General features: G+C 35.0%; 203 protein-coding genes and 2 tRNA genes (1 of these 205 running past the window's edge). 123 read left to right on the forward strand and 82 right to left on the reverse strand.

Features of this window, described 5'->3' with window-relative positions; translation table 11 throughout:
• Window positions 1–331: 331 nt before the first annotated feature.
• Complete coding sequence (locus tag EGI22_RS22895; protein WP_255070950.1) at window positions 332–787, reverse strand: hypothetical protein; 456 nt, start codon at window positions 785–787, stop codon at window positions 332–334.
• A gap of 240 nt (window positions 788–1,027) precedes the next feature.
• Window positions 1,028–1,588, reverse strand: coding sequence for an aminoacyl-tRNA hydrolase (pth, locus tag EGI22_RS22900; protein ID WP_255070952.1), 561 nt, complete (start codon window positions 1,586–1,588; stop codon window positions 1,028–1,030).
• 68 nt (window positions 1,589–1,656) lie between these two features.
• Here pth and pyrR point away from each other — a divergent pair, with 68 nt between their 5' ends.
• The 5 genes from pyrR to clpB all read left to right on the forward strand — a co-directional run bounded on the left by pyrR (window position 1,657) and on the right by clpB (window position 9,314).
• Window positions 1,657–2,196 (forward strand): bifunctional pyr operon transcriptional regulator/uracil phosphoribosyltransferase PyrR, encoded by a 540-nt coding sequence (gene pyrR, locus EGI22_RS22905; RefSeq protein WP_255070953.1) that lies wholly within the window; start codon window positions 1,657–1,659, stop codon window positions 2,194–2,196.
• Window positions 2,197–2,199: 3 nt separating this feature from the next.
• A complete protein-coding gene (gene aat / locus EGI22_RS22910) occupies window positions 2,200–2,796 on the forward strand; it encodes a leucyl/phenylalanyl-tRNA--protein transferase (RefSeq protein WP_255070954.1) in 597 nt (198 codons plus the stop codon).
• Between the two features lie 15 nt (window positions 2,797–2,811).
• The gene (locus EGI22_RS22915; protein ID WP_255070955.1) at window positions 2,812–5,214 is read left to right on the forward strand and encodes a TonB-dependent receptor; all 2,403 of its coding nucleotides are present in this window, start codon (window positions 2,812–2,814) and stop codon (window positions 5,212–5,214) included.
• The gene (locus EGI22_RS22920) at window positions 5,214–6,314 is read left to right on the forward strand and encodes a DUF4249 domain-containing protein (RefSeq protein WP_255070956.1); all 1,101 of its coding nucleotides are present in this window, start codon (window positions 5,214–5,216) and stop codon (window positions 6,312–6,314) included. The genes EGI22_RS22915 and EGI22_RS22920 overlap by 1 nt, the downstream gene beginning before the upstream one ends.
• A 375-nt stretch (window positions 6,315–6,689) precedes the next feature.
• Window positions 6,690–9,314 (forward strand): ATP-dependent chaperone ClpB, encoded by a 2,625-nt coding sequence (gene clpB, locus EGI22_RS22925; RefSeq protein ID WP_255070957.1) that lies wholly within the window; start codon window positions 6,690–6,692, stop codon window positions 9,312–9,314.
• A 440-nt stretch (window positions 9,315–9,754) separates the two neighbouring features.
• Here the strand turns inward: clpB and EGI22_RS22930 are convergent, their stop codons facing one another.
• The 3 genes from EGI22_RS22930 to EGI22_RS22940 all read right to left on the reverse strand — a co-directional run bounded on the left by EGI22_RS22930 (window position 9,755) and on the right by EGI22_RS22940 (window position 11,636).
• On the reverse strand, window positions 9,755–10,018 hold the full coding sequence (locus EGI22_RS22930; RefSeq protein ID WP_255070958.1) for a hypothetical protein: 264 nt from the start codon (window positions 10,016–10,018) through the stop codon (window positions 9,755–9,757).
• Between the two features lie 481 nt (window positions 10,019–10,499).
• A complete protein-coding gene (locus EGI22_RS22935; RefSeq protein ID WP_255070959.1) occupies window positions 10,500–10,634 on the reverse strand; it encodes a hypothetical protein in 135 nt (44 codons plus the stop codon).
• 132 nt (window positions 10,635–10,766) lie between these two features.
• Window positions 10,767–11,636, reverse strand: a complete 870-nt coding sequence (locus EGI22_RS22940) for a sugar phosphate isomerase/epimerase (protein ID WP_255070960.1) — start codon at window positions 11,634–11,636, stop codon at window positions 10,767–10,769.
• 295 nt (window positions 11,637–11,931) lie between these two features.
• On the opposite strand from EGI22_RS22940, the gene EGI22_RS22945 reads away from it, so the two are divergent.
• The 5 genes from EGI22_RS22945 to EGI22_RS22965 all read left to right on the forward strand — a co-directional run bounded on the left by EGI22_RS22945 (window position 11,932) and on the right by EGI22_RS22965 (window position 18,002).
• Complete coding sequence (locus EGI22_RS22945; protein ID WP_255070962.1) at window positions 11,932–14,136, forward strand: M12 family metallo-peptidase; 2,205 nt, start codon at window positions 11,932–11,934, stop codon at window positions 14,134–14,136.
• Between the two features lie 151 nt (window positions 14,137–14,287).
• Window positions 14,288–15,412 (forward strand): hypothetical protein, encoded by a 1,125-nt coding sequence (locus EGI22_RS22950; RefSeq protein WP_255070964.1) that lies wholly within the window; start codon window positions 14,288–14,290, stop codon window positions 15,410–15,412.
• A 77-nt stretch (window positions 15,413–15,489) separates the two neighbouring features.
• On the forward strand, window positions 15,490–16,125 hold the full coding sequence (locus EGI22_RS22955; RefSeq protein WP_255070966.1) for a hypothetical protein: 636 nt from the start codon (window positions 15,490–15,492) through the stop codon (window positions 16,123–16,125).
• A 303-nt stretch (window positions 16,126–16,428) separates the two neighbouring features.
• Window positions 16,429–17,466 carry a hypothetical protein gene (locus EGI22_RS22960; protein ID WP_255070967.1) on the forward strand — a complete coding sequence of 346 codons (1,038 nt, stop codon included), beginning with the start codon at window positions 16,429–16,431 and terminating at the stop codon, window positions 17,464–17,466.
• Between the two features lie 179 nt (window positions 17,467–17,645).
• Window positions 17,646–18,002: a hypothetical protein gene (locus EGI22_RS22965; protein ID WP_255070968.1), complete on the forward strand. Its 357-nt coding sequence runs from the start codon at window positions 17,646–17,648 to the stop codon at window positions 18,000–18,002.
• Window positions 18,003–18,141: 139 nt separating this feature from the next.
• On the opposite strand, the gene EGI22_RS22970 is transcribed toward EGI22_RS22965, so the two are convergent.
• On the reverse strand, window positions 18,142–19,374 hold the full coding sequence (locus tag EGI22_RS22970) for a PQQ-dependent sugar dehydrogenase (RefSeq protein ID WP_255070969.1): 1,233 nt from the start codon (window positions 19,372–19,374) through the stop codon (window positions 18,142–18,144).
• Window positions 19,375–19,745: 371 nt separating this feature from the next.
• Here EGI22_RS22970 and EGI22_RS22975 point away from each other — a divergent pair, with 371 nt between their 5' ends.
• From EGI22_RS22975 to EGI22_RS22995, 5 genes are all read left to right on the forward strand, one after another.
• A complete protein-coding gene (locus EGI22_RS22975) occupies window positions 19,746–20,585 on the forward strand; it encodes a phytanoyl-CoA dioxygenase family protein (RefSeq protein ID WP_255070971.1) in 840 nt (279 codons plus the stop codon).
• A 131-nt stretch (window positions 20,586–20,716) separates the two neighbouring features.
• Window positions 20,717–21,937: a sugar MFS transporter gene (locus EGI22_RS22980; RefSeq protein WP_255070973.1), complete on the forward strand. Its 1,221-nt coding sequence runs from the start codon at window positions 20,717–20,719 to the stop codon at window positions 21,935–21,937.
• Between the two features lie 81 nt (window positions 21,938–22,018).
• Entirely contained in the window at window positions 22,019–23,620 is a 1,602-nt protein-coding gene (locus EGI22_RS22985) for a M1 family metallopeptidase (protein ID WP_255070974.1), read from the forward strand.
• Between the two features lie 11 nt (window positions 23,621–23,631).
• Window positions 23,632–23,979: a hypothetical protein gene (locus tag EGI22_RS22990; protein WP_255070975.1), complete on the forward strand. Its 348-nt coding sequence runs from the start codon at window positions 23,632–23,634 to the stop codon at window positions 23,977–23,979.
• 96 nt (window positions 23,980–24,075) lie between these two features.
• Window positions 24,076–25,260 (forward strand): SAM-dependent methyltransferase, encoded by a 1,185-nt coding sequence (locus EGI22_RS22995; RefSeq protein WP_255070976.1) that lies wholly within the window; start codon window positions 24,076–24,078, stop codon window positions 25,258–25,260.
• Here EGI22_RS22995 and EGI22_RS23000 read toward each other — a convergent pair.
• Window positions 25,257–26,579, reverse strand: coding sequence for a GntP family permease (locus EGI22_RS23000; RefSeq protein WP_255070978.1), 1,323 nt, complete (start codon window positions 26,577–26,579; stop codon window positions 25,257–25,259). The genes EGI22_RS22995 and EGI22_RS23000 overlap by 4 nt on opposite strands.
• Before the next feature lie 53 nt (window positions 26,580–26,632).
• Entirely contained in the window at window positions 26,633–27,250 is a 618-nt protein-coding gene (locus EGI22_RS23005; protein WP_255070979.1) for a hypothetical protein, read from the reverse strand.
• 185 nt (window positions 27,251–27,435) lie between these two features.
• Between EGI22_RS23005 and EGI22_RS23010 the strand changes: the two genes are divergently transcribed.
• From EGI22_RS23010 to EGI22_RS23020, 3 genes are read left to right on the forward strand one after another with little or no spacing between them, the layout of a single operon-like run.
• Window positions 27,436–28,215: a hypothetical protein gene (locus EGI22_RS23010; protein ID WP_255070981.1), complete on the forward strand. Its 780-nt coding sequence runs from the start codon at window positions 27,436–27,438 to the stop codon at window positions 28,213–28,215.
• A complete protein-coding gene (gene miaA / locus EGI22_RS23015; protein ID WP_255070983.1) occupies window positions 28,202–29,122 on the forward strand; it encodes a tRNA (adenosine(37)-N6)-dimethylallyltransferase MiaA in 921 nt (306 codons plus the stop codon). Before EGI22_RS23010 ends, miaA begins: the two co-directional genes overlap by 14 nt.
• 10 nt (window positions 29,123–29,132) lie before the next feature.
• Window positions 29,133–30,632, forward strand: coding sequence for a hypothetical protein (locus EGI22_RS23020; protein WP_255070985.1), 1,500 nt, complete (start codon window positions 29,133–29,135; stop codon window positions 30,630–30,632).
• A gap of 17 nt (window positions 30,633–30,649) precedes the next feature.
• Here the strand turns inward: EGI22_RS23020 and trxB are convergent, their stop codons facing one another.
• From trxB to EGI22_RS23035, 4 genes are all read right to left on the reverse strand, one after another.
• Entirely contained in the window at window positions 30,650–31,591 is a 942-nt protein-coding gene (gene trxB / locus EGI22_RS23025; protein WP_255070986.1) for a thioredoxin-disulfide reductase, read from the reverse strand.
• 158 nt (window positions 31,592–31,749) lie between these two features.
• On the reverse strand, window positions 31,750–32,073 hold the full coding sequence (locus EGI22_RS24205; RefSeq protein ID WP_369010889.1) for a PIN domain-containing protein: 324 nt from the start codon (window positions 32,071–32,073) through the stop codon (window positions 31,750–31,752).
• Between the two features lie 77 nt (window positions 32,074–32,150).
• Window positions 32,151–32,390 carry a hypothetical protein gene (locus tag EGI22_RS23030; protein WP_255070987.1) on the reverse strand — a complete coding sequence of 80 codons (240 nt, stop codon included), beginning with the start codon at window positions 32,388–32,390 and terminating at the stop codon, window positions 32,151–32,153.
• Window positions 32,391–32,428: 38 nt separating this feature from the next.
• On the reverse strand, window positions 32,429–34,297 hold the full coding sequence (locus EGI22_RS23035; RefSeq protein ID WP_255070988.1) for an OmpA family protein: 1,869 nt from the start codon (window positions 34,295–34,297) through the stop codon (window positions 32,429–32,431).
• Between the two features lie 115 nt (window positions 34,298–34,412).
• Between EGI22_RS23035 and hemJ the strand changes: the two genes are divergently transcribed.
• Together hemJ and EGI22_RS23045 are read left to right on the forward strand one after the other, a co-directional pair.
• Window positions 34,413–34,952 (forward strand): protoporphyrinogen oxidase HemJ, encoded by a 540-nt coding sequence (gene hemJ / locus EGI22_RS23040; protein ID WP_255070989.1) that lies wholly within the window; start codon window positions 34,413–34,415, stop codon window positions 34,950–34,952.
• The gene (locus EGI22_RS23045) at window positions 34,952–36,574 is read left to right on the forward strand and encodes a CotH kinase family protein (RefSeq protein ID WP_255070990.1); all 1,623 of its coding nucleotides are present in this window, start codon (window positions 34,952–34,954) and stop codon (window positions 36,572–36,574) included. The genes hemJ and EGI22_RS23045 overlap by 1 nt, the downstream gene beginning before the upstream one ends.
• Before the next feature lie 4 nt (window positions 36,575–36,578).
• On the opposite strand, the gene EGI22_RS23050 is transcribed toward EGI22_RS23045, so the two are convergent.
• Together EGI22_RS23050 and EGI22_RS23055 are read right to left on the reverse strand one after the other, a co-directional pair.
• On the reverse strand, window positions 36,579–37,151 hold the full coding sequence (locus EGI22_RS23050; protein WP_255070991.1) for a Uma2 family endonuclease: 573 nt from the start codon (window positions 37,149–37,151) through the stop codon (window positions 36,579–36,581).
• Between the two features lie 62 nt (window positions 37,152–37,213).
• Window positions 37,214–37,669, reverse strand: coding sequence for a GNAT family N-acetyltransferase (locus EGI22_RS23055; protein ID WP_255070993.1), 456 nt, complete (start codon window positions 37,667–37,669; stop codon window positions 37,214–37,216).
• A gap of 29 nt (window positions 37,670–37,698) precedes the next feature.
• On the opposite strand from EGI22_RS23055, the gene EGI22_RS23060 reads away from it, so the two are divergent.
• A complete protein-coding gene (locus tag EGI22_RS23060) occupies window positions 37,699–38,364 on the forward strand; it encodes a TatD family hydrolase (RefSeq protein WP_255070994.1) in 666 nt (221 codons plus the stop codon).
• Complete coding sequence (locus EGI22_RS23065; RefSeq protein ID WP_255070995.1) at window positions 38,361–39,140, forward strand: ThiF family adenylyltransferase; 780 nt, start codon at window positions 38,361–38,363, stop codon at window positions 39,138–39,140. The genes EGI22_RS23060 and EGI22_RS23065 overlap by 4 nt, the downstream gene beginning before the upstream one ends.
• A gap of 45 nt (window positions 39,141–39,185) precedes the next feature.
• Here EGI22_RS23065 and EGI22_RS23070 read toward each other — a convergent pair whose 3' ends face one another.
• The gene (locus EGI22_RS23070) at window positions 39,186–40,196 is read right to left on the reverse strand and encodes a VWA domain-containing protein (RefSeq protein WP_255070996.1); all 1,011 of its coding nucleotides are present in this window, start codon (window positions 40,194–40,196) and stop codon (window positions 39,186–39,188) included.
• A gap of 99 nt (window positions 40,197–40,295) precedes the next feature.
• Here EGI22_RS23070 and EGI22_RS23075 point away from each other — a divergent pair, with 99 nt between their 5' ends.
• Together EGI22_RS23075 and EGI22_RS23080 are read left to right on the forward strand one after the other, a co-directional pair.
• The gene (locus EGI22_RS23075; RefSeq protein WP_255070997.1) at window positions 40,296–40,892 is read left to right on the forward strand and encodes an NTP transferase domain-containing protein; all 597 of its coding nucleotides are present in this window, start codon (window positions 40,296–40,298) and stop codon (window positions 40,890–40,892) included.
• A 3-nt stretch (window positions 40,893–40,895) separates the two neighbouring features.
• Window positions 40,896–41,804 carry a lysophospholipid acyltransferase family protein gene (locus tag EGI22_RS23080; RefSeq protein ID WP_255070999.1) on the forward strand — a complete coding sequence of 303 codons (909 nt, stop codon included), beginning with the start codon at window positions 40,896–40,898 and terminating at the stop codon, window positions 41,802–41,804.
• Here EGI22_RS23080 and dnaE read toward each other — a convergent pair.
• Window positions 41,801–45,391, reverse strand: a complete 3,591-nt coding sequence (gene dnaE, locus EGI22_RS23085) for a DNA polymerase III subunit alpha (RefSeq protein WP_255071001.1) — start codon at window positions 45,389–45,391, stop codon at window positions 41,801–41,803. The genes EGI22_RS23080 and dnaE overlap by 4 nt on opposite strands.
• A 117-nt stretch (window positions 45,392–45,508) precedes the next feature.
• Between dnaE and EGI22_RS23090 the strand changes: the two genes are divergently transcribed.
• The 6 genes from EGI22_RS23090 to dnaK all read left to right on the forward strand — a co-directional run bounded on the left by EGI22_RS23090 (window position 45,509) and on the right by dnaK (window position 52,204).
• On the forward strand, window positions 45,509–45,859 hold the full coding sequence (locus tag EGI22_RS23090) for a hypothetical protein (RefSeq protein WP_255071274.1): 351 nt from the start codon (window positions 45,509–45,511) through the stop codon (window positions 45,857–45,859).
• Window positions 45,811–46,002, forward strand: a complete 192-nt coding sequence (gene rpmI / locus EGI22_RS23095; RefSeq protein ID WP_255071003.1) for a 50S ribosomal protein L35 — start codon at window positions 45,811–45,813, stop codon at window positions 46,000–46,002. The genes EGI22_RS23090 and rpmI overlap by 49 nt, the downstream gene beginning before the upstream one ends.
• Window positions 46,003–46,094: 92 nt before the next feature.
• Window positions 46,095–46,439 carry a 50S ribosomal protein L20 gene (rplT, locus tag EGI22_RS23100; protein ID WP_255071005.1) on the forward strand — a complete coding sequence of 115 codons (345 nt, stop codon included), beginning with the start codon at window positions 46,095–46,097 and terminating at the stop codon, window positions 46,437–46,439.
• A gap of 137 nt (window positions 46,440–46,576) precedes the next feature.
• The gene (locus EGI22_RS23105; protein ID WP_255071007.1) at window positions 46,577–47,173 is read left to right on the forward strand and encodes a DUF937 domain-containing protein; all 597 of its coding nucleotides are present in this window, start codon (window positions 46,577–46,579) and stop codon (window positions 47,171–47,173) included.
• 82 nt (window positions 47,174–47,255) lie between these two features.
• The gene (locus tag EGI22_RS23110; protein ID WP_255071008.1) at window positions 47,256–50,189 is read left to right on the forward strand and encodes an NPCBM/NEW2 domain-containing protein; all 2,934 of its coding nucleotides are present in this window, start codon (window positions 47,256–47,258) and stop codon (window positions 50,187–50,189) included.
• A gap of 110 nt (window positions 50,190–50,299) precedes the next feature.
• Window positions 50,300–52,204, forward strand: a complete 1,905-nt coding sequence (gene dnaK / locus EGI22_RS23115; protein ID WP_255071009.1) for a molecular chaperone DnaK — start codon at window positions 50,300–50,302, stop codon at window positions 52,202–52,204.
• 225 nt (window positions 52,205–52,429) lie between these two features.
• Here the strand turns inward: dnaK and folE are convergent, their stop codons facing one another.
• Both folE and EGI22_RS23125 read right to left on the reverse strand, forming a co-directional pair.
• Window positions 52,430–53,122 (reverse strand): GTP cyclohydrolase I FolE, encoded by a 693-nt coding sequence (gene folE, locus EGI22_RS23120; RefSeq protein ID WP_255071011.1) that lies wholly within the window; start codon window positions 53,120–53,122, stop codon window positions 52,430–52,432.
• Window positions 53,085–53,495 (reverse strand): 6-carboxytetrahydropterin synthase, encoded by a 411-nt coding sequence (locus EGI22_RS23125; protein ID WP_255071013.1) that lies wholly within the window; start codon window positions 53,493–53,495, stop codon window positions 53,085–53,087. The genes folE and EGI22_RS23125 overlap by 38 nt, the downstream gene beginning before the upstream one ends.
• A gap of 147 nt (window positions 53,496–53,642) precedes the next feature.
• Between EGI22_RS23125 and EGI22_RS23130 the strand changes: the two genes are divergently transcribed.
• Both EGI22_RS23130 and EGI22_RS23135 read left to right on the forward strand, forming a co-directional pair.
• On the forward strand, window positions 53,643–54,983 hold the full coding sequence (locus EGI22_RS23130) for a Gfo/Idh/MocA family protein (RefSeq protein ID WP_255071015.1): 1,341 nt from the start codon (window positions 53,643–53,645) through the stop codon (window positions 54,981–54,983).
• A 56-nt stretch (window positions 54,984–55,039) separates the two neighbouring features.
• Entirely contained in the window at window positions 55,040–55,876 is an 837-nt protein-coding gene (locus EGI22_RS23135) for an SDR family oxidoreductase (protein WP_255071016.1), read from the forward strand.
• On the opposite strand, the gene EGI22_RS23140 is transcribed toward EGI22_RS23135, so the two are convergent.
• Together EGI22_RS23140 and EGI22_RS23145 are read right to left on the reverse strand one after the other, a co-directional pair.
• On the reverse strand, window positions 55,860–56,402 hold the full coding sequence (locus EGI22_RS23140) for a hypothetical protein (protein WP_255071018.1): 543 nt from the start codon (window positions 56,400–56,402) through the stop codon (window positions 55,860–55,862). The genes EGI22_RS23135 and EGI22_RS23140 overlap by 17 nt on opposite strands.
• 3 nt (window positions 56,403–56,405) lie before the next feature.
• A complete protein-coding gene (locus EGI22_RS23145) occupies window positions 56,406–58,379 on the reverse strand; it encodes an alpha-1,4-glucan--maltose-1-phosphate maltosyltransferase (protein ID WP_255071020.1) in 1,974 nt (657 codons plus the stop codon).
• 144 nt (window positions 58,380–58,523) lie between these two features.
• Between EGI22_RS23145 and EGI22_RS23150 the strand changes: the two genes are divergently transcribed.
• Window positions 58,524–59,207, forward strand: coding sequence for a membrane or secreted protein (locus EGI22_RS23150; RefSeq protein WP_255071022.1), 684 nt, complete (start codon window positions 58,524–58,526; stop codon window positions 59,205–59,207).
• On the opposite strand, the gene EGI22_RS23155 is transcribed toward EGI22_RS23150, so the two are convergent.
• Window positions 59,208–60,611 (reverse strand): hypothetical protein, encoded by a 1,404-nt coding sequence (locus EGI22_RS23155; RefSeq protein ID WP_255071023.1) that lies wholly within the window; start codon window positions 60,609–60,611, stop codon window positions 59,208–59,210. It lies immediately after the preceding gene.
• 172 nt (window positions 60,612–60,783) lie between these two features.
• Here EGI22_RS23155 and rbfA point away from each other — a divergent pair, with 172 nt between their 5' ends.
• From rbfA to EGI22_RS23185, 6 genes are all read left to right on the forward strand, one after another.
• On the forward strand, window positions 60,784–61,158 hold the full coding sequence (rbfA, locus tag EGI22_RS23160; protein ID WP_255071024.1) for a 30S ribosome-binding factor RbfA: 375 nt from the start codon (window positions 60,784–60,786) through the stop codon (window positions 61,156–61,158).
• A 6-nt stretch (window positions 61,159–61,164) separates the two neighbouring features.
• Window positions 61,165–62,385: an ABC transporter permease gene (locus EGI22_RS23165; protein ID WP_255071025.1), complete on the forward strand. Its 1,221-nt coding sequence runs from the start codon at window positions 61,165–61,167 to the stop codon at window positions 62,383–62,385.
• A gap of 3 nt (window positions 62,386–62,388) precedes the next feature.
• Window positions 62,389–62,862 (forward strand): hypothetical protein, encoded by a 474-nt coding sequence (locus EGI22_RS23170; RefSeq protein ID WP_255071026.1) that lies wholly within the window; start codon window positions 62,389–62,391, stop codon window positions 62,860–62,862.
• Between the two features lies 1 nt (window position 62,863).
• On the forward strand, window positions 62,864–65,326 hold the full coding sequence (locus EGI22_RS23175) for a M1 family metallopeptidase (protein ID WP_255071028.1): 2,463 nt from the start codon (window positions 62,864–62,866) through the stop codon (window positions 65,324–65,326).
• Complete coding sequence (locus EGI22_RS23180; protein WP_255071029.1) at window positions 65,327–66,340, forward strand: SPASM domain-containing protein; 1,014 nt, start codon at window positions 65,327–65,329, stop codon at window positions 66,338–66,340.
• A gap of 89 nt (window positions 66,341–66,429) precedes the next feature.
• Window positions 66,430–67,659 carry a T9SS type A sorting domain-containing protein gene (locus EGI22_RS23185; RefSeq protein WP_255071030.1) on the forward strand — a complete coding sequence of 410 codons (1,230 nt, stop codon included), beginning with the start codon at window positions 66,430–66,432 and terminating at the stop codon, window positions 67,657–67,659.
• 3 nt (window positions 67,660–67,662) lie between these two features.
• On the opposite strand, the gene coaD is transcribed toward EGI22_RS23185, so the two are convergent.
• The 4 genes from coaD to hisB form a co-directional block, all read right to left on the reverse strand.
• Window positions 67,663–68,118, reverse strand: coding sequence for a pantetheine-phosphate adenylyltransferase (gene coaD / locus EGI22_RS23190; RefSeq protein WP_255071031.1), 456 nt, complete (start codon window positions 68,116–68,118; stop codon window positions 67,663–67,665).
• Entirely contained in the window at window positions 68,118–68,519 is a 402-nt protein-coding gene (locus EGI22_RS23195) for a biopolymer transporter ExbD (RefSeq protein WP_255071033.1), read from the reverse strand. Before EGI22_RS23195 ends, coaD begins: the two co-directional genes overlap by 1 nt.
• Entirely contained in the window at window positions 68,519–69,202 is a 684-nt protein-coding gene (locus EGI22_RS23200) for a MotA/TolQ/ExbB proton channel family protein (RefSeq protein ID WP_255071035.1), read from the reverse strand. The genes EGI22_RS23195 and EGI22_RS23200 overlap by 1 nt, the downstream gene beginning before the upstream one ends.
• 133 nt (window positions 69,203–69,335) lie before the next feature.
• Window positions 69,336–70,457 (reverse strand): bifunctional histidinol-phosphatase/imidazoleglycerol-phosphate dehydratase HisB, encoded by a 1,122-nt coding sequence (gene hisB, locus EGI22_RS23205; RefSeq protein WP_255071036.1) that lies wholly within the window; start codon window positions 70,455–70,457, stop codon window positions 69,336–69,338.
• 151 nt (window positions 70,458–70,608) lie between these two features.
• On the opposite strand from hisB, the gene EGI22_RS23210 reads away from it, so the two are divergent.
• On the forward strand, window positions 70,609–71,898 hold the full coding sequence (locus EGI22_RS23210) for a serine hydrolase (protein WP_255071038.1): 1,290 nt from the start codon (window positions 70,609–70,611) through the stop codon (window positions 71,896–71,898).
• A 59-nt stretch (window positions 71,899–71,957) separates the two neighbouring features.
• Here EGI22_RS23210 and EGI22_RS23215 read toward each other — a convergent pair whose 3' ends face one another.
• Complete coding sequence (locus EGI22_RS23215; RefSeq protein ID WP_255071040.1) at window positions 71,958–73,181, reverse strand: patatin-like phospholipase family protein; 1,224 nt, start codon at window positions 73,179–73,181, stop codon at window positions 71,958–71,960.
• Window positions 73,182–73,720: 539 nt separating this feature from the next.
• Between EGI22_RS23215 and EGI22_RS23220 the strand changes: the two genes are divergently transcribed.
• Window positions 73,721–74,806 (forward strand): serine hydrolase, encoded by a 1,086-nt coding sequence (locus tag EGI22_RS23220; RefSeq protein ID WP_255071041.1) that lies wholly within the window; start codon window positions 73,721–73,723, stop codon window positions 74,804–74,806.
• Here the strand turns inward: EGI22_RS23220 and EGI22_RS23225 are convergent.
• Window positions 74,777–74,935, reverse strand: a complete 159-nt coding sequence (locus EGI22_RS23225) for a hypothetical protein (protein WP_255071043.1) — start codon at window positions 74,933–74,935, stop codon at window positions 74,777–74,779. The genes EGI22_RS23220 and EGI22_RS23225 overlap by 30 nt on opposite strands.
• 200 nt (window positions 74,936–75,135) lie before the next feature.
• On the opposite strand from EGI22_RS23225, the gene EGI22_RS23230 reads away from it, so the two are divergent.
• The 9 genes from EGI22_RS23230 to EGI22_RS23270 all read left to right on the forward strand — a co-directional run bounded on the left by EGI22_RS23230 (window position 75,136) and on the right by EGI22_RS23270 (window position 83,586).
• Complete coding sequence (locus EGI22_RS23230) at window positions 75,136–75,726, forward strand: TetR/AcrR family transcriptional regulator (protein WP_255071045.1); 591 nt, start codon at window positions 75,136–75,138, stop codon at window positions 75,724–75,726.
• 20 nt (window positions 75,727–75,746) lie between these two features.
• Window positions 75,747–77,018, forward strand: coding sequence for a TolC family protein (locus EGI22_RS23235; protein ID WP_255071047.1), 1,272 nt, complete (start codon window positions 75,747–75,749; stop codon window positions 77,016–77,018).
• A 15-nt stretch (window positions 77,019–77,033) separates the two neighbouring features.
• Window positions 77,034–78,023: an HlyD family secretion protein gene (locus EGI22_RS23240; RefSeq protein ID WP_255071049.1), complete on the forward strand. Its 990-nt coding sequence runs from the start codon at window positions 77,034–77,036 to the stop codon at window positions 78,021–78,023.
• A gap of 1 nt (window position 78,024) precedes the next feature.
• Window positions 78,025–78,948: an ABC transporter ATP-binding protein gene (locus EGI22_RS23245; RefSeq protein ID WP_255071051.1), complete on the forward strand. Its 924-nt coding sequence runs from the start codon at window positions 78,025–78,027 to the stop codon at window positions 78,946–78,948.
• 5 nt (window positions 78,949–78,953) lie between these two features.
• Window positions 78,954–79,694, forward strand: a complete 741-nt coding sequence (locus EGI22_RS23250; RefSeq protein ID WP_255071053.1) for an ABC transporter ATP-binding protein — start codon at window positions 78,954–78,956, stop codon at window positions 79,692–79,694.
• Window positions 79,695–80,801 (forward strand): ABC transporter permease, encoded by a 1,107-nt coding sequence (locus EGI22_RS23255; protein ID WP_255071055.1) that lies wholly within the window; start codon window positions 79,695–79,697, stop codon window positions 80,799–80,801. It abuts the gene before it with no gap.
• The gene (locus tag EGI22_RS23260) at window positions 80,798–80,932 is read left to right on the forward strand and encodes a hypothetical protein (protein WP_255071057.1); all 135 of its coding nucleotides are present in this window, start codon (window positions 80,798–80,800) and stop codon (window positions 80,930–80,932) included. The genes EGI22_RS23255 and EGI22_RS23260 overlap by 4 nt, the downstream gene beginning before the upstream one ends.
• Before the next feature lie 263 nt (window positions 80,933–81,195).
• Window positions 81,196–82,317 (forward strand): ABC transporter permease, encoded by a 1,122-nt coding sequence (locus tag EGI22_RS23265; protein ID WP_255071059.1) that lies wholly within the window; start codon window positions 81,196–81,198, stop codon window positions 82,315–82,317.
• A gap of 132 nt (window positions 82,318–82,449) precedes the next feature.
• The gene (locus EGI22_RS23270) at window positions 82,450–83,586 is read left to right on the forward strand and encodes a M28 family metallopeptidase (RefSeq protein ID WP_255071061.1); all 1,137 of its coding nucleotides are present in this window, start codon (window positions 82,450–82,452) and stop codon (window positions 83,584–83,586) included.
• Between the two features lie 11 nt (window positions 83,587–83,597).
• Here the strand turns inward: EGI22_RS23270 and EGI22_RS23275 are convergent, their stop codons facing one another.
• From EGI22_RS23275 to EGI22_RS23285, 3 genes are all read right to left on the reverse strand, one after another.
• Entirely contained in the window at window positions 83,598–84,488 is an 891-nt protein-coding gene (locus EGI22_RS23275; RefSeq protein WP_255071063.1) for a diacylglycerol kinase family protein, read from the reverse strand.
• A gap of 96 nt (window positions 84,489–84,584) precedes the next feature.
• A complete protein-coding gene (locus tag EGI22_RS23280; RefSeq protein WP_255071064.1) occupies window positions 84,585–85,679 on the reverse strand; it encodes an acyl-CoA desaturase in 1,095 nt (364 codons plus the stop codon).
• A gap of 148 nt (window positions 85,680–85,827) precedes the next feature.
• A complete protein-coding gene (locus EGI22_RS23285) occupies window positions 85,828–86,274 on the reverse strand; it encodes a thioesterase family protein (RefSeq protein ID WP_255071065.1) in 447 nt (148 codons plus the stop codon).
• Between the two features lie 195 nt (window positions 86,275–86,469).
• Here EGI22_RS23285 and EGI22_RS23290 point away from each other — a divergent pair, with 195 nt between their 5' ends.
• The 6 genes from EGI22_RS23290 to EGI22_RS23315 are packed head-to-tail and all read left to right on the forward strand — an operon-like array spanning window position 86,470 to window position 92,217.
• Window positions 86,470–87,057, forward strand: coding sequence for a TetR/AcrR family transcriptional regulator (locus EGI22_RS23290; RefSeq protein WP_255071067.1), 588 nt, complete (start codon window positions 86,470–86,472; stop codon window positions 87,055–87,057).
• Between the two features lie 10 nt (window positions 87,058–87,067).
• Window positions 87,068–87,805 (forward strand): outer membrane lipoprotein-sorting protein, encoded by a 738-nt coding sequence (locus tag EGI22_RS23295; protein ID WP_255071069.1) that lies wholly within the window; start codon window positions 87,068–87,070, stop codon window positions 87,803–87,805.
• A 13-nt stretch (window positions 87,806–87,818) separates the two neighbouring features.
• A complete protein-coding gene (locus tag EGI22_RS23300; protein WP_255071071.1) occupies window positions 87,819–89,048 on the forward strand; it encodes an ABC transporter permease in 1,230 nt (409 codons plus the stop codon).
• A 24-nt stretch (window positions 89,049–89,072) separates the two neighbouring features.
• Window positions 89,073–90,287: an ABC transporter permease gene (locus EGI22_RS23305; protein ID WP_255071072.1), complete on the forward strand. Its 1,215-nt coding sequence runs from the start codon at window positions 89,073–89,075 to the stop codon at window positions 90,285–90,287.
• 30 nt (window positions 90,288–90,317) lie between these two features.
• Window positions 90,318–91,013: an ABC transporter ATP-binding protein gene (locus EGI22_RS23310; protein WP_255071074.1), complete on the forward strand. Its 696-nt coding sequence runs from the start codon at window positions 90,318–90,320 to the stop codon at window positions 91,011–91,013.
• Complete coding sequence (locus EGI22_RS23315) at window positions 90,970–92,217, forward strand: hypothetical protein (protein WP_255071076.1); 1,248 nt, start codon at window positions 90,970–90,972, stop codon at window positions 92,215–92,217. The genes EGI22_RS23310 and EGI22_RS23315 overlap by 44 nt, the downstream gene beginning before the upstream one ends.
• Window positions 92,218–92,443: 226 nt before the next feature.
• Here EGI22_RS23315 and EGI22_RS23320 read toward each other — a convergent pair whose 3' ends face one another.
• The 3 genes from EGI22_RS23320 to EGI22_RS23330 all read right to left on the reverse strand — a co-directional run bounded on the left by EGI22_RS23320 (window position 92,444) and on the right by EGI22_RS23330 (window position 95,058).
• Window positions 92,444–93,514: a Gfo/Idh/MocA family protein gene (locus EGI22_RS23320; protein ID WP_255071078.1), complete on the reverse strand. Its 1,071-nt coding sequence runs from the start codon at window positions 93,512–93,514 to the stop codon at window positions 92,444–92,446.
• 80 nt (window positions 93,515–93,594) lie between these two features.
• Complete coding sequence (locus tag EGI22_RS23325) at window positions 93,595–94,281, reverse strand: hypothetical protein (protein WP_255071079.1); 687 nt, start codon at window positions 94,279–94,281, stop codon at window positions 93,595–93,597.
• Window positions 94,282–94,374: 93 nt separating this feature from the next.
• Window positions 94,375–95,058: an NUDIX hydrolase gene (locus EGI22_RS23330; protein WP_255071080.1), complete on the reverse strand. Its 684-nt coding sequence runs from the start codon at window positions 95,056–95,058 to the stop codon at window positions 94,375–94,377.
• A gap of 149 nt (window positions 95,059–95,207) precedes the next feature.
• Here EGI22_RS23330 and EGI22_RS23335 point away from each other — a divergent pair, with 149 nt between their 5' ends.
• Together EGI22_RS23335 and pyrE are read left to right on the forward strand one after the other, a co-directional pair.
• Window positions 95,208–96,497 carry a hemolysin family protein gene (locus tag EGI22_RS23335; protein WP_255071081.1) on the forward strand — a complete coding sequence of 430 codons (1,290 nt, stop codon included), beginning with the start codon at window positions 95,208–95,210 and terminating at the stop codon, window positions 96,495–96,497.
• A gap of 2 nt (window positions 96,498–96,499) precedes the next feature.
• Entirely contained in the window at window positions 96,500–97,123 is a 624-nt protein-coding gene (gene pyrE, locus EGI22_RS23340; RefSeq protein ID WP_255071084.1) for an orotate phosphoribosyltransferase, read from the forward strand.
• Between the two features lie 233 nt (window positions 97,124–97,356).
• On the opposite strand, the gene cysM is transcribed toward pyrE, so the two are convergent.
• Window positions 97,357–98,229, reverse strand: coding sequence for a cysteine synthase CysM (gene cysM, locus EGI22_RS23345; protein WP_255071086.1), 873 nt, complete (start codon window positions 98,227–98,229; stop codon window positions 97,357–97,359).
• A gap of 219 nt (window positions 98,230–98,448) precedes the next feature.
• On the opposite strand from cysM, the gene EGI22_RS23350 reads away from it, so the two are divergent.
• The 4 genes from EGI22_RS23350 (at window position 98,449) to EGI22_RS23365 (ending at window position 103,074) form a co-directional block, all read left to right on the forward strand.
• Window positions 98,449–100,836 (forward strand): M1 family metallopeptidase, encoded by a 2,388-nt coding sequence (locus tag EGI22_RS23350; protein ID WP_255071087.1) that lies wholly within the window; start codon window positions 98,449–98,451, stop codon window positions 100,834–100,836.
• Between the two features lie 129 nt (window positions 100,837–100,965).
• Entirely contained in the window at window positions 100,966–101,526 is a 561-nt protein-coding gene (locus EGI22_RS23355; RefSeq protein WP_255071088.1) for an RNA polymerase sigma factor, read from the forward strand.
• Complete coding sequence (locus tag EGI22_RS23360) at window positions 101,517–102,029, forward strand: hypothetical protein (RefSeq protein ID WP_255071090.1); 513 nt, start codon at window positions 101,517–101,519, stop codon at window positions 102,027–102,029. Before EGI22_RS23355 ends, EGI22_RS23360 begins: the two co-directional genes overlap by 10 nt.
• Window positions 102,016–103,074: a hypothetical protein gene (locus EGI22_RS23365; RefSeq protein ID WP_255071091.1), complete on the forward strand. Its 1,059-nt coding sequence runs from the start codon at window positions 102,016–102,018 to the stop codon at window positions 103,072–103,074. The genes EGI22_RS23360 and EGI22_RS23365 overlap by 14 nt, the downstream gene beginning before the upstream one ends.
• Before the next feature lie 9 nt (window positions 103,075–103,083).
• Here the strand turns inward: EGI22_RS23365 and EGI22_RS23370 are convergent, their stop codons facing one another.
• A complete protein-coding gene (locus EGI22_RS23370; protein ID WP_255071092.1) occupies window positions 103,084–103,455 on the reverse strand; it encodes a CoA-binding protein in 372 nt (123 codons plus the stop codon).
• Window positions 103,455–104,669: a M20/M25/M40 family metallo-hydrolase gene (locus EGI22_RS23375; RefSeq protein WP_255071094.1), complete on the reverse strand. Its 1,215-nt coding sequence runs from the start codon at window positions 104,667–104,669 to the stop codon at window positions 103,455–103,457. Before EGI22_RS23375 ends, EGI22_RS23370 begins: the two co-directional genes overlap by 1 nt.
• A gap of 101 nt (window positions 104,670–104,770) precedes the next feature.
• Between EGI22_RS23375 and EGI22_RS23380 the strand changes: the two genes are divergently transcribed.
• Genes EGI22_RS23380 through coaE form a run of 3 tightly spaced genes read left to right on the forward strand, consistent with a single transcriptional unit; the run spans window position 104,771 to window position 106,692 of the window.
• On the forward strand, window positions 104,771–105,115 hold the full coding sequence (locus EGI22_RS23380; protein ID WP_310588215.1) for a YbaB/EbfC family nucleoid-associated protein: 345 nt from the start codon (window positions 104,771–104,773) through the stop codon (window positions 105,113–105,115).
• Window positions 105,116–105,118: 3 nt separating this feature from the next.
• Window positions 105,119–106,123: a glycosyltransferase family 2 protein gene (locus EGI22_RS23385; protein WP_255071096.1), complete on the forward strand. Its 1,005-nt coding sequence runs from the start codon at window positions 105,119–105,121 to the stop codon at window positions 106,121–106,123.
• Window positions 106,111–106,692, forward strand: a complete 582-nt coding sequence (gene coaE / locus EGI22_RS23390) for a dephospho-CoA kinase (RefSeq protein ID WP_255071097.1) — start codon at window positions 106,111–106,113, stop codon at window positions 106,690–106,692. Before EGI22_RS23385 ends, coaE begins: the two co-directional genes overlap by 13 nt.
• Here the strand turns inward: coaE and dnaA are convergent.
• Window positions 106,682–108,145, reverse strand: a complete 1,464-nt coding sequence (gene dnaA / locus EGI22_RS23395) for a chromosomal replication initiator protein DnaA (protein ID WP_255071098.1) — start codon at window positions 108,143–108,145, stop codon at window positions 106,682–106,684. The two genes, coaE and dnaA, sit on opposite strands and share 11 nt — an antisense overlap.
• Window positions 108,146–108,820: 675 nt before the next feature.
• Here dnaA and atpB point away from each other — a divergent pair.
• The 6 genes from atpB (at window position 108,821) to EGI22_RS23425 (ending at window position 112,610) form a co-directional block, all read left to right on the forward strand.
• Entirely contained in the window at window positions 108,821–109,879 is a 1,059-nt protein-coding gene (gene atpB / locus EGI22_RS23400; RefSeq protein ID WP_255071100.1) for a F0F1 ATP synthase subunit A, read from the forward strand.
• Between the two features lie 83 nt (window positions 109,880–109,962).
• Window positions 109,963–110,229 (forward strand): ATP synthase F0 subunit C, encoded by a 267-nt coding sequence (gene atpE, locus EGI22_RS23405; RefSeq protein WP_255050693.1) that lies wholly within the window; start codon window positions 109,963–109,965, stop codon window positions 110,227–110,229.
• Window positions 110,230–110,330: 101 nt separating this feature from the next.
• Window positions 110,331–110,843, forward strand: a complete 513-nt coding sequence (gene atpF / locus EGI22_RS23410; protein ID WP_255071101.1) for a F0F1 ATP synthase subunit B — start codon at window positions 110,331–110,333, stop codon at window positions 110,841–110,843.
• A 44-nt stretch (window positions 110,844–110,887) separates the two neighbouring features.
• On the forward strand, window positions 110,888–111,421 hold the full coding sequence (atpH, locus tag EGI22_RS23415; RefSeq protein WP_255071103.1) for an ATP synthase F1 subunit delta: 534 nt from the start codon (window positions 110,888–110,890) through the stop codon (window positions 111,419–111,421).
• Between the two features lie 515 nt (window positions 111,422–111,936).
• Window positions 111,937–112,335 (forward strand): hypothetical protein, encoded by a 399-nt coding sequence (locus EGI22_RS23420; RefSeq protein WP_255071105.1) that lies wholly within the window; start codon window positions 111,937–111,939, stop codon window positions 112,333–112,335.
• Window positions 112,336–112,346: 11 nt separating this feature from the next.
• Window positions 112,347–112,610: a hypothetical protein gene (locus tag EGI22_RS23425; protein ID WP_255071107.1), complete on the forward strand. Its 264-nt coding sequence runs from the start codon at window positions 112,347–112,349 to the stop codon at window positions 112,608–112,610.
• Here EGI22_RS23425 and EGI22_RS23430 read toward each other — a convergent pair.
• Window positions 112,607–113,182, reverse strand: coding sequence for a thymidine kinase (locus EGI22_RS23430; RefSeq protein ID WP_255071108.1), 576 nt, complete (start codon window positions 113,180–113,182; stop codon window positions 112,607–112,609). The two genes, EGI22_RS23425 and EGI22_RS23430, sit on opposite strands and share 4 nt — an antisense overlap.
• Before the next feature lie 98 nt (window positions 113,183–113,280).
• Here EGI22_RS23430 and EGI22_RS23435 point away from each other — a divergent pair, with 98 nt between their 5' ends.
• Window positions 113,281–114,426, forward strand: coding sequence for a hypothetical protein (locus EGI22_RS23435; RefSeq protein ID WP_255071109.1), 1,146 nt, complete (start codon window positions 113,281–113,283; stop codon window positions 114,424–114,426).
• 32 nt (window positions 114,427–114,458) lie between these two features.
• Here EGI22_RS23435 and EGI22_RS23440 read toward each other — a convergent pair whose 3' ends face one another.
• Window positions 114,459–116,777 carry an ATP-dependent DNA helicase RecQ gene (locus EGI22_RS23440; protein WP_255071110.1) on the reverse strand — a complete coding sequence of 773 codons (2,319 nt, stop codon included), beginning with the start codon at window positions 116,775–116,777 and terminating at the stop codon, window positions 114,459–114,461.
• Between the two features lie 179 nt (window positions 116,778–116,956).
• Here EGI22_RS23440 and EGI22_RS23445 point away from each other — a divergent pair, with 179 nt between their 5' ends.
• The 3 genes from EGI22_RS23445 to EGI22_RS23455 all read left to right on the forward strand — a co-directional run bounded on the left by EGI22_RS23445 (window position 116,957) and on the right by EGI22_RS23455 (window position 119,861).
• Window positions 116,957–117,931 carry an SIS domain-containing protein gene (locus EGI22_RS23445; protein ID WP_255071111.1) on the forward strand — a complete coding sequence of 325 codons (975 nt, stop codon included), beginning with the start codon at window positions 116,957–116,959 and terminating at the stop codon, window positions 117,929–117,931.
• Window positions 117,932–117,956: 25 nt separating this feature from the next.
• Window positions 117,957–119,549: an L-aspartate oxidase gene (nadB, locus tag EGI22_RS23450; RefSeq protein WP_255071112.1), complete on the forward strand. Its 1,593-nt coding sequence runs from the start codon at window positions 117,957–117,959 to the stop codon at window positions 119,547–119,549.
• Between the two features lie 90 nt (window positions 119,550–119,639).
• On the forward strand, window positions 119,640–119,861 hold the full coding sequence (locus EGI22_RS23455) for a PspC family transcriptional regulator (protein WP_255071114.1): 222 nt from the start codon (window positions 119,640–119,642) through the stop codon (window positions 119,859–119,861).
• Here EGI22_RS23455 and EGI22_RS23460 read toward each other — a convergent pair.
• Complete coding sequence (locus tag EGI22_RS23460) at window positions 119,858–121,075, reverse strand: NADH-quinone oxidoreductase subunit D (protein WP_255071116.1); 1,218 nt, start codon at window positions 121,073–121,075, stop codon at window positions 119,858–119,860. The genes EGI22_RS23455 and EGI22_RS23460 overlap by 4 nt on opposite strands.
• 50 nt (window positions 121,076–121,125) lie before the next feature.
• Between EGI22_RS23460 and EGI22_RS23465 the strand changes: the two genes are divergently transcribed.
• From EGI22_RS23465 to gltX, 4 genes are all read left to right on the forward strand, one after another.
• Window positions 121,126–121,689 carry a hypothetical protein gene (locus tag EGI22_RS23465; protein ID WP_255071117.1) on the forward strand — a complete coding sequence of 188 codons (564 nt, stop codon included), beginning with the start codon at window positions 121,126–121,128 and terminating at the stop codon, window positions 121,687–121,689.
• A gap of 74 nt (window positions 121,690–121,763) precedes the next feature.
• Window positions 121,764–122,573 (forward strand): serine O-acetyltransferase EpsC, encoded by an 810-nt coding sequence (epsC, locus tag EGI22_RS23470; RefSeq protein ID WP_255071120.1) that lies wholly within the window; start codon window positions 121,764–121,766, stop codon window positions 122,571–122,573.
• Window positions 122,574–122,576: 3 nt separating this feature from the next.
• The gene (locus EGI22_RS23475) at window positions 122,577–123,347 is read left to right on the forward strand and encodes a bifunctional 2-polyprenyl-6-hydroxyphenol methylase/3-demethylubiquinol 3-O-methyltransferase UbiG (protein WP_255071122.1); all 771 of its coding nucleotides are present in this window, start codon (window positions 122,577–122,579) and stop codon (window positions 123,345–123,347) included.
• 63 nt (window positions 123,348–123,410) lie between these two features.
• Complete coding sequence (gene gltX, locus EGI22_RS23480) at window positions 123,411–124,904, forward strand: glutamate--tRNA ligase (protein ID WP_255071123.1); 1,494 nt, start codon at window positions 123,411–123,413, stop codon at window positions 124,902–124,904.
• 313 nt (window positions 124,905–125,217) lie between these two features.
• Here gltX and EGI22_RS23485 read toward each other — a convergent pair whose 3' ends face one another.
• The 3 genes from EGI22_RS23485 to EGI22_RS23495 form a co-directional block, all read right to left on the reverse strand.
• Window positions 125,218–125,460: a hypothetical protein gene (locus EGI22_RS23485; RefSeq protein ID WP_255071124.1), complete on the reverse strand. Its 243-nt coding sequence runs from the start codon at window positions 125,458–125,460 to the stop codon at window positions 125,218–125,220.
• Window positions 125,457–126,224: an arylamine N-acetyltransferase gene (locus EGI22_RS23490; protein WP_255071125.1), complete on the reverse strand. Its 768-nt coding sequence runs from the start codon at window positions 126,222–126,224 to the stop codon at window positions 125,457–125,459. The genes EGI22_RS23485 and EGI22_RS23490 overlap by 4 nt, the downstream gene beginning before the upstream one ends.
• Window positions 126,225–126,411: 187 nt before the next feature.
• Window positions 126,412–126,483 (reverse strand) — tRNA-Glu (locus EGI22_RS23495).
• Between the two features lie 302 nt (window positions 126,484–126,785).
• Here EGI22_RS23495 and EGI22_RS23500 point away from each other — a divergent pair.
• The 3 genes from EGI22_RS23500 to EGI22_RS23510 all read left to right on the forward strand — a co-directional run bounded on the left by EGI22_RS23500 (window position 126,786) and on the right by EGI22_RS23510 (window position 132,958).
• Window positions 126,786–129,281 carry a M14 family zinc carboxypeptidase gene (locus EGI22_RS23500; protein ID WP_255071127.1) on the forward strand — a complete coding sequence of 832 codons (2,496 nt, stop codon included), beginning with the start codon at window positions 126,786–126,788 and terminating at the stop codon, window positions 129,279–129,281.
• A gap of 4 nt (window positions 129,282–129,285) precedes the next feature.
• Entirely contained in the window at window positions 129,286–130,809 is a 1,524-nt protein-coding gene (locus EGI22_RS23505) for a phosphatidylserine/phosphatidylglycerophosphate/cardiolipin synthase family protein (protein ID WP_255071129.1), read from the forward strand.
• Between the two features lie 361 nt (window positions 130,810–131,170).
• Entirely contained in the window at window positions 131,171–132,958 is a 1,788-nt protein-coding gene (locus tag EGI22_RS23510; RefSeq protein ID WP_255071130.1) for a DEAD/DEAH box helicase, read from the forward strand.
• 151 nt (window positions 132,959–133,109) lie between these two features.
• On the opposite strand, the gene EGI22_RS23515 is transcribed toward EGI22_RS23510, so the two are convergent.
• The 7 genes from EGI22_RS23515 to EGI22_RS23545 form a co-directional block, all read right to left on the reverse strand.
• A complete protein-coding gene (locus EGI22_RS23515) occupies window positions 133,110–134,576 on the reverse strand; it encodes a sodium:solute symporter (protein ID WP_255071131.1) in 1,467 nt (488 codons plus the stop codon).
• A 191-nt stretch (window positions 134,577–134,767) separates the two neighbouring features.
• Window positions 134,768–135,076 carry a LytTR family DNA-binding domain-containing protein gene (locus EGI22_RS23520; protein WP_255071133.1) on the reverse strand — a complete coding sequence of 103 codons (309 nt, stop codon included), beginning with the start codon at window positions 135,074–135,076 and terminating at the stop codon, window positions 134,768–134,770.
• Window positions 135,077–135,234: 158 nt separating this feature from the next.
• A complete protein-coding gene (locus EGI22_RS23525) occupies window positions 135,235–135,849 on the reverse strand; it encodes a hypothetical protein (RefSeq protein ID WP_255071134.1) in 615 nt (204 codons plus the stop codon).
• Entirely contained in the window at window positions 135,846–137,387 is a 1,542-nt protein-coding gene (gene lnt, locus EGI22_RS23530; protein ID WP_255071135.1) for an apolipoprotein N-acyltransferase, read from the reverse strand. Before lnt ends, EGI22_RS23525 begins: the two co-directional genes overlap by 4 nt.
• On the reverse strand, window positions 137,387–138,874 hold the full coding sequence (locus EGI22_RS23535; RefSeq protein WP_255071137.1) for a hypothetical protein: 1,488 nt from the start codon (window positions 138,872–138,874) through the stop codon (window positions 137,387–137,389). Before EGI22_RS23535 ends, lnt begins: the two co-directional genes overlap by 1 nt.
• 132 nt (window positions 138,875–139,006) lie before the next feature.
• The gene (locus EGI22_RS23540) at window positions 139,007–140,971 is read right to left on the reverse strand and encodes a LamG domain-containing protein (protein WP_255071138.1); all 1,965 of its coding nucleotides are present in this window, start codon (window positions 140,969–140,971) and stop codon (window positions 139,007–139,009) included.
• A 208-nt stretch (window positions 140,972–141,179) separates the two neighbouring features.
• Entirely contained in the window at window positions 141,180–142,028 is an 849-nt protein-coding gene (locus EGI22_RS23545) for a hypothetical protein (protein ID WP_255071139.1), read from the reverse strand.
• 142 nt (window positions 142,029–142,170) lie between these two features.
• Between EGI22_RS23545 and EGI22_RS23550 the strand changes: the two genes are divergently transcribed.
• The 8 genes from EGI22_RS23550 to EGI22_RS23585 all read left to right on the forward strand — a co-directional run bounded on the left by EGI22_RS23550 (window position 142,171) and on the right by EGI22_RS23585 (window position 150,813).
• Window positions 142,171–144,039, forward strand: a complete 1,869-nt coding sequence (locus EGI22_RS23550) for a 7TM diverse intracellular signaling domain-containing protein (RefSeq protein WP_255071141.1) — start codon at window positions 142,171–142,173, stop codon at window positions 144,037–144,039.
• Window positions 144,040–144,041: 2 nt separating this feature from the next.
• Entirely contained in the window at window positions 144,042–144,674 is a 633-nt protein-coding gene (locus tag EGI22_RS23555; protein WP_255071142.1) for a response regulator transcription factor, read from the forward strand.
• Window positions 144,675–144,827: 153 nt separating this feature from the next.
• On the forward strand, window positions 144,828–145,121 hold the full coding sequence (locus EGI22_RS23560) for an ATP-dependent Clp protease adaptor ClpS (RefSeq protein ID WP_255071144.1): 294 nt from the start codon (window positions 144,828–144,830) through the stop codon (window positions 145,119–145,121).
• Between the two features lie 11 nt (window positions 145,122–145,132).
• Window positions 145,133–145,735: a recombination mediator RecR gene (gene recR, locus EGI22_RS23565; protein ID WP_255071146.1), complete on the forward strand. Its 603-nt coding sequence runs from the start codon at window positions 145,133–145,135 to the stop codon at window positions 145,733–145,735.
• A gap of 128 nt (window positions 145,736–145,863) precedes the next feature.
• Window positions 145,864–146,556 carry a superoxide dismutase gene (locus EGI22_RS23570; protein ID WP_255071148.1) on the forward strand — a complete coding sequence of 231 codons (693 nt, stop codon included), beginning with the start codon at window positions 145,864–145,866 and terminating at the stop codon, window positions 146,554–146,556.
• A gap of 95 nt (window positions 146,557–146,651) precedes the next feature.
• Entirely contained in the window at window positions 146,652–147,827 is a 1,176-nt protein-coding gene (chrA, locus tag EGI22_RS23575) for a chromate efflux transporter (RefSeq protein ID WP_262925463.1), read from the forward strand.
• A gap of 18 nt (window positions 147,828–147,845) precedes the next feature.
• Window positions 147,846–148,439, forward strand: coding sequence for a HupE/UreJ family protein (locus EGI22_RS23580; protein WP_255071150.1), 594 nt, complete (start codon window positions 147,846–147,848; stop codon window positions 148,437–148,439).
• A gap of 19 nt (window positions 148,440–148,458) precedes the next feature.
• Complete coding sequence (locus tag EGI22_RS23585; RefSeq protein WP_255071152.1) at window positions 148,459–150,813, forward strand: M1 family metallopeptidase; 2,355 nt, start codon at window positions 148,459–148,461, stop codon at window positions 150,811–150,813.
• Window positions 150,814–150,854: 41 nt separating this feature from the next.
• Here the strand turns inward: EGI22_RS23585 and ade are convergent, their stop codons facing one another.
• The gene (gene ade / locus EGI22_RS23590) at window positions 150,855–152,486 is read right to left on the reverse strand and encodes an adenine deaminase (RefSeq protein WP_255071153.1); all 1,632 of its coding nucleotides are present in this window, start codon (window positions 152,484–152,486) and stop codon (window positions 150,855–150,857) included.
• A gap of 308 nt (window positions 152,487–152,794) precedes the next feature.
• Here ade and EGI22_RS23595 point away from each other — a divergent pair, with 308 nt between their 5' ends.
• The 3 genes from EGI22_RS23595 to EGI22_RS23605 all read left to right on the forward strand — a co-directional run bounded on the left by EGI22_RS23595 (window position 152,795) and on the right by EGI22_RS23605 (window position 155,262).
• Complete coding sequence (locus EGI22_RS23595; RefSeq protein ID WP_255071155.1) at window positions 152,795–153,136, forward strand: hypothetical protein; 342 nt, start codon at window positions 152,795–152,797, stop codon at window positions 153,134–153,136.
• Between the two features lie 673 nt (window positions 153,137–153,809).
• Window positions 153,810–154,622 (forward strand): sensor histidine kinase, encoded by an 813-nt coding sequence (locus EGI22_RS23600; RefSeq protein ID WP_255071156.1) that lies wholly within the window; start codon window positions 153,810–153,812, stop codon window positions 154,620–154,622.
• Complete coding sequence (locus tag EGI22_RS23605; protein ID WP_255071158.1) at window positions 154,609–155,262, forward strand: response regulator transcription factor; 654 nt, start codon at window positions 154,609–154,611, stop codon at window positions 155,260–155,262. The genes EGI22_RS23600 and EGI22_RS23605 overlap by 14 nt, the downstream gene beginning before the upstream one ends.
• Here EGI22_RS23605 and EGI22_RS23610 read toward each other — a convergent pair.
• The 13 genes from EGI22_RS23610 to EGI22_RS23670 form a co-directional block, all read right to left on the reverse strand.
• Window positions 155,259–155,642 carry a RidA family protein gene (locus tag EGI22_RS23610; protein WP_255071159.1) on the reverse strand — a complete coding sequence of 128 codons (384 nt, stop codon included), beginning with the start codon at window positions 155,640–155,642 and terminating at the stop codon, window positions 155,259–155,261. The two genes, EGI22_RS23605 and EGI22_RS23610, sit on opposite strands and share 4 nt — an antisense overlap.
• Window positions 155,643–155,746: 104 nt before the next feature.
• On the reverse strand, window positions 155,747–156,694 hold the full coding sequence (locus tag EGI22_RS23615) for a ComEA family DNA-binding protein (RefSeq protein WP_255071161.1): 948 nt from the start codon (window positions 156,692–156,694) through the stop codon (window positions 155,747–155,749).
• 16 nt (window positions 156,695–156,710) lie between these two features.
• Window positions 156,711–160,049 (reverse strand): ThuA domain-containing protein, encoded by a 3,339-nt coding sequence (locus tag EGI22_RS23620; RefSeq protein WP_255071162.1) that lies wholly within the window; start codon window positions 160,047–160,049, stop codon window positions 156,711–156,713.
• A gap of 113 nt (window positions 160,050–160,162) precedes the next feature.
• Complete coding sequence (locus EGI22_RS23625) at window positions 160,163–160,468, reverse strand: DNA-directed RNA polymerase subunit omega (RefSeq protein ID WP_255071164.1); 306 nt, start codon at window positions 160,466–160,468, stop codon at window positions 160,163–160,165.
• Window positions 160,469–160,540: 72 nt separating this feature from the next.
• Window positions 160,541–161,461, reverse strand: a complete 921-nt coding sequence (locus tag EGI22_RS23630; RefSeq protein WP_255071166.1) for an outer membrane protein assembly factor BamD — start codon at window positions 161,459–161,461, stop codon at window positions 160,541–160,543.
• Window positions 161,462–161,536: 75 nt separating this feature from the next.
• Window positions 161,537–162,052 carry a T9SS type A sorting domain-containing protein gene (locus tag EGI22_RS23635; RefSeq protein ID WP_255071168.1) on the reverse strand — a complete coding sequence of 172 codons (516 nt, stop codon included), beginning with the start codon at window positions 162,050–162,052 and terminating at the stop codon, window positions 161,537–161,539.
• A 219-nt stretch (window positions 162,053–162,271) separates the two neighbouring features.
• Complete coding sequence (rpiB, locus tag EGI22_RS23640) at window positions 162,272–162,706, reverse strand: ribose 5-phosphate isomerase B (RefSeq protein ID WP_255071170.1); 435 nt, start codon at window positions 162,704–162,706, stop codon at window positions 162,272–162,274.
• A gap of 96 nt (window positions 162,707–162,802) precedes the next feature.
• Window positions 162,803–163,273, reverse strand: coding sequence for a hypothetical protein (locus EGI22_RS23645; RefSeq protein ID WP_255071171.1), 471 nt, complete (start codon window positions 163,271–163,273; stop codon window positions 162,803–162,805).
• Between the two features lie 86 nt (window positions 163,274–163,359).
• The gene (locus EGI22_RS23650; RefSeq protein ID WP_255071172.1) at window positions 163,360–164,517 is read right to left on the reverse strand and encodes a DNA polymerase III subunit gamma/tau; all 1,158 of its coding nucleotides are present in this window, start codon (window positions 164,515–164,517) and stop codon (window positions 163,360–163,362) included.
• 253 nt (window positions 164,518–164,770) lie between these two features.
• Complete coding sequence (locus tag EGI22_RS23655) at window positions 164,771–166,690, reverse strand: DUF3857 domain-containing protein (RefSeq protein ID WP_255071174.1); 1,920 nt, start codon at window positions 166,688–166,690, stop codon at window positions 164,771–164,773.
• Between the two features lie 21 nt (window positions 166,691–166,711).
• Window positions 166,712–168,700 (reverse strand): transglutaminase domain-containing protein, encoded by a 1,989-nt coding sequence (locus EGI22_RS23660; protein WP_255071175.1) that lies wholly within the window; start codon window positions 168,698–168,700, stop codon window positions 166,712–166,714.
• Window positions 168,701–168,910: 210 nt separating this feature from the next.
• Window positions 168,911–171,901, reverse strand: coding sequence for a 3-coathanger stack domain-containing protein (locus EGI22_RS23665; protein ID WP_255071177.1), 2,991 nt, complete (start codon window positions 171,899–171,901; stop codon window positions 168,911–168,913).
• Window positions 171,902–172,477: 576 nt separating this feature from the next.
• Window positions 172,478–172,669: a hypothetical protein gene (locus EGI22_RS23670; RefSeq protein ID WP_255071179.1), complete on the reverse strand. Its 192-nt coding sequence runs from the start codon at window positions 172,667–172,669 to the stop codon at window positions 172,478–172,480.
• A 234-nt stretch (window positions 172,670–172,903) separates the two neighbouring features.
• Between EGI22_RS23670 and EGI22_RS23675 the strand changes: the two genes are divergently transcribed.
• Window positions 172,904–174,379, forward strand: coding sequence for a Gfo/Idh/MocA family protein (locus EGI22_RS23675; RefSeq protein ID WP_255071180.1), 1,476 nt, complete (start codon window positions 172,904–172,906; stop codon window positions 174,377–174,379).
• Between the two features lie 74 nt (window positions 174,380–174,453).
• On the opposite strand, the gene fucP is transcribed toward EGI22_RS23675, so the two are convergent.
• From fucP to EGI22_RS23690, 3 genes are all read right to left on the reverse strand, one after another.
• Complete coding sequence (gene fucP / locus EGI22_RS23680; RefSeq protein WP_255071181.1) at window positions 174,454–175,770, reverse strand: L-fucose:H+ symporter permease; 1,317 nt, start codon at window positions 175,768–175,770, stop codon at window positions 174,454–174,456.
• 78 nt (window positions 175,771–175,848) lie between these two features.
• Window positions 175,849–176,265 carry a DUF1801 domain-containing protein gene (locus EGI22_RS23685; RefSeq protein WP_255071182.1) on the reverse strand — a complete coding sequence of 139 codons (417 nt, stop codon included), beginning with the start codon at window positions 176,263–176,265 and terminating at the stop codon, window positions 175,849–175,851.
• Window positions 176,252–176,779, reverse strand: coding sequence for a DNA-3-methyladenine glycosylase I (locus EGI22_RS23690; protein WP_255071183.1), 528 nt, complete (start codon window positions 176,777–176,779; stop codon window positions 176,252–176,254). Before EGI22_RS23690 ends, EGI22_RS23685 begins: the two co-directional genes overlap by 14 nt.
• An 80-nt stretch (window positions 176,780–176,859) precedes the next feature.
• On the opposite strand from EGI22_RS23690, the gene EGI22_RS23695 reads away from it, so the two are divergent.
• Window positions 176,860–178,020, forward strand: coding sequence for an iron-containing alcohol dehydrogenase (locus EGI22_RS23695; protein WP_262925464.1), 1,161 nt, complete (start codon window positions 176,860–176,862; stop codon window positions 178,018–178,020).
• Here the strand turns inward: EGI22_RS23695 and EGI22_RS23700 are convergent.
• Genes EGI22_RS23700 through EGI22_RS23710 form a run of 3 tightly spaced genes read right to left on the reverse strand, consistent with a single transcriptional unit; the run spans window position 178,017 to window position 181,685 of the window.
• A complete protein-coding gene (locus EGI22_RS23700) occupies window positions 178,017–180,638 on the reverse strand; it encodes a glycoside hydrolase N-terminal domain-containing protein (RefSeq protein WP_255071184.1) in 2,622 nt (873 codons plus the stop codon). The genes EGI22_RS23695 and EGI22_RS23700 overlap by 4 nt on opposite strands.
• Window positions 180,625–180,999 carry a hypothetical protein gene (locus EGI22_RS23705; RefSeq protein WP_255071186.1) on the reverse strand — a complete coding sequence of 125 codons (375 nt, stop codon included), beginning with the start codon at window positions 180,997–180,999 and terminating at the stop codon, window positions 180,625–180,627. The genes EGI22_RS23700 and EGI22_RS23705 overlap by 14 nt, the downstream gene beginning before the upstream one ends.
• Before the next feature lie 5 nt (window positions 181,000–181,004).
• On the reverse strand, window positions 181,005–181,685 hold the full coding sequence (locus EGI22_RS23710; protein ID WP_255071188.1) for an NUDIX hydrolase: 681 nt from the start codon (window positions 181,683–181,685) through the stop codon (window positions 181,005–181,007).
• A 16-nt stretch (window positions 181,686–181,701) separates the two neighbouring features.
• On the opposite strand from EGI22_RS23710, the gene EGI22_RS23715 reads away from it, so the two are divergent.
• On the forward strand, window positions 181,702–182,736 hold the full coding sequence (locus EGI22_RS23715; protein ID WP_255071189.1) for a hypothetical protein: 1,035 nt from the start codon (window positions 181,702–181,704) through the stop codon (window positions 182,734–182,736).
• Here EGI22_RS23715 and EGI22_RS23720 read toward each other — a convergent pair whose 3' ends face one another.
• Both EGI22_RS23720 and EGI22_RS23725 read right to left on the reverse strand, forming a co-directional pair.
• A complete protein-coding gene (locus tag EGI22_RS23720; protein WP_255071190.1) occupies window positions 182,737–182,967 on the reverse strand; it encodes a DUF3820 family protein in 231 nt (76 codons plus the stop codon). It abuts the gene before it with no gap.
• Window positions 182,968–183,007: 40 nt separating this feature from the next.
• The gene (locus tag EGI22_RS23725) at window positions 183,008–184,192 is read right to left on the reverse strand and encodes a hypothetical protein (protein WP_255071191.1); all 1,185 of its coding nucleotides are present in this window, start codon (window positions 184,190–184,192) and stop codon (window positions 183,008–183,010) included.
• A 254-nt stretch (window positions 184,193–184,446) separates the two neighbouring features.
• Here EGI22_RS23725 and EGI22_RS23730 point away from each other — a divergent pair, with 254 nt between their 5' ends.
• The 5 genes from EGI22_RS23730 to EGI22_RS23750 all read left to right on the forward strand — a co-directional run bounded on the left by EGI22_RS23730 (window position 184,447) and on the right by EGI22_RS23750 (window position 189,632).
• A complete protein-coding gene (locus EGI22_RS23730; protein ID WP_255071193.1) occupies window positions 184,447–185,937 on the forward strand; it encodes a gliding motility-associated C-terminal domain-containing protein in 1,491 nt (496 codons plus the stop codon).
• A gap of 208 nt (window positions 185,938–186,145) precedes the next feature.
• On the forward strand, window positions 186,146–186,415 hold the full coding sequence (locus EGI22_RS23735; RefSeq protein WP_255071195.1) for a TIGR03643 family protein: 270 nt from the start codon (window positions 186,146–186,148) through the stop codon (window positions 186,413–186,415).
• A 47-nt stretch (window positions 186,416–186,462) separates the two neighbouring features.
• Window positions 186,463–187,929, forward strand: coding sequence for a cryptochrome/deoxyribodipyrimidine photo-lyase family protein (locus EGI22_RS23740; RefSeq protein WP_255071196.1), 1,467 nt, complete (start codon window positions 186,463–186,465; stop codon window positions 187,927–187,929).
• A 90-nt stretch (window positions 187,930–188,019) separates the two neighbouring features.
• A complete protein-coding gene (locus EGI22_RS23745; protein ID WP_255071198.1) occupies window positions 188,020–188,157 on the forward strand; it encodes a DUF2256 domain-containing protein in 138 nt (45 codons plus the stop codon).
• The gene (locus EGI22_RS23750) at window positions 188,139–189,632 is read left to right on the forward strand and encodes a cryptochrome/photolyase family protein (RefSeq protein ID WP_255071199.1); all 1,494 of its coding nucleotides are present in this window, start codon (window positions 188,139–188,141) and stop codon (window positions 189,630–189,632) included. The genes EGI22_RS23745 and EGI22_RS23750 overlap by 19 nt, the downstream gene beginning before the upstream one ends.
• Window positions 189,633–189,974: 342 nt before the next feature.
• On the opposite strand, the gene mnmE is transcribed toward EGI22_RS23750, so the two are convergent.
• Entirely contained in the window at window positions 189,975–191,306 is a 1,332-nt protein-coding gene (gene mnmE, locus EGI22_RS23755; protein ID WP_255071201.1) for a tRNA uridine-5-carboxymethylaminomethyl(34) synthesis GTPase MnmE, read from the reverse strand.
• Between the two features lie 116 nt (window positions 191,307–191,422).
• Here mnmE and EGI22_RS23760 point away from each other — a divergent pair, with 116 nt between their 5' ends.
• On the forward strand, window positions 191,423–192,814 hold the full coding sequence (locus tag EGI22_RS23760; RefSeq protein ID WP_255071203.1) for an MBOAT family protein: 1,392 nt from the start codon (window positions 191,423–191,425) through the stop codon (window positions 192,812–192,814).
• Between the two features lies 1 nt (window position 192,815).
• Entirely contained in the window at window positions 192,816–193,787 is a 972-nt protein-coding gene (locus EGI22_RS23765) for a hypothetical protein (RefSeq protein WP_255071204.1), read from the forward strand.
• Here the strand turns inward: EGI22_RS23765 and EGI22_RS23770 are convergent.
• From EGI22_RS23770 to EGI22_RS23780, 3 genes are all read right to left on the reverse strand, one after another.
• Window positions 193,773–194,933: a glycosyltransferase gene (locus tag EGI22_RS23770; RefSeq protein ID WP_255071205.1), complete on the reverse strand. Its 1,161-nt coding sequence runs from the start codon at window positions 194,931–194,933 to the stop codon at window positions 193,773–193,775. The genes EGI22_RS23765 and EGI22_RS23770 overlap by 15 nt on opposite strands.
• On the reverse strand, window positions 194,933–196,237 hold the full coding sequence (locus tag EGI22_RS23775; protein WP_255071206.1) for an MFS transporter: 1,305 nt from the start codon (window positions 196,235–196,237) through the stop codon (window positions 194,933–194,935). Before EGI22_RS23775 ends, EGI22_RS23770 begins: the two co-directional genes overlap by 1 nt.
• A 116-nt stretch (window positions 196,238–196,353) precedes the next feature.
• A complete protein-coding gene (locus EGI22_RS23780) occupies window positions 196,354–196,971 on the reverse strand; it encodes a protein-tyrosine-phosphatase (RefSeq protein ID WP_255071207.1) in 618 nt (205 codons plus the stop codon).
• Between the two features lie 169 nt (window positions 196,972–197,140).
• On the opposite strand from EGI22_RS23780, the gene EGI22_RS23785 reads away from it, so the two are divergent.
• The 17 genes from EGI22_RS23785 (at window position 197,141) to EGI22_RS23865 (ending at window position 220,970) form a co-directional block, all read left to right on the forward strand.
• Entirely contained in the window at window positions 197,141–198,433 is a 1,293-nt protein-coding gene (locus EGI22_RS23785; RefSeq protein WP_255071208.1) for an FmdE family protein, read from the forward strand.
• A 201-nt stretch (window positions 198,434–198,634) separates the two neighbouring features.
• Complete coding sequence (locus tag EGI22_RS23790; protein WP_255071209.1) at window positions 198,635–200,389, forward strand: helix-turn-helix domain-containing protein; 1,755 nt, start codon at window positions 198,635–198,637, stop codon at window positions 200,387–200,389.
• A 133-nt stretch (window positions 200,390–200,522) separates the two neighbouring features.
• Window positions 200,523–200,858 carry a LytTR family DNA-binding domain-containing protein gene (locus EGI22_RS23795; RefSeq protein ID WP_255071210.1) on the forward strand — a complete coding sequence of 112 codons (336 nt, stop codon included), beginning with the start codon at window positions 200,523–200,525 and terminating at the stop codon, window positions 200,856–200,858.
• Window positions 200,859–200,893: 35 nt separating this feature from the next.
• Window positions 200,894–203,413, forward strand: coding sequence for a 3-coathanger stack domain-containing protein (locus EGI22_RS23800; protein WP_255071211.1), 2,520 nt, complete (start codon window positions 200,894–200,896; stop codon window positions 203,411–203,413).
• 45 nt (window positions 203,414–203,458) lie between these two features.
• Window positions 203,459–204,643, forward strand: coding sequence for a tail fiber domain-containing protein (locus EGI22_RS23805; protein ID WP_255071212.1), 1,185 nt, complete (start codon window positions 203,459–203,461; stop codon window positions 204,641–204,643).
• Between the two features lie 27 nt (window positions 204,644–204,670).
• Entirely contained in the window at window positions 204,671–210,130 is a 5,460-nt protein-coding gene (locus EGI22_RS23810) for a LamG-like jellyroll fold domain-containing protein (RefSeq protein ID WP_255071214.1), read from the forward strand.
• A gap of 114 nt (window positions 210,131–210,244) precedes the next feature.
• Window positions 210,245–210,751 (forward strand): DUF4440 domain-containing protein, encoded by a 507-nt coding sequence (locus tag EGI22_RS23815; RefSeq protein WP_255071216.1) that lies wholly within the window; start codon window positions 210,245–210,247, stop codon window positions 210,749–210,751.
• A 137-nt stretch (window positions 210,752–210,888) separates the two neighbouring features.
• A complete protein-coding gene (locus tag EGI22_RS23820; protein ID WP_255071217.1) occupies window positions 210,889–211,827 on the forward strand; it encodes an NAD-dependent epimerase/dehydratase family protein in 939 nt (312 codons plus the stop codon).
• Between the two features lie 99 nt (window positions 211,828–211,926).
• Window positions 211,927–213,696, forward strand: coding sequence for a DUF885 family protein (locus tag EGI22_RS23825; protein WP_255071219.1), 1,770 nt, complete (start codon window positions 211,927–211,929; stop codon window positions 213,694–213,696).
• Between the two features lie 208 nt (window positions 213,697–213,904).
• Window positions 213,905–215,077 carry a DUF1624 domain-containing protein gene (locus EGI22_RS23830; RefSeq protein WP_255071220.1) on the forward strand — a complete coding sequence of 391 codons (1,173 nt, stop codon included), beginning with the start codon at window positions 213,905–213,907 and terminating at the stop codon, window positions 215,075–215,077.
• A 61-nt stretch (window positions 215,078–215,138) separates the two neighbouring features.
• The gene (locus EGI22_RS23835; RefSeq protein ID WP_255071221.1) at window positions 215,139–216,380 is read left to right on the forward strand and encodes a DUF418 domain-containing protein; all 1,242 of its coding nucleotides are present in this window, start codon (window positions 215,139–215,141) and stop codon (window positions 216,378–216,380) included.
• A gap of 8 nt (window positions 216,381–216,388) precedes the next feature.
• Window positions 216,389–217,867: a M28 family metallopeptidase gene (locus EGI22_RS23840; RefSeq protein WP_255071222.1), complete on the forward strand. Its 1,479-nt coding sequence runs from the start codon at window positions 216,389–216,391 to the stop codon at window positions 217,865–217,867.
• A gap of 69 nt (window positions 217,868–217,936) precedes the next feature.
• The gene (locus EGI22_RS23845; protein WP_255071223.1) at window positions 217,937–218,392 is read left to right on the forward strand and encodes a VOC family protein; all 456 of its coding nucleotides are present in this window, start codon (window positions 217,937–217,939) and stop codon (window positions 218,390–218,392) included.
• Between the two features lie 36 nt (window positions 218,393–218,428).
• Window positions 218,429–219,604: a P1 family peptidase gene (locus EGI22_RS23850; RefSeq protein ID WP_255071225.1), complete on the forward strand. Its 1,176-nt coding sequence runs from the start codon at window positions 218,429–218,431 to the stop codon at window positions 219,602–219,604.
• A 79-nt stretch (window positions 219,605–219,683) separates the two neighbouring features.
• Window positions 219,684–220,178, forward strand: coding sequence for a nuclear transport factor 2 family protein (locus EGI22_RS23855; protein WP_255071226.1), 495 nt, complete (start codon window positions 219,684–219,686; stop codon window positions 220,176–220,178).
• A 75-nt stretch (window positions 220,179–220,253) separates the two neighbouring features.
• Window positions 220,254–220,415, forward strand: a complete 162-nt coding sequence (locus EGI22_RS23860; protein WP_255071228.1) for a hypothetical protein — start codon at window positions 220,254–220,256, stop codon at window positions 220,413–220,415.
• An 84-nt stretch (window positions 220,416–220,499) separates the two neighbouring features.
• Window positions 220,500–220,970 carry a molybdopterin dinucleotide binding domain-containing protein gene (locus tag EGI22_RS23865; RefSeq protein WP_255071229.1) on the forward strand — a complete coding sequence of 157 codons (471 nt, stop codon included), beginning with the start codon at window positions 220,500–220,502 and terminating at the stop codon, window positions 220,968–220,970.
• A gap of 78 nt (window positions 220,971–221,048) precedes the next feature.
• Here the strand turns inward: EGI22_RS23865 and EGI22_RS23870 are convergent, their stop codons facing one another.
• The 4 genes from EGI22_RS23870 to EGI22_RS23885 form a co-directional block, all read right to left on the reverse strand.
• A complete protein-coding gene (locus EGI22_RS23870) occupies window positions 221,049–221,486 on the reverse strand; it encodes a hypothetical protein (RefSeq protein WP_255071231.1) in 438 nt (145 codons plus the stop codon).
• 151 nt (window positions 221,487–221,637) lie between these two features.
• A tRNA-Ser gene (locus EGI22_RS23875) sits at window positions 221,638–221,722 on the reverse strand.
• Between the two features lie 47 nt (window positions 221,723–221,769).
• Window positions 221,770–222,834, reverse strand: a complete 1,065-nt coding sequence (locus EGI22_RS23880) for an asparaginase (protein WP_255071233.1) — start codon at window positions 222,832–222,834, stop codon at window positions 221,770–221,772.
• Window positions 222,827–223,129, reverse strand: coding sequence for a tetratricopeptide repeat protein (locus EGI22_RS23885; protein ID WP_255071234.1), 303 nt, complete (start codon window positions 223,127–223,129; stop codon window positions 222,827–222,829). Before EGI22_RS23885 ends, EGI22_RS23880 begins: the two co-directional genes overlap by 8 nt.
• 143 nt (window positions 223,130–223,272) lie before the next feature.
• On the opposite strand from EGI22_RS23885, the gene EGI22_RS23890 reads away from it, so the two are divergent.
• On the forward strand, window positions 223,273–224,007 hold the full coding sequence (locus EGI22_RS23890) for an electron transfer flavoprotein subunit beta/FixA family protein (RefSeq protein ID WP_255071235.1): 735 nt from the start codon (window positions 223,273–223,275) through the stop codon (window positions 224,005–224,007).
• Between the two features lie 15 nt (window positions 224,008–224,022).
• Entirely contained in the window at window positions 224,023–224,985 is a 963-nt protein-coding gene (locus EGI22_RS23895; protein ID WP_255071237.1) for an electron transfer flavoprotein subunit alpha/FixB family protein, read from the forward strand.
• 67 nt (window positions 224,986–225,052) lie between these two features.
• On the opposite strand, the gene EGI22_RS23900 is transcribed toward EGI22_RS23895, so the two are convergent.
• Both EGI22_RS23900 and EGI22_RS23905 read right to left on the reverse strand, forming a co-directional pair.
• The gene (locus EGI22_RS23900; protein ID WP_255071238.1) at window positions 225,053–228,697 is read right to left on the reverse strand and encodes a M1 family aminopeptidase; all 3,645 of its coding nucleotides are present in this window, start codon (window positions 228,695–228,697) and stop codon (window positions 225,053–225,055) included.
• 12 nt (window positions 228,698–228,709) lie between these two features.
• Window positions 228,710–229,582, reverse strand: coding sequence for an ABC transporter ATP-binding protein (locus tag EGI22_RS23905; RefSeq protein ID WP_255071239.1), 873 nt, complete (start codon window positions 229,580–229,582; stop codon window positions 228,710–228,712).
• A gap of 308 nt (window positions 229,583–229,890) precedes the next feature.
• Here EGI22_RS23905 and EGI22_RS23910 point away from each other — a divergent pair, with 308 nt between their 5' ends.
• A protein-coding gene (locus EGI22_RS23910; RefSeq protein WP_255071241.1) for an OmpA family protein crosses the window boundary here: on the forward strand, window positions 229,891–230,686 show its beginning. It continues 1,286 nt past the right edge of the window; only the first 796 of its 2,082 coding nucleotides appear in the window; the start codon lies at window positions 229,891–229,893; its stop codon lies beyond the right edge, outside the window.

Consider the following 230,686-nt stretch of genomic DNA (forward strand, 5'->3'; position numbering starts at 1 on the left):
ATTGTTGAATTTCTAGGTACGCTAAACGATGAATCTTATGATAAATCTATTCCTGAAAAAGTGCCTAGTGGACTAAAAGTAGGAGGGGAGATTTACTGATATGAGGTATTTTACCCTATAAAAAAACTTAAGGCAGGCTTCAAAGAAGCCTGTGGTCCGATATCTCGGCTAAGTATATTCTATTCAAGCGAAAGGTCGCCCCCGCCTATCTATCAATCTATGGAAATATTTTTTGTAAGTATACCTCTAAAAAAAACTTAAGGCAGGCTCCAAAGAAGCCTGCCTAAGTATATCTATTCAACCCTAACCTATTAAACTATGAAAATATTTTTTACAAACTTGTTACTGCATCTACCAATGCTTGAGCAGGGGTGATTTCAATAACATTTGTTGGTGTATTTCTGTTAGACCAAATAAACTGGAACACTGATTTATTCAATTGAATGCTTTTTGCCCAGTTTTTTGCTTCTTTTTTACGCATTCCGTTAAGTTTTTCACTTAATAATGCCGAAGCGTTGTTGAATTCTGCCTTGTTGGCTTCATCAAGATTAAAAAACGCTACTGGAGAATTGTGGTATAAATTAACAACCTCTAAATATTTTTTCAAATCTACGTCGTTCTTTCTTGATACTTTTCTCGCTTTTGTGTTTACAAATGTTGAGAACTCGTTTGCACTTGATGCTGTCAATTTGTCACCCGAAACTTTGGTGTTGATACCAGCTTGTGCGTTTGCTGAAAATGTTCCTAATGCTAATACTAAAATAATTGCTCTAAATTGCTTTTTCATCTTTTTGTCTATTTTTCTTTCGTGAATTACTCTGCAAAATTGATTGGTTTAAAATTATTAACCAAATTTTGTTTGGGTTATGATACGAAATAATATTTTGAAAAATAGGAATTTTACAGAATTATGGAGTTAAAATAGGCATATATAGCAGATATAATAAAATTTTATTTTGTTTAAATTAAATTAACATCAATAAAATATTTATTTTTAGTAAAATTGAAAATTCTTAGAAAAGTACAATCATTCGTTTAAAAAATTCATGGTGGTGCCTATTCCTGCTGTACAAAAGCTTAAAATCATCTCTATTGCCTTATCTAATTTGGGTAATAATTCTATCATTTCGTCTTCTGAGAACTTTCCCAATACATAGTCAATTTGTCTGCCTTTCGAAAAATCAGAGCCAATTCCTATCTTTAGTCTCGGGTAGATGTCATTTCCCAGCACGAGCTCTATGTTTTTTAAACCGTTATGGCCCGCACTCGAGCCTTTGGGTTTTATTCTGAGTTTTCCTAATGGCAAAGCAAGGTCATCTACTAATATCATCACATTTTCTATAGGCACTTTCAATTGGTTCATCCAATATTGCAGTGCTTTTCCACTAAGATTCATATAAGTGGTGGGTTTTATCAATGTTATGGCTCTTCCTTTATATTTATATTCTGTCACACTTGCCAATCTATCCAATTTGAAATTTAAACCTTCTTTAGCTGCCAATCTATCCAAAACCATAAAGCCGGCATTGTGTCTTGTAAATGCATACTCAGGTCCAATATTTCCCAATCCCACTATCAAGTACTTCATTATATTATTTTTGAAATATGTGTTTTTTACAAAATAACTAATATTTTTGTTGATAATTAATTTTTGGAATGCAAAAAAAACGGCTCATTCTTGATCAGCCTCTGTTGGATATTACAATTAAACGTCTTTGTCAGGAAATAATCGAAAACCATGATCCCATGGAAAACACGGTATTGATTGGACTTCAACCTCGTGGAATATTTTTAGCGGACAGAATTAAACATTTCCTAAAAGAAGACTTTGGTGTCGATATTCCTCTAGGTTATTTGGACGCTACATTTTATCGTGACGACTTCAAACGCAATGGTAATATTTTAAAGCCCAATTCTACAGAGATTAACTTCATCATTGAAGATAAAAATGTAATACTTGTGGATGATGTTTTAGCTACTGGAAGAATGGTGCGGGCTGCAATAGACGCCATGCAGGCATTTGGAAGACCCGAAAAAGTAGAACTGTTGTGCCTAATAGATAGAAAATATAATCGTGATTTACCTATTCAGGCAAATTTCGCAGGAAAAAAAGTCAACACTTTGGACTCGCAACGCGTATTGGTAGAGTGGACTGACCAAGGCCACGAAAAAGATTCTATTTGGTTAATCGACTAAAGTATGTCTTTGATATCAGTTGAAGACTTATTGTACGGATACAGCAATGGCATTTTTCCGATGGCCGAAAGTACTTCTGATGAGGTTTATTGGTATTCACCAGACCCTCGAGCAATTATTCCTATCGAGACTTATAAACCTTCAAAATCACTAAAGCCATTAATAAATCAAAAAGTTTTTGAGTTGAGATTTAATGAAAATTTTGAGAAAGTAATAAGACATTGTGCTTTTCCAAGATTTGAAGGCGACGAAACTTGGATTTCGGAGGAAATTATTGAATCCTATGTTAATTTGCATAAGATAGGTTTTGCTCATTCGGTGGAAGTATATCAGGAAAATGCATTAGTAGGAGGGTTATATGGTGTTTCACTAGGTTCCGTATTTTTTGGAGAGTCGATGTTCAATACAGTTCCTAATGCTTCCAAAGTTGCTTTTCATTATTTAATGGAGCATTTGAAAAAGAAAAAGTTCAAATTGTTAGACACACAATTTATAAATGACAACGTAAAACGATTCGGGGCTATTGAGATTCCAAAAAAGGAATTTATGAATAAATTACGAGAGGCTTTAAAATCAAAAAATAACTTTATCAACGATTAAAATATTGGAAATTAAATGAAATGGATTCTTTGTTTGGTTGTGATTGGTTTGATGCCTTTCGTTTCCATTGCCCAAAAAAAAGCCACTATTAGAGGAACGATTGTTCAAAAAAACACCAATCAGCCCATTGCTAATGTGAGTCTAATTTTGACTGAAAACGGTATAGGGACACTTACTGACTCTTCAGGGAAATACCAAATGTTGGTGCCCATGGGTAGCTATTTAATGGAAATATCTCATCAGACTTATTTTAAGAAATATCAAAAGGTAAATATTAAAGCTGATATGGTTTTGGATTTTGTCCTTGACGAGAAAGTAAATGAGCTTGAAGAAGTAAGAATTAGTGCCAATAGCTCGGAGCAAAATGTAAAACGCTTGGGTACTGGTGTAACCAATCTAAATATTAGGACGTTAAAGAAACTCCCCTCGCTTTTGGGCGAAATAGACATTATTAAAAGTCTCTATACATTGCCAGGCGTAACTAGCGTGGGAGAGGGGGCTTCTGGTTTTAATGTAAGAGGGGGGAATATTGACCAAAATTTGATATTATTGGACGAGGCACCCATATTTAATTCTAGCCACCTAATGGGTTTTTTCTCGGTCTTTAATCCTGATGCTTTTAGAGATTTTAATTTTTACAGAGGCGGAATTCCTGCTCAATATGGCGGAAGGATATCTTCTGTTTTAAATGTTAATCTTAAGGATGCCAACGCCACAAAGTTTTCTGTTAGTGGAGGTGTGGGCACTATTAGTAGTAGATTGTTGATAGAGACACCTATTGTCAAAGACAAGTTGAGTATATATGTTGCTGGTAGAGTCTCTTATATAGACCAAATGTTGAAAGTGGTAAAAATCAAGAAATTGGCAGGAAGTAAAGCGAATTTTTATGATCTGACAGGGAAACTGGAATATAAACTAAGCAATAAGGATAGAATTTCACTTTCTGCATTTCAAGGCAGAGATCAGTTTAGATTAGCCAAAGATTCTGTGTCTGCAATAGACGAAAATGGGGATGCCTTATATGATTGGCAAACCACTAATGCTACTGGTTCTTGGTCGCATTATTTTGGTTCGAAGTTTTCTGCAAAACTTATAGGTGTGTATTCAAAATACAATGCCGACATTATAAATTCAGACTCAAGTACCGCATTTAATCTTAACTATAATATCAATTATAAAAGTATTAAAGGAATAGCCGTTTATAATCCTAACGAAAAACACGAGCTTGAGTTTGGGTTTCAAGTAAATAGATATGATATTCAGCCGGGATTGATGGAGCCAACTTTAGAGACTTCAAACAAAAATAGATTGGCTCTGAACAAAGAAAGCGGGATAGAAAGTGCCATTTTTATTAATGACAAAATAGAGATATCGAAAAAGTTTAATCTTGGCGTTGGGGTTCGGTACGTTTCTTATCAGGCTCTCGGAGCAGCTACAGTCTATACTTATGAAGATAGTAAACCTAGGAATATTATCAATTTAGTCGATTCTGTAAATTACAACAAAGGTGAAGTAGTTGCCAGCTATGGTAGCTTTGAACCTAGATTTTCATTGAATTATAATTTCAATACTTCTTCAAGTTTCAAACTGAGTGCCAATCGTATGCGTCAGTTTATTCAGTTGCTTTCTGGTACTACTGCGGCATTACCAACCGACAGATGGAAGCTTAGCGATACTTATATTAAACCTCAAATGTCAGATCAGTTTTCGATGGGGTATTTTAAGAATTTCAAAGAAAAGTCTCTAGAAAGTTCTTTGGAGTTATTTTATAAAAAACTCTACAATGTTGTTGATTATAAAGATGGTGAAACATTGTTGCTTAATCCTTTTCCCGAAACCGCTATACTTCAAGGCAACGGCTATGCGTATGGAGCGGAGTTTTATGTAAAGAAAAACCTTGGAGTATTAACAGGCTGGTTAAGTTATACCTACTCTCAAACACGTATAAAAGTAAAAGGACCTACTGAGGAAGAAACTATAAATAATGGAGAATATTTTCCGCCAATATTTAATAGACCGCATAGCTTCAACGCCATTGGTTCTTATCAGGTTAGTAAGAAGGTCTCTTTCTCTAGTAATCTTAACTTTAGCTCGGGTAGAGCTATTACATACCCTGCCTCAAAATTCTATTACAGTGGTGCTGTTTTACCCTATTATAATAGCAGAAATCAGTCGCAGATACCGAATTACCTAAGGCTTGATTTGGCTATGAATGTTGAGTCTCATCCTTACCGAACTTCGGGTTACAGAGGATCATGGAATGTTTCATTATACAACGTGATGGGTCGTAAAAATGCCTATTCGGTGTTTTTTAGAGCTAAAAACCCCTACAATCAATTTTATTCGAAAGTTAATATTTATAAGCTTTCGGTGTTGGGTTCAATTATTCCATCTGTAGCTTATAACTTTAAATTTTGATGAAAAATATATTAAGAAATCTATCATTCGTGTTTTTAGCAACGCTATTGGCTTGCGTTGATATATTTGACCCAGGTCTTACGAGTGACGTAAAACGTTTAGTTATTGAAGCCCAAATTACCACAAAATTGGACTTTCAATATGTGTATTTGACTTATGACGCTGCATACAATTCAGATGAAACCAATTTTAAAAACCTTGTAAGTAGGGCCAAAGTAAACATTATAGATGACCAAGGTAAAGTTTATGAGTTTTTTGATGAAATTGAAAATAACAATCAAATAAAAACAGTCTCTGGTTATAACTACCGCTCTGTTGAAAAATTCAAGGCGGAACTTGGTAGGACATACCAGCTTAATGTGGAGGTTTTGGACGGAAGGAAATACCAGTCAACCATAGAGCATGCTGTGCCTGTTTCCAAAATTGACCAAGTATATTCAGAATTCAGAGAATTGCCGCCTCCAACTGACATAAAAGGTGAATATCAGATATATATTGATACCCAAGATGATCCAAATCAAAAGAATTTTTACAAATGGGATTCTTATAATGTGAAACAAATCAACTATTGTAGAGAATGGTATATTTATGGCTCTGGAGGCTCTGTGACTCAGGCTTTTGTTGACAACTGCTGCGAGGTTTGTTATGAGAAAGTAAGAGCAGATGATGCCTATGAGCTTGCCAATGACCAGTTGATAAATGGAAATAAAATTTCTCGGAAATACGTAACAACAATTCCTTTTGATAATATTACGCCTTATTATTTGGTAATCAATCAATATTCTTTGACCGAAGACGCCTATAAGTTTTGGTATGCCATAAAGCAACAATCCAAAAACTCAGGAGGTTTATTTGATGCTACGCCAAAGTCTATCAAAGGCAACATGAAAAACGTCAATGATGAAGCCGAAGAGGTATTGGGATATTTTTATGTAACAGATGTGTATGAGCATCAGGTTTATATCGATAGAAATAGAGTTTCACCTAAACCCATCTTAAAAGACGAATACAGCGTTGGTTGGACTAAAACCGGCAATTGTTATGCATGTGAAGAAAGTTATAATCGTACCAAAATTAGACCTGTTGGTTGGGTGAATTAAAACTTTTTTTTATTTTAATATTGTATGGTTTGAAGTTTTTAGATTTATCCAAAATCTTTTAATTTATTGATTGTTACTTAATTTCTGTTTTTGAACATCAAGTAATTTATGAAATTTAGAGAAATCTAATTCTCTAAATTTCTTTTAAATCTTCAAATTCTTAATATTACATCTGCTTTTAATTCTAATGTCTGTGCACTTTTTGGCATTAGAAATCTATTGTATCGGTCAAAATGGCATCTAAAATTTCAAGAAAAAACTATTTTCAAGCCAAATTTTCCGAAAAAACACTCTCGCACCAAAATTGATGTGTAGTATATGTAACAATTTATGAAAAGCTAAAAGCAAACCGCTCTAAGCTAAAACCTTAAAAGCATGAATTTCGATCAATATACAATCAAAGCACAAGAGCTCATCCAGCAGGCCGCACAAATAGCCCAAGGATACTCGCAACAATCCATTGAGTCTGGGCATTTGCTAAAGGCTATTTTGGAAGAAGAACCCAATACGTCTTCGTTTTTGTTGAAAAAATATGGAATTAGTCCAGAAGGTTTTCTAAAAAAACTTGATCCTATAGTGGAGGCATATCCAAAAGTTTCGGGTGGAAATCAGCCGTTTTTGGGAAATGACCTCAACAAAGCCATGACCAAGGCTCAGAGCTATTTGAAAGAATTCGGCGATGAGTTTGTAAGTGTAGAACTTTTGTTTTTGGGGATTTTGGGTGGAAACGACCAAGCGGCGAATTTACTAAAGGCAGAAGGAATAAAAGAAGCGGACATAAAAAAAGCTATTATAGAACTTAGAGGAAAAAATAATCCAGTGAAAGATCAAAACGCAGAAAACAAGTACCAAGCCCTTTCTCGATACAGCAAAAATCTGAATGATTTGGCAGAGCAAGGCAAAATTGACCCAGTGATAGGTCGAGATGAGGAGATTAGACGGGTTTTACAGATTTTGTCGAGGCGTACCAAAAACAACCCGATGTTGATTGGTGAACCTGGCGTTGGTAAAACTGCCATAGTTGAAGGTCTCGCACAGCGTATTGTGCAAGGTGACGTGCCTGAAAACTTGAAATCTAAAATAGTGATTTCACTAGATATGGGCTTGCTTGTGGCAGGTGCCAAATACAAAGGCGAGTTTGAGGAGCGTCTGAAAGCCGTAATCAAAGAAGTTACTGACTCTGAAGGGGAAATCATCCTTTTCATAGATGAGATACATACATTAATAGGTGCTGGAAGTGGGGGAGAGAGTGCCATGGATGCCGCTAATTTGCTTAAGCCAGCTTTGGCTCGTGGTGAATTGCATGCCATAGGTGCCACTACGCTCAAAGAATACCAAAAATACATAGAGAAAGACAAAGCTCTCGAAAGACGTTTTCAGTCAGTTGTAGTTGACGAACCCGATGAAGCCGACGCAATCTCGATTTTGAGAGGAATCAAAGAGAAATATGAAGTGCATCATGGGGTTAGGATTCAAGACGATGCCGTAATAGCTGCGGTGGAGCTTTCGAGTAGATATATTTCAGATCGTTATTTGCCAGACAAAGCCATTGATTTGATGGACGAAGCGGCGTCTAAATTGCGTTTGGAAATGGACTCTATGCCAGAGAATATGGACGAGCTTCGTAGGCGTATTATGCAGCTAGAAATTGAGCGTGAGGCCATTAGGCGTGAAAACGACAAAGAAAAAGAGAATAATCTGAGTAAAGAAATAGCTGACCTCAACGAAACTTTTAATGATCTCAAAGCGAAATGGGACACCGAAAAAGGTAAAGTAAATGAGGTAAGAACGCTCAAAGAAAAAATAGAACAGCTAAAATTTGATGCTGACCTTGCTGAACGCTCAGGCGACTATGGCAAAGTGGCACAGATTAGATATGGTGAATTGCCTGAAGCCGAGAATCGTTTGGTGGAACTTTCTACCAGAGAAGAAGACAAAGACAACCTCATAAACGAGGAGGTTACTGCTGAAGACATTGCGATGGTAGTAGCCAAATGGACTGGGATACCGGTATTTAAAATGCTGCAAAGCGACCGTGAGAAGTTGCTGCACCTTGAGGATGAACTCGAAAAACGTGTGGCTGGCCAAAAAGAGGCCATAGAATTGGTTTCTGATGCCGTAAGACGCTCGCGAGCTGGAATGCAAGACCCTAAAAAACCGATTGGTAGTTTCTTATTTTTGGGAAGCACTGGGGTAGGTAAAACTGAGTTGGCGAAAACGCTGGCCAATTACCTCTTCAACGACGACAATGCCATGGTAAGAATAGACATGAGTGAGTACCAAGAGAAACACACCGTGAGCAGATTGGTAGGAGCTCCTCCAGGATATGTGGGTTATGACGAAGGTGGACAATTAACAGAGGCCGTGAGACGCAAACCGTACAGTGTGATATTGCTCGATGAGATAGAAAAAGCCCATCCTGATGTGTGGAATGTATTGTTGCAGGTGTTGGACGATGGTCGATTGACCGACAACAAAGGCAGGGTGGCCAATTTTAAGAATACCATCATCATTATGACCTCCAATATTGGCTCGCATTTTATACAGGAGAAATATATGGAGGCATTAAAAGGTGCACCTGATGCTTGGGAGAAATACTTCAAAGAAGAGGCCAAAGACCAAGTGATGGAATTGCTCAAAGCAAGTGTTAGACCCGAGTTTTTGAACCGTATAGACGAGATAGTACTTTTTGATCCATTAGGCAGAAATGAGATAAGAAAGATAGTGGCCATTCAGTTTAATGTCATCAAAGCTAGGCTACAAGAGCAAGGCATATTGATAGAAGCCACTGAAGCTGCTCTCGACAAACTCGGTGAGGAGGGTTATGATCCAGTTTTTGGAGCAAGACCACTCAAAAGAGTAATCCAAAGAAACATCATGAACGAACTCTCAAAAATGATACTAGCGGGCACTATCAACAAAGAAGCCATCATAGTGCTCGACGTTGACACCGAAGGCCATTATAAATTTGAGAATTTGCCTGAAATTAGTATTGCGTAACTCTTTTTAGTTCCGAGTTGTGAGTTATGAGTTGTGAGTCTGTTGGGTACGAATTTAGCTTTTATTAGTGTAGAATATTTTTTTATAGGGATAATAGTGGGTTATAGTTTACACCCTCAGCTCTTTGAGTTGGGGGTGTTTTTTTTGAAAGTTAGTTAGGGTGTTTTTTTGGATTTTGATAAGTATTGAATATTCTCAATATCTTTACTAAATTCTTTTCCTCGTTAACTTCTAGAAAAATTATATACGGAAAATTTTTCATTGGAAAAGAAATTTAATTTTTGATTTTTACTTGGTAAAAAGGGAAGGTTTTAAATGATTCAATTTTTAAATAAACGTCTTTTACAAACTATTCTGCAACAGAAGGGCTAAGTTTTTCATATGAATAATAGTAGTAGGCTTCGTCAATATCATTTAGGGCTTCTTCGAATATTTCTATTTCAAAGTGATAATCCATATTTAATTTCTAGTTTTTCTTTAAGTTGTGTAAGCGTTAAAAATCTTTCTTTTGGAGCCAAACTAGCTTCATCTAAAAGTGAAATTTGTTTTTCGCTTAGTTCAAAAGAATTTGAAATGTCATCATTTTCTGTAAAAGATATATTTTTTAAGACCTCATTTTCTTTACTGAGAGCATTCCATTCTTCAATTGGAATAAAAACCCCAGTATTGTTTCCTTTGCTATCTTTAATAAATTGTAAGGTCATTATCTTATAAATTTAAACCAAATTTAGTTTTTATTTTAAACAAATCCAATTTCAAAATAATTTGTGGATAATATGGTTTATGAAGAATTTACTAATATTATGTAAATTTCTTTTGAATTAGTAAATATCGGTTCTTAACTGATATGCAATGGTGGAGAATATCTAAATCTAGAAATTTGGAATCCATAAAATTTTTATTAAAAAAGTAAACAAAAGCCAGTTAACCGCATAATAATCAATAGGAAGTCCCAAAATTATACATAGGGAAAAACCTATGTTAAATATGTGAAAATAAGTTCAATCAAAATCTATATGTGCTATGTGGTTATTAATTTTTCCAAATGTGCTCACCATATCTCCCACAACACATAGGACACAATAGGAAACACCACATAGATAAATAAAAAAAAGCCTCTGTAAAGATGCAAAAATAAGCTCAAACAGAATCTAAGTTAACTATGTGGTTTTAATAAAAACAAGACTACTCCACTTTCTTCTTCCCTCCAAACATAAAAATCAAAACAGCAACCACTAAACCAATACATACCAAACCAAAAACTGCCAACATAAAAATACCATTGGTGTAGTTTACCATAGGAACCATCGCATTTGTCATCTTCTTTTTATTTTATTGCTTAAAACTAAGCTTTCATTATTTAAGAAAGAATGACAAATGTCACATTGACTTAAACAAAAAAACAGAGCTCATTGCTGAACTCTGTTTATCAAAATTATAAAATTGGATTTCTTATTTAAATCCAAACTTAATCAAACCTTCTTTGCTTAATCGGATAGCCTCCATAGGTTCCATGCCGTCAAAAACTTGGTCTTGCTCAACGATATAGTATTTCATACCTGATAGTTTTTTATTTGCCAGAATCTTACCGAAATCTATCGTTCCTTTGCCCACAGGAGCAAATCTACCTTCCTTGTCCATGTCTTTCACATGCCAGATTTTAAAGCGACCTGGGTATTTTTGGAACAATTCTACTGGGTCTTTTCCTGCTTTTGTTACCCAATAAAGGTCCATTTGGAAGTTTACATATTTAGGGTCCAAGTGCTCCAACATATATTCCATTGGTACTATGCCTTTGCTATTTTTTTCAAACTCAAAAGCATGATTATGGTACAAAAATTTTAGGCCAGCGGCATCAGCTTTGCGGGAAATAGTATCTAAAACTGCTGTTAAGTGTTCTACATCGTCAGTCATTGCCAGAGACCTTGTTTTTGGGTCAAACTTAAACATACCCATTGGAGGTACCGGAGCCACAAAATATTTAAATCCCGCCGCTTTTACGTCAGCTATCAATTTATCCGCATTTGAAGTAGTCATAGCTCCCATGTGTATACTGATAGGTTTTAAGCCAAGGCTTTTTGCATAAGATTTAAACTCCGCAGGTGTCATACCATAAAATTTGCCATCTTTGTAGTCTACTGCCTCTATGTATTTGTATCCTAAATCTGCTACTGCTTTTAAAGTAGCTTTTGGGTCTTTGCCCATTTCATTTCTTACAGTGTAGAGGGTCATACCACCCCATTTTTTCTGTGCAAATAATGACGAACTGATAGATAGCAATAAAACTGCTACCAAAATTTTGGTTAGAAAACGGTTTTTCATAATTGAAGGTCAATCTTGGTTATGATGTACTAATTTTTAGGGCAAATTACGGAATTATTCTATTACAGAAACGCTTATTGGACGAATTAGGCTAATTATTCGATGATAAAGACATTTTTCATTGTTTTTAATTGAGATTTTGGACTTTGAAGGATTTTGGAAATTGTAATTAATTTATTTTCACCCCTTTTAAAAATATTTCTAAGGATAGAAAATTAAAATTTGAAAAAAGTTTTATTTTTTTAATAGTTAAATATAGTTTTGAAAAATTTATATCTAGCTTAAACCTCTAACCATGAAATTTAAAATTTATATAATAATATTATTCTTGAGCAGTATTTTGGGTTATTCTCAACAAGGCGTTTATCAAAAAGTCAACGAAAGTAGAACTCTTAATTCCATAAAAACTTACAATGATGTCTTTAGCATCAATTCCAATAGCCAAGTATTGGATATGTCTGAATTCAAAAATACGGCTAGTGTCACTTTGTTAAATTTAAATTCATCAACCATTGATTTGATTAATCAAGATAAGCCTGCTTTTTTGCAGATTTCTATACCATTTACAAACAAATCGAAGATAAATTTAGAGCTAATACCAATTGATATTTTTTCACCTACTTATAAGGTTGTTGATGCTAGGAATGATGAAATCGCTTTTGTTAAAGGTTTATTTTACCAAGGAATCGTAAAAGGAGACGCTAGGTCTGTCGTTTCTATTATTATTCAAGACGGTGAATTGAGTGGAATTGTTTCAACGGATAAAGGAAATTTCGTTTTGGGTAAATTGAAGAATACTAGCGATTATATTTTTTATAATGATCGAGACTTGGTGCAGGGTTCCGATTTTGAATGTAGTTTGAATACCGAATTGATGGTGCATGATTTAAATAGTCAAATAAGCAATCAAACAATCAATACAAATGTTGCTTGTAGAGCGGTGGAGGTATATGTTGAGGCTGATAGTGCTTTATTTAAATCAAGAGGATACAACATGACGACTACTACTAATTTTGTAAATGCATTATTTGCTCAAGTGGCGGTATTATATTCAAATGAGAATTTGGCAATTCAGATATCCGAACTGAAAATTTGGAACACTACTGATCCGTATGCAAGTACTACTAATACAAGTACGATGTTAAACGCTTTTGGAACACAAGTAGGCAATACTTTTAATGGAGATATTGCTCATCTTTTGTCTGCTAGGTCAGTTGGGGGCGGTCGTGCTGGTTTGGATGTTTTATGTAATAAAGGCAAAGGGGTAAGTGGAAGTATTAACGGAAGCGTATACAATGTGCCAACTTATTCGTGGAATGTTATGGTGGTTTCACACGAAATTGGACATAATTTTGGCTCCCCCCACACGCAGAGCTGTTCATGGCCGGGTGGACCTATAGATAATTGTGTTGCAGTTGAAAGTGGTCCGTGCAGTCCGGGCCCTGCACCCACCAATGGAGGCACAATTATGAGTTATTGTCATACCACGGGATATGGAATAAATTTTGTTAATGGATTTGGGATTTTACCAGGAAATCTAATAAGGCAAAGAACCCAAGAGTGCTTTGGTAGTGCTTTAGCACCTACAAATTTAACTGTTATTGAAACATCTAGTTCTAACGCATTTTTGGCTTGGAATCATATAGGAGGCATTTTTACAGTACGCTATAAGTTTTCTTCGTCAAATACATGGATAACAGCAAGTACCACAAATAATACATTTATAGAAATTACTGGCCTATCTGCCAATGCCAATTACGATTGGGAGGTAAAATCTACATGTAGCCCTTATGCAAGCTCCATTTTTCAAACAAATTCTAATCCGCCAATTAGCTATTGTACCCCTGTAATTTCTACTACTTGTAGCAATTTTTATTTAGGGATTGATGACTTTATTGTGAATGGAACTAATTGGAATCCAAACTCAAATTGTTTAGGAGTTGGTGGGATAACTTTGAAGTTTGATCCAATTAGGACTTTAAATTTTGGAACCACTTATAATTTTACCTTAAATCCTTTATGGATAGGAGGAAACAACATACATGCATCTATATGGATTGATTTAAACAAAAATGGGATTTTTGAAACTTCAGAAAGATTGTTCAACACTACTACCTCCACCAATAATCCTATTAATAGCACCTTCGCTATTCCAATTTCCGCTACTCCAATTTCCAAAACAAGATTAAGAGTTAATGTTTATTATTATAATTGGGAAAATACCCCTTGCGGGACAATCACTTATGGAGAGTCAGAGGATTACATCATTAATCTGAGCGGGCCATGTCCTTCAAGTATAGCTTTAGTTAGCACTGCCGACAATATTAATGGAGGTGTTGTTAATAAGCAAGCCTCTGCAACTTCTGGCCTTATAGATGCTAGGAATGTGATTTCGAATGCAGCAAACGTAATTTATGAAGCTAAAGCGATTGAATTAAATAAAGGTTTTAAAGCAGATACTGGGGTAGTGTTTGAGGCTAAAACTGGTGGGTGTAATTGAGCTTGGTTTTTTATGCATTGCTCTTGGTGTTATTTTAAATTCTTTTTTATTCAAATTCCATTTTTAATCATAAAATAATGACTTTTTCTGTGTTTAATCTCATTGTTTATTTTGGGATTACTTTCTAATTTTTCTTAAAATTAGAATCCTTATGGAAATTTTGGAATTGTCTTCAAAAAAACATTTTAAGCAATTTGTGAATTTGCCTTTTGAAATTCATAAGAACCATTCCGGATGGCTACCTCCCATACTATCAGATGATGAGGTCTTTTTTGATAAAAATAAAAATAACCAGTTTTCTAAATCAGATACAGTTTTGGTTTTGGCTTTAAAAAACAATAAGCCTGTTGGTAGAATTATGGGAATTGTGCCAACTGAATACAATCTAAAACACAATCTTAGAGATGTAAGATTTAATTATTTGGAAACTTTTGAAGATTATGAGGTTGTATATGAGCTATTAAAATTTGTTGAAAATTGGGGTCGTCAAAAAGGTTGTACCAGCATAGTGGGTCCATTAGGATTTTCTGACAAAGAGCCACAAGGTTTAGAAATCGAAGGTTTTGATAATCCTCCCCTAATTTTAACTAATAACAATTGGCCTTTCATGGTCGGTTTTCTTGAAAAATATGGGTTTAAAAAAAAGACCGACCTTTTATCTTACAAAATTCCTGTTCCAGAGGAATATCCTGATGAGTATTTTCAAAAATATTGTTTATATCGAGAGCAACATAAGAATCTAAAGATATTAAATATAAAAACCAGGTATGGCGTTTGGAAATATCTCAAACCGGCCATGAATTTAATAAATGAACTTTTTAGTGAAATTTATGCCCATAATCCGATGTCAAAAAAGGATATTAATCTATTGGTCAAAAGGTTTTTATTTTTATTGGTTCCCAAGTATATGAAAGGGATTTTAAACGAAAAAAAAGAATTGATAGCATTCGTAATTGGCATGCCAGATATCGCAAAGGGTATTCAAGAGTGCAATGGACGATTGTTTCCTTTAGGTTTTTGGAAGATTTTTCAAAGTCAACGAAAAACCAAGGATTTGATTCTGATGCTAGGAGGAATTAAAAAAGAATATAGAAATATAGGTTTGGATTTTTGGCTAAGCTTAGAGATTTTTAATGAAATTCATAAAGCTGGAATAATAACAGTGAAAGGTCATCTGGTGTTAGAAAGTAATGTCAAAACGCAAGCTAAAATGACCAAATTTGGTGGAGAAGTGAATAAAAGGTTTAGGATTTTTGAGAAAAATATACAAGTGTAATTTTGCATACAATATGCTTATAGTCATAGTTTTATTAAAATATTCAATGTAAGTTAAAGGTATAAAACAATGACAATATGAAAGCTAAAAATCTAATTGCAATACTGACTTTGGTATCCTTGTTTTCATGTGATACTTCCAAAGTAACTCCCGAAAAACCAATTGCTGGTGACCCACTAGCTTTATCAGAGCTGGGAAATACCTTTAGTGTTTATACAGGTGTTGGTGGTCTAAGTGTTTCTGAGGCAAAAGTTAGTTCAGTAGGTGAGGGAATATCTACAACCACAGTTAAAATTTCTGTCACAGACGAAAAATTGCTTAAATGGAAAGATACTTTTCCATATTTAAAAAATGTAAATGGCAATGTGGCTGAATTGGATATAGCAGGTAGAGTCACAACAGAGGGAATTCAATCTGTTTACAATGGGGAGTATTTTACTTTGATAAAATTTGACGCTAAAGTAGGTGACAAATACGAAGGTGAGATAAATGGGAAAACTGTTGTAAGGGATGTTGTGTCAAAATCTGAAACAGATGACTATGCTTATGGTTTTTTTGATATTAAAGTTTATGCGATAGAAGAAAGGGGAACGGGTTTGCCAGGCTTACAAAAAATCATATATTATGTAAATCACAAATTCGGAATAGTTGGCATTGAAGCTGTTTTTGAAGACGGCTCAAAAAGTAAAATTTCAGTCTTTAGTAAAAATTAGACTTATACAAGTTTTGTTTGTTTTGAAAGAGCTTTTTCATGATTATTTGAATTAGCTCTTTTTTTTGCTCACTCAAAAAGCGGTTTGTTTTACGACGAAATTCTTTATTAATGTATAGAATAATGAATTCATTTTTTTCTTAATTCTACTTTGCATTTTGTTTTATCCAATTCTGATGTTTCCATTTCCAAAATTTAGTCTAATGAAATTTAAATAAAAAAAACGTTTATTTTTTTAATCCAATTTTGGTTAGTAGTCGTAAATGTGGAAAAGTTAAAATTATTAAAACTAAAAATTACTTCTATGAAAAAGCATTTTAAAATTCTTGCACTTTTTACTGGTTTGGTCGTTTTAGCATCATGCGAAAAAATGGATGATACAGACATGACACCCGGTATGCAAACTTCAACAACGGCGGTTTTATATGCATCCAATAACTCAAATGGGGACATTTCGGCTTATGATTTGAAAAACTCTGGCAGTTCAGCTACTACTTTTACATCAAGTGCTTCTGCTGCTGATGGCGTTTATTTTGACGCAAACTCGAATACGGTTTTTCAGGTTTCAAGAACAGATAAAAATATTGAGGGTTTCAAATTAGGAGCAAATATAAGCTTAGGCGGAATTTTGAATTTGGACGTGTCTCTTAAAAGTTCAAATGACATGGAAAGCCCAAGAGAAATGGCAGTAAATGGCGATTATTTTGTAGTTGTTGACAATGCAGATGTAGATAAAAATGCCGCAACATTAGACGGTAGATTGTTTGTCTATCAAAAAACTGGAGATTCGTTTAAATTGAGAAATGTGATTACTACAGATTTTAAACTATGGGGAATCACATTTATCGGAAACGATTTGTATGCAGTAGTTGATGCCGATAATGAATTGGCAGTGTTCTCGAATTTTCTAAATAACATGTCTAATGCATCTTTAAGTGCGAGCAAAAGAGTCGTTATAGAAGGAATTGTCAGAACTCACGGCTTAGATTATGACGAATCTACTGATACCATGGTGCTTACGGATATTGGCGATGCAACTAACACCCAAACGGATGGTGGTTTTCAGGTAATAACCGGTTTTAAAAGTAAATTTAATGGTGTTAGCAACAATGGAACATTGACAATGTCAAACCAAATAAGAGTAGCTGGAGCCATGAGTTTGATGGGAAACCCAGTTGATGTAGCTTACGATGGCGAAACAAAAACCGTTTATATTGCTGAAGCTGGAAACGGTGGAGGTAGAGTTTTATCTTACACCAATATTATGTCAAGTGGAGACATGAGCCCTGTTATGAATACAAGCCTTGCTGCAGCATCGGCTTTGTATCTTCATAAAAAGTGATTTATTGAAAATTGGAAAAAATAAATTAGTTAATTTTGTCAGGTAAATTTAATATTTGATTTTGGAATATTAGTTAAGTTTTTATTCTTTAAACAGAATAATATTTGGTTTTCGTGTCTTTTGTTTTGATTTTTCAATATTTTTTATTATCTTTGAGGCATCACCAATAAAATATGTTTATGATTAGATTAAAGTATGTTGAAAAAACTGTGGAATGGGCAAAAGAGGCTGGATTTAATAATATTAAGGCAAAGATAGATGGATATGAAAATCCTTTTGCTTTTCAAAGGAAAAGTGATAATGAGAAGTTTTCTCCTGATGTTACAGGCATAAATAAAGAAACAAAATATTATTTTCATTTAGCATTAAAAACCGAAACTGCAGAAGACAACTATACTAATCTAATATTATTGGATGAGTTAGCGAAAATAAAGAAAAGTAAGCTCTATGTGATGGCCCCAGCTGGACATGTTAAATATGCAAGAGAATTAATTGTAAGCTCAAAACTTGAAAATGCCGAAGTAGTTAAAATTTAACTCGCATAAATTTAATTTTCTCTAAAATTGAAAAACACCTTCTTTGGGATTAAATATTTATTATAAAACAAAAAGACCAGCACTTAGTTGGTCTTTTTGTTTTTAATTTTACGATATTGACGTGTATTAATCAACTATATTAATTCCCAATCCTGTACAACCTGCCCTGATCAGTTACGGCATACAAAGCACCGTCTTTGCCTTGATGTACATCTCTAAATCTTTGAAGTTCTTCAGTTAAGAGTCTTTCTTCTCCAATTACCTTATTGTCCTTTATTACCAACCTAGCGATATGCATACCGCTAAGGCAACCTACAAAAAGATTGTTTTGCCATTCAGGAATTACATTTCCACTATAAAATGTCATTCCAGAAGGGGAAACAGAAGGATCCCAATAATATATAGGTTGCTCCATTCCTTCTTTTTGTTGGATTGCATCGCCTATTTTTGCTCCAGCATATTCTATTCCATAAGTTATAGTTGGCCAGCCATAGTTTTTGCCAGATACAACATGATTTATCTCGTCCCCGCCTCTTGGTCCAAACTCATTGGACCATAGCTCTCCGTCTACTGGGTTTAGACTTAAGCCTTGTACATTTCTGTGTCCATAAGAGAAAAGCTCAGGTCTAGCACCGGCCATACTTGCCAATGCGTTTCCAGGAGCTGGTTGGCCATCTTTTGTGATTCTGATGATTTTACCAAGACTTGAGTTTACTTGTTGAGCTTGTGGGCGGGTTACTTTATCAGAGCGTTCGCCAGTGCTCAGGTATAAATAGCCATTTTTGTCAAATAATACTCTTCCACCAAAGTGAAGGTTTCCTTTGTGAGCAGGCGTGGCTCTGTAGATTACTGAGGCATTTTCTATTTTGCTTTCATCATTGCTTAATCGGCCTTTCGCTACCGAAGTATGGTTGCCGCCACTTACTTTTTCAGAAAATGCCCAATAAACCATACGATTTGACTCAAAGTCTGGATCTAGCGTAATTCCTAAAAGTCCACCTTGCCCGTTTTCATCAACAGCGGGTAAACCAGTAATTTTTGCACTCATTTCTCCATTTTGTTTCACAATCCTAAGATTTCCTGCTTTTTCTGTAATTAAGAATCGGCCATCTGGCAAAGATGTTAATCCCCAAGGAGAGCTTAGTTCTTCATTTAAAATCTTTACTTCATATTTAGCGGAAGTTTTTACTCCACTTACACGAGTTTGACCTACAAAAGCTGGTTTAAAATCTGCATTTGGGTCTTTGGTCTCAACTGGAGCAATTGTACTGTCTGTAGAATTAATGATATTTGGACTATCTAAGGTCTTACCAGTGCAGTCGGAAGCTAATAAATTTATACCTATTAATGGAATAAATAATAATCGGGTCATAGTTTGTTTTATTGTTTTGAATTTAAAACGAGGATTTGATTTTAAAAGTTTAAAAAATGAAATGAATAGTTTGAATTTTGCTTTTTAGAAATCATTGATTGGTAAATTTCGATTTCTATTTTTTTTGTAAAAAAAAGTTTTTTTTTGAGATATTGGTTTGTTATTTCAATTCTAATATTAATGGTCATTTGTTTTATTTTCTAGTTCAAAACCTAGAATGGGCAATTAAAGAGATAATCTTAATTTAAAAAATAGACTTTTCACGTTTTATTTTTTTTATTTTTTATGTTATTATTCCAAGAAATTGGCTGAATAATTTTTTCAAAAATAAAAAATAAAATATTTTTGTATAAGACCTTTATAAACTTTTTATGCCCACTACAGAATTTGCCATTAGTAATAAAACCTACAATGTTTCTATTGATGGTTGTCCAGAATTTAGCTCTGGAATCGAAAATGTTTTATCAAATGAAGATACAGATATAGTTTTTCATCAACCTTGGTACAACAAAGGATACGCCTCTATTGATTTCCTAACAAATGATGAGTTTTCATTTTTAAAAGAAGGCCTTACTGCTTCTGTTAAAAAGATAGTAGAGGAAGAATTGAATATTTCTCCCGAAGGTTTTACTTTAGAAACCTACCATCATTTTGTTAAGTCTTCAGAAGATCATTTTAAAATTGTTAGAAAAACCCGTGACTTGTTTTCTGCTGATTTTAATTTTCCGATAGAAGAAATGAAACCTAAATTCGAAAAGATATTAGGTTTTGAGCTTACAGATGTTGATCCAAAATTGGGCGAAAAACTTCATATAATTGTAAGAATTAACAGACCAAAATCAAATGATTTTAACCCACCTCACAAAGATATTTATGAGGAAGTTGATAAAAACAATTACATACCGCCATTTGTAAACTTATGGATACCAATTGCAGGTGTAACAGAAAATTCTTCCTTGCCGATGGTGCCTTGTAGTCATAAACTAAAAGAAAGTGAGATATTGAGGACTTTTGATGGAGGAGTGGTAGAAGGTAATAAATATAGAGTAAGAATGATAAAAGAGTGGGGAGGTAGCAAAACGCTCGAAAGAGCTGAGGTAAAAGATGGACAGGTTTTGTTTTTCTCCTCACACCTTATTCATGGCCTTGCGGTAAATGAAGAAGAAGATTTAACCAGAGTTGCTTTGGAATTCAGGCTTTTTAAAGTTTAAATTCTTAAATGAACAACCATAAAGACCTGCATTTGAAAAAAGTGTAGGTCTTTTTTTGTTGTTTGGGTTTATATATTTCTTAATTTAAAATTATTCTCCTATTTTTAAAAAAATTTAAAAACCCTAATTTTATGAAAGAAAATAAATCTTATATCGGACCATTGATTATTATTGGTCTTTTGTTTTTCGTGTTTGGATTTGTCACTTGGGTCAATGGCACGCTCATAGCCTTTTTTAAAAACGCCTTCGGTTTAGATAACTCTAGCTCTTACTTGGTAACTTTCGCCTTTTTTATTAGCTATACGGTCATGGCTATTCCTTCGTCTGCAGTGCTCAAAATAGTCGGTTTTAAAAAAGGAATGTCTCTAGGTTTATTTATAATGGCTATCGGAACTTTGATTTTTGTGCCAGCTGCCAAAATGGAATCCTATCCATTGTTTTTAGGTGGATTGTTTACTATCGGTATAGGTCTTACTTTGTTACAAACAGCTTCTAATCCTTATTTAACAATACTTGGACCTCGTGAAAGTGCAGCTCAAAGAATCAGTTTGATGGGGATAGCAAACAAAACCGCGGGGATTATTTCTCAAAAAGTTATTGGCGGTTTACTGTTAGTAGGTAGTTCAACAGTTGCTGGAGCAATGACTACTGCTGAGCAGTTAGATAAGGTGATCATGCCATATTTGATTCTAACAGTTGTTTTGGTGGTTTTGGCAGTTGTTATTTTGTTTTCTAAAGGCTTACCAGAGGTATCTGAAGAACAAGAAGGAACTAGCGAAAGTAATTCAGCCAAAAATAGTGTTTTTGAATTCCCAAATTTGATTCTGGGACTAATAGCTTTATTTGTCTATGTTGGTTTGGAGGTAATTTCAGGAGATACAATTATTAACTATGGCATATCTTTAGGTTTTCCGGCAGAGGAGGCCAAAGACTTTGGAACTTATACTTTATGGTTTATGATGTTAGGCTATATTATGGGTATTTTTCTTATTCCAAAATATGTATCGCAGCATGTTTGGCTTAAATATTCTTCTATTTTTGGTTTGATTGTTACGATATTAGCAATTTTTACTTCAGGCTTTACTTCAGTTTTTTGTATTGCTTTGTTGGGTTTGGCTAATGCCATTATGTGGCCAGCTATTTGGCCTTTGGCTTTAGATGGATTAGGTAAATTTACCAAATTTGCCTCAGCCTTATTGATTATGATGATTGCAGGAGGGGCATTGCTACCCTTGCTTTATGGTAAGTTTTCTGATATGTACAGTACACAATCGGCCTATTGGGTGATGGTGCCTTTGTATTTGTATCTTATCTATTTTGCAGTTTCAGGCTACAAAAAGAAGACTTGGTGAAATATTTAAATTTATTTTTAAAGCTTAAACTATTCCTCTAATTTTAGGGATGCATGGTTTAAGCTTTTTTATTTTAATTCAATGAAAAAAATACTCTTTCTCTTTTTTGTCCTTATTTATTCTTTGGGTTTCTCCCAAAAGAAATTCACTTTGGATGATACCCTTCGAGGCAGCATAACACCAGAAAGGGCATGGTGGGACTTACAATATTATGCTTTGAATGTAAAAGTTGAGCCAAAAAATAAGTTTATTTCAGGTTTTAATATTGTGAAATACAAAGTTTTGACACCAAGCCAAACACTTCAAATTGATCTCCAATCACCTATGTTTATTTCTCGAATTGAGCAAGATGGTGAAAATTTAAGTTTTACTAAAAAAGGCCAAAATGCATATTTTATTAGACTGAAAAAGGCCCAGATTGCTGGTGATATTGAAGAAATAAAAGTATATTTTTCTGGAAAACCATTAGTGGCAAAACGTGCACCATGGGATGGTGGTTTTTCTTGGACAAAAGATAAAAATGGAAAGGATTTTATAGCCACTTCTTGCCAAGGCTTAGGGTCAAGTGTTTGGTGGCCATGCAAAGACCACATGTATGATGAAGTGGATAGCATGAGGATTTCGGTAACAGTACCTGATAGTCTTCGAGATATTTCTAATGGAAGAATGGAGAAAATGTGTATAAGTTCAGATGGATTGAGAACTACTGATTGGGTTATTAAAAACCCGATTAATAATTATGGTGTAAATGTAAACATTGGGAATTATGTAAACTGGGGAGAAACTTTTGATGGGGAAAAAGGGCCACTTTCGGTAGATTATTATGTTTTGCCGCAAAACCTTGATAAAGCAAAAAAGCAATTCCTGGAAGTTCCTCGTATGCTCAAGGCATTTGAATATTGGTTCGGACCGTATCCGTTCTATGAAGATGGTTACAAGTTAGTGGAAGTGCCTTATTTGGGTATGGAGCATCAAAGTAGTATAACTTATGGTAATAAATTCAAAAATGGATATCTCGGAAGGGATCTGTCTGGCACAGGCTGGGGTAGTAAATGGGATTTTATAATTGTTCATGAAAGTGGACATGAGTGGTTTGCCAACAATATCACCTACAAAGATATCGCCGACATGTGGATTCATGAGAGTTTTACAAATTACTCCGAGACCTTATTTACTGAGTTTTATTGGGGAAAAGAGGCTGGAAGAGATTATGTTATAGGTACTAGATCAAACATTCAGAATGATGCTCCAATTATTGGAATATATGATGTAAATGAGCGTGGCTCTGGTGATATGTATTATAAAGGTGGCAATATGATACATACGATTAGACAAGTTATAAACGATGATGAGAAATTTAGACAAATATTGCGAGGGTTGAATTCTAATTTTTATCATCAAACAGTTACTACTGCTCAGATTGAAAATTATATTTCAGAGCAAGCTGGGATTGATTTTTCGAAAGTATTTGATCAATATTTAAGAGGTACTAAAATACCTAAATTGGCGAAGAAAGTGTCTAAAGGACTTATTAGTTTTAGATGGGAAAACGTTGTTGCAGGCTTTAATATGCCTGTCAAAGTAACAATCGATGATAAAGAACAGTTTATTTATCCAACCACAGATTGGAAAAAAATTAAGGGCAATAAAATCTCCGTGGATCGGAATTTTTATATTAATTAGGTATAAATGAAATGATAAAGAAACCATTAAGTGTAATCGCTGGATATGCAGTTTTTGTTATTTTCTCCGTTGCATTATTTAGATTTGCCGGACAAAAACCTCACGCTGAGGCCTCACTTTATTTTATGATTCTTGCCGCCATTTGTGGTATTTTATATTCGGTTTTGGCAGGATTTGTTGTTAATCTGATAAGTAAATCAAAAAGTCTAGATATGAATTATTTTTTGGCGGCAATTATTGCAGGTTTTGCTGCTTTTTCGATGTCAAAATCAGAGGGAAGCCATTGGACACAAATCCTTGCAATACTCATTTTTGCTCCCGTATCTATACTTGGCGGTTATCTGCGACTAAGAAAGTAATTTCTGAAATTCTATTTTTGTAACCTAAAAACAAAGGCAGGTTCTAAGTTTGAGTTTTTTTACCCTATTTTTGCTAAAAGAATAAAACAATTCCCATTGGAAAATAAGCTAATTCAATTTATTACTGTATTTTCAGAAAGTTTTGAAAATAATATAATTTCGAAAATTACAATTTCTTTTAAAAATAAAGAAAATTCTGAAAATATTATTGATAATGAAATTAAAGCAATATATATAAAGCTATTTGCTACAAAAGAAGGCGTAAAACTTTCATTCAATTTTAGATATCCAACAAAAGATATTACTAAAAATTACACCTTAGAGGAGGCTAAGGAATTGTTTAATAATTTGTTAGGAAAACAATTTCTTCAAGCTGATTTGTTTTTAACGCACGCATCTTATCATTTGATATTTGATAAAAAAGGCAAGTCGAAATTGGTCACAAAAGAGATAGAAGCCCCTCGAAAAATAGAACTTAGCCACAACAAAGCTAAAAATCGAATGGTAGAGGATACGCCATTTCTGAGGTTGTTGGGCGTATATTCAGCAGAAGGAAAACTAAAGACAGATAAACAAGATAAGTTTATTCAGATAAATAAATACCTAGAGTTTTTTTCTCAGGCTATTCAGTCGTCCAACCTTAAGGATGATTTTGTAATTGCAGATATGGGTTCAGGGAAAGGTTATTTGACTTTTGCTATGTATGATTATATTACCCGAACTTTAGGGAAAAAGGCCAAAGTAAGCGGTATAGAATATCGCCAAGATATGGTTGATTTATGTAATCAATTGGCTCAAAAAGCTGAGTTTAGTGGTTTGTCTTTCAGACAAGGAACCATAGAAAAATCCAACATAGACGATACAAATGTTTTAATAGCCTTGCACGCATGTGATACCGCCACTGATGAAGCGATTTTTAAAGGAATAAATTCCCATTCGCAATTAATAATGGTAGCTCCCTGCTGTCACAAACAGATTAGGAAACAGATAAAACCCCAAGGAGAATTGAGTCTGCTTACAAAATTCGGGATACTAGAAGAACGTCTTTCAGAAAACTTGACAGATTTAATTCGGTCTCTTATTTTAGAAGCTTGTGGCTATCAAACCAAAGTCTTTGAATTTATCAATTCCGAACATACACCCAAAAATCTCATGATTACTGCTGTGTTTAAAGGTATATCAGAAGAAAAGAAAACACAGAAAATCGATGAAATAAATGCTTTGAAAGCTCAATTTGGCATTGAATTTCATTATTTAGAAAAACTTCTCGGCTGGCTTTAAACGAAGAATTTTATTAAATAGCATATCAGCAAAGCTGAAATACCCAAAAGAGCTGAGCCCAAACTATGTGAGCGGTAGCCTGTTGGTACATTCATTCCTGATAATTGCGTAACTACCCAAAAGAAGCTATCGTTTACATGTGAAATAACCGCCGACCCAGCACCTATCACCAAAACTACCAAAGCCTTAGATATTTCGGTGTCTAGGCCTAGTTTGTCTAACATGGGAGAGATAATGGAGGCTGTCGTAATTATTGCAATTGTAGATGATCCTTGTGCAGTTTTTATGGTTGCTGCTAATAAAAAAGGAAGTAAAAGACCTAAATTTAATTCACTAAAGTTTTGACCAATCATATCTCCTAATCCACTGTTTTGTAATACTTTACCAAATATACCACCGGCTCCAGTAATCATTAATATCTCAGCAGAATCTATAATTGACTTGCCTATCCAGCCTTTACTTGAAAGCATCTTTTCCTCGAGTTTTTTAGGCAATAAAAAAGCCAAAAGAATCCCAATAGCTAAGGCAATCGTAGGACTACCAATGAAATTTACACTTTCTGAAATAAATCCATCACCGAGGAAATGTTTATAATCATTAAAAGATTTTAAGACAATTAACAATAAAGGAATAATGATAGGCAAGACCGATTTGAAAAGAGTAGGTGAGTGAGAATTAGTATTCTCGTTTTCCTCAATATTGGTTTCAGGGCTTATAAAGTATTTTCTTCCAATATATTGGGTATAAAAAATAACAGGTACAAGTGAAGTTATACTTACTATTAATCCCAATAAAATAACAAGGCCTAATTGTGCATTAATTATACCCGCCGCAGCAATTGGTCCTGGCGTTGGTGGCACCATGGTATGGGTCGCCATTAAACCCATAGAAAGAGCTACTCCAGTGCCAACAATTGATAGATTTGCTTTTTTGGTGAGTGTTTTGTTTAAAGTACTCAATATTACAAAGCCTGAATCCGCAAAAACTGGTATGCCTATAATATACCCCATCAAGGCCATTGCCCAGCTAACTCTTTTTGGTCCAATGAGGTTTAGTATAGCATGAGTAATTCTTAATGCAGCTCCGGTGTTTTCAAGAAAAGTGCCTATGATAACTCCGAAAATTATAACCAATCCTATATTGCCAAGGGTTTTGCCAAAACCATCATTTATGGATTCTTGAATTTTTTGAATGGGCATGCCCACAGCTAATCCATATATTACGGCAACTGCAAAAAGGCATAGAAAGGGGTGTATTTTAAACTTGGTGATACCTACAATTATCAAAATAACTGCAAGAATGAGGTATATAAATGTCATAAAGGGTTGAATATTTCCGTTGAAGATAACAGAAAATTTTCAATCCATAAAATTTATAAGTTTTTGATTATTTCAACTGTCCGTGTTCTTTGTGCATCTTTTTCTTTTTCGAAATTGATGCCATACGAAGTTGGCTGTTTGATTTCAGAATATTGATTTTTCTCCAAAACATTCTCACATTGTTTCATCAATGAAAAGACCATTTCGTCTTTTATGCCTTCATCTAAAGCCAATTGGTAGAGTTTAACCGCCCTCGCTAGCATATCCGAAACAGCCTGCGAAGATTTTTGTGACAAAGCGTAGCGTCTCAATTCATTGGCTTGTTCAAGTGTAAGTCTAGGCAGTAAGTCTTTATTTGGATCATAAGGATTGATAGCCAATAAATCACTTAGGTTTTTCTTTGCAATGTCATATTTTCTAATGGCACGGTAATCTTCGGTTTTTTTCCAAAGATACATAGCTTTGGAGCTGTTTTTTATCTGGTTTTCTACAGATAAATCACCTTGGAATTCAGGGATTTTAGCAATATCACGATAAAGGAAAAAAGAATCCCAATATCTTCCTGCTTTAAAATACTCATCTGCTTCTTCTTTTAGATATTGTTTTGACTGTGAAGAGGCATTTGTAGAAAATAAAACCGAAATTATAAAAACTGAGAACAATGATTTCATTTTGGGAATTTAATTTTATATTTTAAAAAGCATTCATTTGAACACTTAAAAAGAAACAATTCGTAATTTTTTATATCATTTATCTTTAAAATCAATTTTACTGCCAATTTTCATATTAATAACGCTGATTTCGGAAATAAAATTTTATTTTTAGGTTTAAATCGAATTCTAAGCCCAAATAATTGATGTTTTCTAAAGATTTTATTTCGTTTTTTTGTGAGTTTTTAGAGAAAAAAGGCCTTGGATTTGATTTGAAAAAAAGAAATATTGTCGAATTAGAACAGTTTATTGTTCAATATTTTGAAGGTATTTCTGAAATAATTGAGTCGAGTGAAAACAAACTTCAGATAAATGTTTGGAAAGATCAGTGGGAAAATTTTCCAGAAGTTGTTATGAGTCGATTACAGTCACTTTTGAGTGAAAATCAAAAGCTTCCAGCCAGAGTTTGTAAAGTTCGACGAATAGATAAACGTCATGCCGAGGCATTTTTAAATGAAAATCATCTTCAGCAATATGCAGGTGGAAAAATCAAATATGGATTGTTTTTGCCTAAGAATTACTTTAGACTTTTGCCTGAAGCTTTTTTAAAAGACTCAGAAGAGATTTTGGTGGCAGTTATGACATTTTCTGGAGGCAAGAAATTTTATTTTGGTGATAAGACCGAGCAATCCTTTGAGTTAATTAGGTTTGCGAGTTTAAATGGATTAAACGTGGTGGGCGGTTTTTCAAAGTTGTTGAAGTTTTTTGTTGATGATAAAAAACCAGGCAATATCATGACATATATAGATGCAGATTGGTCAAATGGAGCCAGTTTTGGGAAATTAGGTTTTGTTTTAGAAGCCACGATGCCCCCAAATTTCTATATTTTGGATGGAACTCAAAGGCGTGCTTTAACAGAAAATGTGGATGAAGCCACTGTAAAGAATAGCGGAAGTTTTAAATATATATTGCGTGAGTTTAGTTAAAAACGAGACAGAATTAATTGTAATATTGGGGCCAACAGCATCTGGTAAAACACGTTTAGCAGTTAATCTAGCAGCTATTTTAGATGGAGAAATTATAAGTGCAGACAGTCGTCAAGTATATAAGGGAATGGATATTGGTACTGGAAAAGACCTGAGTGAATATCAATTTGAAGGTAAAAAAATAGCTCATCACTTGATAGATATTTGCGAGGCTGGCGAAAAATACAATGTTGCCTTTTTTCAGAAAGATTTTCTACGTTGTTTTTTAGATATTCAGCAGCGAGGTAAATTTCCGATTTTGTGTGGAGGAACGGGACTTTATATCCAGTCGGCTCTCTCTGAAATGTGGCAGATTCAGGTTCCTGTTGATGAAAAATTCAGAAAGGATTTTGAGACAATGGGCAAAGATGACTTGTCTTTAATGCTAAAATCCGAGGACATTAAATACGATATTTCTACTAAAAAACGTTTGATAAGAGGTCTGGAAATAGAGAAGTTTTTAAATGAAAATGCGGATTTCGAACCACAAACTGGAAATAATATCAATTATAAAATCTTTGGTTTTAATCCTGAACTAAATATTAGAAGAGACAGGATTAGTAAGAGATTGAAATTCAGATTTGAAAATGAAGGATTATTAGAGGAGGTTAGGGGGTTGTTGGAGAGTGGTTTAACTTTCGAAATGCTTGATTATTATGGTTTGGAATATAGATATATTGGTTTGTTTCTAAAAAATGAAATGAGTTTCGAAGAAATGTTTGGGAAATTGGAAACGGAAATTCATAGATATGCCAAAAGGCAAATGACTTTTTTTAGAAGTATGGAAAGAAAAGGATTTGAAATTAATTGGATTCCAGATAATCTGGATGAAAATGAAAAGTTAAGATTTATAATAGATAGTTTGTAAAAGAGTGAATATGCGGATAGTTTTTATTTTGTTTTTGGTATTTTTTTATTCCATTGCTTTTAGCCAACACAAAGTTTTTGTATTAAGCAATAAACCAAAAAATGCTGATATTTTACTCCTAAATCAAAAAGCAAAAGAATACAATGTTGAGTTTTTAATCTCTGATAACCTAGATTCTTTGGCCGATTGTGAGGCTGTCTTTTTCGTTGATTTTTCTGAAAAAAACCTAAGTTTTAAACAAAATGCAGCTTTGGTTTTATTTTTCAAAAATCATGGAGGTGCTATTGGGAGTTTTGATATTCAGGATGTTACCTCTAAAGGTATATGGTTTGGTCAAATGTTTGGCAAGGCTAATTCAATTATAAATAGTGCTTCGGAAATGAATTTCATTAATCTTCAAAACCTTGGTGGAGTTACGGTGGCACCGCTTTGGAAAATGCAGGTTTCTAAAATTTCATCTATAAAAGCACCGAAATACCTGCAGCCGGTTGTCATGGATATGGGTGGAATGCCTCAGGCCTGGTTTGGAACATCGGAGTTTGAAAATAAAGTTTTTTACTCACCAATTTTGCTTGATAAAATTAGTCTTGGCGATGAGAACTTTGTTAAATCATTTGTGGGAGGTGTTTTGGCAGTTTTATCTCCCTCAAAAACAAGCAATAGTTTGAAGCTTAGTCTGCCAGAACTTCAAAAGTTTAGAAAGATTCCGCTCACTAGTGGATTTATAGATGCCCAAATATTAGAATATATTTCAAATGAATTTTGCATCATTCTTACGCAAAATGGCAATTTGTATAATTATCATACAAAATCAAAAACCTTAAATAATTTAGGGAATTTTGAAGAAATTTCAGGTGCTTTAGATATTACGATGGATCCTGAGTTTTCAGTGAATGGTTATTTATACCTATATTTTGAAAAAGAAAGCACAAAAGTAAAGAGGTTAAAATTAATTAGTCCTTCGGAAGCTGTTTTAGATGATTTTGTTTCAGAATCATCACTTCCTACAGCCAATTCATTTATTTATTTGCAAGACTCTGTTCTTTTTGGTTTACCTAACTATTATTTCAAAAAACGGATTGCTTTAAAAGAAGATGGAAAGATTCAGGTGTCTTCTCTTAATGCTGATGAAGAAGTTATTAGTACTGAACCCTTTGTTTTAAACATAGATTCCTTAAAATCTTTGGCAATATCTTCAGAAGGGGAATTGTTGCTGTTGAAATCGAATACTTTAGAAAAAGTTCAGTACAATTCAGAAGGTTTTTTTCCACCAAATGGAGGATTTGATTATAAGATTTTGACCAATAAAACGCCTTTTAAATATGAATTTGTAGGATTTTCCGACCAAAAATCGACTTATCAATGGGAAATAAACGGTAAAAGTCTAAATGGCGAAAAAGTGAATTTGATGCTAAAAAAGAAAGAAGATTTGAATATTAAACTCAAGATTACTTCAGAAAGAAACTTTATAGAAACAATCGAAAAAGTAATAGAAAAGGCCTCCATTTGATTGAAGGCCTTTATTTTTTAATGATCTCCTTGTTCTCCTAAATACCTTTCTGCATCGAGTGCTGCCATGCAACCTGTACCAGCAGCGGTTACTGCCTGACGATAGATTTTGTCCTGGGCATCGCCACAAGCAAACACGCCTTCGATATTAGTTTTTGTAGTTCCTTTTTCAATTATGATATATCCAGCATCGTCAAGATTTAGAAAATCATTGAAAATGCCAGTGTTTGGTTGGTGACCAATAGCCACAAAGAAACCATCGATTTCGATTTCTGAGGTTTCTCCAGTTTTATTGTTTTTAACTCTAACACCAGTTACTCCATCAGTTCCCAAAACTTCGTCTGTATCTGTATTAAATAAGATTTCGATATTTGGGGTGTTTTTTACTCTGTTTTGCATAATTTGCGAAGCTCTGAATTCGTCTCTACGAACAAGCATCGTTACTTTTTTACAAAGCTTTGAAAGATAGTGAGCTTCTTCACAAGCAGTGTCTCCAGCACCCACTATTGCCACGTTTTTGCCTCTATAAAAGAATCCGTCGCAAACAGCACAAGCCGAAACTCCCATGCCATTTAGTCTTTGCTCAGATTCTATCCCAAGCCATTTTGCTGATGCTCCAGTGGCAATAATCACAGCCTCTGCAGTGATTTCCAACATTTCATCTATTATAACTTTATGTGCCAATGGAGTGGAGAAATCCACACTTGTAGCCATTCCGTAGCGATTATCTAATCCAAACCTCTCAGCTTGAATTCTCAAATCTTCCATCATTTGCGGGCCTTGGATTCCGTCAGGGTACCCAGGGAAGTTTTCTACGTCGTTGGTAATTGTTAATTGTCCACCAGGTTGCATGCCTTGGTACATTACGGGTTTAAGTCCCGCTCTTCCTGCATAAATTGCCGCCGTATATCCTGCTGGGCCTGAGCCCAATATCAAAACTTGTACTTTTTCTTGTGTCATCTAAATTTTTCTTTTCTATATAATGCAAAATCTGAGTGCAAAGTTCGAGAATTCATGGCTTAATTCCATGATAAATGTTACATTCTAAAATAAGTTCTGGAATTTGCGTTTAAATGTGAGCAGAGATTTTTTTCTCAAAATATTTAAATAAAAAATAACTAACGGTTTATCCAGTTCTCAATTTTGAGGTTTTCCAAATTAACAAAATCTTTAATATTCTCGGTTACTAGAGTTAATTCATTTTTTATTGCAGAAAGTCCAATTAAAAAGTCAAATTCATCATGAACAGGTTTTCCGATTTTTCTAAGTCTGACTTTTTCTTTTCCATATAAATCTAAGGTATTAAATATTTGTAGAATTGCTAAACCATCTAAGAAGTTGTTTAAAAGTTCATGTGATTTTTTGCTTGAATCGCTTAGTTCTGCACCATATTTAAGTTCAAAAGCGGTAATTTCTGAGATAAAAAGGTTTTCAATTCCAATTTCCTTAAACTTTAAATCTAATTGGAATTAGCCTCTTAAATAATAAATGCAGATGTTAGTATCTAACAAATAGCCCATTAAAAAGTAATTTCTTTAGTTTTGAAGTTTCGTTGATTTTTTAAATTACTTATTATTTCTTCTGCAGATTTATTATCTGAAAAGCTACCAAAAGTCTTAAAGAAATCTTCTTCCTTTATCTTGGAATTTGTTTTTTTAGACTTTCCAACTTTCTTATAAATTGTCTCTCTAGAGCTTAAGCTATAGGATCTTAAGAATGTTTTGAAAGTAGAAATGATATTTTTTTCAGTCACTGTCATAAAATACTATTTTATCAAAATTATATATATTTAATGATTTACAAAAACTTAATTTCAATTCTTCTGTTCAATTGTCGATTTTCATCTGTGTCATTTTTGACTTTGGGTTGGGTTTCTCCATAGCCTATTGGTATTATTCTTTCAGCATTTATGCCAGATTTTATTAGATATTCTACCACAGAAAAGGCCCTTTTTTTCGAAAGTTCAAGATTGGTTTGGTCGTTCCCAACGTCATCCGTGTGGCCGGATATTTCAACTTTTAGCGTTTTGTTTTTATCCAAAAGATCTTTTAATTTTTTTAATTCAATATTTGATTCTTCTCTTAAAACCGCCGAACCGCTATCAAAAAATATATTTTGGAGGACTTCTTTCGTCTGTTTTTCTATTTTTGTGAGTAAAATGTCCAATCTATTTTCTTCAGTCTTTTTAGTAAAATCAAATTTTATACTTTTGAAAAAATAATTCGGAGTTTCGATATATAAAACATACTCTCCATCTCCTGGAAGAATCGCCATATAGTCTCCCGTAATTGGGTCTGAAAGGAATTTCGAAATTTTATTCCCTGTCTTTGTGTCTACTAGTTCAATAGTTGAATAGAGTGGTTTTTGTGTTTTTTGGTCTAAAACGAACCCTTTTAAATAATGGGTACGGTCTATTTTGTCCGATAATTCTACGGGAATAGAAAACTGATAAAGGTCTACTTTGTTATTTTTATCAACTGAATAAAAGGCGGTTTTACCATCCGCAGAAATAAAAAGAGAGAGTTCGTCATCAGAAGTGTTTATCGGATATCCAAGATTTATAGCTTCGGCAGTAATTCCGTTTTTTACGGTTGTCAGATAAATGTCAAACTTGCCCATTCCTTCTTTTCCATTCGATGAGAAAAAAAGTGAATAGCCGTTTGCATGTATAAATGGCGAAACTTCATCATAGCTGGTATTGATATTAGGGCCGAGATTGGTTGCCTTTTTCCAGTTTCCACTTTCGTCTAATTCGCTCATCCATATATCTTTACGTCCTATCCCCAAAGGTCTTTCCGATGAGAAAAACAACTTTGAGCCATCAGAAGAAAGGCTAGGTTGTGAATCCCAAAACTTAGAGTTAATGTTTGCTCCCAAATTTTCGGGTTTAGACCATTTATCGCCTTCTTTTTTAGTAATAAATAAGTCACAACTACCGAATGAATCTCTACCTTCGCAGGAAGTAAAAACCATGATATGTCCGTCTGCCGAAATACTACAAGTACCTTCATTAAAGGGTGTATTAATGTCTTTAGAGATACTCGCAGGTGTCGACCAGGTGTCATTTTTATTTTCAGAAATATAGATATTTTCATCTTCGAGGTCATTTCTTGCAGTGAAAATAATGGTACTATTGTCTGCCGTCAATACTGGAAAATATTGCTTTGATTTAAAATTAAGAACATCCACCAGTGGCTCAGGCTTAATATTTAAAGGATGTGCTATCGCCTGAATGCCAAATTCGCAAGTCTTTAGTTGTTTTTGAATTTGTTTGAAAACAATAGAATTTTTGTTGGTATTAGCCAAAGAGACGTTTAAGTATTTTTTAGCTTCTTCAAAATGATGATTTTCTAATGCTCTGGTACCCAAATAAGTGTACGCTTGCACATAAGTTACGCCAACAGTATCCTTTTCAATTACTTTTGTATAATATTCTGAGGCCATTTTTACATTTCGGAGGGACTCATATATTTGCCCAACTCTGAAATATGCCTCAAGTTTTGAAGAGTCTTTTTCAAAATATTTTTCAAAGTTATTTAAAGCAGAATCGTATTTTCTTTCTAAAAAATCTTTTTTGCCTTTTTCAAAATACATTAAAGTTTTTTTGTCTTGGGCAATAATAGATATACTGCAAAAAAGAAAGATTATAATGGTTTTTATGGTCATTTTTTAAAATAGCAATTAATTATTTTTAACAAAAATTAATCCAAACTATATATTAAGGTACTTTTTGAGAAACGTTAGACTTTTGTTATTATTTTTGGATTTTTTATAAGTATTTATGATGACCTATTATTCGTTTTTCAAAGCATTTCATATTATTGGATTTGTAACATGGTTTGCTGGCCTATTTTACTTGGTTAGGATGTTTGTTTATCATGCTGAAACAGACCAAAAACCTCTCGCATTACAAGCAGATTGGCGGAAACAATTTACGCTGATGCAATGGAGAGTCTATAAGATCATTTCCACACCTGCAATGGTAATCACTTGGATATTTGGCTTGTTAATGCTTTTTGTAAATCCTGCCATTTTGGATCAAACTTGGATAAAAATCAAGTTAGTTTTACTCGTTCTTTTGGTAATATATCATTTTTATTGCAGAGCTATCATTGTCAAACAAGAAAAGGTTGAAGATAGTCGTAATTCGTTTAATTACAGGCTTTTAAATGAGCTTCCTACTTTGTTTTTGGTCGCAATAGTGCTCTTGGCAGTAGTCCGAGATTTTTTAGATTTCTTAAAGCTTTTTGGTGGAGTTATGGCTTTTGGTATAGTACTTTTTGTTTTTGCTAAAATGTATAAAAAACGAAGAGAAGCTTAATGAGGAAGATTACTGCTTATTTCGTCGTATTATTCTCATTAACAAGTGTTTATGGGCAGTTGTCTTCAAGTAATTTGCCGATTTTTGTTATAAATACAAAAGGGCAAACAATAGTAGATGAGCCTAAAATATTGGCTGAGATGCAAGTGATTTATAATGGAGAAGGGAAAATTAATAATTTGTCTGACAAAAATTTTCATTACAATAGCTTCGTCGGAATAGAGTACAGAGGCTCTAGTTCTCAATCTTTCCCCAAAAAACCTTATTCTATAGAACTTCGGAATTCAAAAGGCGAGAATAATCCACTGGCTTTATGTGGTCTTCCCCAAGATTCGGACTGGATTCTGTTCGCCTCATACAATGAAAAGAGCTTGATGCACAATGTGTTATCTATGAGTTTGGCTAGGCAAATTGGTATGAATGGAAGCCGGACAAAATATGTGGAGGTCATAGTAAATGGCCAATACGATGGTGTTTATGTATTGATGGAGAAAATAAAAGTGGATAAAAACAGAGTAAATATAGCCAATTTAAAGCAGGAGGATATAGCAGGGGATGAATTAACTGGAGGTTATATCATAAAAATAGACAAAGCCACGGGGACTAATTATGGAAGTTTCTTTTCTGACTTTACCAATGTTTATGGTTCAAAAGTTCAATATTTTTATCATTTGCCTAAAACCATAAATACTACCCAAAAAGAGTATATCAGAAACTATGTTAAAAAGTTTGAGACTGCGGTTTATGGCAAAGATTATAAAGACGATTTAATTGGATATAAACAATATGTTGATTTGCCATCTTTTGCTAAAATGTTTATAATCAATGAAGTTTCCCGAAATATTGATGGATACCGAATAAGTTCCTATTTCTACAAAGACAAGGACTCAAAAGGCGGAAAATTGGTAGCAAGCCCTCCTTGGGACTATGATATTAGTTACGGGAATGCGGATTATTGTCAAGGAAACAGGTTTGATCTTTGGGCTTATAAATTCAATGATATTTGCTCCACAGATTATTGGCAAGTACCTGGATTTTGGTCCAAAATGGTTTCTGACCCAGCTTTCGTTGCAGAATTGAAAACTTTTTATTTTAAAGAAAGAGAGACTGGTGGAGTCTTTGACTATGACAGGATTTTGAAAGAAATAAATGAATATCAAGTTGAATTAAAAGACGCTTATAAAAGGAATTTTGTAAGATGGCCTATTTTAGGTGTTTATGTTTGGCCTGGCCCACAACCTGTGCCAAATACATGGGAAGGAGAAATCAACGAATTGACTTTATGGCTTAGATTAAGGCTACAATGGCTAGATGCCAATATGCCGACGGAGTTTGTATTGACAGCAAATGAGCTACCTGAAGAACAAATAAAAGTAACTGCCTTTCCGAATCCTTTTGTAGATAAACTTCAGGTAAACATTATAAGCCAAAATATACAAGATGTGGAAATTTCTTTCTCGGATGCTTTAGGAAAGGCTGTTTTGTACAAAAAAGTAAAACTAATTGTTGGTGAAAATACGATATCATTTGACGAAATTCCTAATGTCAATCAGTATTTGTTTATGAAAGTTAAAACTAAAGATGGCGATGTGGATTTGAAGAAAGTTTTGAGGGTTAGGTAATTTTTTACTCTTCCAATATTTCACTCATAATTATTTCCAAGTCTACAAGTACATTTTTTCCATCTAATTTGTTTTTAAAAGGCACACTTTCAATAGTGTTTTCAAAATATACCATAGTTTCTTGAGATTGTGGACTTACAAGCCAAGCCAATTTAACACCGTTTTCCATCCACTTTTCCATTTTTTGTTTTAATTCGGCTTGATTGTCAGTTTCTGACTGAAGTTCAATAATAAAGTCAGGGACGAGTTTTGGAATAGACTTTTTTTCCTTTAAACTTAAATTTTGCCATCTTCCTTTCGATATCCAAGCTACGTCTGGTCCTTTCATTGAAGAATCTGGCAGGAAAAATGCAGAATTAGACTCGAAAATTGTTCCCGTTTTTTTCTTTCTATTCCATAGTCCCAATTCAATTAAAATTAGGCTATTAAACGAACTAGTAAGTGCATAAGTTGGCGACATATTTATTAAAATTTGACCTTTTTCATCTCTTTCAATATTTAAATCAGGGTTTGCTAAACACAGCGATATGAGTTCTTCATCTGAGAACTTACCTATACTTGGAATATTTAAAGGCATTACCATCTTAAAATCAATTAAATGTTTTCAAAAATATGCATTTTAAAATTTTAAACCAAATTTTAAATCTTCACCATTAACTTATGAGGAATACCGTCTTCTATATAATCTTCGTTTATACTTTTGAAACTAAAAGATTCATAAAAGTGCTCTAAATATGCCTGTGCACCTATTTTTATGGGCTTGTTTCCATACAATTCTTGGATTTTATCAATCGACTTTCCGAAAATTTCTCTTCCGTAACCTTTTCCTCTGCCATCTTGAGAAGCTACTACGCGGCCAATGCTTAGGTGGTTTGGATAATAAACGTTTTCATCGAAAAGCCTTGTATAAGCCATTAATTTGTTTTCCTCGTTATACCCTAAAAAATGCATAGCCTTTTGGTCTTTAAAGTCCAGATCCTGAAAAGGGCAGTTTTGCTCAACCACAAAAACTTCCAACCTTAAAGCTATAAGTTCATAAAGTTCTTCAAGTTTTAATTCATTAAAGGCCTTACATTCTATCCGAAGATTCCCCATATTTAGTAATTTTGTCAAAAATATTAAAAATGCTGGTTGACATTCATAGCCACCAAATCGCATCTGAGCCCAATATAAAAAAATTTTTCAATTTAGATATTACTGAGGAAGTGCTAAATTTTGATTTGGAGAGTTTTTTTGGTAACAACACTTCTGTTTCTGTAGGAATTCATCCTTGGAGTGTGAGCGAGAATACCGAACAATTAGATTTTTTAGAGGCTATTATTTCAGATTCTCGTGTGAAGGCTATTGGAGAAATAGGATTGGACAAGTTAAAAGGTCCAGATTTAAAACTTCAAGAGGATGTTTTTCTGAAACAAATCAGATTAGCAGAGCGAGTAAGGAAGCCTATTATTATTCATTGTGTCAGAAGTTTTAATGAGCTTATTGGAATAAAAAAAATCATTAAGCCCAAAGTATCTATGATAGTTCATGGGTTCAATAAAAAGCCAGAAGTTGCTACTGAGTTGATAAAAAAAGGCTTTATTCTTTCTTTTGGAAAGGCTCTTTTAGATTCTGATTTGGTGAAAGAAGCTTTGAAATTATGCCCAATTGAGCAAGTTTTTTTTGAAACTGATGACGATCAAGACTTGGATATAAGTCAGGTTTATGAGGTGGCGTCAAAAGTTTTAAATATTTCAATAACAGACTTAGAAGAGAAAATTTATCAAAATTACCTAGAATTATATTTATGAGCGATTTGGCTTGGCTCTCGCGTAGTGAGCTTTTGATGGGAAAAGAAAATATTGACAAACTTCAGAAATCGCATGTTTTGGTGGTTGGTTTAGGCGGAGTTGGTTCATTCGCTGCAGAGTTTATTTGTAGAGCTGGAGTAGGGGAGATGACCATAGTAGATGGCGATGTAGTAGATCCTTCTAACCGAAATAGGCAGTTGCCTGCTCTCTTTACCACACATGGAGAAAGCAAGGCTGAGTGGATGAAAGATCGGCTTTTAGCTATAAATCCTGAGCTTAAACTCACGGTTTTGAACGAGTTTCTTTCACCTGAGCGGTGTGAAGAACTTCTTAGAAATGACTACGATTATGTGATGGATTGTATTGATAGTATTACACCAAAACTAACGCTTTTGCAGGCTGCATATAAAAGTGGCAAAAAAGTGGTGAGCTCAATGGGTGCTGGTGGAAAAATGGACCCTACGCAAATTAGAGTAGCAGATTTGTTTGATACATTTACTTGTAAGTTAGCATTTTATGTTAGGAAAAGGCTGAAGAAAATGGATGTAGGCAAGGGTATAAAAGCTGTTTTTTCTTTAGAAGAATACGACAAAGCATCATTGATAATGACGGATGGCTCTAATTTTAAGCAATCCGCTTATGGCACTATATCCTATTTACCAGCTGCGTTTGGAGGAGTTGCATCTTCAGTTGTTATCAGAGACTTATTGGATATTGGTATAGAAACTCAGAAACGTCCAAAAATGATGAAAGGAAGCAAAATAAAAAAGAAATAAAAAAAGCCACGATTGCTCGTGGCTTCAAATATTTTCAATCAAAAATTAATTTGAAGTTATTATCTCAAATTTCAGTTTTCTAGGATCTGATTTCGAAATAATCTGTTGATTTCTAATGTATTCCAAATTGTAAACATTCGAAATTACTTTTCCAAACTTCGTAAATACATCTTTAAGTTCTTTAACAGTAGTAGGGAAACTTGCTGAGCCTCCACTCGCCAATTTTGTCAATACCGTTTTGTCAACGCCACCTGTTCCATTTAGTCCGATACAGAAACTCGTAATTTTATAAGAATTTTTATCAGACTTTATTTTGCCTAATAGGTAATCAGGATTAACCGAAGGCGGTGCCATGTTATCAGAGCCATCTGTAAAAGTAAATAAAACTCTGGATTGCGACTTAGAGCTTTGTAACATATCTATTCCAGAATCCATGGCTTCGTATAAAGCTGTAAATTTTCCTTGTTTTAGGCCCTTCACATAATTTTTAAGTGCTTCCTTGTCGGTTGTTAATGGAAACTCATTTACGGTATCCGAGAAATCCACAATTCCCATTTTTACAACTTTTCTGTCTGTGAATATTTTTTCAATAAAATCGTTGGCGTATGTTTTAATTGTTTCAAAATCAGTGCCTAATGACTCACTTCTGTCTAAAACCAAAACCACACTGATATCTTCAGACTGACTGAATGACATGGTAAATTCCACGTCTTTTTTCCAGTCATTGGTTTCTTTTTTAAACTCATAGGCGTTTATTTGTTCGATATTGTAATTGTTAGAATATTCATCTATAATTCTAAAATTATCAATAATAACCTTTGTGCCTGCTGGGCCATCTACTTCTCCGCCGAAAGTTTTTGAGAAGTCAATTTTAATTTCTCTTGATGTTTTTAGCTCATCAAATCTCACCTCTGGGCTTCTGCCCGAAGTATTCCAGAAGTCTAAATAAATCTCGAAATTGGTACCTTTTGGATTTACACCGCCACTACCGCAGCTTACCAAAACTAATGTGAGTAGAACTGTCTTAAGGATTAAGAAAGCATTTCTTATTTTCATCGGATTAAAATTTATTGTCAGCTTTGGAAACGAAAACATCATGCCAAAACTTTCATTTGCACGTAAAATTATTGCAAATTTGCATAAAAAATCTGAAAAATGAACATTGGAGTGGTAATTTTAGCTGCTGGAGAGTCAAAAAGAATGGGAGCACCTAAACAGATTCTGCCGATTTTCGGCGTGCCGATGCTTAAATATTTGATAGATGAAGTGATTGATACTGAGGCTCATCCCATAACTGTTGTGGTTGGTGCTAACAAATCCAAGATTGTTCCATTACTTGAAAACATACCAATTGGCATCATAGACAACACCGAATGGGCCAAAGGGATTGGTACTTCAATAAAAATGGGATTAGTAGGCTCGTATTTGATTACAAAAGGATTTGACGGCCTAATTTTTATGACTTCAGATATGCCTTATGTTACTTCGGAACTTATAACTAAACTTATTCAGGCAGCCAAAAACCATCCTGAGAAAAGCATCATTTGCTCAGAATACAATGGTGTAAAAGGAGTTCCTGTTTTGCTAAAAAAAGAAAGGTTTGAGGATATTTTAGATATGAAGCCCGAAGATGGAGCGAAACAATTCTTTGCAAAATATCCAGATGAGATTTTTTCTGTGCCATTTGATTTGGGGCAAATTGACCTAGACACCAAAGAAGATTACTATAATTTTTTACAATCTAAAAACTAATTCATGCAGGCGGTTGCGTATTACTTGGTACTTCCTTTTTTGTATTTCTTCTCTATTTTACCTATTTCTGTATTATATTTCTTTTCTAGGTTTTTGATTTATCCAGTTCTTTATCAGTTGGTTGGCTATCGGAAAGCTGTAGTTAGAAACAATATCGCAAATTCATTCCCAGAAAAGTCTCAAGCAGAAAAACTACAAATCGAGAAAGATTTTTTTCATTATCTAGGAGACCTTTTTGTAGAGACCATCAAAAGTTTTACAATTTCCGAAAAAGCTCTTTTGAAAAGAATAAGTTTTCAGAATCTTGAAATATTAGAGCCCTATTTCGAAAAGAACCAAAACGTAATCATCACACTTGGTCACATTGGGAATTACGAAATGATCGCCAAAGCCATGCCTTTTCATTTTAAACACAAAGTCTTGGTGCCTTATCATAAAATGAGTAATCCGTTTTTTAATCAATTGTTCTATAAGTCTAGGACTGCCTTCGGTGCTGTTTTTTTTCCAACCTTCGATACTTTTGCTAACATCAAAAAAGACTACGGACAGCCGTTTGCACTTACACTGGCCAACGATCAATCTGCTCAGCCTAACAAATCTTTTTGGGTAAGGTTTTTAAATCAAGACACTACTTTTTTTATAGGTACAGAAAAAATCGCTCAGCAGTTTAATTATCCTGTAGCGTTTGCTCATGTTACTGTTCCTCAAAAAGGTCACTATGATATGAGATTGGAATTGATATCAGATAATCCTAAAAGTGAACCCGAAGGAGAAATAATGACCCAACATGCTCAAATGTTAGAAAAAGACATAATTGTAGCACCCAAATATTGGCTTTGGACACACAAAAGATGGAAGCATAAACGTCCTGAAGGTGTTGGTTTCGGTTTTAATATTTCTAAAAAACCTTAACCAAAACTTACGTTTTCTTCGCCTACTACCTCAATAAGTTCTTTCTGGATTTCTTTGTTGAGGTCTATTTTCATAGTTCTGGAGAACATCGCCACGTCGTATCTTTCTTCGGTGTCATATACATTTAGTTTGAAATTAAACTTTCCAGGATTTGACGAGACTATGTCCAGCAAACTATTGATGCTTTTGGTATTTATTTCCTTTAAATCCACTTTTACATTTACTTCTTTGAATCGCTTGGCTTTCATGTCATTTAACAGTTCAACCTGAACTGGCTTGAACTCCAATTCGCCCTCCCGATTCCATTTGGTTTGGATTTTTCCTCTAATACTTACAAAGAATCCTAAACCCAAATAGTTTGAGAATTCCACATAATCCTTTCCAAAAAGCATGATTTCTAAAGAAGAAGTATAATCCTCAATCTTAAATATTCCGAATGGATTACCATTTTTGGATTGTTTCTGCTGTACAGAGGATATTACACCGCCAACTATAAACTCCCTGCCTACATTATCAGGTTCGAAAAGTTGATCTAGCGGCTTACACAGCGACATTTCTATAGAAAACTGGTCTAATGGATGCCCCGAAATATAAAATCCTACTACGTCTTTTTCGTATTTAAGTTTTTCTATATCTCCCCATTCTTCTATATTCTCACTTTTAGGTTTTTGGATTTCAAAACCGTTTGTATCACCCATTCCACCAAAAAGCGAGTTTTGAGCCGAAGCCTTATCTTCTGCTATTTTGTTGGCGTATCTTATTAGTTTTTCTATAAAAGTCGTTCCCTCAATTTCATGGAAATAAACCGCTCTGTGTATATCATCAAAACAGTCAAATGCACCCGCATAAGTCAGCGATTCTAAAGTTTTTTTGTTTACCGTTCTTAGGTTTACTCTCGTTATAAAATCAAAAATATCCGCAAAAGGCCCATTTTTCTCTCTTTCTTCTATTATCGCGTCAACCGCTGCATCGCCAGTTCCTTTTATGCCACCCAAGCCAAACCGTATCTCTTTTCTCTTATTTACACTAAACCTCTTGTTTGATTCATTGATGTCAGGCCCCAAAACATTCAAGCCCAATGTTTTACATTCTTCCATGAAAAACGTAATCTTGTCGATGTTGCCCAACTGCGAGGTCAATACCCCAGCCATATACTCAGAGGTATAGTGAGCCTTCAGATAAGCCGTTTGATAAGCCACAAAGGCATAGCAGGTTGAGTGCGATTTGTTAAACGCATACTGAGCAAAAGCCTCCCAGTCCGTCCATATTTTCTCCAAAATTTTGGCATCATGGCCGTTGGCTTCGCCACCTTCCATAAACTTCACCTTCATTTTGTTCAATACCTCTATCTGCTTTTTACCCATTGCTTTACGCAATACGTCAGCATCTCCCTTGGTAAAGTTTCCGAGTTTTTGCGACAGAAGCATCACCTGTTCTTGGTACACGGTTATACCATAGGTTTCACCTAAATATTCTTCTACTTCTGGTAAGTCATATTTTATTTCCTCTGTGCCGTGTTTACGGGCAATAAAGTTCGGAATATACGCTATCGGACCAGGTCTATAGAGGGCGTTCATAGCTATCAGGTCATCAAATCTATCGGGTTTGAGTTCCTTCATGTATTTTTTCATACCGTCAGACTCAAACTGAAATATCGCCGTCGTTTCACCTCTCTGAAACAACTCATATGTTTTTTCGTCGTCTAGCGGTATGTAGTCTATGTCTATTGTGTGTCCATAATTCTCCTTTATCATCCTAAGAGCCTCCTTAATAATCGAAAGGTTCCTAAGACCCAGGAAGTCCATTTTTATAACGCCAGCGTCTTCAATAACCTTACCTTCATATTGCGTTATCAGCAAGTCCGAGTCTTTCGAAGTACACACAGGGACAATGTCAGACAAATCAGACGGGGCAATGATAATTCCCGCTGCATGGATTCCTGTGTTTCGTACAGTTCCTTCCAGCTTTTCGGCTTGTTTAAGTACTTTCGATGTTAAGTCGTTGCCATTGTACATGTCACGTACTTTTTTCACATTCTCCTGCTCGTCAGGACTCAGACCAAGTTCGTTCAGCGACTTAGGCCCCATCATAGGCATGTGTATAAGTTTCTTGAAATCAATGCCATACGAGGGCTTGTCAGGAATTAACTTTGCTATATAGTTAGCATCTGCCAGTGGCAAATCCATCACTCTGGCTACATCTTTTATAGACGACTTCGTGGCCATCGTACCATAAGTTATGATCTGTGCAACTTGGTTTTTGCCATATTTTTCAACTACATAATCTATCACTTTCTGGCGACCTTCATCGTCAAAATCCGTATCAATATCGGGCATCGACTTACGGTCAGGATTCAAGAATCGCTCAAATAGTAGATTATATTTTATGGGGTCAATATTCGTAATTCCTATACAGTAAGCTACCACAGAACCAGCTGCTGATCCTCTTCCAGGGCCAATCATTACGCCCAAATCACGCCCAGCCTGTATAAAGTCCATCACAATCAAGAAATACCCAGCAAAACCCATGGTTTTTATAGTAAACAATTCAAAGTCAAGTCTTTCTTGTGTAGTGGTTATTATCTCCCCATACCTTTTTCTTGCACCTTCAAACGTCAAATGACGCAGATATTCCCACTGATTCAGTTTGTCATCTGCATGTATCTTAAATTCATCAGGAATCGGGAAATTCGGCAGCATGATATCCTGTTTCAGGTTCAGTTTGTCTATTTTTCCAACTATCTCATTTGTATTGTCAATCGCCTGCGGAATGTCCGCAAACAAGCTGGTCATTTCGGCTGTGTTTTTAAAATAAAATTGGTCGTTAAAAAACGCAAACCTTGTATCTTTTTTCGACATCGTCTCATCATCAGCAAAGTCTTTGGCTGATGGTGTCGCCAATTTTTCGTTGGTATTTACACACAGCAAAATATCGTGAGCCACCCAATCCGTCTGATCCACATAGTGACTATCATTGGATGCAATCACTTTTACATTGTATTCCTTGGCCCATTTTAGCAATACCTCGTTTACTAAATTCTGCTCGGGTATTTCATGGCGTTGTATTTCAATATAATAATCCTCTCCAAATCTATCCAACCACCATCTAAACTCCTGTTCGCCAGCTTCTTCTCCATTTTTTAGTATCACTTTCGGCACAGATGCACCTATGCAACAAGTGGTGGCTATCAAGCCCTCTTTGTATTTCTCAATCAAGGCTTTTGTCACACGTGGGTACTTACTATATAGCCCCTCCATAAAGCCCAACGAGCACAATTTCGTAAGATTTTTGTAGCCTTGAGCATTTTTAGCAAGCAAAAGCTGATGGTATCTAACGTCCTTTTGGTCTTTCGTAAACTGCTTCCTGGTATGGTCTTCCACCACATAAAACTCACATCCAACTATAGGCTTTACATTAAATTTGTCAGCAGCAGCCACAAAATCAAACACACCAAACATATTGCCGTGGTCAGTAATAGCCATGGCCGGCATACCATCCGCTTCGGCCTTCGCAAAAAGCTTTTTGATGTTCGACGCACCGTCAAGTAAAGAGTATTGGGTATGATTATGTAAGTGAGAAAACTTCATCTATTCTTTTTATAAGTAGTATTATGCAAATATAGCCAATATCTATTTTTTCAAAACCCGTAATCCAAAATAAAAAATATTTGGAATTATAGAAGACTAGTCTTCAGGTTTTTGTAAATGAAGGAAAGAATCGGGATATTGAATTTTGAAAATCAAGACTTGCAACTTGAGGGAATGTTCTGGCGGCCTGCTAAAGCACCGGGCTATCCGTTACAAGTCCTCGCGGCTACGCCAGCTGCGGGCTTTCCACTACTATCCCTGGCCGGAAAAAGGAAATCATTACTTTACAATCAACTTACTGGTCATAATTTTCTCGAAATTTTATTCATATTTTCCATCTCAATATTTGATTTCATGAATATTTTTCGTACTTTTGCGACCCAAATTTACTTTTTCAAACACTTAATCTGTTTTGTACAATGCCTAAGCAAAAAACAAATTCAGGAGCGAAAAAAAGGTTCAAATTGACTGGAACTGGAAAAATCAAGCGTAAGCATGCTTTCCACAGTCACATTTTAACCAAAAAATCGACGAAACGTAAGAGAGTTCTTGCATCGTCAACGCTCGTAAGCCCTTCTGACGAAGGTCGTATCAAATCATTGTTGGCTTAATTGTCTAACAAATTGGTTCAATTGTTTCACCCGATCAAAGGCCTTAAAGTTTCCTCGAAAAGGAACGCCTGAAGTCAAAAAACTAAAAAATTATGCCACGTAGTGTCAATCATGTTGCCTCGAGAGCGAGACGCAAAAAAGTGCTGAAATTAGCCAAAGGCTATTACGGCAGAAGAAAAAACGTTTGGACGGTTGCTAAAAACGCCGTTGAAAAAGGTTTAGTTTACGCCTATATTGGTCGTAAACAAAAGAAAAGAAGTTTCCGTAGCTTATGGATCGTAAGAATCAACGCGGGTGTTAGACCATTCGGTTTATCTTACTCAGTGTTTATTAATAAACTACAAAAAGCAGGCATCGAACTTAATCGTAAAGTGTTAGCTGATTTAGCTTTGAATCATCCAGATGCTTTCAAAGCAATCGTTGAGAAAGTAAAATAATAAAATTAGCATTTTATTAACAAAAAAAAGACGTCAATAGGCGTCTTTTTTTGTTACCTTTTGATAAAATTATTGTCAAAATGAGGAATTATAAGGGATAGTTCATAATTTTAATTTTAAAATAAACAATAAAAAAAATGTTAGAAGTATTGCAAGGACTTATTCAACAAGCTGGACAATCAGCTGTTGTTCAAAATAATGAGGTGCCTAATGAGCACAACGAAGGTGTAATGGGAGAGGTTATGCAAGGCCTTTTAGGTGGATTGACCAACCATGCAAATTCACAAGGTGGTGTTGGAAGTTTATTAGGACTTTTAGGTGGTGGCAATAGCCAAGCTGGAGGAAGTAGCCTTTTGAGCAATCCTATTGTAGCTTCAATAGCTCAAAATGTAATGGGAAATATCATGTCAAAATTTGGTTTGTCGAGCTCAGCTGCTTCAGGAGTTGTAGGTAATATGCTTCCTCAAGTTCTTGGTGGATTGATAAACAAAACCAATGACCCAAATGATAGCTCGATTGACATGGGAAGCATCATGGGTGTATTGTCAGGTGGTAAAACCCAAGGAATAGATTTCTCAAATATCCTTAGCCAAGGCATGGGTGCAATGGCCGATGGTAAATTAGATATGAACGATCTTATCAACATCGCTACAGGATCTTCTAACCAAAACCAAAGCTCAGGCGGAGGTGGTATAATGGGAAGTATTTTGGGTGGATTGTTTGGAAAGAAGTAATTTTGAAAGACCATATTAGAAAGCGTAGATATTATTCTACGCTTTTTTTTTATATTTTTGCAAACGGATTTTTAATAGATACATGAAAATTACTCAATTTTTAATTTTAACATTGTTTCTAAGTTTTAGACTTTCGGCACAAATCATTGTGTCGCATCCGCTAAACAATGCCGTTTATCAAAGGAATAGCTCAAGTCAAGCCAATCTTTTTATTAGCGGAACTTATAATCAGGCTGTTGCAACTTCAGTTCAGGCTCAACTAATTAATGCAAATACTAGTATTGTAGTTCCAGGTTTTGATTGGACTATAATAACCTCAAATCCTTCAAGAGGCGTTTTTCAAGGTCAATTAAATAATGTGCCAGCAGGTTGGTATGTTTTGAATTTAAGGGTAATGAAAAGTGGAAGTGTGTTATCCACAACAACTGTTAGTCATGTTGGAATAGGTGACGTATTTATGATTGCTGGGCAGTCTAATGCCCAAGGGTATATAGATTTACATTATGTTGGGGCTACTTCACCTAAAGTTGTTACTCACGACAATGGTAAATATTGCAGCTCAGGAGAATTGCCTTTTCCCAATATTTCTCAATTATTGGGTGCTACAAAACCAAGTATCAACGGAAGAGATGCTTGGTGTTATGGTAAACTTGGTGATAATATTGTAGCAACAACAGGTTATCCAGTGGCGTTTTTTAATGCAGGTGCTTCTGGGGCAAGTGTTTACAATTGGAAGCAAACTGCGGATGGTGCAGTAACTATTCATGCACTTACAAATCAGCCGTTTTGTTCCTTAGGAGAAGAAAATACAGATAATCCAAATTTTGTTAGTGGGAATTCTAGCACATATGCAAGTATTAATCCCTATTTTGCATTTAAGAAAGGATTAAATTATTATAACTCAATGTTTGGTGCGAGATCAGTGCTTTGGCATCAAGGAGAATCAGATACTCAATTAGGCACAACAACTATAGATTATCAAAATAATTTAAATTATATTATCACAAATTCAAGGGCACAATTTGCTAGTGGATTGCCTTGGGTGATTTCAAGAGTTTCCTATTTTTTAAATAATTCAACAAGTTCAGCTGTTATTGCTGGTCAAAATAATGTTATTAATCCTAGCAATCAAATTTTTGCTGGACCAGAAACTGATGCAATTAATAATGTAACTATTCCTGGTATAAGAGATGTGGCAGATGTTCACTTTTGGGGTGTGGCTGGTATGACAGCATTAGCAAATGCTTGGTCCAATCATTTAAATGCATCATTTTTTTCATCATCGACCCCTATTATTGCTAATTCTCCACCTATTATATCAACTACATTAGTTAATTCAGCCCAAATATCGTTAAGTGTGCCTGGCGGATATAGCAATTATAAGTGGATTAGGACTGACTTGTCAGGTAATAATAATTATGAAAATGCCTCTGAAGGAACTTCAAGTTCAATAACGAAATCTACGGGAACATATAGGTGCTGGGTTACCAATTCACTTGGTAATTTTCAAATAAGTTCTGCAGTAAATGTTGATCAATTACTAGGATTAACTTACAATGGTACTTCATGTTCGGCCAATGCATATTTAACGGATTTGAAATTTTCATCCGCAACCAATGGTTTAGGGCCAATAGAAGTTAACAAAACCAACGGTGGGAGTGGAGACGGCGACGGAGTTGGTATAGTTCTAAAGACTGTGAGTTATCCAAAAGGATTGGGCGTAGCTCCCAATTCTGAAATAGTTTATAATATTCCTTCTGGTCAGTATTATAAGTTTAGGTCATTTATCGGCATTGGCGATGATGTTTCTACAACTTGTAACAATACTGGAGGCGTGATTTTCAAAGTTTATGGAGACCAAACTTTGTTGTATACTAGTCCAACGATATACCGAAATACTGCATTGCAAGAGGTCAATGTAAATATTTTTACTTACAGCTCGATAAAACTTGTGGTAGAGCAAGTAGGTGCAAATGCAACTTGTAATAGAGCCGTTTGGGCTGATGCTCGAATTCTGTGTTCTTTGGGAGATACAGAAGATCCAACACCTCCGACCAATTTAGTAACTACAAGCATCTTGACAAAGTGTATTTCCTATTCATGGACTCATGCAACTGACAATCAGGCAGTGGTGGGATATTATATTTATAAAAACGGAATAGTAGTCGACACTATTCCAGGCACTCAAAACACTTATACACTTTCGGGGAATAACCCAGGAGATAATATAACTTTTGGAGTTAAAGCTTTTGATGTTGTTAATAATGTTTCTACGTTAACAACTTTAGATTCAAGTACAGTAATTTTCGCAATTGAATATTTAGGAGGAGTGGAGGTATTCGATTACCCTTTTTGTGTATCAAGGTCCTATTTACCCTCTTTGGTACGTCCATTAGGAGGCGTATTTTCTTTATTGCCAGGGCCAGTTGCCACAATTGGGGCAAACACTGGAGAGTTTTATTCCGACATTGTTGATAATTTTAATCTTAATTATTCTTATGGTACAGGTAATCCTTCATGTTTTGAAAGTAAAAACTTTGTTTTAGGAACGACTGCTCCGCCAACAATCACACCAACTGTTACCGTAAACAAAAGTATAATAAACTTAGACTCAATCGTAACTTTTACATCTTCTCCTGCTTGTGATGGTACTTCTTCTTTGGTATGGAGTTTTACAAATTCAACTAGTCAAGTAATACAGTACAGTCCAACAGCCACTGGTGTTTATTATGCTAGTTGTAAAAAAGACCAATGTTATGTTTTTTCCAATAACGTAACAGTAAAAGTTCTTCCCAATTGTACCAATGGATTAGTTTTGGCTCCAACAGTAGATAATTTGACGAGTAACATTAATCCCTTGAAATTTAATAGTAGCAGCACCATAAATGCTACAAATACCATTGTGCCGAGCAATAATATCCAATACAATGCTGCCAATTCGATTATTTTAAGTCCAGGATTTAAAGTCGATTCTGGCGTAATATTTTCTGCTAAAATTCAAAATTGTCCTAATTGACATGAGCTTCGTGACAATTTGTCACTAAAAAAGGCCAAAAAATTGCTTGGCATATTCATTGTTATTTCCATTGTGTACATATTTTTAATTAAATACACTGACAGTATATCATGGGAAAAATTATTGGAATAGATTTAGGAACTACCAACTCTTGTGTTGCCGTAATGGAGGGAAATGAACCGGTAGTAATAGCCAATAGTGAGGGAGCTAGAACCACCCCTTCTATTGTAGCCTTTTTGGATAACGGCGAAAAGAAGGTAGGAGCTCCAGCAAAAAGACAAGCAATTACCAATCCTAAAAACACTATCGCTTCGGTGAAGCGTTTTATGGGTAAAAAATATACAGATGTAGGTAGTGAGCTTAAAACTATTGCCTACGACGTAGAAAAAGGTGCGAATGATACGCCTAGAGTAAAAATAGGAGATCGTCAATACACACCGCAAGAGATTTCAGCTTTCATTCTTCAAAAAATGAAATCAACAGCTGAAGATTATTTAGGACAAACAGTTACAGAAGCTGTTATTACGGTTCCAGCTTATTTTAACGATGCTGAACGTCAAGCCACAAAAGAGGCTGGAATAATTGCTGGATTGGATGTGAAAAGAATCATCAACGAGCCTACAGCTGCGGCTTTGGCTTATGGTCTTGACAAACAAGGCAAAGACATGACCGTTGTAGTGTTTGACTTAGGTGGTGGTACTTTTGACGTTTCTATCTTGGATCTTGGAGATGGCGTTTTCGAAGTAAAATCAACAGATGGTGATACACACTTAGGTGGAGATGACTTTGACCAAGTAATCATTGAGTGGTTAGCTGCGGAATTCAAAGCTGACGAAGGTGTTGACTTGATGCACGACGCCATGGCACTTCAAAGATTAAAAGAAGCGGCTGAAAGAGCTAAAGTTGAGCTTTCAAGTTCTACTCAAGCAGAAATCAACTTGCCGTATATCTTCCCTGTCGACGGTGTGCCTAAGCACTTAGTAAGATCATTGACAAGAGCGAAGTTTGAGCAATTGGCTGATTCTCTTTTCAAAAGAATGATGGAGCCTTGTAAGAGAGCAATCAAAAATGCAGGTATATCTAATAGCCAAATTTCAGAAGTGATTTTGGTGGGTGGATCTACTCGTATACCTAAAGTTCAGGAGGAAGTTGAGGCTTTCTTCGGTAAAAAACCATCTAAAGGAGTAAACCCTGACGAAGCTGTGGCTATCGGAGCGGCTATCCAAGGCGGCGTACTTACTGGTGAAGTAAAAGACATCTTATTGCTTGACGTTATTCCTCTTTCATTAGGAATCGAAACTATGGGTGGTGTATTCACTAAAATGATTGATTCGAATACAACGATTCCTACCAATAAAGTGGAGGTTTTCTCTACAGCTGCTGATAATCAGCCTTCGGTTGAGTTGCACGTATTGCAAGGTGAAAGACCAATGGCCAATCAAAACCGTACATTAGGTAGATTCCACTTAGATGGTATTCCACCAGCAATGAGAGGTGTGCCTCAAATCGAAGTGGCTTTTGACGTAGATGCTAACGGTATTTTGCACGTAACTGCGAAAGACAAAGGAACTGGAAAAGAGCAAAAAATTAGAATTGAGGCTTCAAGCGGACTTTCAGATGCTGATATTCAGAGAATGAGAGACGAAGCTAAAGCTAACGAAGAAGCAGATAAAAAAGAAAAAGAAACAGTAGAGAAAGTAAATGCTGCTGACTCGATGATTTTCCAAACGGAGAAACAATTGAAAGAGTTTGGAGATAAGCTTTCAGAAGGCAATAAAACGGCTATCGAAGGTGCTTTGGCAGAACTAAGAGCTGCACATGGTACCAAAGATTTGGCTGCGATAGATGCTACCATGGAAAAAATAAATGCTGCATGGCAAGCCGCTAGTCAGGAGATATATAATGCTCAACAAGCTGCTGGTGGTGAAGCTGGTCCTGACGCAACTGCTGGTGCTCCAGCGTCGGAAGGTGCAGACGAAGGTGTTACTGATGTGAATTTTGAAGAAGTAAAATAATTCGGAATTTCGGTTTATAGTTTGAAAGTCTGGGAGAAATCTCAGACTTTTTTTTTACAACCTTTTTTCAAAACTTTTCGTATATAGAATAGTTATATAATTGTAGATTATAATTTTTAGAGAATTTATATAGGATTTATTTTTAAGATGTATGGGTTTAAGGACAAAAGCACCTCCGTTTGGAAGTGCTTTTTCTTTAAATATAAAAATGTAAAATTCTATATATTAGTTCTTTAATCTAACCATCGAAAGGAATTCCTCTCTTTTTGCTAAGTCATCAAAAGCACCCATAAAAAATGAAGTGACGGTAGAACTGCTTTGGTCGGCAATTCCTCTTGAAGAAACACAAAAATGATCTGCATCAACTACCACGGCTATATCATCAGTACTTAAGGCTTTTTTCAAAGCATTTCCGATTTGCATCGTCATTCTCTCCTGCACCTGGGGTCTTCTTGCATAGAAATTAACAATTCTATGAAGTTTAGACAAGCCTATTACATTTCCAGACGAAATATAACCAATGTGAACTTTGCCAACTATTGGCACAAAATGGTGCTCACAATTAGAATAGAAACTAATGTCTCTTTCTACCAATATTTCACCGTATTTGTAAGAATTGTCAAAAAGTGTAATTGAAGGTTCGTTATCAGGATTTAAACCTGAAAACAATTCTTTTACATACATTTTAGCTACTCTATTAGGTGTTCCTTTTAAACTTTCATCGTTAAGGTCTAAGCCTAAGGTGTGCATTATTTTATTAAAATGCTCCGCTATTATTTCAATTTTTTCTTGATCAGAAAGAAAAAACGCATCCTCTCTTAGCGGCGTAGCAATGTTTGTCATAACATGATCATCGCCCATCTCATGGTCGGTCATTGTATTAATCTGGGTATTCAACATAGTTTCTTTCTGTTTCAAATAATTTTATTTTCAAATCAAATTTGGTATCTATCTTTTGACGAAGGATATCGTAAATAACTACAACTATATTTTCTGCTGTAGGGTTTAAATTTTTAAATTGGGGCACATCAAGGTTAAGGTTTTTATGATCAAAAAGGTCAAGAATCTCTGCTTTTATGAGATCACTCAAAACTTTCAAATCAAATACATAACCAGTTTTTGGGTCTATTTCACCGCTTAATTTTACATGCAAATCATAGTTATGACCATGATAGTTAGGATTGTTGCACTTACCAAAAATTTCCTGATTTTGTTCATCAGTCCATTCTGGGTTAAACAATCTGTGAGCTGCATTAAAATGTTCTTTTCTAATAACCGAAACTTTCTTCAAATTTTTGTTTTTTTAGTCCTGTACAAAGTATGTGTACTACACAATCAAAAAATACATGGAGGTTTTGATATTTTACTAACGATTGAATCCTTTATATTGTTCAAATTAAAAAAAAATATTACATTAGTAAAAAATTTTAAAAAATATATGGATCGCAGAAATTTCCTGGCTACTACACTTGCTACATCTTCAATACCATTTGTAACACATTCAAAAACCATTAAAGATAAGAAGGTAAAATTGGCTTTTATAGGTGTAGGTCTTCGTGGAAGAAACCATTTAAGCCAGGCTTTGTACAGAGACGATGTGGAAGTAACTGCAATATGCGATATAGATCCTGATGCGATAAAACGTTCTTTGGCCATCACACAAAAAGCAAACAGAAAAGATCCTGCGGTATATGGTAAAGACGATCATGATTTTTTGAATATGCTAAAACGTGACGATATTGATGGTGTGGTAATAGCGACTCCATGGGAATGGCACGTACCTATGAGTGTGGAATCAATGAAAGCAGGTAAATATACCGCTGTGGAGGTTTCGGCTACAGTTACACTTCAGGAATCTTGGGACTTGGTCGATACGTATGAGAGAACGGGTTCGCACTGCATGATATTGGAAAATGTGTGTTATAGACGAGATGTGATGTCTGTTTTAAACATGATTAGAAAAGGAATGTTTGGTGAGATGCTTTATGCACATTGTGGCTACCAACATGACCTTAGGGAGGTAAAATTTAACAATGGAAAGGATTTTTACGGCGGAGGAGTAGAGTTTGGAGAGAAAGCGATTTCGGAAGCGAAATGGCGTACGCAACATTCTGTTGATAGAAATGGAGATATTTACCCAACGCACGGACTTGGTCCAGTAGCACATTGGATGGATATCAATAGAGGCAATAAGTTTAATTACTTAACCGCAACCGCAACAAAAGCAAGAGGACTTCATAAGCATATCGTGGATAAAGGTGGAGAAAATCACCCGAACGCCAAAGTGAATTTTAAGTTGGGCGATATAGTAACTACTACGATTCAATGTGAAAATGGAGAAAATATTGTGATAATTCATGATACAAACTCACCAAGGCCTTATTCGCTAGGGTTTAGAGCTCAAGGCACCGAAGGTATTTGGATGGATGATAATAAGTCAATTTACCTGCAAAACAAAAGCCCGAAGGCACACGTTTGGGAGCCATTTAAGCCTTATCAAGAAGAGTTTGATCATCCTGTTTGGAAAAAACACGCTGAATCAGCTGAAAAAGCTGGGCATGGAGGAATAGACTTTTTTGTATTAAGAGCTTTTATTGAGTCTGTGAAAAACAAAGTGGCACCGCCAATTGATGTTTATGATGCTGCAGCTTGGAGTGCCATCAGTCCACTGTCTGAACTGTCGATAGCCAGAGGAAGTTCGCCTGTAGAGATTCCGGATTTTACGCGAGGAAAATGGAAGACCAACAAAAGGATATTTGGCTTAATTGACGATTTTTAAGTTTTCTAAAATCATTTGTATAGATATTTTGTTCTGATTGAAACAAGGGCAAATTTATGAAAAACAAAATAGCAGTACTTACGGGTGGCACATCGGGAATTGGAAAATCTACTTTAGAAAAATTGATTACTTTCGGAACAACGGTAATTTTATTAATAAGGAACCGTGAAAAAGCGGAAACACTAAAAGCTGAAGTTCTGAAAAATTATCCAAATGGTATCATTGAGGTTTTTGAAGGTGATTTGGTTTCTTTAAAATCGATAAAGTCTGCTGCAGAGGCTATTAAGGCAAAGTTTCCAGTAATTGATATTTTGATAAATAATGCCGGAGGAGTTTTCTCTGAATTAGAAAAAACAGAAGATGGATTTGAGATGGGTTTTCAAGTTAATCATTTAGCTCATTTTTTATTAACCAATATCCTTTTAGACAATCTTTTAAAATCAAAAGAGCCTAGAGTTATAAATCTGTCTTCTGAAGCTCATAGAATAGGAAAGTTAGATATGGGAAACCTAAATGCTGAAAAGAAGTTTGGGACTTGGAAGCAATATGGAGCCACGAAATTGATGAATATTCTTTTTACAAAAGCACTCGCTAACAAATATTCTTCGAAAGGTTTAAATGCTTTTGCTGTACATCCTGGTGTTGTAAAATCTAGTTTTGGTGCGAATAACGGCGGGATTTTGAAATATTTCAACAAAATGCCTTTTTTAATAACTCCTGAAAAAGGTGCTGAAACCTCCGTTTATTTAGCCACGCAGGATATTTCAAAACTATCTAATGGTGCTTATTATAAAAGATCACAAATAGCTTATTCTTCGCTTGAAAGCCAAGATATAGATGCTCAAAACAAACTTTGGGATATTTCTGTAAAGTACCTTAAAGACTTTTTATGATTTGCCCAATTATAATGCTGGTATCAGGTTTGGTTAGAAATAACTCTTGAATTGTCTGAATTTTATAATTTGTGAGTTTTTCCTTTTCCAATTTCATTTCAAATTTGGAGTTTGTTTTAAATAGATAATTGCTAGTGCTTCTTTCTATGCTAATTTTTTCAACTTTACCAGCAGAATCTTTCTGGATACTTAATAATTTAACGGGCAACTCTTCTCCATTTTTCAAAGAAAATAAAGTTTCCAAGCCAGAATTTCTTGTTTCATAACTATTTAGATAAGCTTTTTTGTTTAGATCAGCATCTACGAAAAGTGCAAGCTCTTTTTGCCAATCTATATCTTTGTTGCTTTTAGTTTCAGCTTTAGCATCTAGCTGCCAAGTTTTTTTTACTTCTGGTTTTACTTTTTGTAAGTCGGCGATTAAGTTTTCAGAAAAACCTTTTAAGTCAAAGTATTTTTTCTCTGTAAAATCTTTTTGCTCTGTGCATGAGAGCGATACAATGGAAATTAAAAGGATTTTCTTAAACATATTTCAATAATGAATGTCTTCAATTCTAAATAAATGGAAAGGTAAAATATTGGGGTCCAAAGAGACAAAGTTTGCTTCGCCTTTCCAAATGTATTTGGCTCCAGTTATCAAATCATGCACTGTAAACGACTCTTCAGCATGTTTAATGATAAGATTCAAAGGTAGTCTAACTATTCCAGCCTGGGTATTGTAAGCTTCTAAATTCACAATAAAAAGTAGCCTATTGCCATTTTCATGGGTTTTGATATAGGACAGCATGTTGTCATTGTTTATTTCACAAAACTCAATATTGTTGGTATGTTGCAAAGCAGAGTTTTGTTTCCTAATCTTATTTATTTCGGTATATATTTGGGTTATCTTGTTTCGTTTATCCCAATCCCAATACTTAATCTCGTATTTTTCAGAATCTTTATATTCTTCTTTTGGCGGATTAGCCACATGATAAAGATACTCGTAAGAAGGCCCAAAAACGCCGTAATTACTTGACAAAGTTGCTGCCATAAAAAACTTAACCAAAAACATAGGTTCATGACCAGACTGCAAAGCATAGGGGTTGATATCGTGTGTGTTTGGCCAGAAATTAGGTCTGAAGTAGTCCTTCATGTCAGTTTTTGTCAGTTCTGTCATGTATTCAACTATCTCGGCTTTTGAATTTCTCCAAGTGTAATAAGTGTATGATTGTGTAAAACCTACCTTTGCCAATTGCTGCATTACTTTAGGTTTTGTAAATGCCTCCGATAGAAAAATCATTTCGGGATATTTTTCTCTGGTTTCGGCTATCACCCATTCCCAAAATCCGAAAGCCTTGGTATGTGGATTATCTACGCGAATTATTTTAACGCCCCATTCAGCCCAAGTAAAAATCACATTTTTAAGCTCAATCCAGAGATTTTGCCAGTCTTCACTCTCAAAATTTATTGGATAAATATCTTGGTATTTTTTTGGAGGATTTTCAGCATATTTGATTGTTCCGTCTGGTAAAATCTTAAACCAATTGGGGTGCTCTGTTACCCAAGGATGATCTGGAGAACATTGAATGGCCAAATCCATGGCAATTTCCATGTCAAAGTCTTTGCATTTATTTATGAGGTGCTTAAAGTCTTCCAAGGTGCCCAATTCTGAATGTATGGCAGTATGCCCACCTTCTGCAGAACCGATGCCATAAGGAACGCCAGGTTCAGTTGGCAAGCATTCTGTCGAGTTGTTTTTACCTTTTCTGAATGTAGTGCCAATCGGATGAACTGGAGGCAAGTACACTACGTCAAAGCCTAATTCTTGAACTCTTGGCAGCAAAGCTTCTACATCTTTAAATGTTCCGTGCTGGCCAATGGTTTTTGTGGCAGATCTCGGGAAAAAAGAGTACCAAGCAGAGAATTCTGCTTTTTTTCTATCCGTAAAGATTTTCCTTTCTTCCGATGTTCTTACGTTTAATTTTATTGGATATGATTCTATCCATTGATGAATCTGCTCACTTCTACAAATCCAAATTGCCTCATGGTAAAGTTCAGGATTTTCGAAAGAATGTATTGCTTTTTTAATAGCTTCTTTATCAGTACCTTTCGCTACTTTTTGGATTATTTTTAAAAACTCTAAACCTACCAAAAGTTCTACTTCTAACTTAAGTCCAGCTTTTATTTTTTCGTCGACTTCGTGTTGCCAAGTAGCAAAATGGTCTACCCAAGCTTCTATTTTAAAAGAATAAAATCCGACTTTTTCTGTAATAAATTCCGCACCAAATCTATCATTGCCTTGCTCATGCATTATACATTCATTCCAAGTTTTTTCTGATTGATGTTTATACAATAATCTGCCGGAGACAATATCATGACCATCGATTAAAATGTCGGCCGAAGCATATATTTTTTGATTTTCTATAGATTTAGTTGCGTATTTTCCTGCATTTATTACCGGATAAATATTTTCTATTTCTGGCCTTATGGCACCGTCAATAGGGAGTGAAATCTTTATTTTTGTCATAGGAGTATTTTTTCGTCGCTCAAAAATATTACTAATGTTTCAGATTGCCTGCCACTAATCAGGAATAATTTGCATTTTTGTAGTATAGTTTTCTCTTTTTTTTCGTTTAATATTCACTTTTTCAACAAATATTTTTATACAAAAATGAAGTTTTTAGCACTATTTCTAAGCTTTTTAACCCTAAATTCTCTAGCTCAAAACCTAAAAGGTGTATGGCAAAGAACTGAAAATGGGCGAACTACTACCATTATTGCTACAGAAAATTATCTAACTGTCAATGCATATGAATTGGAAGGAAAAAAATTTATCGAGTCTTGGGGCGGGAAATATGAAGTTGGTGTAACGAATGAAGTTTTTATAGAGGTAGATTTTCATTCTAACAATCCTTCTATTGTAAATTCCTCGCAGTCTTATAATATCAACTTGAAGAAAAAGAATTTGGAGTTCGCAGGTGAAAAGTATGCTAAAGTTGGTGCTCAAAATGATAATGCTTTGTCTGGATTGTGGAGGATTACTGCACGGGCAAATGAAAATGGAGAAATGAATCCTATGAATCCTGGGCCAAGGAAAACTTACAAAATCATGTCTGGAGGATACTTTCAGTGGTTTGCCATAAATACCCAAACAAGAGAATTTTTTGGAACTGGAGGTGGGAAATACACTTTAGAGGGTAAAGTTTACACTGAAAATATTGAATTTTTCTCAAGAGATAGCAATAGAGTAGGGGCAGTCCTTAGTTTTGAGGCTGAGGTTAAAGATAAAGAATGGATACATTCAGGAAAAAGCTCCAAAGGCGATCCAATTAAAGAGATTTGGACCAAACAATAATTATTTTTTTACGTATATCCCTTTTTCTGGTTTGGCGTATTTTGCAGCAAGCTCTGGTATGTTTTTAAATACTTTCTCCATTACATTTTCCTTGTCAAAAATAACTTCAGGCATATCTTTTTTGAAGTTGTTATAAATATTTGAAAGGCTCATGTAGTTATTTGGATTTTCGAAATCATATTTTGCTAAGCTCCAACTTATATAACCCGTGGCCATGCTACTGTTATGATAAGCATCAATATGGGGTCCAGTTACAAAGATTCTCTTACCTTGATATTTGTCTGCTACCTGAGACTCCACTACTTTATAGTTGGCTAATCCGTTTGAATAAATACCAAGAATGGGTTTGGCACCAGTTACTGAAATCATTAAGACTAAAATGAAAAATATTAGAAATAAGGATTCTGGTATCAACATTTTTTTCCCATGTATGAAAAAACCCGCACAGAAAAAAGCCAAAGGTGCAATAATGAAAATGATGTTTGAAGGAATATATAAGCCTGAAATCAGAAAGGCAGGAAGAGCAAAAAAGGAACTGATAATAATTAGCTGATGAGAACGGTTTTGGAAACTATTGTATCTGTGTCCTCTCAAAACTCTAACTATGCCTAAAAGACCTAAAGCCAAAGGTAAAGTCAAAGCAAGTAATATATCTTTAATACTTAAAATAGAAAAATCAAAGGTTTCTATTAAGTTAAAAAGCCAGATATTGGTAAAATAAGAATTTTGGTCTTTAAAATAAAAAAACAAATACATGAAAAATATGGGCATAAAAAAAGCTAAAATGACCATAAAGGTTTGCCTAATATTGATGCTGGTATAAAGAAATAAAACCAGCAAAGCCCAAAAAATAAAAATGAAACTAGGTAAATGGAAAAGGGTAGCTATACCTAGAAAAAGTCCCGCTTCAAATACATCATCTCCAACACCATCTCGTTTTTCAATTTGTCTAAGCGTAGCGTTTAATGCTAACAGGAAGAAAGTATTTGCCATTAAAGCTGGAGACAACTTCATAAATCCAAATGATGCATTGATAACAATCAAATATACTAAACCCGCTATGTAGTTTTTTTCATTAAAGAGGTTTCTTCGATTAACCAAGAAAACAAAATATAAAGTTTGAAAGAATATTAATAGTGCAGCTATGGATTCATAAACAAACTGGTTTTTCCCAGCCCAAAGGTCAATCAGTTGATAGAAATAACTAGAAAGTGGTCCAACTTGTGTTAATACTTCACTGTAGAGATTTAAGCCCTCATTCAATTTTTCCCCAATCAACATCCACTCTAGTTCATAGGTTAACAAAGGCAAGGAAGTACTAATAAAAATCAACCGAATACCTAAAAGCAAAGCTAAAAGGGTGATGACTTGGAAAATGGAGTTAATTCGGAAAAACGTTAGCAAAGCCTTTTGTTTTTAGGTTATAAGGTGCAAAAATATCATTTCGTTTACGGATAAACCAAAAAATAGACTGATATTTGTAAAATAATTGCAATCCCTTTTAAAGGCTCGACATATTTGTTCAGTTTTCAATTTAACTTTAAGGGAAAAATAAATGCAATACAATTTTTATTAGATGGAAAGTAAAAGACAAAAACAAGTAGGGAGACTAATTCAGAAGGACTTGGGCGAGATTTTTCAAAAAGATTTTAAATCTCTTTTTGCTGGAAATTTTGTAACAATAACTGATGTTAAACTTTCACCCGATTTGAGTGTAGCTCGCGTGTATTTAAGTTTTTTGAAAATAGACAACAGAGAAGAAATTTTACAAAATGTAAAGGAAAATACGAAGAAAATACGCGGGATATTTGGTCAAAAGGCTAAAAATCAATTACGTATAATACCCAATTTTAGTTTTTATATTGATGATACAGCCGAATATGCTCAAAAAATAGAGGAGCTTTTTGCCAATATCCATATTCCACCTGCCGAAGACGAAACCCCGGAATAGTTTACTATGAATTTGCCTTTTTTTGTTGCCAAGAAGTATTTTCTTTCAAAAAAAAAGAGAAGTTTTATCAACTTTATTTCTATCATTTCTATGTTGGGCATAGCCTTAGGCCTGATGTCACTCATTATAATTCTTTCAGTTTTCAATGGACTTGAAGACCTCAATAGGCAAATTTTCAAGGCTTTCGATCCCGACTTGAAAATAACCTCTACGGTGAAAAAAGGTTTCTATCCGAACTCAGATTTAATCCAAAAAATCAAAACCACTCCAGGTGTTGATTTCGTAACGGAAGTTTATAAAGACAAAGCCTTAGCCAGAAGCAAAGATGCCCAGATGATAGTTGTTCTTAAAGGTGTTGATAGCACTTTTACAAAGAATACCGAAATGAAAAAATCTTTGATTGAAGGCAGTATGGTCCTGAAAAATGGTGGTAGACCGATGGCCTATATCGGTGGAGGTGTTTATTCTATTTTAGATTTGAGTGTCGAAGATTACCTAAGGCCTTTGGTTATTCTTTATCCAAAAAATCAAAAAATAAATGTGTTGAATCCAGAAGACAATATTAACCAGACTACTGTGGAGGTTTCTGGTGTTTTTAATTTGGAGCAGCAATACGACAACTATGTGTATTTGCCTTTAGAAACAGTGGAGGAACTAATTGAGAGTCCAGGCAAACGGACAAGCTTAGAAATTACCTTAAAAAAGAATGCAAATGTAGATTTGGTAAAGTCTGAATTAAAGAAGTTTTTGGGAAAAGATATGCAAATAAAAGACCGTGATGAACAAAATGAATCGCTGTTAAAAGCCATCAAAATTGAGAAGTTTTTCATTTTCATCGCTTTGTTTTTTATTATTGGCATTGCTTCTTTTAATATTTTCTATGCATTAAGTATGCTGGTTATTGATAAAAAAGATGATATTGAAACACTTTCTTCTATTGGTGCTTCGAAAAGCTTAATAAGAAATATTTTCTTGGCAGAAGGTTTCGTTATTTCATTGGTCGGGATTTCTGTCGGTCTTGTTTTGGGCCTTGGCGTTTGTTTGATTCAGATGAAGTACGGCATAGTTTCGCTTGGGATGCAATATGCTACTGTTGATGCCTATCCAGTTAAATTGTTGATTTCTGATATTCTCTATTCAGTCGTAGGAATATTCCTGATCACTTTATTGGCGTCTTTGGTTCCTGCAACCAAAGCCCTGAAATTTATGTTAAATCAAAAAATATAAATCATGTTTTATAGATTTCAAGTTTTCGTTTTTTTGCTTTTTGTATCTGTAGTTTCTCAAGGACAAGATTTTAAAAGTTTTGTTTTGAATAAAAAATGGATTCTTGTAACTGAAAAAGTAGATACAGCCAAAACGCTAAAGTTTGTAGCGTACGATAAAGCTAAAATAAGCCTAAATACTATGATTTGGGATTTTCAGTCAAATGGTAGACTAGAATATGATTATCAATCGGACGAAGATATTGATGCATGTTTAGGCGTTGATTTCTTGGACTTGGATGTAGATGTATGCACTTGGCGGTATAATCCCTCAACTCAGACTTTACAGATGACATTGAAAGGTGGTTTTGCTAGTATTGATGATTTCATATTGAAAAATGAATATACATTTTCAAATTCTTTGGATGAGTATGAAATGCCACAGTTTGAACTTTCCTTAAAAAGGAAGATTTTTTTTAAAGACTTAACCAAAAACTAAAATGAAAAAAGGCCTATTAGGGGTTTTTGTTTTTTGCTTTTCTTTTGCGTATGCACAAATCCAAAAATCCAATGATTTGGTTTTTGATTTGATTCATACGGAACTAAACCTGAAGCCATCCTGGAATGACCAAACGTTGAATGGTAAGGCAGTTCTGACATTAAAGCCTCATTTTTATGAACAGGATAAATTAGTTTTGAATGCCAAGGGTTTTATTATTCAGTCTATAAAAGTAAATGCTACAAATTCTGAATATGTTTATGATAATGAGTTGATTACGATAAGTTTAAATAAGAAGTATTCAAGAAAAGACACTTTGAAAATAAGTATTGAATACACAGCTCAACCCGAAAAAATAAAAGCTTCAGGTTCGGATGCTATTTTGAGCGATAAAGGATTGTATTTTATTAATCCTAAAAACGAAAAGAGTGGCTTACCGCAACAATTTTGGACACAAGGCGAAACACAAGCAAATAGCTGCTGGTTTCCAACTATAGACAGTCCAAATCAAAAACATACGCAGGATATTTATTTAAACATTGAGAGTGATTTTACAACACTATCAAACGGACTCTTGGTAGATACCAAAACTTTGAATAATGGCACCAAAATAGATCACTGGCAACAGAAAGAGCCACACGCGGTTTATTTAACAATGATAGCGGCTGGAAATTTTAAGAAAGTAGTAGATTCTACTTTTAAGCGTTTTGAAGTGAGTTATTTCGTTGAGCCAGAATATGAAAAATATGCCTACGGGATTTTTGGTAGAACACCAGAAATGATAAAGTTTTACGAAGATATTCTAGGCGTCAAATATCAATGGGATAAATATGCTCAAATACCTGTAAGGAAATATGTTTCAGGTGCTATGGAAAATACCACAGCTACGGTGCATTCCAAAACTGTTCTAAAAAACAATAATCAGCTAATCGATGGAAATGATGATGGCGTTATTGCACATGAATTGTTTCATCATTGGTTTGGCGATTTGGTAACTTGTGAGTCATGGTCTCAGCTGCCTCTAAATGAATCTTTTGCCAATTATTCTGAGTTTTTGTGGGCGACACATAAATACGGAAAAGATGAAGGTGATAATGTGTATTTGAATGCTTTACAAGAATATTTGTATGAAGCTTCTCAAAAACAAGTTCCTTTGATTAGGTTCAATTATGCCAACAGAGAAGATATGTTTGATGCCCACTCGTATCAAAAGGGTGGAAGAGTTTTGCATCAATTGAGAATGGAAGTTGGTGATGAGGCATTTTTTTTGGCATTGAATGATTACCTTAAAAGTCATGCATTTAAAACTGCTGAAATTGAAGATCTTCGAATTTCGTTTGAAAAAATAACTGGACGTGATTTGAAATCTTTCTTTGACCAATGGTTTTTTGTTCCTGGTCATCCTCGTTTGCAAATCATCCAAAATGTAGACGATAAAAAACTGCAAATTACTGTTAATCAGATGATAGACTCTACCAATCTTTGGGTATATAATTTGAAATTGCCAGTTCAGATATTTGAAGGCAATAAAATTGTCAATGAAGTCTTGGAGATAAATAGTCCCTCAAATACCTTTTCTTTTGATATAGAAGGCGATATAAAAAACGTTTTGGTTAATCCAGATGGGTATTTTCTTGGAAATATTGACCACATAAAAACCGAAGAAGAGCTTATTTTTCAATTCTATAATTCTAAATCAATTTATGGGAGAATTTTCGCTTTAGAAACCTTAACTTTTACTCCTGAAGATGTAATTGGGAGGAATCCATTGCAAAACGAAAAAGTTAGAAATGTGGTTTTGGACGCATTAAAGGACAGTTTTTGGAGAATTCGTCAGATAGCTGTTCAGAAATTGTTTGATTATGATGGTGATGATTTTTTGAAAGTAGAAAAGGCTTTGCAGCATTTGATAAAATATGATCCCAAGTCAATTGTTAAGGCAGATGGGATTTTGGCTGTTAAGAATTTTTTAAATCCTCAGAACGATGTATTATTTAGAGCAGCACTTTCTGACTCTTCAAATACTGTTAAGGCAGCTGGACTTGAGGCTTTGTTTACCAATAAAGTAGCTGATAGTGAAGAAATAGCAGAGCGATTTAAAAGCTCTTATGACAATACCATATTTGCAGCTGTAGCAAACTATTATTCAGAAAACCCTAGTCCAGAATTATATGACTGGTATGTTGACAGATTAATGAAAATGGAAGGCGTAGAAGTTTATCAATATGTTGCCATATTTGGTTCTTACCTTGCCAAATCTGAGAAGGAAACTCAAATAAAAGCTGTTCCAATGCTTAGAAACTTGGCTATTATAGAAAACGAATGGTTTGTGAGAGTGAGTGCTGCCCAAATATTAGAAATGCTGCGTGATGATTTGCCTGAAGCTGAAACGGCTTTAAAGGAGGTAATAGAAAAGGAAAAGGATGAGCGATTGATTAACTATTACGAGCAATTTAAAAAATAAATGTGGATAGATTATTTTAATTTTTTATCGAAATTAACACTTAAAAGAGTCTATAATTCACTTGGATTAGTCTTTGGATATATCTTTTCTAAAATAACCAAAACACCTATAAATGGTTTTTTGCCAGTAGCACTAGCTTTTGAACCCACTACCTCTTGTAATCTTCGCTGTCCTGAGTGTCCAAGTGGATTGAGGTCGTTTACCAGACCAACGGGCATGTTAAATAAGGAAATTTTTGAACGAACAATCTCTGACCTCAGTGACACGCTATTGTATCTCACTTTTTATTTCCAAGGTGAGCCATATTTGCACAAAGATTTTTTGCAAATGGTGTCTTTTGCCACAAAAAAGAAAATATATACATCAACTTCTACAAACGCTCACTATTTAACGCCAGAAAACGCCTTGGCAACTGTAAAATCCGGAATAGATCGAATGATAATATCCTTGGATGGTACTACCCAGGATACTTACGAGCAATACAGAGTGGGTGGGCAAATTGAAAAAGTGATAGAGGGTACAAAAAATTTGATATCAGCTAAGAAAACTTTAAATTCAAAAACTCCGTATATTATCTTTCAGTTTTTGGTAGTTAAACCCAACGAGCACCAGATAGAAGAAGCTAAAAAGCTAAGCAAGGAATTAGGTGTAGATGCAATAAGGTTTAAAACTGCCCAAATTTATGATTATCAAGAAGGCTCTGAATTGATTCCTGAAAATCAGAAATATTCAAGATACCAGAAGCTTAAAAATGGCACTTATGAAATCAAAAATAAATTACTGAATCATTGCTGGAAAATGTGGCACTCGGCTGTGATAACCTGGGATGGTTTGGTTGTGCCATGCTGTTTTGATAAAGACGCTCAATACCGTATGGGAGACGTTTCTAAGCAGAGCTTTAAAGATGTATGGGCATCTGATAAATACTTGAAATTCAGAAAACAGCTAATTGGTTCTCGAAAAAACATTGATATTTGTAAAAACTGTACAGAAGGAACCAATATTTGGGGTTAAAAAAATATAACAAACGATTATATTTTTACGTATTATTATTAATTGGTTCGACTTTTGCGGTTTAATTAATACATTTTGCCATAATATTGATGAAAGGAATAACTATAGTTTTATTATTTTTTTACACTTTTGCCTCTGCTCAAGAGTCAACTGATGGTTTTGAAATTGCATGTGAAGCATCTGAATTGAATGTAAATACTCAATTTTTAGGTCCAGATTTTAGCAAACTAAAGGCCCAGGCCAATTCTTCTGTAATTGATGTGACATACTCAGGATTTCCAAGCGATGCCAAAGCTGCTTTTCAGGCGGCTATTGATGTTTGGGCCAAGGTATTGATAAGTAGAGTTCCTATTAAGATTACCGCTACTTGGACTACGATTTCAACCAATACTCTAGCCACTTCAGGATCTAAAAAAGTATATAAAAATTTTTCTGGAGCACCTTTCAAGGATGTATGGTTTCCTTCTGCTTTGGCGGAGACTCTGGCGGGACAAAATTTAAATGGGACAGATGCCGATATTTCTATTAATGTAAATAAAAATATCAGTTGGTCTTACAAAACCGACGGATCTAAGGAGGCGTTTAAATACGACCTAATGACGGTTATTTTGCACGAAATAGCCCACGGCTTGGGCTTTACAACTTCGATGAAATTAGGTGATTCTAATACTACGCAGGCACAATGGGGTATTGAAGGACTGCCATTAATTTATGATGTATTCTCACAAAGAGAAGACGGAATAGTATTGACAAATACGGGAAAGATTGGTAATCCTTCAACAGCTTTGAAAGAGGCCATTACAAGCTCAAATGTATTTTTCAAAATTTCGGATGGGTATTATTCAGGTGATTTGCCAAAATTGTATGCTCCGTCTACCTATAGAAGTGGAGGTACTATGTCTCATCTTGATGAGTCAAAATACCCAAAGGGAACGGAGAATTCTTTAATGTCTCCGCAAGTTGGAGCTGCTGAAATTAATCATTTTCCTGGTGAAGTAATATTGGCGATTTTAAATCAGATTGGTTGGGCCGTGAATTTTTATGATGGAAATGTTGTAACGGCAATCGAGCCACAATCGATTAATCAAGAGTTGATAATTTACCCTAATCCTTCTTCTGACTTCTTAAATATATACATTCCAGAAATCTATCACGATAAAAATATCAATGTTAGAATTTTTGATATCAATGGCTCAGAAAAGAACAGAATAGAATCAAGGGGAGAAAGTACATTGAAAGTCGATATTTCGCAGCTTTCTTTTGGAAGGTACGTCTTAAAAATAGCCGAAAGTGAAGCTAAGATTTTTATAAAAAACTAATCCTTAGTCTATTTTATAAGGAATATAAGGAGAAATGTCTGCACCAAACTTATGTAATTCTCTAACTATTGTTGAGCTAATTGGGGCTAACTCTGGGGCAGTGATTAAAAATACTGTTTCAAGTTCTTTCGCCAACTGCCTATTTACCTGAGATATGGTATTTTCGTATTCAAAGTCTGTGGTGTTTCTTAATCCTCTAAGAATAAACTGAGCTCCATATTTAAGGGCTACGGAAGCTGTAAGGTCATCATAATGAACTACAGTAACTCTTGGGTCGTCTTTAAAAGTACCTTTTATTTCAAGATCTATTCTATCAATTTCAAAATATCTTTTCTTATTGGTATTTGTTCCTATGCCAATAATTATCTGATCGAAAAGCTTTAGCCCTCTTTCTACGATATCTGCATGCCCTTTAGTAAAAGGATCAAACGAACCAGGAAAGAAGGCTATTTTTTTCATTATTTTGTCAGTTCTGTTGCCAATACCATTCTGATTTTTATTCTGGCACCAATGGCCATCACGTCCACCAAATCCTGTATTGTAAGTGATTGTTCAGCTCTTAGGATTACCGTTGGCTCTTCCATACCTGCTGTTGCCTCTACAAGTGCAGATTCAAGAGAGGGGAACGGAACAGGTTTTTTATCTAGAAAATATAGCTTGTCTTGCGTTATCGAAAGTGTTAATGGTTGTTTGCTTACATCATGCGTCGATTTGTCCGACTTTGGAAGCAACAATTTTATGACGTTAGGGCTGCCCAATGTAGAAACTATCAAGAAAAACAATAACAAGAAAAACATGATATCGTTTAACGATGACGTCTGTACTTCAGCTTCGAACCTTCTTTGTCTTTTAAATTTCATTAGCGAATTGGCTCGTTTAATGTGTCGAAAAAGTCCATAACCGTTGCCTGAAGATTGATACTGAATTTGTCAATCATCATGTTGATGCCGTGATAGAATGAATAAGCTAACAAACCAACAACAAGACCAGAGAAACTTGAAATCATTTTTTCATAAAGACCATTTGAAATAGTTTCTATCGAGAAATTTCCCGTTACAGAGATTTCGTAAAATATACGAATGATACCAGAAATAGTACCTACAAAACCTAATGTTGGAGCCACACCGGCTATCAAACCAAGATAACCCATGTTTTTTTCCATTTTGGATATCTCAAGGTTGGACTGTATCTCCATAGCACTTTCTATGTCTTTTACGGGTTTCCCTACTCTGGCAATTCCTTTCTCAAGAATTCTAGAAATAGGTTTGTTGGTACCTTTGCAAAGTGAAGCCGCAGTACGAATATCACCTCTTAAAATGTTGTCTTTCAAGGATCTCAAGAAATTTGAGTCAATTTTTGAGTTTTCTTTGATAAACAAATATCTCTCTGCCGCCATAAAAAGCGTAACCAAAAGTAGTGCCATGATTGGGTAAATCACGAAACCGCCTTTTAATAATAATGAGAGATAATTGATACTTTGAACACTAGCTGCGGCGGTGGAGTCTGTTGCCGCTGGTACTTGAAGAATGAGGTCTAAAAGCATATTTTGTTTGGGTATAATTGTATTTTTCGGTAAATAACTGAAATGCACTTAAAATATTTTGCAAATTAAGATTTTTTTAATCAAAAAGAGAATATTCAGATACTAATTAGTATTAAATAAAGGTTTTAAAATCTCACAAAGTCCCCTTAGTACTAGGCAAAGCATCCAAATCATTGATATTTCTTTTTACAGCCATTTTTATCGCTTTTGCCCAAGCTTTATAAATCGACTCGATTTTGTGGTGCTCGTTGTCGCCTTCGCATTTGATGTTTAGGTTACATTTGGAAGTATCTGAGAAACTTTTGAAAAAATGCATGAACATTTCGGTAGGCATTTCGCCAATCTTTTCACGCTTAAAACTTGCATCCCAAACCAACCAAGGTCTACCCGAAAAGTCAATAGCTACCTGCGAAAGACACTCGTCCATCGGCAAAAGAAACCCATAGCGGTTTATGCCTCGTTTATCTCCCAAAGCCATTAGATAGGCTTCACCCAATGCAAGGGCGGTGTCTTCTATGGTGTGATGTTCGTCGATATGCAAATCTCCTTTGACAGTTATGGTCAAATCCGCACCAGAGTGTTTGGCTAATTGATCTAACATGTGGTCGAAAAATCCAAGACCCGTTTCAATTTTAGAATTTCCCTTTCCATCTAGATTCAACCTTACATAAATATCCGTTTCTTTGGTGGTACGTTTTACTTCGGCTACTCTTTCGGGCAGTTTCAGAAATTCATATATTTCGTCCCAGTTATTGCTTACCAAGGCGGTTGCTGCTATTATTTCTTGTAATGCATCTGCTGGCAATTGTTCCCCAATAAATATCCCTTTGGCTCCCAAATTTATGGCCAATTGTATATCGGTAATTCTATCGCCTAACACAAAGGAGTTCTTTAAGTCGTAGTTTTCAGATTGGTATTTGCCTAAAAGACCCGTTCTAGGTTTTCTGGTTGGGGCGTTTTCGTGTTCAAAAGTCCTATCTATAAAAACCTCGTCGAAATGTATATTTTCATTTTCGAGCGTCTTCATCATTTTTTGATGCGTTGGCCAAAAGGTGTTTTCCGGGAAAGAATCTGTGCCTAAGCCGTCTTGGTTGGTCACCATAGCCAACTCAAAATCAGTCTCTTCGGCTATTTTTCGCATGTTCGAAAGTACTTTTGGAAGAAACTCAAGTTTTTCTAAAGAATCAACTTGGAAGTCGGTCGGTGGTTCAATAATTAGGGTTCCGTCGCGGTCTATAAAAAGGACTTTCTGCATTTCGTTTTTTTTGCAAAATTAACTTATGTTTAATAGTTTTTAAAATTTACTTTAGAATAAACCTGAATTTATATAGTTTTAAAGAAAATTTAGAAGCGAATTACTTTAACATAGCTTCTTGAAAAATTATATTCTCCTTAAAACATAAAATATGAAAAAACTGATTCTCCTTTTATTTATTGGTTTTCAAACCTTTGCCCAAACAAAAGCCTTAAGAACTTCAGCTACTTTAAATGTGGCCAGTCCAGAATCTGTCGGTATGTCTTCTGACAGAATCAAACGCATAGAAGATATGTTAAACGAAGCTATCAAGAATGAAAATATTCCTGGTGCCACCGCCATTATAATCCGAAACGGGAAGATTATTTATCAAAATGCCTTTGGATATGCTGATGTGCCCAACAAAGTGACGATGAAAAATGACCATATTTTCAGAATAGCTTCCATGTCAAAAGCGATAACATCCACTGCGGTGATGATGCTTTGGGAGCAGGGAAAGTTTATGCTGGATGATCCAATTTCAAGGTATATTCCTGAATTTAAGAATCCTGTGGTTTTGGATAAATTCAGATTGGCAGATTCATCGTATAGCACAAAGCCTGCGGACAAAGAAATTACGATAAGGCATTTGTTGACGCATACCTCTGGATTGGGCTATGGCGTGATAGATGGTGACGAAAAAATGAAGGCTATTTATAAAAAAGCCGGAATAGTGGATTTGTTTACGACAGAACCCGTAAAAATCGGCGATAATATTAAGAAATTGGCGAAACTGCCCTTGCATGCTAATCCTGGTGAAAAGTTCATTTACTCTGAAGGATTGGATGTTTTAGGCTATTTTATTGAGATCGTTTCTGGTATGACTTTTAGTGATTATCTGCAGAAAAATCTTTTTGAACCGATGGGAATGACCGATACTTATTTTTATTTGCCGGATGCTAAAGCCAGCAGATTGGTAGCGGTTCAAACCAAAACAAATGATAAATGGGTGCATTTTACGGATACTTTTTATGATGTAGATTATCCCAAAAAAGGAGCGAAGACTTTTTACAGCGGTGGTGCTGGACTTTCATCAACAGCAAAAGATTATGCGACGTTTTTGCAAATGTATGTAAATGGGGGAGAGTATAATGGCAAAAGATTTTTGAGCAAAACTACGATCAATTCTATTTTGTCTGACCAGTTGGGTGACATTTGGGGAGGAGAAAAAAGTCCTACAGGTTATGGTTTGGCTTTTGGTTTGGTAAAACAAAAAGGTGTTGCCAAAGCCGGAAGTGGTTCTGAAAATACTTTTGATTGGGGTGGATATTTCAATACGGCCTATTTTGCGGATCCTAATGAAAAAATTATTGGCGTATTGATGAAACAAACACAAAAAATAGGGGAGGACCGAACTTCAGCACTATTCCGTCAAATGATATTTGCGGCAGTGGAGGAGTAAAATTTTTAAATTTGATATTTAAGAGGACAAACTTTAAAGGTAGTTTGTCCTCTTTTTCTTTAATTCAATGTAGCTCTCAGTTTTTTATAAGCTATCCAATCAAAAGTATCCAAAAACTCTTGAGCTGCTTTTACACCTCGGATAAAAAGGTCCAGTTTTTCTTCGTCACTTATGTCAAAGTTTAACCAGTTGTGGCCGTCCGTATCTATCCTGCCGATGAGGTTTTTGTAATCTTTGTTTTTCAATAAGAAATCATATTCATGCAGATATCGCATGGTATTGAATATGGCGTAAAAGAATTTCAGAAAGGTTTTGAAACTATTAAACTTTTGTCTGTCTTTGCCTAATCTTACGCCAAAGGTGGGTTTTCTTGGTACTCCAGCACTCAGATGGAATACATTTATGGGGAAATTAGAAAGTGTTCCACCGTCTACAAATCTCACTTTATCGGGTATTTCGCCAGTATATCCCACTGCATCATCCCAGACTTTTTCTTGGTTTTTGGGGATGTTTTCCACGGTCATGGGTTTAAAGAAAAGTGGAATAGACATGGTTGCTCTTACGTATTTGGAAGGTGAAGTTTCCTCTGGATTGCTAAAGTAGAGATTGTTGTGCAATGGAAATTCGACCTTGGTTTGGGTAGTTATATCTGAGGTAATGATGGCGATTTTGGATGAAAAAACTTTATTTCCTTCAATGTTTTCTCTTAGTATCAAACCTTTTGCCAAAGCATCTCTGTGGTTTTGTAAGTCTTTGGTGGTTTTGACGTTGGCTTTGTTATGCAGAATGTCTTGAATCCATTCTTCGAAATTATTGCCGTCATTTAAGCCTAATTCATCTCTAATGAGTCTGAAGAGTTTACCAAGATGAAAAATATGCTTGATACCGACCCAAATAAGGGGTTTGTCCCCAAGGACATCTTTTATTAGTTTTCGCACAAAACTGTCTCCATCCACAAAATCAAAAAAGTCTTTGCTGGCTATAATATCTATTAGCTCTTCTGAAATAGTATCATGCGTTTTGGGCTGCATTGAGGCCAACATCATTGAATTTATGGCACCTGCAGAAGTGCCTGCAAGGCTACAAAATTTTATTTTGGCTTTTTCTAATGCGTAGGTATAACCGACCAAGGCGATTCCAAGCACACCGCCACCTTCCATTACAATATCCACATATTGGTTGCCTTTGGCATCTAATGTGTCGGAAACTAGTGGTTTTTTGTCCGTTATTTTTTTGATTAAATCCTTAACTTCTGTATTTTCTGTAAAATCTTTAGCATTCATGGTATGTTTTTTTTAATATGAAAATAGTGGTTATTTTCTGTATTTTAAAGTAATCCATTGAAAATCAGGTAGAATTACTTAAGAAATGGAGTGTTTTATTCAATATTTTTTATGAAAATATAAGATAAATTTCGATTACAAACCGTTTTTTTGGTAAATAACTAAAGTTTCGGAGTTAAAAGCATTATTATATATAAACTTTGTGTGCCTTGCCAGGCGGGCATTCTTTTTTTTCGAAAAAAAAGAATCAAAAAAAACACTTTTTTTGCAATGATCCTCTGAAAAATTTCGCAACAACGTTTTTGGCTAAAAGAAATCCAAAGGAAGCGAAATTTTACAACGGACTGCAAAAAAAATATAAGGACCAATTAGTAATTATTTAGAATTTGGTAAAATTCTGATATTCAGTGCTTTGGAATTTGGACAATATTTAAAAAAAATGATTTTCAGTACTTTATTTTACGCAGAAACTTCAGTAAATATTATTAGCTATTATCTTAGATTATTATTAGCCATATTTTCTATTTAATCAGTTCATAATGAAAAGATTTCAATTAAGTTTTTTCTTAATTTTTATGAGTTTTACATGTATTTCTCAATCATTCAAAAATGATATTGAGACCGAATTTTTAAATAATCCAGAGAATATCGGAAAAGGGCTTTTGGTGATAAAGGATGGAAAAGTTTTGTATAAAAATGTATCTGGTTGGGCAGATAGGCAAAATGGCGTTTTGGTAGAAACCAATTCAAATTTCAGGATGGCGTCTGTTACCAAGCAATTTACAGCGGCGGCTATTTATTTACTTCAGAAAAAAGGAAATCTGAATTTAAACCAAAATCTCACAGAATTTTTTCCTGATTTTTGTTCAGTTGGTAAAAATATTACTGTTCATCATTTGCTAACACATTCATCTGGGATTATTGATTATGAAGAGATTATGCCTTCGGATTTGAAAATACAGCTATCCGACAAAGCAGTTTTAGAAATGGTGCAAAATGTCAATAGAACCTATTTTGCTCCTGGTACTGAGTTCAGATATAGCAATACCGCATTTTGCCTTTTGGCATTGATTATTGAAAAAGTTTCGGGTGAAAAATACGATGATTTTCTATACAATGAAATATTCAAACCGCTTGGCATGTCAAAAACGGTAGTCTACGAAACTGATAAGGATATTCCGAATCGTGCTTATGGCTATGCTTTGAATGAAAACAAGCAGCTATTTTTCTCAGACCAAAGTCTGACGAGTGCCACTAAAGGCGATGGTGGGGTTTATACTTCATTGGATGATTACGAAAAGTGGTTTCGAGAGCGAAAAACTGTTTTAGGCTTAGATTTTGAAAAGATGTTTAAGCTTTCAAATGCCAAAATATTAAAAGAAAACTACTATTCATTTGGCTGGTTTGTTTCCAAAGGCAAGCCCGAAGTTTTATTCCATTCTGGTTCTACATGTGGTTTTACCAATATGGTGCTCGAAGTTCCAGCCTCTCAAACATTGGTAGTTTATTTTACAAACTTGGCAGACAATTCAACTTCATTTGCCCCGATAGAAAGTATTTTGAAAAAGCATAAAATCCTACCAGCGTATTTTTCTTCAAAAGTTCTGCATGAGCGGACGAATTGAGGGGGGAGCAGAATAGAAAGTAGTTTGGATTTTCCGAACAATTTGAAATACATTAAGTTCTCCTTCTTTAAAAACATTATCATTTTGTTCGCTTACAGTAGGTTTAGACCTGTCGAACAATTCTTTCATTGCCTTTCGGGTAAGCAACAGTTTTGATAATATATACCTAAAATTCAGCAAATTAAAGACTAAAATCCTCAGATTTCAGCTTTCCCCTTCCCCAAATTCTAAAAAAAAACACAAAAAATATTTGCATAATAATTTTGAACAATTACATTTGTTGAAAAATTAACCATTTGGTTAAATCATTTAGTTAAACTATTTGGATAGTGACAACAGAAGAAAAAATAATTACAGCTGCAGAGCAAATTTTTATGGAGCAGGGCTTTGATGGTGCTCGTATGCAGGCCATTGCCGACAAAGCCGAAATTAATAAGGCCATGCTGCATTATTATTTCAGGTCGAAGGATATGCTCTTTGAGAAAATTTTTGTTGAAAAAGTGAAAGTATTGTTTCCGGCCATTGGTGAGCAAATGAAGCAGCATCTGAGTTTTATTGATAAAGTGTGTTTTTTTATAGAGCAATACTACCAAATTCTCAATAAATATCCGTTTTTACCATTTTTTGTTATTTCTACCGTCAACAAAAAAGACAACCAACATTTTATCCAAAAACTCCCCATAGATTTTTTCAAAGAATTCTTTCTTGAGAGCTTTTTCCAAGACCAAGCACAAGGCAAAATCAGGCAGGTGAACCCATTTCAGTTTGCACTTAGTCTGATGGGTATGAGCGTTTTTCCGTTTCTGGCCAAACCTGCCTTAGTAGGTATAACTCAAATGAGCGATGGGGATTTTACGGAACTGATGAACCAAAGAGTGGTGGAGCTGCAAACCTACGCTAAACTTATTTTAACACCTTAGAACTTAAATTTTTTATTAATATGCAAAAAATAATTTATGTGATAGTTTTCCTACTTTCGGCCTATTTCTGTGAAGCTCAGCAGACGCTTTCATTGGATGAATGTCTCGAATTGTCGGAAAAAAATGCACCTCAGGCCACTAATCTACCATTGATACAACAAACGGCGGATTTACAGGTCAAAATCTTGAATTCCAATTTTCTGCCACAAACCAGCATCGGTGGGCAAGCCACTTGGCAATCGGAGGTTACGAGCATTGGCATCAGTTTGCCGAATGTAAACATTCAGCCGCCGCCAAAAGACCAATACAAAGCCACGCTAGATGTGGTGCAGAATATCTGGGACGGCGGGGTGACCAACAAACAAGTTTCGGTAGCCAAACTCAATGCCAAAGTAGAAGAACAAAAAGTGGTGACGGAGCTTTTTCAGGTAAAAGAGCAGGTGAGTGCCTTGTATTTTGGGATATTGTTTGCCGAAAAACAAATAGCCAATGCTCAGATTTTGCAGAAAGAATTGCTGAACAAATTGGACAAAGTCAAAGTCTCGGTGGCCAACGGTGTGGCTATAAAATCGAATCAATTGGCAATAGAAGCCAAAACCATAGAGATAGATCAAAATATTAATGAAGCTCAAAAACGCAAAAAAGCCGCTTTGGATGCTTTGGGGCTTTTAATTGGCCAGACGATTTCGGAAAACACCCAATTGGAAGCTGGCTTTGAAGGTTTGGTAAATACTTCAGATGTAAACAGACCCGAGCTTCAATTGTTTGATTATCAAAAAGATATGTTGGGAATAAATCAACAAATGGCTAAATCTAAAAATTTACCTAAGATTGCTGCCTTTGCAACTGGCGGATATGGAAAGCCGGGTTTGAACTTTTTGGCCAACCAATTTCAAACGTATTTTATTGGTGGCGTAACGATGAAAATTCCTTTGAGTTTTTTGTATTCTGGTTCACAAAGCAATGAAATCCAGCAATATAAAGTAAGTCAGCAAAGGATTGATGCCCAAAGAGAAACGTTTCTGTTGGGAACAAAAATAAAAGTGAGCAACCAAAACCAAGAAATAGCGAGGTTGGAAAATTTGATAGAAAGCGATAAAAGACTTTTGACTATCAGAGAGCAAATAAAAGTAACGGCGGAAGCTCAACTAGACAACGGTGTGATAACAGCCAACGACTATCTGACCGAAGTGGATAACGAAAATATAAGCCGCCAAAATAGCATTTTGCATAACATTCAGCTTTTACAAGCCAAACATAATTTAAAATTGATAACTGGAAATTTGAAATAAACATTAATTAAAAAAATGATGAATAATAATTTTAAAATCTTTTACGGAATACTGCTAGGTCTTGTGGTAATGTCTTGTAAATCAGGCAAAGACGATTTTGACGCAACGGGTGTGTTCGAAACCACCGAGACCATAGTTTCTTCTGAATCTACCGGTAAAATCCTATCGCTGGAAATAGAAGAAGGGGCAGTGTTGACGGCCAACCAATTGGTAGGAAGTGTGGATTGTGAAAACCTTGGCTTACAAAAAGCTCAGGTAGAGGCAAGTGTGGAGGCCGTGGGCATGAAACAAAACAATGCGGGTCCTCAAACGCAGATTTTGAAAGAACAACTCAATACCCAATATGCCCAAATAGCTACCCAAAAAGAGCAATTGAAAGTAATAGAAAGAGAAAAAGTAAGATTGCAGAATTTGGTGAAAGCGGAAGCGATTCCTACGAAACAATTGGATGATGTAAACGGCCAAGTAGAAATATTGAAAAAGCAAATATTAGCCATGGAGTCTCAAACTGGGGTTTTGAAACAGCAGATTCGTTCGCAAGAAGAGCAAGTGGGCATACAAAACAGGGGGATTTTGGGTGAGAAAAAACCTTTGATGGAACGCATAGCTCAAATAGAAGATCAGATAAAAAGATGCAGCATAATAAACCCAACGGCGGGTGTGGTTTTGGTAAAATATGCCGAAACCAACGAAATAACGGGCATGGGCAAACCTTTGTACAAATTGGGTGATATGCAAAATATGGTTTTGAGAGCCTATATTTCTGGCGATCAGTTGGCCAAGTTTAAGACCAACCAAAAAGTAAAAGTGTTTGTAGACAAAGGCAAAGACGAATACAAAGAGCTGGAAGGCGTAGTGGAGTGGATAGCAACGAAGGCTGAATTTACGCCGAAAACCATCCAAACCAAAGACGAAAGGGCCAACCTGGTTTACGCCACAAAAATCAGGGTGAAAAACGATGGCTTCTTAAAAATCGGAATGTACGGAGAGATAAAACTCCAATAATATGGCAAGTATTTTAATAGAAAATATTACCAAAACCTACGAAAAAGGTACTGTGCTTGCTTTAGACAATATAAGTTTTGAAGTGAAGGCAGGAGAGCTTTTTGGGCTAATTGGACCCGATGGAGCTGGTAAAACTACCCTTTTTAGGATTCTTACCACCTTGCTCAATGCCGACAGCGGAAAAGCATCGGTAGCAGGATTTGATGTACAGAAGGACCTTTGGGATATTCGAAAAATCGTTGGCTATATGCCGGGTAAGTTTTCACTGTATCAAGATCTGAGTATTGAAGAAAATCTCAATTTTTTTGCGACAGTTTTTAATACCACGGTTGAGGAAAACTTTCATTTGATAGAGGAGATTTATGTTCAGATAGAGCCATTTAAAAAACGCTTAGCAGGCAAACTTTCGGGCGGAATGAAACAAAAGCTGGCACTATGCTGTGCTTTGATTCACGAACCCAAGGTCTTGTTTCTCGACGAACCCACCACAGGTGTCGATCCAGTTTCTAGGACAGAATTCTGGGATATGTTGGACAGGCTAAAAGCGAGAGGCATAACGATTTTGGTTTCTACGCCCTATATGGACGAGGCGAGTCGCTGCGATAGGATTGCTTTAATACAAAAAGGCAAAATATTAGAAATAGATACTTTAGAAAAGATTATCGAGAATAATAAGCGACCGCTGTATTCGGTAAAGGCAGATGAAAGGTACAAATTGATGCTGGAATTGCGGGATTACGCTGATACAGAAACATGTTTTGCATTTGGAAGTGAGAACCACGTAGTTCTGAAATCCAATGATAAGGGATTTGATGCAATGAAAGATTTCTTGAGTTCGAAAAACTATTCGGACTTAGAAATCAAAAAGATAGAGCCCAACATTGAGGATACTTTTATAAAATTGATGTTGGAGTCTGAAAAATAAAAATTATGGTCAATAGCGTAATACATACCAAAAACCTAACTAGGAAATTCGGCGACTTTGTGGCAGTAGATGCCATCACTTTTGACGTAAAACCAGGCGAGATTTTTGGTTTTTTGGGAGCAAACGGAGCTGGAAAAACCACCGCTATGAAAATACTCTGCGGTTTGCTTAGTCCCACATCAGGTAAGGCCACTGTGGCTGGATTTGATGTTTACAAACAAAACGAAGAGATAAAGAAGCATATAGGCTATATGAGTCAGAAATTCTCGCTTTATGAAGACCTGACTGTAAGAGAAAACATTAGATTTTTTGGTGGAATTTACGGCATACCTCGGAAAGAGTTAAAAGGAAAAATAGATGCATTGATAAATCGCTTAGGATTAAACGATGAAGCCGACAAGTTGGTGGGCTCTTTGCCTTTGGGTTGGAAACAAAAGATTGCTTTTTCAGTGGCTATTCTTCACGAACCCAAAATCGTTTTTTTGGACGAACCAACCGGAGGAGTTGATCCTATCACGAGGAGGCAGTTTTGGGATATGATATTTGAGGCAGCGAGTCGTGGCATCACGATTTTTGTGACAACACACTACATGGACGAGGCCGAATATTGCGGTCGAGTATCCATCATGGTGGATGGTGCTATAGCTGCACTGGATACGCCGGACGCTTTGAAAAAACAGTTTGGTGTTGAGAATATGGACGGGGTTTTTCTTCAATTGGCTCGCGGAGCAAAAAGATCAGAATAAATGAAAATATTTTTTGCATTTGTACGGAAAGAATTTTGGCATGTGATACGCGACAAACGAAGCTTGATTATTTTGATTGGTTTGCCAATTGTAATGATGCTTTTGTTTGGATTTGCTCTGACGAGTGAGGTGAAAAATTCTAATGTGGCGATTTTGGATTTTGCGAAAGACGAGGCTACCCAAAAACTCATTACGAGAATAGACGAAAGTGAGTATTTTACAGTAAAGAAAACCTTAAGTTCTGAAAATGAAATAAAAGGGGAGTTTCAGAAAGGGGAGGTGAGATTGGTGATTATTTTTCCACCGAATTTCCAAAATGACCTTAGGCATGAGAATAAATCGCAGATGAGATTAGTGGCAGATGCTTCTGATCCAAATACGGCAAATATCACGATAAATTATGCATCAGCCATAATCAGAGATTTTCAGAGTGATTTGAGTAATAATAAAAAATTGCCCTATACGATAGATTTGGAAACCAGGATGTTGTACAATCCACAGCTTAAAAGTTCTTTTAATTTTGTGCCAGGTGTGATGACGCTCATCATGATGCTTTTGGGAGCCATGATGACTTCGGTATCGATCGTGAAAGAAAAAGAAATGGGCACTATGGAAATTCTCTTGGTGTCACCGATGAAGCCCATTATGGTTTTGATAAGCAAGGCCGTTCCATATATGGTGCTCTGTTTTATTGATATTATTTTGATTTTGCTAATGGCCGTTTACATATTGGATATGCCAATACAAGGTAGTATAGTGTTGCTTTTGGCTGAAAGTTTACTGTTTATCATTACGACGTTATCTTTAGGATTACTGATTTCTGTAAATGTCGATTCCCAGCAAGTGGCGATGTTTATTTCTTTGGTTGGGCTTTTAATGCCCGCCTTGATTTTCAGCGGATTTATGTTTCCGATAGAAAATATGCCTTTACCGCTACAAGTTATGAGCAATATAGTGCCTACCAAATGGTATTATAATATCGTAAAAATAGTGATGGTAAAAGGCTTAGGGTTTTCGTATATTATCAAACAAACCTTGATTTTGCTTGGAATGACTGTGTTTTTCTTAACCATAGCCTTAAAGAAATTCAAAATAAAATTAGAGTGAGATTAGCAGATTTTGGAATTGATGATGTTCGAGAAAAATTAAATAAAAATGGTTCTTTATATCAGCCAGCACTGTCTGAACGCAATCAAAATTCTCTTGGAAAAATGCTTCTTTTTAATACAAATGACTAAGAGAATTTTGAGTGCGTGAGTTTGTGGACGGTCGGCCGCAGCCGTGCTGTTTTTTTTGGTGGTACGCCACTCCGATTCGGTTTTTTTGAAAAAAAATAAGGGCGGACGGCTAGTTCCTAGGCGGCAGCCGACACAAAGTTTTTAAGAGTTTTATGTGTGAAAGTGCTTTAAATGACTTTTGAGTAGCGAAATATGTTATGTTTTTTTTAAATGCATTTTAGTCGAAGGGCAGTTTTCTAATTATCGAAAATTAAAATATTGAAATGAATAACCTATATTTTTTATTGCAAAAAGAATTTAAGCAGATTTTTCGAAATCCCACAATTCTTAGAATGATAATAGCGATGCCCATTTTGCAGCTAATATTGTTGCCTTTGGCTGCAGACTATGAGGTGAAAAATATCAATGTCAGCATTGTAGATCAAGACCATTCTACCTATTCTCGCAGATTAATTCAGAAAATTAGTGCTTCGTCTTATTTTAATCTTTCTGAGTATACGGACAGCTACAAAAAATCTTTGGATTTGGTAGGTAAAGGAAAAACGGATTTGGTTTTGACCATTCCAGCACATTTTGAAAAAGAGATAATTAAAGAAAATTCTGCCAAACTTCACTTAACTGCAGACGCTGTAAACGGCATTAGAGGAGGTTTGGGAAGTGCTTATCTTTCGCAAGTGATTGCGGATTTTAATAGAGAAATTAGAGAAGAGTGGATATTGATGCCTCGGAATAGCGAAATTCCACAGATTGAAATCAGTTCGGCCAATTGGTACAATCCACACAGCGTTTATCCACTTTTTATGGTACCGGGCATTTTGGTTATTTTGGTTACCATGGTAGGTGCTTTTATGACAGCCCTAAACATTGTTTCAGAAAAGGAGATTGGAACGATAGAACAACTGAATGTATCTCCATTAAAAAAACACGAATTTATCATCGGTAAATTGATTCCATTTTGGGTTTTAGGTATGGTTTCCATTACTATCGGTATGGTAGTTTCATTTGTAGTTTTTAGAATTTTGCCACAAGGTTCATTTTTAACCATTTACGCATTTTCGGCTATTTATTTGTTAGGTGTTTTGGGAATTGGGCTTTTAATTAGCACGTTTTCAGATACCCAACAGCAAGCCACTCTATTTGCATTTTTTGCTATGATGGTTTTTATTCTTTTGGGAGGTTTGTATACACCGATTGAAAGTATGCCACGCTGGTCTCAGATTTTGACTTATTTCAATCCGCCAGCCTATTTGATAAAAATAGTCAGGGCCATTTACATCAAGGGCAGTACTTTCATGGATTTGAAAAAAGATTTATATGTTTTGATAGCTTTCGCCATTGGATTTAATGGCTTAGCGGTTTTGAATTATAGTAAGCGGAATGCTTAATATTTGAGATAAAATTATTTCTTGAATTTACTTTTTAGTTTTTTTTTAGATCATTCTTCCAAATCTAAAATTCTCAGAAAGAACCTATTTTATTCATAGATTATTATATTTTTGTATAAATCTAATAATGGCATGAACCCTGAAATCATAGTTGATAAATTGGCGAGTTTTAAAGACCGAGCTTGTGCTGGGCCAAACGAAAAACCCGTTTTAGATTACTTATCTAGCCTTTTTCCAGAAAATGAAATTGTTTTGGAAAAATTCAAAACACCCAAAAACTATCTTTTCATCGTTCATTGGTTGATTTTGGGTTTAGTATTTGGATTGCTTCTCACGCCAAGGTTTGATATCTTTGGCTTATTGATAATTTCATTTTTCGGTGTTTCTGCTATTTTGTATTTCAATTGGTACGCTTCACCGGTTACCAAGTTTCCACCTTTGGTTGAGTCTCACAATCTGATTATTAAAGGAAATAAGCAATCTAAAAAGAAAGTAATCTTAATGGCACATTGGGATACCGCACCGATTTCTATATTGTACACTCCTAGCATGGTTGGTAATTTTCGTAGTTCGCTGAAAATCAATATTTTATTAATCGTTTTGGCTTTTTGTGTTTCTTTGGTTTATTGGATATTTCCTTCAACAATATTGGTTTGGTTAAGTCGGGCATTGGTCGTTTATTTCCTTGGGCAATTAGTGGTTGCTTCTTGGGATTTTTACAAGTTTGGCTACTCAAACGGTGCATCTGACAATGCAACGGGCGTTGGAGCGGCAATTGCTACTGCACAAAAACTTTGGAAAGAAAATTTACCGAATTTAGAAATAGAACTGGTTCTTACAGGTGCCGAAGAGGTTGGAATGATTGGTGCAAAGGCTTATTATGATAATAGAATTGGAACATGGAATGCAGATACCATGCTCATCAATTTTGACACTTTAGGTGCAGGCAATTTGAAAATTATCACCGAGACAGGAAGTTGGGGAAACATAGTTTATGACAATGAATTGATTCAAATAGCCAAAGAAGTTATCTCAAAAGATGAGGCACTTGGCCATGTGAAACTCGGAGCTTGGCACACAGCGGATTTTGATTCGGTTTGGTTTCAAAGAGCTGGAGTTCAATCGGTTACTTTAGGTGCATTGGACCAAAACGGTAGAATGCCAAACATCCACAGAGAAACCGATGTTTTAGAAAACGTAAACTCCAAACCCGTGCATGATGCAGTTGAGGTGGCTTTTGCGATGGTTAAAAAGCTAGCGAATTCATAAAAGAATAGATTTTAAACAATTAGATCGATTCTTTTATCCAAAATTTCAAATTCTAAAGGTGTTTCTGCTTTGATTTCACCATCTACAACCAAACAAAGTGGCTCAGTGTCAATGCTGATTTTTCTGATTTTTCGATAATCTACCATAGGTGAGTCGAGGTGTTTTCCTGAGAAAATCTTCGGGAATAACATCAAAAGCTTAAGGAATGAATGTTTTCTGATAATCAAAACATCTAAGAGTCCATCTGAAAAATCCGCCAAAGGGGCCATTTTCATTCCAGTACCTGTGTACATATTGTTACAAACCAAAACGAAACTGAAATTTTCATCTAAAATTTCTTTGTCTTCAATCTTGATTTTTGCCTTAAATGTCGGGTTTATAAAAATATAGATAAAAGAAGCCACAGAATATCTTATGCCGCCTAAAAACCTGAGTTTTTCTGCTAATAGATTGATTCTAGAAACCAATCCCCAGCCCGCTACATTAAAACCGAATGTGATTTTTTTAGAGTTCTTTTCGGTGATTTTATAAATATCAATCTTTTGAACTTTCCCTTTTTTTAGTTTTTCCAGTGCTGTTTCCCAATCCAAACATTCTAAGTCATGATTAAAGGCATTTCCAGTGCCACAGGGAAACAAAAATATGGGCGGAATATCATTTCTATTTGCTAGGCCATTGATTACATCATGCAAAGTTCCATCGCCGCCTATAACGATTATGGTGTCCACACTTTCAAATGAGAAATCTTGGAGGATTTCTGAAAAATGACTCGGGTATTTGCTTTTTATAGCCGAAAAGGTACAGTCAGGTAAATTCTTTTTAATGAATTCTGCTGCTTCCTCGCTTTTTCCATTTCCAGAAAAAGGATTTATCAACAGTATATAGTGTTTAGGCGTATTCATATTGGTTATAGGGCTGAAATTGCACTAAATATAACCAATTCTATGGTTTTGATATATTTCCTATTCAGAATTTTTCAAAAATGAAATTTTATAAAATCAAACCGCTCCTACACCTAGTCTGTTTAATTGCCTAAAATGGCTACTAAGTGCATCTAAAAAAGTGCGATGTTGATTGTAGGGTACATTAAATTCCTGTGCCGTAGATTTTACGATTTTTGAAATGTCTTTGTAATGAACATGACAAATATTCGGAAACAAATGATGTTCTATTTGGTAGTTAAGGCCGCCAATAAACCATGAGAAGAAAGTACTATCGTTGGCAAAATTTGAGGTTGTCCGCATTTGGTGAATAGCAAAGCTATTTTCCATACTTCCAGATTCGCTTGGTTCAAAGAAATCAGTTTCTTCTATTACATGTGCACATTGGAATATTAGAGCCAATATCTGCCCACAAATGGCATGCATTAACAAAAAACCTAGCATAGTTTGCCACCATAAAATAGGAGAGAAGTAGATAGGAACTGCAATAAATAAAAGAATATAAGAGGTTTTGGCTATGAAAATCTCAAGTGCCGCTTGGCGGATAGAAATCCCTTGGTCTTCAACTAATTTTTCTTTTCCGTATTTTACAATCTGCTCTATGTCTTTGCCTAAAAACCAATATAGCGATAATATACTATATAGAAACGGTGCATAAAAAATCTGGTATTTATGAAACGCCAACTGCTTTTGGTGCGGTGACAATCTTATTGTATTGTTTTTCGAAATGTCGTCATCCAAACCTTGAATGTTGGTGTAAGTATGATGCAAAACATTGTGCTGGATTTTCCAATTTACATGGTAACCACCAATGAAATTAATTATTAAACCAACTGCATGATTTATTTTGTTGTTTTTAGAATAAGATCCGTGATTGGCGTCATGCATTACAGAAAGCCCTATTCCAGACATTCCCAAACCCATAATTGCCCAAAGAGCCATTTGCCCGGCTAGAGAGGTTACCAATCCTGAAATGATAAATCCAAAAGGAATAAAATATAATGCACACATAAAGATAGTTTTTACTACCATAGAGGTGTTGCCATGTTTTGATTGGCTGCTATTTTTGAAGTGAGAATTGACTCTTTTTACTACTTCTCTATAAAACTCAGGTTGACTGTGGACATTAAAATTCACTGACTTTCTTCTCATACTCAAAGGTTAGGTTTTTCGAGCAAACAAAGTAAGAATAATAAACTAAGAAACCTTTAAATTTTTACTTTATTGTGATTGTTTTAGGTTGTTTTGGATTTTTTTAAGTGCATTTAGGATTCAATCACTATTCCTTTTTAATCTTTTTTTAACCTAAGTCAATAATTTGTTTGCCATAAACAGAAATTATTTGCTCTTTCCATTCAGTGGGAATTTCAGCTTTTGCCAATTTGTTATAATCATATGCCATTACCGTGCTTTTTGAAATCGCCGCAATTTTATTATTGGTTTTACTATATATTTTGCATTCGCCATGAATTCTGTCATTAAAAACAGACGTAATATCGTAGGTTAATATAGCAGTATCAGGAAATTTTATTGGAAATATATATTTACAATCTTGCCATGCGAGAATTATTCCTAGTATTTTAAAGTCCAAATCCAAAACATTCAGTTTTTCGAAAAAGCCAATTCTAGCAGTTTCTGCCCATCTTAAATAGTTTACATTGTTTACGTGTTGAGCAGCATCCATTTCTCCCCATTGCACCTGAATTTCAGTTTTAAAAAATGGACTTTCAGTATCTTTATTTTTCATAGTTTCTTTGTTGAAGTTTGAACAAATTTAAAAACAAAATCTATTTTATTTCCCCTTTTGAATTTTTAAGAAAACTAAAACTACTTAAGTGTTGCTAATTAGGTTTTTATGAGTTTTTGAATATTTAAGCTAAAAGTATTTGTTTTAGGAAATTATAATTTATATTTTTGACCAAACGTTCAGTCATAAAATTATATGAGCCCAATAAGTAGTGTTGAATTTGAGAAAAAGAGGGCAGTCAGTCGTAAGAAAATTATAGACACAGCCTTGATGCTTTTCGGTTCAAATGGTTTTGCAAATACAAGTATTAGTCAAATTGCCAAAGAGGCTGGTATTTCTAAAGGTTTGATGTACAACTATTTCGAAAGTAAAGATGATCTTTTGGAAAAAGTGATTTTGGAAACCGTAGAAAGCATGCAGGGCTTCTATTTGGAGTTTTTAGAGGAAGCGGATGCACGCAAAATGCTGTTGAAAATGATTGATTTCACGGTTGAATTTTTAAAAACTGAAAAAGAGTTTAATGTTTTATTGACCTCCTTAGGTTTACAAAAAGAAAGTCACCCTATTATCAAGAAAATTGCATCTGAAAAAATAAACCAATTAATGCCTTTGTTTTTAACAAAAATGAATGATGCAGGTATACCCGATGCTGAAAACGAAATTTATATAATGGGAGCTGTAATGGATGGTTTGGCTGTGCAATATTTAACTACAGAAGACGAAGTGCATCTGATGCGAGTAGCCAATGCTCTGAAGAAAAGATACAATTTAGGGAATTTATAAATAATTAAAAATGAGAAGTTTAGTTTTGATTTTGATGTTTTTTGTTTTTCAATCTCAAGCTCAAAGTGGCTCTGAGATTATAGCCAAAGCAGATGAGAAATCCAGAGGTAATTCGAGTGCTACCGAAATTACAATTCAGATTATTAGACCGTCTTGGACCAGAGAAATGAAGATGAAATCTTGGTCTTTGGGTACAGAATACAGCATGTCTGTGGTTTTGTCGCCTGCTAAAGACAAAGGAACGGTCTTTTTAAAACGAAACCGTGAACTTTGGAATTGGGTGCCAAGTATAGAGCGAACCATTAAAATGCCACCTTCTATGCTTACGCAATCGTGGATGGGCTCTGACCTTACAAACGATGACTTGGTGAAGGAAACTTCCAATAAGGATGATTTTAATTGCAAAATATTAGGTGCCGAAAATATGGGCGGTCGAGCTTGTTGGAAGATCGAAATGTTGCCAAAGGCGGGTTCGGCAGTAGTGTGGGGAAAAGTAATGACGTGGGTTGACCAAAAGGATTTTGTTTACATGAAGTCGGAATTTTACGATGAGGATAATTACTTGGTAAACACCATGGTAGCAAGCGAAATCAAAAATATAGGTGGAAGGAATTTAGCCTCAAAAACTGAAGTGATTCCTGCAGAACATCCCGGAAATAAAACCGTAATGATATTGAATAGTGCAAACTTCAATGCCAACAATCCGGCAAGTTTTTTTACTGTTCAAAATATGCGTAAAGTCAAATAAACCGAAACATCGGATGGATAATATTAAATTAATTTTAACACTTGCTTGGCGGAATTTGTGGCGAAACAAAACCCGAACTTCTATTATGATAGCCGCTACGCTCTTTGCAGTATTATTGGCAGTTTTGATGAAGTCTGTTCAGGATGGTATGTACGATAGACAAATAGACAATGTGGTTACTTTCAATACTGGATATCTGCAAATTCAACAGAAAGACTATGCCGATGAACGCACTTTGGATAATTCTTTTGAGTTTTTGCCAGATTTATCCCAAAAAATTGCAAAGACAAAAGGTGTAAAATCTTTTACGCCAAGGCTCGAGTCCTTTGTTTTGGCTGCCAACGGAGATGTATCGAAAGGTGTGATGGTAACAGGCACAAATCCAAAACTTGAAACCGAACTTACTGGCTTAAATAAAAAGGTAATAAAGGGGAAATACTTTGATGACAAATCAGAAGTAATGGTAGGTAAAGGTCTCGCTAATTATCTGAAAGTCGACATTGGCGACACGGTGGTTTTTATCGGCTCTGGCTATCATGGAATTAGTGCAAACGGTAAGTTTCCAGTTGTAGGAATTTTAGAATTTGGGGCCCCGCAGCTTAATGACAATATGATGTATATGCCTTTGGATATCGCTCAGGAACTCTTCGGAACAGGAAACCAAGTGACTTCAGTTGGGGTAAATATCTTTTCTCGAAAAGAAATGAAGGCTGTTCAGGAAAGACTAGTTGCTATTTCTGATACCACGCAGCTAAGAGTTAAAAATTGGGAAGAGCTGATGCCCGATTTGTTAAATCAAATAGAAGGAGATAAGTCAAGCGGAGGAATTATTTTAGGTGTTTTATATATGATAATTGGTTTTGTAATTTATGGAACTCTTTTGATGATGATAAGCGAAAGAATGCATGAGTTTAGTATGTTGATTGCCATAGGTATGAAAAACAGGTTGATTGCATTTACACTTGCTTTGGAGTGTGTTATCATGTCACTTTTAGGCGGTATTTTGGGCGGATTAGCTAGTTTGCCTATTACTTCCTGGTTACAAAACTCACCAATAAAACTTGAAGGTTCAATAAGCTCGGCTTATGAAAAAGTTGGTTTTGAGCCAGTTATAACTGCAAATATGGATTGGGGTATCATTTGGTCTCAAACCGAATTGGTGGTTATTTTATCTATGATTCTTTCGATTTATCCAATTATCAAAATACTTAGAATTGACCCTCTGGAAGGCATGAAGAGTTAAAGCGAACAAAAAAACTAAAACATTATGTTACTTAAAATTGCTTGGCGAAATATTTGGCGAAATCGGTCTCGAAGTTTAATAATAATAATTGCAATTATTTTAGGCTTATGGGCTGGGGTTTTTATTACGGGTTTTTCATGGGGAATGTACGAAACTCGGATACAAAAACTCATAACTGGGGAGCTTTCACATTTACAAATGCACAATGAGAAATTTAACGAAGAAATACTCGCCAAGCATATTTTGCCCGATAAAAACAAATACTTGGATGTTCTAAAACATGACAAAAACGTAAATTCGTTTTCTGAACGTTTAGTGGTAAATGCTATGATGGCTTCCTCGAGAAGCAGTTTGGGAATAAAACTTTCAGGAGTAGATCCTGAGCAAGAAAAACTAACGACAAGGTTAAATGAAAAACTTAAATCTGGAGAATATCTTGATATTTCTGCTAAAACGCCAATTCTTATCAGCCAAAAAACTGCCGAAAAACTAAAACTAGGCTTGCGAAAGAAATTGGTTTTGACTTTCCAAGATAAAAACGGCGAAATAGTTTCTGCCTCTTTTAGGATTGCGGGGATTTTTCGCTCAGGCAATTTACAATATGACGAAGCCAATGCTTTTGTAAGAAAAAGTGATTTGGATACATTATTGAAAACCCAAGGCGAAATCCAAGAGATTGCAGTTTTGTTAAATTCAGATAAAGATTTGGCAGAAGTTCAAGAAAAGCTAAAAGCGATAAGTCCAAAAGTGTCGGTGCAAAATTGGCGAGAAATGGACCCATTAATGGAATATGCCATAGATTCGTTTGACCAAACTATGCAAATTCTCATTTTTATAATTATGATAGCCTTAGCGTTCGGAATAATAAATACCATGCTAATGGCCATAATGGACCGCGTTAGAGAGATAGGCATGTTAATGGCCATTGGACTTAACAAAACCAAATTGTTTACAATGATTATGCTGGAAACATTGATGCTGTCTGCCATAGGTGCTCCATTGGGGATGTTTTTGGCTTGGTTGACCATTTTTATCACACATAAAACAGGTATAGAATTGAAAAGTATGGAAACAGGTCTTGAAGCCATGGGTTTTAGCAGTACTGTATATCCAGTGGCTCAGTCAGATCAATACTGGAAAATCGGAATAATGGTGCTGGTTATTAGTGTTTTTTCTGCAATTTTCCCCGTTTATAAAGCCATAAAATTGGATCCAGCAAAAGCAATTAGAAAAATATAAATAATTGATAATTAGAAACATACTTATATCATGAATGTAATCGAAGCAAAAGATTTATATAAAATATACGCAGATGGAGATCAGCAAATAAATGCTGTGAATGGCGTAAATCTAACTATAGAAAAAGGGGAGTTTACGGCTATAGTAGGTCCATCGGGTTCTGGTAAAACTACACTTTTGAATATGATAGGCGGCTTGGATAAACCAAGTATGGGAAGTATAAAAATAGATCAAGAAGAAATGTCTTCACTTTCTGCCAATCAATTGATAGATTTTCGGTTAAATAATATTGGATTTGTTTTTCAAGCTTATAATCTCATTCCAGTGCTGACGGCTGAGGAAAATGTAGAATTTACGATGTTACTTCAAAAAAGGCCCTACGACGAAAGAAAAAAAAGAGTAAAAGAGCTTCTAGAAAAAGTTGGTTTGGCAGAAAGACATAAAAACCGCCCTTCTGAACTCTCTGGCGGCCAACAACAGCGTGTTGCAGTTGCAAGGGCCTTAGCTCCAAAACCTAAGTTTATATTAGCAGATGAGCCAACAGCAAATCTTGATTCAAAATCAACTGAGAATTTGCTTGATTTAATGCTTGAAATGAACAAAGAAGAAGGCATAACCTTTCTTTTCTCAACCCACGACCAACGTGTTATAGACCACGCTCGCAGGGTTATTAAGCTCGAAGATGGCAAAATCAAAAGCGATGAAAAGCATGTTTTTGAAAAATGAAATTAGAATTAAATTCAAAAGCTTAACATTAATAAGTTTTTGGATTTTTGGGGTTTTTCCTTATTTATCAAATGCCCAGAATGCTGACAGTACTGAAGCTGTTACCGAAAAGAAATTTCATGTGGGTGGATATTTGAAAAATATGGAAACTATCTCTTTTCAAAACCTCAACCAAGTATTTTTGGATAATCTTGTTCATAATCGTTTAAACTTTAAATTCCAAGCTTCAGATAAAGTTGTGGCAGTTTTAGAAATGAGAAATCGTTTAATGTTTGGTAATCAGGTGAATAGTACTCCCAATTATGGAGATGTAATAGAAAAGGATAATGGATTTTTAGATATGAATTGGTCAGTTTTAAATAAGCCAGGAATGGTTTTTAATACTACTATAGATCGTCTGTATTTAGATTTTTTAGGTAAAAAGAAAGAATTAAGAATTGGTAGACAAAGGATAAATTGGGGAATAACCATGGCATGGAACCCAAATGACTGGTTTAATACCTACAATTATTTTGATTTTGATTACGAAGAGAGACCTGGCTCAGACGCTATTCGAGCAAGGATGTATTTTAAAGATGGTATGTCAAGTTTAGATGTGGCTGCAAATGTAAATTCAGCTCACCAAAACGTGACTGCGGCAATGTATAAATTCAATAAGTCTGGCTATGATTTTCAAATTTTGGCTGGTAAGTATTTCAAAGATTTGGCTCTAGGAACTGGTTGGGCGGGGAATATTGGCGGAGCTGGCTTCAAAGGTGAGTTGAGTTATTTTTACCCAATTAACGATCAATTTTCAAAAAAAGCTTTTGTAGGCACAAGTAGCCTCGATTACTCTTTTAAAAACTCCTTATATTTAAGCGGAGCATGGTTGTACAGTAGTTTAGGAATCAATCAAAAATTGGATTTGGGTGATTCAGGAATTGGTTTAAATGCCTTTGGTACATTAACCGCAAAAAGTCTTTTTCCAAGTAAAAATACAAGTATGTTAGTAGGGTCATATCCAGTTTCACCTTTGCTAAATATCAGTTTGGCAGGTATTTATGGTTATGGTATAAACTTGGCTTTTATAAGTCCTTCAATAAGCTATAGTCTCAAAGAAAACGTGGATTTATATCTTATTGGTCAATCTTTTTTTCTACAACAACAAGACAAGTTGAAAAATCTTAGCAATGGTGCTTATTTTAGAATTAAGTGGAGTTTTTGAAAATTCCACAAAGATTCGATTTGTATTTTTTATTCTAAATACAAAATGCAAAATAAGTTAGAAAATCACATTCACAATAGGATATAACCATTAAAGCATCGACAAATTACAAATCAACCAATAACAAATCAACCAATAACAAATCAACCAATAACATATCAACCAATAACAAATAAACCAATAACAAATCCACCAATAACAAATCCACCAATAACAAATCAACAAATCAACCAAGCCTCACAACTTCACCCGTTCTTACAGATTCATCACAAGCGAAAGCTATCCTCAAACTATTTACGGCATCTTCAACATGGTCGGTAAGGTCTACGTCGTTTTTAATGGCATTCAAGAAAAACAACTGTTCTCTTTTACAAAGCTCATTATGGTCTGGTTCGTCCGTAAGATCAATCCATTCGTCAGGTTTTGTGAAATTATTTGCTGCATCTATGTCCGCGTGGTGTACTTTCAGTGATTCTGTTTTGGTATGTGCGTCTACATTGTCCGACTGACCAGCTTTTCCTGCATCTTTCGCAACTATCGAAACGCAGCCTTTTGGCCCAATCACATCTTTTACAAAGAAGGCGGTTTCTGACATCATCGGACCCCAACCTGCTTCATACCAACCTACTGAACCGTCTTCAAAACGTATTTGTAATTGGCCATAGTTATAATTTCCTTCAGGAATATCTTCCGTCATACGTGCACCAATCGCACTCACCCAAACAGGTTTCGAACGCGTCATTTGGCACATTACGTCAATATAATGAACACCACAATCTACTATCGGACTTAGGCTTTTCATAAGGTTTCTATGCACATCCCACATGATACCATGACTTTGCTGATTGAGGTTCATTCGCATAACCAAAGGTTTGCCCATGGTTTGAGCTACTTCAACAAATTTTTCCCAAGATGGATGAACTCTTAATATATATCCAATGACAAGTTTTTTATTGTGTTTTTTTGCTGCTGCTGCTACTTTTTCAGCACCTAAAACGGTATCTGCCAATGGTTTCTCAATGAAAACGTGAGCACCTGCTTCTAATGCAGCCAAAGCAAAGGCTTCGTGTGTATCAGGATAGGTATTTATACTTACGGCATCAGGTTTAGTGGCAGCCAAAGCTTCGAAATAATCGTCGAAAAGTGGGTAGTTGCCACCAAGTTTTTGGTTTAACCTTTCTTTACTTTTGCCTTGAGATACAATTCCACAAATTTCAAATTCTTCAATATTCTGATAAGCCAAGGCATGCGAGCTACCCATATTTCCACATCCAACTACCAATACGCGTATTTTCATTATTTAAGGTTTTGTTTACAAAAATAAAAAAAAATAGCCCACTGTTTCCAGCGAGCTATCTAAATTTTTAAAAAATTTTATTAATCTTGGATATATTGCTTATTTCCGTTAGCATTTATATAATATTTACCTCCTCTTGGTCCTTGATATATCGTACGACCTTTAGCATCTTTTCCAATCGATTTATCTTCCCCAGCAACTTGCTTTTGAGTTGATTTATCTGCTTGAGTAGTCTTTTTGGTAGTGGTACTTGGAGTTGTTGTTGTGCTAGTTTTTGTTGTCGTATTTGGTTTTGTTAATGTACTTTTAGACTCTGAAGTACTAGTTTTAGTTTTTTTATCGCTTTCTTTGAGTTTGGCATCTTCAGTTTTTGTTTTATCTGCCTTACCTTTTGCATTCGTAGTTTTATCTACTTTTTCTTTAGCAGTTTTGGCTTCAGTTTTTTCTTTGGCAGTTTTAGCTTCAGTTTTTTCTTTAGCTGTTTTAGCTTCAGTTTTTTCTTTAGCAGTTTTAGCTTCAGTTTTTTCTTTTGCAGTTTTTGTTTTAGGTTCAGTTTTTTCTTTAGCAGTTTTTGACTCTGTTTTCTCTTTTGTGGTTTTAGTTTTTGCTTCTGTTTTGGGTTCTTTTTTTTCTTTCGGTTCTTTCTTTTCAGTTTTTTCTTTAGCAGTTTTAGCTGTTTTCGGCTTAGCCGAAGTTGATGCCGATTGTGCGTTTAATATCTGCACAGAGATAAATAATAAAACAAGAACACTAAGGAACTTTTTCATGAAATTTATTTGGTTTAATTGTAAATTTTCAAGAGTCAAACGTAATAATTTTTCTTTAATTTTTATTAAGACTAAAAAAAATCATTTTGTAACTTAAACCTCCTCCAAATGTTGTGTTTTCTTCAATACGAATGCAATTGAAGTATAAGAATTCAGTAAAGCTTCTTCTATTTCCTTCCCCTCCATCCAACATAATTCTTCTATTCCTTCTTCAGCTTGGGGTTTCATTTTTTTATCAGATACAAGCGACATTGCAAACCATTTGGTTTGTTTTATAACCAGCTTTCCCTTAAGCATATAGGTATGCCATGTAGTACAGATTTTATCATTTACTTTAACAACTACACCACATTCTTCCAAAACCTCTCTTTCAGCAGTAACCTTTGATTTTTCGTTAGGATCTGCCTTGCCTTTGGGTAAATCCCAAAAACCCAAGCGTTTCATCATCAAAATTTTGCCGACTTTGTTTTCTACCACACCTCCAGCTGCCTTTATCACAGGCAATTTGCTTTTTATTTTTGCTTTAAAAAGTTTTTGGTTTTTTACTTCAAAAGTCAAATGCCCGAGAAGTTCCTGTTTATTGCTTTGAGCAAGTTTTATAAAACTCATAATATTTTCAAAATCCCCATTTTTTATGAGAATGTTTCCTTTTAAATCTCGATATTCGATAATATCTGATGCTTGATCATATATAAAATCAAAATTCTTGGAATGGTCTTTGATAAAATGAGTACTATCAGTGATAGTGATAGCCTTGTTATTGACGAATATTAGCATAGGTGTTTTAAAAATGCAAAAGTAAGCTAATTATCCTTTTTAATGCCTAAAATTATTATTTTTAATGTGATGTCATTTTCTATTTTAAAAATTTTGTTACTTTGCAGTTAAATCAGAATAGATTGCCCAACAGGCGGTCTTAATTTTTAATGGAAATCTTAATAATACTTTTTCTAATAATTCTTAATGGTTTGTTTTCTATGGCTGAAATAGCCCTAGTTTCATCTCGAAAAACAAAATTAGAAATTGCCTCAAAAAACGGTGACTCACGTGCCACAGCTGCTTTGGTTTTGGCCAACTCACCTGGAAAGTTTCTTTCTACAGTTCAAATTGGTATTACACTGATAAGTATTCTTACAGGTATTTACTCTGGAGATACCTTTAAAGGGTACTTAATTCCTTTCATTGAGCAATTTGAAAGTGTTAAACCTTATGCAGAAAGCATAGCAGTGTTTTTTATTACAGTATTACTTACTTTCTTCACCTTGATTTTAGGCGAATTGGTGCCGAAACGAATAGGAATGGCCAAAGCAGAGGAAATTGCTATGTATGCTGTAAAGCCAATGAGCATAGTTTCTTATATCACCTCACCTTTTATTTGGTTATTGAGTAAAACTTCAGATTTGATTTTCAAGGTTATAGGTTTAAAAGAAAATGATAACTCGGTAACTGAAGAAGAAATCAGGACATTGATGCAAGAAGGAGCCAGTGGAGGTACTATAGAAGAGATTGAGCATGAAATAGTTCAAAATGTTTTTCATCTTGGAGACAGGAGAATTACTTCCTTGATGACAAATATAAATGAGGTGACTTTTCTTGATTTGGATGATGATTTTACTGAAAATAAAGAGAAAATTATTTCTAAAAAACATTCAGTATATCCTGTTTGTATAGATGGCATAAATGAGATAAAAGGACTTTTGTATATCAAAGATCTTTTGGGTAAAAATTTAGATGATGAACTGAAAGACCTTGAAAATAATCTTCGTACACCTCTTTATATACCTGAAAATAACCATGCCTATCAAGTTTTAGAGAAATTCCAAGAGGAAAGAATACATTTTGGAGTTATTGTAGACGAATACGGAAATGTGGTTGGAATTGTAACCATGAATGATATTTTAGATGCTTTGGTGGGAGATATTTCAGAAACCAATGAGTTTGAGTTTGAGATTACTGAGCGTGAAGATGGAAGTTTCTTGATAGACGCTTCTTTACCTTTCGATGATTTCTTAAATGAGTTTGAAATAGACTTGCCTACAAGAAAAGAATACAACGGATTTGATACCATGGGCGGTTTTGCTCTCCATATACTAAAAGAAATACCTGAAACAGGTGATACCTTTGAATGGGGTGATTTTGATTTTGAAATCGTAGACATGGACAAGAACCGTATCGATAAAATGTTAGTTACTAAAAAAACTGAAGACTCTGAATAAGCATGAATACTGCTCGTAAAATTGCCACTTATCTCCTTAAAACTAAAGCCGTAAAATTGAGTCCTGAGAAGCCATTCAAGTGGAGTTCAGGGTGGAATAGTCCAATTTATTGTGACAACAGAATCACACTTTCAGACACTGAGGCGAGAACTTTTATCAAAAAAGCTTTGGCTAAAGCGATAAAAAAGAATTTCCCAGATGTAGATTTAATAGCTGGGGTAGCTACAGCTGGGATAGCTCAAGGTGCCTTGGTTGCTGATTATTTAAATCTTCCTTTTGCCTACGTGAGACCAAAGCCGAAAGAGCATGGAATGGGAAATCAAATAGAAGGGAAGATAGAACAAGGGCAAAAAGTAGTAGTTCTTGAAGATTTAATTTCTACAGGCGGGAGTTCAATAAAAGCCGCTGAGGCATTAATGGAGCAAGGAATTGAGGTTGTAGGCATGATTGCCATTTTTACTTATGGTTTTAAAATTGCGGATGACAATTTTGCTGAAAAAAACTTGAAATTAGTCACACTTAGCAATTACAACTACCTAATAGACGAGGCTCTAAAACAAGAATATGTAAAAGCCACAGATTTAGAATCATTAAAAATGTGGAGAAGGAATCCTGCTAAGTGGTGAAAATATTTAAATAATGTAATATTAAAAGCAAGTTTTTAAACTTGCTTTTTTGTTTTAGTCCAAGGGTGTTAAATACAATTAGGCATTTTTTTTAAATATCTTCAAAATTCGTTTTTCAAATAAATAGTAACATTAAACTCAAATTCACCAATAACAAATCCACGAATAACAAATCTACGACTAACAAATCCACCAATAACAAATCCAGCAATAACAAATCCACCAACAACAAATCACCCAAACAAATCGCTACTTAAATACCTGTCGCCTCGGTCACAGCAGATAAAAACTATCACGCCAGATTCCAGTTCTTTAGCTAATTTAATAGCTGCTGCAGCTTGACCACCAGAGCTCATTCCTGCAAATATCGCTTCTTTTTTTGCTAATTCTCTCGCCATCAGAGTTGATTCTTCTTGAGAAATGTCGAAAATTCTATCCACTCTACTTGCGTCAAAAATAGCTGGAAGGTATTCTTTTGGCCAACGTCTAATTCCCGGAATCGATGAGCCTTCAGTAGGTTGGCAGCCAATGATTTGTACATCAGGATTTTGTTCTTTCAGATACATAGATGTGCCCATAATAGTGCCTGTGGTGCCCATAGATGCTACAAAGTGCGTTATTTTTTGATCAGTGTCTCTCCAGATTTCGGGACCCGTTGTTTTATAATGTGCCAGGAAATTGTCAGGATTCGCAAATTGGTTGAGCATCAAATATTCATCAGTTTTTGATTTCTCTTCTGCATAATCTCTACAAGCTTCGATACTTTCTAATAATATAACTTTGGCACCATAGGCCTCCATAGTATCTACACGCTCTTTGGTAGAATTGGTAGGCATTACAAGCTCTATTTCTATTTGATATAGGCTAGCTATCATAGCTAATGCTATGCCAGTGTTTCCACTTGTTGCTTCTATGAGTATTGTGCCATTTTTAATTTCTCCCCTTTCGATGGCACTTTTTATCATATTCAGAGCCGCCCTATCTTTTACGCTTCCTCCTGGATTATTTCCTTCAAGTTTTGCAAAAATCCTAACATTTGGATTCGGACTCAAAACGCTTAGTTCCGCTAAAGGTGTGTTTCCAATTAAATCTAATATTCCAGCCATATAATTCTGTTTATTTCAAAACTCAAATCTAAAGTAAAAAGTGCGAGCATGCCGAAAATCTTCTTAAAAAATGACATTACTTAAATCTAATTCTTGATTTTTCTAATAAAAAAGTTTTTTTATCTATTAAAAACCAATTTAAATCAAGGAGTCATTGTTAAATTAATTTAAAAAATATATTTTCGCATTGTATAATTTACTTAATCAATAAACCAAATTATGAAGAAAATTGCATTGGCTATTTCTTTTTTGTTTACATCTGCTGTGGCTGTAATTGCTCAAAGACCCGCTCCGAGTAATTATAACGCCAACACTAGGTTTGAACAATTGGGTTCGGCACTTCCTACCCCAAATACTTTCCGAACTGCCTCTGGTGCTCCTGGGAAAGATTATTTTCAAAACAAAGCAGATTATGATATTAAAGCTGAGCTTGATGATGAAAATCAACGAATAATTGGTTCTGAAGTAATTACTTATACCAATTTTTCGACAGACGATCTAAGGTATTTATGGCTTCAATTGGACCAAAATTTGTTTGAGAAAAACTCAATTAATGCACTTTCCAAAACTGGTGGAGTAAATCCTCAAATGTCTGGAACGCAATTGACAAATATGAATGCTCCTGGAGCTGTTTTCGGTGCAGTAAAAGCAGATAAAGAGTTTGGATACAAAATCAAATCTGTGAAAGATTTGAAAGGTGCCAACATTCCTTATACTATCAACGGTACCATGATGCGAGTTGATTTGCCAACTTCTTTAAAACCTGCAATCGCAGTTTCATTAAAGATTGAATGGGAATATAATATCACAGCATATTATGGTCGTTCAGGCTATGAGTTTTTTGAAAAAGATGGCAACTATAATTATTTCATTGCACACTGGTTTCCTCGCATGTGTGTGTATGATGATGTAAGTGGATGGCAAAACAAGCAGTTTTTAGGTCAAGGAGAGTTTACTTTGCCTTTCGGAGACTATAAAGTGGAGATTACTGTACCTGATGATCATATTGTTGGAGCTACAGGTGAGTGTCAAAACTACTCGAAAGTACTTTCGAAAACGCAACAACAAAGAATGAAGGATGCTTCCGATTCAAAAACTCCGATTATAATAGCCAATCAGGCTGAAGCTGAAGAAAGAATTAAAGTAAAAAGCACGAAAAAACAAACTTGGGTTTATACTGCTAAAAAAGTCAGAGATTTTGCCTTTGCATCGTCAAGAAGATTTATATGGGATGCTATGCAAACTGACGTTTACAATAACGGCAAGAAGATTTGGAGTATGTCTTTTTATTCAAAGGAAGGTAATCCATTATGGGAAAAATATTCAACTCGTGTAGTTGAGCATACACTTCGCTCTTATGGAAATCATACCATTGAATACCCTTATCCTGTGGCAATCTCGTGTCATGCTACGCGTGGAGGTGGGATGGAATATCCAATGATAAGTTTTAATGGTGGAAGGCCCGAAGAAGACGGAACTTATTCAGAAGGAACAAAATATGGTATGATTGGCGTGATTATTCATGAAGTGGGGCACAATTTCTTCCCGATGATAGTAAATACCGACGAAAGACAATGGACTTGGATGGATGAAGGCTTGAATACTTTCTGTCAATATTTAGCTGAAAAAGAATGGGATAAAGATTATCCAGCACGTAGGGGAGAGCCGCAGGACATTGTTGGTTATATGAAGACAGATAAAACGCAACAAGTGCCTATCATGACTTCTTCAGACAATATTATGGCTTTCGGTCCTAATGCGTACGCAAAACCTGCTACGGGATTAAATATGCTCAGAGAGACTATAATGGGCAGAGAATTGTTTGATGCTGCCTTTAAAGAATATGCTAGAAGATGGGCCTTCAAGAGTCCAATGCCTGCAGATTTTTTCCGTACTATGGAAGATGCCTCTGGTGTAGATTTGGATTGGTTCTGGAAAGGTTGGTTCTATACTGTTGAGCCTGTAGACCAAGATCTTGCCGAAGTAGAATGGTATTCTTTGGATACTCAAAATCCTGAAATTGTTAAGGCTGAAGCAAAAAAAGAAGCAGAAGCCAAAGGGAAAACAATCAGTAAAATGAGAGATAAAATAGATATCGAGACTTCTGTTGTAGAAGCAGACCCTTCAATGAAAGATTTCTACAATTCGTATGACCGCTATGCAGTTACGGAAGCTGATCAAAAGAAATTTGAGGCTTATAAGTCTTCTTTGTCACCTGAAGATCAAAAACTTTTGGAGTCAGGTATGAACTATTATGTTTTAAAAATTAAGAATAAAGGTGGTTTAGTAATGCCGGTAATCGTTCAGGCAGTTTACGAAGATGGAACAACTGAGGACTTTAGATATCCTGCGGAAATTTGGAGAATGAACGATGTTGAAATAACCAAAACTATTCCAACTGCAAAAAAAGTGAAGAAATTCAAATTGGATCCTTATTTTGAATTAGCAGATATTGACACTTCAAACAATGCTTTTCCAAAAGAGCCAGAAGCTCCTACGAAGTTCCAATTGTTTAAGCAAAGAAGTTTTGGGCCACAAGGACCAAATCCTATGCAAGAAGCTAAAAAGAATGACGCAGCAGGTGTAGGAAGTAGCGGTAAAAATTAAAAATAGTTTAAATTGGTTAAAGATTAGGCGTGGGTTTCGACTCATGCCTTTTTTTGTGGAAAATAAATTCTCAGACCAAATGCAACATTTGGAAATATTTGCAATCTTTAGTTTGAAAACCATCCTAGTTTGAATCAATATTTAACCAAAGATAGAACATCTCAGTTAGTAGAACTGTGTAGGTTGGGCAATAATAAGGCCCAATATGAACTCTATAATATGTATGTTAAAGCGATGTTTAACACAGCATTGAGGATTGTAAGCTTAAGAGAAGAGGCTGAAGATGTGATTCAAGAATCGTTTTTAGATGGCTTTCTAAAAATAGACATGTTTCGAGGAGAATCTACATTTGGTGCTTGGCTGAAATCCATCGTTGTAAATAAGGCTATAGCTAAATTACGAGCACAAAAAATGTTTTTTGAAGAAATCGATAATGTGAACGGAGGCGATATTGAAGACATAGAAGAACCAGATTTTGAAGAAACAAATGATTCGGTATCAAAAATAAAAGACGCATTGAATATTTTACCCAATGGTTTTAGATTGGTGCTTAGTCTTTATTTATTTGAAGGGTATGATCACCAAGAAATTGGACAAATATTAGGCATAAATGAAGTGACATCAAGAAGTCAATATTTAAGAGGTAAAGCAAAATTAATTGAAATTTTAAAGGAAAAACAATGGCACTAAAAGAATTTATAAACAGCCATAGAGAGGAATTTGAAGAAGATTTTCCTGATGATTTATGGAAGAAAATAGATGCAAAATTGCCTAATGTAGCTAAAAAAAGCATTTGGCTGAATTCTAAAATAATAAGATTTGCGGCGGGAATAATTATATGTCTTTCCATAGGCTTTTGGTTTGGTAAATACTATAGAAACGACAGTTCTCTAGCTCAACAAGACAAAATGCTAAGTACCCAACCAGCTTTGGTTACTTACACGGAAACAGTTTTGGAAAAAAGAGAGACTTTGAATAGTCTTATAATATCAAACCCAGAGCTTCAAAAAGCTTTCGTTGGAGATTTAGAAGATTTACAAAAAAACTTCGAATTCTTAAAGTCTCAATTAACTAAAAATCCAAACCACGAGCAATTGATTGAGGCCATGAAACAGAATCTTGAATGGCAAATAGATTTATTAAACAAGCAAACCGAAATAGCTCAAAATGTCAAGAAATATGAAGTTTTATAAAATAGCATTGATTTTAAATTTAATATTCATCTCAAATTTATCTGGTTTTGCTAGAGATATTAAGCTTATTGAAAAAAGGAAAGATTATAATTTTGAATATAGTACTTCTGGGGTAAGTAAATTGGAAATCACTAATCAGTTTGGCGAAGTTAAAGTTATGTTTTGGAATCAAAATAAAATCCAAACAACTGTTCACGTAATAGCGAATGCTCCAAATAATGTGCTTCTGAATGATTTTATTTCGTCTGTAAAAATAAATGGAAATAGAAAGAACAGTATAGTTTCTATAAAAACCGAGATCCAAAAAACTGATTTTAATTTAAAGAAGTTAAATACAGATAAAAACACAAATTTTAAGATTGATTATTTGGTTTTTATGCCCAATAATCTAGAGCTTTGTCTTACAAATAGTTTTGGTGAAGTTACATTGCCAGAGTTTACTGCTCCACTTTCTCTAAACTTAAATTACTGTACTTTAAAGGCAGATAAAATTTCCAACAAACTTTCGAATATCAATTTAAACTATGGTAAAGCCAATATTAAATCTCTTCTGGGAGGAGAAATAAACTCAAACTTCACTGCTGTTAGTATGGGCGAAGTAAGAAATGTGAATTTGAAAAATAATAATGGTAGCTTCAAAGCTAAATATCTAGAAGATATTGACGGTATTTTGAATTATTCTGGAGGAGTTTTCGAAAATATAAAAGAAGCAGTAAAGCTTAAAGTGAATTTCAGTAACGATTTGAAAATTAACAATATAGATGAAAAAGTAAAGAATCTTGAAATATTTTCTAACTACTCAAACATTAGTCTTCCAATTAGCGAAAAATTCAATGGTATTTTTGATATAAAAACCAACCATGGAAATTTCTGGGTAGACCCTTCTTTAGTTATTCATTTTATTAAAAACTCTGAAACCGATAATCAAAAGCCTGGATTTAAAACTAGAACGTCTAATGCTTATCAGGGAACCATTGGTTCTAACAAAAACTCAGAATCAAAAATTATTATAATTTCAAACTACGGAGACGTTAAGATAAAATAGGCTTTAATGTTAGTACTGACCAGTGCCTAACATTACCAAAGTACAAGCTTCCAGAACTTCGACACCTTCTGCTTCCAGTTTGCCTTCTAATTCAATATTTTCAGCACCTGGGTTGAAAATGACACGTTTGGGCTTTAATTTTAATAAAAAACCTTCGTATTCCTTTTGATTTTGCTCGCTTAGGTAAACTGTTACAGTATCAATATCTTCGCCAATTTCTGATAATTCTGTTTTAATAGCTACTCCATTTACATTGCCTTCTTTCTTGCCTAACAATTCAATAGGGAAGCCTTTCTCTTGTAGCCTCTCTGCGGCCATGAGTGCATATCTACCTGGTTTTGTACTAGCACCAAGTACTAAAGTCTTTTTACTTTGCTTCATTAAAATGTTAGACTAAGTGTTAATGTTTCTCCTTTTCTAAGTATTTCTACAGGAACAGTTAGGCCTTTTTCAAATTTTCCTAAAGCAGTCATATATGCGTAAACGTCTTTAATTTCGTATTCTCCTATTTTAGTGATAATATCTCCTGTTTTTAATCCAGCTTTTTCGCCTGGCCTGCCTTCCGAAACGCCGTCTAATCTCAAGCCTTTGCCATCAAACGAATAATCAGGAATAACGCCCATGGTTACTTTAAAACTACTTTTGGCAGCCGCAGAATGTGGGTTTGTGGTCTTTTTAAAGTCTATTTTTTCTTTTTCATTTAGAAGCCCAATCATGTTTTTTACATATTCTAACATCAAAACTTCCCCTTCATAATTTATCAAATTTGCATCATCAGTTGGTTTGTGATATTCTTGGTGAGCTCCTGTAAACAAAAACAATACAGGGATGTCTTTTAAATAAAAAGAGGTATGGTCCGACGGTCCAATTCCAGACGAATCTAGACTGTATTTTATTTTCATATTATCAGCCAATTGAGCCGCATTATTTTCCCAAAACTTACTTGTACCAATCCCTCCAATACTCACACCTTTGTCTTCTCTATATCTGCCAATCATGTCTAAATTTACCATGCAGTTAATGTTTTTTAAGTCAAATGTCGAGTTGTCTAAAAGATATTTGGACCCCATTAACCCAAGTTCTTCACCAGAAAAAGCCAAGAAAATTAAATTGTAATTTTCTGTTACCTTATTGTTTTTGAAATACTTGGCCAATTCTAACATTCCAGCTACTCCAGAAGCATTATCGTCAGCACCATTATGAATAACACCTACCGAATTCGCTTGTAATGAACTACCTTGGTCTCCCAATCCTAAGTGGTCATAGTGGGCACCAATAATTATTGACATTGGTTTCCCGTTGTCTATCATACCCAAAATATTATTGGCATTTACTTGTGAAATATTTGGTGGAACACCTTTTTTTGCTGCAAATAACTGTCGGTAAGCTCCATTTTCGCCCATTGGTTTTAAGCCAATTTTGGAGAATTGTTTAATAATATAGTCTCCTGCCTTCATTTCGCCAATTGTGCCAGTTCCTCTTCCTTCCAATTTGTCAGAGGCTAAGTAGCTGATATGTTTTTTGACACTTTTAGTTTTGAAATCTTGGGCACAAATCTGTAGGCTTACAAAAAGGAATAAAACAAGGTATTTCATTATTAGATTTATTGATGTATTTTTAAATAGAGTTTAAAATTAAAGAATTTAGCGAATTTATTTTGCTAATATCTTATTTTTGTAAAAAAAAGAATACAATTATGTCAATGATGGATATGATGGGAATGATGGGCAAGGTGAAAGAAATGCAAGCAAAAATGCTCGAAACCCAAGAAAAACTTGGAGAAATAATCACAGAAGCCGAGTCAGGTGGGGGAATGGTGAAAGTTGTGGTTAATGGAAAGAAGGAATTACTTACAGTTGAAATAGAGCCAGAATTATTAAATCCGCAAGATGCAAAGATGGTTCAAGATCTGATAGTAGCAGCTACAAATAAGGCATTGGCTGAAATTGATGAAAAAGTAAAGGCTGAAATGGGTAAAGTTACCGAAGGCATGATGCCTAAAATCCCAGGGTTTGATTTAGGAAATTTATTCAATAAGTAAAGTTTGAAAAGCACCGCAGTTGTTATTTTGAATTTTAATGGAATTGATTTTCTGAATCAATTTCTCGGAAATGTTGTAGAAAACAGCCCAGAAGCTGACATTTTCGTTATTGATAATTATTCAAGTGATAACTCTGTAACCTATATAAAAGAACAATTTCCGTTAATTGGTATTATTCAAAACGCAAAAAACTTAGGTTTTGCAGGTGGATATAATGAAGGTTTAAAACAAGTTTCGCATGAGAATTTAGTTCTATTAAATTCGGATGTTGAGCTTAGTCCAAATTGGCTCAAATATTTGATAGAAAGAAGTGATAAAACTGAAAATATTGCTGCTATTCAACCCAAAATTTTGGATTTTAAAAGAAAGAATTATTTTGAATATGCTGGAGCTGCTGGAGGTTTTTTAGATACATTAGGCTATTCTTTTTGTCGTGGGCGTGTTTTTGATACTTTGGAAGAAGATCATGGGCAGTATCAAACATCCACAGAAATTTTTTGGGCTTCGGGTGCTTGCTTTTTTATAAAAAATAAAATTTTTAAAGAATTAGGTGGTTTTGATGATAAGTTTTTTGCTCACATGGAGGAAATAGACCTTTGTTGGCGTATTCAAAATCATGGATTTCAAATAGTATATGAGCCGCAATCCGTGGTTTACCATGTTGGAGGTGGCACTTTAAACAAATCCAATCCTTTCAAAACATTTCTCAATTTTAGGAATAACTTGGCGATGCTTTTTAAAAACTTACCATTTCTATTTTTGTTACCAATCATTTTCTTTCGTTTAATACTTGATGGAGTTTCCGCATTTAAATTTTTGAAAGACGGTAATTCCAAAGATTTTTGGGCAGTTGCAAAAGCACATTTTGCTTTTTATGGAATGATTCCTTATTTAATAAAACAAAGGAAAGGATCTTTTGTAGGTTTTAAAAAATTAAGCAAGGGTTCTGTTGTTTGGAAGTATTTTGTAAAGAACCAAAAAACATACCCAGAAATATGCTCAAAATAGGCCTCACAGGTGGAATTGGCTCAGGAAAGAGTGTTGTTGCAAAATTATTTGGTTTGCTTGGCGTTCCTGTTTATGAAAGTGACCAAAGAGCAAAGTGGCTGATTGAGAACAATTTAAAAGTAAAAAATAAGATAATTGACCTATTGGGAAAAGAATCGTATTTTGAAAATGGGAAATACAATAAAGTCTATGTAGCTCAACAAGTTTTTGGAAATCAAGAAAAACTAAATCTATTAAATGCTATAGTTCACCCAAGTGTTTCAGAAGATTTTAAAGAATGGTGCGAGCAAAAAACAAGCCCTTATATCATTAAAGAGGCAGCAATCATGAATAAAAATTCAGGTTTAGACAAAATTATTTATGTTGAAAGTCCAACAGAGTTACGAATTCAAAGAATTTTGGAAAGAGATAAAAACAGAACTTTTGAGCAAGTTCAAAATATTATTAAAAATCAAAAATCAGAGACAGAGTTTAAAGAAATAGCGGATTTTATTATTTCAAACAATGAAGAAGCTATGCTTATTCCTCAGGTTTTGGATTTAGATAGAATTCTAAAGTCTATCGCTTAAATTTATCTTGTAGTTCTTTTACATGTCCCGCCACATCTCTATCAAAATCGATCAAGTCATTTACAGTTTGTATAGCATGTATTACAGTACTATGATCTCTACCACCAAAATGATACCCAATAGCTTTTAAAGATAATGCCGTATATTCTTTTGCCAAATACATTGCAATTTGACGAGGCAAAACCACTTCTCTGAGTCTTGTTTTGCCCTTTATATCTACTACTTTTATTTTGAAATAATCCGTTACAGTGTCGATGATTTTATCAATCGAAATCACCTTTTGGTTTTCTTCAACTATACTTTTGACCCTAAACTTGGCCATATTTAAGTCGATTTTTCTTCTTGTCAAGGCAGAGTCAGCAATTAAGGAAATTACAACGCCTTCTAATTCCCTAACATTTGAATCAATACAATGAGCAAGATATTCTATAACTTGCTCGTCCATTACAGCCTTTTCTTCCTCAACCTTATTCTGAATTATAGCTATCCTAGTTTCTAAATCTGGAGCTTGAATGTCTGCTGTTAAACCCCACTTAAATCTTGACAAAAGTCTGTCTTCCATTCCTGACAGTTCCCTAGGCGGGCGGTCAGATGTCATAACTATTTGTTTCCCAGTTTGATGTAAATGATTGAAAATATGAAAGAAAGTCTCCTGTGTTTTTTCTTTTCCTGACAAAAACTGAACGTCATCAAGAATCAAAACATCAACACGCATATAAAAAGCCATAAAATCTTGAAGACTGTTTTCTCTAATGGCATTTATAAATTGACTTGTGAATTTTTCTGAAGAAACATACAAGACTATTTTATTATTATTGGATTGCTTTTCAATATAGTTGCCAATAGCTTGAACTAAATGTGTTTTTCCCAAGCCAACACCTCCATATATCATCAAAGGGTTAAATGAAGTAGTACTTGGTTTTTGTGCAACAGCAAAGCTTGCAGCTCTAGCTAATCTATTGCAATCACCTTCAACAAAATTATCGAAACCGTAATTTTTGTTAAGAAAAGAATCTATCTGCTTTTCATTGAAAGCTTTTAAATCAAAAGGGTTTTTGGGTTCAACAACCTCTGTAGATCTTTGAGGATATTTTTGGTAACCATTGGCCTGATATCCATTTGCTTGATAGCCATTTGTATTATTATTCGAATTTACACTTGGAGTAGGTGTAGGTTTCGGTGCCCCTCTATCAATTATTATGGTGTATTCAAGTTGTCCATCTTTTCCAATAGCATAGTCTAATGCTTTTCTTAAAATTTTTACGTAATTGTCTTCTAACCATTCGTAAAAAAATTGACTGGGAACCTGAATAATTAAGCGTTTATTAATAAGTTTATAAGGAATAATCGGCTCAAACCAAGTTTTAAAACTTTGCTCAGTTACATTTTCGCGGATTACCGACAGGCAATCTCGCCAAACTTGTGTTACATCATTTTGAACTTTGATTTCCAACTTTTATTAATTTATTGATTTTATTAAACTTTTATTTTTGGGGTTACAAATGTAGAAAAAAAATGCATGATAGAATTATTTTTTTTTTTAAATAGTCCTGCCTTCTTTGTTAAATCCAACAGAAATTTTATTTGACTCTGTAAAGTCTTCTTTGATTCTTGGAAAAATTAAATTTATAAAAATAAGGTAATGAGTTTTTCATGTATTAATTTTGAAATTCATATTGAAAATATAAAATTATTACCTAATATTCTCTTAATAGTTTTAGGAAATGAATCTAAAAAAGTACTTATTAAGTCTCATACTATTTATTGTATTATTTTTAGTTAAACTTTCTGCATTTAATTATTTGTTGCATTCAAAAATCTGGGTAATTTTTGCATTTTTTGTTGCATTAGATTTTCTAGTAAAAATCTTGGTAGAGCAAGCAATGGGCAATAAAAGAGAAAATTTTGTTCAATTTTACCTTTCTTCGGTGGTTTTAAGGTTTTTGTTGATGTTGATTTTTATAGGATTTGGCTTGTACAGATTTAAAGAGAATCAAAATCTATTTGTCTTGAATGTTTTTGCATTTTATTTATTTTTCACAATTTTTGAAATTTCAATTTTACTTCGTAAATTGCGACGTTTTTGAGACCGACATTCATTAAAACATAGATTTTTAAAGTTCTACTTATGTTTAAATACATTTTTACCTTAGTTTTATTCGCATTTTTAAGTGTTTCTACAGCGTTTTCGCAACATGAAGCTGAGCACATTTCTACAGAAAATGAGGCACATCCAGCCTTAGGTGAAATTACTCATCAGGAAGAGTCTTTTGATATTGGTGGTATGATAATGCACCACATAGCAGACGAACATGGATGGGAGTTTTCACATGGCGTTAAATTGCCTTTGCCAGTAATTTTATATACTGCAGATAGAGGGATAGAAATTTTTTCTTCAAGCAGACTTGATCATGAGCAGGTATACAATGGTTACAAAAATGAACATGAGCATATCCTAAGAGTTGATGCAGAAGGAAAAGTTGATGAAAGTATTCATCCAATGGATTTTTCTATAACCAAAAATGTGGCTACGCTAATGTTGGCTGCTATATTATTAATTGTCATCTTTATTTCTGTTTCCAAAGGATATGTAAATAATAAAGGAAAAGCACCTAAAGGCATTCAATCTTTTATGGAACCTTTGATTGTATACCTTAGAGACGAAGTGGTAAAACCTTCAATTGGTAAAAATTATGGTAAGTATTTTCCATATTTATTGACTTTGTTTTTCTTTATTTTTATTAATAACCTTCTAGGTTTACTTCCAGGTGGTGCAAACCTTACAGGTAACATTGCTATCACTTTGGTTTTAGCGGTTATCACTTTTTTGATAACCAATCTAAGTGCAAACAAATATTATTGGAAACATATTCTTTTACCTGATACTCCAAAATGGATGTGGGCTATTATGATTCCAGTTGAGATAGTTGGAGTTTTAATGAAACCACTTTCTCTTATGATTCGACTTTTTGCAAATATCACTGCAGGTCACATCATTATGTTGAGTTTGTTTGGTTTGATATTTATATTCAAAAGTTGGTATGTGGCACCTGCCATCGGGATTTTTGCTTTGTTTATGAGTGCAATTGAGCTTTTGGTCGCATTTTTACAAGCGTTCATTTTTATGTTATTAACTTCAATGTATATTGGGAGTGCTATCGAAGAGCACCACGCAGATCATCATTGATTGAAAATATTCCTCTTTGTCCCCTACAAAGAGGCTATCAATAACAAATCTCCTGGGGGGAGGGGAAATAAAAAAATAAAATTATGTCTTTATTGAACATTATTTTACAAGCAGTAGCAGACGGTAAAGGTCTTGCGGTAATGGGTGCAGGTATTGGAGCTGGTTTAGCTGCCATCGGAGCTGGTCTTGGTATCGGTAGAATCGGTGGAAGTGCTATGGAAGGTGTTGCACGTCAACCAGAAGCAGCTGGAAAGATCCAGTCAATGATGATCATCATCGCTGCCTTGATTGAGGCCGTGGCTCTTTTTGCTGCTGTAATTTGTCTTTTGATTTCTTTCAAAATGGCTTAATCCATTTAAGGAATCTTAAATTCCCAGCATTATTCACATTAGGTGTTAATGTTGGGAAATTTTTAAGTTTTTAATTTTTAATTTTCATAATTTAATAGAAAATGATTTTATTAGAAGGTAATTCATTGTTGAATCCTAGCCCAGGTCTTATTTTTTGGCAATTGGTTGTTTTCAGTGCCTTGGTCTTTATTCTTTGGAAATTTGCTTGGAAAGGTATTCTTTCTGCATTGAAGGAAAGAGAAGGAGAAATAGAAGGTGCATTAAGAATGGCTGAAGAAACTAGAGCCGAGATGGCCAAGTTGAAATCTGACAACGATAAGTTGGTGATGGAGGCAAAAAAGGAAAGAGATATCATAATTAAAGAAGCTAAAGAAGTTTCTGACAAAATGATAGCTGAAGCCAAAGACAGAGCAGTGGAGCAAGGTAACAAAATAATGGAAGATGCAAGAGAAGCTATGACACAAGAGCGAGTTAAAATGATGAGCCAAATCAAAAACGAAGTTTCGGCATTGTCTATCGAAATTGCAGAGAAGGTGATTCGTAAAGAATTGTCAGACAAAAAAGCTCAGGAATCGTTTGTAAGTGAATTGGTATCAGACGCAAAATTGAATTAATTACGCAATCAAATTATTTTGATTGAAAATATTTTTGTACAAATATGTCAGAATCTATAGTTGCCTATCGTTATGCTAAAGCCTTGATTGACTTGGCAAATGAGCAAGGTGTTGTTAAAGAAGTAAATCAAGACATGTCTTTTTTTGAAATGGTATGTCAAGAGAATGATAATTTTGTGGCTGTTATGGCCAATCCGATTGTTAGGCACGATAAAAAATTGAGTATTTTGAAAAAAATATTTGAAAATAAAGTTAATAATGTGACTTTCTCAATTTTTAAAGTCTTAACTAAAAAGAATCGCGAAAAGTTGATTTATCCGATAGCGAAAGAGTTTCAGAAATTGTTTAATTTACAAACTGGTGTTCAAATAGTGGAGGTTTCATCAGCTGTTGCTTTAACAGATACACAGAGATCTCAATTTAGTAAAATTGTGGCTGATGCTATCCATAAAGAAATAAAGTTGGAAGAAAGCGTCGATGAGAGTTTAATTGGAGGGTATGTGTTGAGAGTAGGAGATACTCAAATAGACACATCAGTGAAGAAGAAACTTAATGAGTTAAAGCTCGCATTGGCATAAAAGAAGAATTAGTTTTCATGGCTATAAAGTTGAGAAAGGCCTCCGTTATTTCGGAGGTTTTTTCTGTTTTAAGGGCTTTCACTTTTCTACATACATTTTACACTTATATTTTCTGCATTATTATTGATTTATCATTCAAAGGAATTTGAAAATAGGTTTCTGATTCCAATTTTAGAAATGGATTTCTATCTTAATTTTTTTTTCAACCTTCTCCTAAGTGCTTAATTCTGTTAATATTTTGTTAAAAATTAGAAAAATCATAAAAAAAATCTAAAAAATGAAAATAGTTTTTTTTCTAATTTCGATTTATACTTTGACTAGTTTTTGCTTTTTTTCTATTTTTTCTATTTGCTATCTCTTTTTTTGACATTTAGATATTAGAAAATATTCTTTTTTTATGTCGAATCAGCCGAAAACTCCACTAGAAGAGCGTTTTTGTAGAATTTGGAAGAATAAAAAAACTTCTATTGTTTTGCTAACAGTTAAAGAAACTTTACAACAAAAAAACAATAGAGATGAAACACATAGGGGGTAATTTGTATATTAATAATGAGGCAGTAGAAATTGTTGATTTTTTAGTGGATAATAATCTTTTGCCAAATCCAGTAAATAAGGCATTTTCGAAAATTAGTCAATTAGGTATGGATTTGGATTTAATTATGTATAATCCGGATGAGCCAAAAAATAAGTTTTTGCATTATAAGTTTGTTGATTTTGCTTCAAATTCTGATACCCTTCAGTATCTAATTTCAATGTTTAGAAATCTTGCAGTAGAAAATTATGGTTTTTATACGCCTGCTCAAAGAAAGCTAGAGGAGTTTTTATATATGCTTCCAACCTATAGGGCTTTGTTTGGCTATAAATACAATGAAGATAAGGAGACTTTTGAAAAAGATTTAAATAATCAATATTAAAATTTACAACAATGACAATATTAATAGTTTTAACATTTTTAATGTTTTTTTCTGTAAACACTTACGGGCAAATTGAAAACCCTCTTACAGATCCAAGAAATTATAAATCTCTTAAAGTAGTAGATGAGAAAAAGAGGTTGACATTTAAAAATATGAAAATTAAAGTTAGTCGTAATTACAAGCAACAATTAAAATCAATACAGGTAGAATCATATAATTTAGTTTTACCTGGTAATATTTCAATGAGGAATAGAAATTATAAACGTCCTAGTTAATTTTCTAGAAAACAAGTACGACATCTAGCTTCGTAGATGTCGTGCTCTCCCAGCATTACTAAGTTTTCAGTCGCAACTTTCCTGTAAGAGAAATGAGCAATATCTCCACATTTAACGCATATAGCATGTACTTTAGTAACATATTCTGCAATAGATAACAGCTGAGGCATTGGGCCAAATGGAAGGCCTCTTGAGTCCATGTCTAGCCCTGCTACAATCACTCGCTTGCCATTAAAGGCTAATTTATTGCAAACGTCTACAACCGCTTGATCCAAGAACTGTGCTTCGTCAATTCCAACAACATCACAATCTCCGCTTAAGAGCAATATTTCCTCTGCGGTATTTACAGGTGTCGATCTTATACTTGTTTGATTGTGAGATACAATATCATTTTGATCATAACGAATATCTATACTGGGCTTGAAAATTTCAACGTTAAGTTTTGCTATTTGTGCACGTTTTAATCTTCTTATGAGTTCTTCGGTTTTTCCAGAAAACATTGAGCCTGTTATAACTTCCAACCATCCACTTTTAGCATCTTTTGCTCTTCCTCTTTTTGGCTCAATAAACATATTTTAATAAAATTTGCGTTAATAGAATAAATGGCAAAAGATTTGTAATAAACTTGCAGTACCATTTCTAATAGAATACAAAAAAACAGAATTATCCGATGACCAACAAATGGAATGAGGCAGAAATAAAAAATTATTCGCAAGTATTTGCAAATATAGTGAGTGAAGAGTTCTTTAAAACTAACGATAGAATCACTGGTTCAGAAATTATAGATTTGACAGAAGTAAAGCAATTGAACCTTTTTGTACTTAAAGAGCTTTTTGAAAAATGGCGTCAAGAGATAACTAAATTGAAGAGTCCTTTTTTTAATTATGATGAAGTTGATGTTAAAAAAGCTTTGGATGATTTTATGAATATTCTTTCAAGGTATATTTCTGTTGATAAAGAGAATTTTAAAAATATTCTGGAAAAGGCAGCTAATAATACTTTTCATTTATATACAGATCCTAAGGCTTACTTTAGTGAAGAAATGCGTAATCTTCCTGAATTTAAACTTACGCAAGATTGGCTGAAAAGTAATGGGAAGTTTTTTAAAGATTATAATTGGGTTTTAAGAGAATTGTTGAATAAATTGAATGGTGTGAGTTTTGTTTATGCGAATGAAGCCATAGAGTTTGTCAATGAATTTTTTCAAGACAATAAAGTAGAAGATCATTCTGCTGAGATTTCTGATTTGGTAAAAATTGCTGGAATTGTAGAAGTCAAGGAAGTTAAGGCAGACCCTTATCAATCATTCTTTGATAGCATAGAAGAGTACAAAAACACCAAAACTCCCACTCCTCCAAAAATAGTGGAGCCTATATTTTCTGAACCAGAAATTGTAATTCATGAAAAAGATGAGCCAATTACTGAAATAAGATTAACACAAATACAAGAAAAGAAAGAGACTATAATTCTTGAAAATCATCTTACAAATACTATTGAGAAAGAAACCAATGTTACATTGCATGAATCTATGCAATTGAGCAATGAAAGTAGCTCTTTGTCTGATTTTCATCAAAAAAGAAAAATTGATACTATTAAAGGGAATATTTCTCTTAATCAAAAATTCCTTTTTATTAATAATCTATTTGGCTCTGATGCTTTAGTTTTTGATCATGCTTTACAAGAGCTTGAAGTATGCAATAGCTTTTCTGAGGCAAAAGAGCAAATGCTAAAAAAATATATGCCAAAATATAAATGGGATTTGAATAGTCCTGAGGCTGAAGAATTTTTTGACTTATTAAAAAGAAGATTTAACTAAAAAAAAGAGCTTCCAAATCGGAAGCTCTTTTTTTAATTGGCCATTTCTGAGATAAACTTGATCCTCATCAGTCGAAGTTCCTCTTCTGTTACCTCATCGTCATAATCATCAAATTCTTTTAAAGCGGCCTTTATGTCGTCAGATGACGAAGTCATAAAATATTCATAAATATCTTTTTGTTTTTCTTTGTCTATTATTTGATTTATATAATAGTCCATGTTTAGCTTTGTGCCTGAAAAACAAATGCTTTCTATTTCTGTAATAAGCTCCTCTGGGCTCATTTCTTTTGCTTCGGCTACTTCTTCTAAATCTATTTTTCTATCAATTTGTTGAATGATAAAAATCTTAGTTTTTGATTTGTTTACAGTAGTTTTTACCATCAAATCAGACGAAGTCTCAATGTCATTGTCTTTGACATATTTAATGATAAGGTCAAGGAAAGGCATTCCAAATTTCTGCACTTTCCCCATTCCCACACCATTCACCTGCGAAAGCTCCTGAATATTTGAAGGGTACGTCGTTGCCATTTCTTCTAGCGAAGGGTCTTGGAAAACAACATATGGCGGTACATTTTTTTCTTTTGCTATTTTCTTCCTTAAAGACTTCAATAGCTCTAAGAGAGCTTGGTCAGACGCCCCACTGCCACCAGAAGGTCCAGCAGTTTGCTGAAGTTCATCTTCTCCACTTCCTTCTGTTTCATTTAGGTCATGATCTTCGGAGAAAGTTATAGTATAAGGGTCTTTTAGATAGTTTCTTCCTTTTTCAGAAAGTTTAACCACGCCATAATTATCAATGTCTTTTTCCAAATATCCAAAAACCATCAATTGTCTGATGATGGATACCCATTTATCAGCAGCAGAAATTTTTCCATCTGCATTGATATCAGCTTTAGGTTTTTTATTTACAATTATAGCATCTTCATCCTCTTCCTCTTCTTCTTCAAATTTTTCCGAGAGTCCAAAATAATTTAAGCCTTTCCCGAACATCTCAAGTTTGTTATGATCGTGGCTTGATATAGCTGGGTTATCTTTCGTATTGGCAGTTAAAATATCTGCAATGTGATTTGCAGAGAACCTTTGTTCTGTTTTAACTATGGTATTTAAAGCTAATATGACCTCTTCCTCACCTTTGAATGTTTTAGTAGGTTTATTGCAGTTATCACAGAAACCACAATTTTTTTCCATTTGCTCTCCAAAGTAGCTCAACAATTGGCGTCTTCTACAAACACCTAAAGACGAATAAGCTACCATCTCCATCAATAGTGCCTTGGCATTATCTCTTTCGGTTACATTTTTATCTTTATTGAATTTCTCAAGTTTGGTTATGTCATCGAGTGCATAAAACATTAAGCATGAGCCATCTAGGCCATCTCTGCCACCTCTTCCTGTTTCTTGGTAATATCCTTCCAAAGATTTGGGTGCATCGTAGTGTACAACAAACCTAACATCTGGCTTGTCAATACCCATTCCGAAAGCTATTGTAGCAACCACGATATCGCAATCTTCTTTCAAAAACGCGTCTTGGTTTTTAATTCTAACATCCGAATCCAAACCTGCGTGGTAAGGCAAAGCTTTAAAACCGTTGACTATAAGCAATTCTGCTATTTCCTCTACTTTTTTTCTACTAAGACAATAGACTATACCTGATTTACCTCTATGTTGGGCAAGAAATTTGATTAATTGCTTTTTAGCATTTTGTTTTGGTCTTACTTCATAGTATAAGTTGGCTCTATTAAATGATGTCTTGAACGTTAAATTATCCTCTAAGTCAAGACTTTTCTTAATGTCCAACTGAACCTTTGGAGTTGCAGTTGCTGTCAAGGCAATAATGGGTAAATTATCGTCAATGTTTTCGATAATTTCCTTTATTTTTCGATATTCTGGACGGAAGTCATGTCCCCACTCTGATATACAGTGAGCCTCGTCTACCGCAACAAAAGATATTTTTGCCTTTTTTAGAAATTCTAAGTTGTCAACCTTAGTCAAAGATTCAGGAGCAATATAAAGTAGTTTACACACGCCGTTAACCACGTCGTTTTTTACCCTGTTCATCTCAGACTTGTTCAAAGTACTGTTAAGAAACTGGGCATTGATTCCAAAAGCGACCATTTGGTCTACTTGGTTTTTCATTAAAGCAATCAATGGCGAAATTACTATCGCTGTGCCATCTAGCACAGTTGCAGGAAGCTGATAACAAAGAGATTTACCAGCTCCAGTTGGCATAATTACAAAAGTATTCTTTCCCGAAGTGATACTTTTTATAATTTTTTCTTGCTCCCCTCTAAAGTTGTCAAAACCAAAAATTTCTTTAAGGTTTTTCTTTAAGTCGTTTTCAATTGATACATCAATCATAGCTAATTCAATAAAGCTTAAAAATTAAAGCACACCTAGAACTAGGCGTGGTGAATTAAATTCTTAATGCCAATATACAAAAAATGTTTTGTGATTTTGTTAAACTCAAAAATAATGTTTCACTAAAAAAATACGAATTTCTACCCTTACATTTGTGAATAAATATCGATTTTTTGAAAGTGGAGACGAAAATAGAAAAAAATATTATTGAAATAGCCAAAAAAGTTTTATCTGATGAATCAAAAGCAATTAAATCTTTGATTAATACAATAGATAAGAGTTTTGAAGAAATAATTTATAAAATATTGGCATCTAAGGGGAAAGTTGTGCTTTCAGGAATTGGGAAAAGTGCAATAATTGCCCAAAAAATTGCCGCTACTTTAAATTCCACCGGTCAAAAATCTGTTTTTATGCATGCTACAGATGCTATGCATGGAGATCTAGGTATAATTGATGAAGATGATGTGATTATTTTTTTGTCTAAAAGTGGTAATACTCCAGAAATCAAAGTTTTGATGCCTTTATTGAAAAGATTAGGCAATCCTATAGTGGCCATGGTTTCAGATATAGATTCTTTTTTAGCAAAAAATGCTCATTACACGATTAATGCTCATGTGGATGAAGAGGCATGTCCTCTAAATTTGGCTCCAACAACTTCTACAACGGTAGCTTTGGCTCTAGGCGATGCTTTGGCGGTATGCTTACTAGAAGCAAGAGAGTTTTCTAAAAAAGACTTTGCAAGATATCATCCTGGAGGTTCTTTAGGGAAAAAACTGTATTTAAAAGTCTCTGATATTTATCCAAACAATACCAAACCTGTTGTTAATGAAGGAGCTGATATTCAGTCTGTAATATTAGAAATGACAAGTAAGAGACTTGGAGCCACTGCAGTAGTTAATGCTGAGAATGATTTGGTGGGTGTAGTTACAGATGGGGATTTGAGACGGATGCTAAGACAATCTTCGGATTTTTCGGGACTAGCTGCTAAAGATATAATGGGAACAAATCCCAAAACTATCGAGAAGGATGCCTATGCTGTGAATGCTTTAGTTCAAATGCAGGAAATGAATATTACGCAATTGATTGTAATAGAAGGTAAAAAAGTTTTAGGTTTCGTACATTTGCATGATCTTTTAAAAGAAGGCTTGATTTAAGCTTTAAGATATTTAATTTTTTGAAATGAGAAAAACAGATTTTTTAGTAATTGGGTCGGGTATTGCTGGTTTAAGTTTCGCGTTAAAAGCCTCAAAAAAAGGAAAGGTATTGATCCTTACAAAAGTAAATGCTGACGAAACCAATACGAAGTATGCTCAAGGAGGTATTGCTACTGTTTTTAATCCAAATACGGATTCTTTCGAAAAGCATATTTCTGATACATTAATAGCAGGTGATGGACTTTGCGATAAAAAAATTGTTGAGATTGTTGTAACCGAAGGCCCAGCTAGAATAAATGAATTGATAGAATATGGAGCCAATTTTGATAAAGAAGAATCTGGGGAATATAATTTAACTCGAGAGGGAGGGCACTCTGAAAAAAGAATTTTACATTATAAAGATATAACTGGGTGGGAAATAGAGCGGGCACTTTTAGAACAAGTTCAGGCAAATCCAAATATTGAAATACTCACCCATTATTTTGCTGTAGAAATCATTACGCAGCACCAGTTAGGAGAAAGTACAGATGCAAATATTGAATGTTATGGTGTGTATGCCTTAAATGTTGGTACTGGTGAAGTAGAGACAATTTTGGCCAAAAATACCCTTATGGCTACTGGTGGTGCTGGTCACATTTACGCTGCAACTACAAATCCAGTAATTGCAACTGGTGACGGTATCGCTATGGTTTACAGGGCAGGAGGTAAAGTTAGAGACATGGAAATGATTCAGTTTCATCCTACTTCACTATATAATCCTGGTTCATTTCCTAGTTTTTTGATTACAGAAGCCGTAAGAGGAGAAGGTGGGGTTTTAAGAAACAAGAATGGCAAAGAGTTTATGTATGATTATGATGAGAGAGGTTCTTTAGCTCCTCGCGATATTGTAGCCAGATCTATAGATGCTGAAATGAAAAAGACTGGAGAAGAGTTTGTGTACCTTGATATTACGCACAAACCAAAGGAATTGATTTTAGAACATTTTCCCAATATCTATGAAAAATGCCTTAGTATTGGATTAGATATTACAAAAAACCAAATTCCTGTTACGCCTGCTGCACATTATCTCTGCGGCGGTATTTTAGTCGATGAAAACGGAAGAACCAATATTCAGAATCTTTTTGCTTGCGGTGAATGTTCGTCCACAGGACTTCATGGTGCCAATAGGTTAGCTTCTAATTCATTGTTAGAAGCTGCGGTTTTTGGTCATAGAATTTCACAAGTTGCACTTAAGGACATAGAGTATGCTAGTTTTAATGAAAAAGTGCCAGATTGGAATGAATTTGGGGCTGTTCAGTCAGATGAAGAGATACTTGTAACGCACAATACTAGAGAATTACAACGCATGATGACAGATTATGTGGGTATAGTTCGTACTGATTTTAGACTAGAAAGAGCTTTGACAAGGCTAAATATGCTAAAAGAAGAAACCGAAGAGTTTTATAGAAAAACCAAATTGTCAGTTAAACTATGCGAACTTCGAAATTTAATTCTTTGTGCTCAAATGGTTATCAAGTCAGCCCAAAAACGGAAGGAGTCTAGAGGTTTACATTATAATACTGATTATCCTTATAAATTAGGTGGAGAACCACAAAATACTGTTATTTCAAGAATTTAATCCATTAATTTTTTTCCGGTATTATTAGGCGAATTCAAAAAATATTTTGAAATTTGAGCCAATAGCCTAATTGAAATAAATTTACTATCAATGAATAAATTTAAATACATACTCGAAAGTAATCTTTACGGAGTTTGTTCCAGAATAGGCGAAAAGCTTAATTTCTCGGCCTCAAGCATACGTATGTACTTTATATACGCCTCTTTTTTTACTTTTGGTTCACCAGTTATTATATACTTGGTTTTGGCTTTTTGGATGGAAATTAGGAAAATAATCCGCAGAAATAACCATCCAAGTGTTTGGGAAATTTAACGGTCTACTTCTCCCATAACAAAATCCAAAGAACCAATTATTGCCACTAAGTCAGCCATCATCCATCCTTTTGATATTTCGGGCAGCACAGATAAGTTGTGGAATGAACAAGCCCGGCATTTAACTCTTACGGGTACATCTGACTTTCCATTAGTTCTGAAAAAGAAACCTAATTCTCCTTTCGGGTTCTCAGCTCTTACATAAAAGTCCATTTCTGCTGGTCTAATTTTTTTAGGTACAAAGGCTTGTGGGTCAAAGTCTCTTGTGCGTTTGTAGTCTTTCATTAGTTTTTCCAGACATTGCTCCACAATTCTGATAGATTCCCAACACTCCATTAATCGCACATAGTTTCTGTCCCAACAGTCACCCGTTTTTCCCATTTTTCCTTCGCCTATCGGAATATCGAAGTCAATTTCGGGATAAATAGAATATCCATCTACTTTTCTTAAATCATATTTTAAGCCTGAGCCTCTTAAAACTGGACCAGTGCAGCCGTAATTTATCGCCAAATCCATAGGCAAAACGCCTACATTGGCGGTTCGATTAATAAAAATATGATTATCTACAATTATCTGTTTTAATTCTTCAAGTTTTGGTTTTAAGTAAACCACAAATTCTTTGCATTTTTCTTCAAAACCAATCGGTAGGTCATAAAACAAACCTCCAACCCAAATATAATTGTAAAGCATTCTAGCACCAGAAACCCATTCCAACATTCTTTGGATAGATTCTCTGTCTCTTATTAGCCAAAGAAATGGTGTCTGAGCACCAATATCCAAGGCATAAGTGCCTATTGCGATAAAATGGGACGCTATTCTGTTTAATTCAGCTACCAATACTCTTATATATTCTATTCTCTTAGGTAGTGTGTTTTCTATACCAAGCATTCGCTCTACACCCATCACATAGGCGTGTTCGGAGTTCATGGAAGCTACATAGTCAAGCCTGTCTACAAAAGGTATGGTTTGATTAAATGGAAGGGACTCCGCATGTTTCTCAAAACAACGATGTAAATACCCCAAGTGTGGTACAACTTCTTTTATTATTTCACCATCAGTTACTAGCTCTATCCTCAACACACCATGAGTAGACGGGTGCTGCGGTCCGAGGTTGAGAAGCATTTCTTCGGGTTTCAGTTTTTCAAAATTTAATTTTGTAGGTTCTGATACGCTTAGATTTTCCCTTCTATATTTGTATTGAATTTTTTGCATCAAATTATATTCTGGTTCAAAAATAAAAACAAAAATTTAGATTCAAGTTTAAAATGCATGATATTGAGCCTTTTTATAACTGGCAGCGTTATTATCTTCCTTATGAAGACGAAAAAAGTCCTTTTTTTGAAAATGAAACGCTGAACCAATACCAAAACACCGTTTATGGATTTTACCTCCATCCAGACTGGGACGAGATAGGTTCCGAAACACTGTACCTTAAGGTGCAGATGGTCAATTATGATAAGCAATATATTGTAATTGAACTTATAGGCGAATGGAATGATACGCTTCACAACGATGTGATGTATTTAAAAAGAAATGTAATAGATGTGTTTTTGAAAAGAGGTATAAAGTATTTTATTCTTTTGGGTGAAAATCTCTTGCAGTTTCATGGTGGTGAAGATGATTATTATGAGGAATGGTTTGAAGACGTAGAGGATGGATGGATTGTCGCTTTAAATTTTAGAGAATTTGTTTTGGAAGAATTCACCAAGTTTCACTTAGATTATTATATTAATTATGGCGGAACCTTACAAATTGAAAACTGGCGGACTTTAAAACCAGACCAACTTTTTACGCTCGTTCAATCACTAATTCAAAGAAGACTCACTTAATGGTTCATTTTTTGTTTATTGCTTTATGAACCCACACCAGCGTTACAATGTTTAATTCAAAACAATTATTGATAATGGATCAGAAATTCTTAAAATATATATTCGAAAAGCACCAAAATACAGAAGCAGTTCCGTTGACCAAAGACATCGCTTCGTGGGCAACCAAAGTAATTAGGCTTTTATATCCAGAGCAAGCCAAGGATTTTTTTAGGAGTATTGATGAAATTGAGGGTGAATTTTGGAATTTAGGTAATGAACTGAAACATTTGCTCGAAACCACAGACCAATGTAAAGGCTGTGATGCTGCGGAAAAAGTGAGTGCTTTCAATGATACAATTCCTGAACTGTTTAGATTGTTAAATACAGATGTTCAAGCTATTTTAAAAGGAGATCCTGCAGCCCAAAGTGAATTTGAAATAATAAGGGCTTATCCAGGATTTTATGCAATTTCTTTTTATCGACTTGCCCATTTATTGAATAGTTTAGGAATAAACTTAATTCCCAGAATATTAACTGAATATGCACATTCCAAAACAGGTATTGATATACATCCAGGGGCAAAAATAGGGGAATATTTCTTCATTGACCACGGAACTGGCGTGGTAGTAGGAGAGACAACCAATATTGGTAATAACGTCAAGATCTATCAAGGCGTTACTTTAGGAGCATTAAGTGTAGACAAAGATATGGCCAACAAAAAACGTCATCCAACAGTAGAAGATAATGTGGTGATTTATTCTGGAGCTACTATTTTGGGAGGTGAAACCATAATTGGTAAAAATAGCACAATCGGTGGAAATGTTTGGTTGACAAAGAGTGTTCCTGCAAACTCTACCGTTTATCACAAACCAGAAATTAAAGTAGTTGAAAACGAAGTTGCTTAAAATATGCTGTTGAATTCGGAAGAATATGCTGCCATGTTTAATGTTGAAGAAAACCTTTGGTGGTATAAAATTCTACATGAGCGAGTATTAATAGAGGTTAATGCTTTTGCGAAAAATGATAAATCTATAAAAATTCTAGATGCAGGCTGTGGAACTGGAGGTTTAATGTTAAAGCTTAAAAACCAAGGTTTTGAGAGTGTTTGTGGTTTTGATTTTAATGATGATGCAGTAGAATTTTCAAATAGTAGAAATTTAGATGTAACCAAAAAAGACATAACTGATTTAAATGGAGCCTATCCTATAGCAAGTTTTGATATAATAATTTCGGATGATGTCTTGTATCAATTTGATGATATCACCATTCAAGAAACTATTTCTGGAATTGGAAAATTTTTAAAGCCAGGAGGCATTTTTATTACAAACAATCAAGCTTTTCCTATTTTCAGTGGTACGCACGATATAGCCGTAGGTGCTAAGAAAAGATTTGTTTTATCTGATTTTCAAGGATATTTGAAAGAGAGTCCGGATTTGAAAATAGCGAAAAGTACCTATTGGTCCTTAATGCTTTCTCCATTGATTTTAGCTGTAAGGCTAATTCAAAAAATTAAGCTCAAAATGGGTTTGGTAAATATGGATAACATCAAGTCTGATGTAGCGATGCCTTCGAATTTTATCAATCAAATCTTCTTTTCTATTTGTAATCTGGAGCGTAAGATTTTGCCAAAATCTCCTTTTGGGAGTTCGCTGTTTTTGGTAATCAAAAAAGAAAAATAAAAGTTTTAAATACATAATCCTATACGAGGTGTTATTTTTGCACCTCAATTTTAATCAATATTTATGAGTGTTAGAGTAAGATTTGCCCCAAGTCCAACAGGACCTTTGCATATCGGTGGCGTTAGAACAGCCTTGTATAATTATCTTTTTGCAAAAAAAATGGGTGGTACCATGATTCTAAGAATCGAAGATACTGACCAGACGCGATTTGTAGATGGAGCTGAAGAATATATTCAAGAAGCCTTAGGTTGGGTTGGAATAAACATTGATGAGGGCGTAAAACAAGGGGGTGATTTTGGCCCATACAAGCAGTCTGAAAGAAAAGAAATTTATGCCAAATACGCTCAGGAATTGATAGAAAGTGGTAAGGCATATTATGCTTTTGATACTTCGGAGGAGTTGGATGCCTTAAGAAAAACTTTAGAGGAGGCCAAAGTTGACAATATTTCATACAATTCTGTAACCAGAATGCAGATGAAAAATTCATTGACACTTTCTTCTGACGAAGTTTCAGCAAAATTGGCTGCGGGCGAACCTCATGTAATTAGGCTCAAAGTGCCATTGAAGGATGAAATTCGCTTTAAAGATATCGTAAGAGATTGGGTTGTGGTACATTCTTCAACCATAGACGATAAGATTTTGATGAAGTCGGACGGTATGCCAACTTATCATTTGGCAAATATTGTTGATGATCATTTAATGGAAATTACTCATGTGATAAGAGGAGAGGAGTGGCTTCCTTCTGCTCCATTGCATATTTTGTTATACAAAGCTTTCGGTTGGAAAGCTCCTGAGTTTGCACATTTGCCGCTATTATTAAAGCCTGAAGGTAATGGCAAATTGAGTAAAAGAGATGGAGTTTTGGGGGATTTTCCGGTGTTTCCATTAGAGTGGCAAGATAAAGTCACAGGAGATTTTTCAAGAGGATTCAGAGAAGATGGCTATTATGCCGACGCTGTTGTAAACTTTTTGGCTTTTTTAGGTTGGAATCCTGGGAACGACCAAGAAATCATGAACATGAAGGAACTGATTTCGGCTTTCGATATTCATCATATACACAAGTCTGGAGCGAGGTTTGATGTAAACAAGGCCAAGTGGTACAATCAAATGTATTTGCGTCAAAAAGATGATGCTGTTTTAACCGCAGAGATAGATTCCGAAATAAAAAATGCGGATTTGTCTTTAAAGATTGTAAAGTTGATGAAAGATAGAGTGACATTCACAAAAGAAATGCTGTCTGAAATTCCTTACATTTTTGAAGAACCTCAAACTTATGATGATGAAATAGCTCAAAAGAAATGGGACGAATTGGCTAAAACCGCTATGCCGAAAGTTGCTGAGGTTTTGAAAACTGTAGAGGATTTTAATTCTCAGAATATCCATGACGCATTATTTGCTGGATTAGAAGCTGAAGGCATAAAACCAGGTAAAATTATGCAAGCATTACGTCTAGCTATTACAGGCCAAGGCAAAGGCCCAGATTTGATGTTGACCATAGAGATTTTAGGTAAGGAAAAAGCGATAGCACGAATAGAGAAGGCTTTGGCTGTTCTTTGAATTAGATATTTCTGAATTTGAAAAAACCTGTTTCAATTATTTGAGGCAGGTTTTTTTTTGGGCGAAACAAGAAAGGTTAAAGTTTGCATAGTTCAAAGTTTGAAATATATAGAGTAGATAATTCTTATAGAAATGGATTTGGTGAATTTTGTAATTAGAAATTGTAAAAAAAAACGGCTAATTTAAAGGCTTAATTTAATTAAAGAATTTGAATATTATTCTTAGATTCGATTGTTTTTGAGTAAAATAAACTCTTTAATAATTTTAATAATTGTTTGTTTTAAAAATAAATCGATGTATTTGATTCTACAAATTATCTACTGTAACAAGCTAAAAAATAATCATGCAGATTAAAGTCAAAGATTACATATGGGAATAAATCAACATTTGTTATTGTAATTTGATAAGGATTATAAACATAAGGGTCATCTTTAGGGATTGAAAATCTTTTTTTTATAATTTCTATTTGAAAATCTATAATTTCAATTTCTCCGACTAATTTATCAGTGATTTTGTCATAGTAATCTATCTGTCTTTTTTCTAGTCTTAAATTCATGAAATTGGTGTTTTTAAAACAATGTTAAAAAAGGTTTTCAAAGACAATCTTAATTCGTCTTCGTTATTTATCAATTTTTCAAATTTTTTCTTACCTTTTTTCTCAATAATTTTGTTGTTAAAAATAGTCAAACGCCCTGATTTTGTTGGTTTTGTACAGATTGTGTTTTTAACAAAGTACGATAATGGATTAGTTTGTTTTTCGAAACAGATTTTTTCGAAATCACTAATTTTAACTTTATTTAAGCTGAAAATGTATTTTTTTTGAATGACAAATTCTTCAGTAATCATCGATAAAATATAATCTTCATCATTTGATTTTTCAATTATGAATTGATTTCTACCATCACTTTGAAATCCTATTTTAATTTCTAAAGGTTTTACAAATAAATCTCCAAAACCTACATCAGCTAAATATTGTTTATTGTCAATTTCAATAAAAATAGACATGTGGTCATATTCTGGCCCTATTTTGCCTTTATCATCATAAATTCTTGATGCAATTATTCTGCTTTTAAACCCTAAATTTAAAAGTAACCAACTAAAAAGAAAATTTAACTCATAGCAAAATCCTCCTCTTTTATTTTCTATTACTTTCCTGTAAATGCTGTCTAAATCTAAATCAATTAAAATCTTAAAATGTATATCAAGGTTTTCAAATGGAATATTTAATACGTGGGTTTCATGTAGATAATTTAATGTTTTTTCATCAACGGTGTGTAGTTTTTTATAATTAATTCTCCTTAGATATTTATTTATGTCCATTTTAAATCCTTAATTTATTCTTATTCTTCCAAATTTCGAAAAAAATATCAATCAAGTTCTTAATTTTTTACACGAAGTAAATAACTATTTAGATTCCCCCCCAACTTTTTTGCTTGATCCAAAATTTGCACAAAAAAAAGCCCCAAATTTGCATTTGAGGCTTCTTAATTTTCACTTCACATCTTTGTGACCCTACGGGGAATCGAACCCCGGTTTCATCCGTGAAAGGGACGTGTCCTAACCGCTAGACGATAGGGCCGACTGGTCCCATTTATCGAAAATTTGCGTTAAAAAACATCATTTTTTCTAAATGACCGATACCGTTTCCGTTATCGTGGTGCAAAAGTATAACGATTATTTTTACTGTGCAAATGTTAATTTCAAATAAATTGATTTTGTGCAAAGTTCTTCTAAAAATTCAATGAAATATAAAAAAAAGTAAATTATTGGTCATTTTGAGGTTTTTAGTAGATATTTCTAATTTATTTTGGTCATTTTTCTAGCTTATTTTTGATGCTTTAAGGTTTATCCTTATTTTTGAGGTATAACATTTTATCTCAAATGCTCAATATCAACAAACTAGCCATTTGCTTAATTCTTTTAAGCTCAAATTTATTTGGACAAGCTATAAAATCTCCAGAAGAATATCTTGGAAATAGCACAGGGTCCAAGTTTCATTTTCATCATCAGCTGATATCCTACGTGGAATATGTGGCTGCTAATAAACCTGAAAATGTTAAAATTTTTCCTTTAGGTTATACTGCCGAAGGTCGACCACAAATGATAGTGGCCATTGGATCTAAGGAAAATATTCAGAATATAGAAGAAATTAGAAAATCCAATCTTCGGAATATTGGCTTGTTAGATGGAGTAAAAAATAAAAATATCCCGGCAATTGCTATGCTATCTTACAATGTCCACGGAAACGAGGCCGTAAGTGCGGAGGTTTCGGTAAAGGTGGTTTATGAATTAGCTTCGGGCATTTCTGATTTAAGTAAAAAAGTGCTTTCAAACACCTTAGTATTGATAGATCCATGTGTAAACCCAGATGGATTTGATAGATATAGCACTTGGTACAATCGATATTTAGGTTCAAGCCCAGATCTACATTCAGCTTCTGTAGAGCATCATGAACCTTGGCCAGGTGGAAGGTTTAATCATTATTTATTTGACTTAAACAGAGACATAGCTTGGCAAACGCAGAAAGAAACCCAACAGCGTATTAAGTTTTACAATAGCTGGATGCCACATTTGCATTCTGACTTTCACGAAATGAGCCCTAATTCTACCTATTATTTTCCACCGTCTGCAAAACCTTTTCATGAGGATCTTTCGCTGTGGCAAAGAGAGTTTCAAGAGAAATTGGGAGAGTACAATAAGAAAAATTTTGACGACAAAGGTTGGTTGTATTATACCAAAGAGAACTACGATTTGTTTTATCCAAGCTACGGAGATACGTATCCTTCATATAACGGTGCTATCGCTATGACATTCGAGCAGGCTGGTGGTGGAGGGTCGGGTTTGTCTTTTATGAGAAATGATGGAGATACACTTACGCTTAAAGATAGGATAGCTCATTCATATTCTACAAGCTTGGGTACTTTGTCAGCCATTTCTGATAATTCACAAAAAACGATTGAAGAGTTCATTAAGTTTTTTGAAGAACCAAAAAACAAAGGTTATGGAAAATACAAAAGCTATGTAATGAAATTTAAAGACAGTGAAGCGAATATTAAGGCTTTGACTGAGCAATTAGACAAAATGGGTATTACCTATAGTTTTGCAAGTAAAAAATCTTCTGGCAATGGTTTCAATTTCCAAAATCAAAAAGAGGAGTCATTTAGTATTGAAGAAAATGACCTGATAGTTAATTCTTTCCAGCCCAAAGGCGTTTTAACAAAGATTCTTTTTGAACCAAAATCATATCTTGAAGATTCAAATACTTATGATATTACAGCATGGGCCCTTCCTTATGCATTTGATTTAAAGGCTTTTGCGTCGACGCAGAAAATATCAGGTAATGATGCCAAACCAGTTTTTAGTCAGATTTCTGCAACTCCAGCTGGTAAAAAAGTATTTGCATTTGCTTCAGAAATTAACTCTTTTGAATCGTCTAGGCTTTTAGCCGAACTTTTAAAAGAAAAAATAAAGGTAAGAATTCAAGAATCTCCATTTAAAGCCAACGGAAAATCTTACAAAAGCGGGACATTGCTCATAACTAGAAAAGGAAATGAAGGATTAGGTGAGAGTTTTGAAAGTAAAGTTTTAGGCATAGCTGCAAAGTATAGCCTCAACTTAAATGCATTGACATCAGGTTTAGTTGAGAACGGCCCAGATTTAGGCTCGGGTTCGGTGGATATTGTTAAGCCTCCAAAAATTGGTATTGTAATCGGTGCTGGTGTTACGCCAACAGCGGCAGGAGATGTTTGGCATTTCTTTGATAAACAATTGGAATATCCTTCAACGCTAATCGATGGCTCATATTTTTCAAGAGTTGATTTATGGCAGTTTGATGTTTTGATTTTGCCAAACGGCAGCTATGGGAAAATCATCAATGATCACAAAGAGATTACACGTTGGGTGAGTGACGGAGGAAGATTGATAGTGATGGAAGATGCTAATTCTTATTTTCAAGGAAAAGATGGCATTGAACTTCAATCAAAAAGTAAATCAGACAAAGCCCAAGATTCTTCCAAAACTTATGGTGCTAGAGAAAGAGATGCTATTTCAGATCAAATACCAGGGGCTATTTACAATGTTAAGCTTGACAATACCCACCCATTGGCTTATGGATACAATTCTGATATTTATGTGATGGTAAGAAGTGTATTAAATAATGAATTTCTTAAAAACGGTTGGAATGTAGGTAAACTTGGAGAGCACATGAGTGGTTTTGTAGGAAATAACGCCAAAGCTTCGATGAAAGATGTACCAGTATATGGAGTTCAGGATATAGGAAAAGGTAAAATTATCTATATGTTAGAAAGTCCAATATTTAGAGGTTTTTGGTATGGCGGGAAGTTGATGATGGCTAATGCGGCGTTTTTGGTAAAGTAAATTTATGCTTAAAATAATTGGTGCAAGTTTTTTATGTATCGTGCTTTTCTCTTGTTCGAAAGAAACTAAAAAAGAGGAAAGCAAAATAGATTTTTGTTCTAAAATACACCAAAAAGAAGGTGGGCAAATTCAAAAATATCTTGAGGGTTTTTCAGAGAAAATGAAAAATCAAACTGCCGCTTATGTGCTTGAGGATGGTGGAGGTTCATTGGTTACTCGTGCTTGGTTTACCGAAAATTCTGAGAAAAGTATTGATATTCAGTATTTTATATTTTCGACTGACAATGTAGGCCTCATTGCTTGTGATTACTTGATTCGAGCTGCGGATAGAGGCGTTAAAGTCCGACTTTTGGTGGATGATATGATGGTGGACTCTGAACTTGAGGATATTCTAAGCATGGAAGCTCATCCTAATATTGAAATCAAGATTTATAATCCAGGCGTAAATTTGGGTAAAAACATTTTTAAGAAAATCGGGAAGTTTGTGAGTGATTATAGAAATGCTAACCTTAGGATGCATAATAAAACCTTTATTGTTGACAAAAAAGTAGCTATAACCGGCGGAAGGAATATTGCAGATGAATATTTTGATTATGATCATGAATATAATTTCAGAGACAGAGATATATTATTAATAGGCAAATCAGTATCTCAAATAAATGACTCATTTGTACAGTTTTGGGAAAGTGAATTGAGTGTGCCAGTTTCAAAATTGAGTGCAGATAAAATACAATACAAAGGTGATGCTTATGAAAAACTCCATCAATATGCATGTAATCCTGATAACTTTTGGCCCCAAGTCCGAAAAGAATTAAACGAGTTTCCTGCCACATTTCAAAAAATAATACAATCAGAAGCTATAGTTTGGTCTGATAATGTGAGATTTGTGTCTGATATGCCAGGAAAAAATGAAGGTAAAAATGGCTTAGAAGGTGGTGGGCAGTCTACCAAAGAATTGATTGGTTTAATAAATGGAGCCAAGACAAGTATAGATATCAATACGCCCTATTTGATTACAACAGAATTGGGAAAAAGTGTTTTCAGAAATGCTGTTAAAAGGGGTGTTAAAGTAAGGATTTTGACCAATTCGATGTCTTCAACTGACAATGCGGAGGCATTTAGCGGTTATCAAAGAGACCGAGTGGAACTTTTGAGAACTGGCATCGAAATATATGAATTTAAGCCAGATGCGGCTGAAAGATTTAAAGTAATGACTGGGGCATTACAAAAGAAAATGAATTTTACGCCAATTTTTGGCCTTCATGCCAAGTCCATGGTGATTGATGGCCATATTGCGGTAGTTGGTACTTTCAATTTGGACCCAAGAAGTGCCAATCTCAACACAGAATGTTTTGCTTTGGTGGATTCTGAAAAGCTTTCTGAAGGTATTTTGAAAAATATGAATGAGGATTTTCAGACTGGCAACTCATGGAAAATTACGCCAAACTTTAATCCAGATAAAGAAGTAAATTTAGCTAAAAGATTAAAAGTTAAGAGCAGGAGGGTGGTTCCTAAGTCGATTTTGTAAGTTTATTTATCTTTTGCAGCAAAAACAATAACCTTAAAAAAAAGATTTTTTTTCATTTTTGACCTATTTTGATTATATTTTATTGAAATACCAATCGGAAATAGTCTTTTTTCAAGAATAATCCTTTCTTGGTATACAAGTCAAAAATATTCTCCTTACTTTTGCATCGTTTTTAATCGAACTATCCGTTCGAGACTCTGCAAATGGCAAAAGGTCTGTGAGACCCTTTAATTTTTTCCCTTCAGAGCAGGCAACGGATATTAATCCGTGATGTTCACGTAAGGGCGTATCGCAATCGCCTCAAATTTATTATTTTTTTCAAAAATTCGGTCGTTAGCGAAACGCCCGACAAACAGATTTTATGCAAACAGTAAAGTTTACAGATTTCCCTGTGTCAGAATTTATTTTGCAAGCAGTGGAAGAAATGGGTTTCGTAGATACAACTCCTATACAAGCAGCCGCAATTCCGGTAGTGTTGTCAGGAAGAGATGTAATCGGACAAGCTCAAACAGGAACGGGAAAAACTGCAGCCTTTGGTATTCCTGCCATTGAGCATGTAGATGTGAGCAATCGTGCCACACAAGTATTGATTATGTGCCCTACAAGAGAGTTGGCTCTACAAGTAAAAGAGCAGATTACAAAATTAGCAAAATTCAAAAAAGGTTTATTGGTAACTGCCATCTATGGAGGAGAATCTTACGAGCGTCAATTTGCCAACCTTAAAAGAGGTACGCAGATAGTAGTAGGTACGCCTGGTAGAATTATGGACCACATCGAAAAGAAAACTTTGAAATTGGATAATATTTCGATGGTTATTTTGGATGAAGCTGACGAAATGTTGAACATGGGATTCAGAGAGGATATTGAGCAAATTTTGTCTCATGCACCTTCAGAAAGACAAACGGTTCTTTTCTCAGCTACGATGTCTAAGGATATTTTGAATATCACAAAGAAGTTTCAGAAAGATCCTGAGATTATTAAAGTAACAAAAAACGAAATCACAAACGTAAACATTGACCAAACTTTTTACTTGGTAAAAAGAGAAGCTAAGTTTGAGTTGATGGTTAGATTGATAGATGTACACGATTTACAATTGATGTTGGTGTTTTGTAATACCAAATCAAAAGTGGATGAGTTAGTAGAAGATTTGCAAGCACAAGGTTATGCGGCAGAAGGACTACACGGAGATTTACGTCAAGCGGCGAGAAATCAGGTAATGAACAAGTTCAGAAACGGAAATACAAAAATATTGGTAGCTACTGACGTAGCAGCTAGAGGTATTGACGTGAGCGGTGTTGATGCCGTATTCAACTTTGACCTTCCAATGGACCTTGAGTATTATGTACACCGTATCGGTCGTACAGGTAGAGCAGGTAAATTGGGTAGAGCATTTTTGTTTATCAGCAAAAGAGACCGTAACCGTATGAGAGATTTGGAGCATTATACTAAATCTGCAATACCACAAGGTCAAATACCAACGCAAGCTGACATGACCAAAGCTCGTCAGGCGAAATTTGTAGAGAAAATCAAAGCAAATATCCAAGACGAAGACAATGAGGCTTTTGAAGGAATAGTAGACCAATTAAAAGAAGAAGGTATATTGACACATCAAATTGTTTCTGCCCTAATGCGTATGCAAGCAGGAACAGCTAGGAAGTCTAACTTCAAAGATCACGAACTGTCTGACGACGGAGGTAGAACAGGAGATAGAAGAACTGAGAGCAGATTTGGTGGTAGAAACGAAAGACCAACAGGTGGAAGAGGATTTGAAAGAGGAGGAGATTCTTCAAGAAACGGAAGTTTTGAGAGAAGAGGTGATTCAACAAAACCTAGAACACGTGAATTCTCACCAGAGGGCGGAAGACCAAGAAGAGCATTTGGAGCAACTCCAGGAGCACCTTCAGTAGCTGAAGCTGGTATGACGAGATTGTTCTTAAACCTTGGAAGAAAGGACAATGTTTCTCCAAACCATATTGTTGGAGCTATAGCTTCAGAAGCAAAGATTCCAGGAAGAGCGATTGGTCAGATAGATATGTATGATAAGTTTAGCTTTATAGAAGTTGCTCACAAAGACGTAAGTAAAGTAATAGACGGAATGAAAGGTAAAACTATCAATGCTCGTGAAGCGAACATAGAAGTAGCGAAATAAAATTTTTTTTGATAGAATTTAAAAGAAAGCGAATCTGTAAAGGTTCGCTTTTTTTATTTCATTTTTTGAAAATTAATAGTTTTACTTTTAAGAACTTAAAATTGAAGTTATGATAAGAGAACTTAAAACAAATTTATTAAGTACAAACATTTTATTGTTTACCTCTAAAAATCATCAAACCAATAATAGTATAAAGGCCATTTAAAAGCAGGTTTTCAAAACCAAATTTGTATCCAAAATTGTTTTCGACCAACATTACAGTAAAATAGGTCAAGATAGGGGCGGCGATACAAATGAAAGGGACATATTTGTCTATTACTGGTTTTTTTGTGTAAATTCCATAAGCAAATAAGCCAAGAAGTGGACCATACGTATAACTGGCAATTTGATAAACTGCCGAAATAACGTCTGTGCTATTGAGTTTATTGAAAATCAAAATCACAATCACAAATATTATCGAAAATGCGATGTGAACTCTATTTTTTATACGCATTCTTTGTGCTTCCACTTTGTTTTCTACATCCATAAAATCTATAGAAAAAGCAGTTGTTAAGGCCGTTAAAGCTGAGTCTGAGCTTGCATAAGTTGCTGCAGTTATACCAATCAAGAATGTTACTCCTACCAAAATTCCTGCAAGACCAAACTCCGAGCCACTAAAAACTTTCAAGGCCATCATTGGATATAAATCATCTGTTGATTTAGGTATTTCGATGCCTTTTTGATAAGCATACATATACAATAAAGCACCCAAACTTAAGAACATGATGTTTACAATTACCAAAGTTATAGTAAACCAGAACATGTTTTTTTGTGCCTCTTTGATGTTTTTACACGTTAGATTTTTTTGCATTAAATCTTGGTCCAAACCCGTCATAACTATGGCTATGAAAGCTCCGCTTATGAAAAGTTTAAAAAAGTTTTTGGCATCACCCCAACCTCCTGAGAAAAAGAAAGTTTCAGACATCGGACTATTGTACACTTTACTAGCCATTTCACTAAAACCCAATCCTAATTGATTGCTAATCAGGTAAATTGTCATTGCTACGGCTGAAATCAAAAAGAAAGTTTGCAATGTGTCTGTAATCACAATTGTTTGTATTCCACCTTTGAATGTATAAACCCAAATAAGTAAGATTGTCAAAATAACAGATATTTCAAAAGGAACACCTAAAGGATCATAAATGGCGATTTGTAGTACTTTTGCAGCAACATATAGTCTAACTGCTGAACCTAGAGTCCGAGACAAAAGGAAAAATGCTGAGCCAGTTTTATAGGACCAAAACCCAAATCTGGTTTTTAAATAACCATATATTGAAATTAGATTTAGTTTATAATACAAAGGCATAAGCACTGTTGCAATGAAAACATAGCCAACTGTAAAACCTAAAACCATCTGAAAGTATGAAAAGAACTTTGCCCCCACAGCTCCAGGGACAGATATAAAAGTAACGCCTGAAATGCTTGTTCCAATCATTCCGAAAGCTACTAACCACCATGGTACAGATTTGTTTGCTGTAAAAAAAGAATTTGAATCAGCTCCTTTCGAGGTAACTATAGATATTGTAATAAGTATGAAGAAATAAATTAATAGAATTCCAAGGGCTAAATAGGGGGACATAGAAAAAGATTTAATGAAATATTTCGACAAATATGTGTAAAAAACGGCAAAAAAAATCGCTTTTTAAGTGAAATATTAAATGTTTTCTTTTTCTTAATTCTAGGTTAATTAATTGATTGGGATTAATGAAAATAAAACAATAAAGGTTTTAGGCCTTTATTGTTTTATTAAGTTTCATTCAAGATTTCCTATCAAAAACCTTTGATTTCAGAAATCACAATTCTTCTTCTTCTTGCAATCTTATATCGTGTTCCATTCAATAGTTGGGCATAAGTTTTTCCATTGTCATCATTTATTTCATTTAAAAAATGGGTATTAATGATAATTGACCTGTTGATTCTAAGAAAGTTCGGATTATTAATATATTTCTTCTCGAAGAATCCTAAGGTATAGCTAGAATAGAAAGTTGATCCATCTTTAAATAAGATTGTTGTATAATTGATATCAGCTTCAAGACTGATAATTTCTTCGTTAAGGGACAATTTTTTATTAGTTTTCATTTTTATATAAATCAAATTTTTTTAACAATCAGGCATGCTGTTTTTTTGTAGAAACTTCTCTAATTTCTTATTCAAAACTCAATGCAAAACCAACCAACCAATTTAGATGAAAGGAAGTGAGTATCAAATAAGAAGTAATTATTGAAGCCTTATTGTATTTATTTGTTTCTAAGTTTCTTCTTTAAAACATCAATTTCTTTTTGCTGCTGTATTGTATAAAGTGTCAGTTCTTCTACTTTTTCGAGCAATTTGGAAACCATTTCGTCGATCGAGACACCATTTTTCACCACCTCTTCAGCCGATGGAATATTGGGCAAGTGATTGTTTAAGGCTATAAATTGAGATACTTCTTGAAGAGAAAGGAGCTTGTAGTTTTTATCAAAAACCTTGTCAGACCATTGGTTTTCGTTTTCGTATTTCATCTTGAAAGAATTCAAAACAAAAAGCCCCTTTTCGTCTAATTCCAGAAAATTTCGGTCGTTGATTTTGAAAGAGGGGGAATTGAAGGCAGTTCGCATATTAAAAACACCCTTTACATCGAGGCGATACTGTGGATTTGAAAGGCCAATGCCTACTTTCACAAGTGAGGTATCACCCAGAACCAAAGCGTCGTCTACCGAAACTTTAGCATTGTAGCCAATAGCCGAGGCTCTTTGCAAATTATTTTGATTGTAGCCTACACCTCCTGCATAGCGACCAAAATAAGACGAAGTCTGTCCAAATGAATGTAAACTAAGGAAGAGTAAAAGGGTGTAAAGGAATGATTTTTTCATGATTTTAAATTGTTATATTTTGCTTGAAATTCGAAATAAATTGTGAGTACCAGGAAAACTGCAAGTACAAGTCCAATAAAAAATACTGGGTGCAGGGTGTAAAAGCTTTTTTTAGCATTGCATAGCACATCTTGGGTGCTAAAAGCAGCAGTGAACCACGGAATTTCGCCATAAATTTTTCCAAATGGATCTATAAAACAAGAGATGCCTCCGTTGGAACAACGTGCTATGGTTCGGCGGTTTTCGATGGCTCGCAGTCGTGTAAAACTCAACAATTGCTTTCCGCCAGCAGTTTTCCCAAACCAGGCGTCATTGTTCATCAAGGCTACAAATTCTGCTTTTTGGTTTACTAAGGCTGCTATTTTTTCAGGATACATTTGTTCCCAACAAATACTTAAAGCCACTTTAAAGGTTTCATTTGCAAAGTTGTTATATGAAAATGCCATGGGCTCATTGCCTCTTTCCATAGCCGACCCTCTTGGAGTTGGAGTTTTTTCAAAATAAGGCATGAGTTCTACAAAGGGTAATCCAAATTGTTTTTGGTACACCTTTACCTCTTTTGGTTTTATTTTTAATGAATCCCAAAACATGGCCAGTTGTGGCGTAAAAACCACGGCGTTGTTTCTGAAAACAGCTTTGTTGTTTTCCTCGGGATATTCAACGTAACCGATGGCTACAGAAGTTTGCCAGGCAGCTATGGCGTTTTTTGTGAAATCTAATAACACAGAATCCTGAAACAGCGATAAGGGAAAGGCGGCTTCGGGCAATAAAAGCAAATCGGGCTGCGAAGTATTCACAGCAGAATCTGATAGTGTTACAATTTGATCGAAAGTTTTTTGAACCATCAAACTGTCTTTACCATAGCTATCTATATTGGTCTGAATCAAGCTTACTTTGGTCTTTTTGTCAGCCACACTCAAAACACTCTTGGGGTTTAATTTTACCACATAAAAGGAGTACAATAGTGGAATAGCCAAGCAAATGCCTACATAAGCATAGTTTTTACCTTTTTTATAAACCAAAGCCATGGCAATCAAACAATTCATCGTCATCACCCAAAAACTGATACCCCACATGCCGGTGATGTCGGCAAACTGAATCAGCCAAGGATGATTAGCTTGTGTGTAAGGCAGCAGGTATACTTGCAGACCATGAGGTGCTTTGTGGGCCAAATATTCCGAAAGTGTCCAGATAAATGGAAAAACCAAAAGAGCTTTATGCCAAGAAAATCTTTTTTTAAAAAAATAGAAGGCCAAAAGTGGGAGCAATAAGAATAAAAATTGAGAAAAAACACATACCAGATACGCCTGAAAGCTGTAAAGGTTAACCCACCAAACATCTACCAAAAGTGCAAAGATGCATAAAATACTTGCTTTCAATAAATAGCTTTTGAAGGTATAAGCTGTTCGATCATCTAATAAAAAAGGTACGAATGCAAACCAAGCCAATATGCCTGTGGGGACGGGTTCATAACTTGGGAAGGATAATCCCAGAAGAACGCCGCTCAACAAGAAGGAATATTTTTGCAAACCTCGCATTATTGTTTTTCAGTGTAGCTGAAGCAGAAACTTGCATTTGATTTACCTTTTCTTAGCTCACTCACCTCAAAGCCTTCCTTTGATTTTTTAGAAATAAAAAGCCCTTTGCCGTCGCCTTCCATTTGGAGTGAAATTATCATGTTATCTGGGTTTTCAACTGGCGATTGAAATTGAATAAATGTCTTGCCTTTGCGTAATTTTCCAAAACCAGAATTTATTTGGGGAACTAAGGTTGCAGACTTCTCAGTATTTTCAGGAATTTCACTGGATGCCACACGGGCAGAAGCATTTGAACTTAGAATTCTCCAAGCAGCCCCATCAAAATAATAAAAGCCTGGTGTTTGGTCAATTTGATAAATCAATAATCCTTCAGCAGGGTCAGTAGGGCGGTTTGCTTTACCTATTCTCGGGATCAAAATACCTAAATTGTCATCTTTAATGTCTAAAATTGCTGATGGATGTGCTGTGTCATTATCAGTGTTTATCGTTACTCCAATCCCATCGTTGTTAAGCACCACATCGGTATTTTCTGATAAGATAGCGGTGGGAACAATTATTTTATAATTCATGTAGGTCAAGTTCGCTACTCCACTGGTAGCAGACACTCCAGCATTAAACATTAGGCCCTCTTTAGTGATAAAACCTACCTCATAACGGGTTCCTAGCAGGGTAAATGCTGTATTTTCATCGGGTCGAGTAAATTCCTGAACGACAGTAACCATACGCAAACAGTTGAAAACTCCATTTGGTGTTGAAATTGTACCAAAAGCATCAACCGTAATATCGCGAATGTATTTTGTAAGTGTAACATCTGTAACATAATCTACCTCTTCCATGGTAGTCTCCCAACTATCACCTAAATCTAAAGGTACGTCTGCATATTCATAGTCAGGCTCATCAAAAATATCATCATCGCCTACTTCCAAATCATAGCTCGTTCCAAGATGTAGAATGGCATCATTATCAATAAAGAAATGTTCATATTCTTCCATTATGCGGTCGTTATTGTCAAAATAATACGTTCGCATTACTTTATTGGCACCTGGAATTTCCAAGCCGGAGGGTACTTCATTAAGAGCTATAAAATCGTTTCTTCCTGGGTTTTTTAAATTAACAAACAGACTTGCGGGCAAAGTCCAGGATTGAGGTGAGGTACTATTTGCAACACCAATATTCATACTTATTCCATTGATATTCTTTTGATATTGTAACCAAGTATTTCCCGGAGAAGAAATGGTATTGTAATCTGACAATTCAATTGAAATAGCTGTATTTGTCTGTACCACTGAATTTTGTGGCATTAGGTCTTTTAAGTTCAAGGCACCTACATCAAACCTTTGTAGCATTTTTGGTTTAACAGCTTTGTAGCTCAATCTTACCTGTGTTTCAGGAATAGGGCCAACATAACTGCTTGATAAAACATTTGAGCTGTATAAGGCAAATAGAATAAAGAAAAGGAGGTTTTTGATCTGTAAAAAATGTTTCATAGTCTATATGTTTTTTTTGTAAAACTTGGAATAGCATAACAACGCTACAAAAATATCCCTAAAGCTTTATTTAAAAAATAGGTGTTAACCCTCATTTTTGAAGGATGCACTTACCTAATTTCTTATAAGTTTTTAATTACACCCAGCCAATAATTTTGTAAGGTAAACGGCCCCATTCGCAACCTCAAATCCGGGATTCATATTGATAGTGTTTCCTGCCTGGTATATAGTATTTCCACCAGAAATTTTGTTGGTAGCCGTGATACTTTGATTGGCTTTTTGAAAGATTGTACCCGAGGAAATATTATCGTTAGGAGAAATAAATGTTTGGCCACTAGGGCAAGGTATAATAGTAAGCGTTAGCTCTGTGGAACCAAGATTTCCACAAAGGCCAATACTTGGAGTGAAAGTATAGGTGGTTGTCGCCAGGTTATTTAAAGCAGGCGTCCAGGTTCCGGCAATTCCATTGTTAGAAATTTGAGGTAATGGTGAAACCACTGTCCCTGAATAGGCAGAAGGTAAAGCTGAGAAAACGGGTAGAATTGTGTTAGCGGTGCAGGCAATTCCACTCGTTACGCCGCCCAAAGCCACAAAATTAGAATTTGTATTACCACAACTTTTGTCGAAATTGTTTAAAGTAGCATTGTTTTGGTTACCCGAAGAATCGGCTACCATCGTAATAGCAGTATTTACTCCTTTAGCCAAGCCTTGATTAAAATGCAGATTGACCACAAGCCCGCAATCACTTGTCGGAATTTCACAATTGTATCTGTTTTGAATCTCTGCCTGGCTCAAAGCCCTGTTCCAAACCCGAAATTCGTCCAGTAGACCCTCAAATGGAAAGTTTTCACTAGTATTTCGTTTACCGATGATCATATCTGTTGAGCTTGGTACCACAGGCGTAGTTAAAGGATTTGAACCATTATTTGTTAGCGGAATATCTACCCCATTGACATACATTTTAGCTAAACCGAGGCTTGGATTGTATACACAGGCCAGGTGTATCCATGTATTAGGAGTGATGGTATTTACGCCGCCATCTAACCAGACTCCAGTGGTAGGAATAAACCGGATATTGTTATTCAATTCTCCGCCTGTATGAATTTCCATCTGTTCTAAATCTTTGCCACATATAAAATCAATTGCAGCACCCGAACGCCCCCATTTCACCCAGGTTTCAATGGTAAACTGTTCCATGTTAAGACTTGCATTATGAGGAATTTGTAAATGATCATCAATGCCATCAAAACTCAGTGCAGCTGCCGGCTCAGCATTGATTATGGTTAGGTTTAATGTTTTTTTATGACAATTGTTTTCAAAAATATAAGTTCCTGTTGCCGTGTATGTTACATTATTAGCAGACCAGATAAAATCTCCGCAAGAGCTAATACTGATAGTATCTGAAGTAATGGGTACTATTTCAACAAGCATCGGAATACCTGTCCAGGGAGTTACACAATACCGCGGAGTGGAAGTAAAAGTGTAAGTAGTTGTTACAGTATTATTAGGTGCTGGCGTCCAGGTTCCTGTTACACCTTCGATTGAGCTTGAAGGTAAAGTAAAATTTGTACCAGCACACAAAGGCCCAATGTTTGCGAAAGTGGCAGGGTTTTCCATGGTAGGTGGAGTGGTCATTATATTTAACATAATAGAATTCGAACAGGAATTTGGAGCAGGAGTAAAAGTGTAATTATCGACAGGGACCGAACTGTTGAAAGCAGGTGACCAAGCACCGCTAATGCCTTCTAAAGATGTAGTAGGTAAAGTATAACTTTCTCCTTCGCAGATATTTGGAATAGTAAAAGTTGGCTCAGTTGGGCTTTTCACAGTTATAGACATGGTGGTGCTTTCAAAACAAGGTGACTCAGGCAATCCATCTTGTATGGGCGTAAAAACATAGATCATTGAAGTAAAATTATCAATTTCGGCAGGCGACCATGTACCCATTATTCCATTATTTGATGTTTCAGGCAATGTATATGTAACAACTTCACCCTCACAAATCGGGGGTATTTGAGTAAAAACCGGCGTTACACAACCCTGAGCATTTGCATATTGACTTAGCAAATAGAGGATGAATATTCTGAGGTATTTCATTTTGATGAATTTGTCGTTTACACCAACTTTAAATTAAATTACCTAAATGAGCAAAGCTTTAATTAATAGTTTGTAAAAAAACTAGTGGCTAAGCCTCATTTTTTACTCAAGATAATATGCTTCATTTTAAAGAATAACATTTTAGCTCTTTTATCTTTTGCTGAAATTTTAGTTTTCATGGCTGTGAGCACAAACAAAAATTCAAATTCTATTTGCAAAAATCATACTCATAAAAATTTGAACCAGAATTTCCAACATTCGACCTAATAGTTTTTCTTTGAATCTGGAGGCCGCTTTCATTTGCGGTTCTGCTGTATTCTTCATCTTGAATAACAGTCATGCTTGAGGTCGGCATATTATTTCCATCAAGGATGGTTGAGTATTTGAATGTAGTGGGTGCATTGTTGGAATATTTATAAACCAATGGGAATCTGAAAAAATCTATTGGATTGGTAAATTGATCAAAAATTAAACCTTTCAAAGTAGTATAATGCGAGCGGATTTTAACAAAACCACCATATTCAACTTTGGATAGCAGAAGTCCATTTGAGGCTTTGATTTCAATCAAGCTAACATTGCCATCAGTATCATAGGTGAAATTGGAAGAAGCTCCATCAAAAAGTGCATAAGTTGCATTAGGACTTGCAATAGTTAGTTTACTTACTTGCTTACTTGAGTTTAAGTTTACTTTGAAGTCTCCTATTTTTGTGCCATAGGCATCTTGAAGTTGTACATTTGAAAGGTCACCGTTAGTATAAGAATATTTAAGCTCAATTGAAGAGTTTTTTTGACTGCTTAAGATTCCATTATTGTAAGTGAAATCTGTAGTAAGTATAACTTTTCCTGATTCAAGATTTTTAATCTGAGAAACTGTCCCGTCAGCATTAAAAGAAAAAGAGTCGTAATCACTGCTTTTATTGGCTCCAAAATAAATTTTTGAGATTTTACAATCACTGGGATTAGTTGATAATGGATTGGGATCTACAGTTTCTGTTGTTTCGCATGAGAAGGCTAAGAAAGCAAAAATAATTGAGAAGATTTTTTTCGGTGTTTTCATTTTGGTCTTTTTTATTAATCACAAAATTGAAAAGTTTATTTTGTCCAAAAAATAGGTGTTAACCCTCATTTTTAAATGGAAGTATCTATTTTATTAAAAACTTTAATACTTTTGACTTCATTCGAAAAATTAAGATACTGGTATGTTTCGGCGTTTATTTTATGTGATATTTTTTCTGATTGCCTTTTCTTCCAGAGGTCAAGTGTTTGATATTGATAGTCTTACGAAAATAATTAATTTAGAAAATCTCGCTGTTGTTTATGAAGATACTCAAAGAAATTTGAGTATTAGTGAGCTTTTGAATGTAAAAAATGTAGAATTTAAATCTGTTTCAAACCTAAATATAGGTATTTCTTTTTCAAATTATTGGTTAAAATTTAGTCTAAAAAATTCAAGTAAAACGGTTACCAAAAGGCTTTTGTCTCTCGAAAGTATTGTAAATGAAGATGTTTATTTTTACAAAATCGTCAATGGTAAAATAGTGGAGAATACAGTCGTCGGTGTAAATTATCCATTTGCTTTGAGACACATAAAATACCGAACTCCAGTATTTGAAATTACGCTATTACCAAATCAGGAAGCAGACTTTTACCTTAAAACATACGGAAACGGACAACCACGAAACCTTACTGGTTTATTACTTGAAACATTTGATTTTTATGAAAGTGATGTACTTAAAATGTTCTTTTTAGGTGTGGTATATGGAATATTAATATTGATAATGGTTTATAATTTTTCATTCTATTTCATCACAAATGAAAAAATTTACCTTATTTTTTTGTTACAAGTAATGTTTTCTTCTATTGCGATTGCCTATTTTGATGGATTTGTTTATCAATATATTTTTCCAAATAGTGGTTATTGGAGTAATCAGACCGTGGCCATTGCTATGTGTTTTACATTTATATTCAACAATCGCTTTATATCAGAATTTTTCAATTTAGAAAAATTGGCACCATGGGCATACAAAACCTTTCGAATCCTTACGGTTTTAGTATTTTTGATTTTGGCTATTTCATTTTTGCATCCCGTTGGTTTCAATATTTTTGCAGTAGCGATGTCTATTCTAACCTCTTTAATTGCCATACTGCTGTTTGTCTCGATTTTGGCAGCTAAACGACAAGGTTTTGCATCTTATCTTTTTGGATTATTGGCTACAGTTTGTCTTATTTTCTTTGGCTTAGTTTTTCAACTTCATATCATCGGACTTTTAAGGGATACGTTCATCGTCAAAAATTCAATGCATTTCGCTGTAGTTACCCAATCCGTATTTTTGGCTTTGGCAGTCAATGATAAGTTCAGGATCATCAGAGAAGAAAACACATACTATCAAGCAAAGTTGATGGAGGCATTGAATCAATATTCTCAAAATCTAATTAGCAATATTGAGGCTGAAAGACAGCGATTAGCTACAGATATTCATGATGGGTTAGGTCAAAATTTACTTACGATTCGGAATAAAATTTTACGGTCATTAAAAGAAAAATTAATTTCTGATAAAACTAAAGAAACATTTAATGATTTACTCGAAATCACAACCGAAACCCTTGATGATACCCGGGCGATGTCGTATAACTTGCGTCCACCTATTTTGAGTACTATGGGCTTGACTGTTGCGATACAAGTATTGGTCGAAAAAATGCAAAATTCGTCTAATCTTAAAATTGAACTTGAAATTAAGGAATCTGTAGATGGTGTGGTTTCAAAAGACCTAGAGATCAATATTTACAGGATTTTACAGGAAGGGTTTAACAATGTTATGAAACATGCAAATGCTACCCATATAGATTTGAAAATTGCTAAAAAAGAAGATAGGATTGAAATAAACTTTCAAGATAATGGAATAGGATTTAAGCAAAATATAAAAATAAATGGTCAAGGTATTCTCGGGATTAAAGAAAGAGTTGCCTTGTTGGGTGGTACAATAAATATCGTTTCGGATTCGGGTAAAGGTACATTACTTCAAATCCATGTTCCAATAAATAAAAATTCCCCTATGGGTGAAATGTAGCCATGAATACTATAAAAATAATTATCGCAGACGATCATCCATTATTTCTAAAAGGCTTGAAAGATGCATTATCTGATGAAGCAGATTTTGAGATTTTGGATTCGGCATCAAACGGTCAGGAAGCTTTAGACAAAATAATAGCTTTACAACCTGACGTGGCTACACTAGACTTAGATATGCCCATGATGAATGGCATTGAAGTGGCGAAGGTGCTGCTAAAAGAACACAAAAACATCAAAATCGTAATTTTGAGTATGCACAAAGATGCAGACATTATTCGAGCTGCAATGGCACTGGGTATTAATGGTTATGTTTTTAAAGATGATGCAGTCAATGATTTGGTTACAGCTATAAGAGATGTATATGCTGGGGGATATTATATTTCAATTGATAATGCTAATTCTTCCTTTTTTTTAAATGATGACAATGAGTTAATCAGCGAATTAACCAAAATGGAAAAGCTAATTTTAAAAGAAATAGCACTACAAAAAACAACAAAACAGATTGCCGACGAAAATTTTATAAGCTCTAAAACCGTAGAAAATCATCGAGCAAATATTTGCAGAAAACTAAATTTGAGTGGTAATAATGCCTTGTTGAAATTTGCCTTAAATGTAAAAGATTCCTTAAAATAAAGAGTTTTTGAAACTGAAAAGAGATGATTTAAATTAAGGAAATTGAAACTATTACCTTCAAAATGAGTTTTATTTGGGAAAAATTATTTATACTTTTAAAGTAAGTTTTTCAAAAACCTGATAAATTTGTAAAATAAACCTAAGGAACTGACAATGAAATACGCCCCAGAGACGGATGTAGAAGTTTTGATTGAAGAAGAAATCGTAGTTGACGAAATCAAACTATATTCTGTTGTGGTATTTAATGATGAGGTGAATACTTTTGATTTTGTAATAGATACACTCATGGAAGTGTGTGAGCACTCCAAAGAACAAGCCGAACAATGCACGCTAATTATACATTTCAAAGGAAAATGTTCTGTTAAAAACGGTGATGTAGAAGATCTTACGCCTATCCGGAATGCGATTTGCCAAAGAGGCATGTCTGCTGAAATCTTACTTAGATAATCAATAATACTTTGAATTACCCTTCAAAACTCATAGAAGACGCTGTAAATGAAATCTCCCGATTGCCTGGAATAGGTAAAAAGTCAGCATTGCGTTTAGCTCTTCATTTACTAAAATCAGAAAAAAATCAAACGCAGCATTTAAGCGATGCATTGATAAATTTGGTTGAAAAAACCACCTATTGCTTAGAATGTCATAATATTTCAGATTCTGACATTTGCATGATTTGCAGTTCTCACCGCCGTGATATGAGTATTTTGGCTGTTGTTCAAGATTTTAAAGATGTTTTAGCTATAGAAAACACCAGTCAGTTTCAAGGAAAATATCATGTATTGGGAGGAATAATTTCGCCGATTCAGGGAATTGGCCCAAATGACTTAAACATTGAAAGTTTAATAGAAAGGATAAAAGCCAATTCTGAAATTAAGGAAATCATTCTTGCTCTAAGCCCAACTATGGAAGGTGACACAACTGCATTTTATATAAAAAAGAAGCTAAAAGACTTAGATGTTAAGGTGAGTACCATCGCTCGTGGTATACCGATAGGCGGTGATTTAGAATATACTGACGAAATCACCCTCGGAAGAAGCATTTTAAGTAGAATCGAGTTTTAAAATTCCCATTTCTATTTATCTCCAATTATCTATTTTTGGTCTATTTTAAAGGAAGATTTCAATCTTTTCCAACCAGAATTGCATATTTTTCTTTAAATTGAAGTCTGATTTATATAAATGTAAAGAATATGACTAGGAAAAATTTTGTATCGTCTTTAATGTTAGGAATTTTGGGTTCGAAAATTTCAGTTTCAGAAGCTAAAAAGGCATTTGCTGTTGCAGACCCATTTTCATTACCAGCTCTCCCTTATGCTTATTCGGCCTTGGAACCTTTCATAGATGCTCAAACGATGGAGATTCATCATAGCAAGCACCATCAAGGATATGTTAATAATTTAAATAAAGCGGTGGTTGGCACTCCCATGGAGTTTACGCCATTAGCAGATATCGTAGCTAACATCAGCAAAGCTTCCACGGCGGTGAGAAACAACGCTGGCGGGCATTGGAATCATTCGTTTTTTTGGGAGATTTTAAGTCCTAAAAAACAAAGTCCTTCTGATAAATTGATGAATATGATTGTGAGAGATTTTGGTAGTTTGGATAAAATGCAAACAGAATTTAATGCTGCAGCTACTAGTAGATTTGGTTCAGGTTGGGCATGGTTGATAGTTCAAGACAACAAACTGAAGATTTGCTCAACACCAAACCAAGACAATCCTTTGATGGATATCGCTGAAGTAAAAGGTACGCCAATTCTCGGAATTGATGTTTGGGAACATGCTTATTATCTGAAATATCAAAACAAAAGAGCTGATTATATCAAGGCATTTTGGAATATTGTAAATTGGGAGAAGGTTGAGAAAAACCTCAAAATGATGTAAAGAAATAGAGGCATGTTTAATCACAAATATGCCTTTTTTTTAATTATTTCTTTCTGAAATTATTGTTTGGCAATGGCTAGATTTATTCATTTATTTTGGAAACAAAGAAAATACGGTATCTCATTTTTTTAAAGGACGTATTTATACTTTCTTTAACATGTTTCGGTGGGCCGCAGGCTCATTTGGCTTTATTTATAAAAAGATTGGTTCATCAACGCAGATATTTGTCTGAAGAAGAGTTGATGGAAATGCTGGCTTTGTGCCAACTTCTACCGGGTCCTACCTCGACCCAAACTATTACGGCTATTGGTTTTAAATTAGGCGGCCCCAAATTATCTTATCTGACCTTATTGATTTGGATACTTCCGGCCACAGTTTTTATGGGAATTACGGCTTTGGGTATTTCTTTTTTCGAGCGAGGTACACTTATTAGGCTTACTCAGTTTATCAAGCCCATGGGTGTTGCTTTTATATTTTTTGCAGCTTTTGTGATCGGCAGAAAAGTAATTACAACTAAAACTTCGGTTTGGTTAATGATATTGGCTGCGGTTTTGGGTTTTTTATATCCTTCTCCATATTTAACGCCCTTTGTGATTTTATTTGGCGGTCTTGTTGCCTCTTCAAAATACCGAAAGCAAGAGAAAATGGAAAAAAAGCCTATAAGAATTCAATGGTCAAACTTTATTCTTTGGGCAACGGTATTCGCCTTTGTGATATTTTTAGGTACAATTACCAAATCATTGCCCATAAGGTTATTTGAGAATTTTTATCGAAATGGGAGTTTTGCCTTTGGTGGAGGACACATTCTTAAACCGCTTTTATATAATGAATTTGTAGAATTCAAGCATTATTTAAGTGCAGATGAATTCCTCTCAGGTATAGCAATAGCTGAGTTGGTTCCTGGTCCTACTTTTTCAATTGCCTCATACGTTGGTTCGCTTTCTATGCGAAGTTGGGGATTGAGTGGGCAAGTTTTAGGTTCTTTGGTTGCTTCTTTTGGAATATTCTTGCCAGGGATTTTTATGATATTTTTTGTTATAAGATTTTGGGAACAATTAAAACAATATAGAGGCATAAGGGCTTCTTTAGAAGGAATAAACGCTTCTTCAACGGGTCTTACAATAGCAGCGGGAGTTTCTCTTTCCCAACCTTTAGTAAGCGACCCAATCAATATTATTACAGTTTTAATAACCTTAATCGTACTCTATTTCGAAAAAGTCCCTAGTTATTTAATAATTCTAGGTGGTATATGTTTAGGTGCGGTTTATTGAATTTCGTTTTTTACAATTATGGATGTTTTCTTTACTTATTTTTTACTTGGTTATCAGCACATTACGGATTTGGCGGGATATGACCATATTTTGTTTATTATTGCTCTTTGTGCTATTTATCAAATTTCTGATTGGAGAAGTGTTTTGGCAGTTATTACTTTTTTTACCGTAGGCCATTCAATTACTTTAGCACTTTCAGTTTTGAAAATACTTAACATTGATTCAAATCTAATTGAATTTCTGATTCCTGTTACTATACTTTTCACATGTGTAAGTAATTTGTTTTATAAGATTCCAGAATCTTTTCTAGATAAAACACCTAAGCCGTATTTAAGGTATTTTTTTACCCTATTTTTTGGATTAATACACGGTTTAGGTTTTTCAAACTATCTTAAAAGTTTGCTAGGTCAAAGTACCAATATTGTTGGAGAGCTTTTTTCTTTTAATATTGGGATTGAAATCGGTCAGATTGTGATAGTTTCGCTATTTTTGATGCTATCTTATATTATAGTCGAATTTTTTAAAAGAAAGAAGACTGATTTGAACTTTGTACTGTCAGGCTTTGTGGCAGGTTTTACACTTCAATTAATTATAGAAAAATGGATATTTTAATTTTTAAAAACTAAATACTATGAAAAAAACAATTCTGTTCCTATTGATAGGAATTAGGGTTCTAGCTCAACAAACCAACCCTTACAATGCCAATACTGTCTTCGAACAAATGGGAACGGCATTACCGACTCCAAACACTTATCGGACAGCCAGTGGTGCACCTGGCAAAGAATATTGGCAGCAAAAAGCCGATTACGATATAAAAGTTGAACTTGATGATGAATCGCAAAGAATAAAAGGTTCAGAAAAGATAACCTATCATAATTTTTCTCCTGATGCTTTGACCTATTTATGGTTGCAGTTGGATCAAAATCACTTTAGTCAAAATTCGGATGCAAAAACTACTAGACAAACATCAATTAGCCATGAAAGGGGAAGCACTGGTGCTGCTCTTAAATCTTTGGATAATTCTACGGAGAAAGATTTTGGGCATAAAATAGAAAAGGTGACAGATAAGTCAGGGAAGCCTTTGAAATATACTATAAATGGTACCATGATGCGGATAGATCTTCCTACGTCTCTTTTAAAAGGTCAAAATTTTGTTTTTAACATTGATTGGAATTTTAATATCACAGATGCTCTAGTTCAAAGAGGAAGAAGTGGTTATGAGTATTTTGCAAAAGATGGAAATTATCTATATGAAATGGCACAGTGGTTTCCGCGTATGTGTGTTTATGATGACGTAACTGGCTGGCAAAATAAGCAGTTTTTAGGTCAAGGAGAGTTTGCTTTGGTTTTTGGTGATTATAATGTATCCATTACCGTTCCAAACGATATGGTAGTTGGTGCGACTGGCGAACTTCAAAATCCAAAAGAGGTTTTGTCTGCTATTCAAATTCAAAGATTATCTGATGCTGAGACATCTTCTACACCTATTGTAATAGTAAACCAATCAGAAGCTGAAGAGGCAGAGAAAGGTAAACCAACGGGCAAAAAGACTTGGGTTTATTCAGCCAAAAACGTAAGGGATTTTGCTTTTGCTACTTCTCGAAAATTTATCTGGGATGCAATGAAAGTAGATGTAGAAGGAAAGAAAGTTTGGGCAATGTCGCTATATCCTAAAGAAGGTAATCCACTTTGGGGACAGTATTCAACCAGATTAGTAGCTCATACGTTAACACAATATTCGAAAAGGACTATAGCCTATCCATATCCTGTGGCATATTCAGTGCATGGTCCAGTAGGAGGGATGGAATACCCAATGATGAGTTTTAATGGAGCACGTCCATTGGCAGATGGTACTTACTCTGAAGGAACCAAGAATTTCTTGATTTTAGTTATTATTCACGAAGTTGGGCATAATTTTTTCCCAATGATAGTAAACTCCGACGAAAGACAATGGTCGTGGATGGACGAGGGTTTGAATAGTTTTCTTGAAGGCGTAGTTTGTAGAGAATGGGACAGAGATTTTCCAGCAGATGGTATTGAGCCGCAACATATTGTTCCATATATGAAATTGGATCCTGCCAAGCAAAATTCGATAATGTCAAGTAGCGATAATATTTTGCCTGGCACTTTCGGGCCAAATGCTTACTCAAAACCAGCTACAGGCTTGAACATGCTTAGAGAGACCATTATGGGAAGAGAGCTGTTCGATTATGCATTTAAAGAATATGCACGCAGATGGGCTTTTAAACATCCTACTCCAGCGGATTTTTTCAGAACGATGGAAGATGCATCTGGTGTAGATTTGGATTGGTTTTGGAAAGGTTGGTTTTATGGAGTTGATGCTTTAGATCAAGGAATTGCAGAAGTTGAATGGCTTCAGGTGGACTCGCAAAATCCAGAAGTTACAAAAGCTGAGGCAAAAGAATTAGCAGATGCCAAAGGTAAAACTATCAGTAAAATGAGAGACAAAACTGATATACCTCAATCTGTTGTGGAGGCTGATCCTAGCATGAAGGATTTTTATAATACCTATGACCCATATAAGGTTACAGAAAATGATAAAACAAAATATCAAAATTATTTGGAGTCTTTAGGGCCTGAGGATAGAAAAATGGTTGAAAATACGAAGCAATATTATGTTTTAAATTTAAAAAACAAGGGAGGTTTAGTAATGCCTTTGATAGTTCAAGCTCAATTTGAAGATGGAACTACCCAAGATTTTAGGTTTCCTGTTGAAATTTGGAGGCTGAACAATAAGGAAATAAAGAAAACCATAGTGACAGATAAAAAAGTTGCAAAATTTAAACTAGATCCTTATTTTGAACTTCCAGATATTGATGATAGTGATAATGTTTTTCCAAGGGAACCTGAAAAACCAACGAAGTTTCAATTGATGAAACAACAAAGTAGACCTCAGGCATCTAACCCAATGCAAGATGCACGAAAATCTGATGCAGCCGCTGTAGGTGGAAGTGGAAAGAATTAAGGTTTTTAAAAATTAGACTCAAAGAAATTTGGGTCTTTTTTTTATTCAAAAATTGGTGTAAAAGCAAACTTATTTCCATCAAACAATCCTTTGTCTGATAGTTTTAAAGAGGGAATTACCAAAAGTGCCATAAAAGATAAACTCATAAATGGTGATTTAAGTGTTGAGCCTAATTTGGTTTTGGCGAATTGGTCTATCTGGGTATAGTCGTTAGCTACTTCGTATCCATCTTTGTTGCTTATGAGCCCTGCAATAGGAAGCGGTAAAACACCCATTTTTGATTCTGAAACGGCAGCTATTCCGCCTTTCTCTCTAATTACTAAATTTATTGCATCTTTAATAGATTCGTCGTCATTGCCTACTGCTATGATGTTATGAGAGTCATGTGCTACTGATGAGGCTATTGCTCCCTCTTTAATTCCAAATCCTTGAATATAGGCAATAGCTGGCGATGCTTCTGAATATCTATTGTAAACCACTAATTTCAAAATATCATTTTTTGTAAACGCAGAGATAGGTGTTTCTGAAAGATTAAATTTTAAACCTTCAGTTACTAGTTGACCATCATTAACTTTTATGACGTTTACAAGCTCAGCGTCTGCTGGAAGGTCTAATTTTAAACTTTCTATTCCTATGGGTTTAGCATTAAAACTATTAACTATTTCTCCTTTTACATCTTTTATTAGGCTTTTTCCTTTAGAGGCAACCAACTCTCCATTTATATATGTTGATATTACATTAAAGTCTTTTAGATTATTGATTTCAATAAAATCTGCTGATTCACCTTCTCTCAACAAACCTATATCTAAATTATAATGACGAACTGGATTCAAGGAAGCCATTCTTAATACTTTAAAAATTTCAATTCCAGATTCAATAGCTCTTTTTACTAAAAGGTTTATGTGGCCTGCTACTAGATCGTCTGGATGCTTGTCATCAGAACAAAACATCATTTGGGTGGAATGATCATGTGCCAAAGAAATTAATTCCTCAAAGTTTTTTGCAGCACTTCCTTCTCTTATTAAAATTTTAACGCCAAGGTCGAGTTTTTCTTTTCCTTCATTAAGTGTAAAGCATTCATGGTCAGTACTTATGCCTTTGTTGAAGTAATTTATGGCATCCTCTCCAGTCAATCCAGGTGCATGTCCGTCTATAGGTTTGTGATATTTTTGGGCAATTTCTAATTTTGCGATTACATCCACATTTTCATAAATAACACCAGGGAAATTCATCATTTCAGCTAGATAGCCTATTTTAGGATTTGCCATAAGAACTTCAATTTCACCTACGGAAATCGTTGCCCCGGCTGTTTCGAATTCGGTAGCTGGAACACAAGATGGAGCTCCAAAACAAAATTTGAAAGGAATAGTTTCTCCATTGTTTATCATATATTCTACGCCTTTTACTCCAAGTACATTGGCTATTTCATGCGGATCTGAAACTGTTCCTACTGTGCCATGAACTACGGCCATTTTTCCAAACTGGCTAGGCGTAAGCATTGAGCTTTCGATGTGAACGTGAGCATCTACAAAACCAGGAAGGAAATAAGGTACATCGGGCATTTCGTTCTTAATTTTTACAATGTTAAAAATCCTTCCTTCAAAGACAGTGATTTCTCCAAAAAAAATAGTGTTATCGAAAATGTTTATGATGTTCCCTTCGTATTTCTTCATAAAAGTAAATTTTATGCAAATAACAAATTTGTTCCTCTTGGTCAAAATCAATGTTTCTTTTAGTTTTATTTTGACCTATTTTATTGTTTCTATTTGATGAAAGATTATGGATGTTTTTTTGAATTAGATGTTTTGATTTACGTTTTTATTAAGGGTTTTTACTTTTATTATTAAGTAGTTTTACCTGATTTGTTCGACAATTGACAGTATAAGTGTTTGTTATTTAAGTATTTGTGGTTTTTGTATATTTTTATTATGTTTTTCTTTACAGATTTATTTTATAGTTTTGGATAAAAAAATATTAAACCATGAAGGTGACAGAAAAAGAAGGGGAGTTTATTACCCTAAAAGAAGCTATCGGAAAGCAAGAAAAACATTTAAAATTCCGAAATTCCCACTTTAAAGAAAAAGATCCTGTAAGATCTCAATTTTTCGGTAAAGAAAAATTGATGACATTGTTAAACAAACCAAATTGTACCGGTATAAAAATTCTTTTCGGACATGATGACAAAGAAACTCCCAGTTTGGTATTAGTTGCGGCCGACGAAAACCTTAAATTAATTGCAAAAGATTTTACTGGTTTAAAAGGAGGTGGAGACGACGATACTTATCTTGCACATGGGCCTACTTGTCCTGATGTTTGTATGTAAAATATATGTTTGAATCAATTTTTAAATTAGCATTTAAGCATCCATTTATTGCATTAGGAAGTTTACTTCCTTTATTGCCTTTTTTTGTTGCATTATATAGGAGGCAATATTTTACAAAATCCTCTAAATGGTTATTTATATTTTTAATTTTTTTTATGCTTTCAGATATTCCACTTTGGATTACTGCTGCTTATAAAATAAATAATTTATATTATTCCTATACTAGAGATTCTTCGATTTTCATTTTTTTGGCTTCCATATATTTAGTGGGATTAAAGTCGATAAAAGATAGGACCTATTTAAATATTGCAATTTTTCTAATGGTAATGGTTTTAGTAATCCAACTCTTGAAGATTACCGAGATAGGTAGTATTCTTTGGATAAACCGCCTCATATTAGGAGGAATTTCCCTGTTTTATTTTTTTAGATTACTTCAAAATCCAATTATTAAAGACATACTTCGCTTTCCATTCTTTTGGTTTAATTCCGGTATATTGTTTTATTGTTTAAGTACTGTAATGATAACTTTTTTTTATAAATTTACAATAAAGGCGGGAAACCAACCAGAATCTTACATGTTTTTCACCATGATATTGGAATACCTTTCTGTCTCGATGTTTGTGATATTTGCGATTGGATTCTGGAATTTGAAGAACAATAAAAAGTATATAAATTGAAAGGGGTTCAAATATTTGTATTGTTCGCTACGCTAATCCTGATAATATTCGGAATATTGGTAATAGCTTTTGTTGTATATTATCAAAGGAAACAGTTTAATTTGGAAATTAAGCAAAAGGAAGAAAAACAAGAAATTGAGTTGGAATTCCAAAGGAAATTGCTCGAGAATTCGATGGAAGTTCAGGAATTAGAAAGAAGAAGACTCGCAAAAGACCTTCACGATGAAGTCGGGGCTTTACTTTCTGTTTTGAAAATGGGCAATAATCAACTCGTGAAAAAGGTTGTTGAAAATGAAGTGTTTTCGCAATTGGCCAAAAATAATAAAGAGTTAATAGATGAATCTATCAGTTTAGTTAGGAATATTTCAAAAGATTTGGTGCCACAAACACTTGAAAATTTTGGACTTTTACATGCGATTGAGGAGTTTTTCAATAAAATGGAAAAAAATTCCGATATCGAATTTAAGTTTTTGCATAAAAATATTTCTGAAAAATTACGGTTCTCGACAAAAGTTGAACTCTCTATTTTTAGAATTATTCAAGAATTATCAAATAATGCTTTAAAACATTCTGATGCAACCAAAATTGATTTAATATTAAATTATGAGGATAAAACACTTTTCTTAGTTTTTGCGGATAATGGCAAAGGTTTTTCAATGCCTCTGGTTATATCAAATCCAAAAAATGGGCTTGGTATTAGAAATATTGAAAGCAGATTGTCGATAATAAACGGGACGTTGGAGGTATTGAACCCAGAAAAAGGAATTAGGTATGAAATCGAAATAAAAGATTGTCATGAAAAAAATTAGAATAGCATTAGTAGACGACCATAAATTATTTAGAGAGGGATTAAAGTCTATATTAGAACAGAATGAGGATTTTGAAATTCTTTTTGACGCTGAAAATGGGAGACTTTTTTTAGAGCATCCAAATATTTCCAAGGTTGATGTTGTATTGTTGGATATTCAAATGCCAGAGATGGATGGAATCGAGGCTACAAAAAAACTCAGAGAAACTAATCAGGACATAAAAATCATTATTTTGTCTATGCATGATGAAGACCAGTTTATTCTTCATCTAATGGAAATCGGAGCGAATGGATATTTACTGAAAGATACTGACACAGATGAGGTGGTTTCGGCGATTCGTAAAGTAAGTGATTCTGGAATATACTTTTCTGATTATGTCAGTAGGGCTATGCTTAGGAAAATGAATAAGAATACTGCTGCTGGAAGCAAGGTTTTTAATTATAAAACAGACTTATCGACTCGTGAGCTTGAGGTTCTAAAACATATTTGTGAAGGCCTAACCACGACAGAAATAGGTGATGTGATGTGTATTAGTCCAAGGACTGTAGAAGGTCACAGACTTAGGATTATGGAAAAATTGGGCGTAAATAATACAGCCAAACTTGTGGCTTTCGCTATAAAGAATAATCTGGTAGATTAAAGTATTACAGTAGCTTCTATCTCTACTAGGTATTTTTCATCAATTAATTTAGAGACTTCTACCATTGTAGTAACTGGTTTTATTTCAGCAAACATTTCACCATGTGCCTTCCCAATTTTTTCCCAGTTGTTAATATTTGTACAATAGATTCTGGTTCTTACCACATTTTCAAGCTTGGCACCTAGTTGTCCTAAAGTATTTTCAAGTTTCATTAAAATAAATTTGGTTTGAAGATACTCATCTCCTTCGCCAACTATTTCACCGCTGTGGTCTGTTGATACGGTTCCGCTTACTTCAATTGTGTCTCCTATTTTTACAGCTCTGCTGTAACCCACTATATTTTCCCACTTAGATCCAGAAGACAGATTCACTCTTTTCATTTATTTATAAGGTTGCTAGTTTTGGTGTTTATTATGTTTATAGCTTCAAAAATACATAAATTTTAGAAAATATTTTCATTAATAATATTTCTATTTAGCTATTTTTAATAACTAAGATAGGGTTCTATTTTTGAAATTATGGTTTCGTCGAGTATCTTGATATTTTTCAGGTCATCTATTGACTTAAATGACCCATGTTGTTTTCTGTAAGCATTTATGACTATTATATCTTTGAATTTTAAATATGGGTGTTTGGTGTTGCCTAAGTCATTGATATTTATCTTTTTATAATTTCCTATTGTGCAATATTTTTTTAATTCTGGTATTATTTCAGGATTTAATCCGTAGGTTTCTGAAACTTGTTCTAAACTATAAAAACCACCAAGAATATCTCGGTATTTAATTATTCTTTTGGCATAAGCAGGACCAATACCTTTTATTTGTATCAGTTGGGTTGTATCTGCAATATTTATATCGAATTTTGAGATTATTTTATTTGGCTTAGCCGTATAAACTGGCTTGCTTTCTGTAATTGCTCTCTGTTCGTCAAAGTCACTTGATATTTTTTCGGTTTTAGAAGGTAAATCAATGAAATTTTCTAAGTCTGCATAGCGTTCGGGTTTTATGGAATATATCTTTAGTAGGTCTTCTTTGAATTTAAATTTACCTCCCTTATTTCTATAATTATCAATTGTGTTTGCTGTCCATTTTGGAATTCCAAGTCGAATCAAATCTTCTTTAGAAGCAGTGTTAGGGTTGAAGCGAAAATGCTCTATTTTGACTTTTTCTTTAGAAAAACCATAATTTCTTTGCTCTTCTGGTTTTTCTGGAATTTTTGTACTGCCAAAGTTTTCAATTAGTATTTCGCTTTGATTTTTGGTAGTGAAATAGGATGAAAAGTAATATCCTAATAGTGAAAGTAAAATTAATATGAAAAACAAAAAAGCACTTTTGGCTTCATTATAAGTCAATTCGAAAAAGTCGCGTAAATAGTTAATTATCTGTTTCATGTGAATAAAAAAAACCTCTGCTAAAATAGCAAAGGTTTTCAATATTCTAAAATTTTTCTTATTTTTTAAATTCCAAAGTGGTTAATGCAAACAACGGTTTATCTCCTGCCTGAAGATTTTTAAATACCAAAACCAAGTCAGTAACTTTTTTGGGATTATTTACTAGTGTTAAATCTATAGGTTCCTTGTTATCAGATGAAATATCAATTTGCCCTAAAAGCATTCCAGTTTTAGAACCAGCTCTGATTTCTAATTTTCCACCAGCACTTTGACTTTTGTCAGATATTGCACCAATAGTAATTTTGGTTATGCCGTTAAGATCAATATTGTCATAAACAACAATAGAATTATTATTTACTACTAAAATATCTCCAAATGGATCCAGCGTAACATTCTCGGTATTTTCGGATTTATCATAAGCCTTAGCTTTTATAACAGATGTTTTGATCGCAACTGACTTAGAAGAAGTAATAGGTCCAATTACCTTTCCGCCTTTGTCTGTATAGGATGCTTGAATAATATAAGCTCCATCTTTTTTAGACTTATGTGTTTCCGCATTATATTCTCCTGAAATAGGCTTAGAAGCCGCTTTTGGGTCTTTGATAGATAGGATATATTCAACAATATCTTTTGCTTCACTTTGGCTTAAAGATGGATGAGCAGCCATGGCTTGTTCGCCCCAAACACCACCACCTCCAGATATCACTTTAGTAGCTAATAAATTTATGTTTGAAGAATTCTTTTTGTATTTATCGGCAATATCATTGTAGGCTGGACCAATTGACTTCTTGTCTTTTGAATGACATGCAGCACAATCGCTTTTTTCAATTAGCCTTTTGCCAATCATAATAGTTTCATTCGATTTATGTCCCTGATCCAATATGGTTTTGTCATAGCCTTCCAAATAGTTGATACTAACCATAACATCCTCAGGATTTATTCCTTTTATTAAAGTACCATCTTCTTTGTCTTTAACAGTTACTTCGTATTCAATTTTATCATCAAAAACAAAAGATTTATTTGATTTGATTTTAATGTCAACTTCTGGTACAGCATTTCCCACTTTTATTTTCATGGTTTCAAAACTTTCGTTTCCAACTGCATCTTTTACCGTAAGATTTACATCATATACACCAGGTTTTTGGAAAACAATTGTAGGATTAGCAAGCATTGAATTAGGAATTCCTTTCCCAAAAGTCCAATTGTAGCTTATTTTATCATTATCAAAATCCTTTGTGCCTTCTGAGTTGAATTTCACGCTTAGTGGGTTGGCACCTTCAGTTATATTTGACGAAATCTTAACCAGTGGTTTTCTATTACCAGCATTGTATTCAATTTTAGACAGCTGTGCTTCTTCGTTTTGAGCAAACCATGTCATTCCATATTCTAATGTATACATTTCACCATTTGTGCCAAAGGCCATGTCCATGGGGTGATAGAATTTAGTATTTGGCATAAAACGCTCCATGCCAGCGTAATTCCCATCTTCGTCTAATGTGACAGCAATTATCCAATCTCTCATCCATTCATAAATAAACCATTTGTTATCAAAATAATTTGGAAAAGTGCCCTCTCCTGATTTGTATTCCTCAGAATGGTAAACTGGTCCTCCCATTGGGTTTGCTCCACCTTTTTCCAACAACGGGAACTGTTTAGAATCTCCGTATCCATACCATATCATCGGTTTTTGCGTTGGAGGTAGATTATTAAGACCTGTATTATGTGTTGAATTATTTATTGGTTTTTCAGGATTAAAATATTCTCCTGAAACTTTGGTCTCAAAGTCATAGGCTTTGTAAGGTGTACTGTTTCCAGCAAATAACGGCCAACCGTAAAAACCTGCTTTACGAGCTTGGTTAAATTCTACATAACCTTCTGGGCCACGGTCCGGATTGGTTTTTCCAGCATCAGGGCCAATTTCTCCCCAGTACAGAAAGCCTGATTTTTTGTCTACAGAAATTCTGTATGGATTTCTGTTTCCCATTACATATATTTCTGGGCGAGTTTTTTCCATTCCCTCTGGGAATAAATTACCTGAAGGAATCGAATAGGTTCCATCATCATTCGGATGAATTCTTAATATTTTTCCCCTCAAATCATTTGTGTTTGCCGAGGTACTCATAGCGTCCCAGCCTTGCCTATCAGCTCTGAAGTCAATAGGTGCATAACCGTCAGATGCAAACGGGTTAGTGTCATCGCCTGTTGATAAGAATAAATTACCTTCTTTGTCCCAATCAATAGAACCACCAGTATGGCAGCATTCTACACGCTTGGCATGAACTCTAAGAATAACTTTTTCAGTATTGTATAAAACGGTATCGGCATTTTGATCATATGTAAACCGAGATAAGAAATTGTCAGAATGTTGCTCAGTTTCCGGCGAATAATAAAAATACACCCAATTGTTTTTTTCAAAGTTTGGATCCAAACCTACTCCCATTAAGCCATATTCAAATTTTTTGTAAACATTTAAGTTGCCTGCCAGTTTTGTAGTATTTGTTTTTGGGTTCCAAAGTTTTATAGCACCTTTTCTTTCTACAAAAATCACCTTTCCGTTCGGCATTACGGCTAATTCGGTAGGTTCATCTAAGTTTTTTACCAAAGTGGTTTTAATAAAACGATTTTCTTCAGGAGCTCTTTTTGATTTGGTTTTGGTGTAATCCAATTTTTTAGCCCAAGCCCATTTCAAACCCTCGCTAATGTGTTTTGTCATCATAGGCTGAGAAAATGTCTCAGGCGTGTGACCAAAATTTGTATAGAAAGATTTTCCGCCGTCGAATTCATGATACCAAGCCATAGGGTGGAAGTCTCCCATTTTTCCCATTTTATAACTATTCTCATCTACTTTTATTAAAAACTTCAATTTGTCTGTTTTTAAAGATTTAAAATCGTAGAATTCGTCTTCTCTCTCAAAAGTATCAGGTAAATGCATGGTAGATGGATGTGTTTTGTCCATCACGATCATTTTTCCATTTTGTACATTTGACACACTTCCGCCTGGATGACTTGCAAAATATGCTCCCATGAGGTCGTTATACCAGGGCCAATTGTATTCTGTATCTGCAGATGCATGAATGCCTACAAAACCTCCGCCTGCTTGTATGTATCTTTCAAAATCCGCCTGCTGAGTAGGGGTGAGTATATCGCCTGTGGTACTTAGAAATACAACTGCATTGAATTTTTTAAGATTATCTTCATTTATATCATCAGCGTTTTCCGAAAATTCGGCTTTAAATCCTTCGGACTTCGCTAAATTATTAAAAAAATCTTTACCCTCCTTAATAGAAGCGTGCTTATATCCCGCTGTTTTTGAGAAAATTAGCACCGTATTTTGTTGGGCTTTTAATTGAATGCTTAGAAAGAAAGTAATAAGTAAAAGGTTGATTGTTTTTAACATGGTTAATGAATGTTTTTTTTTAACAAATATATTCTAAAAAAGGGAGGGTTAAAAAAAGAGCAAAAAAAAACCACCGAAAATTTCAGTGGTTTCATATATAATTCATTTTAAGCTTATTCTACGTCTCTGTATTTTACTACTAATTGGTCAGACAAAAATTCTTCTAAAGCTACACTTGTAGGCTTTGGCTGTCTTTCATAAAATTTAGAAATTTCGATTTGCTCTCTATTTTCGAAAATTTCTTCTAAGTTGTCAACACTAGAAGCAAACTCACTTAATTTCTGAGTCAATTCTTCTTTGGTTTTTATAGCAATTTGTTGAGCTCTTTTAGAAACTACAAAAACAGATTCGTAGATGTTTCCTGTTTTTGCTGCTAATACATCTGTATCACGAGTTATAATTGATGCGTTTACTGCCATTGTATATTTTTATTAAAATTTAATTCAAGTTGCAAAAGTAATTCAAATAATCGAATAATATGCAAAAAGGCTTTAAGATTTCTGTTTTTCAGCTGCTTTTCTTTCCTCTTCTTTCTCTTTTTCAGCCGCTTTTTTTGCTTCTTCTATTTCTTTTTCTGTTTTAGCTACTTTTTCAAGTCCTTTTAGAGCCTTATCGTTTATTTTTTGTAATTCCTTTAAGTACTTACTTTGCGGATATTTATCCACAAATTTTTCATATAAAGTGATAGCTTCGTTGTACCTTTCTTTTTGTTTGCTATAGTAGCTAACATCAGAAAGCTCTTCTTGGGCTAAAATTTGCAGGTAACTTAATTCTTCGTTGAATTCAGAATCTGGGAAATCTTTTCTGAAATTATCAACACTTACAACAGTAGCTTTATAATTACTTCTTCCTAAAAAGGATGGTTCTCTAGTTTTAAAATATAGCTTGGTTTTTTCATAAGCTTTTAGCTCTAATCTATATCTCAAATCCTCAAGGTCTTTTGTGCATTTTACAGCATATTTACTATCAGGGTAAGTATTTATAAATGTCTGAAGTGCATCTATGGCAGTTAATGTGTTGGTTTGGTCTAAGTTATAAGGTGGAGAGTCTTTAAACATAGAAAACGCATACATGTAATAAGCCTCTTCGGCAAATTCGCTATTGTTGTAGGTAGCATAAAACGACTTAAACAGGTAGCTACTCATTTGATAGTTACTTTGGTAGTAGTTACAATAAGCATTGTAAAATTGTGCCCTTTCAGAAGTACTATCTCCTTTCAATAAAGGAGTGATTTCTTCTAGGAGCACACCAGCTTTGTAATAGTCTGCTTCTTGGTAGTATTTTATGGCTGCATTATATTTTTCATCAAGTGTTCCTTTCTTCTGAAGTTTATTGAATTTTTTGGAGCAAGAAATCTGAAAAAGACCAAGGGCGAGTAAAAAGACTAAAAATCTTATGTTTAATAATTTCATAGGGCAAAATTACGAATTCTATTTTCAATTAAACGATGAAGAATGGTAAAAATTAGAGATGGGGAGAAATAAACCTTAATTGTGCCTTACAAGTAACTTTTTTGTAGAGATTTTTTTTCCATCAATAATCAATTGATACATGTATATACCAGATTCCCAAGTAGAAGTTCCCACTTTTAATTTATCTGAATATTTGCTAAGGGGATACTCAGCTACTTGTTTTCCCAATAAGTTGAAAAAAGAAATATTAGCAGAATTGAAACTTCCATTAATAGAATAATCAATGTAAGCGAAACTGCTTGCTGGATTTGGATAAATATTGGAAAGTTTTATAACTTCACTTTCAGCTTCTTGGGTTTGATTTGAAACAACTTTACTGTCTACCTGATTTGTCTTGGTGTTTAACAATAAATTTCTATAAAATAACGTGTAGTTATTTTTAGAGTTGTAAGAAATACTTTTTGGAAGGTTAGTTCCTTTGGATAGGATACTATTGCTTACGGTAGTTTTTTTAGGAGATTGACCGATGTTTAACCTCGACTCATCTTTCTGAGCAAAAACAATACTTGAAGCCAAAAAGGCAACAGTCATTGTTACTAATATTTTTGAAAGAATTCTCAACGAGGTAAAATTTAATCTATACTAATTTTCTTTTTTTACAAATATATAATAAAATGTTCTACTATTTAATCTATTAGACGTTAAAAAATGTGAAAAGGTTGCTACGTCTGATAAAAATATTTGTTTTTATTTTTTTTGCTCTGAATTTTAACACAAAAATCACACCAATTGTTTTGGGAAATTCAATATTTAACAAGAAATTTTTCCAACTCTGGTGGCATGCCTTCCACCTTCAAACTCGGTGTTTATAAATATTTTAGCAAAATCCAAGGCTTGGTCTGCCGTGATAAATCTGGCAGGCAAACACATAACGTTTGCATCATTGTGCATCCTTATTAATTCCACCACTTCTTTGTTCCATGCCAAGCCTGCTCTTATGCCTTGATGTTTGTTTGCTGTCATACATACGCCATTTCCGCTTCCACAGATCAAAATACCCAAATCATATTTTTTATCTTCTATTGCTTGAGCTAAAGGATGTGCCGTATCAGGATAATCTACTGAATCAGAAGTGTATGGTCCAAAGTCTGCCGTTTGGAAGTTTTGCTCTTGAAGCCATTTTAAAATCATTTGTTTGTATTCGAAACCAGCATGGTCACCACCGATAGCTATTCTTAAAGACATAATTCGAGTTTTTTTTGCAAATATAAGTTGAATATGGTTTTTTTCTAAGATGCATTCGAAAAATAACTTTGTTTGGAAAAGTTTAATTAGCCTTTTTTAGAAAAGAAGATCTAAACCTAAAGCTTCTTTTAGTTTCCAAATTTCAGGATTTTTTAACGCCATTGACTCAAATTTCTCTTGCTCTGTTCTTGGTTTGGCTTTGGTTTCTTCAGCTGTTATGTATGCTTCTAGCTGAATATTGGCATTGTGCAGTTTTTTTCTCAGAAAATCTGCCATTTCTTGACGTTTTTCGAAGAATACATCGTGTAGTATTTTGTTCGAAAGTTTAAATTTCAGATTTTCTTTGTCCATTTCAAAATCACTCATAGCCACCATTTTTTCAGTTTGCGATGAACGTTCATTGGCATAATCTACCAATGCTCCTATAGCCATTGGTTTTGTAAATGCTTGCGTTTGAATGCCTGAGGAGATTTCTGTTTTTTCTGTCGTAGATTCCTTGCTTACCATTTGGTCTTGCATAGCAAGCACGGACTTTAAACTTTTAAGGCCAGGTTTTCTAAAAGACAAAGGGTTTTCAGTATTTGTTGGGATGGATGGTTTTGAAACAAGAGCCTGGTCAACTTTAGTTTCAATTGTCTCTTTTTGAGCGATAGTTAAGCTTCCGTCAACTTTTTTTTTTGGCCTTCACCATCTGGAAGACCTGATAAATTAAGAACGGCATTAATTTGTGACAATTTCAGAAGACCAATTTCTACATGGAGTCTCTGGTTTTTCGAAGATTTGAAATTAATGTCAATATTTGAACCTACGCTCAATGCAGATAGAAGGAAGCCTGTTGAAATCCTTTTGGCTTGTTCAGCATATTTCTGTTTAATGCTTTCAGAAACTTCGAGAATTTCTAATGTACTAGGTTCTTTACACACTAATACATTTCGGAAATGTTCGTTCAATCCAACTACAAATTGATGTACATCAAATCCTTTGACGATGATTTCGTTTAGAATAAGTAAAACGTCTGTTATGCCACCTTCATAAAGTGCATCTAACATTTTTAGATAATAGTCATAATCTAAAACATGCAGGTTTTCGAGAACGTTTTTGTATGAAAGTTTTCTATCCGATGAAAAAGTTACATTCAGGTCAAACATAGACAAAGCATCTCTTAGACCTCCGTCGGCTTTTAAAGCGATAAGTTCTAGGGCCTCTTCTTCAAAAGAAATATTTTCTTTTTCGGCAATTTTGGCTAGATGCTGAGACATGTCTTTGATTTGGATTCGATTGAAATCAAATATTTGACATCTACTCAAAATAGTAGGAAGTATTTTGTGTTTTTCAGTAGTGGCTAAAATGAAAATAGCATAAGAAGGTGGTTCCTCCAAAGTCTTTAGGAATGCATTGAATGCAGCCTGTGAAAGCATGTGAACCTCATCTATGATATATACTTTGTATTTTCCATCTTGAGGAGGGAAACGTACCTGATCTATCAAATTACGAATGTCTTCAACCGAGTTGTTTGACGCGGCATCGAGTTCATGAATGTTAAAAGATGCATTTTGGTCAAAGTTCTTACATGATGCACATTTGTTACAAGGCTCGGTGTTTTCGTTAACATCAAGGCAGTTTATGGTTTTAGCCAATATTCTTGCACATGTAGTTTTTCCGACACCTCTCGGTCCTGTAAAAAGGAATGCTTGAGCTAACTGATTTGATTTTATGGCATTACGTAGTGTGGTTGTAATGTGCGACTGCCCAACTACCGAATCAAAAGTGACCGGGCGATATTTACGAGCAGATACTACGAAATTTTCCATGAGGCAAAGATATAAAAGAAATCGTAAAAGCTTAAAAAAAAATGGAAAGCTAAGATTTTTATCAAAAAAAAACCAGTCTAACAAAAGACTGGCATTTTTCCCTTTTTCAAATAAAAGGATTATTTCATGGTTGAATAAATGATAGGCAAATCTACAAAATAGGCTTTTATCAATTCAAACAACTCTATTAAACGCTACATTGAAATGACAACATTGATATTTTTATCGACAATGAAATATAATTTTGCCAATATTAAATTGTTTTAATGAATACTGCTTTCTGATTGTCAGCTTTGTTAACTGCTTTTATGAATTCTAACCACACAGAATAATCTTCTATCAAATATTCCCCTCCTTTTAATATCAAAGACCTTTTATAAATAAGTTTGTTATCTATAATTTGGCTGGAAGAAGAGTATTTTCCAAAATTTTTCTGCATATTTACCTCTTTTGGTAAAAATTCAGATTTGTATCCATCTGGGATCTCAAATTCAAGTAAGTCTTCATCATTGAATGAATAGTAATTTGGATTTAAAAATAATGGTGTTTCCCTGGGATTGGTCTCGACGGGATTAGAAACGAATCGACTAAGCATATTGGGTTTTATGAAAAGTCTGTTTCCACTAAAGGATGCATATCTAGAAGCTATAAGTTCAATTTCTTCATAAAGTTTAGGTAAGTCAGATTTTTCTGAATTTAAATTGAAAGCTAAAATTTCGAAATTTGGAATCTCAAGATTTTTATGCAACCAATCCTTTTGTTGTGATGTGCTAAGCTGATTCAAAACTGAAGTTTTTGTTTCTTGCTGAAGACCAAAATAAGTAGTTTTTATATTTACAATCGCACTGCCGTTTTCTTCAAACTTTACTTTGGCTTCTCTTTTTTGAAGGTTTTTTTCTGAAGAATAATTTTGGGTATTTATTAGTTTTCCAGTATTTTCTTTTACCAAGAGTGCTTTTCGGTTTCCTGTAAATGAACCTAGATAACCCGTTGGATTTGTTTGGCTGGTACATTCTAGCCAAATAGTATCTTTTTCGAAAGGCACGCAAGCTATTACATGATTAAACATCATCCGTGGAAAATCCTCATATTCGAATTTGTTTTTGCCTGCATCGTCGGCATATATTAAGGCTGGATAAGCTTTTATGCCAGCGTGTTTCAGAAGAGCTATCGTGAAGTTTGTGAGGGCTTTACAGTCGCCATAACCTTTTTCTCCTACTTCGTAAGCTGGTATTGACTGCCATCCTCCAATGCCCAAAGCTACCAAGAAGTAGCGAGTTTGAGATTGCATAAATTCGTATATTTTTTTGACTTTTACTTTTGGGTTATTTTCGTTTTTTATGACATCATTCAATTTTTCTATGGTTGTTTGAGGGAGCTCATCTCTACCTTTATTTACAGCATAATAAAAGTTTGCTATGTCGTTCCACGAATTTGCATTTCCTGAAAATCCATCTACATAGTATTTAGTTGGAGCAAAAAATACGATTGGAGTGGAATTGTTCAATGAATATTTTTCGGATTCGTAAAGATTTAAATCTTTAACTTCCCATTTTTCTATTTTGAATTTGCCATCAGAGTTAATTGTTGACGCTTTTTTGATATTTATCTCCTTTTTTCTATATGTAATATCATTGGCAGTTTTTACAATAAAAGTAGAATTTTGTATAGCTGTCTTTTCGTTCGGAATTGGATCCCAAACAGGGTAAAACATGGTGTTGGAAGATTCGTCTTCATAACTAAATTCTAATGTGTAAGGATATGGATAAAACTTTTTGTCAAACTTTGCTATTTTGGCTCTATTGTCGGATACATATTCGCTACTGATATTTAAGCTAACGTCTTCAATGTCAGTATTCTTGAGTTTTTTTAATTGCTCTCCAGATTTATCATAAAGCGTGCCTTCTATTTTCTTGACTTTTTTGAATTTATCGTAATCTGCCCTAAACATGGCATAATTATCCTCTCCATTTTCATTAAAAATCGTTACTGCCCAGTGGTGTTTGGTTACTATTTTTGAATAATTTTCAATAATAAACTCTGTATCGTCAAACCTTACTACTGCATCCGCATTTTGTTTTAAGTTATCTGGAATATTTGAAACCGAAAAGTTTGTTTGTCCAATGAGACTATTTGTCAAAAAACAGAAAATTGGAATTAGGATTTTTTTCATATTTCTATAATTCTATTAGGATTATTTTCTTTTTAAAACTATTTGTTCATCATGTTTTTGAACAATGATATTATAAAGTTCTTTTAGCTCGTGGTATTGTTCAGCGTAATAAATCGGATTTTTAAGTACTATTTTGCTGATTAGATTGATTTTGTTTGTGTTTTGATCAAATGTACAATTGTATATAAACTGAGCACTTTTGTCAGATAATACAACGTTGGAGTTTTTAGGCAAAGATTCTACTTCGAAATCTTTGGGTATTTCTAAAGAGTATTTATAGGTTAAATCTGTGCCATAGCCAAAATCTACTGGATAGCTTCTTTCGGGTAGTTTAAATGGGTTTTCGCTTACTTTTCCTCTAATCATAGGATTAAGGTATATCATATCCTCGCCAGCGAATTCATCATTGGATTCAAAATTCATCTTGATGATTGACAGTTTTTCTATTTCTTCAAAGTTTTGGAGTTCTAAATTAAACACAGAAATGTTTTGAAACTCTTTTTGATAGGATTTTTTAAATTCCTCTATACCATATTTTTTTAATTCTTTTCGCCGAGAATAAGCAAAATATCCAACTGAATTCTCCTCTATTTTACCTATCATTTTACCAGATTTTGGATCTATTTTGGCTTCTACTACTTCATAGTTTTTGTATTTCTCATTGGGTTTTAGATCTACAAAATTTCCACTTTGATTATTAATTTCTCTTCCATCCCCATTGAGACATTCGTAGGGCAACATTCCCATTTTAAGATTTTGATCACTTAAGTCAAGATTGTAGAATTTTCCGTCCAGTTCAACTCTGCAAATGGTATAATTAAATTTGTCCAAAAGTGGGAATGCTTGATTTATTTTTCCGTTATCTCTTGTACTGAGAATAACAGGAGTAGCCTTGAAGTCCATTTCTCGTAACAATGCGGTTAGCATAAGATTTTGCTCAGATGCAGTTCCTTTTTTGTTCTCTAATACTTTTTTGAGGTCACCGGCATAGATACTTGAGTGGCTATAGTCAGTTTCAACTTGTTTTGCCATATAATAATAAACCTTTTGGAGTTTCTCGGCCGGGTTTTTTATTGCTGCAAAATTCGAAACTATTTCTTTTAGATAATTAGATTTTTTAAGTTTAATGCCAAAATTATCATGAAAACTTAAGGTTTTATTGATGTCTTCCCAGTTTAATGAATAGTTTTTAGTATAAGATTCTGGGATACTTGTACTTGATAGTTCGAATTCAATTTTTGAAATATAATCATTTTTGGTACTTATATAAGGTTCCGTTCTAAATGCTGGAGCGTTAGCCACTGAAAATGAATATTTAGTGCCATAAGTATCTAGTTTTGAATTACCCATGGAGACGGTGGCTTTCTCGCTGGAATTTTCAACTAGGGGTAAATATCCGCCCAAAATGATTTGGTAGTATAAATAGGAGGGGACTGTTAAGTTGTATTGGCTCCAAAGAGTAGGAATGTTACCTTGGAAATACCAAATTTCAGGTTTGTCACGGATTCTCATAGGTGTTGTAATAATATAAGAATATTCGATTATACAACCTTCAACTACATTCGGGAAAGTAACTTTGGTCTGATAGTAAGTGTTGGTTAATTTTTCTTCGAATATATCTTTTTTTGATATTTCAATTTTATTTAAACCTCCATTTTTCATCCAATAAGTTGTGCCTTTAAGATTACGCAAAACTTGACTTTCGTTATAAGCGTTTTTATAAAGTGGTACTTTGATTATTCCTAATTCGAAAGCTGATGGTTTTAAGATTTTTTTTCTAATAAAATACTCTGTTTCTATCTGAAAACCAATATTGTCATCATAAACAAAATAGGATTCGGCTTTTTCATAAAGCACAATTGCATCCGCTGTTGAATCTATTTCATATTTTGTTTTGGACAATTCTTGAAGTGAAACTTTTCCATATTCAGCGTTGGGATTTTTTTGTGCAGCGACAGCAATTGAAATTATTAAAAGTATTAAAGTGAACTTAATAAATGTGGGTTTCATTAAATTAGATTTTATATGTTATTATGAATTAAAAAAACTCTAGCAAAAATTTTACCAGAGTTTAGTTTAGGTTAATTATAAAGTTTCGATATAATTTAATGACGCTTAGAAAATGTTAAAATCCAATTTTTAGTTAATTGGCATATTTATTAATCAATTCGTTTTTTAATTTTATTACTCCATTTTTATTAAAAAAAGACACCTTCTTATTTAATATCCACAGCCACCAATATATGCTTTGAAACCGCATCCATTTTCTGCTTCAAAACCTGCTTGCAAGGTTACGGAGTTTCCTCCATTAAAGGTTACATTAGTTCCGCTAAAAACTTTTGTTTGCACGCCGTTTTGGGTTGTAATTGTCGTTGCAGCATTATACTGTCCTGCAACTAAATTCCCAGAAAATGTCTGTGTGTTTGGACATGGAGGTGAAATGTCAATTTCTTGAATCAAAATATTGTCCAGAAACAAGCGATTTCCCCAGCCACCAATATCTTCAAAAACCAGTTCGAATGTTTTTCCTGCAAAAGCATTCAAATCTATGACTTCTTTACGCCATTGGTTGCAGTCTATTGGCGTGAAAAGCGTCGTTTGGTCAGGAGCAGTTGCTAAAGCACTTCCTGCTTTATCATAAATTAATTGCTGTGTCCCATCGCATAATATGGCGTATACTTTAAATCTGTCAAATTTTGAGGCGTCATATCGAGCATATGCAACATCAAAAGAAAGTTTGGCATAATCCATATTTGAAAGGTCAACAAAACGTTTTAGTCTGTCTATCTTTCCAGTATTATCCGCAGCACGATTATTAATCATTGCTGAATTTGCATTACAAGTAGTACTTTGGGTTGTCCATGTAATAGCATCATTATCAGGGTTTTGATTAAGAAAGTTGCTCAAGTTTGAAATAAATTTTTCATTAACAGGTTCTGCAATATGCTTTGCTGGGTCATTTGGAAAAGCATCATAAATATCCTTAATTCCATCGGCATCACTATCAATGGTTTTGACATAATTAAGCAAAGTTGTCAGTGCCTGAGGAGCATTTGTTGGCGAAGTTAGCCCAGCTTGATTCAGCGTACTTTCACCATGACAAGAAGTACAGGTGCGTATTTCTCCAGGTCTTGTACTTAACCAAAGTCTTTCTCTCACTATTCCCTTGTTATTGGCATCTGTTAACTGCCATGTCAAGGCTCTTTTTGCAGGAACAATCATTGCCACAGAGCCATCAGGATGAACATTAGCACTTCCTTGTGCCCCAGTACTTGGTGGGTTATACGTCATGGCAGTTGGGTCATGTAAAAATCTTGCAATACCACGTCTTCCAGCTTTTGGTGTATTTATTCCTCCAATGCCTCTGATTTGGTCGTTTTGTAAAAATTGAAGGTGCTTTACATCATAAATTCCATTGGGATGTGCAGGGTTTATGGTTTGGTGGGATCCACCGTCAACTCTCAGATTAAAAGGTTGTTGCGTGTCTTGGTCATCTCTACTGGTCACATCTCTGATAGCAAGTACAGAAAGGTTATTTCGACTCAAAAACTTACGAAAATCATGAAGATTTACTCCCGCATTTGTAAAAAGTGATTGTTCGGATTGAGCAACTGATTCCAAATTTATTGTTGGATTTATTGGCTTTTGTCTAACTTTTACTTCCACAGGATAGACCTCCCAAAGCAATCCATTATAGGTATAAAGCTCGTCGGGGCTCCACCATGAAACTGATTTTGATATACCTGCACCAGTGATAGCAGTATTTGCTTTTAAATATCCATTTCCAGCCGATTCTAAAAGCCGAATTCTGTAGTCGTATTTACTTACAGGTGCATTCGAAGTTCCAATATTTTGGTCTTCTTGCGTTGAATATGAGTGAGCAACCAACACTTGGCCATCTGAAAGTGGCATTGGATTACGGTACAATCCTGAATGATTTAAGCTTGGATTATCAGTTGCATTTCTAGTTTCGGGATGCGTGACATAAGAAGACGTAACTTGCTCTGGGTGCATTCCGGGAGGAGCATTTACTTTCACTACCATGCCAGAGCCATGTGTTCCAAACTCTGGTGCTTCTATGCCATAATACACACCAGGAGTTACAGGCGATTCTTGAATATGAAACATTGCCCGAATTGGTGTTGGACTTATGGGAACATAAAAATCATGCAAATTTGGGTCATTCGTAAAGTTTTGTGTCATATAATTACCCATATCGTGCCTGCCGAGATGGTTTAAAATCTCCATTTCCGTTCCGTCCTCATTCATCATCCATGGATTGAAAACATTAAAGTTTAATGGATTGGTATTGGCCCATTGTGGTAGAGATAATAAATCATTTCGGCCAGGGCGTGGTTCAGGATAAATCTCATTATCTGGCAAAATACTCGATTTGCTTGCAGCGGCAGTTTCATCAGAATAATTGAAAGTACCATATAGATAATTTCCTGTATTACCCAAAATATTCTCAATGTCAGCATCGGCTTGTTGGTCACGCTGCATGTGGTCCCAGCGTGTAAAAATCAATCTTCCTGCATTGTCAATGCTGGGGGTAAAGTCTCCAGAAGGCGAATGCGTGAGCATTTCGAGTCCACTTGCGATTGAGCATGCAATCGGATCAAGTCGCCAAATACCCGATACAATCGGAGAAGATTCGTATTCGTCATGCTGTGGATATAGGTGTGCCATACCGCCACGGGGCATATCTGAGGTAAATATTATTCGCTCATCAGTACCATAGATTGGTTGAATATTATTGTAGCCCACAGGTTGATTTGGAACAAGGGTAATCACAGGCGTTTCATTTTGCCCAATTCCTGTAATTTCATAAATTTTCCAAGTATAGTTTTGAACCTGATATCGAGCTGATGCAGAGCCAATAGCCATACTGAAAAGTACTTTTGTGCCAGACCAATGCACCGAAGGATCTCGTACTGCAATAGAGGCGGCACCTTGTTGCACCGTGTTTTCGCCATAGCCTGCGGCTTCAGTCAGGTTTTTAAGAGAGCCATCGGTATATCTGATATACAAATCACCACCTCTTGGTGCAGAATATACACTTGCTTGATGATTGCCAAAAGTTTGCAAAGAAGTGCCAAAGTCGGTTGGTTGTGGCACTTGGGTACAAAATATAATTGGATTTGGCAAAGTTTGAGCAATAGACAGAAAAGCTGCAAAGCATAAGATGATAATTATAACATATTTTTTCATAAAATATGAAGTATAAATTAAGAATGGTATTTTCTGAATATTTTAAACAAAATATTTCACTCCACTAAAGGTAAAAATATGATTTTCGATTTCTATACTATTGAACTTTTATGATGCTTGAATTTTACTTTACGGTAATTAAATACCTAATATTTAAGGAATTTGCTCTATTTCTTAAGTTTAATGGTTATTGGTACTAATATTAAGCAATTGAAGTTGTTAAGCTTCTGAATTCTTCGATTCGAGAGAAAGAAGTATTGAGAAAAGAATCAAGATGAGGTCTAATGTTTAATCTCTTGGTATTTAGAGTATTTGGCTTGAATTTTCAAGTTGAATGCCGTTGAGATTAATTTACTTTAATGATAGGTATGTAAATTTATTTCTTCTAAAAAAAGCTTTAAGTAGTGAATGTTACTTTAAAAACAGTTGCCAATTTTATAAAGCACTTTTTGGTTAAATCTTACTGCTTCTAACCCATAATTATAAATCAATTGAGTCAATTTTAGACCAAATTATTTCTTTTTATGAGTAATATAAAACGAAGTTTTTGAAAAATGGTGATTCCGATGTGAAACTCTATTCCTTCTCTTCATCATCTTTCAAATGTTTAAGTTTTTTGTCTTCTACTTTGCTGTTCAAGAAATTATTGATTTTTTCGATGTCATAAGACATTTGTATTTCCCCAAATGAGTTTATAGTTACGTCAAATCCATTCAAGTCTTTGTGTACTTTTGGAAGCTCTACTTTGGTTTTATTTTTTTTAGACATTTGCTCTTTATTTTTTACAAAAATACACTATTTGTTTTTTAGGTCTCAAAATCATCGATTTTTATTCTGAATATTAAGTATCTGTAAAACTTTTTTAAATTTTTTTAAAAATTATTCCTGAAGTAATATTTTGTGCTTAATATTATAGTTGAAATGGTTTTAGCAATAAGTGAAAATATTTTGCCTTACCAAAACTAATAATTTAACCATTAATAATTCAATCTTATTTAAAATATGGAAAAATCGAAAAATGAAAGTGGTCGTAGGGAATTTTTAAAGACTGGCGTGTTAGCGGCAAGTTCTTTTTTTATTGTTCCGAGGCACGTATTAGGGAAAGGATTCAAAGCCCCAAGTGACAAACTTAATCTAGCGGCTATAGGTGCTGGTGGAAAAGGAAGATCCGATATTTTTAATGCCTATAACAATGGTTCAGAAAATGTTGTTGCACTCTGTGATGTAGATCCTGGTCAATGTAAAGCAGCAATTGACAAATTTCCGAAGGCAAAACTTTATTCTGATTTCAGGGTGATGTTGGAACAGATGAAAGGGGAAATAGACGCTGTTACGATTTCAACACCAGATCACGTGCATGGCGTGGCGGCTATGACTGCAATGCAGCTGGGCAATCATGTATATGTGCAAAAACCATTGACGCATAATATTTACGAGACCAGAATGCTTACAGAAGCAGCTCGTAAGTATAAAATGGTGTCTCAAATGGGGAACCAAGGAGCATCTAATCCTGGGCAACAACAAATGATTGAATGGCATAAAAAAGGCTTGATTGGCACAGTTGACACCGTTTATGTATGGACCAATCGTCCAGTTTGGCCACAAGGAATTCCGGTGCCTACTACCAAGCCTGAGTTGCCAGAAACTATGAGCAAAGCCAATTGGGATTTGTTCATTGGACCTGCCGAATATGTTGATTATCATCCTCTATATCATCCATTTAAGTGGAGAGGCTGGTGGAATTTTGGTACTGGAGCACTTGGCGATATGGGCTGTCACCTAATCGACCCCCCATTTAGAGTATTGGAATTGGGCTATCCTACTGAGGTAGAATGTAGTGTTGGTCAGGTATTTTTGAAAGATTGGCAGCCAGAATATATACCACAAGGATGCCCGCCTTCAGCACATGTGCAGTTAAAGTTTCCTGCTTCTAAAAAGAATAAGAAAGATATCAAAATGATATGGACAGATGGCGGCATCAGGCCGTTTCATCCAGATTTGATTCCTGCGAATGATTCCATTGGTGAAAACGGAAGTGCAAATGGTGTAATGATAATAGGTTCGAAAGGAATTATGACTTGTGGTACTTATGGCCTAACGCCCAAAGTTTATAAAAACAATGGTGATGTAATAGAAATGCCAAAAGATTATAAAACTTCTAATCCAAATGAAAAACTTCCAGAATATGGACACCAAGTATCTTGGTGTGATGCCATTAAAGAAGGTTATGGTGGTAAAAAGCATAAAGCTCTGACGTCATCTTTCGATTATTCGGGACCTTTGACAGAGACAGTTTTAATGGGCAATTTGGCCATTAGAAGTTATGGATTAGGAAAAGCCAAAACATCTGGTAATGGAATGGATTTTGATGGTCGTAAGAAGTTGCTATGGGATGGTAATAGTATGAAAATTACCAACTATGACGATGCTAACCAATTTGTTACAAGAGAAAGAAGAGAAGGATGGCAATTGATTTAAAATTGATATTTTAACATAAAAAATGAGGCTTTCAGAATTGAGAGCCTCATTTTTTTTACTATGTTCAATGAATTTTATTTATCTCCTCCGTAATACTTGTAAGTACGGAATCCATAAATAGCAACTACTACAAAACATAAAAGAGGCAAAATGAAGGAAAAATTAACTTCGGGAACACCTAGGATTTTAATATCGCCATAGCCAGTCCCTCCAAAATCTAAGATTAAACCTTGTAAAATTGGCATAAATGCTCCACCTACTATCGCCATAACCAAAAAAGCGGATGCGTATTTTGCATCATCTCCCAAACCATGCAAAGCAATGCCGTAGATTGTAGGAAACATCAAAGACATACAAAAAGATATCATTACCAAGCTATATAGCCCCCAACGTCCTTCAATAAAAATGGCTCCTGAACAAAATAATATTGCTAAAAATGCAAGAATCATTAACAATTTGCCTGAATCAATAAATTTCAAGAAATAAGTGAAAATAAATCTTCCAATCAAGAAAATTATTAATGCGGCATAAGCATAATTTACGGCATCGGTGTTGCTTATACCTTGGTTTTCAGCATATTGGTAGATGTATGTCCAACACATAATCTGAGCTCCTACATAAAACATTTGGGATATAACCCCACCTACAAATCGTTCTTTTTTAAATATCCTTTTTATAGATTCCCACATGCCACTTGCACCGTCAGCTTCTTTGTTTTCTGGCATTTTAGAGATGCCAATAATTACAATCATCAACAACACAAATAAACCCAAACCCACGTAAGGATTTCTGATGATCATTAAGTCAGAAGTTTTTACAGCAGATTTTGCGGCTCCTTCCAAAGTTTCATAAATGCTATTGCCTTGAGCATCAATATCGTCTGATTGTAACGAACTTAGAATAAAAGTCTGAGCAACAAAAAGTCCAGATAATGCACCGAGCGGGTTGAAAGATTGAGCCAAGTTTAACCTTTGGGTCGCTGTTTCTTCAGAGCCCATTGATAAAATATACGGGTTGGCAGTTGTTTCGAGAAAAGCTAAGCCAAAAGTAAGGATATACAATGCGGCTAGGAAGAAATAGTAATTTTCCATTGCTGCAGCTGGATAAAAAAGTATTGCACCAAATGCATAAAGGACTAAGCCTAGTATGATTCCAGTTTTGTAGCTGTATTTTTTAATAACATAAGCTGCAGGTAAAGCCATCGTAAAATATCCACCGTAAAAAGCTGCCTGCACCCAAGATGCTTGTGTATTGTTTAATTCGAGTACTTTTTTGAAAGCCGAAACCATCGGATTGGTGATGTCGTTGGCAAAACCCCAAAGGGCGAATAGTGAGGTTATGAGAATAAAAGGCAAAAGGTTTTCTTTGCTTACTACTGTTGTTTTTTTCATTTAGGGTTGTTTTAAGCTTTAAAATTAGCTTTTTTTTCTAAAATTCTGGCTATAGAAAAATAAGTTTATCGAAATAGTTTAACAAGGGTTTTCCCTTTTGAAACCATTAGATATTAATTCCTTTAAAATCTTATGGTCAACATCATCCAGAGATTTAATATAAAGGCAGCCTTTTCCAGTTTTGTATTTTCCCAATTTTTCCAAAAGCTCTTTATTTTCTTCAGCATTTGCTCCAATATAAAGCGTTAAAGCTTCTTTTCTTGGTGAAAAACCTACTTTTAGCATATCGCCTTCTCTTCCACTATCATATTTGTAATGATATGATCCAAAACCAACTATTGCTGGGCCCCACATTTTGGGAGGCAAATGGGTGATTTCTTCCATAAATTTTGAAACCGTAAAACAGTCCTTTTTTCTGGTTTCATTCTCGATTTTGTTTAAAAAATCTGAAACAGAAGCTTCGTTTTCTGTAGTTTTTAAATTAGCTTTTGCCATTGTTTATTTTGTCTAAAATGTGACAATCTTCATCATGAGCTCCTTTGAGGTAGCCCGTACTCATGAGGAATTCGTTAACTATCTCGCCACCAGTAAATTTAAAAGTTTTTTTGAATATTTTCACCCACTCTTCTTTGGTTTTTGGATGGTGATGTTCTATCCAATTTTTAAAAGAACCAAACTCTTCTTGAAGTTTTAATATTTCTTTGGCATTATGAATGGCCGCATTGACTTTCAGTTTGTTACGTATTACGCCGGGGTCATGTAAAAGCCTTTCGATTTCGGTTTCATCATAACTTGCCACAATTTCTATGTTGAATCGGTGATAGGCTTGCCGAAAAGTCTCCTGTTTTTTTAAGATTAAATCCCAAGAAAGGCCGGCTTGGTTTATTTCAAAAACAAATCTTTCGAAAAGCTCATTGTCACTTTCTATCGGAAATCCATAGTGATTATCGTGATAAATTCTATGATGGTTGTCTTCTGGTAAGTTTTTACAATAAGTGCAATAGCTCATTTTAATTGGTTTTTTGCCAAAAATAAAAATTATTTCTCTATTAATTCTGTTAACCTTTTAAATGATAAAAAACTAAGCAGATGATTTCAAATTTCTCGTATTACAATCCAGTAAAAATAATTTTCGGTAAAGATACAATAGCTTTATTGTCCAAAAATATTCCTTCTGGTTCAAAAATCTTGCTCACATATGGTGGAGGAAGTATATTCAAAAATGGCGTTTATGAGCAAGTAAAAGCTGCTTTGGCGGAATATGAAATTGTAGAATTCGGAGGAATTGAGCCCAATCCGACATTTGAGACCTTAATGAAAGCAGTAGAATTGGGAAGAAAAGAGAATGTCGATTTTATACTTTCTGTTGGTGGCGGTTCAGTTTTAGACGGAACAAAGTTTATTTCAGCTGCAATACCTTTTGAGGGAGGAAATGAGTGGGATAATATCGTTTTGAGAAAGACAAAATATGACAAAGCTACACCATTTGGAGCGGTTTTGACTTTACCAGCTACAGGCTCTGAAATGAATTCAGGGGCGGTAATTTCAAAGGCATCTACAAAAGAAAAATATGGTATGGGAAGTCCTTTGCTGTTTCCTAAGTTTTCTGTTTTGGATCCCGAAACCACTTTTTCTTTGCCTAAAAATCAAATAGCCAATGGCCTTGCGGATGCATTTACGCACGTGATGGAGCAATATTTAACCTATCCTGTAAATGCCATGATTCAAGACGAATTTGCGGAAGGTGTTATAAGAACTTTGATAACAGTGGCTCCGAAAGTAATGAAAGATAGCACAGATTACGATGCTATGAGTAATTTTATGTGGGCAGCCACTGTAGCTTTGAATGGTTTGTTGTCGACAGGTGTTCCAACAGATTGGGCTACCCACCAGATTGGACACGAACTGACGGCTCTTCATGGCGTTGACCACGCCCGCTCTTTAGCTGTAGTTTTGCCTTATTTGATGAAATACAAAAAAGAAGATAAAAAAGGCAAAATGATTCAATATGCTCAAAAAGTGTGGAACGAAACTGGAACCGATGAGGAATTGATAGCAAAAGCGATTCAAAGAACTATTGAATTTTATGAATCTATTGGAATTCCAACAAAAGCCTCAGTATATGGCGTGGGAGAGGAGACCATTCAAGAAATCAAAAAGCGTTTTACGGAGAGAGGCGTGATATATGGCGAAAGAAAAGATATTACCCCAGATGCTGTGGAGGCGATTTTGAGAATGAGTATAGCTTAATTTTTTAATTCAATAATTTCTCCTTTTTTTGTATCAATGCTAAAAACAAAGCTATCTTTTGGTTGAATAGTTTTTAGCATTGATTTATTCTTAATAATTGGGTTTCCGGCTTCCACAAATTCGAATAGTTCGTTTTTTAGAATCGAAGTTTCATCAGTGTAAATTTGACCTTTCAACTTTTCGTTCGTTCTAATCTTTACGGTACCGCCTAGAGTAGATAATATTGAAGCTTTTACAACTTTTCCGTTTTCCCATTCCATGTCCACCGTAAATCCCCCTCTGGCTTTTAAACCTTTCACTTTGCCAGTTTTCCATTCGTCTGGCAATGCCGGTAGGAGGTGAATTTCGCCTGCATGACTTTGAAGAAGCATTTCGGCAATCCCAGCTGTAGCACCAAAGTTTCCATCGATTTGAAAAGGCGGATGTGCACAAAAAAGATTAGGATAGGTTCCGCCTCCGGCCATGTGCTCCTTTTGATTTTTAATGGGTCTAAAAAGATTTTTTAATAAAATCATAGCATGATTTCCATCGTTCAACCTTGCCCAAACGTTTACTTTCCATCCCATTGACCAACCTGACGCACCATCGCCTCTTCTTTCCATTACTTTTTCGGCTGCTGAAGTCAATTCTGGATTGTCACGAATATTTATCTGATTGCTGGGATAAAAAGCATAAAGATGTGAAAAATGCCTATGTTGTATGTCACCATCTTCAAAATCCTCCGACCATTCTTGTAATTGGCCATATTTTCCTATTTGATAAGGTAAAAGTTTCGGAAGCTTAGAATGTATTTCTTCTGTTAAACTATCATTTATATTCAAAGTTTTTGAAGCTTCCAGGTATCGGCTAAATGTTTCCTTAATTATCGCCATGTCCATTGTGGGGCCGGGACTATAACTCGCAAGTTTATTGTTTTCAAATTTGAAATTATGCTCAGGCGAATGGCCAACTGGGGTTAATAAATACCCTTTTTTGTCTTCAATAAGCCAATCTTTATAAAATAAAGTGGCACCTTTTAATAAAGGGTAGGTTTCGTTTTTTAAAAAATCTTTGTCTCCAGTAAAAAGATATTTTTCCCAAAAATGACTCGTAAGCCAACCTGCTGCCATTGGCCAAAATGAGCACGTACAAATGTCAATAGGTTCTGTATGACGCCAAATGTCCATGTTGTGGTGAGCTACCCAACCTTGATTTCCGTAAAGGTTTTTCGCTGTTTTTTCACCATTAATTGCTAATTCTTTTATCGCTTTAAAAAAAGGCTCTTGGCATTCAGAGAGGTTGGTGATTTCTGCTGGCCAATAATTCATTTGGGCATTGATATTTATGGTATAAGCACCATTCCAAACTGGAACGAGTTGGTCGTTCCAAAGGCCTTGTAAATTTAATGGTTGCCCTCCAGGCCTTGAGCCTGATATCATAAGGTACCTACCAAAATTGAAATAAAGTTCAGGAAAAGAAGGGTCAAGGGCATTATTAAAAAGTTCAATTCTTTGGTCAGTTGGTAATTTTGATTGGGAAGTTTCCTTGGCTAAATTAATGTCAACCCTTTTGAATAGTGATTGATAGTCCTGAATGTGAGCGTTTAAAAAGTCCGAATATGTTCTAGTGGAAATTTCCTTAAACTCCTCATTTAATATTTTGGTAGGGGTTTGACCATCGTCTTTCGGACTCACATCAAAGCCTCTATAACTTGTGGCAGCTTTTAAGTAAATTATTACCTCATTCGAATTACTAATCTTTATTTTATCATCTTCAAAAACAATATCCCCACTTTCTGTTTTAACCATAATTCTGGTTTCAAAAGCCATTCCCAAAGAATCAATTTCTTCATTATATAATAAATTTTTTTTGCCAGGAATTCTAGAACCAGTACTATCAAATATTTCGGGATATTTATGTTGATCTCCGACATTTTCGACTTGCTCAAAACTCCTTCTTAAGCCAAAGCCAGGCACTTTGGAGCTTATAGAAAGCCTATTAGCTTTACTGGTAATTTTTGCATTCTGAGTGTGTAAAGTGCTTAGTTTTAATTCACAATTTATTTTTTCTTTTCCAGACTTCTTGATTTTTATTACAATGAGGTTTTGAGAGTAATTTGCAAAGTAAGATCTGGTATAGGTGGTATTGTCAATTTGATATTCTACTTCCGAAATGGCAGTGTTTAGGTCGAGAGATCTTTTGTAGTTTTGATATTTTTCATTTTTATGAATCATCTCAATCCATAAGTCAGACATAGGTTGGTAAAGTTGATGATTTCTTCCTAGCCAGTTTGTTTTAACCAATGCTTGGGCTTCAAGGTATTTTCCTTCTTCAAATAATTTGTTTATTTCAGGTAATTTTTCACGAATATTGATATTTGTGAATGTTTTATCTGGATCGCCTGAGTAAAGCGTGTTTTCGTTGAGTTGAATATGTTCATTTATTGGATCACCATATATCATTGCTCCAAGATGACCATTTCCTAGAGGTAAAGCTTCAGACCATTCTTTTGCAGGTTGCGTATACCAAAGGATTTTATTGAAGTTTTTTTGAGAATAAGTCTGTGTAGAATTTATAAAAATAAGTAGTGATAATATTGATTTTAAAAACCTTAAGCCTTTGTTTCTAATTCTCTTCATTTTTATAATATTTTCTAATCAAAACCTTCTTTAATTCCCGTTTAATTATTTGATGAGCGACGATTTCAGTATGGTTATAATCTGGAAGTTCAATGCCCGCCAATGCCAAGTCTTTTTCTGAGATATCTACCCTATACAATATGGAAAATAACCTACTGGAATCGTTTTTAAATAGGTTTTCGATTTTTGAAACCAATTCATTGTGCAGTATTTGGTAGGTGGTTTTTGCGTTTTCCTCGAAATGCAATTCTATGCCGTACATTCCTAAGTCTTTGCTTATTTGAGCAATTAAAGCTTTGACGATTTCCTGTTTGTCAAGAAAACTTTCAAGATTGGCGTTTCTTATTTCAGGAAGATTCATGATATTTACATTTCTAGTTTCGACATTAACTCAAAATCTTTTACAGCACTCAAATATAGGTAATTAAGCAATAGTCCATTAGAATTGTTTATTAATTTGTGGCCTGCTATAAATGGGTAAACATGGGTAGTTATCCTTTCAAACTCATAAGCTGTTCCCATTTGTTTATTTTCAAAAGATTCTATTTCGGTTTTTGAAAGCTCAATTTCGCAATAATAAAAATACATGGCTTCGTCGCTTGTACCAGTGCTCGGAAATAATCTTTTATTGGGCGAAAGGTTGATTAAATCTGCTTCAGTTATTGATATCCCCGTTTCTTCTTTTACTTCTTGCACCGCTATTTGTAAAGGTGTTTGCGTGCCATCGACCATTCCAGCAGGATGCTCAAAGGTAAAACCACCTTCGGCTATTCGTCTTTGTCTTACCAAAAGAAGGTATTTCTCTTTAGTGTCTTTGTCGATTAAAACTATTGCTATGCAAACAACTTCGCCTTTCAAAAAACAAATAGGAGGGATTTTGTCGCCTTCTGGAGTAGTTGCATCGAGCATCAACAATGAGAACAATGCTTCACCGTTATATCTATACCTCGTATATACTTCCTCTATTTTATTTATTTTTAGACCATTGGCTTGTATATTGGCTTTCCAAATTTTAAATTTATGAGCGTTTTCTAACAATTCTTTCATTTTCAACCTTTCTATTTTGAAAACAAAACTACTGAGTTCGGGCTTAATTCTGTTTTTATTTTTAGGTTTTTATTTTTGGGGAAATGAAAATTCTGAATTAGTTTTTTCGGGAGAAAAAATGAGAGGACTTTCTTTGGTTGCACCTCCAAAGGAAGTAGGAGTGGCATGCTTTGATTCTTTGTCGAAAGTTAATGCTAATTGGATTTCGCTAATGCCTTACGCATTTGTTCCAAAGGAAAGTGCCACGGTGCGTTTTCAAATTGAGCCAAAAGGACAACATCAATGGTGGGGAGAGACGCCTCAAGGTATTAAACAGTGCATAGCTTTGGCCAAAGAAAAAAATATAAAAGTTATGTTAAAGCCGCATCTATGGTTAGGATGGGGTCAGTTTACGGGTGAATTGGATTTTAAAACAGAAGCTGAATGGCTTGAATTTGAAAGGAGTTATAAGTTGTATCTTTTGACTTTTGCCAAAATCGCAGAGGAAGAAAACGTGGAGGTGTTTTGTATTGGCACTGAGATGGGTTCACATGTAGAAAATCGAGATAAATTTTGGCATGAATTAATAGCAGATATCAAAAAAATATATTCAGGCAAACTCACTTATGCCGAAAACTGGGACTGTTTTGACAAAGTACCTTTCTGGAGTCACCTTGATTTTATTGGCGTAGACGGTTATTTTCCTCTTTCTGACAAAAAAGACCCAACAGAAAAACAGTTGGCAGATGGTTGGAAAAGCCATTTGAAAAAATTAAATAAAGTTTCGAGTGAATTGGGTAAACCTATACTTTTTACCGAAATTGGCTACAGAAGCAACGATTTTAGTACAGAAAAACCTTGGGAAACGGATTACACTAAGCCGAAAAACGAAGCACTGCAGTCAAAAGCATATAAGGCGTTTTTTGAAAATGCCTACAATAAATCGTGGTGTGCAGGGGCCTTCATCTGGAAGTGGTTTCCAACAGATTATGAGCATTTTCATGAAAGAGAAACTTTTTCGCCGCAAGGCAAATTGGCAGAGAAAGTGTTAAAAGAATATTATTCAAAGTGATTATTTGCTCATTCCTTTAAGTTTCCACAAAATCTCGTCTAAGCCATTAGATTTTATTTCGTAAACAGTAGAAAGCTGCATGCCTAATTTTCCTTCAGGAAAACCACCCTTTCTAAGAAACCATTCCAAATAACTTACTGGTAAATCACTCAATAAAGTGCCCTTGTATTTTCCAAAAGGCATTTTAGTCTTTACGATGTCAATAAGTATTTGTTTGTCGGGTTGGAACATGGTTTATGAAATTATGTGGCAATTTATTAATATTTGGGCATTAGAACACATCACCTAAATTAAAAAACAAACCTTTGCCGTTTTGGGTGGCTAATCCGTAGGAAACTACTAGAAACACCTTTGCTTTTTTGTTGACTTTGAATCTTAGACTTGCTCCAGTTCCAATGTTAAACGTTTTGAATTTATTGGAAATTGGCTCAGAAAAAGTTTCAGTGTTTAAGAATACTGCAGCACCTAAAAATTCATTTTTTAGGAGATTAAACCTATATTCAGATTCTAGATAAATTAAATTTTTTCCTCTAAATCTACCCTCTATATATGGTCTGGATATATTGTTGTTCATGTCGCCCAAGGCAGTCGGTAGGTCAAAATATGGCGTGTTTCCTTTAAACGTAAACCAGTTTAAATATCTTAAAGCCAATATATTTGTCTTGCTCTGATTGACAGAATAGTATTTTCTAAGGTCTGAATAAAAACTTCTATAATTTGAGCTTGCTCCTAATGATTTTAGGTTTTGGTTCAATGATATTTGGGCGTAAGTTTCTCCTCCCACAGGAAAGTTTTCATTTTTGCGGCTATCAAAAAGCACATTGGCTAATAATCCCGAAGAAACTGTTCGATTTTGTAAATTATAAGCTGAGCTATTCGTATTTATTTCGGTTTCGAGCCTTTTGATGTCATACCGCATATCGAGATTGTATCCCACACCCACCAATAAATTTTCATGAACAGATTTAGATAAAATTTGATGAAATCTCACATATTTCAATTCATAATTGTTGAAATTTTCGGAATTAGTACTGCTTCCAAGGCCATAATCAACAGCTAAAAATCTATAAAATCGCCAATCAGTGCTCAAGTTAAATTTGTTATCCTTAAACCATATACTAGAGGTAATTCTTGGGATTACGTATTTTTTCAGGGTGACTTCCGGAACGAATCTGATCACAGATACATTAGTGTTATCGGCAGTTTTGAATGAATAATTCCCTTCAACTACCAAGGCAAGGCCTTTAAGTTGACTATAGGCAAAACCTGGAATAAAAGTTAAAGAGCCTTTGGTGAGGTCTGAATTTTTTACAGAATCAGGTTCTCTTTTTCTTCCCAAAACAAAATGAACTATATCAATCGCGTCAACCAAATGTGTATTTGTACTGTCTTTTTCTTGTCCAAAACAAAAAGAGCTTAGTAAAGTTAGTACAATAAAAAATAGATTTTTTCTCATTCATAAGGCTTATACCAACAAGTACGCAAGATAGACTTTTATTGTTGCTATCTTGGGTTTCAAAAGAAATGAATGTTTTTCTAACAAATAAATATTAAGAATTTACTGTAGAAAATCGAAAATTAAATGATAAAATTTCTAACGTAATTGAATTTTAAAATTTCCAGATTTCATTTACAATAATTCAAAAAAGCATATATTTAATAAATAATTCGACCTAGGAGCGGTTTTTCTCGTATTAATAAAAAGTGGAAATGAGAATTGCGATTTTACTACTGTTGTTACTTTCAAAACTAGCTACTGCTCAGTTGGTTTTGGCGGATACCAATATGGTTTGTAAAGGTCAATCTGTACGCTTATTTGTCAATCCAAAGTTATTTGCCCCTGATGAATTTTGTCTCGATTATGTAGGAGAAAGAGATGGCCTGTATTACTTTGGAAGTTGTGCCCAAATAACTTTCGACGCTGCTTTTGCATTTGCTCGAATAATGCAAGGATACATAGCTACCGCAAATGATGCGGCAAAGAACAGTTTTATAGGTAGCCGAAAACCAGGCTATATTAAATGGCTGGGATATTATCAAGATCCAAATTCTGCGACATTTAACGATCCGCCTGATGCCTCTTCAGGTTTTGTTTGGATGAGTGGTGCAAAAGATGGTTTTACGAGATGGTCGGATGAGGAGCCGAATAATTTCGAGAATTCAAACCCTGGAATGCATGTAATATTGGGTTGTAGCAATGTAACTCCACCAGAATGGTGCGATGTAAATAAAGATGATGGACATAAATACGTAGCTATAATCGAAACGAAATTAAAAACCGTTCCACCATTTCCAGAAGTCAAAATTTTATGGGAGACTGGTTCTACCGATAGAGAAATAGTAGTTTCGCCAAATTCTAGCAGATTTTATAGAGTGCAAATAACAATAGATGGTGTGGTGCATAAAGACAGTATTAGGATAAATGTCCCAGAAGTAAAAGCTGATTTTAGTAGCTATGGCGGATGTGGAAATCCATTTTTTTGGAAGCCGAAACTTTTAACTAATTTTCCTGAAAAAGACATGGAAATTACCTGGAAATTTGGAAATGCAGTCATTCCTCTTCAAAATTTAAACCCTAAACTAGGAACAGCGGAAAGTGGAAATGTGCAAGTAGGAGTAAAAATCAATAGCCTTTCATGTGGTCAAACTGTACTCGATAGTAGCATCGGTATTTTGTTGGAATATCCTTTTGATAGTGCAAAGGTTTTTGAAAAAGAACTAAAACTAAATGAAATCTTTAAGTTAAATCCAATAAATCAAAAAAAAGGCTTTCAATACACTTGGACACCTCCAAAAGGGCTAAGCAATGCCAATATCGCCAATCCTGAATTCACAGCAATAGAGCCAATTACATACACGCTAAATATAGATGATGGTTTTGGATGTAAAAATAAGGAAGAGTTTAAGTTTACAATTGATCCTAATATTATCATTTATATTCCTGATATATTTTCACCTAATAATGACAATGTTAATGATATATTCGAAATAAAAACTAATACTGGTTTTTATGGTCATTTGAGAAGATTTACGATAATGAATCGTTGGTCGCAAATTATTTATGATTCTACTTCAGAATGGAAATGGGATGGCAAAGCAAACGGGAAAGACGTTCCCGCAGGCATGTATAAATATGCTCTAAACTACGAAATAGAAAATGTGCCTTACGTAAAGTCAGGATCCGTCATTTTAATAAGATGAAATCGGGATTTTTTGATTTAAGAAATAATTACTCTTTCCTAATAACTCTATTCCCCAGATCTATCAATTAGCCTTTTAAATTTTTAGTTTTTCAAAAAACTCAAAGGACAAACCCATCAATTTTCTTTCTTTTTGATTTTGAAAAAACAATCTTTTCCAGAAGTTGTTAAATAACCAAAACTCTTGTAATATATAAGTTCAAATTTAAATGACTGAAGACGAAATAGATAGAATTATTGGAATGGCTTGGGAAGATAGAACGCCATTCGAAGCCATTGAATATCAGTTTGGTATCAAAGAGGCTGGGGTGATTTCGATTATGAGAAACAACCTAAAAGCCAGCAGTTTTAAACTTTGGAGGAAACGCGTGCATAGTGGAGTAAGTCAAAAACATGCCAAAAAGAGAGTCGCTGATATAAATAGATTTAAATCAAAAATGCAAAGAACTATTAGTTTAAATAAAATTAGCAAACGGTGATTTTTGCAATAGAACTGTAAGTCTACTCTTTAAAAGTAAAACTTAAAATGGTCACTCAGAAGATTAATATTGTTTGGATAAAACGTGATATAAGAATTCAAGATCACGAACCTATTTGTTTGGCCATCAGCCAAAATATTCCATTTCTCATTATTTACTTTTTCGAGCTAAGTTTAATCTCTGGACAAGATACTTCTTTGAGGCATTTACAGTTTCAGTATCATTCCATCTTGGATTTTAATAAACAGTCGGAAACCTCTGGGATGAAGATCGAAATTTTTCAGGCAGAAGCTAGTATAGTTTTTGAGTTTTTAAATCAACATTTCGATATTCAAACCATTTTTAGCTATCGGGAAAGCGGCACTTTGCCCACCTGGCAAAGAGATAAATGGGTAGCTAAGTTTTGCAAGAAAAACAAAATAATCTGGCAGGAATGCCAAAGGGATGGCATTTTGAGAGGTATAAAGAATAGAGAAAACTGGGACAAAAAATGGATTTATGCCATGTCTGCTGACATTTTGGTTCCCTCTAAAACAAATCTATGTCTTGATTTGGAGCATGATTTTGGTCTAAAAAAAGATTTATTAGAATCCTTAAAAGACTATCCGAAGGAATTTCAACCTGCAGGCGAGACCAAAGCTTGGGAATATTTACATTCTTTTGTAGCTGGTCGTGGACATCAATATCACCGATTGATATCTAAGCCTTTGGCAAGTCGGAAATCATGCAGTCGTTTATCGCCATTTTTGGCATGGGGAAATATTTCTTTGCGGCAGGTTTACCAGTTTGTCCTAAAACATCCTTCTTACAAAAACCATAAAATGGCCTATGGCGGTTTTCTTACACGTTTGCATTGGCATTGTCATTTTATTCAAAAATTCGAGGTTGATAATTCTTATGAGTACAATTGCCTCAATTCGGCCTATGAAGGCTTGATGTCTAAGGAAAATGAAGCACTGATTTATAGCTGGAAAGAAGGAAAAACGGGACTTCCGCTAGTGGATGCTTGTATGCGATGTGTAAAAGCCACTGGCTGGATAAATTTCCGAATGCGGGCGATGTTGATTTCGGTGTTGTGTCATCATTTTGATATGGATTGGAGAACGGGTGCTTATTTTTTAGCTCAGCAGTTTTTGGATTATGAGCCGGGCATTCATTTTCCGCAAGTGCAGATGCAAGCGAGTACCACGGGCATAAATACTGTTAGGATTTATAACCCAATAAAACAATCTCAAGATCATGATCCAGATGGTATTTATATAAAAAAATGGGTGCCAGAATTACGGAATTTACCGAAAGAATTGATACATAAACCATGGGAAATGACTGTTATGGAGCAATCTTTTTATGGTTTAGAAATTGGCAAAGATTATCCAAAACCTGTTGTGGAAATAGATTTAGCTGCAAAACTTGCCCGAGATAAGTTTTGGGGACATAAAAAGTCTGATGCTGTAAAAAAGAAAAAATTGAAAATTATAGAAACGCATGTCAGACCAAATATAAAAAGGGATTAAGCTAAATTGTTGATTTTGTTTAAAATGTCCATTTATAGAAAGGTTTTTTTGTTAAGTTCTTATTTGTAATGTTTTGTATAGAGTGTTTTTATGAAAGGCGTAAAGAAAGTTGACTTACCATCAAAAGTTTGCCCAGTGTGTTTAAGGCCATTTATTTGGCGAAAAAAATGGGAAAAAGTCTGGGAAGAAGTAAAATATTGTAGTGAAAAATGTCGCAAACAAAAATAGAAAAAGTAGGACTTGTTTTTCCACATCAGCTGTTTGAGGATACAGGTTGGTTGCAGGGAATTACCAAAATATATTTAGTAGAAGAGTATTTGTTTTTTAAACAATATGCTTTTCACAAACAGAAACTGGCTTTTCACAGGGCTTCTATGAAATTTTATGCGTCATTTCTTCTATCGAAAGGATTTGAGCTAAGGTATATTGAATCTCATGAAGTTATCGCAGATATACGCGAATTAATTCCTCATTTATTTTCGGAAGGGGCAAGGTCCATAATTTACATGGATACTGTCGATTTTTATTTGGAAGAGCGGATTCGGAAAGGAGCTTCTAATTATTCTATTGATTTAACCAAAATACAAAGTGCTTCTTTTATTAATACTGAACGTGAAATCATTGAATATTTTGCCTCAAAAAAGAAGTTCTACCAAACGGATTTTTATAAAAATCAAAGACAAAAGCTTAATATTCTTATTGATGAAAACCAAAAACCAGAGGGTGGGCAATGGACTTACGACGTAGATAATAGGCTTCGCTATCCCAAAGGCAAAACTCCGCCGAAAGTTGTTTTTGAAAAAGAAAACGCTTTTCAATTTGAAGCCAAGGAATATATGGAGACCTATTTTAAGGCCAATTATGGAAAATTAAATAGAGAATATTTATTTCCAATAGATTTTGAATCCAGCAAGAAATGGCTACAAGATTTTTTTGAAAATAGATTTTTGGATTTCGGAAAATATGAAGATGCTATACTTAAAAATGAAAGTTTTTTGCATCATTCTATGCTTACGCCGATGTTAAATGTAGGTTTACTTACACCGACCTATATTATAGATGAAGCTCTCAGTTTTGCTTCTAAAAACGATATTCCATTAAATTCTTTGGAAGGTTTCATAAGACAAATCATTGGTTGGCGAGAGTTTATACGCTCAGTTTATCAGCTGAAAAGTGTGGAAGAACGCACCAAAAATCATTGGAAATTTACAAGGAAAATTCCGGAGTCGTTTTGGAATGGCACTACAGGAATTGAACCGATTGATGATACGATAAAGAAAATATTAGAAACGGGCTATTGCCATCATATAGAGCGGTTGATGGTTTTAGGGAATTTTATGATGCTTTGTGAGTTTGACCCAGACGAAGTCTATCTTTGGTTTATGACTTTATTCATTGATGCTTACGACTGGGTAATGGTACCCAATGTGTATGGCATGAGCCAGTTTGCGGACGGGGGTATTTTTGCAACAAAACCTTATATCAGTGGAAGTAATTATATCCTAAAAATGAGCGATTACAAAAAGGGCGAATGGTCTGAAATATGGGATGCTCTTTTTTGGCGATTTATGGATAAACAGCGTAATTTTTTCCTACAAAATCCTCGTTTAGGCATGCTAATTCGCACTTTTGATAAAATGGACCAGAATAAGAAAAATGGCTATTGGGCGACTGCGGAGGCTTTTTTGAAGAAGCTGGAGTGAGTTTTTTTTAATTAACTTTACTGAAGTTTCAGGGTTTAAAACTTCAAAAATTATATTCTTTGTGTGCCTTGCCAGGCGGGCTTACTTTTTTTTTGAAAAAAAAGTAACAAAAAAAACACTTTTTTTGCAATGATCCTCTGAAAAATTTCGCTAGCAATGTTTTGGGATACAAAAAGTCCTTTAGAAGCGAAATTTTACAACGGACTGCAAAAAAATATAAGGAACAATTAGTATTTATTTTGAAAATTATAACTAACTGATAATTAGCAATTAAAATCAATTATTTTTTTTATAAGTGTTTGAATATTAGTTTTTTATTTTCCCCCAAAACTTCAGTTAACTTTACTTTCCGATACAAAACTTTCCAAAAATATTAGCAAGCAGGTCTTCGGTAGTTATCGTACCCGTAATCTCCCCTAAATGATGCAGGGAAAGTCTAATGTCTTGTGCTAAAAAGTCTCCGGTTACGCCTAAAGCTAGGCCGCTGAGTACCTCTGTGAGGGCTTCGTTGGCTTTTAGTAAGTGCTCGTAGTGGCGGAGGTTGGTTATGGTAGTGTCTTGGCTACTTTGGAGTTTCATTTTTGCCAAAAGTGAATTTTTTAGGCTCTCGATACCTGTTTCGTTTTTGGCAGAAATTTTTATTTCGGCATCAGAGACGTAGGCTTCGTTTAGGTCAATTTTGTTCTGTACCCAAAGGATATCCGCATTTGTTGTTTCTTTCTCTAATTGATCCAAGAAATGCTTATTTTGCTCATTATCAAATAGAAATATTACAATTTTGGCCGAATGCATGGCTTTTCTTGATCGTTCTATTCCCATGGATTCGATGATATCTTCTGTATGGCGAATGCCTGCGGTGTCAATGAATCTAAATTTTCTGCCTTCTATAAAAACTACATCTTCTATCACATCACGTGTCGTGCCAGCTATATCTGTAACTATGGCTTTTTCTTCGTTTAAAAGTGCATTTAAAAGTGTAGATTTCCCTGCATTGGGTGCACCGATTATGGCTACGGGGATGCCTTCTTTTATGGCGTTGCCATTTTCAAAAGAAGCAATTAAAGGATTTAATTCTCCTTGTAATTCATCAATCAAGGCTTTCAAGTCATCACGGTCAGCAAACTCTACATCTTCCTCGCCAAAATCTAATTCAAGTTCAACAAGACTGGCAAAGTGTACCAGTTTTTCTCTTAAAATGGCTAATTTCTTTGAAAAACCACCACGCAATTGATTAATAGCGATTTGATGAGAAGCTTCAGAATCTGCCGAAATCAAATCTGCCACAGCCTCTGCTTGTGCAAGGTCAAATTGGCCATTCAAAAATGCTCTTTGTGTAAATTCTCCCGGATTCGCCATTCGGCAACCTTTTTGAATCAAAAGTTTCAAAACATACCTAACGATATATTCACTTCCGTGGGTAGAAATTTCCACAGCATCTTCTTTTGTGAAAGATTTTGGCGATTTAAAAACACTTATCAATACCTCATCCACCATTTTTTCTCCATCCATTATTTTTCCATAATGCACCGTGTTTGCGGCAACTTTTTGGAGGTCAGGACCTTTGAAAATTTTATTAACTATTGCAAAAGTCTCATTTCCAGACACTCTGATGATGGCCAAGGCACCGATTCCTTGAGGTGTAGCTAATGCACAAATGGTTTCTTGATGATTCAAACGAAAGTATTTTTTATGCAAAAATACGCTAAAATCAGTTTTTTTGGTCTTTCATGCAAAAAATGCTTTCTATTCAATTATTTTTGGGTGAAAATCAAACCACCTAAAGGCACCCTATGCTTTTTAATTCGCTTCAATTTGTATTTTTCTACGTAGTAGTTACGATTTTATATTTCTCTCTTAGACACCGAGGACGTATTTGGCTTTTGCTTTTGGCCAGTTCGTATTTTTATTTGGTATTTAAGCCTGTCTATATTCTTATTTTGTTGGTAACCATCATTGTAGATTATTTTGCAGGTATTTGGATTAGTAAAAGTGAGGGAAAGAAACGAAAATTGCTTCTGGTACTGAGTTTAATTACCAATATCGGTTTCTTAGGTTTTTTCAAATATTGGAATTTTATCAATAAGAATATTTCTGCTGGTTTGGCTTTGATTGGAATTGAAAACCCATTGCATGATTATCCTTTTGATTTACCGATTGGGCTTTCTTTTCATACTTTTCAGGCCATGAGTTATACAATAGAAGTATATAGACGAAAACAAAAAACGGAGAAGGATTTCATTGTTTACTCACTCTATGTGATGTTTTATCCGCAATTGGTGGCTGGACCTATCGAGCGACCTCAAAATCTTCTGCATCAGTTTCATACCAATTTCAAATACAGTTTTGCTAATCTCAAAGCTGGCCTTATGCAAATGGCTTGGGGAATGTTTAAGAAAGTCGTTATAGCTGATCGATTATCCATTTTGGTTGATTATTGTTATGACAATCCATCAGAATATTCTGGTTTGACTATGTTGATTGCCACCATTTTCTTTACTATTCAGATTTATTGCGATTTTTCAGGATATTCAGACATTGCGATAGGAGCTGCCCGAACTATGGGTTTTGATTTAATGATGAACTTCGACTCACCTTATTTATCCAAAAGCATTTCGGAGTTTTGGCGGAGGTGGCATATATCGCTTTCCACTTGGTTTAAGGATTACTTATATATTCCTTTAGGGGGCAATAGGGTAGGGCAGTGGAGATTATACGCCAATTATATGATAGTATTCACTGTTAGTGGTCTTTGGCACGGTGCAGCTTGGACATTTATCATTTGGGGTGCTCTGCATGGTTTATATTTGGTTTTGGCCATAATGAGAGAACGATATTTGCCATTTAAACTCCCCAAATTGCCATTCCTTTCTATGCTTTTTACTTTTATTTTGGTAATGATTACATGGGTGTTTTTTAGAGCAAAAGGACTTTTTAATGCCAAAATAATCCTTTCAAAAATCTTTTCACTTGATTATTTTAGAGGTTTTGAGATGCCTTTTAGCACAAATGAGTTTATTTTTTGTTGGTTTTTGATGATTTTACTTTTTGTAAAAGACATCTACTTCCGAAAAATTTCTACAGAGCATACGCCAGCTTTCTATTTTAAGTTTGTAGGATTACTATTGGTTTGTTATTTCTTTGGAGTTTTCGGCTCAAACCAATTCATCTATTTTCAGTTTTGACATGAAGAAATATATAGCCTTAATTATTTTCGGTATTTTGTGGTTTATTGGATGCTCTAAAACGGCTTCAAAATACCTCTTTGAGCATAATATTGTTCCTGATGATTATAGATATGGTGATTTGTACAGACTTTCTAATTTAAAAGAATTCCGGGTTTTAGTGCCTCATTGCGATGCTGATTTTCAGGGTCAAAAATCAGAAGTAACACTATATTTGGCAGGCGATAGTTTTACTGAAGAAGGTAGGTTAGAAAGTGACAATTTTGCAACTAAAAATTATATCCGAGGTTTTGTGGCTGAACCGAATAAACAATTGCAATTGAGTGCTGGAAAGAAAATATTAGTAATAGAAACCGTAGAAAGGCATTTTAGAGAGCGTTTTCAAGCTCCTTGGAAAAACTGGGATGTTGTATTTCAGGATACTTTAATAGTCGAAAAACCACTAAAAGAACGATTGTTGGCTTTAGAAGTTCCTTACAATACACAAAGGCATGAGTCAGTGCTTTTTAGCTCTGATTTTGTTTTAACAATAAAAGAGTGGAAATCTTGGATAAATCTTAAACTATTTGATAAAACTGATGATAAAGTAAAACTGTTTAATGGAAATCTTTTCTATTATTTGGACGTAAATCCTGGGATTAGCAGTGCTTTTGATGAAGTGAAAAATGAGGAGATTGCTTTGATGGTTAAGAACATCAATCTTACCTATGCATATTATAAAAATCTGGGATTTGATGAGGTTTATCTTTCTATAATTCCTAACAAAACTAGCATATTAGCCCCAGAAATGGGAAAATATAATCATTTAATAGAAAGAGTGGAAGCCAATCAAGATTTGAAAATGCCGATAATTAGCGTATTTTCTGCTTTCGAAAACAAAAATTATTACCTCAAAAGCGACTCTCATTGGAACTGCGAAGGACAGAAAATTTGGGTTGATAAGGTGAATGAGAAAATCCTAGATTTGCAATAATGTCCTTGCGTAAGCATCTAAATTGTGGGTTTTGCGATAGTTTTGCCCATCAATTTTGATCGTTTCTTTATTTTGCAAATAACGCTCTATTGTATTTTTAATTTCTGAAATATCATAAGGGTCTATCACATCTCCAAGTTTGTATTTAGCCACCAATTCGGCCATTACCCCATTGTTTGACACTACACAAGGTTTATCATGATTAGCAGCAATGCCAACTATACCGCTTGAGCCAAAAAAGTTGATATTCATTCTCAAAATCAAGTCAGATTGAGCAAAAGTACTTTCCATTTCTTCATCAGATACAAACTCGTCTTTTAGTATCATCTGGTATTTTGCATCAGATTTTTTCAATGTTTCAAGTTTTTCAGCGTAACCTTCTTTAAATCTTCCAATTACTAAAAGACTAATTTTAGCTGCAATTTCAGGTTCAAAACTATTTAATGCGGCAATGATGTTCTCGTTGTTTTTACGTTCGTCCATATTACCAAATTGTAGCAATATGATATTTTCTGAAGGAATGTTATATTTTGCTCTGAGGTCGAATCCAGGAATTTGTGGATATTCAAAATAAGGATCAGGCAAGGTAAAAAATCTAGGTTTTTGGGGATTGTTTAGCAAAGTTGGCATTTGCTCGTCATTTAGAATTAAAACCCTTTTTAGATTTTTATTCAATAAAGCAAAATCCATCGTTAGCTTTTTCTGAAGTTTAGTTCTAGCGTTTAAAAGCTTAGATTTTAAGGTATTATATTCAGGTAGCATTCTAGAATATGGCCTAAACCAAATCCCCGCGATACTGAAATTGGTCTTTTTTCTGCCAATTTCCACTTGATAAGGATCTAATTCCATCAAGATTACTTCATTTATGGAATGAGATTCAGTAAAAGAATTGATGGCTTTCCATTCTGCTGCAGCTTTTAATAGAAAACTTTTTGAGCTATTAATAATTTCTTGTTCATCAGCTGTTAGCGAGTGTATTTTGATATTTTCGGCTGTCGAAACAAGTTTGAATTCCTTAGTAAAATTTGTGAGAATAAAATAGCTATTTTGAGTTTTGTAGCCCTCTAGATACTTTATCAAGTTATTGACAAAACCATACTTATGGCCGTCCAGTTTTATATTGAGGTCTGTTATTAAAATATTCATCAATCGCGGTACACATTTTTAGAAGGTATTCTAAGTAGCAACAAAAATCCTATAAAAAACGCAACCATCAAAAACAAAATAGAGGTTCTCATGCTGCCAGTGTACGAATTTAAGAAACCAAAAATAAATGTTCCAGCCATAATAGAGGCTTTTTCTAGGATGTCATACAGTGAAAAATATGCCGCAGTATGACCTACTTCTTCAGGAATAAGCTTTGCATAAGTAGATCTTGAAAGCGACTGAATACCACCCATAACCAAACCTACCACGCATGCAATTATATAAAATTCATTAGCAGAAGTTGTAAAATATGCTCCAAGTGGCACTAAAAACCAAATTGCCACTTCAATTTGCAAGGCTCTTGAATTACCCAATTTTCTAGATAAAAAAGAAGCCAAATAACTCCCTGGGATAGCAACCAATTGTATCAATAAAAGCGTGGCTATTAATCCATCACGAGGTATTTTAAGTTCGCCTTCTGCAAATAAAGTAGCCACGTAGATTACGGTCATAACTCCCAGGTAATAAGTAAAATAGGCCGTAAGGAACTTGGTCAATATTTTGTTTTGTCTAACTTCAAGAATTACATCCCGAAGGCCTAAAATTCCTTTTTTGATCCATGAAAATTGAAAAGGCTTGCTCTGGTCTTTTGGCAGGAAATAGAAAGGGATTTGAGCAAAACCCAACCACCAAATGCCTACTGTCAAAAATGCGATTCTGGAAGTAAGACCAGAGTCAGAATCCGCTTTGCTTAAACCAAACAGTTCTGGTTTAAGGATCATTAATAAGTTGAAAACTAATAAGATAACACTTCCAATGTAGCCAAAAACAAATCCTCTTGCAGATAGTTTATCATAGTTTTCTTCGGTAGCTATTTGAGGTATAAATGAATTATAAAAAACCACACTTCCTCCCCAACCAACGATAGAAAGACCAAAGGCAATCATTACAGTGTCAAGATTTCCTTTCGTGAAAAAAAAGAAATAAGCACAGGAAGCGGCACCTAAATAACAGAAAAACTTCATGAACATTTTCTTTCTGCCTGAGTAATCAGCTATAGACGTTAAAATGGGTGATAATAAGACCAATGTTAGGGCCGCAGCAGAAATAGTGTAGGTATAGAGCGTATTGTTATTTATCTCAAAACCAAAGAACTTTACTATTTCGCTTCCATTTTCTCCAACTGCCGTTGCATGGTAATAAATAGGGAATATGACAGTTGTGATTACGAGATTGTGAACAGAATTTGCCCAGTCATACATGGACCACGCATTCCAGATTTTTTTATTGTTAATATAGTTCATTCTGTAATTTAAATTAGGGTTGGGTTCAAAAATAGCTGATATTTTTTTAAGAATTTAGAAAATGAAAAAAATCTATGTTTTTAAAAAAAAATTAAACTTAAAAATGGACTTTAAAATCAGATTTTCACTTTTGAAAATACATAAAAACATTCTGTGGCAATCTGCTTACAGCGTTCGTCGTACATTTTGGTTTCCTCCGGCGTGTCATCAAATGTTTTAGGATCGTCATATTTTGTGGTAACTCGCAATTCTGCTCCAAATACAATAGGACAAGCTTGGTCTGCACTTGAGCATGTCATTATGGCACAGAATCCATTTTGGGGGTTTGCCAAATCATCAAATTTTTTTGAAAAAGCCTCTAACGCTTTGCCATTTTCATCAAATTTTATTTGATATAAAGGATTCGCACTTTCTGTAGTTTTTATAACCTCAAAGCCAGCTCTTTTTATTGCCGCTACCGATCGTTCGTTAAAAGCAGTAGCTTCAGTACCGCCTGAAAAAGTATTTACGTTTTTTATTCCATAAAATGCCGCCGCTGTAGCAGCCCAAATTTGCCCGAAATGGCTTCTGCGTGAGTTATGGGTGCAGATGTATATCAGTTCGGCGGTTTTACCCCTTTTTATTTTCTGTTCTACAAACTCTGCTATTTTTTCTAAAAGGACTTTTCTTTCTAGAGATATTTTAGAGAAATCTAAAATATTTGATTCAATATAATTTTCGAGATTTTTGAACATATTTTATTGTTTGAATTAAGAAATTAGATGTCGCTTTTTTGGGTACTATGCAAAATTACAAAGCAAAGTTTGATTTTTTAGAAAAGTACTTTTAAAACGGACTATGTGACTTTTGTCATTTTAAAATGTTTTCTGTTATGTACTTTTGTTTTTAATGAAAAAATCAAATATGAAGTTAATTTTTAAGATACTCTTGTTTTTTGTACCTATCCTAAGTTTTTCTCAAAGTGTTAAAAGTATTGGTTCAATGACAGAAATGGGAAAGGAGAATTTTGCTCCTCACATCAAACTTGACACTATATCCAATAAAAAACATCTGTTTGCTATGGGACCTTATGATCGCATGCGAGGCGAAATTACGGTTTTTGACGGAAAGCCATTTTATAGTTCTGTAAATGAAAATGGGGAGGGAATCGTATCGGCAAACTGGAATATTGTTTCGCCGTTTTTTGTATATGCCAATGTGGATAACTGGCAAGAGATAAAGGTTTCAGCAAGTTTAAGTTCTGTGGATGAGGTGCAAAAATTGGTTGCTGAAACTGCCTCAAAATATGGTTTTGATTTGAAAAAGCCTTTTCCATTCAGGATTCGAGGAGTTTTTGATGAAATGACTACGCATATTGTAATGCCAAGAAGTGAAGAAATACAAGGATTTCAAACCGGGAAAAAGCAAGCGAATTTTACGAATTTCAATCAAAAAGGAGAGCTTTTGGGTTTTTATTCAGAGGTTCATCAAGGTGTTTTTACTTCTAAAAATAGTTTTGTTCATGTACATTTTTTAAGTGATGATGAAACCAATATGGCACATTTGGATAAAATATCAGTTCCTCTTACTGAATTAATAATATTATTGCCATCAGAAAATCAATTTCCTAAGTCCGCAGTTAACGATACTGATTTTTCGAAAGGTAGACTCGGGCATATTCAAAACGTGACCTTGGATGATGTTCAAAAAATGCATGGGCATCTTTGTGATGGCTTGGTCGAAGGTTATATGGCCCTAAATCTTGCTTTAGAAAACCTTTATGTTGGGCAAGCTTTTGATAGAACCAATACCAGAATAGTTAGTAAATCCTCTCCTTGCTTGACGGATGTTGCAGCATATTTAACAGGTGGTCGATACCAGTTCAATACAATGTATGTTGACAATAACATTGATGGAATGTTTATAGTCCAAAGAATTGACAATGGTAAAACGGTTTTAGTAAAAAGGAAACAAGGGATAAAACCGGCGTTGATTGACCAAATGGGGGCAAAGGCAGTGAAAAATGAACTTTCGGCTTGTGATTTAGATAATCTGCAAAGTATTGAAAATCAATATTCAAAAGACCTGCAAAACGGAAAGGCTATTGAATTGTTTGAGATAATTGAAGTGAGTGATTTTAACTGGAAATCACCTCTGAAAAAGACTTTTGTGAAAACTGATGTATTGAATAAAAATATGATAAAATGTGGAGAATAAAAATTTAGATTTAATCTTAGTTAGAAAAACAAAAGCCTTTATGGAATAAGCTTCGGTGTGTTTATTTTCGTAATTTTAACATTTATGGCTAAATAATATTGAAAATGTTCAATTAGCAGCGTTTTGTGTTAAGGTTTTTTTTCAATAACATTGATTCTAAGCACAAATTCGCTAAATTTACTGATACTTTATCAGAAAAAATTGTTTAGCCCAGAAAACGCCCTTTATAAAAAACTTGAGATACTGATAGACAGTAATCTTGAAAATGAGCATCTTTCGTCAGATTTTATCTGTCAGGAGCTAGGAGTTAGCAGAACTAAGTTGCACAGAGTTCTGAAACAAAATACGCAGTTTTCTTTTAGTCTTTTTATCCGTAAAAAACGAATAGAAAGAGCCAAAGTAATGCTGATGAATACTGAAATGCGGATTTCGGAAATTGCAGATGCCGTCGGCATAAATACCCATCAGAATTTCACAAAGTATTTCACAGAAGAATACGGCACCAATCCAACTGAATTTAGGAAAAACATCGTTTTGCCAGCTGCTACTGAAACTCTACAGAAATCTATCGCTGTACTGCCTTTTGTGAATATGAGCAATGATACTGAGCAAGAGTACTTTAGTGATGGTATTACAGAGGAAATTATCAATGTCTTAGCTCAAATAAGCTCCCTGAAAGTCGCAGGGCGAACTTCAGCATTTTCATTTAAAAACAAAAACTATGATTTACGCCAAATTGGTTCTTTGTTGAATGTGAATTATCTGCTTGAAGGTAGTGTAAGGAGGTCTGGCAGTATACTGAGAATAACTGCTCAGCTGATAGAGGTTCAGAGTGGTTTTCATTTATGGTCAAAGAAATATGATTGCGAGTTGAGGGATATTTTCGAGATACAAGACGAAATCTCATTGGCAATTTTGGAGGAAATAAAAGTGGAATTGCTAGGTGAAAAAGAAATTGTATTACAAAAAAGAGACACAATAAATCCTGAGGCTTATCAACTTTATTTGCATGGTCTTTTTTATGTAAATAAGTTTTCCAATACAGAAACTTTCAAAATGGCAATAAGTTATTTTGAAAAAGCTTTGTTGCTGGAGCCCAATTATTTGGAATGTCATGCACATTTAGCCTCTTGCTACATTTATCTCTGGTTTTTCTCACAAGTGGCTCCAGTTGATAGTGTAGAAAAAGCAAGAATGGCATTGACAAAAGCTTCTAGTATTGATGCCGAAAATGCAAATTTGTTGATTCAAAAAGGACATTTGAAAACGTGGTACGAGTGGGATTTGCTTTCAGCAAAAGAATTATTTGAACGAGTTATTATTGATATTCCGACTTCTGTTGACGCTCTCATGCAATATGCATTGTGTTTAACTTTGCTAGAGCAGCATGATAAGGCAATTTTAAATTTGAAAAAGGCCATTGAAAAAGATCCATTCTCAGGAATTCTTCAGATGACATTAAGTTGGTGTTACTGGCATCAAGGTGATTTTGAAAATGCCGAAAACATTGCTGATAAATTACTAGCTATGAAACCTCACTTTTGGGGAGGGCAGCATTTGAAGGCACTTTGTTTATTAGAAAGATTTAGCTTGGATGAGGCTATCGGTTTTGCTCAGAAGGCAGTTGAATTGTATCCTAGCAGTATGAATTATGCTCTTTTGGCACATATCTGTAATTTTTTGGGAGATGCCAAAAAAGCAAAAGAAATTGAGGGCATAATAGTAACCAATATTGATAAATTTCCAGTTTCTAAGTTTGATTTGGGACATTTAAATGTGGCTTTGGGTAATTTGGACAAAGGCCAGCAATATTTTCAAGAAGCTCTCGATACCCATGAAAGTCGTATTTTGTTTATTCATAAAGCTTACCGAAAAGCCAAGATTTTTAAGCTTCATCCCCAATTTCAACACTTTTTCGAAGCTATTGATAAAGTAACCAAACCTAGCGTTTTTTAGCACCGATTCTACCTCAGAAAAGCCTTTTGAAACAATAGACTAAACTTTTGGAACAATAGACTAAGTTTCTGAAACAATACGAACAAGCCTTAAATGAGCTAAATGTTAGTTTTGTGGTATAAATTTTATTACCATGAAAACAGAAACCTTAGTCCACATTGGCAGCAGGAAAAATATTTTGCCAAGAGAAATATTAAAACTTGTTGCCGATGTTAATTACACCATTGTACATCTTGATGATGGCTCCAAAATTTGTACTGCAACTAATTTAGGCACAATCGAAAAACGCCTTACTCATCTTTCTTTTTTTAGAGTTAATCGCTCAATAATTATTAACCTGGATCATTTGAATAAGTTTAAAGTGTGCTGCCATAAAGACAAGGCTCTTAAACCTTCGCATAAGCACCAGAATATAGTAATGATTTCACGCAGAAGAATGGCTGCTTTTGAAGCATGTGTTAATGCTTGATTTCAGCTTTTTAAAAACCTTTTAATTTTATTGATATGAAAAGATATTTTTACGCACTTCTGATTACTTTGTTTTTGGCAAATTCGGGTTTTGCACAAATGGAAATACTTCTTCCAGATTTATTCTTTAGGGGACCAGACAGAGTACTAATTGAAAGTATTGGCGGGAATTTAGGCCAAACTGGATCTCATACAGGTACGGCAACAGACGGGAATGATATCATAACCAATGCGGGAGCTATAGGACAGGCTTTTGCCACTACACCTACTGAAAAATTACTTAAAGCAACAGCAGGACAAACTCAAAGAGTTAATATATACTTTGATATTCCAGTAGTAGAAGGATGGAAATATTATATAAATGGTGCAAACGAAGACAATGCTGTTATAAATGGAGGAATTGGCAAGAATGAACAAGGTTATGCTTATGATGAATACATTACTGTAAATAAAGGTACTGGGCTTAATTTAGCTAATGGAAGACGATTGGTCGTTTACAGCGGAGAATTTATATTTCCTGTAGGTAGAACACAAGCTTGGTTGGTTTTCGGTTTTAAAATAAACAGAGTTTTTGACCTTGGAAATGGATCTCAAATAGACCTCTCGACCTACCATACCATCGTTCTGCCTTATGTAGTTGAAGGGGTGAGTATTAATTTATCAGCACCGAATGCCGTAACTCGGTTAGGCACCTTCAGGGAGCCGGCGGTACCACATATGATACTACATAATCCTCCCGGAGATATGAGTTCTACCACTTTTCAGACATCCACGAATACTTGTCGTGAAATCAGTCAGTCGTTAGCTAACGACGAATCTACGAGTGCGAACCTGAAACTAACCTTAGGAATTGCGGGTTCGGCGGGTTTATTTGTCACAACAAATTTTGAGTTTTCGGCGAGTATTTCTGGCGGTGTTGGTGCAGGTGCATCTACTGTAAGTTCTAATGGTAGTCAAAGCTGCCTCACTGTTCAACGTTCTATTTCAACACAACCAGGATCGCCTGCCAATGAAGGCTCGATTTACATGGGGTATTCTTCCGAAATTGCCTACGGCTTATTTCCCGTAGTTAAGATAAAACCGGGTCCTAACATTTCGGTCGTTAAAGACTCCGCCTTGATTTTTGCATCTGTGCCAAATTCGGCGGTAGATTTTTACTACACAAAAGCTGATATCCTGAGGGATATGCAGGAAAAACAGTTGATTGCGGATACTGCAACCGATAATGGTGTAAAGTTTCAAGCCCTGGCTCAGGTAGATGTTTGGCGGCAGGTATTACGCAATGATAGTTTGAATATCAATAATCCTAGTAATGAAGTAATTGCCGGCGGACTTAACGGCAATGGAGTAATTTTTACGGGAGGGCAAGGGCCAAATCCGCTCTCTACGTCAAGGACAATCTCCAATTCAGAAACCATTGAAGTCAGTAATTTCATTGAAGGGAGTTTTGGGGCAAGTTTCGTGGCTAAATTCGGTGGTTCTGGTGTTGAAGGTGGCTTTGAGTTCAAGACCAGACGTACCATGGGGCAGTCAGTAAATGTTAATTCAAGTTCGGATGTTACGGTGTCTTACAACTTACAAGATGACGATGGAGGAGACCAATTCACGGTTAAGGTAGTGAAAGACCCAACTTACGGGACACCCATATTTTTGTTAGATTCATTGGGTTCGAGAACCTCCTGCCCTTACGAGGGAGGAATTCAACGAGACCTACCTAAATTAGAAATAAACGGAAGTTCGCTTCCTAACATTACCGTGTCGAATGTTTCATTAGGTAATGCAGGTAATTTTAAGGTTAAAATATGTAATAATTCCGCTGAAGTAAGAGATTATGGCTTTGGCTTTGTGAATGAATCCGTTATGAGCGATGTATTCATATCAAGTACTGCTGGCACTGGGTCTTCACCTTTTGGCGAGAATATCACCAAGCTTGGCTTAATAACTGCAATTCCACCTAATGGGGGATGTAAAACCACAGTCTACGATGTCAATGTGGCACGCAGGTTTGCCAATAGTCCCATGTCTTACCCCAATATTGAGTTCGTTACATTTGCTGAGTGCGAGCCAAAAATCAGATCAAGTATTTTTGCGACCGTAAACTTTGCAACTCCGCCGCCGCCAACTAATGTGTCGGCAAGTACTAAAGAAATATGTGCAGGAACACCTGTTCAATTAACTGGCAACTGTCCGGTGGGGGTGCCAACTTGGTATGACGACCCAACGGGCGGGTTAGAACTTGGTACAGGTTCAACCTTTAATGTTACCCCTGCTTCTAATACTAATTACTACCTTGGCTGTGTAGCCAACTTTTATAATCGAGATCGTATAGGAACAGGCGAAATATTTGTAACCACACCCTTTCCTACTTTAAATTTAACTTCTGATTTAAGCTTCAATGCTTTACAGATAGCCAATACCACCCTCACTGCAACCAACAAAATCATTGACCCTTCACGAGTAACCTATAAGGCAGGAAATTCACTTTTGTTTAATCCCGGCTTTGAGGCGAAAAGCGGGAGTAATTTCTTGGCGAAGATTGGAGGTTGTGCGAATTGAAAAAAGTGTGCTGTTCATTCATTAACTCAAAAATTCAACTTTACTATGAAAAAGATTTACATTTTAGCCTTACTCTTGGTTGCAGGAATTGCTCAGGCCCAAATATCATCCAACGGCACCGCCAACGGTTCAATTACCATCACCCCCAAAGGCCTACAGGGAAGTTCAAATTCTACAGCTGAAGGAGCTAACCTTGCACTTGGCTCGAATGCCTTAAAAAATACTATTTACAACAGTGCAGTTAATATAAGAGATGGGAGTAGCAATACTGCCGTTGGAGATTCATCGCTTTTTGCAAACATATCGGGTTTCCAAAATACAGCTTTGGGAGATTTGACCCTTCAAAAAAATGTAACTGGTGTTACTAATACCGCTGTGGGTTACGCCTCCCTTAATGCTAATGTCGACGGCACTCATAACACAGCAGTTGGGAATTTATCCTTGATTAATAACACATCGGGTTGGAGAAATACGTCAATTGGGAATACAACACTTTTCGACAACACAACAGGAGCCTTTAACGTTGCCCTCGGAAACTGGGCCGTTAGAGGTAATAAAGAGGGTAATTATAATACAGGTATAGGTAGTTTTGCACTTCAAAAAACTATTGCGGGATCAAATACCGCAGTGGGAGCTTTCGCACTTCAAAATGACTCACTAGGGAATTTAAATACTGCTGTGGGTAATTCGGCTGGTTTTACAATCAAAAGTGGAACGGGTAATACTTTCCTTGGTTTTGCCGCCGATGCTACTATCGAAAACTTTACAAACTCAATGGCTTTAGGTTTTAACACCAAAGTAGACGCCAGCGATAAAGTAAGAATCGGAAACGCAAATGTGACTGTTATAGAGGGGCAAGTGGCTTGGAGCAATCCTTCTGATCGGCGTTTAAAAGAAAACATTATTTACACCAATAGATTAGGTTTAAATTTTGTAAATAGCTTACAAACAGTTTCTTACAACTACATTGCAGATAAAAACAAAACCCGATACGATGGTTTTATCGCTCAGGATATTGAGATGCTAATGACAGATTTAGGCATCCCGTTTAGCGGTCTGAAAAAATCTGATGATGGGATGCTTTCGCTTGCGTATTCTGATTTTGTAATGCCACTCGTGAATGCCATTCAGGAACAACAAAAGCAGATTGAAGACTTGAAAAAGCAAGTTGATGAAACCGCCGATATAAAAAGAAGACTCGAGCAATTAGAAGCGAAATTGATGAACTAAACATTATTTATTAAACGAATGATTTCTATGAAAAAACTACTCCTGATTTTAAGTATCAATTTATTGATAGGGTTTACTGCGTTCGCCCAAACTGAAAATGTTTTTCAGCGACTGGACATCAGAAATGTTACTTCTTCTGAAGTACGTAATAGCTTGGCAACCGTACCGAGCGGACAATTACTCGTACTTGACGAAACGAAAGGTGAACAGTTGTTTAATGTGAAAGGTAGTTTTACGATGCAAATTCCGCTCTCGAAAGGAAGCATAGAAATTGAGCTTGAACCGGCAAACATATTATCACCAGATTTTAAAGTAACCACTTCCAACGGTAGCGTTGCTGCGGTGGATTTACCTCATTTTTACCACGGGAAAATAAAGGGCGTACCAACCTCTGCCGTTGCCATCGCGATTACCAAAGATGCCATTGAGGGCTTGATAACGGATGATAAGATAAACCTGACGATTGGGAGATTGAAAAACTCTACGGAAAAACTCCACGTTGTGTACAATACCGCAGATATACCTTTTACTAATTCTATTTGTAGCGGTACAGTTGAAGAGCAGATAAAGGAATCTGTAAACCAAGGCGGAGGTCCGCAAACTAACCTGACAACCGATTGTAAAGCAATTGAAATCTATTTTGAAGCAGATTTTAGAACATACACTGATTGGGGCAGCAATGTCCAAACGGTGGTGAACACAATAACTGGTATCTTCAATAATGTCTCTCTTTTATATTCAAATGTTGGGGTTAATGTCGTTATTTCTGAATTAAAGGTTTGGGACACCCAACAACCTTATAGTTTATATCTATCTGCATCTTCAAATTTATATTCCTTTCGTAGCTATCTTAATGATAAAGGTAATGACTTCTCAGGAGATTTGGCTCACTTAGTTTCTACCTCCTCAACCGGTGGTTCGGCGTTGATAGGTTTTGGTCAATCTGTTTTTAATGGAATGACCTCACGTGCTGTTTTTAGTAATTGTGACAAAAGTTTAGCCAAAGCATTTAGTGGATCATTGACCAACAGCGTGGTGAATATTCCTACCTACTCTTGGAATGTAGGGGTAATTGCCCACGAACTCGGACACAATTTTGGGTTACGCCATACGCATTCTTGTACTTGGTCTGATGGGACTAATATCGGGCCCATTGATAATTGTAGCTCTGTTGACGACGGACCTTGTACTCCTGGCCCAGCCCCTACTAACGGAGGTACAATAATGAGTTATTGTCATGAAAATGCCTCTATAGGAATAAACTTAGCAAACGGTTTTGGGCCTTTACCATCTGCAAAAATACTGGCGGAAGTTAATGCGGCAACTTGTCTTTCCGGTTCAAGAATAAAGCAACCTGCTGTTGCCAGTGCGAGTCAAGTGATATGTCAGGGAGAAACTGTGACGATTACCGCAAGTGGATGCAGCGGAGTTTATAACTGGTACGATGCAGCAACCGGAGGCACTTCCTTATCGACTAATAGTACCTACACCACGCCAGCATTAACAGAAAATAAAAGTTATTACGTTAGCTGTACTTTTGACGGGTGTACGAGTAGAAGAAAAAAAGTAGATGTATTGATTATAAATGGCGGGCTTGTCAATTCAGATCGCTTTTATTGTAATACTACGAATTCAGGTACACTTTCATTGGTGAATTATGCGGGTTCAATTATTCGATGGGAGTCTTCAATTGATAATTTTTCTACGGCAACTACCATTGCCAATACAAGTACAACCCTGACATATGATAACGTATCTACCACAACAAAGTATCGGGCAGTTGTGCAGCAAGGGGCGTGCTCACGCTTTTCACAACCCGCCACAGTTCTTATCAATAACACCCGCATTTACGTCAATAAAAATGCCACGGGCTTAAATGATGGTACCTCTTGGCTTAATGCTTTCACAGATTTACAGTCGGCTTTGAATTTCTCGTGCCCTGCAGGAATAGAAATATGGGTAGCTAAAGGTACTTATAAACCTACAATTGCTAATGGTGACAGGAATCTCTCATTTATCATCAAAGATAACTTCAAAGTTTACGGCGGTTTTGCAGGAACTGAGTTATTGTTGACCGATAGGAATTATAGCCTGATTCATACTACAAATAGTACCATATTAAGCGGCGACCTAAATGGTAATGACGGAGCAAATTTTGCTAATAATATAGAGAACAGTTATGTAGTTGTACGCATGACAAACGCTACCAACACTACTCGTTTAGATGGTTTTTGTATTTCTGGTGGTAATAATACGGTCGCTTGGTCATCCGGTGGGGGCATTTTATTGCAGAATAGTAGTGCGGTTATTGCTAATTGTAACATTACTGATAATCATACTGATTATCTTGGAGGAGGAATCGCCAATTCTTTAGGCCAACCCACTATTGAAAATTGTAGTTTTTTACGGAATAGAGCATCATCACACGGTGGAGCTTTGTTTAATTTATCTAATTCGGGCACTGCTCAAACCATTAATATTTCCAATTCTGTCTTTGTGGGTAACAGTGTTGTCAACAATTCGGGTTCTATATTATTTAATTATGCTATTTCCACTTCGGGAACTACCCAAAATGTAAACCTTACCAACTGTAGTTTTTCTGGAAATACCTCACCTAATCATGGCATCTACAATGCAGCGGAAATAGCCGGAAGTGCGATAAATACTTCATTAAAAAACTGTGCATTTTTTAATAATGGAGGAAACAAAACGATTTTTAACGAAACGTCAGGAGGAACATCAACCACAACCGCTAACTATTGTTTCTTTCAAAGTAGCGTAGCCAACTTCACTGGGTCAAACAACATTATTTCTGATACTTCTCCTTTCGTATCGGCAACTGACTTGCATTTAAATTGCAGTACACTTGCGGTTAATAGAGGTACTGATGTGGGAGTTTTATCTACCGATGTAGAAGGGAATTCCCGACCTTTTGCTGGAACTAAGGTAGATATAGGAGCATATGAATTTCAGGGATTTCCATCAATTTCGGGTATTACCGGACCTATTTCAAATTTTTGCTCTCCTACAAATTCAGGAACACTTACTTTGAGCGGATATTCCGGTAATATTGTAAGGTGGGAGTCTTCAGTGGATAATTTTGATAACGTAACTGATATAGCTAATACAAGTGCCAGCCTCAGTTACAGCAATATTAACCAAACAACTCAGTATCGGGCTTTTACAGAGAACGGAACCTGTTCGGTGTCTGCACCTGCTATAATTACTATCAATCCTACCCGCCTGTACGTCAATAAAAACGCAACGGGAGCTAATAATGGAGCATCTTGGACGGAAGCCTTCACTGTTTTACAGTCGGCATTGAATTTATCCTGTCCATCGGTTACTGAAATATGGGTTGCCAAAGGTATTTATAAACCAGCTGCTGCAAATGGCGATAGAAATTTATCATTTAATATCAGGAATAACCTCAAAGTTTACGGTGGTTTTTCGGGTACTGAAGTACAATTAAGTGATAGAAATTACAACCTAATTCATACAATAAATAGTACTATAATGAGTGGTGATTTAAATGGTAACGATGGAGCAAACTTTACTAATAATGCAGAGAACAGTTATGTAGTTGTTCGCTTAAATAACGTTACCAACACTACTCGCTTAGATGGTTTCGGTATTTCTGGGGGAAATAATACGGTCGCTTCATCATTGGGTGGGGGCATTTTATTGCAGAATAGTAGTGCGGTTATTGCTAATTGTAAAATTACTGATAATCATACTGATTTTCGTGGAGGAGGAATCGCCAATTCTTTAGGCCAACCCACTGTCGAAAATTGTAGTTTTTTACGGAATAGAGCATCATCACACGGTGGAGCTATGTATAACTTGTCCAATTCGGGCACTGCTCAAACCATTAATATTTCCAATTCTGTCTTTGTGGGTAACAGTGTTGTCACTAATTCGGGTTCTATATTATTTAATTATGCTTTTTTCGCTTCGGGAACTACCCAAAATGTAAACCTTACCAACTGTAGTTTTTCTGGAAATACATCACCCAATCATGGTATTTACAATTTAGCGGAAGTAGTCGGAAGTGCGGTAAATACTTCATTAGTAAACTGTGCCTTTTATAATAATGGAGGAAACAAAACGCTTTTTAACGAAACGTCAGGGGGAGTATCGGCTACAACCGCTAACCATAGTTTCTTTCAAAGTAGCGTAATAAACTTCACGGGTTCAAACAACGTCATTTCTGATACTTCTCCTTTCGTGTCCACCACTGATTTGCATTTGCCTTGCGGATCTTTGGCGGCAAATAGCGGAACAAGTGCTGGAATTTCGGCAACAGACTTAGATGGAAATCCCCGTCCATTTGCAGGAACAGTAGTAGATATTGGTGCGTACGAGTTGCAAGGCGGAATGGCTTCCGACCCAACGACTATTTCGGTCAGTTCAAAGGAAATATGTCTGCCGGCAAATATTACGTTATCGGCGAATTGTGCCGTTGGGCTTCCAACCTGGTACTCACAAGCTAACGGAGGAACAGCTCTTGGAACGGGAACGAGTTTTGTTCAAAGCCCATCATCCACAAGTACGTATTATTTGGAATGCTCGAATGTTTGTGCAATGGGCAACCGCCTACCCACGCCTGAGGTTGTTGTGGCAAATTCAGCAGCAACGCTTAGTCTTACTTTAGATTTTGCAGTCAACTCCACCCAAATTGCAAACACCATAATTTCGGCTACCAATAAAATTATTGATCCGGCACGAGTAATTTACAAAGCGGGTAAGTCGGTAACGCTTAATCAAGGTTTTGAGGCAAACAACGGCAGTACTTTTATAGCCCAAATTGGTGGTTGCCAAAACGTAGATATACCGGGTTTGGTGGCGTTCTATCCTTTCAATGGCAATGCCAATGACGAAACAGGAAATGGAATTAACGGGATCATTGACGGTGCAACGCTCACCGCAGATAAGTTTGGGGCAGCCCAAAAAGCTCTCAATTTCGACGGAAATAACGATTTCGTAAGAATTCCGAATTTGTACAACGCCGCAACCCAACCTTTAAATAGTGTCACGTACTCTCTTTGGTTTAAACCCAACCAAAACTACGGAGCGGCAGACTTCTATTCATTGATTATAAGAACAACCGACGGTGGATTTACCGACATGATTGGAAAGCCAGACCTGAGCAGTGTAGAAAATAATAAGTTTCAGTTCTACATGTTTGACAACGTGGAGAATATAGGTCGTCTTTCTAAAGCTACCACCATCGACTTTTTAGCTAATGTGTGGGTTCATGTGGTAGCAACAAGAGCAAACGGCACGATGAAAATCTACCTGAATGCCGTAAAAGAAGGCGAAACAGCTTATCCAAACCCATCGGTTTTCTATCCTGATTTATACCTCGGCGGGCATTCAACATTTAATAGGTGGTATTTTAATGGAGCCATGGACGATGTTCGGGTTTATAACCGTGCACTAACGGATGCCGAAATACAAGCAATTTATAATGCGGAGAAGCTGTGAAAACAGGAGGGATTTTTAAATTAAGTCAATAACATAATAGCAACAAAAGCGGGGATGCCGAAAACCGTTCTGAAAATATCAGAAGAGTAGGCAAAAAAAATAAATTTTATAATCATGAAAAAAAGAAACTCGTATTTATTCGCAATTGCAGTATTGGCAACAAGCTTAAGTTTTAGTAGTTGCTCAGAAACGAAAACTGCCGACACCCAAGTGGTTGCAGATGTGGCTCCAGATATGGGAGCTGTAAAATCCAAAATCCAAGAAAGAGAAAACACCTTTGCCGTGGCACAAACCGCCGGAGATGTGGAAGCCCTTATTGCATTATATACAGATGATGCCATAAGTATGGGCAATGACCAAAAAACTTTGGTAGGTAAAGAAGCCATCCGCAAGGATGTGGAGATAAGTGCAGCCAAAAGAGTGGAAGGCAACGTTACCACTTTTGACGTTACCGAAGTCTTTGGAAATGAAGACTTAATAACCGAAATAGGAGTTTCAACCAATAAAAATGCGAAAGGAGAAGTAATTTCCAAAGGCAAATACATGGCTATTTGGAAAAAAGTAAATGGCGAATACTTGGTGTTCAGAGACATTTATAACAACGATGCACCGATAAAGTAAGCTAATAGGCTTATTCTTAAAGGTCATTACTAAAAGACAATTTAGTTTAGAAAATGTTGAAAGCCGTCTTCTTTTAGGGGGTGGCTTTTATAAATCAAATTCAAAGAAATTTTGCTCAAACAAAATCAATAAATACCATGAAAACAGTAGGAATCATCGGCGGTGCGGGCTTCATAGGAAGCTATAACACCAAGAAATTTTTAGAGAATGGATACAAAGTAAAAGTATCTGCAACAGACCTCACTAACAAAGAGAAGTACGCTCACTTGGCAGCATTGCCCAATGCAGAAAACTTGGAACTCGTGCAGATGAATGTAGAAGACAAGGCTTCTTTGGGCGATTTTTTGAAAGGTTGCCAAATCGTAATACATGGCGGTACGCCTTTTCAGTTAGATGTAAAAGACCCAAAAACAGAGCTTTTTGACCCAACCATCGAAGGCACAAAGAACTTTATGGAGCTGGCAAAGCAAACTGATGGAATAGAACAAGTGGTTTTTATTGCTTCCGTGGCGGCTTACAATACCGATTTCCCGATGTTGCCAAAAGGAAAAAAAGAAGGCGACCAAATCACCGAAGCAGATGCACCATATTCCAGCCCAGAAAGTCATCCTTACGCACAAGCTAAGTTTATGGCAAATCAAGTTGTAAATGATTTTATGGGAGCTAACCCCAACTTGGGCTTCGAGATCACCACCGTTTCTCCAGTAGGCGTAATGGGAAAGTCGCTTTCAAACAGGCAGGATTCTACCTCTACGGGCATTCAGTTTTTGTTCAAGAACAAAATTGCCCCCAACCCTTTCATCCAAATGCTTTACGACATGGATATTTCTTGGGCTTTGGTAGATGTTGAAGACGTGGCAGAAGCCATTTACAAAGTCGTAAATACCAAAAACACACAAGGCAAAAACTACCTGTTATCCAGCGAAAACTACCGCATATCTGACCTAACGCTCATGCTCAACGACAAAGAACCAATCGAAAAACCTGTCATCGTGTATAATTGTGCCTTGGCAATGTCAGATTTAGGTATGGAGTTCAAGCCGGCAAAGGCCTCGTTGGAGGCTTATAATAGTTGATGTTTACCAGGGTGCATGTACCTTACATTTTTTTTCGGGTCGAAAGACCCGACACGATGCTAAATAGGTCTGTATTTTAAAACTTAAAAACAAAAAAGCATGAAACAACTACTCATATTACTCGCTTTTGCACTCACATTTACAAGTTGTGCCGACAAAAACAAAAATGCATCTCTTCCGCCTATTTCTGAGGTTTACGACAGTTTTTATGAAGGCAGTTTGGCCTTAAATCCACTCTTCGGAAATTTCTATGGTATCAACAGGTATTTGGATACACTACCCAATAACCTTACGGATGAGTTTAGAGCTAAAGAAGTAGCTCATTATCAAGCACACCTCGATAAAATTCAGCAGTATGATAGGACAAAACTCAACGAATCAGACCAGCATAATTACGATGTTATGGTTTGGTACGCCAAAAACAAACTTGCGGCAAATCATGATTTTGTGAAGTATCTACCGATAGACCAATTAAATTCGGTTAATCTGTATATAGCACAGTTGGCTTCAGGAAGTAGTGTACAGCCTTTTGTTACCGTCCAAGATTATAACAACTGGACAAAAAGACTTAAAGATTACACCGCTTGGTTAGATACCGCATTGGTAAATATGAAGGAAGGTATTGCTCTTGGTTATGTGCATCCGAAATCTATTGTAATGAAAATTATTCCGCAATTTGAAGCAATGGCAAGCGGTACGGTAGAAGACCATTTGTTTTATAGCCCTGTTAAAAACATGCCCGAGGGATTCACAGAAGCCGAGAAAAAGGAGATTGGAACTATCTATCGAAAAGCCGTAAAAGAGGACATTATCCCGAGGTATCAAAAATTAGCCGAATTTTTTAAAACGGATTATTTAAAAGCTGCCCGGTCCACTTCCGGTATTGGCCCATTACCAGCAAGTAAGGCACACTACCAAAATCAGATTGAATATATGACCTCCACAAGCCTTTCGGCAGATTCTATATTCAATTTGGGAAAATCTGAGGTGGCACGAATCAGGACAGAAATGGAGATGGTTAAAAAACAAGTCGGTTTCAAAGGCAGCTTGCTCGAATTCTTTAACCACGTTCGCACCAATAAAGACCTAATGCCCTATACTGATCCACAGCAGGTACTAAGCAATTTTGATTCTATTCAAAAACGCATGGCACCACAACTGGAGAAGTTGTTTGACAAAAAGCCTAAAACGCCTTTTATAGTAAAGCGGACAGAGGCCTTTCGTGAAAAATCGGCAAGTGCAGAATACAATCCTGGTAATCCTGATGGCTCAAGACCGGGAGTGTTTTATGTCCCCATACCAGATGCCACCTCCTACAATGTATTCTCTGACGAGGCTTTGTTTTTGCACGAAGCCATCCCTGGACATCATTATCAAATTATGCTTACCGCAGAAAACGAAAGCATTCCAGCATTTAGAAAGTTTACAGGTTCCGGTGCCTACATAGAAGGTTGGGGTTTGTATGCTGAATCTCTGGGAAAGGAATTGGGATTGTACGATGACCCATATCAATATTTTGGCATGTTGAGTGCGGAAATGCACCGGGCAATACGATTGGTTGTAGATACTGGAATACATTCTAAAGGCTGGACGCGTGAAGAAGCCATTGCTTATTCACTTGAAAATGAAGCTGAGTCGGAAGCCAGTGTGATTGCTGAAATAGAACGCTACATGGTCATGCCAGCACAAGCGTTATCCTATAAAATAGGGCAACTTACCATTCTAAATCTTAGAAAAGAGGCCGAAAAAGCTTTGGGTAATGAATTTGACATTAAAGCATTTCACAACATTATTCTTGATGCCGGAGATATGCCGCTTGCCGTTTTAGAACAGCGGGTTAGAACGTGGATAAAAGAGGGTGGGAAATAGAGGTCTCATTTTGTGAAAGGTTATTACACATGGAAATACGAAAATTGGCAGGTGACTTGGATAAAGGACACGCCACCACCTGCAAAACAAGATGGTTCAGCAGACGGCTTAAATAAGAATTAATTATAACATACCCTAAAGTGGGCAATCCGGTCAGCTTAAAATTTGACTGGATTGATTCATTTTTGAACAAAAAGCAAATTTTGAAATGACAACAATCACAAAATCCAGAATAGAGTCCATAGACCTTCTAAAAGGTTTGGTAATGGTAATCATGGCTCTTGACCATGCACGGGATTTTTTCCATTATTCAGCTTTCATTTTTGACCCAGCAGACCCTTCGCAAAGCACTTTGCCCATATTTTTTACGCGTTTTATTACCCATTTTTGTGCACCTGCTTTTAGTTTTTTGGCGGGTACTTCTGCCTACATGGCGGGCAAAAGAAAAACTAAAAAAGAGTTGTCGATTTTTTTAGTAAAACGTGGACTTTGGTTGATTTTCATTGAAATGACGATTGTGAATTTCGCATGGTATTTTGATATCTATTTCAGAAGTCCGGAGTTCTTGGTGATCTGGTGTCTGGGCATAAGCATGGTAGTTTTGGCTGGGCTGATACACCTTCCTTTAAAAACAATTCTCATTTTTAGTTGTCTTTTGATTTTTGGTCATAATCTCCTTGATTCCATTGGTTTTGAAGGAAACTTCCTTTGGGCTGTTCTTCATGAACAATCGGTTTTTAAAATTTCAGATGCGTATACCTTTTATCTTGATTATCCAATGATACCGTGGGTTGGTGTAATGGCACTGGGCTATTATTTTGGTTCTTTTTATAACAAGACTTTTGACCCTGATAAAAGAAAGAAATCGTTTAATATCATCGGTATTTCTGCCATTGTCTTATTTGTAGTTTTAAGGTGGACCAATATCTATGGAGACCCCAATCCGTTTAAGCATTTTGGCACAGCAGCAAAGGACCTCATGTCATTTTTGCAACTCACCAAATACCCACCATCCTTATTGTTTCTGTTAGCTACATTGGGAGGGGTATTTCTATTTTTAGCAAATACTGAAAAACTAAGAGGTAGCATCGTAAACTTCTTCAGCGTTTTCGGGCGAGTTCCATTTTTTTATTACATCCTACACCTCTATCTCATTCATCTTTTTGCTTTGGTTTTAGCTCAATTGACTGGATTTGGTTGGGAATCGATGATTTTAACTGATTGGATGACAGAGGTTCCAGCTTTACAAGGCTATGGTTTTAACCTCTTTATTGTATACCTGATTTGGATAGGCGTTGTGCTATTGCTATATCCATTATGCAAAAAATTTGATGTCTACAAACAAGCCCATAAAGAAAAATGGTGGCTGAGTTATTTATGAAACTCAGTTTTTAAACCCTTACTAATACTCTAATTTTTTAAATAAATGACGAATCAAACAAATGCAAAAACTACCAACAAAAAGAATTGAACAAATAGACGCATTGCGGGGCTTTGCATTATTTGGCATCATAATGACCCACATGTTTGAAGGCTATTTGGCAAGTATGACTCCACCTCAGTTTGTAGGGTTTAATATGCTATATCCGATAGACAGTTTTTCACAAATTATAATTCAAAACCTGTTTATTGGGAAATTTTATGCCATATTCTCCATGCTATTTGGACTAAGTTTCTACCTCATATTAGACCAGAAAAAAGGTTCACGTTCTTTAAAATTCGTCTGGAGATTGGTGCTTTTATTCCTCATTGGGTTCATTCACCATGTGCATTATAGAGGAGATTTTTTGACCGTCTATGCTGTATTCGGTTTAGCATTGGTGCCTTTTAGAAGAGTACCTGATAAAATCGTTTTGATTCTTGGTTTATTTCTTGCCTTCAACGGACCATCAATAGTATCAAATACTATCTCGCTGATTGAAAAGTCAAAACAGGAAACAATGGAAACTGTAAAAGAAACCAAAAGCATAGCTGTCACTAATTCAACCAATAACCCTGTTGCCCAAGCGACTGCCTATTTTGATTTGATATTGAAAGGCGAATACCGAAAATTACTAATCTCAAATAGTACTGTTGGTGTTTTTAATAAATACAATTACCTAAAATTTAGTGGCAGACTATGGGTAATACCAGGCTTGTTCTTATTGGGACTTTGGATAGGTCGTAAAAAATGGCACGAGCGAATAGACAAAATTCCATTGCGTAAAGTAATTGCTATCTCAGCACTGATAGGTTTTCCATTGCTACTTATGAATTACTATTTTTCGCAAGCATCTAACAATGAATTCATTAAATATTTTGGTTCAATTACCAAAGATGCGTCCAATATTTTTATGCCTATTTTATATATTGCTGGCCTGCTTGCCCTATTCAAACTGAATAGCACAAATAAAATAACCCGTTTACTCATACCCGTGGGTAAAATGGGGCTTACAACTTATGTGACGCAATCTGCTTTCGGACTTTTTATTTTTTATGGCTACGGACTTGGCCTATTATTGAAATTGTCTGGAACAGCCGCCCTCGGACTCGGATTTCTGTTTTTTATCTTACAAATAGTTTTTAGCAAATGGTGGTTCAGCAAATACAAGTTTGGGCCATTGGAGTGGCTATGGCGAAGCGGCACAAATGGAAGCTGGCAATCAATGAAAATCAATGAAGAACTTAAAACAATTGACTTATAAAAAGAATCATGAAAAAACTACTCCTCTTTCTCTTTTGTCATTTAGCTCTTTTGAGCTTTTCGCAATCGGTGGTAAAAACTCCAACTGCTGGACTTGATGCCATCAAAGTGACTGATCTTAAAAAAGACTTGTACGAACATGCCGATGCCTCGTTTAAAGGGCGAGCGGCAGGAACAATTAACGAACTGAAAGGTGCAGCTTGGGTGGCTGAGCGGTTTAGAAGTATTGGTCTTAAACCCGCAGGCGATAACGATTCCTACTTTCAGTTTTTTGATATGTGGCGTAATCGAGTAGCTGCTACAAGTACTGTGTCTATCAACGACCGCAGCCTCCCACTTTGGAGCGAAGTAGCCATTGCCCAAATGGCACCTGCAAGTATCGACCAACCCATCGTTTATTTAGGAAAAGCCTCTGCCATTGATTTCAAAAATATAGACGTAAAAGGGAAGGTAGTTGCATTTGATGCTGTTCCCGGAATTACACCTACCAACATTTCATTGCCTACCTGGCGGTATCAGCGACTTATGATGAATACATACGGGAACGCCTTGATCGAAAAAGGTGCAATAGCCTTAGTTCTCATTGCAGATAATGATACTGAAAACGTATGGGCAGATGCAGTAGAAAATTTCAAAGTAGGAACTTATGATTTAGAAGGCGGTCCCAGAGAAAAAGTTACCGCCACCGTTCCTGTTTTTTGGGTTCATGCTTCTGCAAAAAAAGAAATAGCCGAAAATAACGCTCAGCTAAAAGCCAATATCATTATTGAGCGATTCACTTATCCATCTGTAAATATTGTGGGTACTATCAAAGGCACTGACCCAGCACTTTCAAAAGAATACCTGCTATATAGTGGTCACACAGACGCTCATGGCATTCGAAATGTGGTAGACGGAGATAGTATCTATTATGGAGCAGACGACAATGGCAGTGTAAATGTAGCCATGCTTGCTATGGCAAGGGCTTTTCAGAAAAAACCAAGTAAACGTTCGGTAATTTTTGTCATTCATGGTGCAGAAGAGGTTGGGCTTTTGGGTTCAAGGTGGTTCTCATCGCACCCGACTGTTCCCATCGAAAATATCGTAGCCGTATTAAATGGAGATATGATAGGACGCAATACCCCCGACAGTGCAGCAGTTTTAGGCCTTCAAGCTCCCCATCTTACTTCCAACGATTTGGCGAAAATGGTACTTGAAGCAAACGAGGAAGGGCCAAAATTCAAGTTGGACACGCAATGGGATAGAGCAGACCACCCTGAATTCTGGTTTTTCAGAAGTGATCATTTACCTTATGCAAGGTTAGGGATTCCGTCACTGATGTACACGACATTGCTTCATCCTGATTATCATACCCCGAAAGATAATGCCGCCAACATTGATTATACCAAGCTAAAAAAGATGACCGAATGGATGTATCGTACAGGTTGGAAAGTAGCAAACGCAGCCCAGCGACCTGACAGAGTACCCAATTTTAAATTGGAAAGGTAAAATGGCTTTTAGTTTAAAAGGTGTAAGCCAAATAAAGTGATTATTAACAAATGAAAATATACTGAACTGATGAAAATAACAATCCTTCTACTCCTTCTAATCCCCTTTTCTTTTGTTGTAAAGGCACAAGAAAAGAAAGATTTTTCGCTTTCGTTTAATCACATGGCATTGTCGGTCAAAGACGTAAATGTCTCCGCTGAATTTTATACAAAGGTGCTCAATTTGGAAATTATTCCATCGAGCCTAAAATATGACGATGTAAGATGGATTTCCTTGGGAGAGGGGAAGGAATTACACTTGGTTTCTTATGTAGAAGGTGAAGTTAAGACCAATAAGGCCATACATCTTGCATTATCAACCACCAATTTTGATGCATTTGTTCAGTGGCTTACTACAATGAAAATTGAATACGGAGATTTTCCTGGAAATCTAAATAAAATAAACGTTCGATCTGATGGCATAAAACAGGTTTTCTTTCAAGACCCAGATAGGTATTGGATTGAGGTGAATAGTATTAATAAATAAAGTAGGAATATTCTATAAGATTAAAAACAAATCAATATGAAACAAATAGTTACCATTTTTTTACTAATGCTCATTTGTTCGCATTCTTATGCACGAAAACCAAGGGCAAGAGATTTAGGAGTTCCGTTTGATGGCAACACAGGAGCTTTTAATGCAATTACAGATGTTAAAGGTGTTGAAGTAGGTTACAGTACTATTATTTCAGGAGATGGAAAAAACGTTATTGGCAAAGGACCTATAAGAACTGGAGTTACAGCAATATTTCCAAGAGGAAAAGCCAAGAAATTCAGTCCTGTTTATGCCAATTGGTACAGCCTTAACGGAAACGGAGAAATGACTGGCACTACCTGGGTTACTGAATCCGGATTTTTAGAAACGCCCATTATGATAACCAATACCAACAGTGTGGGCGTGGTGAGAGACGCGGTATTGAAGTGGTATGTAGATACAGATTGGTATAGCGGTGAAGATTGGTGGTACACCTATCCAGTAGTAGCTGAAACGTATGATGGTTTTCTTAATGACATCTATGGTTTTCACGTCAAAGAAGAACATGTATTGGAATCAATAGAAAACTCCTCAGGCGGTAGGATAGCCAAAGGGAATGTTGGTGGAGGCACAGGAATGATGTGCTTGGGCTTTAAGGGAGGCACAGGAACTTCTTCTAGAGTTTTTAAAATCAAGGATTCAACCTATACCGTTGGAGCCATTGTTCAATCTAATTTTGGAGCAAAAAGAAACCTATCTATTGCAGGTGTTCCAGTCGGAATTGAATTAAAAGACACTCTAAATTATGTACATAACGCACCTCCAAAATCAAGGAGACAAGAAGGAGATGGTTCTATTATAGTAATTATTGCAACAGACGTACCGCTTTTACCACACCAATTAAAAAGAATAGCCCAAAGAATTCCATTAGGAATTGGAATTGTGGGCGGGCGAGGAAGCAATGGCTCTGGAGATATTTTCCTAGCATTCTCAACCGCAAATGAAAATGCCTTTAATCGCGATGAAACAACAACGGTTAAATCATTGCCTAATGACCAACTAATGCCAGTTTTTGAAGCAACCGTACAAGCAGTAGAAGAAGCAATTATCAATGCCATGGTAGCCGCTAAAACTATGGAAGGAATTAACGGTAATAAAGCTTATGCCTTACCACATGATTTGCTAATAGAAACTTTGAAAAAATACAATCGCCTGAAAGAATAATTTGATATAACGCTACCAGCAATCATTTTAGAAAATAACTATTGGAATATAGAAAGTAAGCAAATATGAAAAAAATGATATGAAACGAATTTTTATATTCTCGATAGCGATTGCATTTGTGGGAACAACAATTAGTTGCGGAAGCAATAAAAGCAATTCAAATGAATCTGATAAGAGTAGTCATACGGACCATGATTTATCAGAATTGAAAACGTTAATAGAAAATAAAACCAATCAGTTTACAGCAGCACATATTACCAAAGACACCGAGTTTCTGAATCATATTTTTACTGAAAATGCACGTTCTTTTCCACCCAATGCAGAAGCTGTAGTAGGTAGAAAAGCCATTTCACAACTGAATATGGACTGGATAAATTATGGCATTTCAGAAGCCAAAGAAACCTCTACTGCATTTTACGGCAATGAAGACTATTTGATTGACGAAGGCACCTACATTTTCATTTATGGTGAAGATAAATCCATAGACAAAGGCAAATACATCAATATCTGGAAAATGGAAGATGGGGAATGGAAAATTGAAAGTAATATTTGGAACAGTAGTCAACCTTTGTGAGAATTTGAATGGTACTGGAATAGGCTAAAGTTTGTTTTAATTTTAAGGAGGGAATAATTCAAAATAGGATTCAAAATGTCAAAAAAACTTCATTTAAACCGTAGAGATTTTATTGAAAAAAGTGCTGTCCTTGCTGCTGGGATAAGCCTTTCCATGAATTCTTCTTGTAGCGAAAGCTCGGCAAATAAAACGGTAAATGGAGCCTGTTGTCTTGACTGCCCCGACTCGTGCAGCTGAACTATTACGGTAAAAAATGACAAGATAATCGATTTTTCAGCAAGTAAATCCAACCCCTATACCGCAGGCAAACTTTGTTATAAAATGGCCAAATATCCTCAGGATGTGACTTATAATCCTGAGAGAATTTTAAAGCCTTTGAAAAGAGTAGGCGAAAAAGGAAAAGGCCAATTTGAGGAGATTAGCTGGGACAAAGCTATTTCTGAAATAAGTACAAAACTCCAAGATATAATCGCAAATGAAGGCGGCAAAGCTATTTTGCCCTTTAGCTATGGTGGTAATGAAAGCAATGTTCAAACCAATGCTGGAAATCGAAATATTCAAGACGGTGACAGCATAAAAGTTTTTAATCAAAGAGGAGAAGTCTTAATCACGGCCAGAATTCAAAACAAAGTAAAACAAGGCGTGGTATGTATGCCACAGGGATATTGGTCTTCTTTGATTCCAGGTGGATCTACGGCCAATGCCCTCACTTCAGATTTACTTACCGATATGGGCGGCAGTGCAGCTCTTCAAGAATGTCAGGTGGAGATTATGAAGGCTAAGCTGAAATAAAAGGTGAATAAGGAGCTAATTTTGAGTAGAAACTACAATTATTAAATTTTATATCCCTTGTGCCAAATAATGAAATATTCATAGGGTAATTACCTTAAAACCATTCTCCTGTAAACCAAACATATACAGAAAACCACTAGAGGTAGTTTCTATATAAGGATGGAGGTCAGCTTTGGTGACACTCAGTGCCTTCATAGCATTCTGACAAATCACAATTTGTATTCCGGCTGTTTTACAATCTTCTACCAAGGCTAGTAAATGTTCGTCTGTCGTAATTTCTTTCACCACCATTCCTATCAATACAATTTGAAACTGTAGATCCGGATTTCCATTTCGCATTCTTAGACCAGTTCTTACAGATCCTTCAAAATGTTTGTAATTTCCTGCCAAAATCGCATATTTCCCATCAACTTTTATTGATTTTTCAATGTTATCAATTGCCTCAGTAGTCTGTGCAGATGAGAAATAATTTCCAAGCATTAAAAGTGTAAAAACTGAGAAGAAAAATGTTTTCATTTTACTCATTGAATCATTATTTAAAAAAAGAAAGTAACAACATATTTTCGATTTAGTTGAAGATAATCTTAAATTTCAAAAAAAGCTCGATTATTTCTAAAATCCGCTAGAAATAATAAATATGAGGTTTTATAAATAATTAGGTTTTCAGCAGAGAAGAAGGGATTCGAACCCCCGGTGCCTTGCAGCACACACGCTTTCCAAGCGTGCTCCTTAAACCACTCGGACACTTCTCTGGATATTTCGGTTTGCAAAGTAAATCAAAAATGCTGAAAGTTTTTATTTAATAATTCGTCAATTCTCCTGCTATTTCCTTTTCAAGTAATTCTTTTGGATTTGTTGACTCATTTCCTAAAACCCACATCAGCTTGGTTATGGCGGCTTCTAAAGTCATATCTGTGCCTGAAACCACCCCAATTTCTTTCATTTTTTGACTGGTCTGGTATTTACCCATTATAACTCTTCCACCCGTACATTGCGATACATTTAAAATTGTGATTCCTTTTTTTATGGCATTTTCCAACTCTTCCAAAAACCATCGGTCAGAAAGAGCATTTCCAGATCCATAGGTTTCTAAAATTACACCTTTGAGGTCTTTTTGTTTAAAGAAATTAGAAACGAAAGAGGCATTTATTCCAGGAAAAATCTTTAATATTCCAACATTATTTTCCGTTTTTGTATAGAATTTTGTTTCTGTTTCAGGCTTTAATATTTTGATATTTAGGAAGTTGTAATCTATGTTTACACCAATTTCGGCTAAATATGGGAAGTTTTCAGAGTCAAATGCATCAAATTGGCTGCTTTCTCTTTTCTTGGCTCTGTTTCCTCTTAAAAGTCTACCATTAAAATAGATGCAAACCTCTGGCACTATGGCTTTTCTGTTTATGGTCGAGCCAGCTATTTGTATAGAGGTTATTAAGTTTTCTCGAGCATCTGTGCGTGGAATACCAATGGGCAATTGAGCCCCCGTAAATACTATTGGCTTTTTTAAATTCTGAATCATAAAACTCAGAGCGGAAGCTGAATAGGCCATGGTGTCTGTCCCATGCAATACCACAAAACCTTGAAATTTTTCATAATTTGCCTCAATGATTTCAACTAATTCAGTCCAAATAGCAGGAGAAACGTTTGATGAATCTATTGGTTTTGGAAGTGCCAAGATGCAAAGCTCCAAGTTTAGGCGTTTTAGCTCAGGAATATTTTCGGTTATTTGTTCAAATCTAAAAGGAATTAAACTTCCCGTTTGATTATCGTAAACCATGCCCAAAGTGCCTCCAGTATAAATTATTAAAACTTTAGAGGCGTTTTCTTCTTGTGGTTTTATGCTTAATATTTCGTATTTATTCATCTATTTCGTCTAAAAACATTTGATAGGCCGATTTTAATTCTTTCTCAGTCTTTTCTTTTTTTAAATTTTGAGCAAGGATAATTCCCTTTTCATAGGTTTCTTTGGCTTTTTCTAAAATATTTAAATTAAAATAAAGATTGGCCGCATGATAATAAGTAGGTAAATAATCTGGAAATTTAATTAGCAGATTCTCAAACAATTCCAGTGACTTTTGCGGTTCTTTCTCCAAATATTCCAATGAAAGTGCGTAATAGTTAAAAGCTTCATCGGGTTCTGCCTGAATTTGTTCTTTCAAAAAATTAATACGTTCGGCTTGCATACTATTGTTCTAACTTTTACATTTGTAATTGTTATGCATGCATACTATTTTTTTAATAAGCAGTATTAATGCATACATTGTTTAGGATTTCAAAAGTAACAATATTAATTCAAACGTTTATGAAAATACTGGTTTGCATATCAAGTGTACCCGACACTACATCCAAAATTTCATTCGAAGAGAATGATACCAAGTTTAACAAAACGGGCATACAATATATCATTGGGCCTTATGACGACTACGCTTTGGCAAGAGCAGTGGAATTGAAAGAAACACATGCTGCCACAGTCACAGTTTTGAATGTTGGCTTAGCTGATTCCGAGCCACAAATAAGAAAGGCCTTAGCCATTGGTGCGGACGATGCCGTAAGAATAGACGCAGAGCCAACAGATTCATTTTTTGTGGCAAACGAAATCGCCAATTATGCAAAAGACAAAAGTTTTGATCTGATTTTAATGGGTAGAGAAACTACAGATTACAATTCAGGCGTTGTGCATGGTATGGTAGGGGAGATGTTAGGCATGCCTTCGTTCTCGCCTGTTATGGAGCTTAATATTGATGGTACTGCTGTCAAACTTTCAAAAGAAATAGAAGGTGGAAAAGAAAAGTTAGAAACTTCATTACCATGCGTGATGGGTTGCCAAGAGCCAATAGCTGAATGGAAAATTCCTAATATGAGAGGTATAATGGGTGCTAGAACCAAGCCTTTACAGGTTATTGCTCCTTCTACTGGCAGTCTAACTGCAATTGAAAAGTATGAATTGCCACCTGCAAAAGGTGCTTGCAAGATGATTTCTGCTGAAGATGCAGGTAGTTTAATTGCCCTTTTACAAACAGAAGCTAAAGTTTTATAATTAAAATTTAAAGATATGTCAGTTTTAATATATACAGAATTGGCCGATGGCCAATATAAAAAATCTTCAATAGAAGCTATAAACTACGGCTCAAAAGTGGCCGCTCAACTAGGTATTTCCTCTATAGTTCTTGCTATTGGTGCTGCCTCAGAAGCAGATTTGGCAAAAGCTGGAAATTTTGGATCAACAAAAGTTCTTCATGCAGCAGACGCAAATCTTGTGGCAGAAAACATAATGGCTTATAGCAAAGTGTTGATAGAAACCGCAAAAAGTCAAAATGCGAGCGTAGTAGTTTCTGCAAAATCTGCTTTGGCAGATGCCGTTATGGCCAGAGCTGCTGGTGCATTGCAGGCAGGTTTAGTTGGTAATGTTGTTGAATTGCCAGATACTACTTCTGGATTTAAAGTAAAAAGAAGTATTTTCTCGGGAAAAGCTTTTGCTTTTACAAATATTACGAGTGATGTTAAATTCTTGGCTATTAAGAAAAACGTTTTGGCTTTAGAAGAAGGAACGGCATCTGCTCCAGTTGAAAAAATCTCAGTAGATACAGCTAACTTGACGGAAAGTTCTAAAGTTACAGAAACCATAAAAGCTACTGGAACACTTTCCTTACCAGAGGCCGATTTGGTAGTTTCTGGTGGTAGAGGAATGAAAGGCCCAGAGCATTGGCAGCCTTTATTGGATTTGGCAGAAGCTTTAGGTGCTGCCACGGCATGTTCTAAGCCAGTTTCAGATTTAGATTGGAGACCTCACCATGAACACGTTGGACAAACCGGCGTAAAAGTTTCGCCAAACCTTTACATAGCTTGTGGTATTTCTGGAGCAATTCAGCATTTGGCAGGTGTTAACTCTTCGAAAGTAATTGTAGTAATAAACAAAGACCCAGAAGCACCTTTCTTCAAAGCCGCCGATTATGGTATAGTAGGTGATGTTTTTGACGTTTTGCCTAAGTTGACTGCAGCAGTTAAAGCAATGTAATAAATAATTGAGATGACATAAAAAAACCTCCTTTGCGGAGGTTTTTTTATGCTTAAACTTGAGAATACTAAACACCTTCTGCCAATGAGGCTGTTTTGGTATTGTCGTCAGAATGCCTGTCTATCAACTTATTGATTGGGTCAATTCCTGCTTTTTTTGGTTTTTCTTTTACGATCAAAATATATTCATTCGACTTTTTATCTATTTTGTGTTTTTTCAAGTACAGCAGATTTGGTTCGCCTTTTATATCTTCCCCATATATACCAATATCAATCCAGTCGTTGATAGCAATTGGCTTTTCATTGCCCGAACTATCCGCCCTGAATTTCTCACTCGAAGTCGTTATTTTAACCTCATAAGTTTTGTCTTTTAATGCTTTGTATTCCACTTTTTCGGTTTTGTTTTCAAAAAGCGTAATTGTCTCAAACATATCGGTAATGATACTTTTGAGAGAGTCAGGCGTTTGGGCTTTTAAATATCCAAGCAAGTCATTGCTTGTTGGATATCGTTTATGCACTGATTCGGGTCCTGGGTATTGCCAATCGGCTAGAAAGTTACGCAAGCCAAGATTTACTTTTTCTTCCCCTATATAATCCTGCAAAGCAAACATCACCAGAGCTCCTTTTTGGTAATGTATATAGCCTTGACTCTCTACCATATTGAGCGGTTGTTCTTTCTTTCTTTCGCTAGATCTGCCTCTTAAGTATCTATCAAGTTCATATTTCAAGAATTTCTGCATCATTTCTGGTTTTATAGCGTGTTTCATTACCATCAAAGCCGAATATTGTGCTTGAGTTTCAGAGAGCATTGCATTGCCTTTTACACGAGCTTCTGCTACCTGATGTCCCCACCATTGATGTCCTAACTCATGAGCTGTTACATAAAATGGCATGTCTAAGTCCTCGTCAGGATCAGAAATTTTCTGAATAAAACCAATTCCCTCCGAAAATGGAACTGTATTGGCAAATGACTGTGCAAAGTCCGCATATTTTGGAAACTCCATGATTCGCATTTGTCGATATTGGTACGGGCTGAAATTTTTAGAATAATAATCAAATGATGCTTTCATAGAAGTCATCATTTTGTCCAAATTATATTCATGGCCTTTGTTGTAATATATCTCAAGACTCACAGGTTTTCCATCTGCAGCCACCCATTTGTCCTTTTTGACTTCATATTTGGCTGAAACTATAGAATAAAAATTTACCATAGGTACATCCATTTTATAATGGAAATACTTCCGGCCTTTTTCGTCCCAAGTTTTTTGTAAATATCCAGGAGCAATAGCAGTTTGTTCTTTGTCTGTACCAATCACCATTTCAAAACGGATATAATCAGCATCATCACCAAAAAGGTTCATTGATAAACCTATAGGGTCATTTTGCTCCATCATTCGTTCTTTTTCTTTTAACTTATATTTCCTTCTAGTATCGTCGCTTCCTATTTCAAAGCCTTCGTTATAACCAATAGTAGGGAAATAAAAATTATTGAAGAATGTGCCGTTATAAACGATATTGGTATTAGATCCACCGGCAACAAAACCTTTCGTTTCGAAAATTGTCTTAAAAGACATTTTTACAGAATCGGAAGGTGCAAGAGCTTGGTTTAAGGTATAAATACTATACCCAAATTTTTCATATTCCTTATTTTCTTTTGCTCCACCTTCGAAGTTCAGATATTCCAATTTCATGTCGTGCTCTTTATCATTTTGGATATGCACTTCTTTCATAGGTTTATCTGTTTTATTTTTTAACCAAAAATAGCCTTCAGCAGTAAAGTCTCTTTCACTGGGATATATTTCTACTTTTAGGTTTACATCAATGATTTTGGGTTGCGGTATATTTTCAAACTTCTTTAAAGTAGTTTCATAGGCCACTTGTTTTTTCTCCGAATCTTCCCTTGACTCATACTGATTTAATTTGTTTGTGTTATAAAAAATGTAACAGCCGGAAAGTATAGTAGAGAGCAATGCGAAAATTCCGAAAGTGATGACAGGCCTCGTCAAACGCAATTTACCTACTCTTAACCTAGTTTTCATAATCGACTCAGAACCTCTAACAGATAAAACTACAGACAAAACAAAAAATACAACGACCATGGAAAACCAATAAAGTTTCATCCATGAAAATGAAGTAACAAAGTGCCCAAATTTGTTCATATCTGAAAAACTCCCAAGTCTTCCGCTTCCAAACATAAACATTGGATGCTGAATACCAGCTGCTCCAAGGAAGAATGTTGTTAGGAAAAATACAAACATCATGGCAAATCCCATAAATTTGTTATTGGCCATAACTTGCACAAAAAACGAAAGTAAAATGTACAAAAGCACAAAAGATAAAGTGCTTGTAAACATTGATTTAAAGTACAAAGAGAGTTCAAAATTGAAATATCCATGAGCTGCTTGGACAGCAACACCCATAAATATCAACAATAGCATAATGCACAAACATATTAATAGCATGCCGATGAACTTTGCGGTAAGATTTACCCAATCTTTTACAGGAGTGGCATCTATTATTAAGTGAATGTTCGATATTCTTTCTTTCCAGATCAATTCCCCCGAATAAAAAACAATAATGATAAGGAAAAACATATCAAAACCATCTAACATGCTGATTACGTTGGCCGTAATAGGGTAGGAGCTTGTACCATACATTTTGTCAAAATAAAACGAATCGACAATGATTTGTACAACTCCTACAAACGCTATAGCCAAAAATGGGACTTCTCGCGTGACCATTTTGAAATAGAACTTGCTTTGTGTCCAAAGTTGACTGATACTCGTAGAAAAACCTGAAAATTGTCCAACCAAAGGTATTTTTACAGATTCTGGATTTATTTTTTCTTCTATTTCTCCCTTTTTTATTTTCTTCTTGAAAAGGCTATTTCTGACTACATTAAAACTAAAAGAAAAGTAAGTAGCAAAAAGTATAAGTATAGCTATTGAGCACCAAACCAATCTATTCCACAACAATACGCCTGACAAAGGTACTATTTGGGAGTTTTTTTGAGCGGGTGTCCAATATTCAGTAAATATCGAAAATGCTCTCACTCCAAAAGGATCCAGCATAGCTGAAAGTGTTTTGTTGTCAATATCACTAAGTAAAGTATCCGATACTTGATAAAGGACAAAAAGTATAATTCCTTGGGTATAAATAACAATAGTTGACCTGCTCAATGCCCCAGCAGCAAAAAATACAGCTCCTTGAATAAATAAATTGCTTATACCCCAAACAAAGAAAGGTTGTAAATAAGACCATGCATCAAAAACCAACATTTCTTTTTCTTTCCAAGACGGATCCCAAGGTAAAAACTTTCCTATTGAATAGCCTACCATAAATGCCATCCAAATGGAGCAATATATCAAAACCATTACTATAAATGAACCGAAAAATCGTCCAAATAAATAATCGAATTTGGACATGGTGGTACTGAACATCAAAGACTCGGTTTTGTGTTCAAAATCTCTCAAAACAGCTACGCCCATTAAGGCAGAGGCTATGAAAGTGAAGAAAAACGTCATGATAATAGTCATGAACGCCAAATTGTAAGGCGAGTTTTCTTTTATTTGGCCACCGGCTATTCCGCCTATTGTTACGAATTTAGATGTAACGGCAGCAAAGCAAAGGAGAAACAGTATTCCGAAATAGATATAGGTGGCAGGTCGGTTTTTTCGATAGAAAAACTCAAATCTGATTATTTCTTTTAACATAGTTTTAAAGATTTAAGCTTGTAAAAATATTTTTGAGAAATAAACGTCTTCCAAATCAGCATCGATAGATTCAAATGTCCCATCTGGATTTTCGTCTGATAAAACATTAATTACAGGATTTCCAGCAATTAGTTTTTCTGAAATTACCTTAAAATTGGCTTTAAAGTCAGCTAATTCGTCTTTTTTAATGCGTTTAGACCAAACTTTTCCATTTAATTCTCCAAGAGCATCGTCCGGATTTCCTTTGTATAAAATCTGACCTTTGTTAAATACCGCCATGTCAGAGCATAATTCTTTTACATCTTCTACGATATGAGTTGAAAGAATCACAACTGTATTTTCGCCCAATTCAGAAAGAAGATTTAAGAACCTATTTCTTTCTGCAGGGTCAAGTCCTGCCGTGGGTTCGTCTACAATAATTAGTTTCGGATTGGCTAAAAGTGCTTGTGCTATTCCAAATCTTTGCTTCATACCACCCGAATATCCACCAAGGTTTTTCTTTCTTGATTCCCAAAGATTGGTTTTTTGGAGTAAAGCTTCAACTACATTTTTACGTTCTGAGGAATTGGTGATTCCTTTCAAAACCGCAATATGATTCAATAAATTTACGGCACTAACTTTAGGATAAACGCCAAATTCTTGAGGTAAATAACCTAAGGTTTTTCGAATTTCTTCTTTCTCAGTTAATACATTAATATCTCCCAAGAAAATTTCCCCAGAATCGGGTTCTTGAAGTGTGGCTATAGTCCGCATTAATGAAGACTTTCCAGCTCCATTGGGTCCTAAGAGACCGAACATTCCTTGGTTAATCGTAAGGTTTACATCTTTTAAGGCTTGAACACCGTTAGAGTAGGTTTTATTTAGTTGGTTAATAACTAGGGTCATAGCTAGAGTTTTTAATGATTATTTTTTAAAATTAAGAATTTACAATATTTAGTCCTATTTTTCATGTGTTTAAATTTTTCGAAAATCACTTTTTAATAATTTATACTATTTCTTGGAAAATAGCAGTTATAGGGTTGTTTTTTATGCTTTTTGGGCAAAAAAATGGGTTTTATTCAATGTTTTTTCAATTTTTATGGATTTTTTATTTGTAATAAAATTTTAAAATGAAATGAATAATTAAAATAAAAATTAAATTTGTACATTGTTTAATTCTTAAAGCTGGTCTTTCGTTCATCCTATATAAAAAAATGAAAATTAAAGGTTTTATACTTTTGTTTTTTAGTGTAAGCCATTTTATCTACAGCCAAGAGATTATTTGGGCTAGTACCATTTTAGAGAAATCTTCCGAAACTGTTGACGAAATATATTCGCCCAAGCATCGAGCTGTTCAAATTTTAGGTAAACCCAATGTGCTTCCTCAAACTGTCAGTTCTCCTTGCAGTTGGCGTCCAACAGGTTCTGGTTTTGGTGAAGATTATATAAAAGTTGGATTTCCTAAGGCCATAAAAGTAAAGCAAATAGTAATTGGCGAAACCGTAAATCCAGGAGCTGTAGGCCGTATTTTTGGATATTCAAAAGATAATACGGAGATTCTTTTATATGAAAATAGAGATCCAGCACCACGTTTAAGTGGTAGAACTTGGAACGTTTTAATACCAGAAACACAAGTAGAAATATCTGCTATCAAACTGTTAATTGTTCATTCGCTCAATAAAGGACTTAAAGAATATGATGCAATTGGGATTTCTTCCAGCGAATTGCCTTTTGTGGCAAAAATAAATGTTGCCGAAAATTTGCCTAAAGACCAGGAAAAGGAAAATCTTGGTCCAAATATAAATTCGAAATTTAGCGAAGTTGCTCCTATAGTTTCACCTGATGGAAAATATTTGTATTTCACAAGATTAAATCATCCAGATAATATTAGAGATAAGTCAAAAAAATATAGTAAAAATTTGGAAATCCAACAAGACGTTTGGGTTTCCACTTTAAATAAAAAAGGTATCTGGGATGAAGCGAACAATATTGGAGGCCCGATAAATACTG

Origin of the sequence: Lacihabitans sp. LS3-19 (assembly GCF_024343575.1) — a bacterium.
Classification (GTDB): domain Bacteria; phylum Bacteroidota; class Bacteroidia; order Cytophagales; family Spirosomataceae; genus Leadbetterella.

Bases quoted from the DNA above. Each gene is read 5' to 3' on its own strand.
- EGI22_RS22895 (WP_255070950.1), bottom strand. From the start codon at position 787: ATGAAAAAGCAATTTAGAGCAATTATTTTAGTATTAGCATTAGGAACA.
- pth (WP_255070952.1), bottom strand. From the start codon at position 1,588: ATGAAGTACTTGATAGTGGGATTGGGAAATATTGGACCTGAGTATGCA.
- pyrR (WP_255070953.1), top strand. From the start codon at position 1,657: ATGCAAAAAAAACGGCTCATTCTTGATCAGCCTCTGTTGGATATTACA.
- aat (WP_255070954.1), top strand. From the start codon at position 2,200: ATGTCTTTGATATCAGTTGAAGACTTATTGTACGGATACAGCAATGGC.
- EGI22_RS22915 (WP_255070955.1), top strand. From the start codon at position 2,812: ATGAAATGGATTCTTTGTTTGGTTGTGATTGGTTTGATGCCTTTCGTT.
- EGI22_RS22920 (WP_255070956.1), top strand. From the start codon at position 5,214: ATGAAAAATATATTAAGAAATCTATCATTCGTGTTTTTAGCAACGCTA.
- clpB (WP_255070957.1), top strand. From the start codon at position 6,690: ATGAATTTCGATCAATATACAATCAAAGCACAAGAGCTCATCCAGCAG.
- EGI22_RS22930 (WP_255070958.1), bottom strand. From the start codon at position 10,018: ATGACCTTACAATTTATTAAAGATAGCAAAGGAAACAATACTGGGGTT.
- EGI22_RS22935 (WP_255070959.1), bottom strand. From the start codon at position 10,634: ATGACAAATGCGATGGTTCCTATGGTAAACTACACCAATGGTATTTTT.
- EGI22_RS22940 (WP_255070960.1), bottom strand. From the start codon at position 11,636: ATGAAAAACCGTTTTCTAACCAAAATTTTGGTAGCAGTTTTATTGCTA.
- EGI22_RS22945 (WP_255070962.1), top strand. From the start codon at position 11,932: ATGAAATTTAAAATTTATATAATAATATTATTCTTGAGCAGTATTTTG.
- EGI22_RS22950 (WP_255070964.1), top strand. From the start codon at position 14,288: ATGGAAATTTTGGAATTGTCTTCAAAAAAACATTTTAAGCAATTTGTG.
- EGI22_RS22955 (WP_255070966.1), top strand. From the start codon at position 15,490: ATGAAAGCTAAAAATCTAATTGCAATACTGACTTTGGTATCCTTGTTT.
- EGI22_RS22960 (WP_255070967.1), top strand. From the start codon at position 16,429: ATGAAAAAGCATTTTAAAATTCTTGCACTTTTTACTGGTTTGGTCGTT.
- EGI22_RS22965 (WP_255070968.1), top strand. From the start codon at position 17,646: ATGATTAGATTAAAGTATGTTGAAAAAACTGTGGAATGGGCAAAAGAG.
- EGI22_RS22970 (WP_255070969.1), bottom strand. From the start codon at position 19,374: ATGACCCGATTATTATTTATTCCATTAATAGGTATAAATTTATTAGCT.
- EGI22_RS22975 (WP_255070971.1), top strand. From the start codon at position 19,746: ATGCCCACTACAGAATTTGCCATTAGTAATAAAACCTACAATGTTTCT.
- EGI22_RS22980 (WP_255070973.1), top strand. From the start codon at position 20,717: ATGAAAGAAAATAAATCTTATATCGGACCATTGATTATTATTGGTCTT.
- EGI22_RS22985 (WP_255070974.1), top strand. From the start codon at position 22,019: ATGAAAAAAATACTCTTTCTCTTTTTTGTCCTTATTTATTCTTTGGGT.
- EGI22_RS22990 (WP_255070975.1), top strand. From the start codon at position 23,632: ATGATAAAGAAACCATTAAGTGTAATCGCTGGATATGCAGTTTTTGTT.
- EGI22_RS23000 (WP_255070978.1), bottom strand. From the start codon at position 26,579: ATGACATTTATATACCTCATTCTTGCAGTTATTTTGATAATTGTAGGT.
- EGI22_RS23005 (WP_255070979.1), bottom strand. From the start codon at position 27,250: ATGAAATCATTGTTCTCAGTTTTTATAATTTCGGTTTTATTTTCTACA.
- EGI22_RS23010 (WP_255070981.1), top strand. From the start codon at position 27,436: ATGTTTTCTAAAGATTTTATTTCGTTTTTTTGTGAGTTTTTAGAGAAA.
- EGI22_RS23020 (WP_255070985.1), top strand. From the start codon at position 29,133: ATGCGGATAGTTTTTATTTTGTTTTTGGTATTTTTTTATTCCATTGCT.
- trxB (WP_255070986.1), bottom strand. From the start codon at position 31,591: ATGACACAAGAAAAAGTACAAGTTTTGATATTGGGCTCAGGCCCAGCA.
- EGI22_RS23030 (WP_255070987.1), bottom strand. From the start codon at position 32,390: ATGACAGTGACTGAAAAAAATATCATTTCTACTTTCAAAACATTCTTA.
- EGI22_RS23035 (WP_255070988.1), bottom strand. From the start codon at position 34,297: ATGACCATAAAAACCATTATAATCTTTCTTTTTTGCAGTATATCTATT.
- hemJ (WP_255070989.1), top strand. From the start codon at position 34,413: ATGATGACCTATTATTCGTTTTTCAAAGCATTTCATATTATTGGATTT.
- EGI22_RS23045 (WP_255070990.1), top strand. From the start codon at position 34,952: ATGAGGAAGATTACTGCTTATTTCGTCGTATTATTCTCATTAACAAGT.
- EGI22_RS23050 (WP_255070991.1), bottom strand. From the start codon at position 37,151: ATGCCTTTAAATATTCCAAGTATAGGTAAGTTCTCAGATGAAGAACTC.
- EGI22_RS23055 (WP_255070993.1), bottom strand. From the start codon at position 37,669: ATGGGGAATCTTCGGATAGAATGTAAGGCCTTTAATGAATTAAAACTT.
- EGI22_RS23060 (WP_255070994.1), top strand. From the start codon at position 37,699: ATGCTGGTTGACATTCATAGCCACCAAATCGCATCTGAGCCCAATATA.
- EGI22_RS23065 (WP_255070995.1), top strand. From the start codon at position 38,361: ATGAGCGATTTGGCTTGGCTCTCGCGTAGTGAGCTTTTGATGGGAAAA.
- EGI22_RS23070 (WP_255070996.1), bottom strand. From the start codon at position 40,196: ATGAAAATAAGAAATGCTTTCTTAATCCTTAAGACAGTTCTACTCACA.
- EGI22_RS23075 (WP_255070997.1), top strand. From the start codon at position 40,296: ATGAACATTGGAGTGGTAATTTTAGCTGCTGGAGAGTCAAAAAGAATG.
- EGI22_RS23080 (WP_255070999.1), top strand. From the start codon at position 40,896: ATGCAGGCGGTTGCGTATTACTTGGTACTTCCTTTTTTGTATTTCTTC.
- dnaE (WP_255071001.1), bottom strand. From the start codon at position 45,391: ATGAAGTTTTCTCACTTACATAATCATACCCAATACTCTTTACTTGAC.
- EGI22_RS23090 (WP_255071274.1), top strand. From the start codon at position 45,509: ATGAAGGAAAGAATCGGGATATTGAATTTTGAAAATCAAGACTTGCAA.
- rpmI (WP_255071003.1), top strand. From the start codon at position 45,811: ATGCCTAAGCAAAAAACAAATTCAGGAGCGAAAAAAAGGTTCAAATTG.
- rplT (WP_255071005.1), top strand. From the start codon at position 46,095: ATGCCACGTAGTGTCAATCATGTTGCCTCGAGAGCGAGACGCAAAAAA.
- EGI22_RS23105 (WP_255071007.1), top strand. From the start codon at position 46,577: ATGTTAGAAGTATTGCAAGGACTTATTCAACAAGCTGGACAATCAGCT.
- EGI22_RS23110 (WP_255071008.1), top strand. From the start codon at position 47,256: ATGAAAATTACTCAATTTTTAATTTTAACATTGTTTCTAAGTTTTAGA.
- dnaK (WP_255071009.1), top strand. From the start codon at position 50,300: ATGGGAAAAATTATTGGAATAGATTTAGGAACTACCAACTCTTGTGTT.
- EGI22_RS23130 (WP_255071015.1), top strand. From the start codon at position 53,643: ATGGATCGCAGAAATTTCCTGGCTACTACACTTGCTACATCTTCAATA.
- EGI22_RS23135 (WP_255071016.1), top strand. From the start codon at position 55,040: ATGAAAAACAAAATAGCAGTACTTACGGGTGGCACATCGGGAATTGGA.
- EGI22_RS23140 (WP_255071018.1), bottom strand. From the start codon at position 56,402: ATGTTTAAGAAAATCCTTTTAATTTCCATTGTATCGCTCTCATGCACA.
- EGI22_RS23145 (WP_255071020.1), bottom strand. From the start codon at position 58,379: ATGACAAAAATAAAGATTTCACTCCCTATTGACGGTGCCATAAGGCCA.
- EGI22_RS23150 (WP_255071022.1), top strand. From the start codon at position 58,524: ATGAAGTTTTTAGCACTATTTCTAAGCTTTTTAACCCTAAATTCTCTA.
- rbfA (WP_255071024.1), top strand. From the start codon at position 60,784: ATGGAAAGTAAAAGACAAAAACAAGTAGGGAGACTAATTCAGAAGGAC.
- EGI22_RS23165 (WP_255071025.1), top strand. From the start codon at position 61,165: ATGAATTTGCCTTTTTTTGTTGCCAAGAAGTATTTTCTTTCAAAAAAA.
- EGI22_RS23170 (WP_255071026.1), top strand. From the start codon at position 62,389: ATGTTTTATAGATTTCAAGTTTTCGTTTTTTTGCTTTTTGTATCTGTA.
- EGI22_RS23175 (WP_255071028.1), top strand. From the start codon at position 62,864: ATGAAAAAAGGCCTATTAGGGGTTTTTGTTTTTTGCTTTTCTTTTGCG.
- EGI22_RS23180 (WP_255071029.1), top strand. From the start codon at position 65,327: ATGTGGATAGATTATTTTAATTTTTTATCGAAATTAACACTTAAAAGA.
- EGI22_RS23185 (WP_255071030.1), top strand. From the start codon at position 66,430: ATGAAAGGAATAACTATAGTTTTATTATTTTTTTACACTTTTGCCTCT.
- coaD (WP_255071031.1), bottom strand. From the start codon at position 68,118: ATGAAAAAAATAGCCTTCTTTCCTGGTTCGTTTGATCCTTTTACTAAA.
- EGI22_RS23195 (WP_255071033.1), bottom strand. From the start codon at position 68,519: ATGAAATTTAAAAGACAAAGAAGGTTCGAAGCTGAAGTACAGACGTCA.
- EGI22_RS23200 (WP_255071035.1), bottom strand. From the start codon at position 69,202: ATGCTTTTAGACCTCATTCTTCAAGTACCAGCGGCAACAGACTCCACC.
- hisB (WP_255071036.1), bottom strand. From the start codon at position 70,457: ATGCAGAAAGTCCTTTTTATAGACCGCGACGGAACCCTAATTATTGAA.
- EGI22_RS23210 (WP_255071038.1), top strand. From the start codon at position 70,609: ATGAAAAAACTGATTCTCCTTTTATTTATTGGTTTTCAAACCTTTGCC.
- EGI22_RS23215 (WP_255071040.1), bottom strand. From the start codon at position 73,181: ATGAATGCTAAAGATTTTACAGAAAATACAGAAGTTAAGGATTTAATC.
- EGI22_RS23220 (WP_255071041.1), top strand. From the start codon at position 73,721: ATGAAAAGATTTCAATTAAGTTTTTTCTTAATTTTTATGAGTTTTACA.
- EGI22_RS23225 (WP_255071043.1), bottom strand. From the start codon at position 74,935: ATGAAAGAATTGTTCGACAGGTCTAAACCTACTGTAAGCGAACAAAAT.
- EGI22_RS23235 (WP_255071047.1), top strand. From the start codon at position 75,747: ATGCAAAAAATAATTTATGTGATAGTTTTCCTACTTTCGGCCTATTTC.
- EGI22_RS23240 (WP_255071049.1), top strand. From the start codon at position 77,034: ATGATGAATAATAATTTTAAAATCTTTTACGGAATACTGCTAGGTCTT.
- EGI22_RS23245 (WP_255071051.1), top strand. From the start codon at position 78,025: ATGGCAAGTATTTTAATAGAAAATATTACCAAAACCTACGAAAAAGGT.
- EGI22_RS23250 (WP_255071053.1), top strand. From the start codon at position 78,954: ATGGTCAATAGCGTAATACATACCAAAAACCTAACTAGGAAATTCGGC.
- EGI22_RS23255 (WP_255071055.1), top strand. From the start codon at position 79,695: ATGAAAATATTTTTTGCATTTGTACGGAAAGAATTTTGGCATGTGATA.
- EGI22_RS23265 (WP_255071059.1), top strand. From the start codon at position 81,196: ATGAATAACCTATATTTTTTATTGCAAAAAGAATTTAAGCAGATTTTT.
- EGI22_RS23270 (WP_255071061.1), top strand. From the start codon at position 82,450: ATGAACCCTGAAATCATAGTTGATAAATTGGCGAGTTTTAAAGACCGA.
- EGI22_RS23275 (WP_255071063.1), bottom strand. From the start codon at position 84,488: ATGAATACGCCTAAACACTATATACTGTTGATAAATCCTTTTTCTGGA.
- EGI22_RS23280 (WP_255071064.1), bottom strand. From the start codon at position 85,679: ATGAGAAGAAAGTCAGTGAATTTTAATGTCCACAGTCAACCTGAGTTT.
- EGI22_RS23285 (WP_255071065.1), bottom strand. From the start codon at position 86,274: ATGAAAAATAAAGATACTGAAAGTCCATTTTTTAAAACTGAAATTCAG.
- EGI22_RS23290 (WP_255071067.1), top strand. From the start codon at position 86,470: ATGAGCCCAATAAGTAGTGTTGAATTTGAGAAAAAGAGGGCAGTCAGT.
- EGI22_RS23295 (WP_255071069.1), top strand. From the start codon at position 87,068: ATGAGAAGTTTAGTTTTGATTTTGATGTTTTTTGTTTTTCAATCTCAA.
- EGI22_RS23300 (WP_255071071.1), top strand. From the start codon at position 87,819: ATGGATAATATTAAATTAATTTTAACACTTGCTTGGCGGAATTTGTGG.
- EGI22_RS23305 (WP_255071072.1), top strand. From the start codon at position 89,073: ATGTTACTTAAAATTGCTTGGCGAAATATTTGGCGAAATCGGTCTCGA.
- EGI22_RS23310 (WP_255071074.1), top strand. From the start codon at position 90,318: ATGAATGTAATCGAAGCAAAAGATTTATATAAAATATACGCAGATGGA.
- EGI22_RS23315 (WP_255071076.1), top strand. From the start codon at position 90,970: ATGGCAAAATCAAAAGCGATGAAAAGCATGTTTTTGAAAAATGAAATT.
- EGI22_RS23320 (WP_255071078.1), bottom strand. From the start codon at position 93,514: ATGAAAATACGCGTATTGGTAGTTGGATGTGGAAATATGGGTAGCTCG.
- EGI22_RS23325 (WP_255071079.1), bottom strand. From the start codon at position 94,281: ATGAAAAAGTTCCTTAGTGTTCTTGTTTTATTATTTATCTCTGTGCAG.
- EGI22_RS23330 (WP_255071080.1), bottom strand. From the start codon at position 95,058: ATGCTAATATTCGTCAATAACAAGGCTATCACTATCACTGATAGTACT.
- EGI22_RS23335 (WP_255071081.1), top strand. From the start codon at position 95,208: ATGGAAATCTTAATAATACTTTTTCTAATAATTCTTAATGGTTTGTTT.
- pyrE (WP_255071084.1), top strand. From the start codon at position 96,500: ATGAATACTGCTCGTAAAATTGCCACTTATCTCCTTAAAACTAAAGCC.
- cysM (WP_255071086.1), bottom strand. From the start codon at position 98,229: ATGGCTGGAATATTAGATTTAATTGGAAACACACCTTTAGCGGAACTA.
- EGI22_RS23350 (WP_255071087.1), top strand. From the start codon at position 98,449: ATGAAGAAAATTGCATTGGCTATTTCTTTTTTGTTTACATCTGCTGTG.
- EGI22_RS23360 (WP_255071090.1), top strand. From the start codon at position 101,517: ATGGCACTAAAAGAATTTATAAACAGCCATAGAGAGGAATTTGAAGAA.
- EGI22_RS23365 (WP_255071091.1), top strand. From the start codon at position 102,016: ATGAAGTTTTATAAAATAGCATTGATTTTAAATTTAATATTCATCTCA.
- EGI22_RS23370 (WP_255071092.1), bottom strand. From the start codon at position 103,455: ATGAAGCAAAGTAAAAAGACTTTAGTACTTGGTGCTAGTACAAAACCA.
- EGI22_RS23375 (WP_255071094.1), bottom strand. From the start codon at position 104,669: ATGAAATACCTTGTTTTATTCCTTTTTGTAAGCCTACAGATTTGTGCC.
- EGI22_RS23380 (WP_310588215.1), top strand. From the start codon at position 104,771: ATGTCAATGATGGATATGATGGGAATGATGGGCAAGGTGAAAGAAATG.
- coaE (WP_255071097.1), top strand. From the start codon at position 106,111: ATGCTCAAAATAGGCCTCACAGGTGGAATTGGCTCAGGAAAGAGTGTT.
- atpB (WP_255071100.1), top strand. From the start codon at position 108,821: ATGTTTAAATACATTTTTACCTTAGTTTTATTCGCATTTTTAAGTGTT.
- atpE (WP_255050693.1), top strand. From the start codon at position 109,963: ATGTCTTTATTGAACATTATTTTACAAGCAGTAGCAGACGGTAAAGGT.
- atpF (WP_255071101.1), top strand. From the start codon at position 110,331: ATGATTTTATTAGAAGGTAATTCATTGTTGAATCCTAGCCCAGGTCTT.
- atpH (WP_255071103.1), top strand. From the start codon at position 110,888: ATGTCAGAATCTATAGTTGCCTATCGTTATGCTAAAGCCTTGATTGAC.
- EGI22_RS23420 (WP_255071105.1), top strand. From the start codon at position 111,937: ATGAAACACATAGGGGGTAATTTGTATATTAATAATGAGGCAGTAGAA.
- EGI22_RS23425 (WP_255071107.1), top strand. From the start codon at position 112,347: ATGACAATATTAATAGTTTTAACATTTTTAATGTTTTTTTCTGTAAAC.
- EGI22_RS23430 (WP_255071108.1), bottom strand. From the start codon at position 113,182: ATGTTTATTGAGCCAAAAAGAGGAAGAGCAAAAGATGCTAAAAGTGGA.
- EGI22_RS23435 (WP_255071109.1), top strand. From the start codon at position 113,281: ATGACCAACAAATGGAATGAGGCAGAAATAAAAAATTATTCGCAAGTA.
- EGI22_RS23440 (WP_255071110.1), bottom strand. From the start codon at position 116,777: ATGATTGATGTATCAATTGAAAACGACTTAAAGAAAAACCTTAAAGAA.
- nadB (WP_255071112.1), top strand. From the start codon at position 117,957: ATGAGAAAAACAGATTTTTTAGTAATTGGGTCGGGTATTGCTGGTTTA.
- EGI22_RS23455 (WP_255071114.1), top strand. From the start codon at position 119,640: ATGAATAAATTTAAATACATACTCGAAAGTAATCTTTACGGAGTTTGT.
- EGI22_RS23465 (WP_255071117.1), top strand. From the start codon at position 121,126: ATGCATGATATTGAGCCTTTTTATAACTGGCAGCGTTATTATCTTCCT.
- epsC (WP_255071120.1), top strand. From the start codon at position 121,764: ATGGATCAGAAATTCTTAAAATATATATTCGAAAAGCACCAAAATACA.
- EGI22_RS23475 (WP_255071122.1), top strand. From the start codon at position 122,577: ATGCTGTTGAATTCGGAAGAATATGCTGCCATGTTTAATGTTGAAGAA.
- gltX (WP_255071123.1), top strand. From the start codon at position 123,411: ATGAGTGTTAGAGTAAGATTTGCCCCAAGTCCAACAGGACCTTTGCAT.
- EGI22_RS23485 (WP_255071124.1), bottom strand. From the start codon at position 125,460: ATGAATTTAAGACTAGAAAAAAGACAGATAGATTACTATGACAAAATC.
- EGI22_RS23490 (WP_255071125.1), bottom strand. From the start codon at position 126,224: ATGGACATAAATAAATATCTAAGGAGAATTAATTATAAAAAACTACAC.
- EGI22_RS23500 (WP_255071127.1), top strand. From the start codon at position 126,786: ATGCTCAATATCAACAAACTAGCCATTTGCTTAATTCTTTTAAGCTCA.
- EGI22_RS23505 (WP_255071129.1), top strand. From the start codon at position 129,286: ATGCTTAAAATAATTGGTGCAAGTTTTTTATGTATCGTGCTTTTCTCT.
- EGI22_RS23510 (WP_255071130.1), top strand. From the start codon at position 131,171: ATGCAAACAGTAAAGTTTACAGATTTCCCTGTGTCAGAATTTATTTTG.
- EGI22_RS23515 (WP_255071131.1), bottom strand. From the start codon at position 134,576: ATGTCCCCCTATTTAGCCCTTGGAATTCTATTAATTTATTTCTTCATA.
- EGI22_RS23520 (WP_255071133.1), bottom strand. From the start codon at position 135,076: ATGAAAACTAATAAAAAATTGTCCCTTAACGAAGAAATTATCAGTCTT.
- EGI22_RS23525 (WP_255071134.1), bottom strand. From the start codon at position 135,849: ATGAAAAAATCATTCCTTTACACCCTTTTACTCTTCCTTAGTTTACAT.
- lnt (WP_255071135.1), bottom strand. From the start codon at position 137,387: ATGCGAGGTTTGCAAAAATATTCCTTCTTGTTGAGCGGCGTTCTTCTG.
- EGI22_RS23535 (WP_255071137.1), bottom strand. From the start codon at position 138,874: ATGAAACATTTTTTACAGATCAAAAACCTCCTTTTCTTTATTCTATTT.
- EGI22_RS23540 (WP_255071138.1), bottom strand. From the start codon at position 140,971: ATGAAATACCTCAGAATATTCATCCTCTATTTGCTAAGTCAATATGCA.
- EGI22_RS23545 (WP_255071139.1), bottom strand. From the start codon at position 142,028: ATGAAAACACCGAAAAAAATCTTCTCAATTATTTTTGCTTTCTTAGCC.
- EGI22_RS23550 (WP_255071141.1), top strand. From the start codon at position 142,171: ATGTTTCGGCGTTTATTTTATGTGATATTTTTTCTGATTGCCTTTTCT.
- EGI22_RS23555 (WP_255071142.1), top strand. From the start codon at position 144,042: ATGAATACTATAAAAATAATTATCGCAGACGATCATCCATTATTTCTA.
- EGI22_RS23560 (WP_255071144.1), top strand. From the start codon at position 144,828: ATGAAATACGCCCCAGAGACGGATGTAGAAGTTTTGATTGAAGAAGAA.
- EGI22_RS23570 (WP_255071148.1), top strand. From the start codon at position 145,864: ATGACTAGGAAAAATTTTGTATCGTCTTTAATGTTAGGAATTTTGGGT.
- EGI22_RS23580 (WP_255071150.1), top strand. From the start codon at position 147,846: ATGGATGTTTTCTTTACTTATTTTTTACTTGGTTATCAGCACATTACG.
- EGI22_RS23585 (WP_255071152.1), top strand. From the start codon at position 148,459: ATGAAAAAAACAATTCTGTTCCTATTGATAGGAATTAGGGTTCTAGCT.
- ade (WP_255071153.1), bottom strand. From the start codon at position 152,486: ATGAAGAAATACGAAGGGAACATCATAAACATTTTCGATAACACTATT.
- EGI22_RS23595 (WP_255071155.1), top strand. From the start codon at position 152,795: ATGAAGGTGACAGAAAAAGAAGGGGAGTTTATTACCCTAAAAGAAGCT.
- EGI22_RS23605 (WP_255071158.1), top strand. From the start codon at position 154,609: ATGAAAAAAATTAGAATAGCATTAGTAGACGACCATAAATTATTTAGA.
- EGI22_RS23610 (WP_255071159.1), bottom strand. From the start codon at position 155,642: ATGAAAAGAGTGAATCTGTCTTCTGGATCTAAGTGGGAAAATATAGTG.
- EGI22_RS23620 (WP_255071162.1), bottom strand. From the start codon at position 160,049: ATGTTAAAAACAATCAACCTTTTACTTATTACTTTCTTTCTAAGCATT.
- EGI22_RS23625 (WP_255071164.1), bottom strand. From the start codon at position 160,468: ATGGCAGTAAACGCATCAATTATAACTCGTGATACAGATGTATTAGCA.
- EGI22_RS23630 (WP_255071166.1), bottom strand. From the start codon at position 161,461: ATGAAATTATTAAACATAAGATTTTTAGTCTTTTTACTCGCCCTTGGT.
- EGI22_RS23635 (WP_255071168.1), bottom strand. From the start codon at position 162,052: ATGACTGTTGCCTTTTTGGCTTCAAGTATTGTTTTTGCTCAGAAAGAT.
- rpiB (WP_255071170.1), bottom strand. From the start codon at position 162,706: ATGTCTTTAAGAATAGCTATCGGTGGTGACCATGCTGGTTTCGAATAC.
- EGI22_RS23650 (WP_255071172.1), bottom strand. From the start codon at position 164,517: ATGGAAAATTTCGTAGTATCTGCTCGTAAATATCGCCCGGTCACTTTT.
- EGI22_RS23655 (WP_255071174.1), bottom strand. From the start codon at position 166,690: ATGAAAAAAATCCTAATTCCAATTTTCTGTTTTTTGACAAATAGTCTC.
- EGI22_RS23660 (WP_255071175.1), bottom strand. From the start codon at position 168,700: ATGAAACCCACATTTATTAAGTTCACTTTAATACTTTTAATAATTTCA.
- EGI22_RS23665 (WP_255071177.1), bottom strand. From the start codon at position 171,901: ATGAAAAAATATGTTATAATTATCATCTTATGCTTTGCAGCTTTTCTG.
- EGI22_RS23670 (WP_255071179.1), bottom strand. From the start codon at position 172,669: ATGTCTAAAAAAAATAAAACCAAAGTAGAGCTTCCAAAAGTACACAAA.
- EGI22_RS23675 (WP_255071180.1), top strand. From the start codon at position 172,904: ATGGAAAAATCGAAAAATGAAAGTGGTCGTAGGGAATTTTTAAAGACT.
- fucP (WP_255071181.1), bottom strand. From the start codon at position 175,770: ATGAAAAAAACAACAGTAGTAAGCAAAGAAAACCTTTTGCCTTTTATT.
- EGI22_RS23685 (WP_255071182.1), bottom strand. From the start codon at position 176,265: ATGGCAAAAGCTAATTTAAAAACTACAGAAAACGAAGCTTCTGTTTCA.
- EGI22_RS23690 (WP_255071183.1), bottom strand. From the start codon at position 176,779: ATGAGCTATTGCACTTATTGTAAAAACTTACCAGAAGACAACCATCAT.
- EGI22_RS23695 (WP_262925464.1), top strand. From the start codon at position 176,860: ATGATTTCAAATTTCTCGTATTACAATCCAGTAAAAATAATTTTCGGT.
- EGI22_RS23700 (WP_255071184.1), bottom strand. From the start codon at position 180,638: ATGAAGAGAATTAGAAACAAAGGCTTAAGGTTTTTAAAATCAATATTA.
- EGI22_RS23705 (WP_255071186.1), bottom strand. From the start codon at position 180,999: ATGAATCTTCCTGAAATAAGAAACGCCAATCTTGAAAGTTTTCTTGAC.
- EGI22_RS23710 (WP_255071188.1), bottom strand. From the start codon at position 181,685: ATGAAAGAATTGTTAGAAAACGCTCATAAATTTAAAATTTGGAAAGCC.
- EGI22_RS23720 (WP_255071190.1), bottom strand. From the start codon at position 182,967: ATGTTCCAACCCGACAAACAAATACTTATTGACATCGTAAAGACTAAA.
- EGI22_RS23725 (WP_255071191.1), bottom strand. From the start codon at position 184,192: ATGAGAAAAAATCTATTTTTTATTGTACTAACTTTACTAAGCTCTTTT.
- EGI22_RS23730 (WP_255071193.1), top strand. From the start codon at position 184,447: ATGAGAATTGCGATTTTACTACTGTTGTTACTTTCAAAACTAGCTACT.
- EGI22_RS23735 (WP_255071195.1), top strand. From the start codon at position 186,146: ATGACTGAAGACGAAATAGATAGAATTATTGGAATGGCTTGGGAAGAT.
- EGI22_RS23740 (WP_255071196.1), top strand. From the start codon at position 186,463: ATGGTCACTCAGAAGATTAATATTGTTTGGATAAAACGTGATATAAGA.
- EGI22_RS23745 (WP_255071198.1), top strand. From the start codon at position 188,020: ATGAAAGGCGTAAAGAAAGTTGACTTACCATCAAAAGTTTGCCCAGTG.
- EGI22_RS23750 (WP_255071199.1), top strand. From the start codon at position 188,139: ATGTCGCAAACAAAAATAGAAAAAGTAGGACTTGTTTTTCCACATCAG.
- EGI22_RS23760 (WP_255071203.1), top strand. From the start codon at position 191,423: ATGCTTTTTAATTCGCTTCAATTTGTATTTTTCTACGTAGTAGTTACG.
- EGI22_RS23765 (WP_255071204.1), top strand. From the start codon at position 192,816: ATGAAGAAATATATAGCCTTAATTATTTTCGGTATTTTGTGGTTTATT.
- EGI22_RS23770 (WP_255071205.1), bottom strand. From the start codon at position 194,933: ATGAATATTTTAATAACAGACCTCAATATAAAACTGGACGGCCATAAG.
- EGI22_RS23775 (WP_255071206.1), bottom strand. From the start codon at position 196,237: ATGAACTATATTAACAATAAAAAAATCTGGAATGCGTGGTCCATGTAT.
- EGI22_RS23780 (WP_255071207.1), bottom strand. From the start codon at position 196,971: ATGTTCAAAAATCTCGAAAATTATATTGAATCAAATATTTTAGATTTC.
- EGI22_RS23785 (WP_255071208.1), top strand. From the start codon at position 197,141: ATGAAGTTAATTTTTAAGATACTCTTGTTTTTTGTACCTATCCTAAGT.
- EGI22_RS23795 (WP_255071210.1), top strand. From the start codon at position 200,523: ATGAAAACAGAAACCTTAGTCCACATTGGCAGCAGGAAAAATATTTTG.
- EGI22_RS23800 (WP_255071211.1), top strand. From the start codon at position 200,894: ATGAAAAGATATTTTTACGCACTTCTGATTACTTTGTTTTTGGCAAAT.
- EGI22_RS23805 (WP_255071212.1), top strand. From the start codon at position 203,459: ATGAAAAAGATTTACATTTTAGCCTTACTCTTGGTTGCAGGAATTGCT.
- EGI22_RS23810 (WP_255071214.1), top strand. From the start codon at position 204,671: ATGAAAAAACTACTCCTGATTTTAAGTATCAATTTATTGATAGGGTTT.
- EGI22_RS23815 (WP_255071216.1), top strand. From the start codon at position 210,245: ATGAAAAAAAGAAACTCGTATTTATTCGCAATTGCAGTATTGGCAACA.
- EGI22_RS23820 (WP_255071217.1), top strand. From the start codon at position 210,889: ATGAAAACAGTAGGAATCATCGGCGGTGCGGGCTTCATAGGAAGCTAT.
- EGI22_RS23825 (WP_255071219.1), top strand. From the start codon at position 211,927: ATGAAACAACTACTCATATTACTCGCTTTTGCACTCACATTTACAAGT.
- EGI22_RS23830 (WP_255071220.1), top strand. From the start codon at position 213,905: ATGACAACAATCACAAAATCCAGAATAGAGTCCATAGACCTTCTAAAA.
- EGI22_RS23835 (WP_255071221.1), top strand. From the start codon at position 215,139: ATGCAAAAACTACCAACAAAAAGAATTGAACAAATAGACGCATTGCGG.
- EGI22_RS23840 (WP_255071222.1), top strand. From the start codon at position 216,389: ATGAAAAAACTACTCCTCTTTCTCTTTTGTCATTTAGCTCTTTTGAGC.
- EGI22_RS23845 (WP_255071223.1), top strand. From the start codon at position 217,937: ATGAAAATAACAATCCTTCTACTCCTTCTAATCCCCTTTTCTTTTGTT.
- EGI22_RS23850 (WP_255071225.1), top strand. From the start codon at position 218,429: ATGAAACAAATAGTTACCATTTTTTTACTAATGCTCATTTGTTCGCAT.
- EGI22_RS23855 (WP_255071226.1), top strand. From the start codon at position 219,684: ATGAAACGAATTTTTATATTCTCGATAGCGATTGCATTTGTGGGAACA.
- EGI22_RS23860 (WP_255071228.1), top strand. From the start codon at position 220,254: ATGTCAAAAAAACTTCATTTAAACCGTAGAGATTTTATTGAAAAAAGT.
- EGI22_RS23865 (WP_255071229.1), top strand. From the start codon at position 220,500: ATGGCCAAATATCCTCAGGATGTGACTTATAATCCTGAGAGAATTTTA.
- EGI22_RS23870 (WP_255071231.1), bottom strand. From the start codon at position 221,486: ATGAAAACATTTTTCTTCTCAGTTTTTACACTTTTAATGCTTGGAAAT.
- EGI22_RS23880 (WP_255071233.1), bottom strand. From the start codon at position 222,834: ATGAATAAATACGAAATATTAAGCATAAAACCACAAGAAGAAAACGCC.
- EGI22_RS23890 (WP_255071235.1), top strand. From the start codon at position 223,273: ATGAAAATACTGGTTTGCATATCAAGTGTACCCGACACTACATCCAAA.
- EGI22_RS23895 (WP_255071237.1), top strand. From the start codon at position 224,023: ATGTCAGTTTTAATATATACAGAATTGGCCGATGGCCAATATAAAAAA.
- EGI22_RS23900 (WP_255071238.1), bottom strand. From the start codon at position 228,697: ATGTTAAAAGAAATAATCAGATTTGAGTTTTTCTATCGAAAAAACCGA.
- EGI22_RS23905 (WP_255071239.1), bottom strand. From the start codon at position 229,582: ATGACCCTAGTTATTAACCAACTAAATAAAACCTACTCTAACGGTGTT.